The sequence below is a fragment of the Paenibacillus sp. MT124 genome (genome assembly GCF_058792755.1).
The window spans coordinates 3,628,676-3,859,361 of the sequence record NZ_CM179500.1; the positions used below are offsets into that span (position 1 = coordinate 3,628,676).

Sequence of the window (230,686 nt, forward strand, 5' to 3'; positions counted from 1 at the left end):
TTTCATCGTTCTGGACTCACCATTAACGGTATAAACCTTGCTGTTTGTTTGGAATCGGAGCTCATTGTCACCACTGATAATGATGGTCTCCTTGGTTTTGTTATCGTATTTAACTCCGTATCCCACACGATCCACCAATGCACGAATCGCAACATAGGATACACCGTTTTTGACAGTCATTGGCTGGCCTGCAAGGTACGATTTTCCATCCTGCTCCATTTTATTGCTGTTCATGTACAATGTAAGGTCTCCACCTAATGTACCAGTAGTGGAATCTCCTGTTGCAGGTTGTTGCTCGACTTGAGCCGGAGTAGCTGGAGTAGCTGGCGCCTTGTCATCCTCGGCAGTTCCTTCCTGGTTCGCGGTACCCTCCTCGGATTCATTCGTTGTTGCTGCTTGATCAACAGCAGCCGGATCATTTTCTGCCGCCGGTGTTGTCTCAACGACTGCTGATTTAGAGGCTTCAGTGTCTTTTACAGTAGATTCAGCTTTTGATGATGTGCTGCTTTTTATTTTCACTTCATTCTCGGTAAGCGGCTGTTCTTTCTTCATGACCTCTACGGATTCCACTTTGGCAGGCGTTACAACTGCCGCTTCCCCTTGATCCACGGTTTGTGCGCTCGCTGAACCAACTGTAAAAGCTTGAAGTACAGCTACCGCCGTGATTATGGACATATTCTTTTTCAAATTCATTCTTTATTTCTTCCCCTTTCGCTCCCTCGCAAATTTCAATCTATTAAAAGTCATACTATTAAACGCTCGAATACGGAAAAAGTTACTAAATAAATTCAATATTATGGATTTGATACAGCTATTTTCAATAGGGATGCTATTCATATAACAAGATTATTGAGTCATCTCTAGCTCAGACGCTATCCTTTCGTTAGGTTAGAAACACATCAAAAACAGCTGATCATATGGATCAGCTGCTTTGATTCGGTAAACTAGAGATAGATTTTCAACCTCTACCGCTGAACCGTTTAATCGCTTCCTCGCTCACCGGCTGGAAGAGGTTAATGAGATTACCGTCGGGATCACGGAACAATATCGCACGATTCCCCCACGGCATCGTAGTCGGTTCCTTCACCCAGTCATCAACAATGGGCTTCAAGCGCTTGTATTCGGCATCGACATCGTGAACACGGAACTCGAGGATGACACTGCGATTATCAGCAGCCACTGCGGAGCCAACACCGAACAGTGGTACTGTCTGGGAGTGACCTATAGCCAGAGTGCACGAATGCAGAACGAGTTCGGCAAAGACTGGCGCTGGACGTTCCGCTGTGATGTCCAGTACTTCCTCATAGAACTCGACAAGACGATCCACGTCGTCGGTAATCACACGTACAGAAGTAAAATTCATAAAAGTACATCCTTTCTACAATAAAAGATACAATGCCAAAACAACTTTGGGGGTTAAAGCAAGCTTCACCCTTGTAAATCATAAATGAACGCTACTGACCACGGTATGTCAGTAGCGTTTACACCTCATATCTTCTTAGATCCTTAAATTTTTTAATCATACAAACAGATTCAAATTTTATGTATTAAAAAAGGCAGACTGCCATTCCGCAGACTGCCCGTGATTTTGAGTTTACCTTTTCGGTTCTTATTCTTAGTACATGGCATGAAATTACCTGCTTATATGGGTATGATCGGCTTGGTCCCGGAAAGCCCGGTAGCTCAGCAAACCTACCAAGAGAGCTAGAATGGTTAGTCCAGCCGCGAACAAATAGAGATTCACAATCCCGATGTATTCGGCAAGTCCAGCCATGCCCAGCAGCGAAATGCAAAATACGAGATGCATAAGTGAAGCTTGAGCAGATAACACCTTAGGCAGCAGCTGTTTGTCAACACTTTGCTGAATTAATGTGCGGCGGTTAATTACGGATAGTTCCGCGAATGGCCCCATTAACATAACTAAAATAAGAGCGACAAAAGGCAGCGTGTTAAGTGCATAAAGCGCGGTCAGCACTCCATATCCAGCCATACCAATCATCATCACCAATACATAACGGTTACCGATAATCCGTGCCAATGCCAGTACCAGCAAACCACCACCTATGGTCCCTGCAAAATAAGCTGCATTAATAAATCCCCACCATTCTTCGCCTTGACCAAGTGCAACTTGTACAAAAGCAAGGGTAAATGCGCCTACCCAAATGGATGCTCCGAGCATGTCGATAATGTCCATAAAGGTTAGCACCCTCAGGCGAGGTGTTTCCCATATCATTTTCCAGCCTTCAGTTAACGTATGCCATTTGGATGTGCCAATTTCCGATATGGGATTAGAAATTGCATTTAATTCCTTTTCGACGACTTCAGATCTCACGGGTTCTTTGACACCCAGCGTAAATACCGCGGCCAGACCATAAATAACAGCGGTGAGCAATAATGTGGGGCTAGCTCCCATAAATGCAACGATGATACCGCTTAGTCCCCAACCCGCAAATTGCACAATCTGGTCGCTGACGCTAAGCAGTCCGTTGGCTTTGAGCAGACCTTGCTCACGCAATACCAAACGCGGAACAAGTGCATTACGAGCCGGAGTTGTCCATCCATCGAGAAAAGACATCACGAATACAAGCAAAAACACCAAAACAAATGATGAAGCCTCTCCGTTAAACTGTAAATAAACCGCCAGGCCAATGAATAACAAAAATTGTCCCACTTGCGACATCAATAGAAGGTTGGACAACTTGAAACGATTAATCAGTAATGGCGCAATCAAACTGCTCAGCATTTGGGCTCCGCTGCGCATTAGCGGCATAAGCGCTGCCGATACAAGAGAGTCAGTTCGATCAAGGACCAGGACTGTAAGTGCCATGATGTAAAGCACGTCTGCTGCATTCGCAGCAGTCTGGGTCGTCCATAAAAAGTAAAATGGACGGGTTAAATCAGATGACTTCATCGAAGCTTATTCTCCATTTCTCAATAAGTTACTTTAATAACTAATATAATTGATATTTCAATCAAAATAAGATTACGGCACTTAAAACCGTTTTACAACAAAAATCAATATAAAAAATATAGATAGCAGCAGCAAGTCACCGTGATAGTTGTACACAATATTCCAATACATAGATATCCCCCTCCTAAAGGAATAGTCCTGTCAAAACAAAAAAGCCGCAAAATAGCGACTTCCAATAAATTGCTAAGGTACGACTAGAAAAGGGCCGTTAATTAAGAAGACAAGGATAACTTCTGGATCAGCGGTATCATACTCTATCAACTGTTTATGCAACAATAATGTACATGGAGACAAGTTAACTGCATATCAGAAGAAAAGTGCAGCTAACGAAAAAAAGGCGAGCCCCTAAGTTCGCCAACCTGTGACTTTCAAGCACTAAATGATTACAATAACTACTATTGTACCAACATCCGATCATTGAAAACGAACATACCCGCAACCGGGAATATCATCTATAATTCATTTCCAAGCCGTGGATTTTTAGTAAATTGTTGGGACCATTCCTCCATCCATACGAATCGGTGAACCTTTAAATGGCGCTGCATAAGGGCTGCATACGAATGTAGTAAGTCTGCCGATCTCGCTCGGTCTGATGAAACGCTGCAGCTCAGATTGCGGGAGATTCGCAGCCATGAATGTCGTTTCTTTTTCTTCAAAAGTCATGTTCTCATCCTGATAAACGCTCTCGATAATCTGTTGTACATTCTCCGAAAGTGTTGGTCCAGGCATGATTGTGTTGACCGTTACTTCCGTTCCCACTGTCAGCTTGGACAGGCTTTTCGATAACGAGAGCAGCATGGATTTGGTAACGGCATATTGCGGCATATGACCTGGCATCACGGCTTCTTCACTCGCTATAAAGACGATCCGGCCAAATCCGCTGTTCAGCATAGCGGGCATGTAATATTTGGTTAATGTATTTGCGGAAAGCACATTGGTCTGAATGTATTTTTCCCACACGGCGTCATCTACATCGTAATAAGACATGATCTCATAAATCCCGGTGTTATTTACCAAAATATCAACCTGCGGGAACTTTGCAAACAACGCTTCGCGCTCAGCAACATTGACGATATCAGCTGCCGCATTCTGAGGCGAAGTACTCGGGTACGCCGACTTGATCTCTCCGACGACACGTTCAACATCTTCATAATTCCGTCCATTAATCAGCACGTTGACCCCTTCTTTGGCCAACTCGATGGCAATCGCTTTGCCAATTCCTTTCGTGGAACCTGTTACCAACGCTGTTTTGTTATCTAATCCCATATCCATGATGCATTTCTCCTCTGTTCCGGTTGTTAATGAATATTCAATCTTTCTGAAGGCATATCTTCTGCACGAATCTAATGATACGCTCCACAATTCGAGGTGTAACTAGCAGAGAGCGACAACAAACTAGCAGATCACGCCTTTCTCGGAGGATACGTCCCTGAGATCAAACCAGGAGATTTAGGAGCCCGAATGCACTTGTTTACAGATCAAAGGTACACATCAAAAAACTGTTGATCTTGAAATCAACGGTTCATATAATATTTAGATTCTCATAACGGTTATGTTCTCCAATAATCTATAAAAGACCCTTCATGACCGAATCACTATGGATTTCATTTGAGAATGGCGTTCTAAATATCCCCCCCCCGACAGTTCCACTAACACTGGAACCAACATAATAAAAGAATAAAATACAGGGCATTTGCCTGCGACTGATGATTAATGTAATAAACAGAAGTATATCTTCTATCGAACATAACATCAGTCATTCTGACCAAATTAGTATGAATTGATTTTTTAAATGACATCTTATCTGATAAGATCATGGATAGGCTCCAAATTTAAAATAACCACCTATATTTTTTGAAAGGAAGAGATTCAATGGACGTTCGAGTGCTTCGTTATTTTCTTGCTATTGCACGAGAAGGAAATATGACGAAGGCTGCCCATCTGCTGCACCTGACTCAACCAACACTTTCCAGACAGATCAAAGAGCTGGAACTAGAACTGGGAAAGAAATTATTTGTTAGGAGCAGCCACAATATTGTCCTTACGGAAGAGGGATTGCTTTTGCGGAAAAGAGCAGAAGAAATTGTGGACATGATGGAGAAACTGGAATCGGAATTTCAATCCATGGAAGAAACCGTCCGAGGAGATGTATTTATTGGTGGCGGTGAGACCGATGCAATGAAGCAAATTGCACGACTCGTTAGGAATATACAAGCACACTTTCCTGAGATTCGATATCATCTCTATAGTGGTAATGAAGACGATGTTACGGAGAGATTAGATAAAGGTTTACTAGACTTTGGAATTTTAATTCAACCTGCTGACTTGTCTAAATACAACTATGTAAATATTCCAGCCAAAGATGTTTGGGGGGTAATCATGAGAAAAGACAGTCCCTTGGCTAAGAAAACACAAATTCAAGTGAACGATCTATTAGACCTCCCTCTTATTTGTTCAAGACAGGCTATAAAACAGACCTTTTCCAAAAATGAGTTTCGTAACTGGTTTGGTGAACATTTTGAAAAGTTAAACGTGGTAAGCACATTTAATCTGGCATATAACGCAGCGATCATGGTCGAAGAAGGTGTCGGTTATGCGATATCTCTTCATAAGATTGTCAACACCTCACCCGATAGCAACCTTTGCTTTAGACCGCTGGAGCCCAAGCTGGAATCGGATTTGAGTATTGTTTGGAGAAAGAATCAATTATTTTCTGCTGCTGCTGAGAAATTTCTCGAAGAAATTCAGGCAAACTTTCAGAATCCTGATCTCGTGCTTTAAAATAAAATAACCCCCTCTCTGGAACTTAAGAATTCCATGAGGGGAATTTATTTATAAGGACGCAGTCCATTTTTCGGCTGATTTATTCAGATAGCTTCTGATCAAAAGCATAATCAAACTTAATACAACGCTGAAGATACCGACTAATATAACATATTCCACCCCCATAGTGGAGATTAGTAAACCTCCAAAGGCTGAACCTATTGTTGTACCCACGTTGCAGGAGGTCACAAATAATCCATTGGCAAAGTCAGGAGCATCCCCTGCCACGGATGAAATCAGATACTGATTCAGATTGGCCATGATTCCCCCGGCCAAAACTCCCCACAAAATCGTCAGAAGCGTCACAGGTACTCTGTACTCTCCAATTGCAAAAAATACAATATAAACAATACCCAATAAGAGTGGAAACATAAGGACAGACTTCGCGGGATAATCCGTAAGCACCTTCCCAGCAATGATGTTGCCTAATATGTTGGCTCCTCCGAACAGAAGTAATGTCATGCTGGTCCATTGTGGTGACATATGAGTCACGGCGTATAAATATTCTGTCACATAACTGTACACGCCAAAAACAGATGCATTTAATAATAAAACTGCGATCATGGATATCCATAATACCGGTCTTTTAAGTACCGAAAATTGGGCGCCATACGAGAGTTTTTCCTTTACGGGCATGGAAGGCACAAACAGCAGCGTTGCGACAAACACAATGATGTTAACGATTGCGATGAACGTCATAGCCATTTCATAGGAAAAGGTATTATCGATAAAACTAACGATGGGCACACCAGCTACCATGCCTGCTGAAACTCCAATGAAAACTTTGGCGACTGCTTTTGGAGCTTCTTCTTGACTTACAGATGATCCAGCTACGGTGAAAGCCAGAGACATATAGATCGGATGAAAAAGAGCCGGAACAATCCGTGCGATGAGCAGAACTGTGAAGCTGGTGGTAAAGACGGAAACCACATTTCCAACAACGAAAATGCCTAGTACAAGCAGCATCACTTTTTGTCGGTCCAGTCCAGAGAATACCAACGGTAGAATCGGACCCGAGATAGCGATCCCTAGTGCGAACAGGCTTACTAGCAATCCGGCTTGCGTAACTGTCACATTAAAGTTCTGAGCAATGGTAGGCAGTATGCCTATGACTCCCATCTCCGTATTTAGGATACCAAAGACCCCTACTGTCAGAATAAATATTAATAATTTCTTATTGGTTAGCAAAAAAAACATCTCCTGTCGTGATATATAGGATGATCTGAACGACTATTTACAGTTCAGTTGGGATAAGGAGTTTAACAATAAGAAATCTCTTACTTATCCTAAAGTTTTTTCATGAATTTACATAAAACATTATTTTCTTTTTCATCTTTGAACTCAAAAACGGCATTGGGATTATTTCTTCTCCCAACTGGGGCACTTATTTCAGCCTGTGAATAACATCAACAAGCTAATTCGCTTTTATATCGAGGATAATGTTTCTTATTGGATCTTCGGTGCACTCGAATGATCGGATCTCCTATATCTTTATTGTATGGCGTATTTCATATAATACAAATACCTATAACTGATATCATGGAATGCCTATAAGGCATTTCTAAACCAAAAAATGATTAAACCATTTTGGACTTTCTATAATACGAATCCCTCATTTGTGTTGTTCATGATGGTTCAAATATTTAAATTGAAGTAAAACCGCAAAAGGGGCATTACCATCCATTGGATAGTAATGCCCCAGATGACAAAACCAATCTCTCCTGCCGTCAGTTAGCTTTCGCGAGTTTCGTGCCACGTACTGATGATATCGCATATACGATCAGTGAAGTCCAGATCAACGCGAACCCAACAAGGAGAACCGGCGATACTGATTCCTTAAATACAAATATGCTTAGGAACAGCATGATGGTTGGCCCGATGTATTGTACGAATCCGAGTGTGGACAGTGACATCCGTGCAGCAGCACGCGCAAAAAATAACAGCGGCAGCGCTGTTACCACGCCAGAAAGAAGCAGGCCGATGAACATAGACGAAGACAGCGTCCATGCAGTCGATTCTCCTACGACCGCCAAATAGATCCAGTAGCCTAGCGCGATGGGCAGCACTACACCCGTCTCCGACAACAAGCCTACAGAAGCGTCTTGCACCGTTTTTTTCTTCGCAAGTCCATACAAGCCAAACGATGCAGCCAGCGAGATCGCGACCCATGGAAAACGACCATAGTCGATGGCGATAATGAGCACCGCGGCACCTGCGATAGCAATGGCGAGCCACTGACCGCGGTTTGGCTTCTCATGAAGGAAAACAACGGCTAGCAGTACGTTTAGCAGTGGGTTCAAGTAGTAACCTAGACTCGTCTCAACAACGTGCCCATTGTTGACCGCCCAGATGAAAATAAGCCAATTCACTGCGATCAACAGTCCACTTGTGGCGAGCGATAACAGCTGTGACCGATTAGCAGCAATCCGCTTCATATCTCCCCAGCGGCGCTGGACAGCCACGAGAATACCCATGAAGACAAACGACCAGACGACACGGTGGGACAGAATCTCGCCTGCTGGCACATCGTTGAATAATTTCCAATAGAGTGGGAGAACCCCCCACATGATATAAGCTATTATAGCGTTGACTAACCCGTTGTTCATGAATCCAATTCTCCTCTTCTCTCTCTGATGTCTGAACGGATTATACGCCTTGATCCTAACCTAAGTAAAGGAAATAATCTTACATGCATGAAGCCACGCTTTTGACCTACCCTCCAGGTATCTTGCAAAGAACATATCAAAAAGCAACCGATTGTTAGCCAGCTGCTCACATGAATTGTTGCTGAGTCACTAATAATACGACAAGTGAAAAAATACAGCTTGCTATTGCAATGATTATTTGAAAACAAGTGAACGAGATTTTTTCCAGAACATTTCTTCACTTTTTTTGACTAACGTACGAGTAAATTAACACAGTAATCACAACAGGCAAATATTGATGAAGGTCTGGTCCCCCCCTACTCGGTAATACTTTTTGAATATACCCACCTATAGTCTCGTCAATAATCATAAAGCTATATATAATTCCGATGGTCGCAGAAATAAAAAACGAAAAAGCTACCTGAACTAGACCTTTACTTTGAGTGATAGGACCCCGTTTTCGGTGTAAGTCTTTTATCATAAACGATTACTAACCTCCTCCAATTTATTGATCGCTCCTTACTTTACCACAGTCTTCCAATTCATGCTGTCTTGGGAAGCAGCCGTAGAGTATAGTAAGTATAGTTCGAAATATATTCCAGGAGGCTACAGCCATGTCACAGGATATCTGGATTAACCTGCCAGTCAAAGACGTTGAGAAATCAACTGCTTTTTTCAATGAGATTGGATTCCATGCGGTGAGCGTTGGTAGCGAAAGAGCCAAGCTTACCATCGGGCAAACCACCATTCTGCTGTTCCCGGATGCGGCGTTTGAAAAATTTACAGGCTCAACCATCACAGATACTTCTCATAGTGCAGAAGTCATATTCTCAATTGGTGCTGATAGCAGAGAAGAAGTCGATGCTTTTATTCAGAAGGTTGAATTTGCCGGAGGAAGCATCTTTGGCAAACCAAGTGAACATGAAGGCTGGATGTACGGTGCAGGATTTACAGACCTGGATGGTCATCGGTGGAACCTGCTCTACATGGATGAGAGCAAAATGCCGAAACGCTAATAGAAAAACGCCGGTAACCTTCTGAAGGTCACCGGCGTTTTCGTTATACCTCTTCACTCTTACCCTCTTCACTCTTACCCTCTTGCCTCTTACTGATCACTCATGACATGGAGATAAAAGTTCAGGTCGTTTTCCAGGTGCTTTTTCATCAACTCTTCGGCTTTCTCGCCGTCTCTGGACTTGATTGCATTGTAAATTTCTTCATGCTCATCAATCAGATGAGGACGATTGTAGATGACAACGGTTTTCCTGAACAGATAAATAATAGCCTGCATCCGGTCTATAATATCGATCATGAGCGGATTATTACTCGCTTTTACAATGTCATTATGGAAGCTTTCATTCGCGGACATAATCTCATCCTTGGTCCCCGATCTCCCGATTTCCACATACTTGTACAGTTCCTCAATCTCGTTGTCTTTCAGGAAATTCGCCGCGCATTTAGCTGAATACCCTTCCAATAATATCCGAACATTGAACAAATTACGTAAGTCCTTTTCCGTTGGCTTAACCACTTTCTTTTGAACAATTAATCCTTCGTTCTCCAGTTTTCGTATAGAATCCCTTATGGGCGTTCTGCTAACTCCAAGCTCTGCCGCTAGTTTCTCTTCAACGATCTTTGTACCGCTAGGAAGCTCACCGTTTAAGATCTTGTCGCGGAGAATTTCGTAACACTGATGATACGCCGGTCGTGAGCTATTATTGTCATGCACTAACTTCACCTCAGTTTCATTTCTCATCATAAATATAGTACCAAATTATGTTCATAAAATCATTCCAATAAACGATGCCAAGCATTAAAAGTATACGTTAATTCATTAATTGTATACATTTTTATATTTAAATGTATACAATTTTTAATTTTTAGTATACAATGAAAACGCAAACAACGATGTAAGCGGTTGCTGAAGCAATCATTTTATATTCCGTAACTCAAGTTCACTTCAACGTTGTTTGAATCTAATCTGTGTACAGCATCCAATTCATAGGCATATAAGCCTTTCTTAGAAAAGTTATTAGGAGGAAAACATCATGGCAAAAAAAGTTGGCTTTATTGGACTCGGCATCATGGGGAAACCGATGGCTCTAAACCTCAGAAAAAAAGGACACGAACTAACCGTTAATGATCTGAATCAGGAAGCGGTTCAAATATTGGTAGAATCAGGTGCAGCTGCAGCTTCCTCACCTAGAGAAGTCGCTGAAAACTGTGAAATCATCATCACGATGCTCCCTGCATCCCAACATGTGCAAGCTGTTGTTTTGGGGGAACAGGGCATTTTATCCGGAGCCAAAGAAGGCTCGATTATTATCGATATGAGTTCCATAACTCCTGCTGTTTCCATTGCACTTGCTGAAGAAGCAGCGAAAAAAGGCGTCGGCTTCTTGGATGCACCCGTTAGCGGCGGAGAACCTAAAGCGATTGATGGCACATTAGCCATTATGGTGGGCGGTAAAGAAAACGTATTCGAACAAGCCAAGTCCGTATTGTTTGACTTGGGAACGGCTGTCACCCTAGTTGGAGATAGCGGATGCGGAGTTACAGCGAAGCTCGCGAACCAAATCATTGTTAACTTGAATATTGCTGCGATGTCCGAAGCCCTTGTCCTGGCTGCCAAAGCGGGCATCGATATTGAGAAAATGTATCAGGCAATACGAGGCGGATTAGCAGGCAGTGCTGTTCTGGATGCCAAAGTTCCGCTCATTCTGGACAGAAACTTTGCCCCAGGAGGCACGATTGCGATCAATATGAAAGATATTACGAATGTCATGGATACAGCTCACGAGATTGGCGTACCTCTTCCCCTTTCCAGTCACCTGTTGGAAATATTCCATGCCCTAAAAGTTGACGGGAAATTAATGGACGACCACGGTGGGATCGTACAGTACTATGAAAAATTAGCAAATGTCGAAGTTAGGGGTCTTAACCATGAAAACAACTAACCGGTCTGTTGAAGAAGTGTTCAGCAACATTCCTTCTGTAGATACCAGCCTTGTCCATGAAATGATCGATAAAGAGCTTCAACGCTTTACCCACAAAATTATCGTGCTCGATGATGATCCAACTGGCGTACAAACGGTGCATGGTGTATCGGTCTATACGGATTGGTCGTTGGAAAGCATCGACAGTGGTTTTAAGGAAGAGAATTCGATGTTCTTTGTTCTCACCAACTCACGTGGCTTTACAGCTGAGGAAACGACAAAAGCACACCAGGAAATTGCTGCAAATATCGTAGCAGCTGCCAAGAAAAACAACCGTGAGTTCACCATTATTAGTCGTGGAGATTCCACACTTAGAGGCCACTACCCGCTGGAAACGGAAGTATTGAAGGATACCGTTGAAGCCCAGTCAGATATCCGATTTGACGGTGAGATCATCCTTCCTTTCTTCAAAGAAGGCGGACGATTTACAGTTGATAATATTCACTATGTTCAATATGATACGGAACTGGTTCCTGCTGGAGAAACCGAATTCGCCAAGGACCGCACCTTTGGTTACACCAAGTCCCATCTAGGTGAGTGGGCTGAGGAAAAATCGAATGGTCGGTATAAAGCCGAACACATGACTTACATTTCGCTTGAAAGTCTGCGTGCCATGAACATGGATCTGATTGAACAGCAGCTGTTGAACGTTGATGATTTTAACAAAGTTATTGTGAATGCGGTTGACTATGCCGATGTACAGATCTTCACCATTGCTTTAATTCGAGCCATCAACAAAGGTAAACACTTTATGTTTAGAAGTGCTGCTGCCCTTACGAAGGTCATGGGAGGCGTCAGTGACAAAAGCCTGCTCACTCGTAAAGAGATGATGAGTGATCACACAAATCATGGCGGATTAGTCATCATCGGATCCCATGTTAAGAAAACAACGGAACAGTTTGAAGAACTGAAAAAGTCCGGTGCAGTAGAATTTGTTGAATTTAATGTTCATCTTGTTCTGGAGCCCGATCAATTCGAGAACGAGCTTAATAGAGTTGTGGAGACTACCAACCAATTCATTCTTCAAGGTAAACATGTGGCTGTCTATACCCGAAGAGAACGCTTGGATCTTGGAGAAGACAGAAAAGAAGAGGAATTAAAACTTTCCGTCAAAATTTCGGATGCCGTCACGAGTATTGTCAAACGCTTGGAAGTAAGACCATCGTATATCATTGCTAAAGGTGGAATTACCTCGAGCGATATTGGAACAAACGGCCTTGAAGTAAAACGAGCTACCGTTGCTGGACAGATTCGTCCAGGTATCCCCGTGTGGACAACAGGCAGTGAAAGTAAATTCCCGGGGATTTCCTATGTCATCTTCCCTGGTAACGTCGGGACCAAAACGGATTTGAAAGAAGTCGTTGAAATGTTGAGTTCGAAATCATTCTAATTCAGTTTAGTATGGCCAGACTGTAAGGAGTAACACTGATGAATAAATATAACAAAAATCAATCGTGCACTCCTTACATTGTGGTCTCTTTGATCAAGCCAATATAGAAAAGAGGACAAATACATGCCAATTATCTCTGTTACCATTGGGGTCATTTTACTGCTCATATTAATGATGGCTTTTAAGTTAAACGCTTTCATATCACTCATTATTGTATCCCTGGCGGTTGGCGTACTGGAAGGAATGACACCGATTCAAGCTGTCGAATCCATCGAATCCGGTCTGGGTGGAACGCTCGGACATTTAACGATGATTATTATTTTCGGAGGTATCCTCGGGAAACTAATGACTGATTCCGGTGGTGCGCAGCGTATTGCGACAACCATGATCGGTGCATTCGGTCAAAAACGGACTCAGCTAGCGGCAGTTATTACGGCAGCTATTGTTGGAATCGCTTTATTCTTCGAAACAGGGGTGGTGGTATTAATTCCATTGGTATTTACCATCGCGAGAGCTGCACGTGTGCCAGTTCTGTATCTGGGAATGCCCGTTATTGCTGCGCTGATCACCATGCACGGATTCGTGCCTCCGCATCCTGGACCAACAGCGGTTGCTAACGTTTTTGGAGCCAATATCGGATTAACGATGATCCTGGGTATAATTATTGCGATCCCTGCCTTTATCCTTGCGGGTCCTGTTTACACCAAGCTGTTTAAAAAAGAAGCATTGCAGATTGATATCCCTAAAGGTCTATTTAATCCGAAGGAATTCAAAGAAGAAGAACTTCCTAAATTCGGAATCAGTCTTTTTACAGCTCTTCTACCGGTCATTTTGATCGCACTTCAAACCATTGTTGAGATTTTTGCTCCTGAATCAGCAATTTCGCCAGTAACGGACTTTATCGGTAATGCAAACGTGGCTCTGTTAATTTCAGTTGTTGTGGCTATCTTTACTTTCGGGTTAAATCTGGGCAAAAAAATGCCTGAGATTATGACCTCACTGAGCGATTCTGTAAGCGGGATCGGAATGATCCTTTTAATCATCGCTGGTGGTGGTGCATTTAAGCAGGTTTTGATCGACAGTCATATTGACCAATATATTTCTGATCTCATGTCAGGCTCGACCCTTTCTCCACTCCTGTTAACCTGGCTGATCGCAGCAATCTTAAGAATTGCTGTCGGTTCTGCAACCGTAGCCGGTATGACAGCAGCTGGTATAGCCGCACCTCTGGTTGCTGCAACGGGCGTAAGTCCCGAATTGATGGTTCTCGCAGCGGGTGCCGGTAGCGTCACCTTCTCTCATGTCAATGATGCAGGATTCTGGATCTACAAGGAGTACTTCAATCTTAGTATCGGTAAAACGATAAAAACCTGGTCGGTCATGGTCACGATAATCTCACTTGTGGGACTTGCAGGTGTTCTTATTATGGATATGTTCATGTAAATCGTAATTACGTAACCAAGTAATAAAGGCACGTTCTTATCAGAACGATGCCTTTATTTTGTGATCATACATTGAGAAGGCCATTGATATGCCATGTGCCTGTTATCTGTATTTATGTCCTCAAGCTTTATAACATAAGGTACGATAATAAATAATTCGCCCATTTTCCATTCTTGAATATATTGTAGGAATTCGAATGGAAGGACGGATTGGCATATGAATCGTACTGATCGTGAAGCAATCCTTTTTAATTCTAATGTTGGGGGTGGTTCGTACGACATTTGGCTATATCACGTATTAACAGGTCGGACCATGAAGCTAACCCAGAATCTTGGTGAAGAATATTCAATTCCATATTGGTCCCCAGATCTTCAGCATATCGCCTTTATCGGCAAGAATAATACTGTGATGGTATTGAATCTTAACAGCAGAACATGGGCACAGATTGATCAGATTGAACCTTATACTTTACTGAGCTGGTCACCGGATAGTCATTACTTGACTTATGTAAAGGACCATCGGATTGTAATCTACAATATCTACACGCATATCAGCGGCTCGATCGTTCAATATGGAGTCACCGATGTTCAATGGTTTCCCTCTGGAGAAGCTTTCCTGTATGCAGCACCGGATGAAGCAGGCATCACTCAATTATATAAGATCAACCGGGATGGCATGAACAAACAGCAATTAACGCGTAATACGGAGGGGCCACTCCACAATGTCAGAATATCTCCGAATGGAGAGTTTGCTCTGTATACATCCCCAGGGGCCAGCATTTCCTTAATCACTACCGTGAATTTATCAACAGGAGTAAGCACCCAACTCCAAGGTGGACCTCAGGCCAAGAACTATTTTCCCGAATGGTCTCCAGACTCTACGACAGTCGCATACAGCGCCACAGATATTGTGAACAATCAATACGTTTCATTCATCCAGACTGACAGCCGAGCTGGCGGGCAGCAAAAAACATGGGCGGTCTCCACCTGTTTCTCCACCCCGCTTAGTTGGTCTCCGGACGGGAAACGACTTGCATACTTATCAGGATGCAGCAATCAAGAACGAGCAGACGAAATTTGGGTTATTGATTTAGATCACCCTAATCATCCGACTAAAATTGTTGAAGCCAAGTGGATTACATCTCTAGCCTGGTCACCACAATTCGATGAACATGATTCCTATAAATTATACCTAAACCAGGTATACAAGGTATCCTTCTATTATCCGCAAAACTGGCGCAAAGTAACCGAAGAACGATTCGAAGGATGGGACGGATTTTTTCAAATATCGGCCATATCTTCGGAAGAGGAGCTTCACGCAGTATGTAGAGCGGAAGCCTTCCATGTCCTGCAACCCTATGGAACCAATCCTCGAATCTTCCCGGCATTGGTTCAAGCACAGGAAGCCTGTTTCATATTCCCTTCTGAAGACCAACCCGTAGAAATGAGAAATCAGGCGGCACTTATTGTCAAATACCCTACTCCTGTTGTGATTCAAGGAAGTACGTATTCCTATTTCATCTTGTGGGCCGATCAGGATCACTTAATCTCACTGGTAAAGACTTTGACTTTCATTTAATCGCAAAAGAAAAGCCGCCTTGAAATAGGCGGCTGTTTTCTGTGAGGCATGTGATATGATCTACCTTGTGTACCTTTCAATATCGTTTATCTCCGAATGCGACTCTCTTCGATAATGATCTTCGTACTGACGAACATCATTCTTCAATTTTATTACGAATCCCCATCCCATTAAGGCAAGTAATAGTACAGTAATCAAGGCATAAGCGAAACTGAATAAATTCATGAAAAAATTAATAAATATTGCGCCCAGCATGAATCCCAAAATCCATAAAACCCATTTTGTGCTCTTTTTCAACCATCTTCCTCCTTGAGTCGATTCCTTATTTTCCCTTCTATGTATCATAGTACATACGAAGGTAATTATAAATAGTTTCAAATCAAGAATTGAAGATTCACAACTAGATATTAGCGATTTATCAAGTTAAACCATCCTTCGAGTCCAGCTACTACTTCCTCCAATTGCTGTTGCTCCGTGATTGCTGGTGCATGATCTCCTTTTTGTTCCCCGTACGAACCGAACTGTCCATGATTACCGCCTTTGATACTTAAATATGTCGTGTTTTGCGGAAGATTTATTTTGGATTCTTCCCATCGTTCGAAATTCAGTACTCCATCATCTGTACCTGTGATCTGTAATGCGGACAAGTCTGTATCCTTTAAGCTTCCACTCTCATCGGCGTAGGACGCTAAGTAAAAGACACCTTCTAGCGTGTCTGTATGCTGCGCAGCATACCGTGATGCAAAGACGCCTCCTAACGAATGTCCACCAATTACAAATGCTTCGTCAGGATGTTCCTCAATAAAAGAATCCGCCTTGTTTCCCCCAAACATGGCCAAATTGAAAGGCATATCCGCAATATAAACTCTATGTCCTTCTTCTGCTAACTTTCTGGCAAACGGAGCGTAACTGGTTGGTTCCACTAGACCTCCCGGATAGAAAATGATGTTGGGTTCCACGATCTCTGTACCCTCCGGTTCAAACCGAAAGCCATTTTTGATCTTATTAATGCTAACCTGACTATCCGGGTTCATGGCTGCTACGGCTCTTTCCGACGGACTATACGTGACGGATTGGAGATAAACGAAAAGTCCAATCACAACTATAATTACGGATAGACAAGACCAAATGAGTACCTTTTTCCACTTGTTACTGCGTTTTGCTGTCTTCAACTTCATTCCACCTTTATTCATTACTCGTTTTAGTTTCATATAAATTATACTTACCGGTAAGTATAATTACAAGTTGATTTTGCTTATGAACGAGGTTTGTCATAAAATATTCATGGAGGAGAGTGTGCAATGCCAGATAAATCACCCAAACGTTTACCCGGAAGACCCAAGCAAGCGGATACCCAAATTTCCGTGCAGCAAACGATCATTTTAACGGCTTCCAAATTGTTCATGGAATACGGCTACGAAACTGTCACGCTCCAACAAATTGGAAAACGATGCAATGTGTCTAAGCCGACCATATACTATCACTTTGCTAGCAAGCCTGAACTTTTTAAGGTAGCTATGATAACCATGTTCCAGAATGTACGCCGAGTAACTTCTGACTTTCTTGATCATGCTGAACATCTGGAGGATGGACTTATACGGTTGGCCGAGGCCAGGCTGGCAAACCCGCATGCAGAGGTTGAAACCATGATTAGAGAAGCTGAGCCTTTTCTTGAGAAAAATCAAATTCAGGAAATTAGAGAAGCCGAGGCTCGAATTCATGAGGTATTGGCGACCCATTTCCAATTGGCCATGGACGAGCAAACTCTCCGCGAAGACGATCCCATGTTCTTAGCTGAGACTTTTTCGACCCTGATGTTAATGGGGAATCGGGAGAACACCACGCAAAAGTATGAATCTAATCTTGCACTGGGCCAAAGGTTAGTAGGTATCTTTCTGAGAGGTGCAAAATCAACTTAAGTTTTTATTTCTCAGTGTAATTATGTTTTTTTAATTTCCTGAGGCAACTATTGCAGATCATTTCATAAACTGCATTATTATATTGTTACCCGCAGTCGAGCTTGATGCTTGGCTGCAGTTTTACATACTGTGTTGTAGTAAAAGCCACGAACAATATAATTACCTTACTTTATGCTTATAGATGAATTTTCAATTCTCTGATTATTTATTGGAGTACGTTTCTTTAGAGGTATAGCTATTCGTACACGTTTTTATTCCTGCATCAAATTTGGGATCTGGTCCCTATATATATAAAAAAAGCCGCTAAATGGTATTAGCGACTTTTCGAAGTACATTGTTTTAGGACTCGTATAACTACATGTTAAGATCGGACTGAACCTCTTGAGTATGATCGGGTACCTTTCTAACGAGTACGAAGTAAGTGATAATCGCAACAATACTCGTCCCTAACAAAGTAAGGCCCAATGGAACAGCCGTGTCTTCACCGGCAATCCCCACCAACGGAGCGACCAACGCGCCAAGCAAGAAGGGAACAACCCCAAGTAATGCTGCGGCACTTCCGGCACTTTTGGCTTGACTCTCCATGGCTAGTGGAAATGCTGCTGTTGACGTAATCCCGATAGAACATACAAAGAAGAACAGCGGTATAACCAGAGCAAACAGAGGGCCATGAGCCAGAGTCACCATCAAGGCAGCAATACTTGCCACTAGCGCAAGCCATAGTCCCGATAATAAGAGCGTCTGCTCAGAGATTCGCTGTGCCAACCGGCCTACAAGCTGAGAGCCGATAATCAGGCTGATCCCGTTGGAAGCAAATAATATAGCAAAAACCGTCGGCGTGACTCCATATATATTTTGATAGATAAAAGGTGTGCCTGCTACATATGCAAAAACTCCAGCCGTCATAATTCCCTGTGCCAGCATGTAACCTACGAACTTCCGGTCTCGTAGAAGCTGTCCATAGTTTCGCAACTGAAGTTTGAAGTTAGGAGCAACGCGTCGTTCCGGCGGATTCGTCTCTTTCAGACGCCATTTGGTCATTGCCCATAAGAAAACTCCCAGAACGGAGAGTGAAATGAACACACCAATCCATGTCGTAAATGAAAGAACGCCACTGCCTGCGATCGGTGCTGCCAAAGGCCCCAAATTTCCTACGAGCAGTAATAAGGAGAAAAACTTGGTAAGCTCATGTCCACTGTAAAGGTCGCGAGCTATCGCGCGGGAAATAACGATCCCTGCTGAAGCCGAGAAACCTTGAGTGAAGCGAAACAAAATCAAAAGACCAATATTCGGAGCGTAAGCGCACGCCAATGAACAAATGATATAGGCGGCCATGGCGATCAGTAACGGTGTACGTCTTCCATAAGCATCGCTCAGTGGTCCCATGACTAGTTGTCCCGCACCCAGCCCTAGTAAGCAAGCAGTAAGACTGAACTGAACAAATGAAGCGTTCGTGTTGAACGTTGCTGCAATCTCAGGGAATGCTGGTAAATACATGTCGATCGTGAATGGGCCCAAGGTTGAAAATAAACCCAATAATAAGGCCAAGCCTGCAACATTCCATTTGTTGCTTTTAATCATTGATCCATACCTCTCTCTAAACATTACTTTAAACCTTTAGATAGTATAGCTCTTAGAGTTAACTTTAGGTCAAGCTATATTTGAACGTTCATGATTCAATCGTTGTACGAACTGTTATTCGTTAGCCACCCTTCATGCATTAAACCAAGTAAAATAAAACCGTAAACCATTTTAGATTAACGGTTTTTAATCATTTACTATTCGTTTGACATAACCTTTAACCACAAACAACACAAAAAAAGCCGCCCATATAAACGGCAGCTCCGTTGCTTCTATTTCAATATAACGTTGGGACCGGAGAACAATTGTAGGAACGAATCTCACTCAATCCAATTGAATACTGATTCCATCTCCCGCCAAAAAATCTGTAGCCATAGGCTCTGAATTCACCGACCGCTGTCAAGAAAAACCAAAAGTTGTCTCCATTCCTAAGCCACATATACGTGAAACGATTAATGCAATTTTGAAGTCCCAAGGGATTAGCAGGATAGGGAAAAATGGATTGTGGGTATGCCATATTTACAGATTCACTCCTTATAGGTAATTGACCTAACACCACTTTATGCCCAGCGTTACGATTTGGGTTGGGTGTAAGCCCGGGAGATCAGCTGATTTACATCATTGAATTTGCTTTGATTTTGACTTATATGAATCGCGCACTCCTTCTGCTTCCGTATTGAAAAAACCAAAACCCAATTCCTGAGTAAAAAAAGGTTTAGGCATAAGTAAAATAAGTGCACGTTCCCTTCTTCTCCATTCTCCTATCAGCTTCAAAAGTAAAAAAACGAACGCGTTCTCGTCAATAACTTTGATATCGCGTTATCCCTTTCTAGATTACAATATTTTCAAGAATAGATTTGCGAAATATTGCTAATAAGGGGGCAAAGAAATGAACAAGAAAAGCAAATTGGTCATGTTGTCATTATGCATCTCATCCTTATTACTGGCTGCGTGCACGAGTGATGGCAGCGCCGGGAAAAGTCCAACGAACAACGACTCAGAAACCAACGAGGCTGGAACGGTAACTATTCACACGGTAACCTCTGAATACACCTCGGCCAAATACCCCAAGGGTGACGATATCACCAACAATGTGTGGATCAGGAGATACAAAGAGAAACTTAATATTGATGTAAAAACAGACTGGGTTAGTGATGAATACGAGACCAAACTGAATCTGGCCATATCATCGAACGATCTTCCTGACGTCTTTCGGGTGAACCCTTCACAATTACGACAGTTAATTGAAGCAGATATGGTCATGGATCTTACAGATGCATTTGATCAGTACGCCTCCGACCGCCTCAAAGGATATATGAAAGCGGATGCAGACAGCTTCGAATCGGGTAAAAAGGACGGCCAATTGTACGGGATACCCCAAATGCACTGGGGTTTAATTGATCAACCGGACTTCGTCTGGATCAGGAACGACTGGAAGGAAGAACTGGGGCTCGAAGATCCCAAATCCGTGGCAGACATCAAGAATATCGCACTGAAATTTATGGAGAAGCACGGTGGTTATGGCATGGCGGTAGATCAATCGCTGGATTATCTGAATCTGCTCGCCATCGCATGGAACGCCCATCCGGATATTTGGATCGAGGATAGCAGCGGAGAGCTCGTATATGGCTCAATTCAACCGGAGATGAAAGCAGCACTGGCTGAATGGGCCGAATGGTATAAGCTTGGCATCATTGATCCGGAATTCGCGATCAAAGACTTTAATGCCATGAATGCCGATATTGTCGCCGGCAAAGTGGGCATGCAGCCTTACTATCAATGGTGGGGCTATAACCCTGGAGTTGATACGGTAGCCAATTTGGGCAAGGACGCTATCTTCTATCCGTATATCATCCCCACAATCGACGGTAAGGAAGCGAAACAATCGATCTCTTTCGCGAACGGCAACTATATTGTCATGAAAAAGGGATTTGAACATGCTGAAGAAGTCATTAAAATCCTGAACGACTATGCTTATATCGTTGATGAAGGCCAAGGCAAGGAATCGAAAGAAACGTTATCCGCCTTACTGGACAACGATATCGCTCACGTGGTTGGAGCTTTCCGTGTACTTAATCCGAACTCCGACTATGAGCAGTTTGAGGCGGTATCCGCTGCGCTTCAGTCCAAGGACACCAGCGGGCTCACCACTTCGGGAATGTGGCAAAAATATAACAACAGTGTTGAATTCATGGAAAATGCAACGCCAGGAGCAGTCGGTGACTATTTACAGCAAGGGGCTCCTAAGAATGCTTATGGTCTTGCAAAAAAAGTGCTCGATAGCGAGAACTATGTCAAGACAGGTTTATGGGGAGTAACCCCAGAAGCGCTGGCGAGCTACGGCACAACTCTGGATGATATTCTGACCGAAGGATTCACCAAGATCATTATGGGTACGGAAAGTATCGATTACTTCGATGTGATTGTTCAGAACTGGAGAGCTGCCGGCGGGGATGAAGCGACTCGCGCAGTCAATGAAGCTTACGGGAAATAAATAGGTTTGGTAGCGGGGATGAGGAATTTTAACTTCTCTCCCCTTTTATTTTGCCGGAGATTCGATCTTATTACCGTGAACGGAGGAAAATGAATGCTGAGAAAATTAAAGCAGCAGAGTCCCTACCATTTAATGTTGATACCTAGCCTAATTTTGGTTTTCATCTTCAGTTACATCCCATTCTACGGACTCGTTATTGCCTTTCAGAAATACAATCCGGGGCTGGGGTTCAATTCTCCATGGGTAGGATGGGACAATTTCACGCACGTGTTTAATCAGCCCAATTTCGTTAGGACGATCTGGAACACACTGTATATGTCTGTCTTCAAGATTATAGGCGGCATTATTGTGCCTGTTATCTTCGCCTTACTGCTAAACGAGGTCGTAAGAAGCGCAGTCAAACGCACGTTCCAAACCCTTGTTTATATCCCCAACTTCCTCTCTTGGGTCATCATGGCTGGAATTATGCTCGATATTCTTAGCGCCGACGGCATCGTTAATTCGTTTTTAGGGGTATTCGGGATAGAGAAAATCTCATTTCTAGGCACACCATCCATTTTTCCGTGGACCATGATTATAAGTGATATCTGGAAGGGCTTTGGCTTTGGTACCGTTGTTTATCTGGCAGCCCTGACAAGTATTGATCCCGGGCTATATGAAGCCGCTGTGATTGATGGAGCCAAACGGTGGAAGCAGACCATATATATTACTCTGCCGCTTCTTATGCCTACTATTGTGCTGATGACCGTATTATCGCTTGGAAATGTACTAAATGCCGGTTTTGATCAAATTTATAACCTGTACTCCCCTGTCGTTTATCAAACAGGCGATATTATTGATACCTATGTGTATCGTTTAGGGATTCAACAGGCGCAATATTCCATCGGTACCGCTGTCGGATTATTCAAATCCATCATTTCCACGATACTGATGGCCCTATCTTATTTCCTGGCGTATAGGGTAGCAGGCTATCGCATCTTCTAAGGAGGACTATCACTATGATCAACGATAATAGTATAGGTAGACGTCTGTTTCATATCATAAACTACACCATATTAATGATCATCTCTCTACTATGCATTCTGCCATTTATCAACCTGCTGGCCGTTTCATTTAGCAGCAGTGCGGCAGTGTCTGCAGGCAGTGTCACCTTCTGGCCCGTAGAATTTACGACAAAAGCGTATGAATTTGCATTATCCGGCGGGGCATTTTATTCTTCCCTTTGGGTAGCCGTCAAACGTACACTGCTCGGAACACTCGTTAATCTTGTCCTGATTGTGCTTACAGCGTATCCGCTCTCAAAAACGAAGCAAAAATTGATGGGACGTAATGTATATATGGGATTTTTCATCGTGACCATGTTATTCAACGGAGGATTAATCCCAACATATCTCGTGGTGGTCAAAATGGGACTGATCGATTCGATCTGGTCACTGATATTACCTGGCGCTCTACCAGTCTTCAGTATGGTCATTCTCATGAACTTTATCAGAGGATTGCCAGAAGAGATTGAAGAATCCGCGATTATCGATGGTGCAGGTCCTTTACAAGTCCTTGTCCGTATTTTGCTCCCCCTTCTTAAACCTGCTCTCGCAACGGTCGGGTTGTTTAGTATCGTTGCCCATTGGAATTCCTGGTTCGACGGTATTATCTATATGAACAATCCGGCCAATTATCCGTTACAGAGCTATCTGCAGACGCTCCTGCAGAGCTTTGAACAAATCATGCTGAAATCAGGCTCCGATTACACTCAACTGCTCTCCATGATGAATGCCAGAACCGGACGCGCCGCCCAGATGTTTTTGGGTGCCATTCCGATCTTGCTCGTTTATCCGTTTCTCCAGAAGTATTTTACGAAGGGTTTGGTACTTGGTAGTGTTAAAGGGTAACGTAAGAGGCTTGCAGGATCACCTGCAAGCCTCCTTTTTTTAATCAGGTACACTCGCAATAGCAGGCAGCAGGATGGAGAAAATCGTACCTTCTCCCACCTTACTCTCTACCCGTACTCCATAGGGTTTGCCAAAATGCAGTTGAATGCGCCGCTGCACATTATGAAGCCCGATTCCATTAGAACCATTGCCCGGATCGACCCTTCCTTCCATAAAACTCCGAATGGCATGATGTTCCATACCGACACCATTATCACAGACTTCTATTGAAATATTATCGCCCTGCGGCTGAATACGAATCGTAATTACACCGTCTTCTTCGATTTCGGCTAAACCGTGAAAGATGGCATTTTCAATAATGGGCTGTAGAATCATCTTGGGCATAAGATAATCCAGCAGCTCATTTTCAATCTCATATTTCATCTGAATAGACCCGTAATATCTGACGTTCTGTATGGTTGCGTAATTCATGATATTATCCACTTCCTCGCGAATGGTTACCAGAGTTCCATCCGACTTGGTCGCATAGCGAAGCATCGATATGAGTGCATCTGTCATTTCCACGATTTTATCTGCTTGCTGCATGGATGCAATCCATTTTACGGATCCAAGTGTATTGTACAGAAAGTGAGGGTTGATCTGATCATGAAGTGCTCGCATCTCGGCTGCGGCTTTCTCTATTTCTTCTTTTTGCATTCGCTCCACCATACGTTTCAGTTCATGCGACATCTTATTGAAGCGAACCGACAAATGTCCGATCTCGTCTCGAGATCGAACCTCTTCAACCTGTTCAAACTGTCCTTTTTCAACCAGCGCGATATTACGCAAAAGTTTCTTAATAGGACGTGTGATCACATGCGAGAGAAAGATCGAAATAATGGCAGCAAACAGTGACATGACGATAGCCAGCATGATGAGATTACGACCTAGTATTTTGCCATCCGCAGTCAGCTCATCCAAAGGCATATATAAATAAGTGGTCCACTTTTGCTGACTAAGTGGGCTGGTTACGACAATATTCAATGATTCTACTGGACGAACGTTGTCACGGAACAAGGTCCCTATCAGCTGGTCATTTACGTTGTATACAATTTTGTCATCCTCATCGACGATCATAAATCTGGAGCGAAGCCCTTCCTGCAAGTTGCGATTAACGATCTCTATAAATCTAATATCGATGCTGACCACGATAACTCCGAGCAGTTTTCCATTGGTCACATCATGAATCTTGCGTGCGTGTGAGACGGCCAGAATTTTATTTTCCAATTGCTTATCAATCCTGGTGGTCAACGTAATCGTTCGATCATTGGAATGCATAAACTTTTTAAACCATAATTCGTTCGCCATCTTGAAGTTGGGGTCTATGGGCTGGTGTGGACTAACGAACAGATCCTGTCCTCCGTTCAAGTTATAGAGGTAAATGGAAAATACGCGATCCTTCATCATGATGTAATTCATTAGAAGATTATAGGCCGCAATCTCATTCTGCTCCGTACCATCCCGCAGGAAATCCTGTATCGGAAAGCTTCCATCATGTGTCGCAGACAAACTGTCGTTAAGACCATTGCTGGCCAGCAGCGAGATTTTCTCGATTTCTTTGAGAAACTCGTCAATGCGAATATTGGTCTGCTTGGCCAGATCGCTCAGCAGCTTGGTATAATTCTGTGCCAACAAGCGTTCAGAAGAGTAATATGAATTGATGGTCATCACGAATACCGGAAGGATGATCACTGTCATACAAATCACCAAAATTTTGTACTTGATACGGAAGAGCCCTGCACGCTTCATATGCTGCACCTCTATTCACGGGATAACCTGGACTCCATCTCTAGCTCACGGTATTCCTCTGGAGTTACACCTACTACCTTTTTGAAAATCTTACTGAAATACGTGTAATTGTGGTATCCCACCGTATCTGCGATCTCATATACTTTTAATTCGCGGCTTAATAGATAAGTCTTGGCATGTTCGATTCGAACCCGTGTCAAGTAGGAGATAAAGTTTTCTCCTTTCTCCTGCTTAAACAATCTGCTGAGATACGACGGGTTCACATTGATCTGGCCAGCTACGCTTTGCAAAGAAATGTCCTCGGCATAATACTTGTCAATGATCTGAATGGCCAGATCTGCATACGTAAGCTCCTGCATGATTTGGGAATCGGCTTGGAAGCAATATGCGATATGAGTCAGCATTTCCTGATGAATGTCCTCCCAATATTCTCCTCTTAGAACCCTTTCATAGGGCGACTCTTCTTTTAAATAAGGCTTGCTGCCTCGAGTATCGCGTGTCATATGGGAGTGGAGCATTTCCATTACCGTGATATATTGCTTACGAATACTGTTCTCATCCCCCCGCTTTGCTTCCAGATCCGATCGCACCATTTCAAGAAACTTCTCCGCCTCTTTGACGTCCTTGCTTACCCACAACTTATGAATGTCTTTTTGTTGCTGCGGACTCAGTATCCCATTAATTTCGTATCGTGCCGGAGCTTGAGCCAGATTCTCGTAAAACAAGACCTGGTTGCTGCCTGTGAAAAAACTCTCCCTTAGTGCGGATTCCGCCTCTTGACATGCCTTCCTAAGAAAGCGAAATCCGGAAACCGTTGTACTTACACCAGCGGTTAGCGATAGATTCATAAAATCCTTGATCGAGGATAGAAGCTTATTGCACAGTTTATTAATGTCGACCTGGCTGGACCCACTGCCAGAAGGGAGATTGACGATAACCCAATATTCGGATGAACTTTCAACTAAAATCTCCTTGTTCCACTTGGATGGAATGATCTCTTCCATAATATTCACGATCGAAAAACGGAGCAGCTTCTCTCCTTTCTCAATATATTTCCTCTTCACTTGCTCGTAATAGTTCACGACAAACTTGATCACCACAAGCCTGTCAGACCTTATGCGAAAATGCAGCTCTTCGGCTTTGGTAATCATATCTTTCTCACTTATGAATCCGCTTACAATATCCTGGAAGAAACTATCCTTGAGATGTCTTAAACTCTTCGAATAATCATGCTGCACAAATGGTACATTTGTCAGACTGTTCTGTTCGCTTTGCAGTTTTTGCCTGATTTTCGTAAGGAGTTCGATCAGGGATGTTTCTGTAATTTCACTTTTGATCAAATAATCTACAGCACCCAGCTTTAATGCTTCCTTCACATAATGGAGTTCATCAAAATTACTCAGAATGACATACTTGCAATTTTTCAGTACGAAAGACGCTTCTTTTATAAGCTTCAGACCATCCATAATGGGCATCTTGATATCCGTAATGATCAGATCTGGAGAAGCTTCGAGTGCGAGCTCCAGACCTTCCTTACCGTTTCCTGCTTCACCAACAACACAAAAGTCAAACTCCTCCCAGTTCAGCATGGAACGAATTCCAACGCGCATTAACAATTCGTCGTCCACAATCATCAGTTTATACATGAGAACCCCCAGTTTACGTTATTTCGTGATGAACCCTATTCTATTGATTTTGCTGAAAAATGCGAAAGCCCTGGAGCTTTTTAGCTATTTTACCATTGCAAAGTGAACGAGCCTATCTCCTTCAGAACTAAAAATGGTAGTCCATATGTAAAGCCAGGAGCTTATCTACTCTCCAGTCTAAATTGGCCCAATAAACTTTATGCAAATTGGCTCTGTTGAATCATCCAATTTGGCTCATAATTTGATGTAATTCGATATTTACAACTTTGAGGAGTGAAATGAATGTTTCATGGACTAGCTGCTTTTCCCCTGACCCCTATGAATGAACATCAAATTAACGAGAAAGAATTGGTGAATCTAATTGAGCGCTTGGTTACTGCCGGAGTCTCCTCTATCGGAGCTCTAGGATCCACAGGAAACTATGCTTACTTGAACCGCTCGGAACGTTTTCGGGTCTTGCAGCTTGCTGTTGGTGCTGCGGATAGCATTCCTGTGATGACAAGCATTAGTGCAATACGCACCGCAGATGTGCTTCAGTTAGCAGAAGATGCACAACGAGCAGGCGCTCAGGCAGTCCTGCTTGCTCCTGTTTCGTATCAGACATTGACGGAGGAAGAAGTCTACTCCTTGTATGAACACGTTACGGCCTCACTCTCTGTTCCACTATGTGTGTATGACAATCCAGTTACTACCCATTTTCATTTTACGGATGAACTACATGCACGAATTGCGGGACTCCCCCGTGTACAATCCATTAAAATTCCGGGCGTTCCCAGTGATTCAGAAAAAGCAAAGGAAAGGGTGAACAAACTTCGTGAACTTATTCCATCCCATGTTACGATCGGAGTAAGCGGAGACCCATTTGCAGTTACAGGCCTAAAGGCAGGTTGTGAAGTATGGTACTCCGTTTTGGGTGGCTTATTTCCCAAGCTATGCTTGAGAATGACTCAGTTTGCTCTGGAAGACCGAGCTGTGGAGGCAGATGATTACTCGGTTCTGCTCGAACCGATCTGGAAGCTATTCCGGCAATATGGGAGTCTTCGAGTCGCTGCTGCAGCTGCAGAAATTATTGGTTTGACTTCAGGCCCTGGCCTCCCTCTTCCCTTACAGCCACTTCACCCCACAGCAAGAGATCTGTTGAAGCCCGTACTTGCGGAGATTGAATCCTTGGAAAATTCTTTTTAAAGGCTCCCCGGTAAACAAAGACAATGGAGCACCTGCCGACTGACAAGCTGCTCCATTGCGGCTTTCTTTTCTTATCAAAAGAAATGATATTCAATACGATTGATCCCCAACCGCAAACTTGTAAGATTTTGAACTTTAAAATTGATTGGAATAGCATCATCTACAGTCCCAGTTCCTGTAGTACGGCCACCTATGGACGAACCGTTAATTTGGTTATAAACAGCTAAGTAATAAACTATATTACCTGAAAGAGGAGTCTTGACCATCAAAAGCAAGTGCCCCAATGGCCTGATTATTTCCGCTCCCAGCATTAAAAGGGATTAATGTATCGATGTCTCCTATTTTGAGAGTTTCAATAAACGGCGAATCGGCGCCAGCAACTCCAGTCGCGCCCGTTGTTCCGGTAACTCCTTGCGCACCGGCTGGACCGACACTCCCGGTTGCTTCTTTATCTCCTTTTATTCCTCTATATCTCTGTGATCCTCTCCAACTTCTACATCCTCTTTTGCACTTCTGCTCTTCTTCTTATTATATTTTTTAGAACATGCATCCCTACTACAGTAAGCGATAGCTTGCCTTTTTCGGTTGCTGTCGCAAGGAGTTTTCTTTTATGCGAGTAATCTGATTGAGGTCCAATGAAAAGGTCAACTTCAACACACCTCCTTATGCCTAAGAAATGCGGTGGTTGAAAACTGGGACTAGGTAAACTAACCAATATATAGCCTATCGTCATCTAGACAAGTGCTCATAGTAACCAAATCCCCCAAGCAGGCTAAGCCAAATACAGAAAATCTCAAAAGACAAAACTATGTATAACAGTTATCATCTTAAGTCTATGATCTAATAATTTCAGTAAAGGAGTTATCTCCCTGCTTTCGGGCAAACGATTATTTTGTTAGTCTACGATTAACTTGATATATTTATATGAAGAGCCACGTGGCAACTATAATAATAAGCGGAGTACAAGTTTGTGAGGTGAAGCACGTGTATACCATAAGTGAAATGCAATCTATATTGAATATCATTGCTTCGACTCTCAGATATTACGAAAAAGAGGGGATTCTCCCCGAAATTGAACGTAATGATGCTGGAAGACGAGTTTACAGGGAAGAGCATCTACTGCTTATGAAATTTCTCCTCTGCTTAAAGGAAACGGGAATGAGCATTGAAGACCTGAAGGCCTATATGAACTTAGGCTATCATGTGGAAACTATGCTTGAAGACCGAAGAGATATTTTAATCAAACACAAAAAAAGTGTAGAGCACCAGATCGACCAAATCCAATCCAATCTAGAACGCATCAATCAGAAAATTGGATTCTATGATGATTTGATTTCGAAGAAGAACCTTCCCGAGTGAGGATGCTTGACTTAAAGTTAACTTTAAGATGTATGTTATGTACACATCACGTAAAGGAGAATTACACATGCACTCAAACAAAACTTATCGTCGCACTCCTCAGGAGCCCATTACATCAGGTTATGGAAAACATTCCACAGCAAAAGAAACGCTCCAAGAAATCAATCTAAGCGATAAAATTTGTATTGTAACTGGTGGATACTCTGGTATTGGACTGGAGACCACACGTGCTTTGGCAGAAGCCGGTGCTACAGTCATTATACCTGCACGGACTATAGAGAAGGCTCGTACGGCTCTAGCCGATATCCCTCATGTTGAGATAGAAGAGCTTGATCTCATGGACCCCGCTTCCATTGATGCCTTCGCCAAGCGCTTCCTGGATTCGCAACGCCCACTTGATATTCTTATTAACAATGCTGGTATCATGGTTCCTCCTCTGACCCGGGATTTCCGTGGGTACGAATCCCAATTCGCTACAAATCATCTAGGACATTTCCAGCTCACTGCGCGTTTGTGGCCTGCCCTTAAACAAGCACGAAGCGCTAGAGTCGTTACGGTATCCTCTTCAGGCATTGTGTTCGGAGGAGTTAACTTTGAAGACCCGAATTTCGAACAAGAGCCATATGAGAAATGGAGAGCTTACGGACAGTCCAAATCTGCAAACTCCCTTTTTGCCGTTTCATTAGATGAATTCGGGTATAAATATGGTATTCGGGCATTCGCTGTCCATCCAGGTGCAATCTATACCGATTTGTCACGCTTCCTGTCCGAGGAAGAATTGAATAATTTGGACTTTGGAATGGACCTCAAGACAGAAGAGCAAGGAGCAGCAACGAGTGTATGGTGTGCCACAAGTCCGACGCTGGAAGGTCAAGGTGGTGTTTACTGTTTAGATGTGAACATTGCCAGAGCCGTACCTACTGTGCAGGATATGCCAGGTGTACTGCCTTGGGCCATTGACTCTGACTCAGCACAACGATTGTGGCAGCTTAGTGAGAAATTAACCGGTGTGAAGTTTGACCTCTAACCTAACCGGAAGTTTACGAAACGGTACCTTTAATGATCACGATTTCTACATTTGATTCCTCCACGCTAAGCCATAACTCCAGAGAGCAAGGCGAATAGGCAGCCATTTACCCCTTCTCGTTATGGAAAGGTGTAATCAACAAGAAGCGAGCCGTGCACTGATAGCACGAGCTCGCTTCTTGTTGTCCTACGACTACTTTTATTATGACCGCTTCGTAACTTCCATCCCTCCCCTCTTACCGGTTCCTACAGGACTTCACTCCATTATTTTAATTCTCTCGTAAACTCCTTGATTTTTTCAGAGATTTCTTGGGGATGGGAACGATACAAGTAATGTCCCGCATCCATTAGGAGCATTTCTGCATGTGTAGAATCCTTTATTTGCTTCTCATGTTCGGGAACCCATTGATCCGTTGCGGCGTTATTCGCTTGAACAAAGAGGAGAACCGGTAAGTTTTGAGGGAACGATAGCTTCTCGGCTTCAGTAAAGTTGGCATACATGTGCTCTGCCTCGTTCAACTGCGTGTTGTTATACATGTTTTTACGTATGAAGATGTCTATTTGCTCTTTGGTTTGTTGATCATATGGCAGTCCTTCATAAGGGTCCGTGCTTAGTTTTAACTGTATGCGGTGGAAGCCCAGGTTACGAAACCATTTAATCGGAGTGGTCACCGATGAATCAATGGTCTGTTCTTCTTTCAGCGTTGGAACACTGCTATCCAGCCCGATAAATGCTCTCACCTCGTCCGGATATTGGTTCACATAATCCAGACTATAGATCCCTGATATGGAATGCCCCATGAGAATGTACCGGTCAATATGGAGGCTTTGTAATGCTTCATGAATTTCACTTACGATATTTGCAGTGCTGCGCTCCTTCTCAGTCTGATCGCTCAATCCGTAACCAAAAGGCTCAACGACGACGACTTTGTAAAATGGGGATAGTTCTGTAATTAGTGGTTTAAAATCAAGGGCAGGTGCCGCAGTTCCATAACCGGGTAACAACACGACCGTCTCTTCGCCTTTCCCTTGAATCGAAACATTCATCTGCTTCCCATCCACAGATACAAGCTGACCGTAAGGTTCCGTTCTTTTTTGTTCTGAATAACGGCTAACCTTGTTAAACGTATACACGCTGGCTACAAAAAGCAGGATGGCTATAATGATTGCAGCGATGATTTTAAGTAAAATATGTAACACTTTCTTGAATAATGTACGTTTTCTTACTTCCCTTGCTACTTGTTGTGTCAATCTCTTTCAGCTCCTCTTGTCATCTGTACAATGGCCTTCCGGTCTACTGATGCAAGTCTAATCAACCAAGTTGTCCTCTGAATGAATACAATATGAACGGAGTATGAACAACGTAGAATAGCAAAGGATTTACGTTCCTAAACTCCTTTCAGGAGTAAGAAATCAGCCCATGAAATTAAAAAAATAGCGACTTTTCGTCAGGTGACTTTTAATCTGGTAATGTCCAATTGTTCATATCCCTGTGTACATACACATACCTAGTTCGAAGAAACAGGACATGACTTTGAAGCTCCTATAGGTCCAGAATCTAGTTTTCAGCTGATTTCCAAGCTATGAAAAATTCATGAACATTTCTGTATCGTTGATCACGATCCTGACTAACCGCTCGTAGAGCGACTTCGTATAGTGATCTGTTTGCTTCCCATTTTGCAAATGAATGATCCATCTCACCACCCAGCAACCCGAATGCAATGGCTCCCATGGTGAACACATTCGTTCTCGCATCAATAGGCGCACCCCATGTGAACTCTTCCGGTGCCTTTGAGCGTGCTGTTCCCCAAAAGCTCTCTCCCATGTCATTGACAGAAGGAGCGGCTCTGTAGAAGTCAATATCACAGATCTTCGTTTCATCCGTTGTAAAATCATACAGAATACTACCGTCATAAAAGTCAACAGCAACGTATCCTTTGGACTCCACGTGTTGATGAAACTCAAATATCTTATCCAGTGAATGCAGCCTTTGCTCAATAGATAATTGTTTATATTTATAAAAAGGCGACTCAGGGTGACTATGTTTCGCTTCACCTGCAAATAACCAGTGTGAATGCAGGCATTCACCAGTAAACCATTCAAAAATGGCAGCATAGCCATTTCTCGTTTCAAAATGATCTTTAAGTTCAATGAGATTGGGGTGAGCCAAGATTTTGTACAGCGGCATGGCACTCTTTAATCTGGAAATTGCATCTTCGGGATTACCCGAGAAAGCCATGGGTCTGCAACCCGCATATTTAACAAATTGCTTCTTGCCGTTATTCTCAATCCCAAAACTAATGTTACCCGAATCCTGCTGGTCAAACACGCTAAAAACGGTGCCAAGCGATTGCAGCCATGTGAAATCATGCTCTTCTTGAAGTTCAAAAGATACATAATCCATCTTGAAAGTAATCGGATTTTGATCCATATTATCTTCCCCTCACCATTTGGGGATTCACGCTGGTTATAGGGCTACTTAAAACGTGTTCCCCCCATTTTGATCTGCCCTGTTATCGTTTAAATGTCTTCTCATAAGACATCACTCCTCTCTAATCTTGTACCACTATTATCCATCTAAATGTAGTTTTTGCAAACCTTCATCAGGGTGAGGTAACTCCCCGTATTTTACTAACATAGAAAACAAGAAAAAGTCGCTTAAATAGCGACTTATTGTTCAAGCACTCATATTTAATTATCCAGAAAATTGAATTGGAGGCTCTCATGCTTTTCGATTAATACTGAAACACCGTCGGGAATTGTTGTACAATTCCCATTGTCATCATATCCGCCATCTCTAACGCCTGTTGTTGAATGGGATCACTTATTGCAACATTTCTTACGTAATCTTTCGCTATCCGCGTTGCCACCTCTTCCGTGAGGAGACGTAAATGTTCATGCATCATACGCTGCCATTCGATTTGAGACCAGTATGGATTAATTTGGGCCAGAAAGGCTGCAATTGCATCTGCATTCGCATACCACCGTTTCTGAGCATCTTCTGCAGCTGCTGTGTTACCAGACTTCAAGTTACTAACAAGTTCGGCAGCAATGGTTAAATGTTCTCTGAACAATGTTTCAAATTGCTTGGCGATAGCCGTCCCGTACAACGGTTCAAGCACCATGGCGAAATCACTTGGATTGCGTAAAAGTCTCGCGGTTGTTGGCTGGATATCCTCAAGACCATCGACGATACTGTTTACGGTTAATCTCGTCCAGAACACATGCTGTTCCCATAGTGATCTGAGCTTCCTGTTTAGATCGACACTGGCTGGCGTCCAGCTCAAATGATCTGATTTTCGATAGACAGGATAATAGTACGTTGGAACATAATTCATCATGATCCGTCAGCTCCTTTTCTACAACAATATATAGGCAATAGCCTTCAATTGTGCATTCTAATGAGCAAAGTTGATACTTTTGTCTTTCCTAAATATGTATGAAAAAATAAAAAACCAATGGACGAATCAACGTTCACTGGTTTACAACTTCTATATCGTTTACACAGATTCTTCCCACATCTCTGGTTCTACATGTACATGTACAGTATACACGTCGTGTTCTCGGAGCAATTCGTCTTCAACATCGGTGCATATATCGTGTGCTTGCTGTAGGTCCAGGTCAGAACGAACCGTAATAACGACGTCTACAACCGCATTATTTCCGTAGCTTCTCGCTCTTACATCTTTCACTGTCTCTACCCCATCAATCGTAGCAATGGTTTTTCTGTACTCCCGAATAAGCTCCACATCAAAGCCGTCTGTTAGATGGTGAGTAGCCTCTTTGAAAATATCCCATGCTGTTTTACAAATGAGGAAACCGACGATGACTGCTGTTACCGGGTCAAGCCAAGGCAGGCCAAACTGCGAGCCTACAATTCCTATGACGGTACCGGCACTTACCCAAGCATCGGATATATTATCACGAGCTGCAGCCATGACCGCCTGGCTCTTGATTTTGGTAGCAAGGCGTTTATTGTAGCGATAGACCAAGTACATCACACCTGCACAGAAAATGCCTGTATATGCGGCAATCAGATCAGGCGATTCATTTTCCCCTTGAAAGACGGAACCAATGGCTTCAAATAAAACTTGTAAACCAACAGCCATCATGATGAACGAGGCAACTAACGAAGCAACAGTCTCCGCTTTCCAGTGACCATATGTATGATCTTTGTCTGCTGGACGTTGAGCAAGCCTGAGTCCGATAAGGACGGCGATCGAGGCCACAATATCGGTTGCGTTATTTAACCCATCTGCTTTGAGCGCTTCTGAGCCTGCGATGGAACCGATAACCAGTTTTAATGCGGTCAGGCATATATAAGCAATAATGCTAATAAAGGCTCCTCGTTCACCCATTTTTAAATTGTCGTATTTCAGTTGATCCACGAATAAATCCTCCTGCATTCCCCAGTCTTCTAGCACGTTTTTGATAGTATCATCGCGAGAATGTGTGGGTCTAGAGAAACGTTTTGGGCACAGTGAAACATAATCTGAACGCGGCAAGACTGTTATAACAAACTAAAAGATTTGGAGCGGGTAAACTTTTCTCGTGTGCAGAAATACAATTAGAAAAAGCGAGCCGTATGCTCGCTTTTGTACAACCTTGCATCTCATCCCATTTTTTTGTTATTCACGTATCTAGTTCATGTCATGAGTCTTCATCTTGGTCAATTCTTTATTTTACTTTAGTAGTCAATTCTTCAAGGCAGGGATCTGTGTGCTCCACTCTTCCCCGTTGAGAGTCCCCTTGAATTGGTATACTGGCTGGTAATAACCTTTTGAATCGTAAGTGTAGGTCAGCTCATAACTCTTTACAATCAAATTGTCGCCTTTTTGCAGATCATTATACATGTAGAAATTCCCTCTGAGAACTTCTTCATACGCTTGCGCCGGACTGCTCACATCAACGGTACGAATATATTTATTTTTATTCATGGCATAGAACAAATCCTGGGGAATAATACCTTCTGCCGCAGGTACAATGATGATCATTCCGTTATCAAAGTCTCGCTGTTCTGTTAACATATCGGAGTTGGTCATATGCAAATCCCATCGAACGGTATCTTTATTTTGTGTACTGAATTTAGCTTTTTGAGGCAGTAATCCATGCTGACTTAGCCACTCACCATAGACAGTTCCTTTTTCTGTCAGAACCTCCGGCTGCATTGAGATCGTCGCATACTGATCAGGTGCCAACGACCAATTACCGCTATTCATGCTGTAATTAAAGGTGTAATCGGTCCCTCCGCTGTCATATAGATTCCAGATCCGGTTGAATCCGTCAATGGAGATGTGACCTCTCTGCTGCAGTTGAAAATGATCACTCAGTAATGAAACCATCTGCTTGGCATACTCCATGTTATGAATCTCAAAGCTTCGATATAGTGCAACAGGTTCAGCGTGGTCCGGCAGCTTCGTGTCTAGTGTCACATGGACCTGATTCATTTTCTGCGATGTGGCTGGACGAATGGCAAGGTTCCCGAGCTCTTGACTGGAATACATGATGAGTGCCCCTGTAAATAACAGTACAAAGGTCAAAGGAATACATAACGCACGAAACATAGCTTTGAAGGATATTCTCTTTTTTTGCCTGATATCAAGGATTGCACTCATCAACCCATATCCGGCTAAACTGCCGAGCGTATTGTGCAATATGTCATCCAGTTCAAAAATCCCTCTGCCTGTCACCATCTGAAATGTTTCTATACCTATTGTAATCATCAGCGATATGATTAATATCGACTTGAAGCCACGTGTCTTCATTCCCAGAAGCGGAAGCAGGAAGCCTAGCGGTGCGAACATCAACATATTGAAAATAATAAGCTGGAATTCGCTCAGGGACCATTGATTCCATGCACTTACATAGCCGCTGAACAACTCCAGGTTTACCCATCCGTCAAAATTAGCCCCTCTGCTAAATGTTGTTAACATCATGACCATGATCAGCCAGCCCATCAACGAAAATGAGGCTATAAACTGCCATAATTTTATGATGCGTTTTCCACCTCTTTTTCTATACAACATATACGTTATTAACACGATTCCCAAGGCTATGAGGCCGACTATTAATGCAACACCCACGACAGGTAATAGTTTCTGTACCACTTGAATGAAATCCATCTGTAACTCCTCCCATAATGATTGGCTGCACTGAGCAGCCCTTTATGGTTCAAGTATACCGACAGTGGAAAAAAGCTCCTATCTATCAAGCTTTCATGAATCTTTCAATCGTGTAAGATTGTGCTTGATATCCATACAAAATAAACCAAGAAGGAGAGCTGCCAGTATAATACAGGCCGCTCTCCTTCTATTTTAAATCGTTTTTTAGTGATCCAGAAATACAAGCTGGATGAAGAACAATACCGCAAACACGTAGAATACCGGATGAACATCCTTGCCTTTACCACGAAGCAGCTTCAGAACCGGATAGAAGATGAATCCTACGCCAATACCTGTCGCAATACTGTGCGTTAGTGGAGTAAGGATGATAATCAGGAAAGCAGGAAATGTTTCTTCGAGATCCTTCCAGTTGATTTTGCTGATAACACTGATCATGAAGTACCCTACAATAATTAGTGCCGGAGAAGTAATCGCCGGAATACCGGATATCACACTTACGATTGGTGTAAAGAATAGCGTAAGCGCAAGCAGTACACTGACCGTTACTGCAGTTAATCCCGTTCTTCCTCCTGCAGCTACCCCTGTGCTGGACTCGATATAAGCCGATGTTGGGCTGGTTCCGAGCAAGGCACCAGTGGTTGTTCCTACCGCATCAGCCAAGAGCGCACCGCGTGAGCGAGGGAATTTCCCGTCCTTCAGGAGTCCTGCTTGTTCAGCAACACCCAGCATCGTTCCCGTTGTATCAAACAGCGTGATTAACAGGAAGGTGAAGATGATCGTATACAAACCATTGGAGAATACACCTGCCAGATCCAGTTGGAAAGCCGTTGCTGTAAGCCCTTCTGGCATAGATACGATCGATTCCGGCATTTGAAATAGTCCCATTATCCAGGCAAGAATCGCGGTAACCACCATTCCGATGAACAGATAACCTTTTACATTGTAAGCCATCAACACAACCGTAATAATCAACCCAATTATCGTCAGATAGGTCATTGGCTCTGCCAAGTTCCCGATGGTGATCAAATTCGATTCCGAATCGGCAATAATTCCCGCATTTTGCAAGCCTACCGTCGTAATAAACAGTCCGATCCCTGCTGTAATCGCGTGCTTGAGACTCGCGGGAATGGCATCGAGCAGCATGTAGCGGAAGGAAGTAAGTGATAAAACAATAAACAAAAGCCCTGCGATAAATACCGCGCCCAGTGCAACCTGCCAAGACACACCATATCCCGCAACTACACTATAGGCAAAGAATGCATTTAGACCCATACCCGGCGCGATAACAATCGGATAGTTGGACCATATCCCCATAATCAGCGTTGCCACAATACTCGCCAGCACTGTCGCAATAAATACACCGTTAAACTCCATTCCCGTGCTGCTGAGGATTCCCGGGTTTACGATCACTATGTATACCATCGTGAAGAATGTCGTGATCCCTGCGATGATTTCTGTTGAAACACTCGTGCCTCTTTCCTTCAGTTTGAACCAATTGTTCATGGTAAAGCCAGCCTCCAACTTTCAAATTATTTCTGGATTAGATAAAAACAAAAAAATCCTAATCTTCGTATAGGATTGTAATAATTCCGCTCCTATATTCGTCATTAGGATTGAACAGCTAAGCTTAGAGACCCAAAAAGTGATCCTCATACCTGTTATAACCTGATGTCCATTTCGTATTTTAATAAAAGTAACACGCATTGTCAACGAATTAACCGATTTGTTCACAGTTAATTACGAACTATAGAGATATTTTATAGATTATTCATTCGTTTTTTCGACTGTAATACAGTTCCTCATTAGCCATGGGTATCTGCAAACGCAAAACAAAAAACAAACCACGGCACCGAATCCGGTACCGCAGTTTAAAATTTACCATACTACTTTATTTCCTTCATGTATTCCTTGAATTCCTGGGCAATTTCTTTGAATTTCGTATGATGCAGGTAATGTGCCCCCTCCATTGGGATCATTTTACCCTGTGCAGATTGTTTGGCTTGCTCCTCATGCAGCGGAATCCACTGCTGATTTTGCTCATTATTTGATTGAACAAAGAGAAGTACTGGCAGATCACGAGGATAGCTAAGATGTTCTCCATTTTTGAAATTGGAACCGAGATGCCTTAACTCATCCACCATCGTTGGATTGGTCGCGACCTGATTCGAAATCAAGTTCATCTGTTCTTTGGTATGTTCATCGAAAGCAAGGGACTGATATGGATCGGCGCTCACTGCTTTTAGCAATCGCATCAGACCTGAATCCTGAAGAAACTGCATCAATCCCAGCGGCAATTGGACATCCATGCCGGGTTGATTGGGAACACTGCTGTCAATGCCGACAAAAGCAAGAACTTCATCCGGATACGTGCTCACATAGGATACTCCATAAAGTCCTGTGATTGAATGCCCCATCAGAATGTAACGGTCAATACCAAGCTGCTGTACAGCTTCGTGATATTCGCTGATGATATTCTCCGTTGTTCTCTCCTTCTCCGTTTCGTCACTCAACCCATAACCGAAAGGCTCAATGGCTACAACTCTATAATCGGGAGACAATTCATCAATCAATAATTTGAAATCAAGTACAGGCGCCGGAGTACCCTGCCCCGGAAGAAGGACGATGGTCTGTTCGCCGTCTCCCTGAATGTATACATTCATCTTTTTCCCATCTACATGGACATACTGGCCATAGGGTTCGATTTTCTTTTTCTCGACTCCGTTACTTATAGCATTAACGACGAATACGACGCCCATGAACAGTACAATGACCCCAACAATTCCTCCAATTATTTTCAACCATAAGTTTCGTTTCTTACGTCTCTTCATTCCCGTTGTTTGCATTTCCACCGTTTTTGCCACGTTCATCTTCTCCTGTCTCTGCTTGTGAAGCGCCGCTATGGCGACGACATATTCCAAGTGTAATCAAGCAAGATGTCCGCTTCGTGACGGCAGTATGAACGGAGTGTGAACAAGTCCAAAAGAAGGCACTACACCTGTAAGATGTATAGTGACACTAAGCTCACTGCAATTCCCACGGAGACAATAAGGACCTAAACTAGCGATCAAATCGCTAAATTAACGCAGCTAGTAAATGCGCTCCACCTGCAGTGGGCTGTGTTTTATCCCTCGGCACGAAGTGCCTAGCAGATATCTCCCATGTCCAGGGACAAAACAAAGGGGCTAGCGGAAATTACCGTCTAACCCCTTTGCGCTATCATCATTGTTCTACTTACTCAACAAGGCATCTGCCTTCTTCGCTGCTTCGGCTATAGCTGCCTCTGCCGTAACGGACGAATCAACAACCGCACGAAGAATCTCATCCTTAATCATCTCACCAATTTCAGGATAAACCTTCTGCATCGGACGAGGACCTGCATATTCCAGTTGGTCTACCGCTACTTTGAACAGCGGCTTTTCTTCATAGAGCTTCTTCATTTCATCACTTTCCACCGCGCTGATTCGGCTAGGTAAATATCCCGTAAAGGAACTCGCATAGATCGTTTGCTCTTTGGAGGTCATCCACTTTATAAACTTCCACGCCGCTTCCTGCTTTTCGGGGGACAGGCCAGAGGTCATCACCAGATTGGCACCACCCGTTGGCACACCAAACGTATCATTCGCAGGCATAAATGTCGTTCCAAGTTCAAAGCCCTGCTCTTCTGCAACCTTCATATTATTGGTCAAGTCTGCAGTTGAAGCGAATAGCATCGCTGAACGCTGATTGTGGAAATCCGTCTTGGCTTGCGTACCTGCATCGTCGGTTGTACCGATGCTCATGATGCCTTCATCCTTCATCTTCAGCCACAACTTCACAGGTTCAATTCCTGTTTCATTATTGAATGCAGCACTTTTCCCATCCTCACTAATCATCGTTCCTCCGCTCTGTCTTACGAAAGCTTCATAGAACCAAATATCCACAGGCATCGAAATGCCGTAGCGCTGATCCTTGATCGTTAGCTTGCGTGCATAATCTTCAAATTCGGCCCAATTCTGCGGTCCAGCTGGATCAAGTCCTGCCTCCTCCAGCATCGTACGGTTTAAGTACAGAATAGGTGTACTGCGTAAGTACGGAAGAGCATACAGTTTGTCGTTCACATATGAATTTCCCATCAGACCTGGTATGAAATCATCCATATCAAGCTGATCCTTCTCTACAAAAGAAGTCAACTCCTGCGTCATGCCGGATTCGGCAAATACACCGACCGAAGCAATTTCATTTTGCCACACTTCGGGAGCATTGCCCGCTGCAAAAGCCGCCTGTGCCTTGGAATGCTGATCTGCATACGATCCCTGATATTCGGCCTTCACAATCACTTCATCCTGCGATTCATTAAACATTTTCACCAGGTTCTCATTGTTCTCGGCAATCTTGTCCCCCCATGAGTACCAATATGTAATCTCTACCGGTTTATTCGCCGTGCCATTCGAACTCCCAGAAGCAGCAGCATTATCGGTTGAACCTGCGGAATTGGAGTCACCACAACCAGCTAAAGCAAGTGCAAGCGTTCCTGCCAACAAAAGCGAACCAAATTTTTTCATGAATAAACCCTCCTATAAATTAAGAATTGAATTATTTCACACCAGAATATACGAATGCTTTAATAATTTGCCGTTGTCCGAATAAGAAAACAATCAGAATTGGAACGACCAAAATCATGTTTCCAGCCATCAAAATGTGCCATGCCGCCCCTCCGTCCACCTCGCGAAGCTTGGAAATCCCAATCGGAAGCGTTCTGGCAGCATCGGAGGTCGTCATCACAAGGGGCCAGAAATAATCGTTCCAGTGTGCTATGAAACTAAATAATGCAAAGGTTACGAGCGTCGGACGGGCCATCGGCACCATAATCCTAAGGATGATCTTCCATTCAGGCGTCTGGTCAAGCCGTGCAGCTTCAATAAGTTCTTCCTGTACCTGCTTGAATGACTGCCTGAGCATGAAGATCCCAAAGGCGCTGGAAGCGAAGGGCAGAATAAGTGCCAGCAAATTGTTAATGAGTCCCCACTTGCTGAGTAACAAATACACGGGCAAAAAGATGAGCTGACCCGGAATCATTAAAGTGACCATCGTAATTCCAAATAACAGCTTGTCTCCTTTGAAGGAGTATCTGGCAAACGCATAGGCTGCCAATATAATGGTCGTAAATTGAAGAAGAAGGATACTGATGGATACGACAACACTGTTCATTAGATATTTCAAGAAAGGTCCCGATTCCCATGCCGCCTGGAAATTGCTCCACATCACCTTAGAGGGAATCCATTGGGGTGGAAAGATCACGGTCTCCGGATACGACTTCAATGATGTTGAGATCATCCATAGAAAAGGGATAGCAAAAATCGCAACCAGTACGATTGTGGCCGTGACGTTCAGAGTACGCAGAATTGACTTACTTGCCATGATATTTCCCTTCTCCTTTCTATTGGTAGTGAACCTTGCGGCTTAGCAGCTTGAAGTAGACTAATGTAAGCAAACCAACGACAACAAGCAGGATAACTCCCGCAGCCGAAGCGTAACCGATCTTGAAGTAGCGGAATCCGTACTCATAAATGTAAAAGACGAGTGTGTTCGTTGAATTGATCGGACCTCCGTTAGTCATGATGGCTATGGTTTCAAATACCTGGAACGAACTGATCAGATTAATGATAATTAAGAAGAAAAGGGTCGGTGATAGCATCGGCAGCGTAATCTTGTAGAACTTCCGCCACCAATTGGCCTCGTCCAGAGCTGAAGCTTCATACACATCCTTGGGAATACTTTGAAGTCCAGCGATGAAGATAAGCGCGTTATAACCCACGCCCTTCCAGACCGAAACAAGGACAAGTGACAGTAATGAACTGTCTGGGCTGCTGAGCCACTCCAGCTTGGGCAAGCCCACCATGTCCAGCAAACCGTTAAGCAAACCGAACTTGGGATCCATCAGCCACATCCACACCAGGGATACAGATACAAGAGAAACAATATGTGGACTGAATAATGCCCCCTGTACAAACCCATACCATGCGCCTTCCCGATTCAGCCATATGGCTAGCAGCAGTGAAATTACAATGGATAAGGATACGGAAAGAAGCGTATAGTTCAAGGAATTGCTCAGGACCTGAAGAAAGGCACGATCCTTAAATAACTCGACAAAGTTGTTGAAGCCTACAAACTCCTTGACCGGATTAATGAAGTCCCAGTTATAAAAACTCAGGAAGATCATATAGAAGATCGGATATATGAAAAAGATCGAAAATATCACGATAGAGGGAGCAACCATGACATAGGGACGGAATTTGGACCAAACGGTCATGAATATTTCCCTCCCAGGACAATGAGCTCTCTCTCTTCGGATCTCTCATGCTGACGATCACGGACTCCGTCCCGATCAAAGTAGTACAGGTCCTGCATGGAGATCGTGATGTTCACCTCGGAAGCTGTCTCCAATGGCTTCAAAAAACTCTTCACAGACACAAGTCCAAGCGCGGATTCCAGTTGATAGATGATTTCTGCACCTAGTGTCTCACGTGTCATGATCCGGCCCGGGAAATGAACAAGTCCGGACTGCGGCCGGTTCTCAAGCGTCATCGTTGCTTTCTCCGGTCTGAAACCAACCTGCCCAATGTTGTCATGCAGCTGCCCATTCAAGTATGGCAGGATACGTTCACGATCAATGACATTCATCGGCGGTGTACCGATAAACTGAGCTGTGAACACATTATCGGGATCGTCGTAGATTTTCATCGGGCCATCTGCTTGTTGAATCATTCCTTTGTTCATGATGACGATACGATCTCCCATCGACATTGCCTCAACCTGATCATGTGTCACAAAGACAAAGGTTGCGCCCAGCCGTTTGTGAAGCTGAATTAACTCCGTTCGCATTTGATGACGAAGCTTGGCATCGAGATTCGACAATGGCTCGTCCATCAGGAAGACTGCAGGACTCTTCACCATGGCCCGAGCCAGGGCAACCCGCTGGCGCTGACCTCCAGACAGAGCTTGTGGCTTCTTGTGCAGATACTCTGCCAGACCGACAACCTCCGTGATTTCCTTAACGAGGCGCTCGCGTTCGGGCCGGGGGACCTTGCGATTTACGAGTCCGAATTCGATGTTCTCCTTGACAGTCATCATCGGATATAATGCATAGTTCTGAAATACCATAGCCACATTGCGCTTGCCTGGTTCTACGCCATTGACACATTGATCTCCGATCCAAATTTCTCCGCCCGTTTCTTTCTCGAGCCCTGCGATCATGCGGAGTGTCGTCGATTTTCCACAGCCAGAGGGGCCAACCAATACCGTAAAGGAACCATCCTCAATAGTCAGATCCAGACCCTCAATGACTTTATCCTGCTTGAAGCTTTTTTCAATCTGCTTCAGCACAATTTGTGCCATGAGCTTCCCTCCTCTTTCATTTATTGAGCAGCCGATGTGTATTGAACGGATAAAATAAGGTCTCTTTTTTCTCCTAATGCACCAGCGACAGGACCGGAGCCTGGCATATCACAGCAAAAGCTCTGAATATCAGCGAGGAGGCCCGCACCCTGTATCGGATGGTGAGTTATCTCTACCTGGCCCTCATGGACTTCGATCACACGGTATGCCGGCACGTCCAGGCAAGCTGCGGTCTGAACATAGTGCCACTTCCCCTGCTTCACAATGGAGTTGATGTGATTATGTCCGCAAAAATAGATGCCGCCTTCTCGTCGACTATTGAATATGCTCTTCAGTTCATCCTGTGGACGAATGTACAGCTTATCAAGCGTCGAGCGTGCAGTGGTATCAAATACCGGATGGTGCCCAAAGAGAAGTACTTGCTTATCATGTGAATTGTTAAGCTCTTCTTTGAGCCATGTCAGCTGCTCTTCGTCAAGCTCCCCTCCCCAATCTGCAGGATTCATCTCCTGGGTTGTATCCAGAAATATCAGCCTGGCATGAGGCGTGTCAATTGCCCGATAGCGATCTTGACCTGTTAATTTGGAGATTTCATGCTTTGGTATCGAATACGTGTCATGATTGCCAAGCACATGAATGAAGTTCCGTTCACTCCTGGAAAGGAAGGAGAAAATCGATCGGAATTCCTGAGCTGTTCCTTCATGCGTCAAATCGCCAATAGAGACATGAAAGTCCGCCTCAACCTCCAAAAAAGCCTGGAGCATATGTTCATAAGCACGAATTCTTGCAGCTTTCATCTCTTCCGTTCCGTGACTCATGCTTGAATAGTGATAATCACCAAGTAACGCTAAACGCATGAATTCCACCTCCATCATTTTTCGAAACTTATTGCTATTTACGTCCTCTTTACCTTCAATACCAATGAGTGCTTGGATTGGTAACCTTTTCCATGATGCATTCGTTAAAAGAAGACCATATATAGTCCGGAATGATCCCTGTTTCCTGGATATCCTCTCTTGAGGAGATACCTGTAAGCACGAGAGCCGTTTTCATTCCATTCTGTTGGCCAAATAAAATGTCTGTTTCCAACCGATCGCCTATCATGAGACAACTGCTGCTGTTCACATTCAACAGCTGGAATGCCTTCTCTGCATAATAAGGTGAAGGTTTACCCATCACGACGGATGCTTTCTGCTGGCTGGCTGCCTCAATCGAGCTTAGAATCGAGCCGGTATCCGGAATGATATCTCCCTGAACGGGACAGCAGCTGTCCGGATTCGTTGCCATGAGAACTGCTCCATGACGAACTGCTTTTGCCGCTAGATGAAGCTTATCGTAATGAAACTGCCGATCCATTCCGACTAATACATGCGTTGATTGAGTTGGATCTTCCGTCATAGTGATCCCGATCGCTCGAAGTTCACTCCGCAAAGCCTCCTCACCTACAACCAGTACCCTGGCATCAGGCGCACACTCTGCAAAATACATCCCTGACACGTATCCCGCTGTCAGAATTTCGTCAAGCTCGCATGATACACCCAGACTCAGCAGCCTCTTGTAGCAATCCTCCCTGGTATGTACGGGAGTATTCGTTAAGAACAACAGACGCTTGCCTTGTGATCTCAAGCTGCTTATGAAGCTGTTTACGCCAGGAAGGATCATCTGGCTAACATAAATCGTCCCATCTAGATCGAAGCAATACGCATCGTAATCATACACATTTTCCATAACCTTACCCTTGCCCACTCATACTGAGCTGGGCAGCTCCAACACATCCATGAAGGATTCGAGCTCGTCTGTACAGACCCACACAGACGGGTAATCTTGAAATTTCTTCATGATGGAAGTCTCGTTAATTGTCCAGGCCATCAATTGAATCCCCAGCTCTTGACATCGATGAATATAATGCTCGGTTACAAAAGCGTAGTGCATAGACAAGAAGGTCGCTCCCATCTCTACAGACCAGTCAAGAATAGCCTTCGAACAACCAAAGGTAATCAGACCGATGCGTACCTCCCTAGATAATTGTCTGATTTTCTCCAAGGCATCAAAATCAAATGATGTAATGACGACCTGATCCAGCATGTTGAATTCCTTAATCACTTCAAGTACCTTCTCCTCCAGCTGAGGATAGTAGGCACCCATCTGCTTAAGCTCGATGTTAAGCCCAATTTTCCCCTTCAAAGCTCGCAGTACCTCTTCAAGAGTTGGTATGTGCTCATCTTGTTTTATATTGAAAGATTGCAGCTTGGACGCTGAATAATCAGCTACCCTGCCCGTACCATTGGTCATGCGGTCAATCGTATGATCATGAATGACAACCGGGATACCATCTTGGCTGAGATGTACATCCAATTCGAGATGTGTGAACCCAAGTTCCACCGCTTTTAAAAAGGATGACAACGTATTTTCAGGATATTTCTTGGGATAGCCTCGATGAGCAACTGCTTGAATGATCATGCTCAATTACCTCCTGTTGTATTTTTTGGACAACACAAAAAACCCAGCAGCAAATCACCCTCCTTCAACATCAAGGTTGTACTGATTTACTTACCACCGGGTTTTCTCGTCGTCTCCACCCAAGGATAAATGTATGAAATTACGTCCAGAATTTCTCATGCCCTATTGAAACGAAATCTGCTCCGCTTTTTAATGCTTGCTGTATCTCTTCTTCGTGCCGGATTAGTCCTCCAACAATTAACGGCTGTGTGATGCGTTCTTTCAGTTCTTGGATGACTCGAGGCATAAGTCCTGGCATAAGTTCAACCTCATCAGGTTTATAGCTCTTAATCATCCGCACTGCAGTCTCAATGGCTGCTGAATCAATGGCAAATATACGTTGAATGCTTAATATGCCGGCTTGTCTGGCTGCTGACACCGCATTGCTCTTCGTTGTCACAATCCCATCGACTTTAAACATATCAGCAAGATATTGAATGGCAGAGGCATCTCGTCCAATTCCGGAAACCATCTCCGTATGTACATAGGCCTGTTTGCCGCTTTGATGCAACCTGTCAATGATGGAGCCAAGATTCGTAATGTTTCCTGTCATCAGAATAACTCGCTTCACATCGCTTGCTATAGCCTGTGCAATCTGTTCATCAACCGTAATGGAGGCGATGATCGGATAGTTCTTCATGATTCAGTCCTCATTCCCTCGTTTGTCATCTTAAATGTTAAAGCTGAAATATTTCTTTTGTTTCATGTTCATGTAAACGGGTTGTTAATTTCGCGTCTCAACATTCATCATCCGGAGACAGCTTAAATGCAAGAGTAAAATGGGTTCGGAGCAGCTTGTGTTAACTGAAACGCCTTCATAAAAAATAGGCCCGTATCGACGAAATCGACTACAGACCTATTCAGTCACGCTATTCGTTTGTTCTTAGTCCATGCCTATGCAACTACTCCTTCACCGAACCCAGTGTAATACCGTGAATGAAAAAACGCTGTAGGAACGGATAGACAATAAGTACAGGAAGCATGGCAATGAAAATTTTTGCGGCATTTAGTGTTTGATTAGACAACTCGTTCATCCGTTTATATTGATCTTCCGTCATGTTCGACGCATCGATGACCACAACGAATTGCTGGATTAATGTTTGCAGCGGATAATGATCCTGCCCTGAAGTCAGCACCAATCCATGGAAGAACTCATTCCAATGGTAGACGATGGTGAACAATGTGACAGTAGCCAGTACGGGTACGGCCAGCGGCACATAAATGGTGATCAGCATTCGCCAAGGCCCGGCCCCGTCCACGAGCGCAGCCTCGTCCAGTTCCTTGGGCAGATTACGGAAATAGTTCACGATCAGTATAACGTTAAATACCGGCACTCCCCCGCCAAGAACAAGTGCCCAAATGGTATCATACAGGCCAATCGCCTTCACGGTCATGTACCAGGGAATCAAGCCACCGTTGAACAGCAGCGTGAACACAAGAATCCACATGAATACATTCCGCATACGGAATTCTCGCGGGCTTCGTGAGAGCGGATAAGCCATCATCGTTGTCACAACAAACGTGATTGTTGCACCAAGCACAACCCGCTGAATGGAAATCCAGAAGGAATTAAAAAAGGAACGGTCGCCGATAATTTGTTGATATGAATTGAAGTTGAAGCCAACGGGCCATAACCATACTTTTCCGGCAGCCGCCGCTGATTTTTCGCTTAAGGACACGGCCAGCGTATACCATAGGGGCAGTATGCACAGGAATGCAATCAGGAGCAGCACAACCAGAAGCGTGACATCAAACACCCTGGATCGCAGCGTTGTTTCTCTAATCATCTCGCTCGACTCCTTCTCCTTATCAGAATATGCGGTAATTGGCGAACTTCGAAGCCAGCAGGTACGAGACAATGATAAGTACGAAACTGACCACCGATTTTAGCAAACCAACTGCGGTTGCAAGTCCGTACTGCATGTTCAGCAACCCTTCGCGGTATACCCAAGTATCGATAATGTCACCCGTGGAATAGAGCAGCGGGTTGTACAGGTTGAAAATCTGATCAAAGCCTGCGTTCAGTACGTTCCCAAGGCTTAACACCGCCAAGAGTACAATCGTGGTTCGCAAGCCAGGCAGTGTCACATGCCATATTCTCCGCATCCGGGTTGCTCCGTCAATCGAAGCCGCTTCGTACAGGGATGGACTGATGCCCGTCAGTGCAGCCAAGTAGATGATCGTGTTGAAGCCGAACTCCTTCCATACATCGCTGCCGACGACAATAAATGGGAACAAGTCTGCACGGGCGAAGAACAACACCGGTTCAATCCCCACGATGTTCAGTAATCCGTTGACCGGACCCGTGTACGAAAACACATCGAGCAATATGCCTGACAGGATCACCCAGGACAAAAAATGTGGAAGGTACACGATCGTTTGAACCCAGCGCTTAACCACCATAAGACGCAGTTCATTCAGCATGATCGCAAAGATTAACGGCACAATCAGGTTACCTGCTATTTTCATGACGGCAATGTACACGGTATTGAAGAAAATGGTCTTGGTATCGTTCAGGCTAAACATATATTCGAAGTTCTCCAGCCCAATCCAGGTCGATTTCCAAATGCCCTGGCCCGGGTTAAAGTCCTGAAAGGCAATGGCAATCCCGAACATGGGAATGATGCTGATGAACAGCAGCCACACCATTCCGGGCAGCAGCATGATGTAATAATGTTTGATGAAACTTCGGTTTCGCATCCGGTGTTCCTCCTCTGCAATCTCCCATCTTTGATCTTCTCAGGAAGAAGCGCCGGATGACTGACCCCCGGCGCTCTGGACAGTTTCTACTTGACGTACTCCTTCACTTCCTCGGTGATTTTGTCCCCGCCTTGCTTTTTCCAGTCGCTGACGAACGTATCGAACGTATCCAGAGGTGCAGCTCCCATAATGATCTTCAGGAAGGTTTCATCCTCCAGCTTTTTCAGATTCGACCAGCGGCTTTCCATCGTGCGGGTTTGGGAATAGAGCAAGCTGTATACCTTGTTGTAATCCTGCTGCAAGGACGATGATCCGACCAAGAGTGAATAGATGCGGCTCCATACACCAAGGTCTGCCTGAGGGTCCCAATACTGGATGTCCATATTGTCATACGGCTCTTTCTTCACCTTTTTGACGTTCTGAATGTCTGCAGCAAGCAGTTTGTAGCCTGGATCGGTGAAGTCTTCCGGTTTTTTCGTGCCAGCAAGTACTTCTTGCAAAGCTTTCGCTGAATATTCGCTCTCATCCATATAGGACATCGGTACACGCAGTGGATAGTGACCTACAGGCACAGAGATATCAAACTTCGATTCATCCCGAATGAGCAGATTCAGCATTTTGATGACCGCTTCGGGATGCTCATATCCTTTGCGCACAACAACGAATACGGTGGAAGGAGCGCCCATATGAGCATTAAATTGTCCATCAGTATCCAGCGGCAGCAAGTATGCCTGCCAGTTGGCCTTTGGATCGTTTTTAATCGCATCTGGAAGAGGTCCATATCCCATCCACCAGGGTGCGAAGAAGATCCCTGCATTACCGTTGACCACGGGCTCGGACGCGGCTTTGCGAATGCCGAGTTCCTTGTCGATTAGCCCACTCGCATACATGTCGCGCAGTTTGGCGAGCGCTTCCTTCGTTTCTGGCAGAATGGAGCCGTAGACCGGGTTGCCTGCATCGTCTTTTAACCAATAACCAGGATAAGCCTTGTAAGCCCCGAAGATTGGATCAAGTCCATACGTGTTGTTCGTTGATTCCAGGAAATTGGCATATAACCGACCTCCGTTCTGCTGTCCTGCAATCCCAATCGTATCGTTCTTGCCGTTGCCGTCCGGATCTTGTTCCACGAATGCTTTCGCTACATTCTCCAGTTCCTCCATCGTTTGGGGCGGTTCAAGTCCCAGCTTGTCGAGCCAGTCCTTGCGAATCCACATTTGGTGAACACCATCAGAGTGTACTTGTATACTAGGGATAGCGTACATTTTCCCATCAAATGTTACCGCCTCGGCAGACACACCGTTAGTCTTCTCCATATAACTCTTCATGGCTGGTGAAGCATATCGATTAAATGCATCGGTCAGGTCTTCCAGCTGGCCCGCCTTAACCATTGCCCGCAGCTGGGTATCCTTGACCACGAGGGCATCGGGTAAATCATTGCTTGAAATCGCGAGGTTAACTTTCTGCTCATAGTTCGTTCCGGTCGCCGCCTGCCAGGTGACTTTGGTATCAATATTCAGATTGTCCTTCACATAACGCGAATACTGGTTGTTCTCCGGTGTATCCCCGGCAGGCAAACTTTTGTCTGTTGGATCGACCTCTTTGCCATACCTTAGTGTAATCGTCTGATCGTACTTGCCAAATGGATCTGCCGGCCCTTCTTCAACAACGCCAGGCGTAGTATTACTTTCCGCCGTTTCATTCTCCTTGTTGCCCGCGTCGCTGCAGGCGCTCGTGAATGCGAGCAACAGCATCATTGCCACCATGACCATTTTTTTGCCCAAATGGATGCTCCCCCTTTAATGGAATGTCCTTCGCGTCCAGCACCAACAATATAACACGGCCGGAAAACGTTTATGGATAGAGAGCCGAACGAAGAACAGGAGGTGAAACGTCTGTTTATGTTAACGCTTACAATTCATTCATCCTACCTTCTCTCCATTCGTCTACCCTCTTCTTGGTGTATTGCGGTACTCGCTTGGCAGCATGCCTACCTGCTCACGGAAAATCCGGCTGAAGTATTTTTCGTCCGCATAGCCCGTATGTTCCGCGATCCAGACAATCGGTTTGGCTGTTTGTGTCAGATAGTCCTTCGCCTTGTCGATCCGAATTTTGCGCAGGTATTCGTTAAACGAATAACCCATCATTTCTTTGAAACATTGATTGAAATAACTGCGGCTGAGGTTGACCCGCTTCGATACATCGCTGGCGAATAGTGGATTCTGCAACTCGTCATGTATGATTTTGACGGCGGTCATGATACTGCTGCTGACCTCCTTGCGCAGATACTGTCCACCCGATAAACGTAGTGCTTCTGCACGAAAGTTCGCCATCCACTCCACCACATCGTTCCATGATGCAAAATGAACAGGTATCGTCATTTCCGTGCTGACGATGTTTTTAAACGTCCGGTTCCAGTCTTCCGTTACACCGTACAGCAACTGCATCAATCGGGGAACAGGCAATCTCATGGTTTTCAAATCATCTAAAAGTTCAATCATATAAGACTCTTCATGAACCCAGCGAAACGAATGCAACTTGTCCTTAACGCTCACATCGCTCGCTTCAACGACTGATGACTCGAACCGTTCACGTTCACAGCGCGAGTCACCGAACGATTGAGTTTCTTTTCCTTGCTCCCCATAAAATAACGCATCCTTTCCGGATTCCATCGTGGCTTCGTCATTGAACCGTTTTCGCCTGTCGGCCTTGATACGATCATGAATGCGCCCAAGCACTTCCTCGAACCGTTCTTTCTCAAGCTGTACTTTGGCAATGTAATCGATGGCGCCCAGACGGAGTGCCTCCTGAATGTATTCAAAATCCTGATGAAGGGTCAGAACCGCAATTGGCAGATCCGGGTATAGCTTACGAGCGGTACGGATTAACTCGATCCCTGACATGACCGGCATGGCCAGATCGGTAATCAATAGATCGACGTGGTTTTCAGACAGAAATTCAAGCGCCTTCTCTCCGTTTCCCGCTTCGCCAACGATCCTCATTTCAAATCTGTCCCAAGGCATTGCGAGCATAAGGCCTTTGCGCACGAGTTGATCGTCATCGACGATGAGTACGTCAATCATGATTTTTCCTCTCCTTCACAGTGAATTGGCAGCTCAATGACGATCCAGGTTCCTTGCCCCGGTTCGCTGGATACGTTCATACTGGCTTGGCCTTCATAATAAGACTCCAGCATACGCTTGACATAATTCATGCCAATCCCCATTCCGACCCGATGACGCTCGGCCTGTTCTTGTTCCAGCAGCGCTTTGATCTTTTCTTCGGAGATTCCCCTGCCGTTGTCTCTGATCGAAATTTCAAGCCTTTCGTTGTGCCTGCTTACTTCAACTTCGATTCTTCCTTTGTCATCCAGCCCATGGTACAGCGAATTTTCAACGAGCGGCTGCAAAATAAACCTCGGCACGGGCACGTTAAGCAGCTTGTCATCAATATGAATACCAACATCGAATTGAAAATTATAGCGAATCTGCTGCAGGATCAGATACTGCTTGAGCGAATCAATCTCCTCCCGTATGGTTGAGCTCTGTCCGCCCATGCGCAAATTATAATACAGCAGCTTGTTCAGCGAAGTAACCAGCCGGTCGATCTCCTCCTGTCCATTCATGACCGCCAGCCAGTGCGCAGTATCGAGCGTATTCATCAGAAAATGCGGATTGATCTGGTAGAGCAGCTTTTCAATTTCCAGGTCTGCCCTGCGCTTCTCCTTTAACTCCACTTCGGAATATAACCTTGCAATGTGGGACTTCATTCGTCCAAATTGTGTCAGCAGCATTTCAAATTCAGGTATGCGCGAGTTCGCGTCGACCACGTTAAAGTTGCTGTTCAGCATCAGCTTCATTTCCCGGTGAAATTGGGACAACGGCCGATATACCATTTTCCACAACAACCAGCCGATGGCCAAGCTGACTGCCGCGAATAACACGGTTAACAGAACCATCTGCATGATCCAGCGGTTTTTCTCCTGATCATAATCTGCCTTGGACACGAGCGACACTACGCTCCAGCCCTGGTTGCTGTATTGCTGGTACCAATAATAGCCCGAAGCGATTCCCGACGTTGTAGAAGGTTCGGAGAGCTCGCCGGAAACCGGGAAATTTGCGTTCTCAGGGAAAGCGTGCCTTAACTCACTGTAAGAGATGCGTCCGTGATTATCCAAAATGAGGTGGGCCGTGTTTTTACTGACATCATCCAGATCAAGAATGCTCTGTGTCAGATTAAACCCGGTTTCAATGTATACATAGGCATCCTCCCGTTCGGGCAGATCCACCTTTCGCAGCGCGGAAAGAACATATTGATCGTTGAACCTGTCGTTACTGATATGAGGCCCGAAATACGTGATACCGTAATAACTCGCCATGATCGGCAATTTCTCCGGATCGAATGAGTCCTTCACCCCCATGGTTTCAAAGAGATAGGTGTCGTCTTCACGAAAATAGTACATCGATAACCCGATATTGGGATTGGTAAACGCAATCAGGTTCAGCTGATTTTTGATCTGGTCGGTCAAATAACTGCGGTCATACGGTTGATCTGCAAGCATGAGCTGCTCCAGCTGTTTACCAATGCTTCCCTCGAAGGCGAGCTGCTGAGACACATGGTTCAGGTTGCTGAGAGTGTTTTCCAAGGAAAGTGTCACCTGTTTCAGGTTACTTTGGATACCGGATTGCAATTTCGTCGTCAAAATGGAATGGATTGTTCGGTAGGATAGATAGCAGGATAAAAGGAAAGGAATGAGGGCTACTGCCGCAAAAAGGAAAAGAATTCGATTTTTGAGCGTAATTCGTTCGATACGGGATCTTCGTACATGTTCTGGTTTCATGCATTCATCTCCGCTTCCGGGTTTCGATATGGCCAGACATGGCGGAAGTCCCTCGGGTAATATACGAGGGACCTTCTGTCCTGCCAATATTGAAACCACGCGTTATGTTCAGGTGCCATTCAACCTCTTCAAACAGTGGAGCTGCTTCGATGACCCACACTTCAGCTGCGCAGCCAGACGCTCATTTCACCCGGTTCACGGTTCCCCCACAGATAATAAGGAATGGCGGTAAAACGTACCGGCATGCGAGGTTTGCGGATCGCTTGGTACAGTTGATCCTCCGGCCATGCTGACCCATCCGTAGTCAGTCCGTCGCCCTCGACAACAACGCATCCGCCAAGTAATTCCGGTGCATCGCGCTCCGTTAAGTTCGCTGCTTCGGCAATGGATAATGAAGCCAGCGGCGCTCCGTTATCCGCCTCTTCCACGCAATATACAAGTGGTCCGCGCTGAATGGCTGCTTTGCCTGCATCAGCTCGAATCTGCGGATGAGCTTCTATCAAGTGTGTTTCAAATGGCAGTAACCACTCTAATGAATCTCCTTCCGACCAAAGTCGTTGGATATGAGCATAACCATTGTTCAATGTATATGCCTGCTCTTCGCCATTCACTCGCAAAACAGGCTGGACACTCTGGAACCAGTTGGGAATTCTGAGTGCGAGTGTGAATGCAGCACCATCTGAGCTGTCTGGAGCAAGCGAGATATTGAAGTTGATTTTTCCGTTCCATGGAAGCTCGGATTGTTGACTCAGCTTGACTTTCCTGCCTTCGGCAGACGTAAATTCTACCGTACTGCCAATGTATAAATGAACATGAACCGTGTTCCCTTCCGCAGAGACATCATAAATATAATCGTTCAGCGAGCTGAGCAATCGCGCGACGTTTGGCGGGCAGCATGAACAGCCGAACCACTTCTGACGGACCGGTTTCACATGATGCTTGTCCGGATTGCGCATGCTGGCCTCTGGCCATACTTCAAGCGGGTTGACATAGAAAAAGTGTTTGCCGTCCTTGGACATGCTGCCAAGCACGTTGTTGTACAGCGCACGTTCCATCACGTCCGCATACTCACTCTTCGCCTCCAGACGAAGCATGCGGCGAGCCCAGAAGATCAGTCCGATGGATGCGCAAGTTTCCGCGTACACCGCGTCATTCGGCAGATCATAATCGAAAGTGAATGCCTCGCCCAAATGTGTCGCGCCGATGCCTCCCGTAATGTACATCTGTTTGCGAGTTGTATTGGCCCACAGCCGTTCGCACGCTGCTCGCAAGCCCTCATCCTTCGTCAAACGGGCGAGATCGGCCATGGCCGTATACATATAAACGGCACGTACGGCGTGCCCAACGGCTGCTGTCTGTTCCCGTACCGGAAGATGGGATTGGTACATTTCCAAATTCGGCGAACCGTGCGACCAGATGTTTGTTCTGCCTCCCCGTTCCCATTCCTGGATGAAATAACTTGGGCTGCTGCCCCGCTCATCAATGAAATATTGGCTTAGATTTAAATAACGTTCCTCACCGGTTGCATGATATAACTTGACAAGAGCCAGTTCAATCTCCTGGTGCCCGCAGTATGCCCGTTTCTGGTTCTCTCCCGTACCGAAGAGATTGTCGATTAAGTCAGCGAAACGGCAGGCAATGTCCAGCAGCTTACGTTTGCCCGTTGCATCAGCGTAGGCCACCGCAGCTTCGATCAGGTGTCCGGCACAGTACAGTTCGTGGGCTTCATACAGGTTTGTCCACTCTTTGCCCGGTTCCTTGATTGTAAAATAAGTATTGATATATCCGTCATCCCGCTGAGCCTGCCCGATGAGGTCGATTGCCCCATCTGCGGTGTTCTCCAATTCGGGATCAGGATGACTCCGCAGCGAATAAGCAACCGCTTCCAACCATTTATATAAATCGCTATCCTGAAACACCCATCCGCCGAATTCTCCCTGTTCCAGACCGGCAGCAATTCGGAAATTGCGAATGGCATAGCTGGGTTCCGCCCCTTCGATACGATCATTCAATGCCTCCCATTGATAGGGTATGACGGTTTGACGTACCAGTGCGGAATAATCCTCCCAAAATGAGTCCCGGATATGAACCTGTGTTGTCTGCATCAGTAGTACCTCCTATATTAATTGACTCTTTACGAACTCAATTATATGCTTGGTATAACCGACTTAATAGGAATGGAATGAACCATTTTCTATAAAATATGACACAAGCGAAAGGATGCGAATGTTCTGGGTGAAGACACCATGATTGAACTTCATATGCCCCCGCTCCCCTATTATTTGGGATCAGGCCTGACAGAGTATAAAAGCGGGGACCAGCATCCCCATCGCAGCAACATCGGGGCGTATGATTTGCTGATCCTTGTCCGCGGAGAGATGTATATCGGCGAGAACGGATCACAATGGACACTAACCGAGGGAGACATGCTGCTGCTGCTGCCTGATGGAGAACATTATCCGATCCGACCTTGCGATCAGGATACCGTTTTTTACTGGGTTCACTTTGAGCATGCACCAAGACGGGATGCATTAGTGGCAGAGGAAGTGGAGAACCATACATCACCTTACACAACCAGGCCATTTATTAACCCTTACACGCTGCGATTGCCTAAATACATGCATTTGCCTGACTCACGTACCGTGTTCGGTATGGTAGAACAGCTGCTCACCCAGCCGTCCACGCTTTCCTTTTGGCAGGAACAGCAGCTTCTCGGAGAACTGCTCAGCTTGCTTGAAGAAGAATGTTTCGGCAGAACGGATTCGGTGACTTCCCGATTGGCTGAACGGACTGTAGCTTACCTTCAAGCTAATTATCGGGAGAAAATAACGAATGAAGCCATCGCGTCCGCCCTGCACTTTCATCCGAATTATATTGTACGATGCATGAAATCGAGATACGGATGTACACCATCCGATTATCTGCAGCAGTTTCGGCTGGAGAGAGCCAAACGACTTCTGGTCACAACCGACTGGTCCATTGACCGGGTCGCGGAGGAAGTGGGCTTCCGTTATTCCCCGTATTTCTCGTCCTGCTTCAAACAGGAATTCGGCTCTTCTCCGCTGCAATTTCGCAAGCAATACTTCAAATAGCAATAATCACATTCCTATCAAATTTGAAAGTCCTCATGATCAATCATGGAGGCAGCGATTGTCATGAAATCTTCCGCCCCAATTTCAAAGTGTCCTTTGCGGAATGTAAATCCCCAATTTCGATTTCCGCGTGTAAAGTCGAGTTCGTTTAATAGAGAGGCAATCTTTACTTCCCGACACGGAACATAACGGATATCCCGGCGGAAGGGTACAAATGATTCCGTCATTTGATATTTGTAGACCGGGCTGTCCTTCACCTGGCCAATAGCGGTAAATGCCTGGAGCGGCTTCCCTGTCGACATGTCTGTGCGCGGAGAATAGTATATCAGCCAATCACCTGGGGACATCAGACGCAGTGATACTGCCTTGCCGTGACACAACTGTGCAAATCCGCCTTCTATGGCTGCATTGACATGAGAAGCAGAAACAACGCCAATCCAATATCTGCTTGTCTGATTTGTTATAACCGACATTAGATTTCCCCTTCTCTCAGCCCAATGCCTAAATCCAACTTCAAACGATCCATTTGCAAAAAGTGATGTCTGTAATGCATTTCGATCAATAAAAACCATTCCTGAGCGTCCAGTGCGCCAAGGCTTGGATGAATGATCTTATCCGTTACTGGCGATGGACGTAAAACAGCTTCCATCTCCCTCATTCCTGCGATGACTTGATGCAACCCTTCAACCAATTGCTCCATGTTCTCCGGTGACTTCGGAGTGTACTGCGGTGAAGCAGGGACTTTAATTCGAATGGCCGGAAATTGTCCTTGCTCGAATACGCTTTCCCCCAGCTCCGTTTTTCCCTTATTCGAATGTACCGATGGTTCGCTCTGAACCAAACATTGTTTTATATTAGGCAGGTGCATAAAGAGTGCTGATTGAATTAAATGCATATACATCTGACCAATGGACCATTCCTCCTCATCCGTCTTTCTATGTAATTGCTCCATATCGAACTGTTTCAATTCAGCCAAATACCTCTCTACCGCATTTTCAAAAGATTTTAATACAATAAGTGTGTTTTTCATCTTTTCAGCAACCCCTTTTCATCTTAGATATAATCAAAGTATAAAAAAACACTACTGACAGGGGTATGTCAGTAGTGTTTTAGAATATTTTTCGCAGCTTCTTGAATTCGCATGCGCAGAGACTCCGGCTCAATCACTTGAACATCCCCACCCCATCCAAGCAGATGATGCAATAGTTCTTCCGTATGCCGGACACGAAAATGAAAATTCACACCGTCCACATGATCCTCTATGGCTTCAATATAGAAGTTGACTCCCTCTATAATCTTGTCTGCTATTTCAGGGTTTGCCCTGATCAATACCCGTACATTCCGATCATCAGACGGCCGATATTTGCTTAGGTCAAAACCATCCGGTAAAAGGAAGCGATCCTCCAATACGTGAAGTTCCGTCATTCGGGACAGTCGGAAATGACGAATATCTTGTCGCATATCGCAGTGTGCGATTAAAACCCAATGCTCATGCAAAAGGGATAATCCATATGGAGAAACCTCCCGGAGATTGCTTCGATTCCCGTCTGGCCCCGGCATTTTTTTACGGTACATAAAACGAATCTTGTGCTTTTCCAAAATGGCGCTGCGTATTTGCTTAACGTACGTTTTAACCGTCTCCCCAGTTAAGGGATCACTTCCATGAAGGAGTCGCATGGTTTCCCGAACACGTGTAGATTCATTTCGAACCGATTCTGGCAAAATAGCTTCAATTTTACGTTGAGCCGATTTGGCTTCATGTGCGTATGTATGATCCAATCTCTGTTCAATAAAATCTGCCCCCATGAGCAGGGCTACGGCTTCTTCGGCTGTAAAGCTAACTGGGGGGAGAAAATATCCTTCCATTAGAGAGTAACCCTGACCAGGTGCTCCTATTATTGGCACCCCAGCTTCGCTTAGTGCTTGCATATCCCGATATATCGTTCGTACACTTGTCTCAAACCGGGAAGCCAGATCTTCTGCCCTTAGCGTTTTGCTGCGCTGTAATTCAAGGGTAATTGCAAGATGCCGCTCCGTTTTATTCATACTTCTATCCTCCGCTTATCCATCATCCAAACTGCATTCATTTTATCATAGTAAGACGTTCACGGAATTATTTCTTTGGAGTAATGGATCGCAGAAAATCCTCGATTTCATCCATATATCCCTTCACTGTAATGTTACGCGGTGCAAACAAACTGATTAATAATGCACGCGCCGGTGATTCGGCCGTACAGACGGACAGCATGGAGTGCTCTGTGTCTGGCAGGAGTTTGACTCGTAATAATTCCGATGGCGATACATGCTCCCTGTAAACCCTCTCCGTTTCCTGCACGTCGACGTTTGTATCCTGATCGCCGAGCATTAGCAGGACAGGGGACTCAAAATTCGCGATATCGTTTGTTGCATCGGCAGTGTAGTTGCGGCTCACGAATCTCCAGCGTTCACTGGACATGGCATCTTCTTGCCCAGCGAGGCTCACATATTCTTCATAGGAACTGCCTGCGATCAGCAGCTTCTTAATCCGGTTATTCTCATTAACCTGTTGCTCAATCTCATTCATTGGGCGTCCTTCCTTAGCCATTTCACTCCGTGTGTTGTACTCTCCCTGCTTCAGCCAGTTGATTGCTGGAGAGACCAGAATGCTGAAGGCTAGCCGTTCTTTGCCAGCCAGCTTGGGAATGACCCATCCTGCCTGACTTGCGCCCCATACACCCATGCGACTCGCGTCGATTTCCGGTTGCTGCCTAGCCCACGCCAGTGCCTGCCGTGCTTCCTCTACCCGATCATCCATATGCTGGTCAAGCCAGCTGCCTTCTGATCCGCCGATTCCCCTCTTGTTCAGCGACAGTGAAGCATAACCAAGCCCAGCAAGCCGCTCCCACAGCGGTTTATAGCCGTCGTTGTGTGTCGCGTCGATCGGCCCGTCGCCATGTATGAATAATACTAAACCCACTTTGCCGCTGTATTTCACGGGAAGCGTTAACACCCCCGTCAATTGACCTTGGGGCGTATCTATTTGCACCGCTCGTTGGACCATGTCAAAGCTATTTTGCCATAAAATAATTGTACCCGTCCCTCCTATCAGCAGCAGGATAATCAAGAGCATCGTTCCCCATTTTTTCTTCACGTTTTTTTCTACATCCCTTCCTCTTAAAAATGGCTATCCTTCATGGATCATGTAATTCCATTCCGGTTCGTCAAACAACCATGTCATGAAGGAGCTGCGCTGTACTTCAAGCGTGCGGAATCCCATGCGCTCATACAGTCGTTTGGCTCCGAGGTTACTGCCTGACACATGCAAGCTTGCATATCGTACTCCCGTCCTTGTAGATGCTTCGCGAAGGGTCCATTCCAGCATCGCTCGGCCTACTCCAGTTCCCCGAAACCGTTCATGGACGGTTAGATCGGCAATATACATTTCTCCACGTACCGGACGATGGCTCAAACATGCCAATCGTAGGGCAAAACCGATTGCTCTCCGCCACCCAACGTCTTGAATTCCTTTCCACAAGGGAAGCAGTTCTGTTACTGTAATACTCGAACGGAACTCACCTGACCGAGCCTTTAACTGAAGGCTCAAGCTGCCGAGGATGGCGTCTTCCTTCATGGCAACGATGCGCTCGCTTTTCCCCTGTTGTTCATCCAGCGAGAGACACATTTCAAACAACATCATCATTTGTGCGTTATTCAAATGTGCACCGAATTTGCTGCAAAACCCTTGAAATAACAGCTGGCTGACCGAAGCTTGATGTTCCTCTTTCATTCGCTCCATCTGAACGACAGGACGGATGATCATCGTTTTCCGTCACCACCCACTGCATCGCTGCCTTTATGTTCAATACGTGCAAACAATTCATAATATAAGCTTTCTTGGGTGAACAGCGAGAGATATGACTTCTCCGCCAGAATCCGTGAACCATGTAGTATGAAGCCACTGCGGTCAGCAAAGGCCTGGAATTGACTGAAGTGCTGCTCCAGGTCTTCTTCGCCATGTACTGTAAACCGGTAAGATAAGTATTCGCCTGCTGGCAAAGCGATATCGCCTTTCACGTCATGCACTTCAGTGCATAGCAATACACGGTCGTCTCCCTCATAAACGTAATGTATGTCCGCTTCAAATAACTCTGGCAGCGTATCCCCCTCCTGAACCAACATTCGAGCATCCAATTCACTCTCCATGTGCGTCTCGAACCATGTAGTCAGGACAAGCTGATCACGTTGAATAACCTGAAAGGAAGTGCCCTCCTGTCCGTAGTGCTCGTTCTCGTCCAGCACTTTACGGATAAAGCCGCTTAACGATCGAAGCCTGTCTATTTCAGCTTCCAGCTTGGAAACCGATTGTACAAGCAATTGCTGCATATCATCCGGGGTACCTTCTTCACTCCATTCCCGGATGGCTTTTACCGGCAACCCAACTTTACGGAGAAGTAAAATATGCGCCAATCGGTAAATCTCATTCATCCCATACATGCGATATTGATTTTCATCGATATACGACGGCAACAATATGCCTTTTTCCTCAAAATAACGAATTTGATGGACCGACACGCCCATCAGTTTCGCTAACTCGCTGATCGTAATTTCCTTTTTCAATTGCTTTCCCCCTCAGTTACGTGGCATATGAACTAAGCATATACCTTAGGTCAGACCTAAGGTCAAGTCGTGAAAGATACCGTGAACTAAGCCTACCTCGGAGGGCAAACGTTCTGATGTATCATAGAGCTGCTGCTCCAATATAAAAAGACCATCATCAGATGGCCCGGTTACGTCACTATTTTTTCTGAATTACTCTATTCGTTTCTCGTATCTGAATAAAATCAGCTTTTGAGTGAGCTGAACCTCTTTAGTCTTTTGGTATCCAAACTTTTCATAAAAGTAATGATTACGAAAGCTTAAATGCGGTGTATATAAGGTCCATAATTTTGTATTCGGAAAATGTGATTCCACAAATTGAATTGCTGCAGTACCTACGCCCTTACTCTGATTAGAAGGAGAAATGAACACCTTATCAATGTGCATGCGCTCATCGTTGCCTCGTACATCAATTGCACCTATAATTGTTTTTTCCTCTACAATGGTAAAGTGTTGATATTTTCTAATATTTTCAGCTAATTTTTCATAGGTTTCACATGCCGGATTAGATTCAAAGTCTTCGTACTTTTCCAAATCCTCTTGAAACGCTGCTTTTTGAAGAAGAAGCAATGTTTCAATATCTTGTAATGTTGATTTCTTAAATGTTATAGACATCTTTTACTCTCCTTTTCCATAAGAAAGCCAGTATGCTTATCCGCTTGCCTAAAAGAGCATAGAGGTTCAATTAAGTAAGAATTGTACCTAGCTGTGATCGACATACATCCAAGGCACGATAGGCGGAGCGTTCCATGTATGCCAAGATCTCGTCTAATGAAAAAACACTCAACTCCTGCTGGACATGTTCCACTGGATAGTTAAAGTCCTCCAGCGCCTGTTTTTTCAATACGAATACATTCTTCTCATCGAGTTCATCCATAACTGGTATGTATACAGCGGAATTCAGTGCCTCGTACAGTCCCTCAGAAATAAACATCTCATTCAGCTTCGCATTGCACAATTGAAAGTCATGGTGATAGCGATTCGGAGGCTGCATCTGGCGCTATGGCGCCAAGGAGCATATCACCACGCTGCTTGATGGACAGCTCCTTGCCCACAAAATCTGAAATCAACAAATGCATCAACCTAGAGCCCACCTTATCATCCCCTTGATCATTTCAGATGCTCTTATTCCAATGATAGTACCACAAATTGGGATTAACGCTCAAAAAAAACAGCCGATCCATGGATCGGCTGCCTTGATGGAGGCTTTGGTATTAGTTAATCGTAAATGCAGACCCTAGTTCTGTGATGGTTTCATACCCACTAAAATCTTAAAATCCATCGTAATTTGTCTCAAATCCATCTGTAAAATCTGTTCTCTGGCCTCTTGTGAAGCCCCCCATGATAACGGAGTCATCCCAAGCAAAGGTGGAATGAGGTGCTCACTGAGGCTAACTTGATATTGAATGTCTTCAACCGCTATTAGATCGAACCGTTCGTTAAAATAACGAATGGTAGGTGTATTGGAATAGACCTGTTTACCTGTTCCTTTGTAGAGGATATCTCTGATTTCTTTTAGATAATGCTGCTCTGGAACCACTTTAATCACCAAACCGTGATCTGTGAGCAATCTCTGGAACTCGGAATAATTGGCTGGGGATAGAATGTTTATGATGAAATTAAATTGCTGGTTAGCTAGTGGGATGTTTGCAATGTCTGCAACACACCACATGGCATTTGAATATTCCGCTGCTGCAAGACTGATTCCCTCTTTTGAAATATCAATTCCTACGGCCAATATAGCGTTACGTTTTCTCTGATTAATTATGGTTTGTATGCTGTTCAAATGAGAACCTTCTCCGCAACCTGCATCCAGTAAACGTATTGATTCTTTGCTCATGTTTTGACTCAAGATTATTTCACTTACGGCAGCATGCAAGGGATGAAATAGCCCGCTCTGGCTAATTATTCTTCTCGTTTCAAAGGTTTGTCTATCATACTTAGATTTATTGGAACGTGAGGATAGATTAATATATCCTTGCTTGGCAATATCGAAACAATGCTGATTCATGCAGATTAAGCTCTGCAAGTGAATCAAGCTCATCGATTTACTGCATAACGGGCAACGAAACATCTCTTGCGACTCCCTGATTCTCTCAATACTCATCCGCTTTTTACTTTTGTTGAACACAAAAAAGCACCCTTTCATTCGTTTTAGGTTAACGAAAAAAGGCACAGTCAAACAAACCCCGTATCTTGTTCTAAAAATTCCGGGGTATCTGAGCTGTACCTGTCATTACCTTAAACGAATGAATTGGATGATCATATTTAAGCGCTCCTTATCATGATAACTATAAAGCACTTAAATACTACCATGTTTCTCTTGTGTGGGGAACGATTACATTCTCTTATTTAATGCTTATTAGCAATTTCACATGTACAGACAATGCGTATGCAACTCATCCATAGAGCGGCCCATACACGGAACAAGCTCTGAAGTCGGCTCCCTCCAGGTCTTTTGTTCCAAAAGCAGACCAGGCGCTAGGACGGAAAATGAGATCAGCTTCAATATTGTGCATATTAACCGGAATACGAAGCATGCTCGCAAGGGTAATTAAATCTGCACCGATATGCCCGTAACTTACAGCGCAGTGATTCGATCCCCATGCTTCCATCACACCATAGACGTCATCAAAGATGGGGTCACCCGCTAGCCGCTTGGGTACGAACCACGTGGTCGGCCATGTTGGCGTAGTTCGCAGATCCAATTGACGATGAACGTCTTCCGGCAACTCCACGGTGTAACCTTCCGCAAGCTGGAGCACAGGTCCCAAACCCGCTATCAGGTTAATTCGTGCCATCGTGACGGGCATGCCACCTCGCGTTGTGAAGTCGGTTGAATACCCGCCCCCTGCAAACTGATCCATATAGGTTGGTCGCCAGCTTACAGCATCCAGGCACGCTTGAACCTCTTGATCCTCAATTTCCCAATGCGGTTTCATCACAGGCTTACCTTCACGTTTCTGTTCCCCCGTCCCGTCGAGGGCAGCGGGCCCCGAATTGATCAGGTGAATGAAACCAGCAGCGGCCAGGCAGTCAGGCTGCCAGCCAGTAACCCGTTTCACTGCCTCTGGACTCCAGAATGCACGCACATCAGCAAAAATCTGAGCGGTATGCGACAAATAGTGATTGAACAGCATCGTGACTGCGTTTAGATTGTCATTCTCCGTTGCAACCATGTAAGGCTCACGAATGCCATTCCAGTCGAAGGAACTGCACAGGATAGCTTCCAAGACATCTGCACTGGGCTGGTAATCGGTCCACTCACGCTGACCCTGAAATCCCGATGCAATGGCGTTATAACCATAAGCCTCTTCCTCGTATCCCATTTCGGCAAGTTTGGGATTGCCAATCATCAGATCACGTACGATCAGTGTCATGCCAATGGAGGTTTCCCAGTTTTTCTTTTTGATCTCTGGATCAATCTGTACCGATTCCGGATTGGGATCCGGTCCTTCCTTGCAGTGCTGTGCAGCCCAGGCTAATGCTGACTGTAATTCCTGCTTGTCGTAGATATGATTCTCCAGCCTTCGGCTAACTTCGGTCATGTCGACGTAGGCGCTGCGCATCCCCAGATAACGCTGGTAGAAATGTTCGTCAACAATACAGCCTGCGATGCCCATGGAGACAGAGCCAATGGACAGGTAGGATTTGCCTCGCAGCAGTGCAGCGGCCATACCCGCTCGTGCGAACTGAATCAGCTGATCGCGTACGTCCTCTGGAAGCTTCCGTTCATCCTGGTCCTGTATATGCTTGCCATAGATCTTGAATATGGGCAGCCCTTTCTGATTATGTGCCGCTTGGAGTGCAGCCAGGTAGACCGCACCGGGTCGTTCCGTGCCGTTAAAGCCCCATACCGCGTGCGGCAGGGTTGGTCTCCATGGTTTCAAGCGGATAACACCAGCCGCTCGCAACAGTGACAAGCACGCCAACACCTTCCTTGCGAAATTGCTCAGCGCAGCGAGCAGCTTCGGTCATTCCGGAGATGCATGGTTCATAAATGACAACTTGCACTGGCGAGCCATCCGGATTGCGAAGAACGGAGGTGATCTCGGCCGCAGCCTCACGGGCAAGTTCCAGCGTACTTTCCGCCAACGCAGCCTTTACAAGCTTGCGGCGATCCACGATTGGACGAATACCGATTTTGGGAAATCCGCCTTCATAGCGATGTGTCATGTCCAGCATCACGTTGACCCCTTTACTGTATTTTTAGTCGATGGTTCACACGAAATGGAGAAGGAGTGACGTCCCGGTTTCAATTCGTGAACACGGGGCTGCTTAGCTGCTGTTACCAGATCATGTGGCAAGACAAGCGTAGCAACGGATCCTTCAGGAATCACGATCTGAATATGCAAATATTCGTGTTTCTTTTTCCAGGCTACTTCGATGGTTCCATATGCTGTCCTGAGCGAAGCACGTACCGCATCCAGTTTGGAAGGAATGACAGGTTCAATCCTTATCCTTTCATAGCCAGGGGATTCTGGTCTGATGCCTGCAAGTCGGGTATAAAAGGAAGTACTTATTCCGCCAAACATTGCATGATCGTGGGAATGCATGCCGCCCTTCTCGCTCCATTGTTCCCAGAGTGTGGTGGCTCCGCGTTCTATTTGATAGCCGAATCCGGGATACTCCTTCTTGTTCAAAAGCTCCAGAGCAACATCGATATGTCCATGATCAGCCAAAACGTCCATCAGATATCTCGTGCCATAAATACCTGTGTGAAGATGACCGCCTTTTTCCGCAATAGCTTGCACTAGACGGTCCACGGCAAAAACGCGTTGTTCTTCTGGCACCATGCCGAGAGCGAGCGGCATCAGCTGAGCAGTCTGGGAACCACTGCCGTAGACGCCTTCCCCGGAGTACCAACGACGATGGAAGGTATGATTAATCTGCCGGGCCAGTTCGTTATAATAATCACGATCTGCATGGACACCCAGAATTGCAGCCGTTTCGGCAACAATGGAAGTGATTTTGTAATAGATACTGGTATTTACAAGTTCGACTTCATGAAAGTAGTTCTCCCAACCATCGTCGTTAGGAGGACACCAGTCTCCAAAGCCATCTTTTACTTCATGGTCAGGCCATCGCTCATGCAGGTGGTCAATGTAGTCCTTCATGAATGGATAACTTTCACGTAACGTATTCAAGTCGTTATAGTGCATATAGAGATGCCAGGGAAGGGAGACCTTGTCTCCGCTCCAATCCGGATTGGTCATGCTGTCTACGATATCTCCAAGCCATTTACGGTAATAACGATGCGTGTTGAAATGGTGCATCCCCGCTTCCTCAACCACAGCAGAATCCATAAGACATGGGGTGCGCTCATCACGCTGGCAGCAGTCCGTTGGTATGCTCACCAAATTATTAAGATAGGACCACCGAATGTTGCTGTATAGTCTATTGATGCCTTGATCAGAGCATTCAAAGGTACCTGCCTGCTCTACATCTGCATGAACCGGAACAGCCTCTATGGAGAGCTGACCTGCCTCCCCGCTGACCTCCACATAACGAAATCCATGATATGTAAAGCGCGGTTCATAGCACTCCCCTTCTTCCCCGTTAAGGATGTATACATCCGTCGCTTTGGCGTTTCGATTCGTCCATGGGTTGATGTTGCCTTGTTCATCTACCAGCTCACTGTATCTCAGCCGAACTTCACTGCCTGCTTGACCTGTTACCTGAATACGGACCCAGCCTGCCATGTTTTGACCAAAATCATAAACATTCACACCGGGTACCGGGTTATATACGGCAACAGGTTGTATCGGGTCGAACGGTATGACAGGAGGTTGATGATTCGGCTCCAACTCACCCACTGGTGGGTCAGAGATTACTGCCATTGACCAGTCTCCGTCTTCCAGAAAGTCGGACTCATCCCAACCTAGACGCATCTGCCTAGCATCATAAGTCTCACCGTCATAGATATCGTTGACAAGAATCGGGCTTGCCGCAGATGACCAGGATTCGTCGGTTATGATTGTCCGCGTGCTGCCGTCCTCCAGACTAAGATCCAACTGCATGATAAATGCCTTATCCCGGTTCCACTTCCATCCCCAGCGGGAATAGTTAAAATGGTAACCGTTGCCCAGCCATACGCCCAGTGCATTTTCTCCATCGTGAAGCAAATGGGTCACGTCGTACGTGTCATAAAGCATCCTGCGTGGGTATGGTGTGTTGGCTGGTGCCAAAACTCGGGTGTCTGCCCGAACTCCATTAATGCGAAGCTCATACCAGCCTATCGAATAGATGCGGAGCCTGGCTTGGAGTAGGGATGAGGGGATGTCAAACGTTTTCCGAAATAACGGACTGTCTACCGGAAGCGGAGCCTCACAAATGGACAGCATATGTCCCTCGACCACCAGACCATTACCTGAAGGATGTATGGCACCTGCTGTGAAATGAGTTGTTTTCGGATCATAAAACCGGTTGGAATACAACATGCGTCCATCTTTTCCAGTAAGCCTCAAGTCGCGGAAAACAGCCTTCTGTCTACCTGTTGTGCGAAAACCCACCGTACCCTGATAATCCGCTGCCATGCAGCGATACGTGTACTGTTGATTTAGAGTGAGTCCCCACTCCCCGCCTTCCTTCTTCACTTTGAGTGTGATGTGTTCAGGCTGCTTTTGAGATGCAGGAAGGGTGATTTTCTGCAAGGTGTCGCGCACACCGGATTCGATCCGAAAAATGGTTGCCCGTATCTGCCGTGCAGCTCCTTCATTCGGATCACCCTCACTCAGTTCAATACCGCAATGATGATCTTCGTCCTGATAACCGAATAGAAAGGCCGCGCCTCCTTCTTTTACGGTAATCACAACCTCTGCCTGATACGAAGTCCAATCTAGAGGAAGGGATGTTGACCGGGTGATCCACTTGGCTATCCATTGATCTGAGGTTAAGCTTTCCTTGTGTTCCCCCATCTCCTTTGAATCCTGTACTTTCTTCATCACCTTCGTTGAATTCAGTGTTTCGGTTGCCTTCGATGATGTCATATCGCTGCTCCTCCTGTCATTCAATCCACATGTTTGCCATGGATGCGGCTCACTTCTGAACAACTCCTCTGCACCTCGGGTGCGTTCCAGGCGCTTACAGTCATCCTTGATAGCAGAATTTCGGATCCTGCTTCAAATGGAATACATCTCTCTTCCCCTGGCTGTATTCCAAAATCGTTATCCTCCAGATAACAGCTCCAATCATCGGGAAAATGGTGAATGATGACCCGAATTGCCGGCACACTCCCGGTATTGCGAATGGTAATAATACCACCGTTATCTTGCCGCTCGATAGACCATTCAAGCACGGTAGAGGGAAGCTCCCGAAGCGGTGCAGCAGGGAGATCAGCGTATAATGAAAACGCCTGCCTGGCTTGATCCCCCGGATACTCGTTTGCTTCATGCTGATGTTCTCTCTCAAACGCCAGCAGCTCTGCTGTCTTCGGCTGGGCATTGAACCAATACCACTGATCGGAGATGAGAGCTCCGCTGCTCGCATAGAGCATGATGGCTATCAGGAACGGCTGAATCGCTTCATTTTCCGGCAAGTTTACTCCCAGCTGATCGATGCAGGCTGCCAGCCCGGGCTTCACACTCAACGCAGGATACTTCCAAGTCATCACTTCGGTTAATTGACTGTTATACATCAACACTTGAACTGCCGCATTGTTAAGAGATTCACGAGAATCGTTCACCACATGCAATTCTGCGTGGAATCGTTCACCTGGCTCCCAGGTATTCAGCTTGGGGCTGGTGATAAAGGCATTTTGCGGCCGCGAAGCTTGCTTGGCGCGATAATAAGACAACTTGGCTGTGCCGTAGTAATCGACCACTGCCCACGAATGTCCAGGAAAACAATCCGAGAATTTGTAATACCAGAAACCACTTTTGTCTCTCCCTGTTCCCGCTCGCTGTATATCAGCAGTCCAACGAATGGCATCGCCTTGAGCTGTTTGGGAATACGTGATGTAATCCTGCCAGTTTCGGATCGGTCCATAGGCTGCGTATCTCATAACTTTAATAACATCCTTCAGACCGAACTGGTGAAAATGTGACTTCCAGCCCCTGCTTTCTTCGGTTGGGGGAAACAACTCGAGCGCTTCCTCTGGCATATAGCGGAGACAGCTTGAAACGTTCGTCTGGCTTGGAATGCCAAATTCGCCATAGAATTTCGAAGGCATCGCCAAAATTGCCTCATCGAGCGGCTCCCCGCCATGGTAGACGTTCCAGTTATGTGCGCTGCCACCCCATGGATCGGTTCGATGGAATGGACGGGATGGATCAAACTCACGACATCTTTTTCCGACCAAAAAGAGACCTTCATCTGCACCGCCATGCTTGCCATTTTCGTTGCCTCCGCCCCACATGACCAAAGAAGGATGATTTCTTAGTCTTTTTACTGAAAGTACCGTCTGACGATCTAGGACACCGAGGTCCGTCAGGGGAGAATCGGGCGGACCCCAGCAGAGCGGGAATTCCTGATAGACCATAATGCCTTTTTCGTCACACAATTTATAAAATTCATCACTTTCCACCAGTCCTCCGCCCCAAGCCCGGAGCATTTGCACATTTCCGCGGCGAGCCAGCTCCAGAAGCCGTTCATACTGTCCTTTCTGCTGTGTCAGCATGACGTCAGGCCAGCACCAATTGGCGCCTTTAATGAACATGGGTTCTCCATTAATAACAAATTGCCAGCGGTATTCGGTTTCCGGCGTTGTCTCGGGCATGGGACGCATCTCAACCGTTCGGATGCCAAACGAAGTGCGGACTTCGCCCACCTTAATGAGACCTGACACTGAACTGGTCGCAGAAGCAGATTCAATGTCAGATTCAATGTCCTGTGGGAATTCTGTTGTAGAGGTTCCTTGCAGCACGAGCTCATACAGCGGCTGTTCGCCGTAACCTGAAGGCCACCACACTTTTGGATTGGCCAGCCTAATCACGGTGCCAAATTTGCTCCGACCATAGGGCACCTCGATCGAAAAGGTAAAGTGTGCATCCTTTTCCCTATCCCCATTGGTATTTGAGTCAGAAGAGTTCATATCCCTCTCCGATTGTTTCAGCCGAATCAACCCCTCGATAGCTAATGGGGACCGATTGGTAAGATGGCTCTCCACTGTAAACTCCAGTTGAAGCAGAGCTTGATCGGAGGTACAAGACTGCGTTGCTATATAGGGATCAAGCAAAGCAATATCCGGCTGGGCCACAATCCTCACATCCTTCCAGATGCCGAACGAGATGAGGTGCCCATAATGCCAGCCAAAACCTGGACTTGGCTTCATCAGACCATTCCAGCTTTGAGGTGCGGGATCGATTCGGACAACTACCTCATTGGATTCATTCCATTGAACCATTTGTGTGATGTCGTGAACCGGGCCACCGAACATCCCTTGATGGTGCCCCAGTGATAAACCATTGATAAAGACCGTGCCCGAATAGTCAATACCATCGAACTCCAAGGAAAGCCTTCTTCCTTGCCAATCATCCGGCAGCTCGAACGTTACAGCGAACCACCATTCCTTGCATTCTACACGTGTCCTGCGGAACCAAACTGGGGTTTCTTCCGGTGTGCCATGCTGTTCCAGTTCATCCATGGTGTTGGTGTTCCAATGGGGATCGTCCATCAGCCCCAGATCGATCAGGGCTCTCTGCACCGTTGTGGGTACGCTAATCGCAAGCCAATCCTCTCGATTGTGATCGGGTTCGTACCAACGTTCCTGCATGCCTTCGCTGATCCGGGCTTTTCGTCCAAACCAACCGGTTGCAGGCGCCGGATCTCCAGCATCGGCCGGTTCGCCTCCCTTCATTCGCCAAACGCCGGATAACAGCAATGTTTCCTTGGTCAAGGATTGGTTATCTGAACCACCATGCCGAATATCTAGTGAATTCTGCCCTTCATTCGTTATGTAACGGACAGGAATACGGCTCTCCATCTCCACCCACGCGTCCCCATGCAGCGAGGATCGGGAGTAGGCTTCGTCTTGAACTTCATCCAGATACCGCTTGTCTGTATCGGGACGATAATATGAGATATGCTTCATGAACCTGAACCTCCGCTCTTAAACGAATTCATAATGTTTGGTGTATAAGCACTGGCCGAAACCCTTCAGGAGCCTCCATCACAATCGTAACTTCCTTCGGTGCACATACCTCCATTTGAAATACAAGCTCTCCTTCTTCTTCACGAATCTGCCAGGCTACATCAACTCTTCCGTCACCGGGAAGCGGCACGGCCCCTTTTGCCCATTGCAAATCACCAGGCTGCGGAGCAACAAGAATTCGTGTCCAACCATCTGCAATGGGACGAACCCCTAGTACGGATGCACCCAAAAAGTACCCCGGTGCTGCCGACCAGGCGTGACAATGACTGCGTGTCAAATCTTTGGGATTCGCCCGATTCTCGGTAAATCCGGGGTACATTTCCCAGCAGGTGGTTGCTTCGTGTTTCACCATTTCGCCGAATTGCTTCCTCATGTCCTGCAGCATATAATCCGTCGCACCGCTCATCACGAGAGCTTCATAATAGAAGAACGTCATAAACGGACTGCCGATAGCCACAAAATTCTCAGGCGGCAAGGTTAAATACGAAATAAGCTTTTCCCTGCGTTCCCCTGTTGCTATTCCGGTAACCAGTGCCATCACCTGGGTCTGCATGCTAAAGATGCTTGAACAAGCACCATTCGCATGGATGCAGTCCACATAAGCCTGATGCTCTTCACTCCACAAATGGGTATTTATCGCACGGGTTAAACTTTCGGATGCGGAAAAATAGAATAGACTCTCTTCTGTGCAGCCTGCCATTTCGGACAACTGGGCCGCATCTGCCAGCGTGCGCGCAAATATCGTATTTTGATGCGTGACCGTCCCGTCGTTGGGCTGCTCCATCGGTGCCCAGTCCAGCAGATTCCAGGCTTTAATGGTAAAGAGTCCTTTGGCATCGATATGCTGCAAATAATGATCCAGCGTGAACTTCACTTTGGGCCAGATCCTCGCTGCAAATTCCCTGCTCCCGGTATAGCGGGCATATTCGAGGCAAGCGGTGACCCAGAAAAAGGTCCAATTCGGGATTACGCTGCTCCAGCCGCTGGGCACCTGATTCACATAGAGCGGCGTTTGGCGGCTTGATCCTGGAACGAGCTGCAGACAATGTCGTACGATATCGGTTGCACCGAACACATAATAGTTGACAAGCGCTTCATTGCGGCTGTCGCCAACCCAGAAAACCTGTTCATAAGCGGGGCAATCCACAAAAGTATCCTCCATGCACAGCCGGGTGGTATGCTTGCTGATCTCCCAGATGTCATTCAAAAGCGAATCGGAGCAATGGAATCGACCAATCTCTGCAACTGGATAATTGCTCTGCGCGAGGGTAACACCAAACAGCCGCACGGGTCTCGTATTCCCGTGTATGGTAAGCATCAGATACCGCAGCCCTCTCCTCACTGGAGATTCATAGCTTTGTCTTCCGTCACGGCAAACGTAACGCAGCGTATTATCAACGCCAAAGGTATCCTGACGCCACCTACCCTCCATATACTCAAAACCGTATGCATCAATAATGGTGCCTTCCGAAGCATCCACTTCGAATTGAAGGTAACCGGACCATTCACGGCCAAAGTCCAGAATCAGCTCGGTACTTCTCCCGGCAGAGCTTGTCGGCACGATGGCAGGCTGCCGATTGGCGAAGCATACTTGCTGCAAATCCGCAGGAACGGGACGTGCTTGCTCCTGACTCTTCCAGATGCTGGACGTAAAGATTGAAGCATCCGAGCTGAGTCTCTCGGGAAACGGCTTTATCCAGGCCAGGTATGGAGCAAGCTCAGAGACAGAGGCCAAATTTCGGCATCGTAGGTACACTTCTGCATCCGGAAAGGCCTTTCCATCCAAAGGTTGATTACCGCCAAATCCCTGATATGCTCGGATGGGATCATGAGCCGGCTGATGGTCGATATGCACAAAAGTCGCAAATGGACCTATTAAGGCAAAGGGTGTTTTGCTCGCCTGTAAATCATCAAGTGGCGGTACAACTGTAAAAGGAACGTCGCAGTCGATTCCAAGGTGCAGCCCGCCGCCATGATCCGGTCCAGCCAGCTCGACCAGCAGCAGATTGTCTCCTGGCTGCAGCGTAACCCGCTGAATTCTACGTGGATGTTCCCCGCTCATAGCTGTCGCTGGATAATGTGTACCGTTGAGCGTTATGCCACGCAGCGCATGAAAAGCGCTGAAAAACCCAATGACAGCTTCAGCTTCGCCACTTGCCCGAATAACTGCTGCAGCATAACCGGCAAAGGATACGGGATTGGCATGCAGCCTGCTCCCCGGGTCCATCGCTTCTCGCACATCCAGCACATGCGTCCAGGATACGAGAAACACTTCTTTGACTGATTCCACTCGAATAGGCCATACTTCTTGCTCGGTCAATTCGGGTATGTCACTCGGAATCAAGTTTTCCCAAGGCGCAATGCCTGGTGTGCCAATGATCCGTGCAGCAGTCCAGCCATCATCCTCAGGATAAGACAACGCTTCTGCTCCAACCCAGCCTTCGTCCCAGCGGGATGCATCCACTTGTTCAGCAAAGCCAAGCTGACAGGACATGCGTGCTGACCGCCGTTCATAACCGGCATGAAGTGCAGTCTGCCAGGATTCATCCGAACCCACGATAAATTGTCTTCGCGGCTGAATACCTTCCGCTGCTGGGTGTACCGATTCCAGTTGAGCAAGAAGTCCTCCCCTCCCCGGCAGATACGTGAACGTAGCCACGCCATAGCTGATTACCAGAACTGCGAGAACATTACGCCCTGTCCGAAGCAGATGACCAACTTCATGCACATGGTAGTTCAGTTCAAAAGGCCAAGAGCGATTGGGTCCTCTGCCACACAGCACACCGTTGACATACAAGACATATCTGGCATCAGCCGTAATGGTTACCTCAGCGCTTCCATACTCCCATTCCTGCAATTCGAATTCCCGCCGAAAACAACGCCATTCGTTACGGGGCCAATCCTCGCCTTCTCCCCAGATCCACGAAGCTCGCCATGTGAATGCCTCTTCAGTGGTGACTTTTATTGCTGCTGGCAGGTCACTCCCGCCAGTTGATAAAATGTGATTCACTTCTGCATCAACTCCTGTCAATCCGAATGTTCAAAAGAAAAAGGAGCTAAAACTTCACAGCTCTAGCTCCCCACTCTGCCGCTTACCGTTACAGCCAAGTCTTATTACAGCCCATGAGCTTGACGAAGCCGCTGAACTTCAGCGTTATACCAGGCAGAAAACTCATCTGCGCCAGCTTTTTTGAATGCCGCAAGTGCAGCTTGTTTGTTCGCTTCAAATGCCTGATCATCCTTGGAAAGAATGATTTTGGCGGCCTCGCGTGCTGCCAACTCTTTGAGCTCGGACTCCTGTTTCTTCAGTTTGTCATCCAAGGTTACGCCTGGAACGGTATTGCGCTGTACAATCTCTTCGTCCGACATGCCGTTCATCCAGGTGGTAAACGTGTTTAATTTGCCTTCATCAATCAACTGTTTGAACACCTCTCCCGAGTAAGAAGCGCCATAGTATTCGGCAAAGTCCTTTTCAAGTGGTGTGGCCGCTTTGGATAACGCTTCCTCCCAAGTAAAGAGGTCGACCGGCATCTTGTCATTCGGATTGATCATGTTGCCACCGAGCCCAATGATGTTGCGGTCCAGCGACAGTCCGGTGGCTTCATACGGTGCACCGCCTGCTGCTTTGAGAGCGAGCGTTTCATCTGTAAGTGTCGGTTTGCCGTCCACGGTCTTCCAGTGCTTGCCTTCCACACCGTTATACATGGTTCGTGCACCCTCATAGGAGTAAATATAATTCAGGAATTCCATTGCTTTTTCAGGATTTTTGGACGTTTTCGAAATGCTGTAGGCTTTATCCTGCCATCCAAGCGGATTGACTGCTCCCGTCCATGCAAGTTTGCCGGCAGGTACAACCAGATATCCCTTGCCCTCGCTTGCATGCTGTGCATTGAAATCCCCCATTGCCCAAGTGGCTGGACCGACAACGATCTGTCCTGCAGTGGCTTTCGCCATATAGTCATTGTTTTTCATCGTAAGGGAGTCCGGATCAAGCAAGCCTCTGCGTTGAGCCTTGTTATAGAAATTCAGTGCTGTCCAGAAATTAGAGGACTCGTCGGTCAAATTGCTGATGAACTCACTGCCGCCAACTTGGGATGCTGTCAGATCGCTTGTAGCGCTTACACTCTCAGTGAAGATGACGGGTGGAATGGTATAAGGCCAGAGCCCCCAATCCTGCCACATGGACACGCCGTAAACTTTTTTCCCGTCTTCAGTCTGCGGGTGTTTCTCCACAATTTTTGCTACAACGTCCAGCAGGTCATCCATCGTTACCATTTCCGGTGCGCCGATTTCCTTATACCAGTCCCAACGTATCGTTGGACCAATCGTTATGGGTGCAATGGACGTACCTGGTTTGGATTGTACTTGCGGAGGCAGAAAATACAGTTTGCCCGTACCGTTACTCCAGTTCTGTTTGCTGTATTCAACTACTGTTCCGATGTTCGCCGTAATATCTTTGCCTGATGTGGCAAGCAACTCGTCAAGTGGAACAATGAGATCTCCCTCAATTAGCTGCTTCTGGTATTTGTTCACATCCGTACGCACCAGGTCGGGCAGATCGCCGCCAGCCAGCAATACATTGAATTTATTCTCGTCTGCTTCTACGTATTCAATCTTGACACCGATCTTCTCCGCAATAGCCTGTGCCACCTCGTTATGCTGTTGTGTATTCCATTTGGAGCCAGTTTCCATTATGAGTACCCGAAGTGTCACGAGGCCTTTGTCCGAGCCGGTGTCTGATGAACCCGCTCCCCCCGTATCCGTCTGGCCTGTTCCCGAGCCGCCACCTGTACAGGCTGCCAGCAGCATAGACGTCATGATAAACAGTGCCATTACACGGCGAAACGATTTTTTAGTTCTCATGTCATAACCCCTCCTGTTTATTCTTCTATGATTATCGGCAGATGCCGGATAATCCGGTTTGATTAGAGATTCATATAAACCTTAACCCTTCACGGCACCCATCATGATGCCTTTGACGAAGTAACGCTGCAGCATCGGGTACACCAGTACGATGGGTAGCGTGACGAGCATCGTAATCGTCATGCGAATGGACTGTGGTGTCAGTGATCGGACAACGTCCCCACGGGTCAGTTCTTCGGTCGTCATATTGGAAAGATTGCTCGACTGATTCAAGAAATTGTATAGCACGAGCTGCAGCGTTTGCAGCTTCGGATTTTCCACCAGAAAGAAGTTATCGAACCAGGTATTCCACTGACCCACGGCTGAGAACACCGCAATGGTGGCTATGATAGGCATCGACAGCGGAAAAATAATGCTGCGATAGATTCTGAAGTAACCAGCCCCATCGATCTTGGCCGATTCCTCTAGTGATGCGGGCAGCTGTTCAATGAACGTTTTGATCAGAATAATATTAAATCCAGACATGGCACTTGGGATAATGTATAACAAGAAATTGTTTTGCAAGCCGTAAGTTTTCATGGTCAGATACCACGGAATAAAGCCTGCATTGAAGTACATGGTAATCAGAACAAAGCGGTAAATGATTTTGCGGTACGGCATCTCTTCCTTGGTAATGAGATAGGCAAAGAATGAACAGCTGAAAACCGTAATCAGTGTACCCAGCACCGTTCGGGAGACACTTACAATGGCTGCGTCAAGGATGCCTGGCAGCTGAACTGTCGCTCTGTACGCTTCAAGAGAGAAGCCAGCTGGCCGGAGGTATACCCCTTTTTGAACCTCAATGGGATCACTGATGGAATAGATGAGAATATAATAAAACGGATATATGGTGATGATGACAAGCAGTGACAGCATGATGTAATTAAACAGGGTGAAGGTCAGATCTTTCCAGTCCGTGTGGCGCACCGGACGAAGCGTCTGTCCTGCGGGTTGTGTTCGCATCTCTGTATGTCTCCTTTCCCAGCGTGTCAGACAATGCCTTGACCGCGAACTTTCTTGGATAGAATGTTAACACTGAAGAGCAGCAGGACACTGATGACGGTTTTGAAAATGCCTACGGCTGTGGAGTACGAGTAATCTCCAGTCACAAGACCGAGCCGATATACATAAAGGTCAAGCACTTCAATCCGGTCTGCTATCATGACGTTACTGAATACGAGATATTGCTCGAAACCCGCGGAGAGCAGGTTACTGACCGAGAGCAGCAAGAGCACAATGAAGGTCGGCATAATGCTCGGCAGCGTAATATGCCAAATGGTGCGCATGCGTCCGGCGCCATCCACCTTAGCTGCATCATACTGCTCGCTGTCGATGCCGACGATGGCGGCCAGATAGATGATGGCGCTCCATCCTGCAGATTTCCACAGCAGCAGCAACGTTTGCACCGTCCAGACACGGTCATAATTGCCCAGGATATCGACTGGAGGACTGCCGATACCCGTTTTTAACATGATGGAATTGACGGCTCCCTCCGTGCTGAACATGCTGAACGCTAAAGAGAATACGATAATCCAGCTGATATAATTCGGAAGTGTGGACACGGTCTGCACCAGCCGTTTGAACCAGCCGGAACGAACCTCCGAAATCAGGATGGCAAGCAGCATCGGTATGGGGGCTGTTGCAATGGACAACAGGCTCAGTGCCAGCGTATTAGCCAGTACGGGTCCCATCCGCGGATCATCGAACATGTTGCGGAAATTTTCCAGTCCCAAAAACGGAGTTTGTTGAAGCGGAATGCCTGGTTTGTAATCAAAGAATGCATAGATCCATCCGAATAAAGGGACATAACTGAAGGCCAGCGTAAACAGGACGAACGGTGTGGCTAGTAGCAGGAGGTGTATGCCGTCCTTGCGGTTCAACTTGCCAGCTCTTTGCTTCACAGAGCTGTTCAGGGTCTCGGTACGTTGCATATGAATTTCTCCTTTGTGCGTTTGCTTTCGTTTGTGCTTATTCATATGGTAACGCTTTCTTTTCTTCGCTTGAATGAAGAATCCCTTGATCTGCTTGAAAAAAACAATTCTGCCTCACAGGCTCACTTGAAAAATTTTAGGCTTTTGCTTGAACAAATCCACCACCACTTTATAAAAAAACGCCCTCATGTGCTGCCTTCCGGCCAAGCTCACGAGAGCGTAGATCATTTTGTGTTCGAATGTTGCTGTACCCACATATCCAGACATAAGCTCCTGTTTTACAGTCGGTGAACTGGCAATGTAACGATCACCTTAGCCCCCTGCTCAGCAGGAACGAAGTGAATGCCGAAGTCCGGGCCATAATATAATCGAATCCGTTTATTGACGTTATTGAGCCCGATTCCACTTCCGCCAACGGTGGATTTGGGTGATTCACCGCTTGCCAGCTTTTCGTTTAGTGCATTGAGGCTCTCCTTATCCATGCCAATGCCGGAATCTGTGACGCATAACATCAGACGATTATGGTCGCCAGAGACACTGATCCTGATCTGGATGGCAAAGTCTTCGCTCTGTCTGCCCGATGCAATGGAATTCTCCAGCAGCGGCTGCAGAATAAAGCGTGGAACCTGACAATCCATCCAATGCTCATCCACGTCCATCGTGAATGTAATGTTATTGTTGAATCGCATGTTGATGATTCTCAAATAGTTGTCGACATACGACAGCTCGTCACGAAGGGAACACATCGAATCTTTGCTGGAGAATACAGGACGCAAAATATTGCCGAGTGCTACAATCGTATTAACAATGTTGTCAGCCTTCACGATGACAGCCATCCAGCGGATCATATTCAGCGTGTTATACAAGAAATGTGGATTGATCTGATATTGCAATGCCTCCAGCTCAAGCTCCCTCTTCTTCTCTTGAATCTCATTGTTTTTATCCACCAGCTCAACCATGCTGAGCGACATCTCATTAAAGCGGCGGATAACCCTGCCCAGCTCATTATTCGGAACATAATCCACGGTGACCCCGAGTTCACCGCGGCTCATATCTTTCATTTTGCTGGACAATTGGTTCAGCGGTTTAATGATTTTGCGCAACCAGAAGTATGAGGCGATAAATATGGCGAGCACACTAATCGTGAATACCAGTACCAACATTCGTTGAACACCCAGGATCTGATCCGCATACTGGCTGAGCGGAATTTCCTTCAGGAGATACCAGCCGCCGTCATGGAGTTTGTAATATACAACCTGCATGCTGCGTCCGCCTTTTTCGTCATCCAAACTTCCGTAAGCTCCATCCGCCAGCTCCACACCAGGTTTCAAGTGACTCTGCGTACCTACCCGATCCGCCTCACTGGCCGATAAAACCATTCCCTCAGCGTTCGCGATGTACATGTCTCCTTCTTCGCTGTTCAGCGCCGTAGAGTAGATGGATGACAGATAGCGTTCATCTATATTGATGATCAGTGTGGCACTTGTCGTTGGATCATAGATTGCACGAGTTCCTCGCATCAGACTGATTAGATAGCCGTCATCTTTGCCGGTGAGATAAGGGTTGTAGAACGATTTTTTGATCCCGGAATGGATAATCAGCTGAGGATACTGTTCAAGCGTCTGAAGAAAGGGTTCGGAGGTGAAGAAACTCTTCTGCCATGCATCCCGATCGTAAACGAGCGTCCGCTTCTGGCTTCCTCCAACTGCTCCCAGGTTGTTGGCCGTAATATAGATGGAATCGATATAATTGTAGTTGTCAATAAAATCAGCAATGACGCGCTGCACATCGTTTTTGGATTCGAGGAATTCTTCTTCCGTTTTCTCCGAAATTTTGTACAAAAATCGCTGAATGTGTTCATCTCGCAAAAAAAGCATGGATAACCGATCAATCTCCTTCACCAGTCCGCCGATATTATGGTCAAGCTGCTGAAACTGCTGGTAGAGCAGCCGTTCATTTTGAATCTTGATCATGTTTTGCATAAAGGAATAAATAAAATAAGAAGCCCCAGCCAGTACGGCGAGGCTGATGACCATAATATAGAGAATGAGCTGGGTTCTCAGCTGTCTGGAATCAAAAAGCGATTGGAGGGATTTCTTCATTAGGGCACCCTCTTGTCTTTGTTCGTCGTTTGTCTGCGATATTCATTCGGATTAAGACCGGTGATTTTTTTGAAAACCTTGCTGAAATACGTGTACTCCGGCGAAAATCCAACCAAAGCGGGCACATCGGAAGAACGCAGCTGACTTTGGGCAAGCAGCTCCTTTGCCCGTTCAATCCGGTATCGGTTTACATAGTCGATATACGTAATCTGCAGCTCTCTGCGGAACAGGTTACTAAGGTATCCCGGGCTTAATCCAACATGATCTGCAACCATTTGAAGACTAATGTTCTCCGTATAATGCCGCTTCACGTACTCAATGGCCCGGGTGATCTCATCACTCATTTGTAAGCGTTTGCTAATCAAGTCAACCAACGTATCCATGTATACGAGTACCTGGTCGAGCATATCCGGCATCGTGTCACAGGTTTCCAGATTCTCGGTCATGCTGAGCAGCAGCGTTTTTTCGTTGTTATGATCATATACATGGGTATTCACCCACTGTACGAACTGGTAGATGGTGACCTCCATGGATTTTCGCTCTTGGTTCATGCCACGTTCCATCTCATCCAGCCATTCATCATATTCTTTCTCTTTGAGTTTCGGCAGCAATTCCCGAATGGATGTGTGGTTTCGAATCTGTTCAAGCCTGGCAAGCACACCAGTATAGTCTGCCCGCCCTGTTCCTTGATGCTGCTGTCCGGAGCCTGTGATGAATTTGCGCTGCAATGCGCGTTGTGCTTCGGCGTATTGTCTGGGGAGCGAATCATACCCTCCGTTGACACTGCTGATCCCAAACGAAACGGTACTGTTAAAATAATGGCGAATAGTATCCTGAATATGTTCGAGCAGTTGACGAATCTCCTGCACGATGGCTTGTTCGGACAGCAGATCAGCAAAATGCAGTACAAGTGCGTAGTGCCGGTCGTTGATCTGAACCGCTTCTCCTCGTTTATAACCGGACATAATCTCGCTTAATATGTTTAACAGCGACATCTTGACCAGATGACCATGCTCATCCCGGAAACGTTCCTTGAGCGAAACATACCGGTCCACTTCCATCACGCAAACGACCAAGCGAACAGGCGAGAGCCGAAGGCCGCTGTCTGTAATGAAACTGGCAAATTCCTCCGCTGAAAAGATACGGTAGAACATAAAATCCTTAAACATCTTTTCCTTCACAAGCTCCATATCCGGGGATGCTGCAGCTGCTCTGCCCTGAACATGGGTTGAGTTATGCTGCTGATCCAGCTCTTCCCTGACCCCGGTCAACACTTGCTCAATCTCTTCTTCCGTCATCGTCAGCTTCAGAATATAACTGGATACGTCCAGTGTCAGTGCTTTGCGGGCAAGCTCGAACTCTTCCAAACAAGATAGCACAACGACACGTGTATATTTGTCCTGCTTGCGGATATTGGAGATCAGCTCCATGCCATCCATTCTCGGCATACTGATATCGGTAATGACCACATCGGGTTTCTCGCGCTCATAATAGTCCCATGCAGATTGGCCATCCGGAAAATCGGCGGACACCTCAAGCCCAAATTTGCTCCACTCGACGGAATTTTTCAGTCCGATGCGAACCAGCATTTCATCCTCGACAATCATTACCTTATACATGCATCAAACCCCTTTCAAAATCAAAATCCAGTCGTTCCCTCTTCCGCTGGTTGGGGCTGTGAAACGTTTAATGCCTTGGTTCGGTATTGTAAAATCTCTAGAAACTTCGGTCCTGCCTCCTGTTCTGGGGCAAAACCATATGGCTTTGACCTGTTTGCCCTCAATATACCCCATGACCACGTCAACATACAAGCCACTGGGCAGATATATGTAAGCGTTATATTTATTTTGTGCAGCAACAGCATAATTGGCACCTGTACGGTTGAGGTGAATCAGTTGTGAATTGGGTCTCCAATCCGGACCGATCTCCTCTTCAAGCAGTGTACGAGCATGACGCATCTGTTTCGCTCCTGGGCGATGCAGTGCTTCGCGCCAGGACATGATGAAATAATCGCCCATGCTGTTAGATTCAGCCAGATCATCCGTCCCCTGATACATAGACCATATTGAATGATGACCATATGTGTGACCCAGCGCGCCTGAGAATAACGCATAATATGCAGCTCTTCTCACATCGGCTGCATCAAAATAGCCTTGTTCACCTCTGAATCCGACGGGAATATCCTCGTAGCATGGCTCAGCATCCAGCGTCGGTTTAACGGGCACACGTTCATAATCTTGTTGTACACGACTGTTGTTGGTAATCTCTCGCTCTCCATGTCCAGACTGAATCATATTGAAATCCAGCCAGGACTCCTCATGAAGTTGGCGGGAAGATGAATCACAACCGGGCGGATGGAAGGTCATTAGTTGCCGTGCACCGCCTTGTTTGAGCCCTTGTGCCATGGACGTGACAATGTCAAAATGACGTTTCGTTTCCAGTGGACGGTCCCCTCCCAGCACCCAAACGATCTGATGGTAATCAGCATATCTCTCACCTAGCCATTTCCCGTAAATAAACGCAGTTTCTGGTGTGAATATCTCCGGCCCTTTCCCCCACTTTTTATTAAACTTGTCACCCCAAGTCGGCAGCAGCGCCACATAAAGTCCAAGGCTATCTGCAAGGTCAAGTATGTAATCCACATGATCCCAATAGGAGTAAGTTCCCTCGGTATCCGGTCGGGTTGGATCGGGTTCACCTTCTTCACTCATATACAAGGGCAGTCTACCCTGTGCATTTTCCGTTGTGACACCACTAAACTCCGCAAGCAGTACGGTCTGAATGACAGTGAAGCACTGGGCTGCCCTTGTACGTAAATACAGCTCGCTCTCTTCCTGGTTCAGGCGATGAAGCAATTCCCAAGCCGTGTCTCCCAGCCAGAAAAAAGGAACGCCCTGCAATGTCTCCAGATAACGACCGTTCGCAGCAACCCGAAGGGCAGTAAGGGTACGATTTTTATTTTCAAAGTTTAATGGATTGCATCGTTCTCTGTTCGCTTCGCTGTTTGACGAATTCATAGCATGTGTCACCTTCCTAACGTTTGTTCTCTTATCAAGAGCATAGAATGCATATTTCGTTTCGTAAAGACCGTTTCCGAGCAAAATCGTTCAACTGTGCTTTGTTTTGTTCAACCTGAGCGACTTTTTTTCAACCGTTTCAGTGGATAATTCAAATCCGAATTTTATTGAAAACGCTATCATTTTAATTGCCGCAAACAGATTGGCGTACAGAAGGTCTACATGAAATCCTGGCTTCTGCATTCGATCTTGCGGTATACCCCAATAAAGGAGAGCTGAGATGAAAAGTAAATCTGGTTATCGAACCTCAAGGTGGGGGATTTCGCTCCTCATTACCACGATGCTCACTTCGTTTATTCCCGTTTCTCCCCAAGCATATGCAGCTGTTCAGAACCAGAGCCAGAATGAGAACAGCACCAGTCATACCATAACGATTGATACAAATGATGTCATTCAGGATGATTTTCTCGGCGTTGGAGTCAACACCATTCCAACAGCACTCATGCCCGGTCAGACCCAATATGGGTATACGGAAGCTCACTGGGAGGTGGATAAAAAGCGAATACAGACCATTGAACCCAAGGTCGCCAGAGTATGGTTCCAGATCGATTGGATGGAGCCTACGAAAGGTACGTACACATGGGACAGTGCCAAAATGAAAGCTTTTTACAAATATCTCGACGCCTTTAAAACCGCTGGAACGGAAGTCGAATTGAACTTCGGCTGGAAAGTCGGATCGACCGTACACGATTGGTTCCCGATACCGGGAATTGATCCGTGGACAAGTGCACCAGCTGATCTGGATGCTTATGTTGCTTCCGCCTCCGCTCTGCTAGAGGAATTGATTCAGAACCGAGGATACGACAATGTGAAGTACCTGACCTTTTATAATGAGCCTAACGGAAGTTGGGACTTTGAAGCTCCCGGTGATCAGAAAGCCTATTACGCCGAGATGGTCAATAAAACAAGTGCCAGACTGACTGCGGACGGACTCCGCGATCTGATCGAAATCTGGGGGCCCGAAGAGACGGGTGCTCCTGCCTGGATTGAATACATGAAAGAGCATGCGGATGACGCCATTGATGGATACAGCTTTCACGTTTATGGAGAATCCTACGATGGACTGGGCAGCGCCTTCGCGCAGCGAAAAGAATACGTGGGAGATAAACCGCTCCATTTAACCGAATTTGGCTGGGCAGACGACAAAGCCAGCAACTGGGATGCCGGATATGCAAATTCAGTGATTCAGACAGCCAATATGGGTGTGAAATCAGCTCTGATGTGGCAGTTAAATGGGGTATGGACCAATGATCCTACAGGTGGAACGAACGGAACGTATACGATGTGGGATGCATTGCCCCTGGGGCTGAACCCTCGCAAAACATTTTACATCGCTGGCATGCTGAACCGTTATATTCCTGAGCACAGTGAGGTTTTTGCTGTAGATACGAACGGCTCAACCGACGTTCGCGCAGCAGCGTTCAGAGACAACGACGGCCATTATACCGTACTCGTCGAAGCAAAAGCAGGTACGGAAAAAGAAATTACCCTGGATTTTGGCAGTACTGCGGTAAACAACACGTTCCGTAAAATGGTATACAAAAACGATATCCTTCAAGAACCAAATGCGATCCTTCCTCCTGTAACAGCAACTTTTCCTGGGGGAGCAATGTTAACAGATCGCAATGTGAGCGATGATTACAATGTTATCATTTACACGACCCAGCCTGCAGAGACGCAAATCAAGCTGGATAACGCAAATCCTACTGTCCGCTCAGGTGATTCCATCACGCTTGGAGCAGAGGTCATTGATAACATCGGAAGTGTGACTTGGAGCGTCGTTGGACAAAACAATGGCACCATTAACAGTACTAGCGGCGTATATCAAGCACCTCAAGTGACAGACGAAACGTTAATTGCAGTTCGCGCAACGAGTACAGCCGATCCATCGGCATATGGCGTCGTTCTCGTACGCGTCCTTCCTTCGTCACTGGCCGGCAAAGTTGAAGTTCCCACCTTTAGCCTAGACCGTCACGTGTTCCCAAGCTCCGAAGTGCTCTATCTGGAGACAGCGACGAGCGGAGCTCAAATCCGTTATACGACCGACGGCAGCGAACCTACAGCTCAGTCGTCCCTTTACGTGAGACCCATTATTCTGAACGAAGGTTCACTCGCACTCTACAAGGCCAAAGCGTTCAAAACCGGTATGCAGCCTTCGGGCACCGTATCCTCCCTGTATCAAATCGGACAGGTCAGCAGTTCACCAGACGGTTACAAACTCTGCATGGTTGAAAATGGTGGTGATTGTTATTTTCAGGGAAAAGCCGTTGTTGCCTACGGCGCAGATGGGTTATTTAATTATTCCATACAGGAAGACGGCGTCGCCTGCACAAGTGCCATTCTGGGAGATCCCATTCCAGGTGTAAACAAACGCTGCTATGTAAATCCTGAAATTCCGGATGAACTTCCTGTGGTTACTTTTTTCAATGCTGGCTTTGAGAAACCAGCTACCACCTCAGCCCGGCCGGGTCCAATGACCAACGGATGGGTGTTCAACAGCCGCTCCGGTGTACAGCACAATAACGGTCCATTTCAGGCCCCTGCCGCGCCTCAAGGGGTACAGACAGGCTATCTGAAAACGGATGGCGGTGTATCGGGCACGCTAAGTCAATCCATCCATTTCAAGCCAGGAACATATCAAATGTCATTTGAGGCGGCTAAACGGACCAGCTTTGGGGGCACCCAATCCTTTGATGTTTATTTTGATGATCAGGTAATAGGCTCATATCAGCCCGAGTCCGGCAGCTTCGAAACGTTCAGAACAGATGCCTTCGAGACAACGGGTGGAAAACATACAATCAAATTTGTGGCAACTACGACTCAAGGGGACAACACCGCTTTTATTGATGACGTTAGAATTACACCTCCAATTACCCCTGAGGACCCCTATATCGGCAATTCAAGCTTTGAGTCACCTGCGGTTACTCATCCGACAGGTGTTGTGACCGGGATTACTGCTGATTGGAGTTTTAATGATCAGTCCGGTATCCTGCGAAATGGCAGCAGCATGACCACCATGACTGCACCGGCCGGGCTGCAGGCTGCTTTTGTTCGAAGCCAGAATGGTGTTCAAGGTTTATTTCTTCAGTCCGTAACGTTCCCGGCAGGAAGTTACGTCTTAAACCTGAAAGCTGCTGCACAGACTGCTGAGCAACCTCAGCCCGTGCAAATTCAAGTGGGCGGTCAGACGGTTGGTACCATTAGCCCATCCAGCACTACTTACCAATCCTTCACGACGGATTGGTTCACCGTTCCCGATGGCTCGCATACAATCACCATTACTGCAAGGGGAACAGGCACCCATGCAACCTTTATTGATCAAATAAGCGTAGAGAAAGTTGATGTACCGGATCAGGCTGTTTTGCAAAATAAAGGCTTCGAAAATCCGGCTATCACATCTCAGAATGGTGTAGCTGTGGGCAGTGGTGAGGGCTGGAGCTTCAAGAATAACGCGGGCAGAATTCGCAATGGCAGCGTGTTTGGCGCCTCTGATGCACCCGAAGGAACGCAGGCCGCGTATTTGCAGACCCTAAATGGTAAACAGGGTGAATTCAGCCAATCCCTGATCTTCCCTGCGGGCAGCTATGTCATTCAGTTTCAGGCAGCCAAGCGGACCAGCTTTGGTGGACAACAGTCCTTTGATGTCTATTTGGATGATCAGTCGATCGGTTCGTTTACACCTGGAAGCGGATCTTACAATGCTTATACCAGCAATTCCTTCCAAATCTCGAAGCCGGGGAAACACCAAATCCGGTTTGTGGGAACTTCAGGTACCGGCGACAATACGGCATTTATCGATGATATCGTGATTACACCGAATCCTTAAAAGGAAAATCAAGCAGAAACGTACCTGTATAATCCTATAAAAAGTGACTGACCATTAATCTACAACTATATGAAGAGAGGATAGGCAAAAAAGCCTATCCTCTCTTCATCATTTTCGATATTATTTTCGATGAAATACAGAATCGCAGCTTATTGGTCTGAATCCTGCATCGAGTTCCAGTGAGTTGCCCATACTACGTACCGAATATATATAAGGGAGAGACTCGAATGGATCTGCAGAGCGGTAAGTTATACTGGCCGACAACAATAGCTAATCCCCCCTCTTACCCTAAGTTGGAGGAGGACATACCCTGCGATGTGCTCATTATCGGCGCTGGCAGCTCCGGAGCTCAGTGTGCAAATTTCCTATGTGACCAGGGTGTATCTGTCGTTATCGTCGACAAGAGAAAGGTTGGAGAAGGCAGTACCAGCACCAATACGGCCTTGATTCAATATGCAGGTGAGAAGAGCTTTGTATCGCTTAGCCACTCTTTTGGTGAAGAAATAGCCGCTCGTCACCTTAAACTGTGCGAGCAATCTATTTATCATATTGAGCAAGTAAGCGGCCAATTACCCATCAATCCTGATTTTATAAGACGTGATAGCCTCTATTACGCAAGCTATGAAGAGGATGTTTCCGCTTTGAATGAAGAATATGCTCTTCTACAGAAGTATGGATTCAAGGTAGATCTGTGGAATGAAGAGAACATATCCGGCTCCTACCCTTTCCGGAAAAAGGCAGCACTGTACTATCATGACGATGCAGAAATGAACCCCTTAAAATTCGTATATGGACTTCTCGAGAAAGTAAAAGCTCAGGGAGGAAAGATCTATGAGAACACAGAGATAACTGGCAGACGATTCGAACAGGATTATGCCGTCTTCTACACCAAGGAACGTCGCGAAATCCGAGCCAAACATGTAATTATTGCAGCCGGGTATGAAGATAGTGATTTTAAATCCGAAAAGAATGCTACGCTGGCAAGCTCCTATGCCGTCATTACGAAGCCGATTAACGATTTTTCAAGCTGGCACAAACGAACATTGATCTGGGAAACTGCACGTCCATATGTGTATATGCGTACAACCCCGGACAATCGGGTTATTATCGGAGGAATGGATAAGGATACTTCCTTTGCTTCAACCCGAGATTCCAAAATCCTTGCAAGCAAGGACAAGCTCATTCAAGAGTTTAACAAGCTGTTTCCTGACATTCCGGCCGAACCTGAATACTACCTGGGCGCCTTCTACGGAGGCACGCATGACGGATTGCCTGTCCTCGGTCAATACGAGACATATCCCCACTGCTATATTTTGATGGCATACGGGGATAACGGAACGGTGTATAACGGTGTCCTGGCCAAAATTGTTTCGGATCAGATTCTTAATGGATCAAGTTCGGATCTCGATATCTACCTGCAAACCAGACCGCTTATCTCCAGGTAAATCAAGATAAAAAAGACTTTCAAGGCAAATGGTTGGTTGCAAGCTTGAAGGTACATGCTCAGGTTCTCGTTCGCCTGGAACAAGAACCTGAGACACAAAAAAGCCGATTTCACAATGGAAATCGACCTTCAACAACGCTCTTGTTCCCGTTATTCCGTGATAATAATCGGACCATTTTTGGTCAGGATAATCGTATGTTCGATTTGAGCCACATAGCTGTTTTTGGTAGCAAAGGTCCAGCCGTCATTTTTTTGGAATACTTCTTCTTCAGAAGTTGAAATAAACGGTTCAAACGCAATAACCATTCCATCTTTTAGCAATTCGTCATCCGATGTATCGTTGTAATTATAAATATGATCGGGTGCTTCATGGATTGTACGTCCAATACCATGTCCTGTAAGATTTTTGATAACCGTTAATTCATGCTGCCTGGCAGTTTGAAACACTGCTTTTCCGATGCCGCTTTTTTTGGAACCGGGTTTTGCTTTTTTAAGCCCTGCTTCAAATGCTTTTTTGGCAACGTCGCATATTTTGGTTAATACTTCTTCTCCCTCTCCAACTACAAAGGAGATTCCCGTATCTGCAAAATAGCTGTTCTTGGAGCCGGATACATCTATGTTTACGATATCACCTTCCTGAATAACGCGCTGTCCAGGAATACCATGCGCTACTTCATCATTAACACTGATACATGTGTACCCCGGAAAATCATATTCACTTTTTGGAGCTGACACTGCCCCTTCTTTGGCAAACAGCTCTCCGGCTATGTCATCAAGTTCTTTCGTCGTTATACCCGGAACGGTCCGCTGTACCAATTCATCGCGTATGGCGGCTACGATCTTACCAATTTCCTTCAAACCATTAAAGTCTTCTTCTGTCTTTGCAATCATTTTTTCTACCTCACTATCTTTTATCATCAGGGCATTTCATTAATGCTATTCTCTCGAAAAACGTACACAAAGTAAATGGTTTCCCATCACTCTTTATAAACTTACATGATGCGCTTGGCAATTGGATGATCCTTGTTTATTTCCAACAGGTCCCCCAGATTACCGTATAAATCTTTAAATACAGCAACGATCCCATAATCTTGTTCTTTAGGCTCTCTAACAAATTCTATCCCTTTGGAGATTATTTCATTATAATCTCTCCAAAAATCGTCGGTGTTCAGAAACAAGAACACTCTGCCTGTACTATGGACTGAATCATAGTTGGCCTCCAAATCGATGATCCCTCTATTGTGACACATTTGCTAATAATAACGCAATGAAGCGATCTTAATTATCCCGTTCAATATAGATTTTAATTCAAAAATATTATAATTTTTTCAAATTGGTTCATCCTATAAAGAGGAATCAAAGTATTTTCCAGAGAGAAGGGGATTGAGATTGAATGGGATTGAATGGGTTAAATGAATGGCTCAAGCAGATCGCACATAATTACGTACTGATTGTTATTGCGGCAATATTATTTTTTGCAGTTAAAGCCGTAATCGGGTTTATTACATATAAGCATTATGATAAAAAATTTACAATATTAAACCAGAAGCTTAATACCCTACTTGAGGAAAAAAATAAGAGGAACTAATGGATAAACTGGCTTTGTGCTAATGGTCGTTGAACCGGAGGAATGATCAACATGTTGGGAAATATTATTATTGGTTTTGTGATTCCTGTTCTAATTGGTGGATGGATATTACGGAGACAGCCCAAAATTCTTCTCGTTTTTTATCCGTTGGGCGTAGCCGTCTCTGCTTGCATCAACAGTGTGGGTTTCAACTTTTTCTGGAACATACTCCCTAACTCCAATAATCAGTCCTATACCGCTCTTCCAATGGATCTGGGCATCTACCCGATCTCAGGAAGTCTTATGATGTATGCCATTATCAAAAAAGGCAAAAAGCCCTGGCTCGCCATAGTCATTACATCCGTGGTTCTTACCCTCATTGAATGGCTGGCCAAAGAAATGGGCCGAGTAGTGTACTTCAATGGATGGAACATCTACTGGACTGCCGTTTCCTACCTTCTGCCTTTAGTTTTAGCATACGTTTACGGTCTTCTTTTCAGAAAGCTGTTCATACATTCAGACCTATAAGAAGAGATTTTACATGTCAACCATCGCATTTCTGATTTCTTGTCACCCGGAACACCAATCCTCTATGTCAAAAAGGAAAAGCCCCTTACATCTGTCTAAGGGGCTTTGTGTTGATTATGCTTCTTCCTGTTCGGCCTGACTCGGCCCGGCCATGAGACCTTGGACAGCACCCATGAACGGCTTGATGGACTTGATCATACCGTAGCCCATTTTCACGACGGGCACGAATTGCTGAATCATGCCGAATAGCCGCATTCCGCCGCCAAGTAATCCTCCAGCACCTCCAGCTGCAGCCCCGCCACCGAGCCCGCCAAACAAGGAACCCATCAGGGGCAGAAAGGACGAAACCTGCGCTTGCGACATTTGGCGCGAACGCGTAGACGGCTTACGTGTGCCTTTGCCCTGTTTTCTTTTATGAGAGGAGCCTCCCTTACTGCCTGAAACAGCCTTTCGGTTCCGGTTGGAACGATGGGAGCTGTCTCCTGGTATCGGTGTGCCCAATACGGTTCCTCCACCAGTTAGCACCACTCCACCGTTATTCACTTCAGCGATATAACCAATGTATGTTTCACCATTATGAAGAGTCACGCAGACGGGTTTGGCTTTATATCGCTTTGCCTTTAGGCGTATATCGTTGATTTTAGCCATAAAATTCACCTCGCTCTACTGAATCTCCTGTAGTTTACGCAATAAATGGACTGCTTGCCTGTGCGAATGGGGCATATGTAAGGTATTCTCAACGTGAAGCAAGATCAACCTGAATATCCTTGTTCAGGTTTAAGCGAGTTTGCCTCCCCTTCTATCGTATTCCGTGGTTTTCGCCTCTTCTTTTTCGGCTGCCCTCTCCAGGACAGATACGTCCAGATACGCAGAATGTATTCCAGGGGGCCACTCCGGAACATCTTGAGATAAATTGGGCTAAACCACAACTGAATACAATAAACAGCAACGGCGATCAGCGCCCCAACGAACACGCCAGCATGGCCAAACAGTCCAAGTCCATATCCATAGAAAATCGACGTACATATTACACTTTGTATTAGATAATTCGTGAGCGAGAGACGGCCAACCGCTTCAAACCTTGCTATTAAAGCAGAACGGTGGTTTCCCGTATACAGGAGTGCAAAAGCGTAAATGTAGCCCAGTGCAAGCAGCATACCTCCGAGTGTTGATCCAATACCGGTACCAAGCCAGCTTGCTGCACCCAGTTGCGGGGCTAATACGCCATATGCTTTAAGTAACAGTCCGACCGGCACAAGGACCGCTGTGCGGCGATAATATGTACGTCTCATTGCTTGTGGATTGTCAAATGTTCCGATTCTGGCGGAACGCATGCCGAGCAGAAACATCGGAAGCGTGATGATTGGGGCTAACACGATAACAAGCAAGATGAAATTTGTTCCCATTTCCGCAAATGGATCTGCATTATTGCGAAAGTCCTTGATCTCCATATAGCTGCCATTACCGTATATATCCTGGCTCTGCACAATGTAGTTGATCATGCCCTGTGATGTAGCAGCCATCGGGTCTGACGAATCAGAAGACGGGAGACCAAGAAGCCCTGCAATCGTAAGTAGTATGATGGCCCATACGAATAACGTTTTTGGCTTCCGGTTCAGGAACATCAACAGTAAGAAACCAGTAACTCCGTAAAATGCCAATATGTCCCCTTCCCACAGAAATGTCGAGTGCAGCAGCCCGATAATCAATAGAAGCAGAAAACGGCGGGCTAGATGACATTTCGGCCTTAGTCCCCTTGTTTTCAAGCTTTCTGATAGCTTAATCATCCCGAACCCGAACATAAACGCGAAGATTGGCATGAAGCTGCCTACCACCGTGATATTCAGGAATGAATGAAAAGCCAAGTCCGCCCCTTTAATCCCAAACAGTTGCGGTTCGCTCTCCCCAAACAGACCGTATTGAAAAATCAACATATTCGCCAATACAATGCCTACCAGGCTGAATCCGCGCAGTCCATCGATTAATTGAACGCGCTTTTTATATGTACTCAATTCAATCACCTCTGTATACAGCATAGTGCCCTGCCCTAAATGAGCGTTAAAGCCTACCTTAACATTTCCTTAACGCAGCAATGAAAACAAACTGCTTACTTTAAGCACCGTTAAGGTTTCTCTGGTACAATGACTAATGCAATATGAAGACAAGGAGGAATTTTCCAATGAATTCTGCAAAAATTCTAATCGTGGACGACGAAAAAGCCATCGTGCAGATGATCGAGTTCGTACTGCGCAAGGAAGGCTTCGAGTATATCTATACAGCAGACAATGCGGAAGAAGGAATGCGTCTTCTACTTGAATATGGCGCTGACATTATCCTGCTCGACGTGATGCTGCCTGACCGCACTGGTTTTGAGCTTGGACCGCAGATTCGGGCACAATCTGACGCACATCTGATCTATTTGACGGCTCGAACGACCGATCTAGATAGACTGACGGGCTTTGCTGTAGGTGGCGACGATTATGTTACCAAGCCGTTCAATCCCCTGGAGATAGCTGCCCGAATTAAAGCGCGCTTGAGACGAGGAATTGCCGAATCAACAGTCCAATCGTTAGCCACACCTAACGCGGATCCCCGTCAACGATATGATTTCGGCGGATTTATTCTTGATGAACGGGCAGGCGAGCTGATTGTGGGCGACCAAAACATGCCCTGCCCTGCTCAAGCCTACCAACTGCTACTGTTCCTGTGCCGCAATCCAAACATTGTCTTCTCCAAATCCCAATTGTACGAATCAGTCTGGGGCTTTGACGGACTCGGCGACGATAATACGGTTATGGTTCATGTCCGAAAAATACGCGAACGCATTGAGTCCGATCCGAGCTCACCACGTTATCTTTTGACTGTTCGAGGTCTCGGATATAAGCTCGTGAAGGGCGACAACGTATGAAAAAGCAAGCCAAAAAGATACATAGCCGCTTTAAGAGGCGTTTGGGGTTACATTTTACCATCCAGTTCTTCACCATTTGGCTGTTGGTTCTCGCCATCGTATTAATTTCTTTATTCACCATTATGTATCACATAGGTAACGAACAGCTGAAGACCGACATCCCCTCAGATGTGCTGGATTCACTGGCGATTGAAACCACCATCGAAGGCGACAGCGTGGAACTTCCTTCTTTCTGGCCAAGCCAGCTTGAACAAAAGGGATATTGGCTCCAGATCGTCAACGAAAGTGGTCGGGAAGTTTATAATCTAAACGTACCTGAAGAGGTGCCGGAGCAGTACTCTGCTGCTGATCTACTGCGCATCAGTGATACTAGAAGGCTGAATGAATACCAGGTTACGACCTTGTACGAAGAGATTCTGGGTGACCGAAATCTCTATCTGCTCGGGCGGAAAGACGTGGACGGAGCGAAGCTTGAAGAGTGGTACAAACTATACTCCGAGAATGGAAAGGTAACGGACTCCGCGGCTAGAAAATTAGAAAATGAAGTGAAATCAATCGGAGTTTCACTTGTTGTTCTAAACAAGAGCGGTCATATCGTTCAGAGCTTGGGTTTCCCTTCAGGCCATGAGGAATACGGGGCCTTCGCTCTGATTGAAATGAGCCAGCAACCAGCCAAATCCAAGATCGACGTCTCTTATCATTACGACCCCGCTTCCCAATATACATGGCTGATTGAGCGACCACGAGAGGAAGCAGAATCAACGAACCAGCCGATATTACGTACCATGCTAATTGTGTTGGTTACCATCGGCTTAGCGATATTATTGCTGTCCCTTGGTCTTGCTGTCTGGCACGGCTACCGGTACGGCGGTCCTCTGCTATTGTTCATGAGGGGTTTCGAGCGAATGGGCCGGGGCGAGTACGAGGAGGTCTTTACCGAGAAAGAGCGCAAGAAGATTTTTGGCAGAAAAGGCCGTTTTCGTGCCCGTTATAAGCTGTACCATGAGGTCATTGCGGGCTTCTCTGAAATGGCAGATAAATTAGCCTTTGCCCGCAATGAGCGCCTGCGTCTCGAGCAATCTCGTGAAGAATGGATGACCGGCATTTCCCACGATCTACGTACACCACTTACAACCGTTCAGGGTTACGGTCACCTGCTAGAGAGTGGACAGTTCAGCTGGAGTGAGGATGAACTGAGAGAGGTTGGAGGCACAATCCGCGAAAAGAGTACATATATGCTGGAACTGCTGCAGGACTTCTCGCTTACATTTGAACTGAAAAATCATACGCCAGGTGAAAAGCTGGAGCCGCTTGAACTTAATGAATTCGTTCGACGTGCCGTGCTACGCTATGTTAACGATGTAACGTTGCAAAACGTGGTTTTCGATTTCGAAGAAAGCCCGGCTTCTCTTCATATTTTAGCCAATCCAAAATGGTTCCAACGTTTGCTCGATAACTTGATCTCCAACGCTGTCAAGCATAACCCGCCAGGAACGGAAATCACACTGAGCGTTATAAGCGAAGGACAGCTTGCCTTCATTATCGTCCGTGACAATGGGGTAGGTATGGACGCGGAGACGCAATCCCGTCTCTTCGATCGTTATTACCGAGGGACCAACACCGACGAGGGAAGTGATGGTGCGGGACTTGGTATGAGCATCGCTTACGCAGTGGTGGCGGCGCACAAAGGAACGATCATGGTGGAGTCACGTATTGGCGAAGGTACGATGATCAAGCTGACATTCCCTAGACTTGCTTCTCCCGATTGCAACAGTAAACCGGAAACTCATCTCTAAAATAAGTGAAACGCTACTTTTTTACTTGAAACGATATGTAAAAGGCCCTGCTGAGAAACGGCAGGGCCTTTTACATCCTTCATTTTTTTCTAAATGGGCAGTATCCCGAATTCTACTAAAGTACTTTCAGTCCCCATACGTTTGTTATTCATCGCTCCATCTTCTACGTCGTCTGCCACCCTATAATCAGTTTCTCACTGTCTATCTGAGCGGTGCAAAATGGCTGATTGACGATAGAATCTTCTCCGTTCGTTCGATGATCTCAGAAGTAAGTTCCAGTTCGGTTGCTTTGATGTTTTCTTCAATTTGTGCCGGTCTACTGGAGCCGATGATGGCCGAACTTACAGCAGGCTGACGCAGAATCCAGGCCAAAGCAAACTGGGATAACGTTGCCCCAAGCTCATTGGCCAGTTCAGACAGCTGTACGGTACATTGGAGCACATCTTCACGCAAGTAACTGTTGATGACCCCATTGGTTTGATCATTGGAAGCCCTTGTTCCTACTGGAATCTGCTGTCCAGGTTTGTATTTGCCCGTCAACACACCTTGTGCTAATGGAGAAAATACGATAAGTCCCTGCCCTTCCTGCTCACATTGTTCAATAATACCTTCTCTCTCGATATAACGTTCAAACATGTTGTAAATCGGCTGATTGGATATGATTGGACGCAGATTCAGGCGTTTGCCGATCCCGGAGGCTTCCGCAATCTGTGCTGCGGTCCATTCGCTGACACCCGCATACAAAATTTTGCCCTGCGCCTGCAAGTCATCTAAAGCTCTCAGCGTTTCATCAATAGGTGTTTCGGAATCAAAGCGGTGGCACTGATACAAATCAATATAATCGGTACCTAATCGCTTTAAACTCGCTTCGCACTGCTCCATAATATGTTTGCGTGACAATCCACGATCGTTAGGACCCGGTCCTTGTGGGAAAAAGAGCTTTGTAGCCAGTACGTAACTGCTGCGTGGATACTGCTTCAATGTACTGCCCATTACCTGCTCCGCACCGGGATAGGAATTGGATGTATCGAAAAAGTTAATGCCCAGTTCATATGCCTGATGCATGCAGGCACGCGCAGCTTCCTCCGATGTAGCCGACCCGTAGGTCAGCCAGCTCCCCAATCCGATTTCGCTTACTTTCAATCCGCTTCTGCCCAATCTTCTGTACTTCAACCCAATCACTCCTTCAATGAATGTTAAAATGAGAGCTTTTCTCCTGAAAACGCTCTATTGAACAATCTTAGGATAGTGGTTAAACTTAGGTTTAAGTCAAGCCATTCAATCGATTTTTTGAAAGGAAGATTTGCTTGGAATTTACGATTAAACAAGTCGCGGAACGCACCCAATTACCGCCTTCCACGTTACGCTTCTACGACAGGGCAGGTTTAATGCCTTTGTTGAAAAAGACAGAATACGGCACCCGCCAATATTCCGAAATGGATATCTGCTGGCTGGAGTTAGTCCGCTGCCTGAAGGACAGCGGCATGTCCCTGGAGGATATCAAAGCATTTATGCTGTTATGCCTTGAGGGTTCTTCCACGAGTGAACAGCGAAAGGTTATGCTGGAGCAGCATCGACAAAATATACTGAAACAACTGGATGTGCTGAACTGCAGTCTTGGTACCATTGACTATAAGCTGGAGCATTATAACGAAATTGGCATCTTTCACATCGACTCTAAATAGCATATCGATTGCTTAATATTCTAATAAGAAAGAGGCCCATCTGAATCTGCTAGTTCAGGTGGGCCTCTTCATTTAGGTGAAAAGTTTATAGCAGATCGAACCAATCCAGACGGCAAAGACGATCCACGCAAGGATAAACAATCCTCCTGTAATCCAATTCGTGGGTTTACCTTTCTTTCGGATCTCCTCCGCTTTATCCCTACAATCCCGGATGACTTCTTGAGGAATCAGCTTCAAAGCTATTGTAATGCCGAGCGGCACTATAATCAGGTCATCAAGATACCCAAGTACAGGTATAAAATCAGGGATCAGGTCTATTGGACTGAACGCGTAAGCTACTACGCCGACAGCAATTAATTTTGCAAACCAAGATACCCGAGGATCCTTGTACGCCAGGTACAAGACGAATACATTTCGTTTAATCTCCCTCGCCATGGCTTTTACTTTATCGATCCATTTTATTTGTTTCATCTTCTGCCCTCGCTGCTTGTCATCGTAATGAATTGATCATAAACCATTCACCTCCGGTTTGATAGCAAATTATGAGTATACTTCAGGCATCACACTCACAGCATTTATCCACAGGGCTTCCTTCCATTCCCTGTCTGCACTTGCTGGTCCACTTTTTTTGTAAACTTTTTACACAACGATTACAGAGGACTGGGACTTCTTTTACAGTCGAATGATAATGTTCATATTGACGCACAAATGAATAAAGCTACATATGTTCATGTTTAATAATAAAAGGAGGAATTAACGTGAAATTATCCAAAAAAGTCCTACCTGCAGCTGCACTCAGCCTGGTCTTTGCTGCTTCTACCGTCTTGTCTGCCGGTCAAGCCCACGCGGTACAAGCCGTTAGTGTAGAGACAAAAAAAATCAAGAATATCATCTTCCTCATCGGTGACGGCATGGGAACGGCTTATACATCCGCATACCGTTATATGAAGGATGACCCTTCGACTAAGATCATGGAGAAAACGGTATTTGATCATTATCTTGTGGGCGCTCAAATGACCTATCCGGATGACGAGACACAAAACGTAACTGACTCGGCTTCCGCGGCGACCGCAATGTCTGCTGGCGTGAAAACGTATAACGCAGCTATTGCTGTTGATAATGACCATACTGAAGTGAAAACGGTTTTGGAGCAAGCCAAGGAAAATGGAAAGTCCACCGGACTTGTAGCTACCTCAGAGATCACTCATGCTACACCTGCTGCCTTCGGCGCTCATGATATAAGCCGGAAGAACATGGATGCAATCGCAGATGATTATTATGATGAATTGATCAATGGAGAGCACAAAGTTGATGTACTTTTAGGTGGAGGAAAAACCAATTTTGTACGTGAAGATCGTGACTTGACGAACGAGTTTCAAAAAGCCGGTTTTAGCTACGTGACTGATCGCAGTGCCCTTCTCAAGGATACAAATAAACAGATTCTCGGACTATTTGCTGACGGAGGTATGGACAAGTTGATTGACCGTACTAGCGAAACGCCTTCGCTGGCCGAGATGACCAATACAGCTATTGACCGCCTGAGCTCAAACGAAAATGGGTTTTTCCTTATGGTTGAAGGAAGCCAGATCGACTGGGCGGGTCATGATAATGACATCGTTGGGGCTATGAGCGAAATGGAGGATTTTGCTGCAGCATTCGAGGCGGCTATTGATTTTGCCAAAGAAGATGGAGAGACACTTGTCGTAGCAACGGCTGACCATTCCACTGGTGGACTTACGCTCGGGAAAGACGGAGAATATAACTTTTTCGTGGATCCGATCAAAGCCGCTGCACGCACTCCAGATTTCATGGCAGCTCAAATCGCTAAAGGGGCTTCCGTGGAAGAAACACTTAAGAGCTATCTCAAACTTGGGTTAACTTCCGAGGAGATTCAATCGGTAAAAACCGCAGCTAAAGACGCAGATGTCACGACGATCGACAATGCCATCGAAGCGATTATTGATAACCGCTCGTTCACTGGCTGGACGACAGGCGGACATACGGGAGACGACGTGCCAGTCTACGCTTACGGTCCGGCAAGTCATCGATTCTCCGGCCTGATTGACAATACGAATAATGCAGAGATCATTTTCGATATTTTAAAGAAGCATAAATAATAATCTATCTCTCACCAGTAGCCCTTCTCTATTTCCGACAGGAATCGAAGAAGGGCTTATTCTTTATCTTCATAAATTACCTAATGAGAGAATAATAAGAAATGATTCAACTATTGGTTTAACTTTTCAGGATTCTTCACTTTGATCGATACCACTTCTCCGCAGTTCAGACAAACGGTATACACCTTTTCAGATCCAATCGCTAGTTTCTTATCCACCGGACGGAGGTTGATAAAGTCTGAAGCTTGTACAAATGAATTTCCTCCACAATCATGACATCTCTTTTCAGTTGCTTCCATGTAGTCTGATTCCTCCTAGTCATTTACTTTGCGGATTCTTATGAATGAATTCTCCTATATATAGGAAATGAACCACTTTCAATATACCGTATTAACCTAATCAGGACAATATTAACACGTGCCATAAATGACAATAACACTGCGTGCGTTTGTAACCTAAATCTATAAGGATAACACCAGTTTGATTTTAAAGCTCGCCGACTAGAAACTGAGTGAGGGTAAATAATAATTGTTCAGATAAAACAAAAAAAGCCGCCATTCAGGCGACTTCCTCTGTGTGAATTACATGTGCGAGATGCATGGCAAGATGTTTATTCATGAATCAGCATATACACTATTTTGGCCATTTCTGCCCGTGTGACTTTACCTTTCGGATCAAAGCGTAGGTTCGCTTTGCCTGTCATCAGTCCAAGAGCATTGACATGCTCTACAGCAGCTTGAGCCCAAGCAGATACCTGGCTTTGGTCAGAGAATACTCCTTTTACCGTGGATTCCTGCTTCTCCTTAAATAATAATTGCTGTGCTTTCATCAGCATCACGGCTGCCTCCTCGCGGCTGATTGAATCCTTCGGCCTGAAGAGATTACCATTTCCTTGTACAATACCAAGTTCGGTCGCCTGAGCAACGGCTGCTGCATAATATGCATTCGCTGGTACATCGGCATAAACCTCGGTTTTTTCAGAAGAATTCAACCCCGCCGCACGCATGATCAGGGTAATGAAGTCGCCTCGACTTACCTGTAAGGCAGGACCGTAGTTCTCTTTGTCCATCCCCTGAATCAGATGTTTTGCAGCCAACGTATGGACATATCGTTCTGCCCAGGAGTCCTTCATATCCTTGAATTGTTTGTGATATTCCAGGATTGCGTACAAGCCTGGCTGCTCCGCCTCAAAAGTCACCTTTCCAGCTGCGAAGCGACCACCTTGATATTCCATTCCTTGACCAAGCAGATATATACCCGCATATTCAGATTGAATCTGTTTTTGCTGTTCAGCCGTCAAGATTCGATTAATCTCGACCGGACTGCCGAATTTCGTAACCTCCGTCTCGTTCTCCCCTTGGATCAAGAACATACGAAGCGATTGCACAAACTCCGTGCGGGAATAATGCTGCTCTTCCAATAGATTGTTATCCAATACCTGCTTCGCATTATTGTCATATACAGTACTGAGACGCAGCAGCAGATGGTCTGTCTCTCCCCATTCTTGCGGCAGGGAACCAGCCGGGAGCGTGACTTTTAATACAGGTGATGAGATCTCTATGGAGAGCCCGTCTGCTTTCACCTTTTTCACCGCACTGGCAGGTAGGTATACATCAAACTTCCCGTTCTTGTTCTGCTCTTGTATGCCAGCAAGTGTAATGACTACTTCCCCTCCACTCGCTGAACCGGCGGCTTGCTCCAGCGCTTGTGCTTCGGCACGATAACTACCATCCGAAGATGGATTAAGCGTAATTTGACCATTGCTGATCGGTGCTGCTGGCTTCGTCACACTATTATTATCTGCTGGAGCTGCCGGATTACTGTTACCTGAACCTCCTCCATTACCCGGAGTCTGTCCCCCAGGAGCAGAGGTCCCTGTAGAGAATCCCCAAATATCGGATAGAGCACTTCCACTATGCTGGTCTTCAGCTTTGGCGTACCATTGATAGTAGCTTTCGTTAGAGAGTCCCTTCCATACCACAGAGGCTTCTCGTCCACTCGCTACGTTCGTTTTTGAGCCTATCTTCTCATCTGTGTAAACTTTAACCCCGATATAATCCGTGGCTACTCGCTTTGTTGTTGGTGCCAAACCAAGATCAAGGCTAAACTCATCTTTGCCTTGTTCAATCTCTGGATCGTAATAGTTGTAGTCATCTAGATAAGGTGAATACGTTTTGATATGGAGCTTGTTGTTTGCCATGTCAAACTGCATAAGCCGGATATAACCAAGTCCACCTTCCGGAGCACCTTGATAATCTGCCAGCATTTGATAGACGTTACGGTCAGGAATGCCATCTCCGTTATCATCCAGCTGATCGACCTTAAGCTCGGCATCGTGATAGTGCCCGGAAAGAGCAGCAATCACGTTTTTGTTCGGTTTAACAACCTTCTCAAAAATCTGATCCGCAATCGGTGAACGGTTATTGGATACGAGCAAATACTCATGCAAACAGAGAATTGCTTTACGTTCCGGGTACTTGGAAACGATATCGTTCATCCATTCAATCTCTTTTTCACCAAGTCCCCATCCCATATACACAATGACAAAATCATTACCGTTCGCCGAAACCAAATCATAGTGTCCACGGTTATTCTCGTATGAACCACTAAATACCTGATTATTGATGAATCGATTCGCTCCAAAATACTGCTGGAACTTCGCATAATCGTTATCCTGGTGACCCACGTCGTGATTTCCTGCCAATACTCCATAAGGTATCGAAGCATCCTCGAGTACCTTCATGTTTTTGTCTGCTTCAATCCACTGGTACTCCTGGTCTGCCTTATCGACGACATCCCCGGTATGAATAACGTATTTGATGTTCATATTTTCTTTTTGCCCGGCGATCCAGTTGACGATGTTTTGATAAATTAGTGGATAGCTCTGGGAATAGTACTGCGTATCCGACATCCAAACAAATGAAAAATCGTACGGGTCCTGTGATTCCGGTGTAGGCTTATTGCCTGCAGCAGCAGCTGTTTCCGCTATTTCGTCCTGAACCATAAGCTGAATGACATCTTCGTTTTCATAATCACCCGCCTGTACCACAGCCTTTAATTCAAAGTCCTCTGTACCGGCAATAATCTGATCCAGCTGATCCCATTTTTGCTCGCTTATGCTCCAGGCATACAAGCTTACTTTCCTTCCTTCAAGCGACTTGCCCTGCCATTCGATTTCAACACGATCTGTACTTTTCACGGTTGAATCAAGCTTCACTTCGAAGCGTTGATAAGGAAACTGCTCAACCGAATCATTGACGAGATATGTTCCGTCTACCGCAGCAATCTTATTGTAATTCTCTGCATTCATGGCCTTTTCTCCGGAAGGAACCATTTCTCTAGGCGGCTCCGTAACGGAAGTATTCAGGTATCCTGCAAAACCCTCGGCTCGGGTTGCATCGTATTTATACCCTTTGTAAAAGGTTACATTCATGGCGTCTTTGCTTGGATCCTGAACTTTAACTGTCAGGTTCGCGTCTGTGCCAACATTGGTTTGATTTTGCTTAGGCGCCACCAATTCCGGTGGTAGCGGGTTCTCATCGGGCACTTCAAACTTTACCGTTCTCTCCGCAACGTTACCCACCTTATCCGTTGCCTGAATGTGCAGGACATGATTCCCACCTTGCATCTCTCCCGACGTGGTTCTTAACGGAAGAGTAATTACTTTGTCATCCAGCTTCACATCAACCTTGTCTACGCCGGCTATCGCATCCTCGATTTCGGCATCAATGACGAATTCTCCACGATATGTCTTACCATCTTCAACGGTCGGCTTAATGTCAGGTGCCGTATTGTCCACCATGACTTTGGCCGTTAACTGCTCTTGACCATTGGTTAGAGCGACTTGATGCGCTCCATCGCTGATGCGGGTGGTGTCCCATTCATAGGCTTTAGCCGTAAGATGTTCCGGTTTCAGCTCAAAATGGAAGCCGATTGATTCGCTTTTCCCGGCAGAATCACCCATTTTAATCTGTTTTTCTTTTTCAGCGTAGGCCGGATCCCATATTTCAGTCCCGTCAGCCAAAAGCAAGCGAACGTTTTTGACTTCAAAGTCATCTTTGTTCTCCTCCGGTCGCTGATCAAACGGCGAGGTTTTGGAACCTGCCCGGATGTAGATCACATTATCCCCCTGAAGCAAACGTTCCGAATCAATAGGAAAGGATAATGTCGTATAGCTTGTAATTGGGTTCATGAACGTATAGAGAATCGATTCGTCCCCCAGTTCCGACGGACCCATCGTTACTGCGTTTTTGAAATAATAATCGACGTTAACTGCTTCGAATACGAAGTATGCATCATGTTCAAGCGCAGCGAAGGTTTCACCTTCGGGTAAAGCTTTGCCGTCGATGGTAAGGCGAGCATCCATACCCTCCGTTTGCGAGGTTCCTTTAATTGTATGGACACCTTGAATGATATCCTCATCTTTAACATTCAGGCGAAGCGGTTCATCACCTACTCCACCGGTCACGGATATGCTGGTCGTTTCCGTTCTCGTTTCGTTAATGCCATCAGAAGCGACAAAGTAATACTCAATGGTATTGCGTCCGATGAGATCAGCTGATGTCATTTTATAATGGTACATCGTGTCATCGTAATCTTCCGTCAAACGATGCGCCGTGAATTCAGCCTGTTTGTCAGAGCGGACGAATACTTCCACAGACGTCACTTCGCGGTTATCTCTGGCATCGACGATGAGTTCCAATCCCTCGGATTGGTCAACTTCTGTCATGTTTGTCATGTCCTGAACCGTTGGCGGGACTGCGTCCGCCTCCACATGAACAGGTACGGCAGGAACCTGCTCCGGCGTGATACTGCCTGGCGATGGAGATTGCACACCCGAACTTGATTTGATCATCATTGTGCTGCCATTTGCAGGGTAGGCGTAAGTGATCGCCCTGTCTTCCTTCGTTTCATCACTTTTGGTTCCATTTTCATAAGTCTGATCAGCATCGTAATAGGCAGAGGATATTTCCTTGCCCGTATTCGTTTTGATCACGAGCGCTCTGCGTCCGGAATTCGCCATACCATCACTCTGGATCGATTGCAGTGTAACATTTGGGAGTAGATGGGTTTGGTAAAATTGGTTGAATTCCTCCACGGTATAGGCCGTGTTTAAGCTATTTTTAATCCAAAATACAACCGATTGCTGCGCTGGAATAACAAAATCCGGATTAACGACTCCCCATTCCACGTCGGCACTTGGTCCTTTATCAGGATAACGATAGTACAGGCTGTAGTTTTTAAAATTAACCGGTTGGTCCGTATTGTTATATACCTCGATATACTCATAGGCATCCGTGGACGTCCCCGGTACGTTCGCCGTATTCGGCACAAGCTCAGTAATAAGCAGCGTTGGTGCTTTGGACGGATTGAATGCATCCCATTGAACCTCTGCAGAATATGGCTTGTCCAGATTACCTGCTTGTATCCGGTATTGCAGCTCAGGCTCTGTAAGTACAGACGCCGGAATCGTTGCGGTATACTCGTCTGTGTCATTTACATTAGTCATGGTGATGACGGTGAATCTCTGTTGGGAAGGCGTTTTGTATAACAGCTTGACCGAAGGTTTGGTTCCATCCGCATTTGTCCCCAGGTTTATAATCTGCGCTTTCACCTCAAAATCCTGAATGGCCAAGGCAGCAGTTGGGACCGTATGCACAATTTCGGTTTGTGATCCTTCATCCACAACAGGCGGAACGGTTTGTTCAGGATCAATGACTCCTGGTGTGGCAGCAACTTTCCCGGAATTCTCCAAGACGCTCATCTGCATGTTTCCGGCAGCCGGATGCTTGAAAAAGATCCCCATATTCGCTTTAACCTGAGCCGGTTCATAAGCTGCGGCAACAATACTTTCGCTCATTTGATTTTTAATCACAAGTGACCTGGCGCTTCCGTTCGCCATACCACCTCCGCCCTGAATACGGAATAAGCGCTCCCCTTCTATTAGGGTTGTTCCGTAATTGTCATTGAATTGCTCTGCCGTAAGATCGTTGTTGCTTCCGTTCAAAATCCAGAATACGGCCGGACTTCGAGCAGGAATGATGATATCCGCATCTTCTTCTGTCTTCCAATTATCCTTATTATTGTAGAAGAAATAATAATCTTTGAAGTTAATGTCATGATCCGTATTATTGTAGACCTCAATGAACTCGTACGCATCAGAGCTGACGTTAGGCAAATTGGTCGTATCCGGTACCATCTCAGTAATCAGCAGCTCTGGTCCTGTGGACAGCTGCATGTGGGACATGGAAGGTCGAATGGCCGCCGAGTATCCTGTCGATTGAATGATTTTTCCTTCCTCATCCATGATGTCAATGGCATAGTTTAACTCACTGCCGATCAAATTCTCACCAGGAATGTTCCCCACATAGGTTTCCGGACTCTGCTCTAAGGGGACAAGCTCCACCGGAGCATACATTTGACCGTCTACCGAATAAGAGATACGCCCGGTCCATGACTGGTCAGTGCCATATACTATTGCAGTAACCGTGTAATCCTGCATTTCGTTAATCCAATCCGCCGGGGTGTGGTCTACCTGAACGTTTACGGCTTGAGTGACTTGTGTCTGTTCCTGGCTGTCTCCCTGCGGCAGGCTTTCTGCATAAACTGCTGGCAGTGATGTGAGAGGCATCCCGGTTGTCAAGATCATGCTGCTTAATAAAGCGATTGCAATACTTCGCTGAAGAATCCTTCTTCTGTTCAATTTAACCCGCATCTCCTTTTATTCCATTTTTGCTTGCTCCACTTTGACAAACATTGTTTTATCATAAGTGGGATTTGTTAGGAGAGTGCGCTCCCTAAGTAAATGGAAAGTTAACGATAGTACTCTTTCTCGATTAACTAGAGTTGAACAGGCTCGACAAAAAAAGCCGCAAATCGCGGCTTTTCATGGAATTCTATTCTCTATCAGGCAAGGAATTTATATCAACGCATTAACGTCGATCTACCAGATGTTTAAATTCTACAATGTTCGTCTGAAAATCAGGAACCGTTTGTGTCTCTTCAGCAGATTGGACCAGCTTAACAACCAAGTCGTTATACGGTGTCGCAATTCCTGTACTTTCCGCTTTGCTCGAAACGACTCCATTAATGTAATCAATCTCGGTTTTGCGTTTTTTCTCCAGATCTTGTAGCATGCTTGCTTTGAGCAGCCGGGAAGGTTCCATTACATATTTTAACGTTTTAATTCTCTCAGGAATGTCTTGTTCACTTTTGAGTTCAAGGGAGGCGATATCGAATCCGTTCATTTTGACAAATTCAATCCCATTCGCATGTCCGACCTTGATCGTTTCGTCTGCGATATGAACGGCACTTACAATACCGACTTCATCATCCAGAATATCTCCGTATTCTCCGTTCAATGCCGCAGACAGACCACTGAACGCATTATTGATCAGCAGCTTGGACCATTTGGTACCAACTAAGTTGTCGGAAATGTGTGTTCCACCTACCAGGTCCAAAACCGATTTTACACGCTGAATGCGATCGGACGTTTCTCCATTTAATTCGCCAATCTGAAAAGCATACTTTTTGAATTGGGCGTACTCCGTTGTAAGGCTTGATACACCTGGTTCCATGAACGTGGCGCCAAACTCAACGGACCCCGCAATAACGCGCCCTGCACCAACAATGGAAGCCACGTTTTCTTCAGGAATCCCATTTTGTAAGGAACACACGATACTCTCTTCATGTAAGAACGGAAGCAATTCCCGAAGGATGGTACCGTTGGATAATTGTTTGGTCAATAGCAGCACAAGATCATATGTCCCTGATTTTTGGTCAGGAGTGATGGCTTTAACTTTTGCATGAAACTCCGTTGTACCGACCACTTTAGCTCCCGTTTGATTCAAGGCATCGACATGCTCCTGATATGCATCAATTAACTCCACATCCATGCCGCCATTCGCCAGGTATGCTCCTACGATGGTTCCTAAAGAGCCTGCTCCTAGTATTGCAATTCTCATTGTAATTTCCTCCTTATTTCTGCTCAAGATAGTTATATACAGGCTGTGCTGCGTTTAAGGTCAGGTCTGTCAGGATATGTGAAGCTGAAACAACTTCCAATACAGGCAAGTCGGCAAGGGGTGCGAGTGCATGTTCAAAAAGCTGAAGCCGTGCTGGTCCCGTCCATGCTTCCTTCACTTCGATATCCGTAATTTGGGTTCGAATCAAATCACATATTCTTAAATTCCCACTGTAATCCGTAGCAATTTTCATCATAAAGTTAGGCCGGCAGATTTCATCTCTGGCGAGTTCCTTATCCATCGGAACATGCTTATATCCCATCGTTGCAGTTGCAACACGAAGCGTTCCGTAATCAAGCGTACCCACAAGTGTATCTGAATCAATATATAGTTTTGGTGCACCTAACTTTTTGGGATACGCCGTGAGCTCTCTGCCACTTGCAATCGCAGGAAAGTTATCCACGTACATGGAATGCACATAGTCACCATCCTCACCATAGAATCGCACAGGGATAACCTGCCCAGCTTCGGTATATGCACCTAATCCGGAGACATCCGGCATCCACATCACTTCAAATTTAACCAGCGGTTCAGTAATTTCCAGTGGTTCAGGTACCGCTGCCCGCAGAGCTTTTTCATCCGTTCGATAAATAATATTTAAGTATTCCCGATTCACAAATTTATAGGGTGGCATGGGGTAAGCCGGTGCCGTTAGGGGTGTATTCAGATTTTTGGCTATGTTATTCACATCGATTTTCATGAAGGACACCTACCTTTTATGTTATGTTTTTATCTCTCTCACAAATAAAATTCTACATTAATATTTAAATTTAATATAATACATAATAAGTACTATATATATTTATTGAAATAAATAAGGAGTGCGAAACGAATGGAATTGCTGCAGCTCAAATATTTTCAAACCGTTGCCTATACCGAACATATCTCCAAAGCAGCTCAACAACTGAATATTGCTCAGCCCTCCTTAAGCCTGACGATCAAAAGATTAGAGGATGAGCTTGGTACAACCTTGTTTGATCGAAAAGGAAGAAACATTCAATTAAATTCGTCAGGGAAAATTCTGTTGAAGCATGTTAATCGGATTTTCACCGAAATTGAAAATGCACAACTGGAGATCCAATCGGAAGAACAACACGTTTCTAACATCATTCGAATTTCGATTACGAATCCAAGATTCCTTACCGGGCTAATTAGCGAATATATTAATAGCAACCCGCAAACCCAGATTCATCAAGGCATTGGAACGAAGAGCGAAATCATCACAAACTTGCAAAAAGGGGACATCGATGTAGGAATAACAGGTCATCCGATCCAGGATGAGGAGATTGAGAGTTGTGTGCTGGTTAATGAGGATATTGTTCTTGTTGTACCTTCCCATCATCCGTACGCTGGAAAGGCAAACATCTCGTTACATCTTGTTGCAAACGAACCCTTCATATCTCTTGCCGATAATGTGGAGTACAGCAACTTTACCACCATGCTCTGCGGGAAAGCAGGCTTCGTACCCAATCAGGCCTTTGAAGTGGATTCACACACACTGCTTGAAATCATCAAGCTTGATCAGGGAGTTGCTTTGTTACCTGTTTCCGTATGTAGAAAACTGGGGTTGCACTATATAAAAATTGCTGATGATTCAGCGATCTACCCGATTAGTTTATCCTGGACGAAACAAAAAACATTGTCTCCTTCGGTTCAACATTTTCGCGATTTTATCTCTATGTATTATGAATTGAATGCTGACCTCTTTACGGTGGTTAAGAACAGAAAGAATTCATGACAAAAAGGCAGCGGGATTCACCCGGCTGCCTTCTTCATTTTTACCCATCTTCCATTAGTGATGATTTAATCAGCTACGGCTGTCTGCACCGGGCCAAGATTGGTCAGGCTGACACCAGACAACGTAATTGTGGTGTTACCGTCTTCGTCACCTGTAATATTCCCCATATCAAATACGATACGGCTGTTTGCATAGCTTGGTTCGGTTGTATCGAATGTGAAGGTGTACTCTTGTTCTTCCGTGGATAAGCTCACTTGCTGCCCATAAAATCCATGCCACGCGTATCCAGCGGGAACATCCACCCAGCCGATACCTACCCCCATTTTGCGCGCTTTATCCGCTTTGGCCTTGAACGTCAGCTTATACTTGGTTCCCTGCTGCATTGCAAAACCTTCATTAATAACCTGCCGGTCCCACGGATTCGTTCCCGCCTGACCGATTACAGCTTGCAGCTGCTGATTCTCAACATGAATCGCAAGGTCAGATTCAACACCGGCTGCATATTTGAACCAGCCTTCACTTCCTTTGGCAAAGTCCCCATTCGGGATCAGATTGACGTGTACCGGCTGTCCCCCCTGATCCGCACCCGGGTTCACCTCGAACAACATCACATTTTGAATGGATACACTGTGCTCTTCCGCTAGCGGTCTGCCAAGACCAAAGTTCAGTAAGGCCGCCGCATCCGCTGTTTCTCCCATTGTAAATGTGAAGGTGTAAGGCTGCTTAATTTCAGTCAGATCTACGTTTTCATCCATATACTTGGCTTCGCCGCCATTACCTTGCAAGACCACAGCCTGTATTGATTTAGGTGCAGAGGCTGAAGCTTCAAAGCTCAGACGATAGGTCTTGTCAGCCTCAAGAGCAATCGAACCCTGCTGGAAAAACGAATCCCACTCATCGTCGGTTGCAGCCGGCAACGTAATATTAATTCCATGGTCCTTCCCATACGTAGCCGAGAGCACGTCGGGAATTAGAGTCCAATCCGTTCCATCTGCGGTCAGTTCGCCATTCCTTACTTTATTCTGTGAAACGTCCAACCAACGTGTATTATATTCGTTCCCTTCAAAATTGACATAATATGATGTTCCGGCTTTCAGTGAAACTGCTGGCAGATATACCGTCTTATAGGATTGCCATCCCCCCGTATCTCCAAGCAGAAGTTCGGAGCTTGCAACCGTTGTGCCTTGTTCATCCTGCACACTGAATCGGACTTTTGAATCGGCTTTGGCACTTGCCATCCTTGTGGAGAATGCATATACGCCATCATTTGCTGCATCGATTTTGAATTGCAGCAGATCACCTTCGTCCATGTAGCTGACATGTTTGCCGCCTTCATCGGAATTTTCGAGCTGCAGACCTTCCATCATCCATGCATCCGTGGCAGGAATATGAGTGTAGCCTTGAATTGTTACCGGCTTACCTCGTTTGGTCAGCTTCACATTGTCGATGTAGACCTTCCCTTCGGAACTGCCGAATAAAAGCTTCAGTTCGGCTGTTACCGTTGATGCTGTCGTTGCGTTCTGTCCGATCACAATTTCACCCGAATAATTCTTGAGTTCCTGACCAAGTTGGATCTGCTGTCCTTGATTCACCTGCACATCATGACCTTCTGCGGTAGACAAATCCAAATCCATCGTACGTGGCGAATCCGCCTTTGCATCAAAAGAGAATCCGTAGGTAGTGCCCGCTTCCAGCTTCATTCCCGGCTGTACCACAGCCACCTGATCAGAATGGCCGTTCGTTCGTAGAACGTCGACCACGAGCTGCCGTTCCATGATCGGGAACTTCAGGAAGTTGTTCACGGTAATCTGCGCTTCAGCATCAGACTTAACCTGTTTGGACCAGAAGCCGAGGCGATCCTTCCCTTGATCAAATGTGCCATTAAAGACATAATTTCCATCCGGCAGTGCTTTGCGTTCCACCGGAAGAGAGTCGGCTTCACCGATATCTGTCAACCGCACATTGGTCACCGTAACTTCACCTTCATTCAATCCCAGATTGAATTCAAACCTTGCATTGTTGTCTGCCCCATTCCGCATGTTGAAGGTGTATTCATACGGTTGCCAATCTGTAGTTAATGAGAAGCTCTTATCGTCGGAGTAATTTGTCCAGCTTTTTTCAAACTGCGTTACTTTCGAACGAATGACACGATCAGCAGATGCCTTGGCATCGAACTGCACTTTGTATTTTCTGTTTTTCTTCATATACATCGGCATTTGTGTCAGTTGTACGGAATAACTTTCGGTTCCGGCTTGTGAGATCGTTACTTTCGCTGCCTTGCCCTTCTGCACATCATCAATAACCTCTACCTTACCAGCCCCGCCTGCATTCGTGAGGAAATTCCATTCGTTCGGCACACCATCTACATTCACACCTTCAGAAAAGCGATCATTGTAGATCTGGTTTCCATCCGCTTGCGGTTCCCGCTGCCATTCAGGTTCGATCGGATTAGAAGTTACGTCCGGCCATTCGCTCAGTTTCTTGTACTCGTAAACCCGAACGAAATCAACATTCATCTTCTCAGAGACAAAATCACTTTCCGGCGATCCCGGCCAGTCTCCCCCAACGGCAAGATTGAGAATTAAATAGAACGGACGATCAAATGGAGCAGGAAAGGTGTAACTCTCCGGCTGTCCCGCTGCAGTCGTCTCCCAGTTATTCACCTGATGATGCAGTTTGCCGTCAACGTAGAAACGAATCATGCCAGGCAGCCATTCCACCTGAAAATCATGATAATCATCTGCAAACGATTCACCTTGCGGCAAGGTAAACTTGCCTTGATCATGCCCGTGAGAACCATCTGGTTTTGGGGAATCGTAATGGATCGTACTGTATACTTCATGATCTTTGTTTGTACCGCCAATCAACTCCATAATGTCGATCTCCCCGGAAGCTGGCCATCCTCCGTAATGTGCTTCATCTGTAGGCATCATCCAGATTGCAGGCCACGTGCCCTGCTGCGCGGGCAATTTCGCTCGTACGACCACTTTTCCGTACGTCCAATCGCCCTTCTCTTTCGTAATCAGTTTACCAGAAGTATAATTTTTGCTGCCTTTCTGCTCCCGCTTTGCTTCAATCTGCAATACATTGCGGTTGCCATCCTTAACTATACGTGTGTTATTCGGGCTGTAATATTGCAACTCATTGTTGTACACAAGCTCCGTATCCTGAACGGTCCATTTGGATGCATCCACGGAAGGTGCATTGAATTCATCATTCCAGACCATTTCCCAATGCTCATCCGGAATCGTCGTTGCAGGAATCGGTTTTTCACCTGAAGGATTGCCCGGTACGGATGGTGTCGTTCCGCCTGAATTGGAAGAGCCGCCCCCACCTGTACTAGAATTATTGCCACCGTTAGAAGTACCTGGTGCAGCAGCGTTTGGTTGCTCGGACTGTCCTGTCCCAGGCGTAGTGCTATCCTTGTATTGTCCTGGTGCAACCGCTTTCCCATTAAGCAATACGTTGTCTGCATCTACGTCCAGCAGATTGATTTTACCTGTGCTGTCAATCATGGTATTACGGGCTTTGCTGCTTACTTTTAATGTATTAATCGTACTCTCGGCAGACAACTCAACTGTAGCCTTTTGTTCAATAAACAAGTTTTCAATTTGAGTTGTCCCTGTGATCTTCACATGTACCGGACTGGTGTTTTTGTCTACCACAACTCGATTTAGTTTGGAGTTATGAATATCGATTGAGTGGTTTCCTCCGCCCTTCACGATTACACTTCCAGTGACCGTTACCCCGTCGAGCTTCACTGTACCTTCTCCAATGGCTTCTGTAAGGAGCAAGTTGCCGTTAACTGTTGTATTTTTCAGTGTCACATCGGTTGAGCGGACAATCAGATTACCTTCTACGTTGGATTCATAGGTGCCGGGTTTGCTTTGAATATCTGCTATCAACGTAGACATGATCGTAGCAGCTTCTGCTCTCGTAATGTTGGATTCAGGTGCAAGATTTCCGTTGTATCCGTTTACAATTTTATTGTTTATAAAGTAGTTCATTGCATTCCTAGCATAATCAGCTACATCTTTGTCGTCTTTAAACGCAGAACCGAGCGATTTATTCTCACTGCCTGTCGATAACTGAAACGCACGATCTGCCATCACGACAGCATCCTGCCGGGTAATCGGAAGCTGGGGGGACAGATGTGTTGCATCAGTTCCCTGAATAATGCCAGATCCACTTGCTCGTATGATCGCATCATAATACCAGTCTTTTTCACTAATGTCTGTGTATGACGCCGCGCCGGGGCCTCCAGCGAATCTGAACACCCGATCGAGCATTACAACAAATTCGGCACGGCTGATACGTTCACTCGGTCTGAATGTGCCGTCCGTATAACCTTTAGTGAGCGCCATATCCTGCATACGCATCACTGCATTTTCAGCCCAATGTCCCTGTAAATCTTTGTACGGTGCCCGAAGCAGGCTTGACGCCTGCTCCTGCTCCGTTACCGTTTGCTGCTTCATCTGTTCTGCCCGGACTACGGCCGGAGCTGCCAGTGAAACGATCATGCTTCCTGCTACGAGACAAGCCAACCCTTTTTTCACTCATATTCCTCCCTAGAATGTGTGGTCAATTGCAGGACAGTACTACTCTTTTACTGCCCCAATGACGATACCTTTAACGAAAAAGCGTTGTAAGAATGGATATATGACCAAAATCGGCAATGCCCCGATGAAAATCTGTGCTGCGCGAACCGTACGCTGGGAAACATTCTCCAGCATGGATGGGTCCACGTTGATCTTACTGAGGTCTTGCTGCACGATAATGGTTTGTAGCAAGGAAGCCAGTGGGTAATTTTTGACATCGGACATATAGATCATGCCGTCGAACCAAGAGTTCCACTGACCTACCATGGTAAACAATGACAAGGTTGCAATCGCAGGCATGGATAGCGGTACATATACCAGTGCCAGCGTTTTAATGTGACCTGCTCCATCCAGATAAGCTGCTTCCTCCAGCTCTTTAGGCAGACCACGGAAGAAGTTCATCATCAGGATAACATTCCACACGGACAATGCACCTGGCAGCACCAGTGCCCAGATCGTATCCATCAGTCCTAGTTTCTGGACCAAGATATAACTCGGAATTAGACCTCCGCTGAACAAAATCGTAAATACAAAGAACCAGGTGTAGATCGAGCGGCCTTTGAAATTGAGATCTTCTTTCGACAGCGGGAATGCGGTAAGTAACATAATCACCATACCGATCACGGTAGCAATGACGGTTCGTTTAACCGAAACCAGCAAGGAATTAATGAAATTTGAATTGCCGAACGTTTTGACATATGCATCTGTCGTAAAGCCAATCGGCCAGAAGCCGACAAGATTGGCTGAGGCCGGTGCCATGCTGCTGAACGAAACGGCCAAAATATGAATAATAGGCAGAATGCAAAGCAGAGATAGTACGCCCAGAAAAATATAGTTCGCAACGCTGAATATTCGATAGCCTTTTGTTTTGTAATACAAGCCCTTTTCTCCTCTCTACTAGAACACGCGGTAATTCGCCAATTTGTAAGCCATGCGATATGAGATAACGATCAGAATGGTTGCCACGACTGATTTGAACAATCCTACAGCCGTTGCGAAGCTCATTTTGCCGTTCAAGATACCAAGACGGTATACGAAGGTATCGATGATATCACCTTTGTCATAAACGAGCGGATTGTACAGATTGAACACCTGATCGAACCCTGCATTCAAAATGTTTCCGATGGAGAGTGTCATGAGTACAATCGTGATCGGCATCAGGGCTGGAATCGTAATGTGCAGTGTTTGTTTGAACCGGTTTGCACCGTCCACTTCCGCAGCTTCGTACAGTGCCGGGTTAATACCGGACAGAGAAGCCAGAAATACAATCGTGCCAAAGCCAAATTCTTTCCACACATCACTAACAATCAGTGTTATCCGAAACCAAGTTCCATCCCCCAGGAAAAAGATCGGATCTCCGCCTAGTGCAACGACCAGTTTGTTCACCATACCGCCCTGCGGCGAAAGAATATCAAGCAATATTCCGCCCAGGATAACCCATGACAGAAAGTGCGGCAGATATACCAATGTTTGACTGACCCTTTTAAAAGCAGATAAACGAACTTCGTTCAACAAAATCGCAAACAGGAATGGAGCAATTAAACCTGCGATTATTTTGAAGAATGCAATGACCAGTGTGTTCCAGATGACCTGGCCTACGTCCGGGTATAAGAATAAATACTTGAAATTATCCCAACCTACCCATTTGGATTCGGTAAATCCGAGGTATGGTTTAAAATCCTGGAAAGCAATCACAATCCCGCCCATTGGTATGTACTGAAATACAATTGCCAGCAAAACCGCTGGTACGAGCATCAAATGCAAGGACCAATTCCGTTGCATGTTCCAGCGCTGTCTCGCCTTGATGGCACGCCCCTTGCGAGGCGTTTCTAACGTATGTTCCTTCACCCCTACATCCCCCATGTTCTAAAAATTTGTATTTTACAAGTGCATATGAACTTGTATATTAAAATTATAGCAACGGTTATTAGCAATCTATATCCTAATATTGCAACAACGATATCAATATTTTAATGAGTTGAGGGAGGCCCAGCATTGTTCGCACGTCTGAACGTCTTCACCAAAATTACACTGTTATTTGTAGCACTGCTTGTCCTGGTTTTGTTCCTGTACACCTATTCAAACCGGGAAAGTGTACGGGTGATCGAACACGAAATTCAGAACAATACCATGAATCATTTGTCCACTTTTGCTGACTCTGTAGAATCTAATATTTACCAATTATCTCTCTACGGAATGTCTATTGGACAAGATTCGAGTATTCAGGAATATCAGCGGCCGGATTACAAAGATGTGCCTTATGAACGTGTCAAAGTTGGAAGTGCCATTCTTGAAAAAATGAATCTGTATAATGCAGCCAGCAAATGGCATTCCACCATCACCCTTTATTTTCCAAGGTTGCAAAAAGTCATTTCCACCGATTATTATGCTTATATCCCGTATGCGGAGGATGAATTTTCCAAGCCGCTTTCGAAATCATGGGCATATAAGCAGAATCAATTTGTGTGGTACACGACCGATCCAACGACAGCGATCGACACTCCTGGGAAGTCAAGACTGATTACCAAGATCAGCTTTCCAGTGAATCATCTGACCAGCATGCTGGATCAGAACAAATTGAATAACAAAGGTGACCCTTTTATGTTCCATCCCGAGTTTGGCTTAATTAGCAACACCAGTGGGAATGGCACATTGACTGCGATTCAGTCCAAGCTGAAAGAGATGACTTTGCAGGGAAAAGGCGGATTCACCACGACGCTTGACCGTACAGAATACTATGTCTCGTACATACATTCAGACAGTCTGGGATGGTACTATGTAGACTACGTGCCTATGCAGCAAATTTTAGGGCCGATCACAAATAGTCGTAATCTCTTCTACGCTTCCATAGCCGTTTTGATTGCTATGAGTGTTGTGGTGTTGTATGTGCTGTATCGAAGTGTGCAGCTTCCATTGCTTCAACTCGTAAAGGGAACGAACCGTTTGTCGACTGGAGATTTCTCCGTTCGTCTGCATCATTCGTCACGTAATGAATTCAGTTTATTGTTTGCACGATTTAACATCATGGCGCAGCGAATTCAGGAGTTGATTGAGAACGTGTACGAAGAACAACTCCGAAGACGTGAAGCCACTTTGAAGCAGTTGCAATCACAGATTAACCCGCATTTCCTATACAACTGCCTCTTCTACATCAAAAATATGGCAAGGATGAAAAATGAGAAAGCCGTTGTGGCGATGGCGCTTAATTTAGGTGAGTATTATCGGTACATCACAAGATCCGAGAATGATCAGGCCACCATCAAAGAAGAGTTGAACATGGTGAAAAATTACCTAGAAATCCAGGCACTCCGGCTGGAACGCATGCATTTTACCATCGATGTACCGGACGATATGCTTCATAAAACGTTACCACGTTTAAGCTTACAACCTATCGTTGAGAACGCTATCATTCATGGCATTGAACCTCGTACTGAAGACGGTCATATCAACATAACAGGTTATCATAAGGATGAAATGTGTACGATTACCGTCGAGGACAGCGGGCTGGGTATGACCGAGAATCAGATGCAAGAGTTGGTCGACAATCTTAACAAACCGCTCGATGGCAACATGGGATGCGGAACTTGGAATGTTCATCAGCGTTTGTCTTTTTTGTATGGTGAAGATGCGGGTCTAAGTTATGAGCATACGCCTGGCGGAGGCGTTAAGGTAAGCATTACATGGTACAACAATATCAATGAGTAGGTGAAGTACATGTTACAAATGTTGTTAGTTGATGATGAACGTTCCGTTGTAGAAACGCTGGCGGAAACCATTCCGTGGGAAAGCTGTGGAATCGGTACTGTACACGAAGCCTTGTCAGGTGCCGTAGCACTGGAAATTATGGAGAATCATGATATTGATATCGTAATCACTGATATTCGCATGCCGGAGATGTCCGGTATTGAGTTAATCACAGCAATTCACGAAAAATGGTCGCATGTGCAGACGATTTTACTCTCGGGCTTTGCTGACTTCGAATACGCCAAACAAGCGATGGCTCAGGAAAGCTTTGATTATTTGCTGAAGCCTGTAAGTGATGAGGATCTAATCGAAACCGTACAGCGGCTTGTTGACCGGATCAAACAAAAATGGGAAGCGGCGGCCTCCTATCAACGTGCCTTACATGCATTCCAGGATAACTTGCCTTTATTGCAATCTACAATGCTCCATGAATTGCTGACAGGCAAAACCTATTCTCCCTCAACGCTCGCAGACAAGCTCGAATTGCTAAATCTGCCCTATTCGGTTGGTGAAGAGTTGGGCATGCTTGTCATTCGGATGGAAGAGCATCTATCCGAGATGGCTGACCATGATCTTTCGCTGATGCAATATGCCATTAGCAACATTATCAGCGAGGTGACGCAGCAGCATTTTCATATGTGGCATACGCGGGATGTCCATGACTATCTGGTTGTGCTGGTTAGCGTCAAAAAAGGCGGCACACCAAGTGTGAGCAAAGAGGAAAAACCTCAAGTGCTGCTGGAGCATTACGCTGCCCAAATTCAGACAAACGTTCAGTTATATTTAAAAGGGGCTATTTCCATTGCAGTCTCTCACTGGGGCAAATTCCCTAATGAGATTGGTGAAATTTATGAGAGTGCTGTCAGATCCATGCGGAAGCGTATGGGACATGCGCAGGGTTTGTTCATCACGGCTTCAGACGATAAGGATGTACACCCCCTTCCTGCCATCCGTTCTCTGTACAAGCCTCCAACCCTCATCAGTCTTCTGGAAGCTGGCCGCTTTGACGATGTGGAACAGAAGATTGAGGTCATTTTCGAGGAATTGCTCGAATCCGCGCAGCATCATGATATCGCGGAAACGACGATTGAGGTGTATCATGCCTTGGCTGGGGCCTTTGCTTATATCATCCACAAGAACGGAAAACAGATCTCTTCTGTTCTGCCTGCCGAAACGTACAAATACTTCCAGGCTCCAAGCTATGCTACCGCCCAGCAGTTGAAAGACTGGTCAATCCGTACACTTCATTCCATCAGTGAAGACGCAGAACAGGAGCTGAAGGACAATCACAGCACCATCGTTCGCAGTGTCAAAAGCTTTGTGGACCTGCATCTGGCTTCCGATGTATCTTTACCGGCTATTGCCGAACATGTCCACCTGCACCCTGTGTATCTATCCAAGGTATATAAGGCGGAGACAGGAGAAGCGCTGACAGCCTATGTCTATCGGTTACGGATGGAAAAAGCAGCTTATTATTTGCGATCCTCAAGCGCCAAGGTATTCGAAATTGCGGAGCTTGTCGGCTACAACAACACTGCGTATTTTATTCGGGTATTTAAAAAGTTTTACGATCTGACACCGCAGGAATATAGAGAGAATCTGCCGGTTTGAAGCAAAAAGGCCTCGCTGGAATGATTTCCAGCAAGGCCTTTTCTTTGTACTTTCCCACCTGCTTTAGCAGCTTGGTTAGGACGAAATAACGGATAAGATTTAATTACTTGGCTCGTACTTACTTTCCGCTCGTAACGGATTGGTACCACTCATTAACTTCCTTCGTATTTTGATCTCCACCTGAAGACTTCCACTTCTCTACAAACGTATCAAAAGCATCGATCGGAGCTTTACCATAGATGATTTGCGAGAACAGGTCCTTCTCCATTTTGGTTAAGATGTCGTTGTTCATTTGCATCGACATCGTTGGTGCACCTGTGAACATCTGTTTTAAAGCGATATCTTTTTGATCCTGAACAATCTTGGCCGCTTCCACCATTGGTACCGGTACACCGGACTTAAGTTTTTTCTCGAAAGGTGTTGTGGCTTCTTCACCGTTAGCAAACTTCGCAAGCGTAGCCATGTTCAGACTTGGGATACGTGCACCATCAAACGTTAATGTGTATTTCTCAGGTGCATAACCGCCTGTCACACTAGCATCCGTTGTTACTTTGCCGTCTTTCATTGCCCAGTCATATCCTTCAGCGAAGCCATTTTCGAATTCATCACCTGCTTTTGGATTTGCAAAGTGATCAAACAGATAGTTTTGATAAGTGAAAAAGACTTCTGGGTTCTTCATATCTTTGTTAATCAGAATTACACCGTTGTCGTTCGCGGTACCGCGTCTGCCTGCCTTGCCATCAGGTCCAGATGGAATTGGGTAAGCTTTGTACTCCGCTTCAGGATGGTTTTTCTTCACATCTTCAAGCGGCCATGACGGCATCCAGTGAGGGCCCACAACAATCCCGGCTTTACCTGCTGTAAACTCTTCTGCTGCTTTGGTTTCATCATATACCCCAGCCTCTTCTGGAATATATCCTTTTTTCATCCAGTCAGCCAGTGTTGCCAAAGCTTGTTTTGCTCCTGGATTTACAGAACCGTACTCCAGCTTGCCTTCTGCGTTCAGATTCCACTGGTTTGGCATCGTGCCGTAGGCTCCGAAGACCCAACCAGCATCAGACATCCATGTGCTGAGCCAGTTTTTGAATCCGATGGTCAGACCGTAGGTGTCTTTTTTACCATTGCCATCCGGGTCTTTATTCGTAAACGTTTCCATAATCACTTCAAGATCAGCCAGTGTTTCAGGTGCTTTCAAATTAAACTTCTTCATCCAATCCTCGCGAATCCACATCACTGGATCACTATTATAGGAGTAATCCAGAATCGGAATACCAATCCGTTTACCATCCTGCATGTACGGATACCATACGGAAGGATCTTCATTCACGGCAGCTTTCCAGGTATCACTTGCATATTGATCAAACAATTCACCAGCATCAACGAACTTGCCCGTTTCAATCAGCTCACGTGCCAGATTGAAGTCGCCGCGGTATGAGATGATGTCCGGCATTTCTGCATTGGAAGCCAGCGACAGGCGAAGCTTCGTTTCAAACGCATTGTTGGTCGATGGTGATACCCACTGATTTTTTAATTCAATGCCGAGCTTGTCTTTTGCCCATTTGGTGTGCACGTTATTGTCCTGATCTTCACCAGATTTGAATTTGATTTCGGGTCCCCAGGGACGTAAATAAGTAAGTGTTACGGGCGGATCATACTTCCCGTCCTTCAATTCCAGTGCAGTACTCGGTGTGCTCGGTGCAGCCTCTTTGCTTGCTCCACTGTTACATCCGCTAAGAACTGCTGTAAGCGCCAACATTCCTGCCAAAGCCAAACCGCCAATCTTTCTTTTCTTGATTGTTTTCAACTTGTGAGTCCCCCTGTATGTAGTGATGTTGTCTACAGAGTCCATCATAATGAATGAACCATATGAATGCCCATACTAATATTGCAACATTTATTGTATTAATTTAGGATATTAAAAAGTGAATACGGATGTTGTATTAGTACAACGTCTTACTCTTGTCTCTCTTGTTTATCAGGGTGACCGAAAGGTTCCAGCAAGGTTTATATCTGCTTGGCATCCTATGGTTGGCCTAACGGTTCGATAAACTGCTCGGGTGATCAATTGTTATTGGTATCGCTGCTGTTACTCATACTCATGGTTTTCCGTCCACTGTATGTCGAGTTCATTTCATTTCCACCCTTTTCCTTCATCATCTTACGTTACGATTGTTCTGTAAAGGTTGAAAATGATCATAAAAAAACAGAGGATTGCGGAAGTAATCCGCTCCTCTGTTTCTTTAAGTTTATGGCACTAGTTGGACCTGATCGTGAGTTTCTGTTAATTACTCGTATATTTCACCCAATCATATTCAGCATGCAATGGATTAGCACCATTATAAGACCCGAGCCAGCTATCCACACCCGTTCCATTCCAGATATTCATCATAATTTTACCTGGTGTTTTCGGAATATTGGTTGTAGCTGTATGTTTCAGCACGCCATCGACGTACCACTTAATGTGACCTGGTTGCCAATCAAACGCATACGTATGGAATCCCTGGGACGCATCGAAGCCCAGATTTACGATCTTCTCATGATTTCCAACGCCGTTTGTATAATAATTGAATTGTACTTTCGTTGTGTCTTTGCCAAGGAACTCGATATCAATCTCATCCCATTGTGTGCCATCAGAAGGACCGGTATAGGTGAAAAAAGAGGATACAATCCCTGTATTTTTAGCAGGCTTCATACTTACTTCATAGAGACCATAGCCGTAAGTATTCGTTGACCGATATTCTCCACAATCAAACTTGTTGTATGAAGGACTTGTCAGACTCAAGCGCAGCTTGCCATCATTCGTAAAATTAGCATTATTTGCCCGCCACGTGCAGTTGAACATGGAACCGTTGGAATACCCATCTGCCTTCTGCCAGGTACTTGCATTGTGATACGTCAGCGGTTCCCAAAACACCCACCCAGCAAAAGCGCTTACCGAAATAAATAATGAAACCACTCCAGATACCATTAATGTGAACCAAGTCTTCCTCTTCATCAATACACCTCCATTTCGTATTCCAACCGTGTAAACAATTTTCTGAAACTACCTTCGCTCCTAGATTCAACAGCCGTGTTTGATTTAATCAGTTATAAAAGCGCTTACATTGGTTGGTATTTCCATTTTAAATGGTCCATAATGGGTGAACTATAGCAAAGTTTAAAGAAAACATATTCATTTTTTAAGATCGTTCTTCCTTTTTCAGTTGTCATGTATAAAAGCCCATTTTTAAAGAATGGGCCTCGTTATTTACTACGTACGACTCGTAATCCCTGATCGGGACCAATGCCATTCGCATCGAATTTTCCTGGATAGGAAATTTCTGCTGTATTTACACTACTGACCCAGCCCCCACCCTTGCTGACTCTCCAGGTGTTGTCCGGGGTCTCCGGATGGCTGTGCCATTCCCAGCACCATTCTCTAACATTACCAGACATATCATAGATACCAAGTTCATTGGCCTTCTGCTGACCTACTGGCTTGGTTTGATTCCGATTGTTTTCAATGGCTGGCCAGTTCCAGTCTCCTGTTAACGGCTTTTCACCGGCATTCATCCAGTACCACGCCACTTCGTCTGGATTGTTGCCTCCGCTATAAGTAAAATTCTCACTCTTTTGTCCGCCACTTGCGGCATATTCCCACTCTTCTGCCGTTGGCAGACGATATCCATTCGCATCTTCATTGATGGTTACAGTCCATTTAACATTATCATTTTCATTCTTATTATTCGGATCCAGCGTTTCTTTATCAATGGTGTAATACGGTTTAAGGTTTTCCTTCATGCTGCGTGCATTACAGTATTCGATCGCATCATACCAGCTCACCCTTTCAACGGGCCGTTCTTCCCCTTTAAAACCAGAGGGATTGTCTCCCATAACGTCAGCCCATTGTTTCTGGGTCACTTCATATTTGCCGATATAAAAGTCAGACAGTATGATGTCTTTGCCACTATAATTGCTTTTACTGCTCTTGAATGCCCCACCCTCTACCAATACAAGATCATCACTCACGGTAGTACTGCTGCCTGTCGAACAAGCACTTAATCCAACAAAAGCTGCGATAAGCAGAAATATCATCCACTTTCTCATCTGTAGGTCTCCTTTAAAACGGGAATGGAGAGCAAGACAGATCCATAGACCTGCCTTGCCTAAGTTTTAGACTAGCCGATTGAAAAGAGAGCGCTTACCAAACGGTCACATTCGAGCTACCGCTACTTTGATATCCTTCGGTCGCCATCACTTGATAGGACCAGCTATTACCCAAGTACATGCCTTTGCTCGCCCACGCATTTACGTGATTCTGGAACGTAATTTGGGAATTTACACCGATTGGACGTTTGGATTGTCTAACACTCCAGTATTGCGGGAATGTTGAATATCCGTCAATGGATGGCTGATTGTATCTCATCGTAGTATAGATGTCATATGTGCCACCATCACTGTTTACTGTGCCTTTGTATGTTCCAGTTGGACGGTATGTTCCCCAGTTATCCACCACGTAGTATTCAATAAGTGCATTCCGTGTCCACCCGTAAAACGTCAAATATCCGTTGCCGGATGGAGAGAATACACCCGCATTGTAATTCACTACACGATTAGGTGTACCGTAAGTCCACCCTTTACCGACAACAAAGTTACCCGTGTTCTGCCAGTTTACACTGTAGTTTCCTCCCGAACCGTTCACGGCATTAACAGTACCCCCGCCATCTGTCCAGTTCTGCCAGTAATCTGTAGCACCTGTCGTAGCGGCGAATACACCAAAACTAATGGAAGCGGCAAGGACAACAGTTAACAATTTTTTTCCGAATTTAAACATGGTAAAAACCTCCTGATATTTGTATTAGGTTTTGAATAATTCGGTACTTTTTTCGGGTAGACACTGGAGTTGGAGTTGAATTGGTATTTATTTGAATAGACGTTTGGAAAACAGATACAAATCATTTTTCCACACTGGCCAGTCATGACCTCCGCTCTCTTCATACCAGATGTGCGGTACGTCCTGCTGTTCCAAATATTGATGTACGTCAACGCTAATTTGGATAAGGTTATCCTGATCACCACAGGAGATCCAAAGGAGCGACAAAAGCGAGATTGCTTCCTGCGGATTAGGAAGGAGCAGCTCTGGCGCTTTGGTGTTTGGAGCGGGAGAGAAGGCACCGACCCAAGCGAAATGGTTGAGATTGCCCAGCCCTATGTTTAAGGACTGGCCTCCGCCCATGGATAAGCCGGCAATTGCCCTATTATCCCTGGTTGTACTTGCGGGATAGTTGGATTCAATATAAGGAATAAGGTCATGAATCAAGTCGGATTCAAATCGTTCAAAGGCTTGTATTTTCTCCGGGTCAAATAGATCACCCTCGGCTCGATCGTTGGGCATGGCGCGACCGTTGGGCAAAACAACAATCATAGGCTCAAGCAGGTTATCGTTGTACAGATTGTCCAAGATGATCTGCGGGCTACCATGCTGCTGCCATTCCATCTCATCTCCACCGATCCCGTGAAGCAGATAAAGTACAGGGTATGTGTTTTCGGAAGAAAATCCTGGAGGTGTGTACACCAGTGCTTTCCGTGTATTCCCTACCGTAGTGGAATCATACTCTATCGTCTCTATTGCTCCGCGAGGTATATCATTGCGGTATTGGTCAAATCCAGCCGGTGCTGAAGATATCATGTACAGTACTCCCTTCATAGGTGCATTTAGCTATTGGATTAATCTCCGGCCTTTGTTTTGTTAACTGACATAGCCAAAACCAAGAATCGTGAAGTGTTTATTCTCGTGCCCTTCTGCCATTTCGATCTCGATCGTATGCTCGCTGACGTGCTTATCTTGAATCAGGAGCATGGCATGACAGCGTGTCCAATTTACTTCATGCGGATTGGCTTGTTTGGTGAGAACACCATCCACTTTGATCCGGGGTGTTCCAAACTCGTCGCTTCCAGAGTCTTTGAAGATTAAAAGAAGACATCTGCAGCGCATTTGCAGCTTGAACTTTTGCGCTTCGGCCCTCTCATCGCGGGTATACATCCAATTGTGCGGGAAGAGCGGCGTAGCATAATCGTGATCATCCATCTCGGCCATCTGCAGGTCGGTATCCGTCTGCGCGAAGCAACCCGGATCGATTTTGGCAAGCTGATTGCCATTTTTCCGATCCAGCAGTTTCACGTGCACGAAATCGTCCCCAATCAGAGGCGGCCTTCTCAGATCATGATCTTCCTGGTCCAGTTCGGCATGATTCACTGCATCAAACAGGTGACCCAGTGCATCGGCCATGATCTGATGTCCCAGGTTGGTCGGATGATATATATCATGAAAATATTGCTCTTTGGTTACGACGTTACCTTCTTGCTTGGTCTTGTGGAATTGCTCGACAAGAGCATCCTTCATACTCACCATGGGCAGATTGTAATGCCAGCCCACCGGAGCTAGACGATCCTGTAGATTCCAGTCATTCTCAAAGACACTGAACAAAAGGATGACTGCAGGCTTGTTATCTGCAGCAAGCGCTTTCAATATTAAACTTTCGTAACAGTTCCCCCGGGTTTCATCGTCCGCATCATTAACTGCAAACTCAATGACGACGATATCCGGTTGAATTTGACCATCTCCAAGCACATCACGATCATAGCGTATCATTCCCAGTTCGGAAGGCGTTCCGCCTACTCCGGCTTTAACCAGTTGAATGGAACGACTGTCTGATGGAGCAAACATCGCCTTGAACCGCTCATACGATCGATAGGCGTAACTACGGAGATGAATAGGAATTGCGCCAGCGCCGTGGGTGATAGAACCACCGATATAAGCCATAACAACAGGTTCACCCTGTCCAGCCTTCTGAATCGCCCGTTTTAATCTGGCATTGTGACCTTTGTTCAAAAGAGATTGGCTAATCATGTTGTGATATTCAGGGGAGCAGTAATCGAACGTTGCCTCGTTATTCGTCTCCTTCACTCCAACGGGATCGCGCGGTGCAGTTATCCCTTGGTGAATATCTGCTTCTGGTGTATCTCCTGCATCGCGAACCATGTTTACCACCATCCTTTCTTCGATCATAAAGTTCATGTCATTTGAAGGAATCCAAACGGGTAAAACTTTATGCTTGGTGGGTCCTTCCTCACGAGTTTAACACTTACATAATTTTACAGATACCCGATAAAGTATAGGACTTGCAGCAATCATATCATTTCATTTTGGTCATGATAATCGGAAAAAGGAAAGAACTAAGATTTCCAATGTAAACGCTTTAATTTATACACATTTACCGTGATATAATGGGTTTAACGTTTGCATTAAAAGGAGGAAAACCCATGAATATTACCGGTCAAGGCGCCTATGATACCAATACATATATCAATCTCTTTCACAAGTTTGGTTATGATGAACAGGAAATAAACGCACGGCTGGAGGAATCGTGGAACGAGCTGTTTTATGGAGAAGAGAATACGCGAATCTATTACCCGATGGGTGAGGACAAAGGCTATTTACTCGACACCGGTAATAACGATGTTCGCTCCGAAGGCATGTCTTATGGCATGATGATGGCTGTGCAGATGGACAAAAAAGAAGAATTCGATCGGCTTTGGAATTATTCCCATACGTTCATGCAGCATGCTGAAGGTCGATACAAGGATTATTTTGCCTGGCACTGCAAACCGGATGGAACCCGCTTATCTCAAGGACCTGCACCTGATGGTGAGGAGTTTTTCGCCATGGCTCTGTTCTTTGCTTCTAACCGCTGGGGTGATGGGGATGCCCCTTTTAACTATAAGGAACAAGCCAGAAAAATCCTCCGCGCATGCATTCATCAAGGTGAAAATGGCGAGGGAGATCCCATGTGGGACCCGGAAACCAAGCTGATCAAATTTGTACCGGAATCACCATTCAGTGATCCATCCTACCATCTCCCCCATTTCTATGAGTTGTTTGCATTATATGCGGATGAAGACGATCAAGCCTTCTGGAGAGATGCAGCGGCGGCAAGTCGAGCTTATCTGCATACCGCCTGTCATCCTGTAACCGGGCTTTCGCCTGAATATGCGAACTATGACGGATCACCCGCTCCTGTTCAGCCGCATGGTGATTTTAGACACTTTTACAGCGATGCTTACCGGGTTGCCGCGAATATAGCTCTGGACTGGGAATGGTTCCGCCAGGATCCCTGGCAGGTGGAGCAGTCCAATCGAATTCAGTCCTTCTTCAGCAGCATTGATGTCGCCGAATATCGCAGATATACCATTGAGGGTGAACCGTTCGATGAACCTTCCTTGCATCCGATCGGTCTGCTCGCTACCAACGCCATGGCCTCACTGGCTGCAGATGGTCCACATGTGGAACATTTCGTACGCCTCTTTTGGAACACCCCCCTGCGCCAGGGTGAGCGCCGCTATTATGATAACTGTCTGTATTTTTTCAGCTTGCTGGCTTTAAGCGGCAGATATCGGATATATTAATCACTCTACAATGAGTCATCGTACAAACGAGTTCATAAGCATCACAGCGCATTGCACAGACTGAAATCTCAACGTAAAGAGGACCTTTCCGGCAATAACAGCCGTGAAGGTCCTCTTGTGCAATAATGTTAATTGCTAACCGCGATAAATTTCCATTGTTGATTCGTTGCACCCGTGTACGTATTCTGCTGCAACTTGGCACCATCGGATGTGGAAGCGTTTTCCACTTCAATCGCTTTGTTGCTGTTCACGTTAATGATACTCCAATATCCATTCCCCAGATCGTTGACTTTGAAATGCTGTGCGGTCGTGTTCAGATTGCTCATGAGCTGAACCGCTTCACCGTTCGTGAGAGTACCGTTGCGAATATCAATCACTTTGTCCGGTGAGTTCACGCTGGTTAGGGTATAGCTGCCACCGCCGATGGAGGTCAGAACCCACTTCTGAGGATTGCCGCCCAGATCGCTCCATTGCTGAAGCTGAAGATTGTTTTGATTTTGCCCCCCAGGAACGTCAATGACCTTATTGGAATGTCTGGCCACAATTTTGTAGGTTGCACCTGACACTAGCCCGGTTGTGGGTCCACCACCATTTCCGCTACCTGGATACGATTGAGCACGTTCATGGTACCAGTTGAACAGGAATCGTCCCATGGCACTTCGTGAAGCATCGCCATCCCATTTCAGTCCAGCCGTTGGATCGGCAAAAGAGCTGCGCTGCCCCGGCTCAAGAATGAAGCCGTTCATGTGAGCCGCAATACTAACGTTTCCAGCCGCGTTGAAGATGGTTTTGGTATTGGTACCGAAACCTTCGTTGCTGCCATTAAACAGGTTCCAATAGGCCGAATCACCAGGCTTGTTTTTAAACCAGGTTACTTCCGTGATATTGATCGGATACTTGTCTGCAGCTGCTTTCACATTGGTATTCCACTGATCTTGCAATATGGAGAAGTTATCGTACGCGCCGTAACCCGGATACCAGTGAACCGCATATCCGTAGTTGTTCAGGGGATCCGTCAATGGATGGCTTGCCGTCAGACTGTAGAACTGGTTATACCCCAGACCTGCAGCCCAGATTACGTTATCGGCACCCTGGTTACGAATCGTGGAGATGATGGAGTTCTGGAAATTGCGCAGATCATTCCAGTGATCCACAAAGTCATTCTCCCCGTTGTATCCGCCCCAATGTCCATTCGCATACGATTTCACTGGCTCGTTAATGAGCTCAAAGTGAACGTTATCGGCACTTTTAATCTCGGGACGAGACGCAAGATATCCCCAGATTTGATTAAATTTCTGCAGGTTGGAAGCGGTGGTTGCCTGGTCATCCTTCAACGTAAAGTCGAGTCCCAGGACGACATACACGCCTTTGGTTTTGGCATATTGAATGTACGGGATAATGACGTTCTGCGTAACGGTCTGCACACCGGCAAAATTATATGTACCCGCCGCCACATCACCCATATCCTCACGATCAATGAACAGACGTACCTGATTCATGTTCCATCCATGATTGCTGCCGTATTTCGGACTTGTGTCCGCAAATGTATCGGTAATGTCTTTCAGGTAAGCCAGGGTAGCTGCATGACGATTGTTGCCGTGCAGATTAAGATAATAATTGCTGTTCTGATACGTCCAGTAGGCACCTGAAGGTTGATGAAAACCGTTCAGAAGCACAGGCTGATTGTTGCTGTTCACCAGATTCTTGCCACTTACGTGAAGCTTGCCCATAGGCATGCCAACCCACGCCTCTGCGCGGCTTCCTCCCCATGGAGCAATCGTAATCAGTAAAGCCAAAACGAGTAAAAGTTTACAAGACATCCACATCTTTTTCACTTTATATCCTCCTGTCATGATCGATTGCTTTTCCTCAATGCAATATCCGATGATTGCAGCAAAATCTACGAGTAGACTAAGCTTCAGTTGGCGCACGCTTCCGCAACCCGTTCCATACGTTCAGGCGCAAGACTCCTCCTCCTCCTCTCTTCAGATCGTATCGATCTGTTTCGGATCTTTCTTCATGGTTAGCCTAACGTTTTAGCCAACGATTCCTGTACGTTCTACACTCTCCACGAAATAACGCTGCACGAAGAGATAGATGACAATCAAAGGCAGAATGGCAAGCAATATTCCCGTATCCTGAATCATGCTTAGATAAAAAGGATCCGCCTTGGAGGCTCCATCACTTACTTGTTGGGCCAGATTATACGGAAGCGAAGACAGTTGGGTTGACATGACCTTACTTGAAGTCAGATACGTGGTCGTGTAGAAGCTATCATTCCACTGCCATACAAAGGAAAACAGCATCACGGTCACCATGGATGGAATTGCATTCGGGAGCATAATTCGGGCAAAGGTCCGCCCAATGCCTGCCCCGTCCACATATGCAGCCTCTTCCACTTCCTTCGGAATGCCGCGGAAGAACTGACGAAAGATGAAAATATACAACCCGGCTTTAAGCGAATTGGCCGTTATGGCGGTCAGAATGAACGGCCAGTAGGTATTCAGCAGGTTCACCGGTTTGCCGGTAATCAGTGTCATCAAGCCCATCAGGTCGAAGCTTTTCAGATTCAGATACACCGGAATCAAAATCGTCGTGGGTGGAACGAGAATCGTGAGAATCACGCCTGCGAACAGCAAATTGCTCCCCTTGAACTTCAACCGGGCGAAACCATACCCTGCAAGGGCACAGGACGCTGTCGTTAACAGTGTTGTTGTCGCTGACAGCGCGAAGGTATTGAACAGCGTCGCCCAGTAATCCATAACCCGGATAGCCTGCTGAAAGTTATCGATCGAGAAATTCTGGGGGATCCATACCACCACTGCGGAATACAGGTCACCCTTATCTTTGATGGACGTTGAGATTTTCTGAAATATTGGAAAGAGGATAACAAAGGAAAGTCCAGTAATCAGTACGAACCGAATCACGGACCAGAGCCAGCCTTTCCAGTGTTCCAGCGATAATAATCGAGAAGTCGTCACGCTGAACGTCCTCCTTTCTAATCTTGATAGAAGACTCGTTTCGAGAAAATAATGGATACAATCACGAGAATGATGGCAATCGCCAGAAAATACACCCATGCCATTGCCGAGCTGAGGCCAAAGTCGAATTTCACGAATCCGGTATCCCGGATCAGTTCAGTCATGGCGTTATTGGCAAACGAGTCGATAATGGTGTAGATCGCATTGACAAAGATCAGCGGACTGACCATCGGGAATGTAATCTTCCAGAATGCTTCGTACCCGGTAGCACCTTCCATTTTGGATGCCTCATAGAGCTGAGGCGAAATGGTCTGGATGCCAGCCAAAAAGATCAAAATCTGCACGCCCGACTGGCTGACAATCTGATAAATCCGATCAACGGCACTGCTCAGATACGTTACGATCCATTCGCTCACCCCGGCATCCAACATCAGATTTTCGAGCTCAAATGTACCTAGTGCGCTTCCTCCAGTACTGTTCTGGTTAACAGCATCAATCAAGCTGGTGCTCTCCAGTGACATGATGACACCGGATGCCAAAATAACGGGCAAGAAGAATATGGAACGTGCCACTGCCCGGCCTCTGAACTTCTGGTTCAGGATGACGGCGAGAAACAGGCTAAATATGACAATTAGAGGCACATTGACAAGCACATCGGTAATCGACTCGATCAACGCTCGGTTAAAACTGGTATTGACGGTGAGTGCCTGAATATAATTGGCGATCCCGGTGAATTGAATGGCAATGCCTTCCGCATTGGCCTGAATCGTGCTCATGCTGTAACGCAGCGACGCGAGCAGCGGGATGAAGAAAAATAATACAAATCCAACCAGCCATGGAAGCACGTAGATGACGCCCCACATGGCTTTCTGCTGAGCGTACGTACGACTTCCCGATTTCCATTTTAGGAGTGTCTTCAGAGCTGCTCACCACCAGTCACATAACCTTGGGCTTCCACGGATTGGCCCTCAACCTCTACAGGAAAATCATTATAATTCACGATCACGAAGCCACCGCCATCATAGGTTGTTCGGTACACACCTTCCGCCAATGCTTCATGCGACTGCATGAAACGCCCGGCAAATGGAAGATTGGTCTGATTGACCTCGTTGTACATCTCGGCAGCCAGATCCACCCACTGCTTGTAATTTGCCGCGTACAGATCGTCATAATCGGTCTGTTTGACTACATGATTAGGCGCATTAAACCAGGCAAAGTACGGACTTGCACCGTATTCGATCAGCTTTAGCACATATTGTCTCGGGTTCGTATACGTCGAAAGATTGTATGGAGATCCCGTGTAACTAATATTTCCATGAACCACCAATTGAAAGAATGGAATCTCCTCATCCTCCAGTTTGAACTGGCTGCTGTTCATTGGCGCATCCGTCAGTCCGGTAACATACGGCAGCGCGTAGCCATTTCCACCTTCGGCCACAACGGAGCCTGCCTGCTGTTTGATCTGTTCGAGGGCTTTGGTGACCACGCCCAACGCTTCCGTTCGATCCAGCTGCTTCTTGGGATTCATGTCGCTGTTCAGCTGTTCAGCCAGATCCTTCAGGCTCAGTGAATGCGCTTGCTCTTCTTTTGAAATCGACTTCATCTCATCCAGCATCTCTGTTGTAACCTGATCCAGCTTGTTGGGCGAAAGTACATAGGATGGTGACCTATCCCGATCACGGCGCTGTAAGGCTTGATTCATCGGATACACGACAGCCGGTTCCTGGGTTAACGTTCGTGAAGCCTCTCTATTCGGTTTGAATCCTTTCTTCGACTGCACATTCAGCAGAGCCACATCCGGATAAAATGCGATACCCGCTTCCCGTGCGTAATCACTAAAGTCACGCATACCTTTCTTGCCGCCAATGGCTCCGTCCACCGAAATGGAATCCGGCAGCCGATGGTGCAGTCCATCATTGAACCATCCGGCGTAGCGAACCTGAATGTTGGATACATTTTTCTCCGTCAGCGTGGACAGAATCTGCTTGGCTTCCTCAAAGGTCGTAAGCGCCTCTGTCGAATCATAAGGAATCCCCAGCATATGCTGCCTGGTTGTCATCCCGCCGAACAATTTCAGATAAAATGGAATGCCGGCCTGTTCTTTACCCGCTTGCTGCTCGGGCAGTCCGCCGGTATGTAACAGGTAATTCCGATAGAGTTCGGCCAGCCCCGAATAGGAAGCCTTCTCCCCGCCGACAAAGGCGTAACGGACAACAAAGTCTGACGCTGTCGGTTTTTTCTGGAATTTGGGAAGTGTTCGCACCATGTCACTTGCCTGAAGCGTTACATCGCTCTTATTCATGACATAGAAGCTTGGATATACGTTGTTATAGCTGTTCAGCTTGCCGCTGATATCCGCATTCACCGTTGCCACAGCGTCCCCTTCCTCGATAATGCCAAGGAAAGCTCCCTCTTTGCGAATTAGACCAAAGACTGGCAACCGGGCTTTGGCTTCCGCCGATCCGGCTTCCCGCAGCTTCATCGTCAAATCCGGGCCATAAATATCTTGTTGATACCCTGGATATTGGAGCTTCCCATTGTTAAAATGGATCAGTGCTCCCGAGCCGTCCGGTACAAATATCGCCCCCTCCTCTTTCATCCCTCCGGCTCCGAAATATTCCAGTACGGAAATGGTGTTGATCGGATATTCTTCCGGAAAATGAATGCCGGATGCTGGAACACGCACCAGCAGATTCTCTCCATCCAATTCATATTCCAAAGTCATCATGAAGAGCCGCGGTCCACTGCGCTCCTGATCAATCCCGTGTTCGGCGTGATCCTGTGCCAGGTCTTCTTCCGTATAACCAGCCGTGTCAAATGCCTTCAGGGCACGGGACAACTGGAGTCCCTGCAGGGCCTTGTCAATTCGAACATAGACACCCTCATCTTTATCTTCGGTATACCCGATTTTCAAGGCGCGTTCTCCTGCCTTGTCGAGCTGTGCTAACAACTTTTGCTCAAATCGTTCCTTGCTGATTTTGACCGGCAAATCTTCAATTGAGCGCTCGGTGCTCCCGAATTGATAGTGAACCCGGACCCCGCTTGGCATAGCCTCGTAGCTAACCTGCTTGTGACCGATACTATCCGTATAAGAATTCACCGTACTGCTCTGACCCTGGCTGTTGAAAAAGCTAAGTCTGGCCTGGGATGACAGAAGATCTTTGTTAATCCCGGCCGCTATCCCGTCCTGCTCTCGATCTGCCGGATTGCTGCGCCAGATCTGTCCGCTCTTTCTGTCCAGGACAGCAATCTCTGCCGTCTTTTCATCGATAAACAGCTGCAAGGCTTCATTCCTGGCAATACCAATCATGCCTTGCAGGCGAGGATCGCTGAAAGAAGATTTCAGTTGTTCTCCGGGAGGCAGGGAGGGAAGATCGGCCTGATCTACAGCTGCTGCTGCCTCACGAGCTTGCGGTGATAGCGAGAACTGGCAGCCACTTAGAAGCAGACTGCCAATCAGCAGCATTCCGGTTATTTTTTTTGCTACAGCATATTTCACTGGATGTCCTCCTTCCTTAGCCCCGAAGCACGATTTCTTGATAGATGGTTACGACAAACGATATGATCTGCTGCACAAGACTGAAGAAAAGCAGGCACAGAAAAGCCATAAAAGCCATGGCTACGAGGGTAAGCAGCATCGTAAGCACCGTCTTAGCCGGTGTGTACTGATGAACGGTCATGTTGCCTACGAATAACAGATACACCGTCCAAGCCACAGCAAGTGCATTGGAGAAATAATAAAAGGCTGTCTCCTGCGCGGAAATGACGAGACTCAGCCAGATCCACGGGAAATGAATCAGGAGCAGCGGCACCAGTGCAAAACACGTCGACATGAAAATCTCCGAAAACTTGCCTTCCCCGTCCATCAGGGTCGTTAACGACCAGTTGGCAACACACCAGAACAGTACCGGGATCATGACATACAACACTTCAAGCAGGCTGTTCAGATACTTGGGATTGTTAAAATTAATGAGAAATCCGCTGTACTGGGCATGCAAAATCTTGGTAACTGTCAGCAGCAGCATGATCATACAGGCAATCAGCAATGTCGTTCGTTGATTACGTTCATATTTCAGTTCCCAGTACCCATCGAACGGGTGAAAGATGAGGTGCATCGGATACTTGTAAAGCTGCTTACTTGGCGCTTGCATTTGTTGTCCTCCTTTTCTGCCTGCGAATGATGACGACGGTAACAAACGCAGCAACAGCAAGGAATAGACCGGACATCATCCACGAAAAATGCTCACGCATCAGCTCCTTGCGGAACAAGAGAAAAGCTTTGGAGTAACCCTGCCGCTCCATGCTCCGTTTGAAATATTGCGCAGATTCGGCGTAATCCTTCTGGCGAAGCAGCGACTTGCCAATACCCGCATAGGCATACTCCAGATTCGCATTCATCTCGGCGGCCTTGGCGAACAGCACCGAGGATTGATCTTCATCCCCGTTGTAATAACTGCGCACCGCTTCGTGCAGCGTACGCCCGTATTCCGTGATCTCGAATACCGTGATCTCACCGAGCGCCTTATCCAGCACAAGTATTCGGTCTCCTGCACGTTCCAGTGCAACTGGTGTGTTAAACTGTCCCAACCGATTGCCTATCCCCCCAAAAATATGGAGCAGGTATCCATCACCGTTATAGGTGAATATTCTCCCTCTGTTGGAGTCAAGCACCGAATACATGTCACTGTCTCCCACGTCTACATCAATCAGGCGCGATGGCCCTGCTTCATTCGTGTACATCAGATCACCTTGTGGGTAATGATAGCCTTGTCTGCGCAAGATATCGGTCCCCTGGGCATTCAGCTTCTTGATTGGATCTTTGCCGCGGTCACCACTTGTGGCATAGATGAATCCCTCTTCATCCATATCCAGGTTGGTGAATTCCGTCGGCGTGAACATGACCATCTGACTGCGCTGCTCGCGCGTGGCAAACCGTTTCCACAAATACTCTACCGGGTCAACTTGAACCCTGTTCGCTCCGATAAAGGAGGAAAATGTACCGTCGGCACTGAACTCCATGAATCCGTCAAATACACCCGCTGCCATGACGTAAATGCGGTCTCCTTTATCCATGACAACCCGAACGGGTTTGAATTGAAAATCCGCTTGTAACAGATCCGATTTCGGCTCTTCCACAACCTTGACCAATTGGCCTTGTTCATTCAGATGAACGACCCGTTGATTGTCGGTATCCGCAATGAGAAGATCCCCTTTTTCACTCACATACAGCCCTTGCGGATTATTGAATTGCTCCTTCTTTCCCTCACGTTCAAAGGAATCAATCGTCCGGACCAGCTTCAAATTACGATCCATTTCCACAATGCGACCATTGCCGGAATCCAGTACGAACACTCGCTGATCCGCGGTGACATGCATGTCACTTGGTTCTTTGAATGCACCAGCGTTCACTTTTTTTCCAGTAATGATGGACGTGGCCTCGTATGCTGCAGGAGCCGGAACGGAATCGCCCCAGTAGGAATATTGGTAAGCATCCTGCTTGCCATCTGCACTCGCGGGTACTGCTTCTTGGCTGAACCACAGGAGGCAGACCATGCCCATGATGATCCAGCCCTGCTTGTTCCATGTGCTTTTCCGCACCTCGCTGCCTCCTTTCTACTCTTTCATGCCCGAAGTAGCCATCGTCTGCATGACGCTGCTCTGGGAGATGATGAACAGGGTAATCGGTACGATCATTAGCAGCAGTGCTACCGCTGCACCAACTCCCGCTCTCGCTATTCCTCCCTGAACAATCTGGCTGAGCGCGTAATGCAATGTTTTGAGATTTTCACTGTAAATAAAACTTCCACCGTCTGTTCCCCAGAGGGCCGGAAACTGCAAAATCATCAGAGTAAGCCAAGCCGGCTTCACATTAGGCATCACAATACTCCAGAAAATACGGTATTCATTCGCGCCATCAATCTTCGCTGCCTCCAGCAGTGCATCCGGGATCTGTTCCATGAACTGTTTCATCAGGAACAGTCCCAAAGAGAACGCTAGGGACGGCACGATAATCGAAGCATGACTGTTAATCCAGCCGAGCCAGGACATAACCATGTAGTTCGGGATGGCAGTGACATGCGGCGAAAACATGAGGGACAGAATGACAATCGTGAACAATACCTTAGAACCGGGAAAACGATATTTCGCCAGTGGATAAGCCGCCGCAGAGGCCAGAAGGATATGTCCTGCCGTCCCCAGGATCGTAATGAGCAATGTATTGGCAATATAGCGGGATAGCGGTACCCACGAATTGCCCATCAAATTGATCAGATCCGCGAAATTCTCCGTTGTTGGATTGTTCACCCAGAAGCGCGGTGGAAAAATAAACAATTCATCTAGCGGCTTAAATGCGTTGTTAACAGCATAGATGAGAGGTAACACCATAAATGATCCAAACACGGCCAGCAGGGCAAACAGCATCAGGCTGACGGTAAATGACCGATTCAGTCTTTTGGGCATGCCGAACACGGCACGTACTTTGCTGGTCATTGTCATTCACCTATCTTTCTCAGCATTTTTTGCGTCAAGACGTTAGTACCAAGCATCAGTGCAAACAGCACCGTTGCAATGGCCGAGGCATATCCCATCTCGAAGCGAATGGTGCCGAAGTCCATCAAATGGGTAACGACCGTATGCGCTGCATAGTTAACACTTGGGAAACCGGCCAGGGCAATCGAAATTTCGGCTACAGCAAATGAAGCCGTAATCTGCATGACCGCGCCAAACATGAGTTGGGGTCTCATCGATGGCAGGGTGATATACCAGAGCTCCTGCCATCGATTTTTGATCCCATCCACTGTACCGGCTTCCACCAGGGAGCGGTCAATCGTCTGCAGACCTGCGATAAAAGCCAGGAAGCTGGTTCCAAGACTGAGCCATAGCTGAACGATAATGACGATGGCCAGCACGTATCTCTCATCTGCGAGCCATTGGATGGGTTCCAGGGTGACGCCCAGACGCATCAGGAAACCATTCATGTACCCGTAGCTGTCACCGGAGAAGATGATCAGCCAGATGAAAAACACGTTACCGGATATGGATGGAGCGTAGAATACCAGCGTCATGACCGCCCGGATTTTAGGCGACAGTTCATTGATGATCCAGGCAAACAAAAAGCAGGCAATATAACTGACTGGGCCGGTGATAACGGCAAACAGCAGCGTATTTTTCAGAGCAATTAAAAAGACATCGTCCCCCAGGAACAGGCGTGAATAGTTTTGCCAGCCGATAAAACGCGGCAGCTCCAGCATATTAAAATGGAAAAAGCTGAGCCCAAGCGAAATGCCGACCGGTATGACAGTGAACATGAAAAAGATCAACATAAACGGTGCCATCAATACGTAATAGTGTCTGCTGAGATACAGATCCCTCTTCAAAAGGGACCACCTGCCCGCTGGACGCGTATGGATGGCAGGAGCGGCTGCTGTCTTGGTTGTTTTGGCTTGCAACCGTTACCCTCCCTTCCTTCTACTTCAGATTGAATTCCTTGCGCTTTAACTCGATTTCATCATCGATATACAGGACATAGTCCGACAGGGCCTCACGCGGGTTTTCGTTGGCGTTAACCACCTTACGGAATGCATTGTCCAGATGCCTGCCAGTGAAATAACCTCCCGGAAGCTGCGGGATACCTTGTACCCATTTCCATTGTTTCTCCAGATTTTGATAATCCTTCACGGGCCAAGGCAGCTGCTGCAATGCCTTAATATTCGCCGTCGGGTAGCGGGCAGCCGCTCCCATCAGGCCTTCCATTTCTCTTCCGTATTCGATCTGGGTCTGCTCATCGGTCCACCATTTCATGAACTTCCATGCAGCTTCCTTGTTGCCTGCATTTTCAAGCATCATCACGGCGCTGGTCGCACTGGCTACCTCATGCCGTATAGAACCGTCCGGAAGCTCAGTACCCGGAACAATGGTAAAATCCCAGAGGTTGCGAATTTCCGGTGCCATAACCGTCAGCATGTTGTACGTGGTATAATCGGCGATGCCAATCGGCATTTCCCCAGTACGGAACCGGTTTGGAAAGTCTGCCTTGAGCGGAAATTTGTAATTGGTATAGAACTGGGTCCAGCGTTTAAAAGCATCCATTGAAATCTCCGAATCCAGTGCACTCTTCTTCTGATCTTCCGTATAGAAGGTGCCATCATTTTGATACAACAGCATGGCAAAAGTGGAGTTCGGTACAAGGTTTGCATTGTTCAACGTATCCTCGATGGGCAGATAGAACTCCATGTTGTGTTTCTGCAGCACCGCGATGGCGTTATAGACGTCCTGCCATGTCTTCGGCGGTTCAAGGCCCAGCTCATTCAGGATATCTTTACGGTAAAAAAGCATCGGGAAGTGCTGCTGCTCCGGCAGCGCGTAGACCCCGTCATTGTAACGGTAAGGCGTCAGTCCGCTTTCACGGAAACGTCCGGAAATCTCTTCGAAGTCCGGGAACTTGCTCAGATCCGCTGCTGCATTTCTCATCGCATAGTTCACGGGTATGTCCTCACCCATCTGCATGGCCACGTCCGGTCCTTCCCCCGAAAGCGTTGCAGGCAGCAGAATGTTGGGCGGAACAAGACGCAATTGTACCGAGACATCGGTATCCGGGGTAAACGAATCATCGATCAGACCCTTAAGCACCTGGGCTTGGTCCCGTCCAGTTGTAATCCAAACGGTAATCGCGTCTTTCTTTTGCTCCACGTTGCCGATACTGTCGTAATCTTCCGTATAGGAGGCCACATAGGCTCCCAGTTCATGCTTTACTTGCTGGATGGCCGAAGAATTTGCATCCGGCAGTGACCCACCTGGCTGGGATACGACAAGGTAATCCATCGTAATGGGCTGCTCTCGTACGGTCAGAATCCAGGTGCCAAGTCCGCCCACGTTAATCTTGAATGTATCCAATCGTTTCGGTACCGTCTCGGGTCTGGCCACCATATCCTTAAGCTGAACGACCATTGCATTCAGAATCGCGACTTTATCGCTCTGCTCACCCGTGGCCTGCTCCAGATAGGTTGCTACCGAGCTAAGTGTATCCGCCTGTCGTTCAAACACCTCGGTCATCTCCGGAATACGCCGTTCGAGCTGATAGTCCCGCAGCGGATCGGGCTGGTTCGAAGTAATCATTAATATTTTGCGGTACATCTCGTTCAGTTCCAGCACGCTGGACTCCACCGTACGGAGCAGCGGGGCAATATCACCCAGTGTGACCGTCATCCGAATACGGTGTTTCCCTTTTTCAAGATGGAACTGATAGGGCTGTTCTTCTCCGGCTCCAAGGACTTGCGTTTGCCAGGAAGGACTGTAATTAAAACGAATGCGTTTCATTTCCTTGAACGGTACCTTGCCGTCAATGGTCAGACTGCGGGTGGCATAAATGCCGCGCAGTTGGTCCTGCTTCACCTTCAGCGCGAGCTGATATAACCCGTCTTCCGGCACGTCGATCTCCCACTCAATCCATTCACCAGGCAGCTTCCAGTTTATCCCTCCAATGGCATTAATCCGAATTTTCGAAACGTGATATGGCTCCAGTGAAGGACTGGATCGATCCGAGATGGGTGACAGTGTCGGCGAGGACTTGCTCGCTGCCTGCTCTGCCTGAACCTTCAACATGACAGGCTCAGCCGGTTTCAAGCCACGTGTCTCATAACTTGCCTGCAAATCCGCATAGGAAGGGACGTCCTCTTCCTGATACAGTTCGATATAATCAATGGCCATGCTCTCTCTTAGCGAGGTGAGCCTTAAATCCTGTTTACCCTTTTCAAAATAAAATTGGAACGGCTCCTCGAAGTAACCTGCGCTATCCCTGAAGGAAGCGAGCTGCCACTCGGGCTGTTCCACCTGTCTCGGCCTGAGATCGTTGCCACGGTCATCCCGCCTGATGTCTTCTTCCCGATTGCCCCACACCCTGTCGAACAGCAAGACGTCAGCACCCCTGAATGGAACGTGCCCGTTTAGCTCCAGCCTGCGTTCAATCCCTGAACTCTTGCCTTCAACGGGATAATAGTGGATGCGGACATGGTACAGACCACTCGCTTGAACGGGCACATCCCAGCGAATGCTTCCGGTTTCAGGCGTAATGACGGCTTTGCCATCTAATCCCTCATATCCCTGTACAACTTCGAATGCTCCGCCTTCCGCCTGAACATAAGATTCACCTTCAATTCGTATGACGTTGTCCGGCTTGGCGCTGCTGGCATGCATACTCTGATAATGTTCATAGCTGCTTTCATCGTCCGTGTTCGAGACCGCTTCAAAATCTTCGAGCGCATGTACCGTTCCCGTGCTTTGATCACGCGATGGATAGATCGTCCAGATCGAGAACACTAAGGCCAGGACAAGCACCAGAATCAGCCCCATTTTCTTACGTGACCGCATGTTCGAATGTATCCCCTTTCCTGTAAGCGTAGCGACCATAAAACGGTTGACTAACTAATCCGGACAGACCGCACCGATACGGATACGTTCTGCCCGTGTATAGTGTAGGTGCTTATTTATATACCTCATCAATCGCTGCCTGGAAGGGAGCCTTGTATTTCTCAATCAGCGTAGATACGGATACGCCCTCTTTAAGCTCTGCATCAAAGTCCCAGAATGGCAAGGACGGGAATGTATTATGGTCGAGTACAAGCATGCCCTCTGCAACCTCTCTAGCGTTATTGATGTCTGCCTCATCCGTCAGGTGTGTCTCCAGCGTGGATTGGCCGGGATACTCGTAGATCGAATCAATCTCGTTAATTTTCTCCCAGATGTACATCAGTTGTTCCGGATTCTCCACCGCTTTAGGAATTGTAATTGCCTGGTAGCGTGATTCACCGGAGTGATACGCCGAAGCACTTGGTCCTTTGGGAAAAGGTACAAAGCCGATATCATAATCCTTCATATCCGTCATAATGCCTTCTACCTCGTACATTGCTCCTGCGTACATCAGTGTATTACCTTGACGGAAGAAGGTGGATGGTTCTGTCCAGTCGCCGCCTTCTGAAGCTCTGCCGACTTTCTCGGTTGCCATTTTGGACAGGAAGTTCAGCGCTTCTTTGGTCTTCGGATCTTCCAGGTTCTGCTTATCTTCTTTGGTCAGAGAAGCTTCGTTGGAATACAAAACGGGTTCAAGAAGACCTGTCTGAGCAAGTCCCCACGTATCCAGCTTGCCATCATTGTTTCGATCCTTGTTTGCTTCTTTTGCAACGCTGAGGAATGTATCCCAGTTCCATTCATCGGCATCCACATATTCCTGCAATGGCTTCAAGCCCAGTTCCTGCATAAGGGTCCGATTGTAGAAAATGCCGTTAATAAATGAAGATTGATCTTCGGTAAACCCGTAGCCCTTGCCTTCGTACTGCATGTATTCCTTGGTCGTTTTCTGGTTGAATACCTTGTCGTTTTTGATATAGTCATCCACTGGCCACAACAGATCCTGTTTGGTCAATGCGGGGATGGCGTAATCCTTACCGAGCCTTACAAAGTCCCCAAGCGGTTCACCTGCCATCAGGGAAGCCACCACTTTCTCCTGATACTCACCAAAGTCGATGGAAACATATTCGATGTTAAAGTTGTGTTTTTTCTTCAGTGCTTCCAGATTTTCGAGGCGCTGAATATTGTCCGGGTTATTGTCCTGAATCTCCATATCCCACCAAGCAACCACTTTGATGGTCCGGCCGCCCATATCAAAATCCATTTCCGGCGTGGAGTTTTCATTCTCGGGCTCCGTTTCGGCAGGTTGTTGCTCCTCCTGAGGTGCCGGTTTCTCCGGTTCAGGTTGTGCGGTTGGCGTAGAACTGCATGCAGCAATTAGTAGCATGACCGCGAATACCAGGCTCAGCAGCATAAACTTGTTTTTTCTCATCGTCTTCCCCCCTGATTGTCGTTTGCTCCCACAGTGTATCTCTCGGATGAAAGCGCAAACAACCCGATGAAACTTAGATATTTACCCTGTCAAATTATAGAAATGCAGGATTTGAAAGAGATACGCTGTCTTTTTAATGTGAATTGGTAAAGAAATGCACTGTCTGAAAAAAGTTGCACATTGTATGCGCTTTCTTTTATTCCCATAATAAAATTATGCCTTTATCCAGAGATGAACCGCCCGAACGAAATTCAGGAAGGTGAGGTCATGCTTCTTGTACAATATGCTGCTTGTCGATTACAGTCGCCGTTGGTGCAGAGAACTTCAGCATCTGCTGAACCATAACAAATCGCAGTATGTGATCGGTGAATGTGTCCATTCTGCTCCTGCAGCCCTGACTGCTTTGTCTGAAAGGCAATTTGTCATTGTTGTTGTATTTACGGAGCAGTATGATACGGCTGGGCTGTGGTTATGTCACCACATACGGAAAACCAGTGATATTCCAATCCTTCTACTGGGTGGAAGAGATCACTACCGACTTGTGCGGAAAGCACTGGCTTATCAGGTAAATGACTATTTGTCTGGTCCAGTCCGTCCCTCGGATCTGCTGAACAGTTTACTTGGCATGCAGAGCAGGCTGAGCTCTGAACCAGTCAAACAAAGTATGCCTAGTAAATCCCCTATTCCAATCTACGGAAAAGCAATGAACTCCAGTCATGTCATCCGCCTTGTCAAAGCCTATATCCGGGATCATCTGGGGGATGAAATCACGTTAAGGAAAATTTCCGATATGCTGCATTTCAATTGCGCCTACCTGGGCCAGAAGTTCAAGCTGGAGGAAAATATGTCTTTCACGGATTACTTGCTTCAACAGCGTATGGAGAAAGCCAAGCAGCTTCTATCCTCAACCCGTTTGCGAATATACGAAATAGCTATAGAGGTCGGTTATAAGGATATTGATTGGTTTTACAAAAAGTTCAAATCGTATACCGGTTCAAGTCCCAATGCCTACCGGAGACAGAAAACCCATACGGCATAGGTAGGAATGAATCTGTTTACTATTTGGAACTCTTCCAGTCAAACCAAAAACGCAGGAGCATCTGCTCCTGCGTTTTTATCATATCCGGATCCTTATGACATCTGATGAAGACAGTTAACCTATCGTAAATGTACAAAAGCATACTTGAATCTTGTAACCTGTCCCAGCCATTCATGTCTGTTTCTTACATAGCCACTATCGAACCAGTAAGGATTCGCGATATTCCTGCGGCGTCATACCTGTCAGCTTCTTGAATAGACGAGTAAACGAATGAGCTGCTTCATAACCGACTTGCAGCGCGATCTCCCGTACCATAAGATCCGTATGGGCCAGCAGCTCCTTGGCTCTTCGAATGCGGCAATCGTCAATAAACTCGGACAAGTTGATCCCGGTTTCCTGCTTGAAGAATCGGGAGAGATAGGATGGGTTGAAATGATTCAATTCAGCCAGTCGGACCAAGGATAAATCCTTCTCCAGATTATTTTTGATGTATGTGCATATCGTTTGGGTCACCAAATTAGCCCGTTCCGCTTCATTGGCCTGTTTGAATTGAACCAACTGATCAGCTGCCTGGTACAGGTTGTGTACGGCCTCCCGTATACTTCGATAATCTCCGTGATGAAGAAGGCTTCGCTGATCAGGGATCTCATGCGGAAGCCCCCAACGATTGAATGTGGTGTACAGCATCAGTGCCAAGTGATAGTACGTCTCCATCGCTCGCTCCATAATCATGTCCTGATGCAGCAATTCATTGATCAGCTCTTCAAAGACGTCATAAAAAGACTGGAACCTGCCGGTTTCCAAATAACCGATCATTAGTTCGATTCGGCTTGAAATGCGCAAATAATCCTTGGAAGCTCCCACTGCAGTTTCTTCGGTTTTATCTGTTAACACCATGGATATCCCGTCCCCGATCTTCATCCATTGCAGGAGACGCAAACGTTCGTATTGTCTAGGAATTTGGGACCATGGACAGCCCTGTCCGCTTAATGCAAATGCAATGGATACACCTAATGAGGACTGGCAAGCTTCTTGTACAAGTTCCAATGTCCCTTCGACATAGGTGACAAAATGATCGTCCGAGCTGATGTTCTCTCTATTCGGTTGAATCAGCCAGACCGCATCGCCATAATGATCGGTTACGCTGGCAGATATCGCATGTTCACGAATAAGCGAAGAGCCGATCACTCGAATGGATGCTTGAACATGTTCGAGATCAGCCGGGTTTACAGGCATTGTGTTAAATCGTCCAAGCACCAGGTACACCGGGGAATCGGCTTGCAATTCAATGTTTCTTCGAGTCAGTTCAGCTTGGATCTCATCTGCTGAACCGGCCGGCTTACACTGCTGAAGCAGCTTACGCACATATTCCTCCTGCTGCATAGCGGCTAATCTGGAAGTGATCTCATCAGACTGTTCCAGCACTTCATTCATGGTATGACTTTGCCGAATCTCTTGGATCACCTGTTCGACGACGGACATCACTTTGTCATAGCCCTCCGTTTTGAGTAAATACCTTACGTTGCCCATTTGAAAAGCCTTGTAGGCATAATCAAAATCACTGTGTCCTGTCAAGAATATAACGCGGCATTGTGGCCATCGGGCCTTAATCTCCTCGGTCAGCTCCAGGCCGCTTGTTCCCGGCATGCGGATATCTGTCAGTACAATGTCTATCCTGGAGCGCCGCATCCAAGATAACGCCTCCGCAGCAGAATAGGCTTTGCACACGTCAAGGTTGTCTGGCATATATCTGGCAAACGTCTCATACAGACTATCCGTGATAATCTCCTCATCGTCCACGATCAAAAGTCTATACATTCGTTATTCGTCTCCCCTTCCTTCCGCCTGAATCCGAACAGCGACCCTTAGCCCCTGCAGCTCACTCCTGGAGAGAAAAAGACCGCTTTTTTCCCCATAGGTCAGTCTAAGGCGCCGGTGTATATTCATTAATCCGGTCATTTCATCTGTACTTGTTTCATTCAGCAGCCGCTCCTGGAGGAGCTTAATATCTTCCATGCGCAGCTCGTTTCCGTTGTCTTCCACGACAAATTCGATATAGGATTCCTCCATATAGAAATGTACGCGCAAGAGACCTGTATCTGTATTTTTTTCAAGACTGTGCTCGTAAGCATTCTCAATAATCGGCTGAATAATCAGCCTGGGCACCTGAATCTGTTCCATCTCCAGGGGTACCTGCCCGAAGTCCACCTTGATGCGTCTGGAGAATCGCAGCTGCTGAATTTCCGTATAGATTCTCGAATGCTCCACTTCCTCCTTCAAGGGAACATGATCTGTCCCGTTTCGGGTGATGAAGCGGAAGTACTCGCCAAGCATGTTCGTAAATTGTTCAATGCGATCCGTATCTCCTGTTCTCGCCAGGGAATTTAAAATAAAGAAGCTATTGTACAGAAAATGCGGATTAATCTGGGATTGAAGCTGTCTTAATTCTGCCCGCTGCATCATCATGGTCATTTTGAAATCACGGTCAATCAGCTGCCGAAGATTTTCGATCATAAGATTGAAACGGCTGTACAAAAAACCGAATTCATCTTTTCGATGATGGTTGATTGGAATGTCCAGCACGCCTCCCTCCATTTTCTTGAACCTTTTGACAAGCAGCAGCAGCGGCATATGGATCAGCTTGTAGCTGGAATACAGATACGCTGCAATGGCGATAAATGAAGTGATGGCAAAAATCCAGGCCCATTGAACAAATCTGCTGAGAGGTTTAGTTACGATTTCCTCCGGCAAATAGGTGGCTACGGACAAGCCCAGCGTACTTATATGAAGCTGGTTCACATGATACACGGTATCGTCCACACTCACCTGAAAGTTGGTTTGCGAGTTTGTCAGGCTGGACTTGCGGTGACTGGACAGAATGGCATCACGCCGCTGGTCCGAGATGGCAAGCCCCGTTTTGTCCTCGATCAGCAATGTTGCACTCTCGGGATAAAGATTAAGCTGTGACAATTCATTCTGAACTTCCGCGTTATCCAGTTCCACTTGGACAACAAACAGCGGATCCTCACCTCTTTGGCCTGTTAGTCTAACAGCGCTAAGATTCAAGCTGTCACCTTTCACAGTAAAGCGAATCCCTTTTTCTTCTCGAGTTGAACTAAAGTAGCTAAAGGATTCCTGATCAAAGTCATCAATGCCCTGCACGGCCGATACGCTCTTGTTGACCGAAGGGATATGTACGTAAACGTTCCGGATGTAAGCACTGCTGTTTTTGAAAGCAGCCAATCGTTCCGATAAATAATTCAACGTTTCACGTCGTTCCACTTGATCCATCATGTTCCATAGAATGGCAAGCCGGTTCAGTTTGCGATCTTCCGCGATGTCGAACTGCTGCAGTTCCATCCATTCGATCTCCCTGTTCAGCTCCATGGCAAATTGGTTCAAGCGCCGATCAGTCGACAAGGATATTTCCTGGCTTGCCGTATCGTAACTCCAGTGATATAGATATACCCCAAGAAGAATCAGCGGAATGACAAAAGCCAGGTAAGTGATGATTAGTCTTGCAAATATGCTGTTGAGCCACGACTGGGCAGGGATCCTAAACAACCCTTTCACCTCCTGTAAGCCAAACCACGAAAGGATTGTGAATTAATTCGAAGATGCCAACGAGCCGTGATCCCCTCCACCATTGGTTCTGAACCACGCATTCACCTCCGATGTAATTTCTTCCCCACCGAGCTTGTACCAATCGTCGACGAACCGATCAAACTCTTCGAGGGGTGAACCAAGGATAATATTCATGTAGGCTTCAAGCTGGAGATCTCGAAGAATAATTTGCCGGTCAACCATGCTTTCAGTTATCCCACCCGTATATTCGTCGTACATCAACTGTCCGTTCAAGTCATAGGCATCGGCAATGCTAAAAGCACCCGAAGGGCCATAGGTCTGTTTCCATCCCCATCCACTCTTTACGCCTTCGGAGTCATAAGCAACTATTCGTTTGTGGATCGCAAGTGCTTCATTCTCCAGGCTGGAGTAGTCTCCTTTTTCTGTGGCGTCACGAATATCTCTGTAAGCATCTATGTTTTTGGTTCCTGGAAACGGAGTTACTGGCGAAAGCTTCCACACGGCAAGTGAGTCATCATTGTAGTACTTTTCATACTCAGCTTGTTCACCCCAGTTTTTGTCCAGATGCAGATTCATAAGCTTAACGATGACCTCAGGATGGGCAAATCCTTTTTTTACGGCAAAATATTGTCCTGTATTGGAACGCAGCGGGACCCGTATGTCTTTTCCAGACTCGGCCACAAGAGGGTATGCTTGCCACTCTGCGCTCGGGTCCTTATCGCGCGTAGTCTGAAGCATGAATGGGGTCCACTGTTCACCATACAGCATGCCTATTTTACCGTCCTGAACCAGTCGAGACTCCTTGCTTCCGTTTTTGTAGGCAAACTCGGGATCCACCTGGCCATTAAGGTATAAGTTTCGCAGCATCTCAAGCGCTTGTTTGACCTCTGGTTGTATGCCACCGTAAACGAGATTCCCCTTCTTGTCCTTGATCCAGATATTCGGATAAGCCTCGTAACCCGCCATGAATCCGGATACACCCATGACGGGATCCCACAAATAACTCGTCATCGCCATTCCATAGGTGTCGTTTTTCCCGTTACCATCAGGGTCCCCTTTGGTGAACGCTTCCGATATGTTTAGGACATCCTCCATCGTTCTTGGGGGCTGTAGATCCAGTTTTTCCAGCCAATCCTTTCTGATCCACAGATACTGCGCGGTTTCAATGGAAGATGACGATTCAGGGATGGCCATCAGTCTACCGTTTATGGTAGCAGCGTCGAACGCACCTCTACCCTCAGCCTCCAATATTTTTTTGGTAAGAGGAGTGGCTTGCGTTTGGTACACTTCGGTTAGGTCTTCAATTAATCCGGCATTGCTTAACTGCCTGAGCTGGTATGGGTTTACTTTGACAACGTCAGGGAAACGGCCTGAAGCAAGGGCTACCCCTAGCTTCTGATTATAAACATCACCCGTTGCGATCCAGTCATAACGAATCTGAATTCCCAATTCTTCTTCATACAAGCGTGTCCAGCGATTATCTATCAGACTTTCACCCGGTAACTCCTCAACCATTCGCTCCAGTTCCTCCTCTGTTTCCCTGACAAAAGTGACTTGTATGGACGGAACATATTTTCCTTTCTCCTCGGAAGGCTCTCCCTGCTGCCCCGTGGGTAACGGTTGCGTCTGCTCAGACATTCCTTGCATAAGGCTTACAGGCATGAGCACCGCAAGGAGCAGAATCAAGGTCCATCTTGTTCTGTACTTCCATCGATTAGACACGACAACTTGCCCCACTTTCTATTGGAATGAATCATGCCATTTATTTTATGGATCATCCGGAATTCAATCATTCTATACCTAAAGATCTGTAGGCGTACAAAAAGCCGCCACCAGGCGACTTTATGCATACCATTGTGTGTTCGTTGCCTAGATGACCCGGTATTCGAAATTGGAGAAATCGGCTATACCTCCAATAACCTTCGTTGAGTAGAGGAATAAGCCAATCCGGCAGCCCATGAAATGATCCAGTTTATAGAACATCTTGTGGGGAATGCCTAGCGACTTCCACTCTGTGCCATCGAGGTAGGCAAACGAACACTCATCCTGATTGTTCACAAAATGACCTGACGCCTGGAAAGTAACGACCGGCCCGGCTACGGGGATTCGAGCATGTTCCGTGGCAGGCTCCTGATCAATCAAATTCCCGAATATGCTGGAATCCTCACTTTCCCGTGCATGCATGACAAGGTAGAACTGTCCTTCATCCCTAGTTAACGCAATCAGACCGTAAGTTCCTATTAAAAAACATATGCCTGCATAATCACCATCGTTTAATCCGCTGCCGTCCAGTGTCACGTTAGCCGTACATGCAGGTCCCATCGCGCGCTGGGTTAATGTGTTTACGGCAAACGTTAAGTTCGGACTGAGCTGACCGCTCCGAATACGATATGTACCAGGCTTCTCGGTTACAGTCCAAAGTTCATCATGGGGCGTATGATTCCACTGCCAAAAATCACGCAGGCGTAATCTACCGTCTTCTCCAATGTGATAACTGAAATCGTCGCTGCCTACCAGTGGGCTGTATTGATAATCCGGCCTTGTGCTAGGAATATCAATTTCTTTTGGTGCCTTGCTTGCAAAAACGGGTATACCGCCTTCGAAATGCATGGGAACAAGTACCGGAATCCGACCCACGGCTCCATGATCCTGAAACAGCATGGCGTACCACTCACCATCCGGAGTATCGACGATCCCTCCTTGAGCAACACCAGAATTGAAATACCCCATATCGTCGTTAAAACATTCTCCACCGACAAATTCACCATCTAACGAATCCGCCATAAAGTATGCCTGGGTTCTTCGTCCCGCCTCTTTGGAAATGTGAATCAGGAACACATAATACTTTCCATCGATTTTATAGAAATGGGCACCCTCGTACCCCAGATGGTAAGGCTCTCGCTCTTTTACGATTAAACGCTGCAATCCCCCCGGTTTAGGTCCTGACAGATCAGTCTTTAACTCGATCAGATGAATTTCGGTATTGCCATGTACCAGATATACCCGGTCGTCATCGTCAAAGAAAAGAGAGCAATCATGATAAAAGCCATCAACAATGCGTTTGTTCCATGGCCCCAATATAGATGAAGAGGTGTACAAATACGTCTTTCGCGTATCGTTCGCTACAAAGATTACATAAAAAGTCCCTTGATGATACCGAAGTGAAGCTGCCCACATTCCTTTACTATAAATCTGCTTGCCGTCTTCCAGTCTTTGGGCGGGCGTGTCATCCAGTCTATCATACACGTGAGTTGCCACTTCCCAATGCATCAGATCATATGAACGCAGGATGACACATCCTGGCATCATATGCATCGTCGTACTCACCATGTAATACGTATCTTCAACGCGGATGACATCGAGATCCGGATAATCGGCCCATAGAATGGGATTGTGATGAACCATGCCTTAATACACCCCACTTATTTTGAATATTGTAAAAATATCGTTAAAAATAGCAATTCAAACACTGACTCCTCAGTCAAACCCATTTTACATGTTTTAATCCAGAAGCAACAGAAAAAAATAACATCGTTCTCCACTATAATGAAGGTTGATACCACTTCCGCATACAGCATTATAAATTCCCATGCAATCGTTATATGACAAGAAGATTAATCATGAGTTGACGAGTGCTAGCCCGCTTGAGCAGACTGATTATGTGATTTTATGGATGCAAGAACAATCACATCCTATAGTAAAAGGTAGAGTAATAAAATCATTATTTAAGCGCTTTCAAAAATAAATAAGCCAATGTGACCTTCTCTTTAAAACCAAATACATGCCCAAAAAAAGATTTAAAGGGCGACTTCAAGGGATGATTATATAAGTAGGGAGGCCCGTGAGGCCCCCCTTAAACTTGTTATTTTTCCGGGTATGGGTCAATCATGCGAATGGTTCCATCGGAGTTATACGTCAGTTCGGCAAATTTGACACAGCGTTTGTAATCGACACCGCCGGAGAGGGAACAGTCATGATAAAATAAATACCATTTATCCTCAAATTGAACAATGGAATGATGTGTGGTCCATCCCAAAACAGGCGGTAATATAGTGCCCTGGAACGTGAATGGTCCCATAGGATTGTCACCTGTAGCATATACCAGCTTGTGCGTTGTCCCCGTGGAGTAAGACAAGTAATACTTGCCATTATACTTGTGCATCCATGGTCCTTCGAAATATCTGCATTCTTCGTTGCTCGCGGTAAGTGGCTTGCCTTCCTGATCCAAGATTACAATTTCCAATGCTTCCGTAGACATAGAAAGCATATCCTCGCTGAGCTTAGCAATTCTTGGGCCAAGGGCAGGCGCATCCGGAGCAGGACCTTCGGCATCTTCCACGTAGCTTCCCGTCTGCCACTTCTCCAACTGTCCGCCCCACAGCCCGCCAAAGAGCATGTAGGCCGCGTCGTCCTCGTCAATAAATACGGCAGGGTCAATGCTGAAGCTGCCTGGGATGTACTGCTCCTCAGGTTGGAATGGACCTTGGGGAGAAGAGCTTGTTGCTACGCCGATCCGGAAGATGCCGTCATGATCACGTGCGGGGAAAAACAGATAATATTTTCCGTTTTTGTATGCAGCATCTGGCGCCCACATCTGACTGGATGCCCACGGGACATCCTTAACGTGAAGCACTTCACCATGATCCACGACCGGTGAATTCAGATCGGCCATGGACAATACATGATAATCCTCCATTTTGTATTGGTCTCCGTTGTCATTCACCGGACCGTCATGATCCAGATCATGAGATGGATAGATATAGATCCGATCTTCAAAAACATGTGCTGATGGATCTGCAGTATAGATGTGGGTGACTAACGGTTGATGCGGTTTAGGCACTTCAGACATTCAAATACTCCCTTTCAAAAAAGATGATTCAATTTCAACATTTTTTCGGACGCTTTAACGATAAAAGTATCACTTTTTCTCCATTGCAGCACGCTTCGGAATTTGAGCGACGCGCTCATAAGCCGGTTTGGGAGCATGCGACTCATCGAACAAAAATGGCCAATTTTTCCTGCCTCTGACCGGGAAATGATCAAGCCAGGTATAATCATCGGCTGCTCCCCAGAATGTGACGGCACTGATGTGTTCACGATATTCGTAAAGAAGACGGAAAATGGATTCATAACGCTGGGCTTGAAGTTCCAGCATTCCCTTCTCAGGACGAGTCAGGTCCGTACGTCGGTCGTCAAAGCGAAATACCGATACGTCAAGCTCAGTGAGCTGAAGCTGAAGGCCAAGCTGGGCATAACGCTCAATGGCAGCACGCATGTCGTCCAGCGTCGGGTCGTATAAATTCCAGTGTGCCTGCAAACCTACCCCATGAATCGGTACGCCTTGATCCAGCAGTGAACGAACAAGCCGGTAGATGCGCTCCCGCTTATGCGGGTTGGACTCGTTGTAGTCGTTATAAAACAAGAGAGCCTGTGGATCTGCTTCATGAGCAAACTCGAATGCTTTGGCAATAAAGTCCTCCCCGACAATATCCAGCCATTTGGAAGGCCGCAAAAATGCACTTTCATCATTCTCATCAGAGATGACCTCATTCACAACATCCCAGCAGTAGATCACATTCTTATATCTGCCGACGACAGTCTGAATATGCGAGCGAAGCCGTTCAAGAAGTAAATCCCGCTCCGCCTTTCCGCCCGTTTCGTTTTCGAACAACCAATCGGGAGTCTGATTATGCCAGACCAGCGTATGTCCTCGCAGTGCCATGCCTTGCTCTCTGGCAAATGCCGCTATGACGTCTGCGTTCTCGAACGTGTACAGATTCTCCTCTGGGTGTAGGCTTGAAAATTTCATTTCATTTTCTGCGGTCAAGCTGTTGAAGTGGTGGGCCAGCAGTAAGCGCTGGCTGTCGATCGTCAAGGGATTAACCGCTGCACCGATATGAAAAGCATCCTTATATAACGCCTTCAATGATTCCTCTTCACGCCTGGATTCCATAATTCCCCTCCTCCTGATTACCAAATAAGTAATATTAGTTCGTCTCGTTAGATCAGTTAGCTAGATTTCATAATCGAACCAATCGAAGCATGCAGGTGTATGACTTGCCTGGCCGTTGCCCGTGGCATATAACCCGACTACCGCTCCGGTAAAGCACATTTTATGCACAAAGTCCTCCGGAGAGATGGCCCGTGCCGAACCCGTGCCAAGAGTTACCCAGTCCTGTTCATCCAAGGAGCAGCTCAGGTTATAGTCCGTCTCCGTTGATTCAATTCGAAGAAACAGCTGCTCTGCTTCAGTCTCATTCTCGTACACGATTTTCGACTCTCCACGTACCGTCAGACGGGCAAAAATGAGGTTGCGTCCTTCCGACCTTTTAACACCAAGCTCATAATGTGCATCCTCATCCCGGCGAATGCACATGCCCGCTTCTTCTCCATCAGCAGTCGGCACAAATGTCATGCTGGTTGTGTAGCTGGCCTGAAGATGCTGCTGTCTACGGCCAATAAACGTAATCTGACCAACGTCGCTGAGATTTGCCTCTTGCCCGTAAAGTGTCAAAGAACCCGGATTATCCGTTATGGAGCATGCTCCTTCTGACGGATTGCGCACAAACATCCACTGCGGACCCAGTTCTTCATTGAAGTCATCCCGGCCTGCAACAATTGCTGCATTACCATCCGCTTGAGAAGGAACTGACATCGGCATACGCTGAATCGTCATGTCCAGGCTTACCGTACCTTCATTGTTGTCAATGTGCGGCCAGCCCTCATTCCAGACAACCGGCGCAAGGAATGTTTCGCGTCCAAGCACGCTATATCCGTCTTCTGTCAAGCGGACGCCAAGGAATACAGCCCACCATTCTCCGTGATGATCCTCCACCAGATCGGCATGGCCCAAATACTGAATAGGGTGGTCCAAATGGCGGTGAGTCAGAATCGGCTCTGGATACCGTTCGAACGGGCCATACGGATGTTCGCTGCGACCGATGATTTCGCGATGCTCCTTGGCCGTCCCTCCGGAAGCAGACATCATATAGTACATCCCGTTGATTTTGTACAAGTGCGGCCCCTCGGTCCACGGTCCACCGTCTCCGTGCCATACCACCTGCGGTTCGGACAACGCCTCTCCTGTCGTGATGTCGATCTCATATTGAATGGCATGAGAATCGTAGTCGGCTCCTTGCTGCGCCGTAACATACACTTTTCCGTCATCGTCAAAAAACAGAGAGGGGTCGATTCCCCCATACGGAATGCGAATCGGATCAGACCACGGTCCGGCAGGGTTGGTTGCCGTAACATAGAAGTTCCCGATACCTCTAACATCTGTCGTGATCATATAAAACGTACCTTCGTGGTATCGCAGCGCAGGGGCATAAATCCCGTCCGAGCTCTTCTGACCAGTCAAATCAAGCTGGCTCACCCGATCCAATACGTTGCCGATCTGCTCCCAGTGAATCAGATCCGGGCTCCGAAAAATCGGAACCCCCGGAAAATACTCAAACGAACTGCAAACAAGGTAAAAGTAATCCTCTGCCTTCACAATGCTCGGATCCGGATAGAATCCGGGAAGAATCGGGTTCGCATAGCGAATTTGTTGTACTTGAAGCTGTGACATTTATTCCTTCACACTCCCTACATTAAGTCCTACGACAAAGTATTTTTGCATGAACGGGTATACAAGCAAAATCGGAACGGAAGCCACGATGGTCACGGCCGCACGAATGGAAATTGGGGTTACCTGAGTCGAATGCTCTGCTCCTATACCATTGGCAACGGAAGGATTGCTGTTGGCGTTCATGCTGGAAGACAACAATTTCATCAATTCGTATTGCAGTGTGCTGAGCTCTTGACGAGACGATGTGTACAGAAAAGCATCAAACCAGGAGTTCCAAGCCCCGACCGCAACGAAGAGCGCAATGGTCGCCAGTACAGGTTTACATAGCGGGAAAATAATTTTCCAGAAAATTCGGAAATCTCCCGCACCGTCTATTTTCGCAGATTCAATCAAGCTTTCAGGTATCGTGTAAATATAAGTACGAATGACGATCAGGTTAAACGCACTTACCAGTGATGGCAGGACATACACCCAGAAGGAGTTAATCAAATGCAAATCCTTCATAAGGAAGTATCCCGGAATCAGACCAGCGTTGAAATACATGGTCAGTACAAAAACAGTTGTAATCAACTTACGGAAGATATAATCGCGCCGGCTCAGCGTGTAGGCCAGCATGGTGGTCAAGAAAATATTAAGCAGAGTAGAAAGTACGGTCCGCGCAACTGAAATCAAAAATGCATTATAGATCGTGCCCGAAGCAAAAACTGCTTTGTAATTTTGCAAGGTGAAATCACGAGGCCATAAATATAAGCCGCCCCGAATGGTGTCATTCCCTGCATTAAACGAAACTACAATGGTGTTTAAAAATGGATACAGCGTCACAATTACGAGCACGATCATGAAGATCGTGTTAAAGGTGCCGAACAGAAACGGTTCAAGTCCTCTGGCACCAGGACGGCGTACAGAAAGCGCCGATGTATTTCCTAAACCGGACAATGGTGTTTTTTTCATCTTATAAGAGCCTCTCTTCCCCAAGCCGCTTGGCTGTCCAATTCGCTACAAGCAACATCGTAATGCTGACCACGGTCTTGAATATACCGCCTGCAGTCGCAAGCGAATAGTTACCCTGTGCAATCCCGTATTTGAGCACAAAGATATCAATCGTTTCTGCCCAGTCAACAACCAATCCGTTACCCAGCAAATATTGAACCTCGAAACCGGCCTCTAGAATATGCCCGATCGACATAATCAACAGGATGACAATGGTAGGCTTGATTCCCGGCAAGGTGACATTCCACATTTTTTGATAACGGTTAGCTCCATCAATGTCGGCAGCTTCGTACTGTGCCGGGTCAATCGAGGCCATGGCCGCCAAATAAATGATGGTACTCCATCCGACTTCTTTCCAAATGTGGGAGCTTGCAACAACGCCCCAGAAATACTTGCCTTCCGTCAGCCATAGAATAGGCTCATCAATTAAATGCAATTTCATCAGGATATCGTTGACAATACCGTCAGAAGCAAGTGATGTTGCCACGATTCCGGTAACGATAATCCATGATAAGAAGTGAGGCAGATACGAGATCGTCTGTACCGTCCGCTTCCACATGACCTTTTTGATCTCATTAAGCAGCAATGCCAGAACAATAGCGGTTACGAAACCCAGAATCATGTTGATGATACTCATGGCTAGCGTATTGCGAAGCACTCGCAAAAAATTGTCATCGGTAAATAAAAACTGGAAATGCTTAAATCCTACCCACGTCTGCTGTGAGAAACTCCGGGCCGGTTTATAATCCTGAAAGGCCATCGTCCAACCCCATACAGGTACGTACGCAAAAACAATAATGTACGCAAGCAGAGGAACAGACATCCAAATGAGTTGTCTCTGTGCTTTAATATTCTGCCAAGTTATCCGCCTAATTTTCGGTTTTTTCTTCGGGCGGAGCGGCTTGGTACCCACTACAATTTCCTCCATAATATCAAGCTCCCTATCCATCTTTATAATCAAAGGAAAACGTCGAAACAACCAGAACACATCTGCCATAACCATGTTTCAAAAGAATCAGGAAGGAAGGTGATCTTCCTTCCTGACATAAGTTGTTTTTATTTCACAGACCAGTTATCAATTCTCCACTTCAACACTTCATTGATACGATCTTCATATGCCTTGATGTCAAGCTTTTGAATCTCGGAAACGTATTCGTTCCAAACATTGTCAAACTCTGATGTACCGGCCAAGATTGCTTTTGGCAGATATTTGGTCGACAATTCGTTCAACTTCGTATTGGCAATCTTGGCTGGAGATCCCTCTACCACATCGACAGACCAAGCAGGGTAAGTTACCGGATTCTCTGGTGGAGCACTGAAGAAATCGACATAGCTGTTGAAACCATATGCATCCAAAACTTCCTTATCAAACGGTTTCAAGCTTGCCTGGTATTCTTCTGGCTGATTACTTGCCGAAGTTGCGTTGCCATCGCTAAAGTACCCTTCCGTTTTCGGCGCAGTTCCATAAAATGCGTCAGCTTTGTTGGCAAGCTTCCAAGCAGCATCCGCTGCATTGTCGCGTTGTTCTTGCGTCTTCATGAAGCGGCCTTCTTCATTGACATAATAGTCTTCATCCACAATGCCCCAAGTGAGTGTTTTTTGCCATTCTTCCTCCATCAGTTTGTCGAGTACTTTGAGGATTTTTACAGGGTCTTTGGCACTCACGGTAATACCGAAACCATTGTTGAGATTCAGTGCTGCGCGGTCACGATAATAGTCTTTGGTACTGCTGTCATACACAAGCGGGAAACCTACATAAGTGCGTTCAATTTTGTCTTGTGTTATGAGTGAATCTTCCGCGCTTTGGAAATTCCAATGTTGATCAAACATGCCGAGTACGGAACCACTGGACAATTTGGCCATGTATTGATCGTAGTTCTGTGCAAACGCTTCCTTATCAAGCAAGCCTTGGGCATTGATTTCATTTAGCTTCTGATAGTACTGTTTGGCATAATCCTTATCGGCGAAGATCTCCGCCTTGCCATCGTTAACGACCACTCCGCCATCATTCGGATGACCGATCAAATGCTGAGGCGGGTTCAACAAGCCCCAGTTTTTCCAGTCATAGTTCAGGACCTCAAAACCGATGGTCGGCTTGCCGTCAATCGTCGGATATTTCTCTTTGTATTTCGCGATCAGGTCGAAGTATTCATCCAGTGTTTTTGGAGTCGGGTAACCGAACTCTTTCAGTACGGCTTTTTGAATCCAGAACGCGGGACCGCTGTAATAGGTGTCTGCTACTTCGCCGTTATATGCACCATAGTTTGGCAGGTAGTAGATATGTCCATCATTTGGATCCTTCATTTGATTCCAGTACTTCTCGTAATGTTTTTTCAAATTCGGGGCGTGTTCCTCAATCAGATCTTCAAGCGGAATGACTGAACCTGCAGCTGTCAGTTTGGTATCAGCTGAGATCAGGTCTGGATAATCCCCACCAGCAATCATAACGCCAAGCTTTTGGTTTTTGTCACCGGCCAGAAATTCGAACTTGAATGATACGCCAAGCTCATCCTTCATTTTCTTGTAAATCTTGTTGTCAGCGGTTGGCTGCTGTCCGGCCTCGTTAAGGAATACCGAGATTTCTATCGGATTGTCAGGCCCTACCTCTGTACCACTTCCCTCTTCTCCGCTGCCTGGGTCATTTGTACCGCCGGAACAACCAGCCAGTACAACGCTCAGTGACAACAACATGGTTGCCCCCATACGGAAAAACTTCTTTTTACTTTCCCCCATAAAGCACCTCCAAAGTTTGATTACGCCTTCATGAAAGCCCTTTCATTTGAATAATTTCATTATAAATTTAATGTTAAATGGAAAATACACCCGAATTATAGCTCTTTCCGAGAAAAACTCAGGTTTTCATTCTATAATCTATAGATTCAAACGTACGCGATTTTCTAAAGGTATTTTGTTAGACATGTTTCTTATATTCATTCGGAGACATGTTCAGCCTTTTCTCAAACTGCTTCAAAAAATGATGGTAGGTGGAGTATCCAACTTTTTCCGAGACCTCGCTATTTTTGTATTGATTCATTTGGAGTAAACGGCAAGCTTCCTCAATCCTCAAATTATGTAGCAGTTCATTGAAACCAATGCCATTTTTTCGTATAAGCAGCTGTCCCAGGTAGGCTGGATGCAAAAAGAAACGCTCGGCAAGCATTTTAATGCTCAAGCCTTCCCGGTAATGCTCATGAATGTAATCGTTGATATCCTGTACTATACCCTGCGCTTCGGAAGCATTCTCCTTAAGCAAAAGTTCAAAACAGACTCTCCCGCACGACTGCAGCATGTCGACCAGATCAATCCATGTCAGCAGGCGTTCATCCAGATTGGGAATATCGAACAGACGATTGGGAGCACCCGTATCCTCTGCCAGTTCGGATCTCATATATGCTCGAATCTCATGAAGTAGGTAGATCACGTATTTGCGGGCCTCCTCCGGGAGAACTCGTAACTGGCGAAAAGATCGCTCAATATAATCCACTGCTGACCTGTAAGCACCGTGATCAATGAGTTGAAATGCCCCCAAGATTCTCGCTGTGAGCTCTACCTGATCATCATGTCTTTGGAACGTAAGATCCTTAAGGCTCTCATAGTCCATAACGCTGTTCCTATTCGTTTCATAAAAGGTATGCAGGAGCGCTTTTTCTGCTGTGACCCTGGAATGATTAATGAAAAGAAGTGAAGACACCGCTTCACCAATGGCCATAAATGCGCGAAAGTTCGCCAAACGGCGTGCCAATTCCTCCAATCGGTGTCTGGCTGTGCAGCTAGAACCATGGGAGGCTGATTCAGCACTGCCAAACACGATGGAAACCAGATCATTTCGCAAGCGAATCACATACATGGCTTTTGACCTGTCCAAAAATTCCGCAGCAACCGTGCTCCACCTGCAATAATCCTCTGCCGCGATCTGAACGAGGCATACATTCCAAACATGAGAGGAGCCAGACAAGGACTCCAGTACACCAGCAGCTTCTGTGGACAATCCTTTGCCAATCAGAGCCTCCTTCATCGCCAGATTTTCCTTCTCTCTCTGTGCCACCTGCCCGACGTATAGTTGTTCCCGCTCCTTAGCCAGTTCCTGTCCCACCTGACGGATCTCTAGCTCGGCCTGTTCCTCATCCAGCGGTTTAAGCAAATAGCGTGAAACTCTATATTTGAGTGCCTTTCGTGCATAATCAAAATCACTGTACCCTGTCAGGATAATGAATTTGGTAGACTCATTGCCCCTGCGTCTCCACTCCTCAATCATCTCTAGGCCATTCATCACCGGCATATGAATATCAACCATGACCAGATCGGGCTTCAACTCCTCCATTTGCTTCAGGCCCTCCGAACCGTTTCCGCAGACACCGCACACCTCAAAGCCAAGGTTCTCCCATGGTATCCATAACTGCAGACCCTCAAGCGCCAAAGGCTCATCGTCAATTAACAACACTTTAAATGCCATCGTCCACGCCTCCTTTTACATCCTGACGTTCCAGCAATTGCAACGGGATTTCAAAGGATACCTCAGTCCCCTCCCCAATCCTGCTTACCAAATTAAAATTCACTTTATCGTCGTAGTACAATTCAAGACGGCGATACACATTTCGTATTCCAATATTGTATCCACCGCTCTCTTCCTTGCTTCGCATGTGATACAGAACCTCTTGAAGCCGTTCCTTGTCCATACCCTTTCCATTGTCAGATACGACAACACGCAGATGCTCGTTCACAATTTCAGCCTGAATCTTCACATAGCCAAGCCCCTCAATGGCCTGGATGCCATGTTTGCAAGCATTTTCCGCCAGCTGTTGGATACTCATTTTGGGTATTTTATATCGCCTTGCCTCTTCAGTGATGTCAATATAGTATTCAAACTTGTCCCGGAAACGGAATTTCTCAATTCCCAGGTACATGACCGTAAAGCTCATTTCCTCCTCCAGCGTGACCACATCGTCCTTCCAGTTCAACAGACGGCGAAGCAGCTTGGACAGATCCTTGATAATATCCTTCACGTCCGCATAGTTATTTTTCGTGCTAACTACAAGCAGCGCATTCAACGTATTAAATAGAAAGTGAGGATTCATCTGGCTTTGCAGCAGATTAAGCTCTGCTCGAATGCGCTCAGCCTCCTGGCTTCGCTGCTGAATTTCTAGCTTGTACACGTTGTTGATCAATGAATGGATTCGTGCCGTCATCATATTGAAATTGCTTATCAAATGCCCAATCTCGTCATGTCCACCATCCATGTTGATTAGTTCGAATTTCTCGTTACCCACCTTCTGCATATGTCTCGACAGCCGCTTGACACGATAATTGTAGGAACGGAGCATGACATAAATGAAAATGGAAGTGATCAGGGTAATAATCCCGGCCAGCATTCCGAAATAAAGCTGCATGGATAACATTGCTTGTTTGACACGTGTTTCCTGAGGAACACCAATAAGCTTCCAGCCTTTCACATAACTAGCACTGCCGATTGGAACGATATGCAAGTCTTTGTCTGCCGCTTTGCTCATATCAAACAAAGCATAGCTACTCTCCATCTCGCCCTGATACTTGTCATCCGCAGATACAATAATTTGATTCTGGGCATTCACCAGATACAGATCCAGAGAACTCTTTTCTCTGGCAATCACATCATAGAAGCGACTAACGTAGAAATCGATGCGTACCAATTTCTGATAAGAGTTGTCGGCGTTGTAGTAATCCATTTTTTCAATCACGCTTAAATACGAAGAGGTTGCTGCACGATCATTCGTTGCCTGATCACGGTATGCAAGCACTTTGAGTGTTTCCCCAGCGGCCTTCCACTGCTCGAACCAGGTTCCGGAGCGTACGTCGTTGTCCAGAACATAGTAATCCCCGCCAGGCACAATGGTCGGATTTTCGGTGTAAACCCCTATTCGCTGAATTTGGTTGTTCACAGGAATATAGGAAGTCACCCGGTGACGAAGCTGATCATCGAGTGTGTTATAGAAATCCAGCTGACTGTCATACACCCGATCCATGGATTCGGTCAACAACTTGTCCGTAATCAAGGCATGACTGACGGCGACGCCACCATCAATCATGGTATGAATATCCTTTCTCGCACGCTCCAGTGAGATTTGTAAATTCTGCTCTTCCCGTTCCTTGATCAACCCTGACATACGATCCATAAACAAAACATTGCTTACAAAGATAGGAAGCAAAATACCAATGACATATATCAAGATAAATTTGTAATTCAAGGGTATATCGTTCACGATGCTGCGAAAACGGAATGTTCTGAACATGTTTGCTATCGCCATCCTTCATTCGTACTTCTCATCTCTCGGGGGATCTATTGCTGCTTACGATATGCCGAAGGCGCCATGCCGGTCATTCGCTTGAACTGACTTACAAAATAGTCTGCATTCGGATAACCAGACTGTACCGCAATGTCAGCAACGCATGCGCAGCTTTGACGTAATAGTCTTTTTGCTTCCTCAATCCGTTTATCGTTTAAATATTCCCGAAACGTTTTGCCCGTCTGCTGCTTGAATGCCTGCCCCAAATAATTGGCGTTCATGTGAAATTGATGTGCGAGCTCCTGAAGCTGCAGCTTCTTACGGAATTCCTGATTGACATATTGCACCACACGAAAAATGGTGCTGCATTCCTTTTCTTTTCTCCGCTCCTGCAGCGCCTCCAAAGCGTTTAAACTTAACACACGTGCATAATCCCGAAATGCTGGATAGGAGTCGATTTTAGTAATGCCGCCTGCCTTATTTTGAACGTGAAGCATAAAACTGCCCATATCTCCATCCAGCTCTTTCAACTCCTTGAGAACACTCATTTCAAGGGCAAGCAATTGAACCCGGACGTATTCCATATTGGAGAAGGGCAATCCTAAGTCAGGATCAGCAAGAAGTGCTTGAATCTTCCCTTCCAACCTATCCTGTTCACCAGAAAGAATGACTTCCATCAGATTGGCTAAAGCTTTTTGATTTACGCTGGCCAATGGGTCACTCTGCGGCAGATCCTGATGTTGAACAAATCCGCCCCCTCCCTGATAACGCTTCCATTTTAGAGCGAACAAAGCTTTCTCGTAGGCTGACCGCATACCGATTTGTGTGCCCGAATGATGTCCAACGGCCACAATCATGGAGGAATGACCAGCATAGGTCTCCACAATATTTCTGCCCATTGACTCAAGCAGGTTCAAAGAATTATCGATATCGGCAGCGAACACACCTAGGTTTCCTTCAGCATCCACAAAAGGTTCCGACCAGTGGACACCACCAAAAGCGTGTATTCGCCCTTTCACGTCATCTTTACTGGTATCCGTGGCAATTAGAAGACAGGCCATATCCTCATGACCTTCCATTTGCAGCATGGTATTCACTTCGTCCTGCAGCTCCATGCTGTCTTCCCCTTGAATCAGGCGATCAAACAAACAATTCACATACAGGGCACGATCACGCTGGTGTACTTCTGCCGAAATCTGTTCTTCCTGGATTTTACGGCCCATCTGTTCCAATACGTTTTCTATCTCGATCTCATCAATAGGCTTGAGCAAGTAGTCCTCTACTCTCTGCTCCAACGCTGTTTTTACATACTCAAAGCTGTCATATCCACTTAATATAACGAATCGGGGTGCTTTGGCCAGTTCATGCTTGGAACGGTCAATCAGTTCCAGGCCACTCACAGAGGGCATATGAATATCTGTAAACACCAGATCCGGTTGAAGACTTTCGATCATGGACCAGGCGGCATTGCCATTCTCCGCCTCACCACAAATGCGAAAACCGTATTTGTCCCAATTCACCATGGTTCTCAATCCTTCGAGCACCCACGGCTCATCATCCACCAACAAAACATTCATCATTTATGTTTCCCCCTCTCCATTAAATGAAGCACGTATCGTGTTTGATAGCGAACTTATAATGTTTCATTTCTTTCAACCAATACTATCATATGCTTAGCATCATTAAACCTAAAAAATACGTCGATCTTCTCTCCTGATGGAGAGAGATTCAACACATCTGGCACTATCCTCAGGTCTAAGTGACTATAATAATAACTGTGTAACATTCTAATTATCCAGAGCTTTTAGCACATATACAACATACAATACTTGATTTAGCATCCAAAGCTTTACTATTTAATAGTAAATAATGATACTGCGACATGTTCACAGCGTAATGAAGAGATCTGCATGTAAATTGTACAGAAGAAATAAAGGATATGATCAGCCCTAATCACTTTGAGGCCTGCATGCATAAATTAGCTTCATAGCAACACATGGTTATGGAGGGCTGAAAAATGAATGAAATATGTAAAAATGCCAAATCGACAGGCACAAATTCTAATAAGTCCCGTTTCTACAGGGACATTTGGGAATGGGGAGCTTCCGTTTCCTCCGGCGGGGATGAAAAAGTCTCCCCTTTTGATTTTGGTGAAGCCGCTAAATACGAGGTACCGAAAACCCTTGAAACGAAAATTCATCGTTATCTGATGCCCTATACCGTTCATCCGGAAGGCGGGTATGTTGCATACATATCGAATGGTCGTGTTTGGGGAACATCAGGTTCTGTCCTGACATCAGATGAAAAACTGATCTTCGACCTTTCTCCCGAATACGATGGAAGACTTAACAGAATGCTGACACTGGAAGAACACCCTGCTTTGTATCGGAGTAAGGTACAGGAGCAACAGTATCTCCATGGGACTTCGGCCGTTTTGACTTTTTGCGGGAGTCATAATTATTTTCATTGGTTATATGATGTGCTGCCGCGACTGGGTATGCTTCGAATTCTAAATGTTCCTTTTCAATCGCTGATCATGAATCCGAATCCTTATGCATCATTTGTAGAAGAAACGTTATTGATGTTTGGCGTATCGAAATCGTCCGTGAATCGTACTGGAGACAATCGGGAACTTCAGGCTGACAGGTTGGTCGTGCCTTCCTTAATGATGAACTCGCACTATCCGCCTTGGGCTACATCTGTCCTTCGCATGTTTATGCTACCTGAACGCGACACAACGCTGCATTCACCGGAACGCATTTTCATTTCCCGGAGCAAAGCCGCTGCACGACGGATAGCTAACGAGGGTGAAGTCATCCGGCTTTTGGAGACGTACGGGTTTGTTCCGATCTATCTGGAAGATTGGAGTGTTGCCCAGCAGATTCAGCTCTTTGCTTCCTCAAAAGCGATCGTTTCACCGCACGGAGCCGGGCTGGCCAATCTCGCTTTCTGCATGAAGGACACCCTTGTCGTAGAAATTTTTCATATCCGGCATGTAGTGCCTACTTACTGGATGATCAGCAACCATAACAAACTTGATTATTATATGATGTATGGGCAAGATGACCGAACGACACCGGACCTTTTTCCGGGATTAGAGGACTTCACCGTGGATCTGGATCGACTGGAGCAAACGCTGCGTATAGCTGGACTGAATAAAAGGGATACCTGAACAGCCGTTCAGGTCCCTTAGAGCCACTCATCACTAATCGGTAAGGAAGCGGGTTCCTATATGGTCATTACTTAAAATATAAAGGGCTACTGACTAGGAAGTCAGCAGCCCTTTGTTGAACTCGGGACATGCATCAGACTGATGATTATGGACCGATGAATTTGCATATAACATCATGGATTATTCATGTGACAGCATGAAAGAGAAAGAATTTTATGCTCTCATAGTTGTTTTCCCTTGTCACAATATTCGGTTCTTGGGATCGAAGGACGATCGTTTAAGCGAACCCGCTTTCTTCATACCTATCTAAGTTTCTCCATCCTCCGCAGGCGGATATATCCTCTGCCCCTTCTTCAGCGTAGCCCTCGCATATAAAACCAGACACCTCTGTCCCGTCCTGCAATTCAATTTTACCTATACCAAGCGGGGCCGGAATTAATGCAGCGAACGCGCCAAAAGAAGCGGCAGGAATCTCCCACAATTCAAGCGCAATAGCAGTGCCTCCTACCTTTTTCTTCAGCAACCCAGGCTTAGCCGGAACTGTAGGCAGTTTCACCATTTGATACTTCTCTGCCGTATGCGACTCACGAACAAATTGACCCCCGTGTTCCAGCATCTGCTTCTCCAGTGGATAACCTCTCATGTGCAGGCCGCAGACGGCAACTAGGATCGTTTCTTGCCTTTTTGCTTCCAGAGGCGGCAAATTTACTTCAAGAAACGCGGCCGCAGCGTTTTCCATCAAGTGCTCATTGCCAGACAGCGAAAATAACGTAATTCCAAAAGGCATCTGAGACGCGGCATCACCCGCTGGTACAGCCACCGCACATAAATCTAGAAGATTACAATGGTTCGTATACCGCCCCATGTCCGAATTCGTAGCTATCGGACCGGCTTCAACCTGTCCTCTCGTCCATGTGCCTCCACAGGTCGGCATGATTAGAACCGCTTCCTGGAGAAGCTTGTTGCTTATCATTCGCAGTTCCTGAAGCTTATGCATCGCGGTAAATACGGAAGCTGCGTCATGCTTGCCTGATCCGCCTGATCGCAAGACTTGTTCCGTCACCGGGAAAGTGACTCCTGGACTTGATTCAATGAATTCACCTACACTGGCCCAGCGCTCAGCTACCCAAGGTCCATCATACAGAAGTGCGGCAGCCGCCTCGAAGAGAGCGTAATCAACATACTCGACTGGCAGCTCCAATCGTTTGATCCTCTGGACGGCTGAATCCCATGCCTTGCTGTATTCCTCCGCCAACGGACCAAAAAACGTTAATGGTTTTTCAGGCAGATACAACTTTTCGGGAAGCTTATCGACCAATCGCGGCATTTCCTTGGACCATGGGTCTGATGATTCAAGGCCTCGTACTTGCATATCCACAATCCTTGCTTCGTCTATTGAATGGGTAAATACAGTTACACAGTCCAGACTGGCACAAGCGGGAACAACACCTTTTGTCGACCAGGCTCCGAGACTCGGTTTATAGCCGATGAGACGGTTCAATGCCGCAGGAACCCTTCCAGAGCCCGCTGTATCCGTGCCCAGGGCGAATGCCGCCTGTCCCCTCGCTACCGCTACAGCCGATCCCGAACTGGACCCGCCGCTTATCCATTCAGCGCTCAATGCGTTATGTGTCTCACCGTAAGGACTCCGGGTGCCTACAAGCCCGGTTGCGAATTGATCCATATTGGTTTTACCTACAGGAATCGCACCGGCATTTAACAATCGTTCTACAACTGCAGCAGGCCTGTCTGGAACATATGCATATTCGGGACAGCCAGCCGTTGTTGGTGTGTCAGCCAAATCGATGTTGTCCTTAATGGCGAAGGGTACACCCCACAGTGGTAAGGAAGTATCCATTGTTTGGAGACGGTCCAAATACGGCTTGATTCTCTCCAGCACAGGCGGAGTGATCCAAATATTCATCCCTTCGTCCTCACGGGAACGGCGGATGATCTCTTCAATGACCTGCTCCGGCTTGAGCTTCCCGCTCCCATATTGCGCTTGCAGCCAGTTTATTGTCAGTTCACGCGGTATTTTCATATCCAGCTTACTCATCCGTCATCCCTCCTTGACGCGTACATATCAATCAGGCTGGTCTCATTTCATTCAGCTTCATCGCTAGATGCAGCTGCAGCACATCATCGCCATTATCCATGCTGATCCCCAGCAATTCACACACCCGCTCTACCCGATAGGAAACCGTATTATAATGGGTAAAAAGCTCCGCTGACGTCTTTTTCACATTACGATTATGCCTAAAGTATACCTTCAACGTTTCAAACAGCTGGGAATTATGCTTCGCATCGTACGCAAGCAAGGGCAGAATGAATCGATCACGATACTCCTGAACCTCCTCCGTATCAGGCAGATGGTATAAAAGCTGAAACACGCCTAGCTTCATATAGTCCACATAAGGTTCACGGTAATCGCAAATGGAGCTGATATGATGAATCTTTTTGGCATCGTTATAGCTCTCGTACACCTTCTCCGCAGCTTCGGTTCGATTGCCGATACAGAGAGAATAGCTCTCAGCAGGGAAAATCACTTTCATATCAGCGATAATGGCTTCCATCGCCACATTCCGAATTCCATGCATTTCTTCTGCGAAAAGAAGGACAAGCTCTCCCTCCAGTATGGTTGCCTGAAGCCCCACACATCTGGATTTGGTTCTCAATCTTTTAATCGCCTGCTGCATGGTCCTGATGCTAGGTTTGACGTTCAGAAATCGCACTAACGCGACATGCCGCGTTTGATCATCATCAAGTGGATGCCCGCACGCTTCCGCTCGCAGCCTCAAATCCTCAATGGTTACAATTCGGCCCGTAACCCAGTCCTGCAGAAACTGATCGACGTACTTCAGCTCTACTTCCCGCCTGGCGTTGGTATTGATCATCTCGAGTCCTACCAAAACACCTACGCGGTCGATCGTCAGTCGATCGACAACCGAGTGCTCCTGATTCCATTCCAGCAGAACCAGCAAGCATTTGTCGTATTGCTTGTCATTAACGGCTGATACATATACACGAATTCGGCGCTCACCTAGTGTTATGAAACTCACACCGAGGCTGCTCTCCTCCCGCAGACCGGACCACAGTATCGGATTATCTGCCTCCACAATCTCCTCTGCCTGGGGAGAGAGGAACAGATGATTCGAGTCATCAAGCAATACAATGGGATTGTTCAATATGCCATCCAGCGTTTGCAAAAATTCCTCTAAACCTTTCCCGTACAGGAGCTGTTGAGAAAGCTTTTGAAAACGGCTTTGCAGCAGCGAAAGCTCTCTTGCCTCCTGCACAAGGACCCGCTCCATAATATCCCGGACAACATCCGAAAATACGGTCGCGGCCGGAAGCTCGAAGATCGGAAAGCCCAATTGGTCAGCCAGCTCGAGTGCACGGGCAGGAATATGATCGATGAATCGTTTGGTTTTGATCCCCAGCGCCGATACACCTTTCTCCACCAGCTGCGGTATGATATCCGCAATAGCCTCCGGCTGATCACGAAATGGAAATCCACTGGTAATCAGAAACTCCCCCGGGCGTACCCAATCGATCACATCGGGCACTTCCATCACGTTGACACGATTAATCATTCGCTGCATGCCACTCGCTCCAGCCAAGACGACAGCTTCCTTAAAGTCGGGGATCAACAAAACATCACTGCACGTGAATCCTGCCTTCTTGTGATCTGCCATCTCCCATCCCGCCTGACTATTTCAATTTGGTGGTAAAGACATCTTCTACTAATGTCGTATTAAAAAAGGAGTTAACCGGAGCATTTTCTTCAACCGGCAAAAAAATACTGATCTGCTCTGTCGCCTGTACATCGTCATTGGCTACCGAATGAATAACACCTGCAGGGACATGGAATGTATCTCCTGCCTGGTAGCTCTTCCATTCTCCATTGCACAGCAGTTTCACTTTACCTACCGTGATGTGAATGATTTCGGCTACATCATGATAGTGAGGCAGTACCTGACCGCCGACTCCAATCTTTTCCCACAAAACAGAGCTGGCACGAACCCCCATCTGATCTGCCTGTTCCGCAGACACAATCTCGCGGTGATACAGGTGAATATGATTCGGCATTAATCCCCATTGCATGTCTTCTCCAGTGATAACCTCAGTTTTCTTGGCTGTAATCATCGTGTTATTCCTCCATTTGTTTTTTATGGATGTATCCCTTCTAATCCCTGCGTTTAAAAACGACCGCCACCGGCCCGCCGCCTGCCGGCCCCTGATGTTCGGCTCCACCAGACACATAGATCATTGGATCACCACACACCGAAGCAAGCACACCTCCGACGACAGCTCGCGCATGTCTCGTATGGTTGATATCCGAATCATCAAGCATCGTGTGCCGGTGCCCCCGGATGAATCCGGTGGGATCAGCCTCTGCCTTAGCCATCACCTGCACCATTTCAGCATCTGCATGAACATCCAGCAGGCGCTTGAGCGCAGGAGCGTCAATAGAATCGTTCATTACAGCATGGTCGATAAAAAACGGACCTTCCGCAAAGTCAGAATTGCCGAAGACTATCACCTCACAATACGCCAGCTCGCTGCCTGCCGACGTGGAGGCTACACTGCTGAACAGATGCCATGAATCGCAAATGTCAGTATCTTGAAGTCCAGCTCGTTCCACCTCACCGAGAGCAACTGCGGCACCTAGTGCGGAGGCTCCTCGTGAATATCCCATGGATTTGTAAGTATCTTCTGTCACAGTGGTTTGTGATCTGTTCAAAGCATCATGCACGCCCTCGGACGTTAACAGCGGACACTTAATTTGCACAAAATGTACATCTGCCGAAGATTCAATGCCGGCTTCCGCTATGGCCCGCTGAACGGCAGCTTCCACCTCGTCCACTTGAGTCAGCCTTCCTATTTCCTCTGGAAGGAAATCACGTGTTTTCGCGACGCCAATGGCCAGCGATTTCTGATCTTGTCTCTGACCATCTTGGATATAAGCACCTTTACGGCTAATCACTGTAAAGTGAGGGCTCAATATGCCCTCGGTTCCTCCAGACATGACATAGGATATGGAAGAAGTTGATTCTTTCCGATATTCGGCAAAAAATTGCTTTAACGCCAGCACAGCATAACCGCGGGTAAAATCGTTCACGCAGCCATTGCCCTCTGTTTTGCCTAATACTGCAACCACATCTTGAGGATCAATGATTCCCTCTTGGATCGCTTTCTCCATTGCAGCCGTATCGTTAGGCGAACGGCTTGGAATACGGTTCACCGTGCATCTCATCATAGGTCATCCGTCCTTTGCCAGAATATAATTCTTCTCTCAAGTAAGCTGATGGCCCAAAAGAGAACCAGTCCGCATAGTGCGGATGCAATAATTGCGGAGAACATCACAGGTGTATCCATATGGTATGAAGATACCAAGACGACATAGCCGAGCCCTTTGTTAGCGCCGACAAATTCACCGACAATGGCACCCACGATAGCCAACGAGGTCGAAATTTTCAACGCTGAAAACACATAGGGTAAACTTGCAGGCAGCCGTAATTTCCAGAAAATTTCCGACTTGGTGCCTTTATATGTGGAGAACAGCTCCCATGCTTCGTGCTCAATGGCTTTCAGACCCTTTACGCTGTTGACCAAAATAGGGAAGAAACAGATTAGCATGGAGGCTACGACCTTGGAGGAATATCCCGTCCCCATCCATACGACCAGAAGCGGGGCCAGAGCGACAAGCGGGGTCGTTTTGAGTGCAATCGCCAGCGGGAATACTCCCTTTTCAATGGGTTTGGAATGCACGAAGATCACTGCGGTAATCAATCCCAGGACATTGGCAAGCACGAAGCCTGCCAAAGCTTCCAGCAGCGTGACCAGCATATGTGACCATAAGGAGCTGTCCATTACCGATAAGATGCCTGTGGGAGATGGAAGCAAATAAAGGGGAATGTCGAAAAGGCGTACAATGAGTTCCCATAATATAAGAAAGGCAACGGCGAATACGACAGGATACATGGCATCTTTGATCTTAGTTTTCATAGGTGTTTGACCCGCTTTCTTAACTCATTGACAGTCTGGTGGAAGGCCGGAAGTTCATCCATTCCAATCTCCCTTGGTGAAGGCAGGGGAACCGAAATAATATCCTCCACGCCGGCAGGCCTTGGTGACATCATGATCACGCGGTTGGATAGCAGCACGGATTCCTGAATCGAGTGGGTAACCATAACAACTGTACTTAGGCTCGTTTCGGGACTCTCCCATAGACGCAGCAGCTCGAAATTCAGCTTTTCTCTCGTAAATTCATCGAGCGCCCCAAAGGGCTCATCCATAAGCAATACTGTCGGATCTGCTGCAAGTGCCCTTGCAATCGCAATCCGCTGCTGCATGCCGCCGCTCAGCTGATGCGGAAAATTATTCATGAAATCCTGAAGTCCAACCAGCCGCAGCGAGGATTCCGCTTTTTCCTTGATCTCTTTTTTGGTGAACTTCTTCTCTCCGATGGTGAGAGGCAGGGATATATTTTGGATTGCGGTTAGCCAGGGCATCAATACAGGCTTTTGAAACACCATGCCGAGCGAGAGATCCTTCGATGGATAAACGATCTCTCCTCCTGCATTGGGTTGAAGCAGGTCGAGCATTAACCGAAGCAGCGTTGACTTCCCGCAGCCGCTTGGACCGAGAATGGATACAAACTCATTTTTATAAATATCAATCGACACATTATTCAATACGTTGACGTCACCAAAGGATAAGGAGCAATTTTTCAACGTAACCGCGATGTCGCTTTTGGAAGAAATGGTTGTCTGTTGTTCATGCAGCCCTGAAGCTTCTTTCTCCAGACCACTGGCCGTTGTTAGCATAAAATCACACCCTATTCGATAAATTCGTTTGAAAATACGTCTTCAAGGTTTTGCTCTTCCTTCAAGAATTCCAGATCGATCAAGTTCTGTTGCAGTACGTCCCATGCCTCTGATTCCATCTTGCCGAGGGGAAGATTCTCCGGCTCCAGCAAAGGAATGCTTGCGTTCATCATGCTAACTTCATGATCAATGGTCAATTTATCCCCGTATTTCAATCCAAATTCGGCAGCCTCTTCCAGGTTCTCAATAGCGTAGCTCCAGCCCTTCATGGAAGCCTGTACGAAGCTTTTCACCATTTCGGGATCACGCTCGATGATGTCCTCTGTCGTAAACAACGTATCCGCATAAAAGTTAATATCATAATCGCTCGGCTCAATAATATTGACTTCATTCCCCTGCTCCTGTACGGCGAGGACCTCATTAATGACATAACCCGGCCATGCTTTTACCTGTCCGCTGAGTAATGGGCTGAGATCATATTTTGCTGGCATTTCCTCCACCTTGGTTCCGTCTATGCCCGCATTCTTCACCATCGCTCGGTAAGTCAACTCTTCATTCCCTCCAAGCTTCACACCGATCTTCTGGCCGACCAGATCCTCCATTTTCGTGATCCCTGAATCCTTGAGACTAAACAAAACAAATGGCGTTTTTCTGTAAATGGCGGACAGCGCCTTCACGGGAACCCCTTTCTCCCTAGCCATCAGTATTTGATCTGCACCCGTCACGCCGAATTGCTCCGCGCCTGATGCAATCATCTGTACAGAAGGAAAATCCGCGCCGCCTGGTCTGATCTCAACATCCAAACCCGCTTCTTTGTAAAACCCCTTCTCTACGGCGGTATAGAAGCCGGCAAACTGTGCTTGATGAACCCATTTTAGACGCAGAACCACTTTTTTCAGTTCACCGGATTCTCCATCTCCTGAAGCAGAGCTAGGCACATCGTTCGACCCGCAAGCTGTTAGTGCGAGCAAACAAACCGACATTACGATAAGCAGTGACTTTCTGGACCATCTCCACATATGATTTCCTCCCATGCTGTTGTTTTTCTATTGCTATGGCAGTGTTGCTTAAAAGGCAGCTAGCGCCTTTAAAACCTCGCTGGAGTTACTGACGCTGCCGAACACGCCTCCCTGCATTTTGACCATCTGGAGCGCTGCGCGATGATTATCAGGGTCGGTTGCTCCCGTGCAGTCTTCCAGAATCAGACATTCATATCCTCTGTCGTTGGCTTCACGCATGGTTGTGTGCACACAAACATCCGTTGTAATTCCCGTTAAGATCAGATGAGTGATGCCTTTATTCTTGAGGATTAGATCCAGGTCTGTAGCATAAAAACTGCCTTTACCCGGCTTATCAATGATCGATTCACCTTCGATGGGAGCGAGCTCCTCTATAATCTGCCAGCCCGGTTCACCTCGAACCAAAATGCGCCCTGCCGGTCCGGAAGAACCGATCTCGGCCCCGATCTGTTTGCTACGCCATCGTTTGTTTGCAGGCAGATCGGATAGGTCCGGTTTATGTCCCTCTCTCGTGTGAATGACGTGAAAATCTTCTATCTGCCTGACCCGATGCAAGAGCTTTCGAATAGGCTCAATGGGTTTGGCCGTCAGAGACAAGTCATACCCCATCTGTTCCACATACCCGCCTTTGCCGCAAAAATCGATTTGCATATCAATAATGATTAATGCGGTTTTACGGGGATCAATGCTCCCGTCGTAAGGCCAACTGTAAGGTGCTGCTGTAATTTGCATAGATATTCTCCTTTCAGAACAGAAACTGAGATCCCTGTGTTTATTTAGATGTTATATAACCTTACTTATTCCTTCATTTATTCTTCTTGTGTCATATTATATTACGAACATTTTTGAATGTCTTTGTAGTTTTCCATAAAAAAGCTTCATTATTTTTTGTTATTTTTCACAACCATTCAATCCATGTGTTATAAATTATCACATAACCATTTATCTCCTGGCCTAAAGAGCAACAAAAAAAGCCGCTGATTCAGCGACTCTTGATTGGTATGAGTTGTTAAGATGATAATACTACCTATCTTTGACCTTATAGAATTGTGCAGTTATGTAGCCACTCCCTGGTTCAGGATCATACTGTATTCGATAAAGTCGATCCGTTCCACGCGATAGAGGTCATAAATCTGCTCCCTGGTATTGATGGATCCGTATAATTCAGAATGCGAAACATTGGCCAGTTTTACATAGGGCAGTTTTTGTGCAGCTTTGCTCGACCGAATATTTTGTTTGCGAATCTTCAAAAATACCGTTTCTATGGCATGTTCGAGAAATAGTTCACTCAAAAAGATGGATTTCGCCCGTTGACTGTATCCGTTACCGAAGTAAGGTGCTCCAATCCATGTGGCCAGAAACCCTGTATGGTTTACGATATGATACAAATCAATGGTTCCAATGGGCAGGCCCGCTTCGTTTAGAATTGTACGGGAAATCGTGGTTTTCTGTTCTTCCTCGTCTATCAACTGTTTGGTCAGGAATACATATTCCTCAGGTGAATGACATTGGTAACGAACATAAGGTGACACTGAGGGGTCGTTCAATAAGCAGTACAGTGCGTGGCATTCATGCAAATCGCGTTTTTTTAACATTCTGTCTACCACCTAGTCCTTTTAGTTCGCTATATAAGCAAATTAAGTATATAAAAGGTATTGTGGCGTTTAATGAATTCTGTATGTGGCTTATGTAAAATTCATTTAGCAATATGATATTTGTGTTTGAATGATACCAAACGAGTAATGCATAAAAAAAGGCATGTCCTTTCTTATGAGAGGACATGCCTTTTATACGATTAAACGCATGATTGGATTACTGCATACCCTGCATAATGGCATTAATAATCCCTTGCTGGGTAACCGTATTGTTTGAGCGGTTAAACAAAGCGAAACCATGCTGGCCGTTATGGCCATTGTCCCAATACACCGGCACGGCCCCGTACTTCTTGGCAGTTGCCGTTACCGCCTTGGCATAAGCTTGACGATAAACGTTATTGGTGGAGTCATACGTCGTTTTGTCGATGGATCCGAATTCTCCAATGACAACCGGATAGCCCTGCGTTACAAACTTATCGTACATCGATTTGAACTGTGCATTCAGATAGTCTTCCTGACCCCAGGTTGATTTCTTCGAAGGATTTGTTGCCGCTGCGCCCCACTGCGTGATATTTCCGTTCTCCTCACCAGCAAAATCCCACGGAGAGTAGTAATGTGCAGAGATCATAATTCTCTTCTGAGAACTCGGGATTGCCGAGGATCTGAAATGATCTGTAGGAAGAGCAAAGCCATAATTACCCACCGTATAGTCAATATTCGTGTTCCAGCCTGGAATCAGTAGCCATCTGGCGTTGTTGTTGCCCCCAGTCTGCCTGACCGTGTCCACAAAAATTTGATTATAGGCGTTCAAGTTAGCATAGTATGCCGCATTCGGATTGCCGTAATTTCCGTCGAACACTTCATTCATCGATTCAAAAATAAGACGCTCGTTATAATTGCTGAACTTGGTAGCAATCTGCTGCCACACCTTTTGGTATTTTTCTTTAATTGCAGCCTGATTGCTGCCATTCACAAGAAGCCATCCGCCCGGGATGGAATTATACCCATCTCCATGAATGTTAATAACGACATATAAACCTTCATTATATGCATAATCAACGACGGTTTGGACTCGATTCAACCACGCAGCGTTAATCGTATAATTGGGAGCGCTTCCAATATGATTGAAATAGGATACAGGAATGCGAATGGTCTTGAAGCCTGCTGCCTTTACCTTTTTAATCAACTCTAGAGTAACGACAGGATTGCCCCAAGCCGTTTCACTAGGGACGCCATTCACCGTTGCTTCAAGCTGGTTCCCCAGATTCCATCCTGCACCCATCTCCGATACGATCTGTGAAGCGTTCAATGATCTGAAATCCGCTGCCGATGCTTTCGTACTCCACCCGGTCAATGCCGCAGCCGCAAACAATACAAGTGCCAAACTGCAAACGCCAAATTTCTTCATTTTTTTGAGCATAACCAAACCTCCGCTTATTGTCATTTTTTACAAGCAGTGCCGTTACTCTCTTTATACCAATTGAAGGAATCGAGCAGATGTCCCTCCCTTCTATATCGATCACACCAATGAAATGGTCGCCTATCATCAACAGAATAACACAAAAATGGAAAATAAAGAACAATATTCTGCATGGAATTTTCGACGAAAACAATCTGTCCCAATATTGGCTATATCCCGTCATACTCAGAAATTCTTTAGAAAAATCCTGCCCAAATATTCAGAGTTTTTCTCTATTATTGCTGTGACCTATTTACCAATTAGACATACCATTCAACTTTTTTTCGGAGTGATGTAGACATTGAAGGATTATTGGCTTTTGCAACAATTTCAGCTATTTCTCGCCTACCTATTTCCAATAATATTCACATGTTTTTTCGTTTTTTTATACGGTTTGGTGATTTGGTGCATGGTTAGGGATATCGCGGCTTCGGAAAGTGATGTACACCTTATTTCAGAAGAATTGGATCAATTCCAGGAACTGGTGACACAGACGTGTAAGGACGAAAGCGCCAATTGGAGATGGCTTGGAAGTTTAACGAATGATGTGGTTATTGCTTTGGAAGAATTGATCAGGAACATTGAGCTAATCCAATCGATATCCCAAGAGGACAAGGAAGAATACATGCAGGTTGTACGCAAAATGTATGCAGCAGTATACCAATTGCGAGAATTGCTCAATGACCATCGTTTCTATTAAAACAAATCAAGCCTAGCCAACTTTTTGGCAAGGCTTTTTTAGGTTGAATGGAGATAAGTTGTTAACTTACTTAAACAATCTTTAGATTTTCTTTAGAAATATACTCATTAATTCCTTAGTTTATTTCATTATGATTTTGCTATCGACAAGCGAGGAGGTAAAACCATGGTCAGTAATACAATCTTAGAGCTGCTTCATCAGTATGGATATCTGATTTTTTATTTTGCCTTCTCCCTGGGTCCGTTCGGAATTCCCATTCCGAATGAGATCACGATTATCAGCGGGGCCATCCTGAGCCACACCGGTGCAATCAATGCCGGGATCACTTACTTCTGTATTCTATCCGGACTTTTAACAGCGATCACTGCTGCCTATGTTGCAGGTAAATTGTACGGCGCCAAGAACCTATACCGATTTCAACATAATAAACATTTTATCAAAGCCGAACGAATGCTGAACCAACGGGGCCATTGGGCGATGTCAATCGGTTTGTTTATTCCAGTCGTACGATATGTTCTTCCTCTGGTGATCGGGCTGAGCGGGGTACATTTCAGAAGATTTGCAATGATAACCTATTCCAGTGCTTTACTCTGGACCTTAACGTATTTTGCTGCAGGCATTTACTTTGGAGATCCACTTCTGTCTGTGCTTCAGTTATTACGCTTTTGAGTCCGTCTTGCATTTGCAAAAATCGATACGAAACCCTTGGAGGAACTTAACACATGAATTCCGATGAAACGATTTTGTTTTTGAAAAGCTTTGTAAAGAATCCCAAACATGTAGGCAGCATCATACCAAGTTCTCGCTTCCTGGCTAGCAAAATGGTCAGACATGCACCATGGCATGAATTCCAGGCCATCGCAGAGCTAGGTGCAGGCACAGGGGCCATCACCCGTTATATTGAAAAAACGGTGCAGGATTCTACCAACGTATTCGTGTTTGAGTCGAATCAGATTATGAGGACCAATTTACAAAAGGCATTTCCCACATTCTCCTTCTATCCGAATGCTGCTCAATTAGTAGCTTCGATGAAGCAAGAAGGCGTTCAGCAATTAGATTGTATCTTTAGCGGATTGCCGTTTTTCAACTTTGAGCCTGAGCTCCGAAACACGTTGGTAGACCAAATCGATCAGGCTCTCAAACCTGGAGGTTTATTCATCGCCTTTCAATATTCGCTTCAGATGAAAAAGATACTTTCCAAACATTTTGTCATCGAGAACATCGATATCGTGCCATTGAATATCCCTCCTGCGTTTGTTTATGTCTGTCGCAAAAAGGAAACAATTTAAACATTCTGGACGATGGATTACACTGGTAGATGTCACGAATTCATTATATTTATTTTAGAGTGGACTAAAAAGGAGCTAGATTTATGAACACCGTACTCGTTGTCGATGATGAACCCGATATCCGCGATGTCATTCATGTCTATTTACGTAACGAAGGATATCACGTCATTGAAGCAGCCGATGGTCTGGAAGCACTCAATATTATAAAAACAACATCGGTTCAACTCGTCATTCTGGATGTTATGATGCCCGTCTTGGATGGAATTCAAGCCTGTCTTAAAATTCGCGAAGTATCCAACACTCCCATCATCATGCTGTCAGCCAAAGAAGAAGACATTGATAAAATCACTGGCCTGACTACCGGAGCCGACGACTATATGGTCAAACCGTTTAATGCATTGGAATTACTCGCTCGTGTCAGGGCTCAGCTGCGGCGTCAAACCCTGATTGGAAAAGCTGAATATAACTCTTTAATTCTCGTTAAAGACCTTGTCATCGATAAAAGTAAACATTCCGTGAAGTTGAAAGAGAACGATATTCCGCTTACACCGCTGGAGTTTTCAATTCTTGAGCTGCTTGCCAGCCACCCCGGACAGGTATTCAGCTCCGAGAAGATATACGAAACCGTGTGGAAAGAACCTTACGGGTATTCGGATAATACCGTTATGGTCCACATTCGTAATCTGCGCGAGAAGCTGGAAGCGAACCCAAGAGAGCCTCAATATATCAAAACGGTATGGGGAGTAGGTTACAAAGTTGACTAAACCGCAATCCAAGCAAACGAAAAAGATACAGCTTCACATCCTCAATCGATTGGTGATCAGTTTTGTTATTTCAATTGTTGGTTCCGTTTGCGTGAATAATATTCTTATTATGACGGCTTCCAAAATCAGTGATGGATTAGAATGGCACTGGCTTCTTAACTTTTTCCCTTATGTCATTACGCCTATTTTTATATTGATCTTCACATTCACTTTTTTGATTGCCACGCGAAAAATAGTGAGAGATCTGGTCTCTTTGGAGCAAGGTCTTCAATTCATATCGGAGGGTCATCTGGATTATCGGGTAGCCGTTAATCGCCAAGACGAATTGGGACGGGTCGCCACCAACATTAATCTCATGACGGAGCAGCTGCAACAACAAATCATGAAGGAACGCGAATTGGAAAAATCCAAAATGGACTTAATCACAGGCATTTCGCATGACCTGCGTACGCCTCTTACGAGCATCATTGGCTACATTGAGCTTCTGCGGACCAATTCCTTTCAAGACAAGGCTGAATATACACGATTCGTAGAAAACACCTATAACAAAGCGACGCACTTGAAAAAATTGCTGGATGATCTATTTGAATATACTCGTCTTACCTCCGTTGATACCCAATTGGATCTGAGAAAAATTGATTTATTTCAACTTTTAGACCAGATGTTATTCGAGTTTGAACCTCTCGCAATGGAAAATGGCATCCACATCGAGAAAGACATTGGCGATTCACCAATAATGACCTATATCGACAGTGATAAGATGGCTCGCGCCATCGATAATCTGTTGATGAATGCCCTGAAGTATTCCTTCAAACCGGGTACGATTCATATCCGGATGACCATGCAGCCTGAACATGTAATCATTGAAGTTGAAAATAAAGGAACTCCCCTAACGGCAGAACAGATGGACAAGCTGTTTGACCGGTTTTATAAGGTGGATTATTCAAGAAGCAGCGAAGGCATTCAATCGGGATCCGGGCTCGGCCTTTCGATTGCGAGAAATATTGCAGAGCTGCATCATGGCACCCTAACCCTTCAGCATGAGGATAATGTGTTTAAGTTTCGGCTAAGGCTGCCTTCCGGCATCCGGTAGATTTTACAACAATGGAGGATTAATGATTGAAATACCCAACTTTCTTCTTTTTCTGCTAGCTTTCCTCAAGAATCCGAAAAGAGTAGGAAGCATCTTCCCCAGTTCAGCATTTCTGGCACGTAAAATTGTTCAGTCTGTGTATTGGAATGATGTTCGAGCCATAGCAGAGCTTGGGGCAGGAACGGGTGCTATAACACGCATCATGGAAGCTAATTTACCGAGCTCTGCAGCAGTACTTTTATTTGAAAGAGACCGAAGAATGCGGAAAGCTCTAAAAAAGGAATACCCTCATTTCAAGCTTGCTTCCAATGCCTCCTCTTTAGTCAAGAAAATGAATCAGGAGCAGATCCAACAGTTGGATTGCATTATTTGCGGATTACCTTTTTTTAATTTTTCCAAGACAATGAGAGATCACATTCTTGCTCAAATATCACAAGCTCTCCGGCCAGGAGGCATGTTGGTCTTATATCAGTACTCACTTCATATGAAGCAACTACTGGCTGAAGAGCTGATTATTGAGAACACCCAATTTGTCACCAGGAATTTCCCACCTGTCTTCGTGTATACCTGCCGAAAGAAAGACAACAACACCTGAAAAATATCCACACATGATCAACTAAGTTAATCGCCCCTGACTCATAAAAATTCGATCATGTTTCCTTTAATCAAGAAAAGCCGCTTAATTCAGCGGCTATTTTCATTAAAGCTCAAGTTCATAGGTTTGTTCGATGTGGCGAACTCCCCAGGCATCGTTCTCTTGTTCTTTTATTTTGACGAAACCTTGCTTGGTATACATGGCTATAGCTGTTTTTTGGTCCTCCGTCGTTTCCAGAAAGACATCGGAGTATCCCTTCTGTTTACAATAAGCCATGGCTTCACGAATGAGTTTCTTGCCAATACCCATACCTCTGTAGTCCGGATGCAGAATAAACCACCGGATCTGGGCTCTTTGGCCTGGATGCTCAATAACCGCGATACAGCCAACGATTTCATTATCGCATTCGGATATCCAGAAACGGTCCTTATCCGGATTGTACGTCTGGAGCAAATCATAGAACGTTTTGCAGACATACCCTTCAAATATATGATTATAGCCGCACTCCTTGGCGTATACCCAGCCGTGAAGATGAATCAATGCTCCAACGTCACCTGGTTTCAATTCAGTCCGGACCTCTATGCTCCGATCTTCTGAATTGCCGGATAACTTGTTCTGAATCGTGGTCATGCTTTTGGCAATACTTAACTGACTCTGTTCAGGCAAATCAACAATCATATTGTGTATCTGTTCATCGGACAATTCATTCAAGTGGGACAACTTTTCTTCACCGAGCTCCGATAAATACAGCAAGGACGATCTTCCGTCCTCCTTGGACTGCACGCGGTAGGTCAATCCCATTTTTTCAAACCGTTTTAACATTCGGCTCAAATAGCCCGGATCGAGTCCTAGCTGCTCAATGAGCATGCTTGCCTTGCATTCTTCGGATTGACCAATTTCATAAAGGACCCGGACCTCCGATAGAGAGAACTCGCTATCAAGCAGGTGCTTATCCAGCAAACCCAGCACCTTGGTGTAGTATCGGTTAAATTGGCGAATGATTGGAATAACTGATGTTGGTAAATTCATGGTGACCTCCTGCTTATAGTGAATATTATTTGACTAAGTCAACTAAATACATCATATCCATTTTAATTGACTGAGTCAAATAAATAAAGATGGTGTAACAACAAAAACCGACTTATTTCCTGAATAAGGGTGATAAGTCGGTTTCATAACATAACCCAATATTAGTGTTTTTGTTTAGTACGAGACCAAACGATTACAGGAATAAGGAGTAGAGATCCCCCCCACCTAATAATGAAAGTGTGGCATAGCTTGTTTGTGCCATAACCATTCCCGACATGGCGTCTCCCGTGGCCCCTGCCAGAGCAATTAGCACATCCAACTTCCCTTGTGTTTTCGGACGACAGTTTGGAGGAGTTGCATCCACAATAACCGCAGTTCCACTGATTAGACCGAAATTCCATCCCAGTCCAAGTAGAGCCAAGGCCAGAACAAGAAGAATCATAGAGTCAGCCGGCGAATATGCAGCCAGCAAGCCTGCGAACAATAATGTCACGCCAGACGCGGTTGACCCGTTCCCAGCATTTCCTGAGCAAGCAGTGCTCCCACCGTAATGCCGGCAGCGAGACCTGCACCACCGCATATTTGGGATGCGATAACAATAGCCAATGTTCTTTTCTGCAGCTGACGCTGCTTCTCACTTGATTCTATGTACCCCTGAATGACGGCTTCATGATGCTCAGTCTTTTGTTGATCCCTAGCCTTATTTAAAGACATCTAAATACGCACCTCATTTTCTCATCTGCTCATTTCATATAAAAGAGTACGATAAGTCTACAATCCCATAACATTGGGATATTAATGTTGAACAGGAAAGAAGTGTGAACAATCATCTATTTAATACTTAAGAAGTACATAGAATCCCTATGCCCCGGAATCAGACCACAGCCAAAAAAAGCCGCTACATGTAGCGGCTTCTTCGGCTGTTCGGGTCATCCTACCATTCATAAACGCAGCGTTGATTGACTTATCCAAAATCAGATTTTGATCAGTCCATCCGAATACCAGACACCTGGGATCATTTCACGTTCCAATTCCAGAAGATCTTTGATGATCTGATCCGCGTCACCGATGGAACTCACAAGCGGATCCGTCAACATCGCTCTTCTTAGCTTCTCGTAGCTCTGCTCCACAACGGCCTCTGCCGTAAGCTCATGGGTATCCAGTACAAGCTCCTGCATCCCCCGAATTCCTCTCGGCATCTCACCAACATGAACCGGCTTCGCTCCCTCCATACTTACATCACATAACAGCTCCAGGAACGAATCATCATTCATATTTGTCACTGCCCCATTGTTGAGCGTATTCACGAAGAAGCGTTTCCCCAGATTGCCCACCATATTTTCAATAATGTCTGTTGCATGATCCGGTCCGAAAGTACTCATGTAATCGGCAATGGGAATGTTCCCCGAAAGGAAGCCGTCGACTTGGTTCCACATCTCGTCGTGACGCTGATAACGGTCCTCTGTCTCCCAGATCGATAACGGCGGGATACGATCCGACGATTTACCATGACCTTGCCAATAACGGACATATTCCTTCGTATGTGCAGTGCATGTAGGGATAGATCCAAAAATATCGTACAACTCATACGTAATGGCGTCGTTATGGAGAGCTTTGGCACCTTGATCACCACCGTTGTTCTCCTCACCGGCGGATTTCCGCATAGCCTCCGCAATCGTCGGCATGACGTCCTTGCCTTCGAACTCCGCTTTTAGAAGCCACGTAAAATGATTGACCCCAGCAATGCGGAAATCAAACTTCCGATCGATTTCCTCGGTAAACTCTTTTCTGTCGCCGATGATCCCTGCTCGCACAGCATAATAAGCCTTCTTATGCGGCATATGATGACTGTCACAGAGTGCAAATGATTTCAGCTTCGGTGCATAACGGTGCAGCGCTATACCGTGGACGGTAGACGGATTGATATAGTTAATTACCCAGGCATCGGGACAGAGCTCCTCAATGTCTTTGGCGCATTCCATAATGATCGGCAATTCCCGCATCGCACGGAAAATTCCTCCTGGCCCGATCGTATCCCCCGAGCACATACGGATACCGTATTTCAACGATACCTCGCAATCAATCCCCCGATATTTCACCGATTGCTCTGCGAAGCTGAGTACAACGAAGTCGGCCCCCGGAAGCACCTGTCTTCGGTCTGTTGAGCCCTCAATCTTCAAGGATACATTGTTCTCCCGAGCAACCATCTCCGCAAGTTTCACCATTTTTGCCAGCCGCTCTTCGTCCGTATCGACCAGAGCAAGCGTTCCTTGGTTCAAGTAAGGGGAATGAACCATCTGCCATATGGACTGACGACCAAAGAATAGACTCCCTGCTCCGATAACGACAACCTTAGGCTGCGGCATGTTCGTCGTGTTCATGAATAACCCTCCTCATGTGATATAAGTTCATTATAGAAGAGTGGCTAATAATCGGAATGTGCAATAGTTTTCAATACATGTCATATCGTACGATATTTAACAACGTGTAAAACCTTTGATATAATGAATTAATTTTTAAAGATGTCATGTGGTAAAGGTGGATGAGGAAAGCGGATGAGTGAAAACAGATTGAATATGAGCATCCTTAACGAACTTTCGGAATATATTCATCTCCGGATGAACTCCTATCTAGAACAAACTCACAATCAAAACTGGACTGAACACAAATCGCATCCTGATTACGATCTTTGGTTCATTCAAGAGGGCTCCATTAAAATGATGATCGATGGGTTCGAATATACGGCAGTCCCGGGAGATGCCATATTCTTTTATCCGGATATGCCCTATATCGCCTCGACGTCCGAGGACGTTTGCCGATTCATATACATTCATTTCGACTTTGGCATCGGCGAGCAGCAGCGAATTCTGGGCGGTTTTCAACTTCCGGGAATTGTGCCGGGCAACCTGATTCAAGAGGAAACCATGCTGTTCACCAGGACATTTCGTCGATTGAAACAGGAGAACGGCACGTCAGGGAACCAACTCTACTTAAAAGCCTCTCTTCTTGCCGTTATCGCAAAGATTATCGAGCTTTACGGTCAGGGCGCCTATGTGGGTCAATTCCTGAACGGCAAGAAACCCAGAAAATCTGAAGGTAGCCTGGACGTATTACAAGACGTATTTCAATATGTCGATGCGAACCTGCATTGTCCCATACGAATGAACGATCTCGCAGCGATGACAGGGATCTCCGAGAAGTATTTTATTTCCTATTTCAAGAAAACCGTCGGGATCACCCCGGGTCAGTACATTTCCCAGATCAGAATGAATCGCGCGAGGGATTATCTCTACGAGAAAAAGTATACGATCCAACAAATCGCCGGCTTCCTGGGCTATCCGGATCCGTTTACCTTCTCGAAAGCTTTCAAAAAATACTATAACGTGCCTCCATCCAAGTTTGAATGATTAGGTTACATTGATGTAGTGTGCAGAAAAAACGCAAAAAAGCCGCCTCATGGCGGCTTCTTATCCTAGATGTGCTCCGATTGTATGCTAATCGTTCTTTCCCTACCCTATTTATTCTTCATAGACTACAACGGTTCTGCTTTGCTCTTCCCATAGGACAGTTGCTCTCAATGCCTCACTCACAAAACGAACAGGCACATAAGTACTCCCTTTGGTGATGGTGGCTGGCGCATCCAATGATACGTTTTGACCATTGACAGTTGCGGTCTTACTGTCAACCACAAGTTTGATGCTTACTCCATCCTTGGTGACAGTTATGGAGCGTTCTTCAGGGTTCCAGGTGACTTCGGCGTTCAAAGTCTCGGCAATGGCGCGAAAAGGAACGAATGTGTTACCTTTTTTGATGAACGGTTCGGCATCTGTCCCTTCACCATTCACATACAGCTTCACTCCATTCTTTTTACCTGCCTTTTCATTCAGTTTCCCCAATGTTTTGTACAGATCCAGGTTTTTGAAATTAGCCTTTATGGCTTCTTCCTGCAAATACACAGCATCCGTTACACTACCATTATTCTCAAGCATCTCTGCTGCGGCTTCCAATGCCTTATCCTCTTCCATGATAGCTTCCAGTTCTTTTTTCTGTTCGTCCGTCAATTCAGCTGCATATTTTGTGAGCAAAATATCGGCCAAAACGGTACCCGCCGGCTTGTCTTTTACATTTTGAATGGCTTTTAACAACCCTTTGTATCCTTTTGGTCCTTTTTTACCGGGTTCAGATGAATCGGTTGTAGGACTCTCTGTATTCTCTGCCTCTGATCCTGAAGGCTCCTTCACTTCATCTTCTTCCGTGCGGGCCGTTTCAGAAGGATCCATTTCTTCGGTCTGTTTCTCCTCCACTTGCCGTTCCTTGTCCTTAGGTGCTTTTGATGATACTTCTTTACTTGGTTTTCCGGGTGGAGTGTTTTCCGGTTTGGCTGAGACTGTGCCTGCAGCGGTACCTAACATTAGCGCTAGACTTGTTAACAAGATGACCGTTTTTTTCATCGATGATTCCTCCTGAAGTAAAAATATATGCACCTTCATTATCGGCAGAATGCATACGTTTCGATAGGGAGTTTACAACACCATCAGTGAGAAAAGTACTCTTTTAACTCGTTTAAATCATCGATAACGATATCAGCCTGTGAAAGTTCGTCACTTTTGGCAAAATCAAAATTACATCCGATCGCTACCAAACCGTTGTCTTTAGCAGCAAGAATATCCGATAGGCGGTCCCCTATTACAGCTCCATTCGAAATTCCATATTTTACGATAATCTGCTGAACAAGATCTGATTTATTCAACGATTGAATTTGCTGAATGCTAAACGTCTCCGTAACCCAATGGTCCAAGCGATAATACGCAACAATGGCTCTTAGATATTCAGTCAAACCATTACTTGCTATGTAAATGGAGAAACCTCTCTTTTTAAAGTAGGCGAATATTTCTTTTACGTTAGGGTATAGAGCCCCTTTACCATTTCTTATATTATGTATTAATCTTTCTAGGAAATACGCATCCGTTAATTCCCTCACCTCTGCAGAATGCTGGGGTAATAACGTTTCCCATACCTTAGGCAGCGGCACCCCCATAATTTCTCGATATTGATCAATGGGTGTAGAAGTAAACCATTCATGTCGTGCTCTTAAATGATTAAACGTATCTTCAAGTGATAATTCTAAAATTTTATCTGTTTGAAACAACGTTCCATCCATATCAAATATAAGTGATTGTGACATAGCTGCATCTCCTTCGGTTAAATTACATTATATAATATTATACATATATTAGGTTCTCACGGTGTGACTAAAAATGATCTCTCTTAATAGCTATTGAAAAAAGAGCAGTTTGCCTATTGGCAATCTGCTCTTGTTAATTTCCAACAGATATATCCCTCTACTCTTCATTCGGCACAGTTAAAGTCGTCCTGAAGTTAGTTCAGTGTCACTTTTTCGTAAAACTTACTTATGCGGGGAAAGAGACGAAAGGCGTTGCCGTAAGCAATAGCCTTCATGTTATCTTCGCTAACCTGCATGGCTTCATGGAGTACCGACTCCCGCTGCATGCGTAGTACGCTGTCTGCCGGCCAAGGAATATCCGCACCAAATAGAATCCTATCAGGCCCAATTAACTTTTGGATTGTGCCGAGGTTCAGCGTGGAATCATAGTAGAGATGGTCCAATTTGGCCATTTCGGCTTCGAATAGTTCCGGCGTTGCTTCCACTTGGATGGAATCCTGCCCAATGGCTGCAAGGGCAATCCTCCATTTGATGTACGGAACCATGCCTCCTGTATGAGGAAGAATAAACCTAATTGAAGGATATTGGTCGAAAATGCGATGAACCGCCATCGTAGTGACAGCACGCGTCGTATCAAAGGTTCCTTCAAGCAGCGCAGGACTCAGTCCGGCAATTTTCTGGGGTATGAGAATCGGGTGAAGAAACACAACCGCACTACGTCGATCCAACTCGCTTAGCAGTTCAGCGTAATCTGGATGACTTAAATATTTCCCTTGATAACTAGAGAGCATTGCAACTCCATCCAGTCCAAGAATATCTAGCGCATATATGGTTTCTTCCAGGGCAGCTTCGGCATCAGGGAGCGGCAGCGTAGCAAATGCACCATATTTTTCTGGATACAGCTGAGCATACGAAGCAAGCTCTTCATTCATTTTCCGCGCAAGTGCATTGGCAGATGGCTGGTCAATGAATGTCAGATCTGACGGGGCCGAAAGAAACGAAAACGAAATGTCGGCTACACCCATTTTCTCAAGTCCAATCTCGGGCGTCCACTTCGGCATAAAACTCGGAATCTCCATGCCCAGCTCCTTCTGTTTCCTTTGCATTTCTCTAGAAATGATATGATGATGCACATCAATAACGGGATTAAACATATATGATCAGCTCCTTTTATTTGTTTTCAAGCCATTGGTTTAACTGGTTTTGCTTTTCTGCCAATATTTTGTCAACGCCTGCACTCTTTAATTTTTCGATATAAGCTGGCAATTCTGCCGGGTCAAACGTTCCTGTCTGAAATCCAGCGTCATACTGATTCTGGACATTGGTTACCGATGTAATTTGCGTTTTGACCGGATTGATATCGAAGCTGAATCCCATCGCCCTTGATTTTACGGCACTTTCATTTTCACTCTTTAACACCTCCCACATATCAGGGTCATTCCCTTCCCAGATATAGGATAGAAAATTGTTGCCAACTGCGTATTGATTGGAATCATAGCCTGATGAGCTCACACCGTCCGGCTTGGCAATGAGGCCATCGCTCTGTTTAACATAGTGCTTGCCCTCGATTCCATTCGTAAACAGATTAATGACCGCTTCATCCGAGTAGAACAGTTCCAAAACCTGAATGGCCTTATCCGGCTGCTCACTATTTCTCGCCAAAGACATCATGTTGGAAGCTACGCTATTTCGCGTCATATAGGAATCCTCCAGGGGAACACATGCAAGCTCGGTCCCTGCCGCCAGTGATTCCGAGTAACACTCATTGATATTCCGGATATAGGAGAAGGCTTTGCCCGCCTTAATCAGGTTGGATCCCGTTTCCTGGGATGTTGCAACATCTTTGCTAAAATAACCTTTCTCGTACCATTCGCGCATCAGATCAGCCATCGTTGAGAAGCGTTCGGTAGCAAAGAGATTCTGTACGGTGTAATCTGTTCCATTGAAATCCAGTACGCCAGGGGCTGTTCCCAAAGGATCGAAATTCAGCATGGCCTGTCCGGGAGTCTCTTGCGAGGTATAGCTGACGATTGGTGTGACTCCCGGCTCTTCATCCTTGATACGTTGCAGCACACCCGAGATATCACTCCATGTCTTTATGGACGCTAGGTCGATACCATGCTTATCAGCCAGCTCCTTGCTCATCACAAAACTTGGAGATAGTGCCCAGGCTTTGATGCTTGGAACGCCATAGGTTTCACCATTCATTCTTCCGGCTTCCGCCGCTTCTCCCGGAATGGTCTCCAGAATCTTTTGGCCGAATTCATTCAAATGTTCGTCCATAGGCAGCAGCTGCCCCCTGCTGATCTGAGACTCCAGACCAAACCACACACTGGTATACACCAGATCCAGTTTATCGCTGCCAGCCAGCATCAAGTTCATCTGATTCGCATAATTGGAGCCATTTACAGGCAGAAGCTTTACCGTTGCACCTACTTTCTCAGCTGTAATTTCACTAATGGCATCCTGAACTTCCTTGACATCCGTCACGTCGCCAAAAGCCGGATACGTCATGACCACTTCATACAAGCCAGTTTCTGCGTCATTTCCGCGTACCGATTCTTCCTCACTGCCCGAATTTCCACATGCTGTTAGTAAAACACCAAACAAGGAAATCACCAGCGTGAAACCTACAAACCTTTTTTCTGTAAACATCTTACTTCACTCCCCCATGTTTGCTATTGGAACAACCTATTGGATGCCGAGCTCTGTTAGCCTTTTACAGCACCAATGGTCAACCCTTTTACAAAGAACTTCTGGAAAAACGGATAGGCTGCGATAAGCGGCAGTACACCGATGACAGCAATCGCCATTCTCACGCTTGCAAGAGGTACGGATGAAGCGACAGCCGTCTGGCCGGACAAACTGTTCTGCTGCAAATACTGAACATCGGACAACATGCGGTTAAGCAGGTTCTGAATACTGTACAGGCTTCCGTCATTGATGAAGATCAGACCGTTAAACCAATCGTTCCAGTACGAAATCATGAGCATCAGACCAATCGTAGCCAGGCTGGGGAGCGCTAGCGGGAGAACAATTTTGCAATAAATGACCCATTCACTCGCCCCATCCACGTAAGCCGACTCCACAACTTCACCGGGAATTGACGTGGAGAAGAAACTGCGCATCAATAAAATGTAGAAGCCATTAGTCAGTAGATTCGGGATGATCAAGGACCAGATGGTGTCTTTCAAATGAAAGAGGTCCGTATACACCAGGTACATGGGCACGAGCCCGCCATTGAAAAGCAGAGTGAAAAATACAAAGAAGGACAGGAACGAACGAAACGGAAGCACATTTCTCGATAATGGATAAGCGATGAGTGTTGTAATCAGAAGGCCAAGAATGGTTCCCACAATGGTGATGAACGTGGTAATTCCGTACGAGCGCAGAATCAATGAATACTGATTGAACAAGTACACATAAGCGTCGAAACTGAATTGATCTGGAATCAAGCTATATCCATTTCTAATGATGGCTTGTTCCTCGGTAAGCGAAGCGGATATGAGGAGCAGGAACGGAAATGCTCCAGCAATTGCCATCGCGATGAGCACGAAGTGAACCGTTATTTGATAAACTCGATTTGAATACAAGTTGGCCACCCCCTTTTACTAAAACAGAGCCAGATCCTTGTCTTTTCGGCGAACGAACGCATTGGTCGTCAAGACTAACACAAATCCGACGATGGACTGGTATAGTCCTGCTGCAGATGACATCCCGAAGTCCCCGAAAGTCATCAATCCGCGGTAAACATAAGTGTCAATGACATCCGTAGTAGTTTGCAGTGCACCTGAATTCAACGGAACCTGATAGAACAGTCCAAAATCGGAATTGAAGATGCGTCCAACCGAAAGGAGAACCAGAATAACCATTGTGGGTTTAATCAGAGGAAGGGTGATGCTCCAAACTTGCCTCCACTTGGAAGCTCCATCCAGCGTAGCTGATTCGTAGTACTCCTGGCTGATGCCTACGATGGAGGCCAGATAGACGATGCAGGTATAACCAACATTTTTCCACAGGTACACGACACTTAATATGTAAGGCCATTTCCCAGCGTCTGCATACCACGACACCGAATCGATCCCCAGCCAAGGAAGCACGTAATGGTTGACGAACCCGTTCTCCTCGTTTAGCAAGGCTAGTACCAAATAAGCGACTATAACCATAGAGATGAGGTAAGGGAGTAAAATAATGCTCTGATACAAGCGAGAGAGGAATCTTTTTCTTACTTCGTTTAGCAACACCGCTACGGCTATGGAGAGTATCGTTCCGAGCAAGATAAACGCGCCATTGTACAATAGTGTGTTTCGGGTAATCACCCAGGCATCCTGCGTTTGGAACAGGTAGGCAAAGTTATCAAGACCTACCCAGTCGCTTCCCCATATCCCCTTTGCGAAATTAACATTTTTAAATGCAATGATAATGCCAAGCATCGGCAAGTAGTTGTTGATGAACAGATAGATGATACCTGGTAAGATCATGACCAATAGCAACCAATGCCTTTTTATGTTTTGGATGCGATGTGCAAAGGTACTACGACGCATGCCCTTCTCCCCCTTTTCTACGTAACGATACTTGGTGTCGTAAATCAAATATATCCCTCCTTTTCTCTTTCGCGTAAGTTTATCTAACGTTATTTTCTTCTTACAAGAATAATACGCTGTAAATACCCCCTAGTCATTGGTGTTATCGTCTAAAAAATTCAACGCATCTTGGACTGATACACCAAAAGGAAACCAGTATCCCGGCATCCGTGTCAACAATAGTTACGTGACAATACAACATGTCTAGTTTTTCATACATCCTACTTCCGCAAACAAAAAAAGCAGCGCATCAAGGACGCGCTGCTTCTTACTCCTAGCAGAAAATAGTTATGAATGAATTTCTGCCATCAGCCTGCTGGTTGGAAACGCACGGCCTCCAACAAGCACACCACCCGAGAATACCGCTTCTCGAGGAGGTACCGATGCCAGCGCATGCATCGCATTCAAGGCATGTACTAAGGAGAAATCGCCGCGATCACCCACTTTTGGAGTTAACGGCGCATTGGAAATCAGCTTGTATGTCTCAAGTAACCAGTGATCTTCTACCCAACCGGATGCTTCAGCGAGACGTGACCCACGTGAGAGCATATCGCCATTGCCGAATGGACTCCACGAATCCAGAATATTATCTGAACCGACATGTACAGCTACTCCCGCTTCCAGCAATAGCTTAATGGGCGGCATAGGTCTATCGATAGGTGCACTTGTCATGATGGATACGCCTGTCGCACACAGCTTTTCTGCCAATGAACGTACCTCTGCTTCAGTAACCTGACCCAAACAATAGGCGTGGCTCACTGAAGTGCGGCCGGACATGCCTGCTTGTTCCGTTAAATCAGCGAAACGATCGAACGTGTATGTTCCGAGGTGATCCGGGTCATGCAGATGTAAGTCGATTCCCGCAGCAAATTCTGCCCCTAGCTCAAACATCGCTTCCAGGCTGGCGTCCACTCGGCGGTCCAGCCCGGCCGGATCCACACCGCCTACATAGTCGGCTCCAGCGCGGAGTGCTTGCCGCATGACGGCTACAGATTCGGATCGAAGTAGTCCTTGTTGAGGAAACGCAACGATCTCTATATCCATGCGGCCCCGATATAATTCACGAACTTCCAATATCTCCTCCAGATGCGAAAGACCGATTTGCGGATCAACGTCAACGTGCGTTCGGATCTTGGCTGTACCTTGGGCCAGCATTAAATCGAGCAACCGTTTAGCGCGTTCTCCTGCTCCGGTCGGAAGTTCTCCCAGCATGCGTTTCTCGAATTCCAATTGGCCAGGCAGGGTGACAAAGGGCTGCAGTGTCTTCCACGGCTCGCCAAGAAAATGTTTGTCCAGGTGGATATGCATATCTGCCATGGGTGGAACGTAATGCAGACCTCCCGCTTCGAAGACATTTGCCCCGTTATGGTTGGTACCTCCAGATGCAAACTCCGCATCGGCTGCAGCTGTTTCAATGCTGATGATCGTTCCTGTCGTTCGATCAATCGTTAGATTAAACAGATCATCTGCCCATTTTACGTTTTTAATAATGGTTAACTGTTTCTCCATAGCTTCATCCCCTTCACTCGTGTTCCAATATCTATAGCTTGTGATTCCCGCAGCCATTCTATTGCTTTTGAACCACACTACCGACCTGCACACCCGATTTCCAAACGATTCGCGTTTCCGGCTTATCCAGCAGCACATCCCTTTCGGATTGTTCCTGGAATAACACCATATCTGCCGGAGCGCCTACCTTTATTCCATAATTTTCAATACCCAAAGCCTGAGCTGCGTTATACGTCAGCATCCTGATCAACGCAAGGGCATCCCGTTCCCCGCCCATATACGAAGTTACGGCCAGAAGCCAGGCAACCTCTAACGGATCCGCTTTGCCAAACGGTGTAAATGCGTTGCGGACATTATTGACGCCAATTGCTACATTCACACTGCATTCCTGCAGCAATTGCACTGGTGCCAAGCCTCTGCGCGGCCCTTCCGCATCTCCTCGACCATTCAAAAACAGGTCGGTCATCGGCAGCGTAATAACGCTGATCCCGGCACGATGCAGAAGTTCCGCGATATCCATGGCTTCATGCTCAGGCAGAGAACCGAGCGAGGTTACATGTCCGGCAGATACCCGTCCCTGCATTCCTGTGATGAGTGTTCTTCTGGCTATGTCCGCGATGGCACGGTCCATGGGATTGTCCGAAAAATCCGTATGAAAATCCAGCGGTTTTCCGTATTTTTCTGCCAGACCAAATGTAAAATCCAAGTGATCTTCCAGGCATTCATCCTGATACGTGATTCCTCCGACGACGTCAGCCCCCATACGCAGCGCTTCCTCCATTAACTCTTCCGTCCCAGGACTACTGAATACGCCTTCTTGCGGAAAGGCAACCACCTGCAGATCCAATTGATCTCTTATAGATTGTTTCAGATGGAGAGCCGACTCCATTGCTTTGAGACCCAGAATCGGATCAACCTCGGCATGGCAGCGCATATGAGTAACACCGTTGCGGACGGCTTGACGAATGACAGCAAGCGACCGCTTGTACATGTCCTCGTCTGTAAAAGAACTTTTCAGTTTAGCCGTTATCTGAATTGCGTCTTGGAGAGAATCTGCATCCCGATCCATGACATCCAGTAAATAGGCTTTTTCCAGGTGAATATGCGGCTCGACAAAGCCGGGCAGCAGCAAGCCTCCTTTGGCTTGAACGACATTCATCGCTTCCGATATCCCTTCACCGGATGGTGAGATAAATGCAATTTTACCTGAGGATACCCCTACATCCATTCGCCTTCCATCCTTGGATAACACGGTATCGGTGATAAGCAAATCAACCATGACAGCCCTCCAATCATGTACGCTTTTGTTACACATTAAAAACAATTCAAGCATATTCCACTCTGCAGGGGGAAGTCATTGGATGATAAAGATAAAAATAATTTGGATTATTGGACGAACAAGCCAAAGATATTTACTCGCAAGGATCATAATGTTATATTACTTAACAATAGTTTAACTTGTTCCAGAAAGGGATGGGTCGATGTGCTGCTAATAGATTTGCTCAATAACGGCATTTACGATGATGCCAGAGTGATTACTGGGCACAAGGGTCTTACGCGCGAGGTTCAAACCGTTAACATTATGGACTGTCCTGATATCATACGGTTTTTGAGGCCAAACGAGCTCTTGCTGACCAACGGCTATTTCATGAAACAGCAACCTGAAGTGTTCATTCACCTGATCAGGGACATGCAGCGGCTTCGCTGCTCCGGCTTGGCCATCAAAACCAAGCGTTTTGAACTTCCGATCCCTGATGAAATATTACATGAAGCCGACCGTATCGAATTTCCTATCATTGAAATTTCCGATGTATGTCTATCCCTTGGTGAGATTTTGCAACGATCGACCAGTGTTATTCTGAACAATAAGAGCGACGAACTTCAATATGCACTTAGCATTCACAAGAAATTCTCCGAAATGATCATGCGCGGCAAAGGAATTTCCGGCATTATCCAGTCCTTATCCAAACTGCTCTCCTCCCCAGTCATCCTGCTAAACAACAAATGGAAAACCATTGCTGCCACCAATCAAAATACAATTATTACTGAGCTTACCGCAGCAGCAGTTACTGCACTTCACAACTTGTCCGATACCTCCAGCCCGACTTCATTGTGCTTAATCGACTCATCTCTTCGGGAACGCAGCTGCATGCTGGTATACCCTGTAAAAACGTATCGTCACGAAGGCTATTTGTTATCTTTTCATACGCCAGATCAATGGACTGGTCTGTACGGTTTAACGCTTGAACAAGCCTCCAACGTTATTGGAATGGAGCTGACCAAATCCCAAGCAGTCAAGGAACGTTCGCGCAGGCATAAAAACGAGTTTTTTTCCGATTTGATCGAGGGGTATATTACTTTCGAGCAGGAAGCGCTGAACCGCGGCAAGAAATACGGGCTTAGAAAGGGTTATTCTTGTGTCGTGCTGGCTATTCGTAACGACGAGGAGGCGGCTCTAAAGGGAGACAACTTGACCGAACAAGAGGAGCAATACGAGCATATTAAACGTCATTTTGGTGCGTTGGAGCATTCTTTCACCATGTTTACCAAACATGATACCTACTGCATTCTACTATCCATCCCGGAGTCAGGCTGGGACGAGGCGAAGCTCACCGAGCATCTCACTGGAATGCTTAAACACCTCCATCATGAGAATGGAATGAACATGTCGGTTGGCATCGGCAAACCTGCAATGAATGTGCTTGGCGTTCGCCATTCTTACACAGAAGCAGTCAATGCGCTGCAATTCGGCTATCGATTTAAACGCAAACAATTTGTCCAATCCTATCAAGCCAAGGATATCGGATATTTATTCCATATGCTTCCTCACGACGAACTAAAACAATTTTACGAATCGACTCTAGATGGATTATTGCAAATCGCCGACGAATCCGAAAGAAAAGAGCTGCTCCGTACCTTGAATGCATTTTATGAAACACAATGCCAGCTTGTCGAAACATCCAAACAGCTTTTCGTGCATCGGAATACGGTGGTGTACAGATTGGAAAAGTGTGAAAGATTCCTGGATGTAAGACTCAAAGATCCCGCTGAAAGTCTACGAATTCGTATAGCGCTAGCGATCGAACCTTTATTGCTGCAAAAAGATTAAGAGACACATCTTCATGAAGGTTCTTGTTTCGCCAAACGATCTATGGGAGAGTTCCCGCAGTTCTACCGGTATTTCACAAAAAACAGCCGCTCTCAGGTTCTCTGTGAACGGCTGCAGATTATTTTTTTAATGAACGCTATCATCTACATGAAACGATACTTACATTTATGGCCGAAACACGAAACGAGAAGCTATCGACAAAAGGAGGCCCATTATTAAAAGTGACGCCCACGAGTCATGAGCAAACATTTGAACAAGCTCCCATACGTTTGAAGGGCCAGATTGAGGTCCATCACACTTCTCCCCAAAATATCTCCGTTTCATAATCAAAAAGAACCGTACCCTCCCGTTTATTTCGATCAAATATGTTCTGAAGCTCAGACATCATCGGCGTATAATTGGGATGACCGGGCACAGGACTGTAGGAAGATGATTGCAATCTGCCTCTCAAGCCCTCGAAGTCGAACTCCTGACTCATTTGAAAGTTCGCTTTCTGCATCGTGCCTTCCTTGAAAAAAGAATGAAGTACAGACTCGGAAATATTCTTATGATTCACTTTTTCATAGTCGGTTCCGTACGCATGCAGCAGCTGATCGTATTCTACCCGAAACGAGTTACCGCTAGTAAGACGGGAATTCCAGATTAATACCACTTTACCTCCCGGCTGTAAAATTCGCCTAAACTCGGTCTGCGCTGCCAAGCGGTCAAACCAGTGAAACGCCTGTGCGCACACAATAAATTCTACCGAATGATTAGGTAATCCCGTAGATTCTGCAGAGCCTGATATCGTCTGAAAGTTCGGTTCATTCTCTAGCATCTGCTCGGCGGCTGCGCGCATGGCCTGATTCGGCTCGACGGCTATAACATAGCTTCCACGTTCCAGAAGTAATCTCGAGAAAATCCCTGTCCCTGAACCAATATCTGCGATCTTACTGTTCGCATGCAAACCAACGGAGGTGTATAGATAATCAATGGCCTCTTTCGGATAACTCGGGCGGTAGTTCGTATAGGAATCAACCCGGTTTGAAAACCGTTCTTCATGTTTCATCTGTCATCAGGTCTCCTTTGAATTAGAATATCTTAAGCACAGCATATCACTACCTTCTTTATTCACCTCAGAAACCCTTCCTGATTATTCCATATACTTACTATAAAAAAACAGACCCCGGGCAGCGTGTGCTCGTGATCTGTTAATTCTATTGAACTCGTATAATGTTACCCGCGTTTATTTTAAATGGATCTTGAAGACATCTCCAGCTTCACCACCAAAGACGATAAAGCCACCTTTGGGAAGCTCAATGGATTGTTGAGGGGTTGCAATGGAAAAGTGAACCACTTCGCCCTGCTCATTATATACCGCATACCCCCCGCCATTCGGCGAATCTACAGTCAACGATTTGTTCGCAGAACGAGAATCGATAGCAAACCAACGGGCTTGACCGCTCGCCGGTATGGTGGCCTTACCTGTCTTGCCGCCAAAGATCGGTGTAATCGCATCCTCTGCAATATATTCCTGCCCATCCTGAATCAAAATCTCAGCATTATTCTTGGTGTAAAATTGCAGATCGAAAGCATCTCTACCGTTCATCACGGGAATCTCTGCCACATTCACTGCATGGTCTGAATCTACAATTTGAGTGCCGTTTGCATAACCGTTCTCCGTATCCACGCTCAGATTTTTGATTAGCATCGAAGGAAGCAGATAAAAAATCGATGTGATTTTTTCATCTAGTGCGTAATATTTGGAGCCGCTGCGATCTGTCCATTTCTTTTCTGTGGCTGTGTTCAAAGGGTTGGGTTCCAATTTTTGATAATCATACGTGTTCATCACCGTTTGACCTAAACCCGGCAATGTAATCACTGCCTGCACCTTAACATATACTTTACCGTTCTGTTCCTTCACGAAACTGGCCTTCACACTTCCATCCGTACTTGTGAATTGGCCCTCTCCAGTGTAGACATACTTCTGCTCTGGAATGATTCCGCCCTGCAAAGCTGGCAGTGTGATTTCGTCGTTTTTGACCTGAATATCCAGTGTTGTACCTATTGTACCGTACAGACCCGAATACGCATTAAGCTCCGTAGGCATCTTCACTTTTACGGGTGGGGAGAATGTCTGATCTTCCTTGATTTCCTCGATGACACCCTGATCCTCCAATACCTCCAGCAGTACTTTGCTCGCAAACATCTGATTGTAGATGGAGGACCCACCTGAGGACAGAACCGCCATTGAAATATCATGCTCAGGTATGGTAATTAGTGATGCATGATACATCATGGTGTCTCCACCTTTGGCAAGTGCAGTAATACCATAATCGCTAAACGGGGCAAGATCCACAGCATCCCATCCCAGGCCATAATTGAACGTGTTTCGCTCATCTGATACCCATATTCCTTGTCGATATTCATGATTTTGCATAGACTTGACCGAGGATTCGGACAATATGTCCGGTCTATTACCCATCAATACTTCAGCAAATTCGGTCAATTCTTCGGATGTGGAGTATATCCCACCTGTACCAAGAATGTTCGCATTTTCAACTGGCATTTTGGTTTCAATCGTGGGCCAATACGCTTCAGATAATTGATCTCTATCGAATGCATCCAGCGGTGTTTTGGTTGCTTTCAGCTGTAACGGATTACTGATAAACTTGGCGACATAATCGCTGTAGCTTAAACCACTCACGCGTTCAACCAGGATCTCAAGCAATTGAAAGCCATCGTTACAATATACGGAATATGAACCAGGTTTCGATTTTAACTTTTCAGTTTTGAGTTTAAGCAATAGTTCATCGTGGTTGCGCATGTCATTGTCGTCAAACAGCATGCTGTTCCCGTAATGTGAACCGTAGAGACCCGATGAATGATTCATCAGCATCCGCGGGGTAATTTGGGTGTACCTGGCATCCGCCATCTCAAAGTCCTGAATATAGGTAGTAAGAGGCTCATCCAGATCTACTTTCCCGGAATCCACCAACATCATGGTGGCTGCGGTGACAACCATCTTGCTCACCGAGCCAATGCCGTACATACTTTCCTTGGTGACCGGTGTCTCGGATGCTTTGTCGTGAAAACCAGTGCTGCCCGACAATATGATTTCTCCCTGATCCCTAATCGCATATTGTAGACTTGTGACTCCATAATTTTGCACCAGATTTGTGGCCATTCGTTCTACCTGCTTTTCAATTGAAGTGCTCTTATTCGCCTCTGCCTTGACGTCTGTCATCGGAGTGATCACAAGCACCGCTGTAAATAACACACTGAACAGTTTCTTCATCCTCAGCTTCCTCCCTCAGTACTTTCGATAAGATGAATTCATCATATCTGGGAAGAGACACTCTGAACGTGAACAAACCCTGAATGGAAAAAAACAATCCCTGAACGGCATGTTCAGAGACTGTTGACTTCAAAGGGCAGCACGACCATGTTATTGAATGTCCGATGATGATGTTCAATCGTCATATGCCCACCGTATTTTTCACACATCCTTGATATATTCGTAAGGCCGATTCCGTGAAACTCCGGATTGGGCTTCTCACTTTTCAAATTGGTTAGTGATTGCTCTACATGATTCAACACCTGGATGACAATCGCAGATGCAGTAGAATGAATGGCAATCAGGATATACCTGTCTTCTGCCTGCCTGACTTTCTTGGAAGCCTCGACTGCATTATCCAGCATATTGCCAAGTACAACACAGAGATCATAACGATCGATATGGACCTGTTGAGAATGAAGCTGAATGCGGGCGTCAATCTTGATTCCGTTTGCCTGTCCTACGGCAATGGTATTGGTGACAAGCGCATCGATCACGAGATTGCCCGAGTTTACCCGCTGGTACACGCCTTCAATCTTATTTAAGGTAAGCTTTATATGATCAGAAGCTGCTTCATGTTTGTTTTGCTTGATACATTCTTCAATGTACAGAAACTGCTGATGAATATCATGGATGATGCCTTTCACATTTTTGAAACTGTGCACTGTCTTCTCGTAGTTGGCATCCTGATAATCCATCTGACGCTGCAGCTGGGCATTCTCATTCGCAAGCTGAACCTTCTCCATCATATTATCGAATACATAGACAATGAACACATTGAGAAACAGCGAGCCCATCACGGAAATGATATAAAAGATGTTTTTCTCACTGTAGTTCGAAGCCACATTAATCTGATATAACGTAATGATCGGTACAATGAGAAATAAAAGATAATAGCGATAGTGCAGGGCGAAACTTCTGCGTTTGGCAATAAGACGAACGACTTGAATGACAATAAACATGAGACTGCAGCCAAGCAGCATCACCTTGTAGAACACCCCATGATAACCCTCGTTGAAGTGATCCCATGTGGTGTAATCCGTAGCGTCCCAGACACTCATAATATATACAGCAATATAATTCACCATGGTGACCAATACGGCATATAGGACCGTGAAAACCAGTTTTAGCTTCAACTCCACGTCATAGGATTGCGCCAGACTGAAGATAAATATTAAGACAACCAGCGACGAGATGACCGAAGGCAATGTAGAAGCCAGATAGAAAAAACATAAGACAATAAACAGAGCAAAATAGACCACTCTCTTCGGCTTTTGCCTGGACTTGCCCAGTACCGAATTAAAATAAAAATTCACCTGGAATGCCATAAGCAGCGTAACGACGATGACAGACAAGATTGTAAATGGTTCCATATCATTGAATCCTCATAATCATATATTTGGTGTAGGCATCCTTGACTTCCTTGACTTTTGAACGACCAATGGGCAATTCCGCACCATTTAACATGACGACCTGGGAGCCGCTAAACTTCTGGACATGCATCAGGTTAATGACAATTGAGCGATGAATTTGCAAGAAGCCATGATTCTTCAAAGCATCCGCATAATTCGAAATAATACCTTTACTTTCATGCGTGCTTTCATTAGTTACAAAACTCAGTTTGTTTTTGATTGTTAGACTTTTCATCACTTCAATCCAGAGAATATCATCGTATTTCAATAACAATTCTTCATAAGCTGATTTGATTAATACAAACTTTTTGTCCATTGATCTCAAGTACTGGCATAGTTTAATCATTTTCTCCTCGAAGATATGTGTCTGGATCGGTTTGATCAGATATTGAAAAGTAACCACATCGAAGCTCTCTACCATATACTCCGGATAGCTGGTCAGAAACATGATTTGCACATCCAGAAATTTCATCGTTCTGATCTCTTTGGCTGTCTGTATGCCGTTCATTCCGTTCATCTCCACATCCATAATGAGAATATGGAAGGTATTCCCAGCCGTTTTGTAATGAGAAATCAACTCTTCACCGGATGCAAATAAGGTAACTTGGAAATCAATATTCGTTTTCAGAGATAAGGAGATCAGCATCGCTTTCACGAGCTCTCTTTGTTTCTCCTCATCATCACAAATGGCAACATTAAACATGATTAAACATCCGCCCTTCATTTGACGACAATTCTGAGTTTCACTCTCAAATATACTACTTTATCATACATTTCAGGGGGAAATGGGATGAAACGTATGTTTCAAACCCTAAACTGCATGGAGACCGGTTGGAACAGTTAAAATTCCTGAAGTATCGAACCACTATTGGTTCCTATTCGTGCCATTGATAAACTTTGAAAAACGTTTTTTCCATTGATTGCTAATCGTACTCATAATGAGACAAGAAAAGGAGCCAACTCCGAAAGTTGGCTCCTACTTGAATGTGAAGATATAATATCGTAACACATGAATTATATAAATTAGGTTATATTACAACCCCATATCATCAGCAAGGTTCTCAACACCTGTGAAGATGGAATCTCCGTAACCCCAGAAATTGTTGAAATCAATAACATAGATTTTCTTGTTTTTCACTGCGTTAATACTTTGCACCTGCTTGTTGGCTAGCAACTTGTCAATCGTTTCTTGCGGATCAATACCGCCAGCATATTTGGAAATGATCATCACATCCGGATTGATCTCGATGAGCTTCTCCAGACTGAGTGTGCCTGTTTCATTGATCAACATATTATGTACGTTGATTAATGACATTGCACTTTCGATAAATGTATCTCCATTTCCGTTGTAAACCGCAATGGTTCCATCACCATTATCCGAGAAGGACGCATAGTTGATCGTTTCAGCACTAGCACGAGCCTTCAATGCTTCCTCGCGTACTTTAAGCTCCTCAATATATGCCGCCGCGGTAGCTTGTACGTTAAAGATCTCGCCCAGCTCGGTGATATCCTTATACAGACTATCCAACGAAGCATCAGTAACACTCGTGCTCTGCACAAACGTTTTGATACCCATATCATTCAAGCTGTTGACTGTACCCACACCCCAGTCGGCATCCTCAAACAGTCCGCCACGTCCCATAATCAGGTCAGGTGAAGCGCCAATGGTCACTTCCTTCCCAACATATCCTTCGGCCAGAACAGGGATTTTCTTAAACTCATCAGCAATATCTTCAGGCACACTGCCAAACAAAGCCGCTACTCCCACGAGCTTGTCCGTCAATCCAAGGCGAATCATCAGCTCGGCTGCACCTTGGGTATTGGCAACAACGCGTTCAGGTGCCTTGTCAAATGTTTGTTCCTTGGCGACCCAAGTTCCGTTCTCTGTAGTATAATTCGACACGGTTACCGGGTAAGTTGTTTCAGCTGCAGCTGAAGCATCAGTCTGCTCACCATCTGCTGCTGCATTCGTGGCGCTGCTCTCCACAGCTTGCTGTGAGCTGCCCTTGGCACCGTCGCTGCCACCGCTTGAACACGCAGCAAGCACCAGAATCATTGCAGTAATTAAACAAAGAAACATCCCTTTTTTTACGGACACCAACATGTAAATAACCTCTCCCTTTTCCATTCTAGTCTGTCTTTTTGACCATTATGTAAAATAACTATTGTCAGTATACAGTAAATGTCGGAGCGTGTAAATGAGAACAATAATCAATATCATTAAGTCGAGAACAAAAAAGCCGCTTTACAGCGACTCACCATACAGTTCTATTCTTCCCTCTCCATGACATCCGTTCATGAGGCTGCACGAACAAATGATCAATATGATTGCCAAAAACGTTCCTCAACCCCATTTAAACTTTTGATCATGGTAGGCTTTATCCAGATTGACCTCTCCTCCGGACCATACTTTCCGTGAAGTCCACTCGGCCTCTCCCTGCCAGAAATCAGCCTCAGGTGAGAGTCCTAACGCAAGGAATACGGTCGTGCACAGATACAAACTGCCCGTTGATATGTAAGCTTCACCGATTTCCGGCTGGCTTCCTGCGAATCCAATTCGCAGCCATCCGGCATCGTCAAACGTCCCTGGCATCTGAATCTGCCGCTGGATCACAGCCGTAAGGGCACAGCGAACTTGAGCTGGCTCCACTTCTACCGGGAGTTCCTCTCGGAGTGCCATGAGAGATAAATGCTGAAATGCTCCGAAACGATAGGCAAGTGATCGCCCAATGGGCGGGAAGGTGCCTTCTGGTGAAATTAGGCGTTCCAGGATGGCAGCATAGCGAATGGCTCTGTCTAACACCCTGATCCTTATCGCCTTCCAATCGTCGAATTGATCTCCTAACGCGTCCAATGTATCTACGAGCATGGGTTGAATCACAAAGCTGTTATAGTAATCCCAATGAAAGTCAGGCCCGTCACCATATGCACCATCACCCATGTACCATTGGTCATGCTGCCTTACCGCATAATCCACTCGCATGCGATCCCAAGTCTCTACACCCATTCGGGCAAGAGCCGCTTCAATGATGGCACTAAACAACAGCCAGTTGCTGAATACAGGGCGTATAATCCGTGTGGCGAGCAGAGCTGATTTCAGATTATCTTTTGCTTTCTCGTCCAGCAGCTCATACAGCTCATGTGGAGCCCGAAGCACCGCATTCGCAAGAAAAGCAGCATCAACAACAGGCTGGCCGCCTTGCGTGAAATTCATAAAATCGGGCGAAGCTGGATCTGTCGCCACTCCGATTGCACGCCTGGCCAGATCTGCCATCCTGGCTCGAATCTCCCCTTCCTCACCTGAACGAGGGCCATGTTCAAGCCATGGTGCAATTCCTGCCAAAGTCCGCCCCAAAGCTTCCAAATAGGCGTAGTCGGTACGATCTCCCCCCTTTGATTCGACAGGCATATCGATAACTAGTCTGCTTTCCGATAAGGAACAGAGCACAGGATGCGCTATGCGAACCAACGTATCGACCCAATACTTTCTGTCAACCGACACTTTCTCCTCCTCCTTCAAAATAAACATTTTTAGAAATTATAGATGGTTGTTTTGACGTAAACAATAAACTATAATCATCAAAAACTGACCTATTGTGCTAAGGAGGATAAGGCATGCTTACGTTACTTTCTTGCGGCTATCGCACCATTCACCATGAAGGGATTGTGAGAAACCGGCCAAATGGTTCGGGAAATTACACCTTTGTGTTTTTTAATAGCAGAGCAGAAGTGAGATTGCATGACAACACGAGCACGGTGGAGAAGAATACCTTCATTTTGTTTCAACCTCAAACGCCTCATTATTACCGTGAGCTGGAGAGTCCATTTATTAATGATTGGTTCCACTGTAACGGCAGCGATTTCCACGAATTTCTCCTAAGTATTCAATTTCCTGTGGACACGCTTATGGAAGCTTCAGATCCCTTGTTGATTTCCAGAAGCATCATGGAACTTCAGAATTGTTACAGACTGGATGGAAAGCTGCGTGAGAAAATTATCGATTGCGACCTTCAGTCTTTCTTCATGAAATTGAGTGACTTGCGAGCAAGAACTACTCCCCACCAACTTAGCCGTTATTACATTCAATTTACTGAACTCCGCAACGATATCTATCGCTCTCCTCAGCAAAACGTAACCGTAACAGAACAAGCTTCACGATTAAATATGAGCAAATCCTACTTTCAACACATCTATAAAGAGCTATTTGGTTGTTCCGTAATGACGGATATGATTCATGCCCGGCTTGAGCATGCCAAATATCTTTTGGATCACAGTGAGCTCTCCGTTAATCAGATTGCGGATGCATGTGGTTATGAAAATGACACCCATTTTATGAGGCAGTTCAAGAAATTTGCTGGTGTTTCGCCCAGGAAATACAGATTCAGAATCGAGCCCAGTTGAAAACGATTTTGTTAGACTTCAGAGATTTAACCAATCTGCCTTGCGAAGCTGGTAATGGTTGTACTTCTCCTCTTCAATTTCAATCTCAGCAATGAAGAGAAAATGGTTTTTCAGAATGACTTTATTTGACGACCCGTTCTCTAAGAGTGCAATTGCATTTAATTGTTCAACTTCTGTATTTTCGAATACATATTGAACAATCCCTCTAACAGCTTGAGAAGCATAACCTCGATTTCGATGTTCTTTTGATATTGCGTACATGATTTCTCTATTCGGATTCGGTAGTTCATCTTTTATACCAGAACAACACCATCCGATAAGTTCTCCTGTCTCTTTCAAAACAATCCCTAATCTTAAAATGAGTTCCTCCACAGGTTTGCCCTCTTGCACGCGTTGAATAAATTCATTGTTGGTTGGGATTTCGTAATGTATCAGCCAATCTTGGCGAACTTCCTTTGGAACATTCCACCCTGGTAAATAGCCATGAATTTCAGGTTGCCATGTGAGTTCATGAATACGCTCCAGGTCAGAAAGCCGATATTCCCGAAGAATAATATCTCCACATATAATGGAAAGTCTGTTATTTATGGTGTTATTAGATTGCATGATATCCTCCTATAATTTTATGTACAATATCCATTTGCGAGCGCAATTCTAGTAAAGATAGCCTAGTAAGTCCAGCTCCCCTTCATCCCACCTCATCTCACTTAATTCCTTGATCATGATTTCGCTTATCGGCTCGTGACCTATTCCGTTCGTCATTTGTAAGCAGCTGACTCCTCCTAAACGAAAATATGGATTTAAACTTTATCCATTGCATTTCTACACTGGTTCTCTAAAACCTTCTAATATTAACGCAATAGATTTCTATAAAAGCAACAAAAAACACCCTTACGGGTGCCTCTTTTGTTCAGCTCAAAACTTGTGGTTCATGAGAATCTGGTGGTTCACTTCGTCGCACTATCGTAAACTTCATCCGTGACAGGTTCAAGCCATTCAGGTGTACCTGCAGTGATCGCTATATGTTCAAACCAGCTGTCTTTTGCGGCACCATGCCAGTGTTTTACACCATCATGCGTAACAATAACATCGCCAGCTTTCAGGAATTGGACAGGCTTGCCTTCCTCCTGATACCACCCTTCTCCACCGGTAACTAATAGTATCTGAAATCCGTCACGGTGAATATGCCAGTTGTTTCGGCAGCCCGGTTCAAAGGTCACGTTCCCTACGCCAACATTCACTTTCGGATCTGCAACCAGAGCTTGAAGATAGCTTTGTCCCACAAAATATTGGGCATAAGCTTCATTCTTCTCTCCTACCGGAAATATAACGCCGTTCTTTACCTCTTCATGTTTTGTCATATTTGATTTCTCCAATCTGTTGATTAAAATGATTTCTCTTCATTTTCCGGAATCACTTCATTGATGCAAGCAAGTGCATTGAGTGTCCTTGGAAAACCCATATAAGGCAGACAATGTGTGATCGCCGCAATCAGCGTTTCCTTGTCATTTCCCACATTTATATTTCCCTGTACGTGTGCCTTAACTTGGCCTTCGGCTCCTCCCAATGCACTAACCATAGCCAGTGTTAACAATTCCCGGATTCTCAAATCAAGTCCGTCACGGGTATAGAAATCCCCGAAGCAAAAAGCCGAAAGATACTCCTGAATATGCTTCTGGTTCGAAGGTGCACTTGCTCTCATTGTTTCAATGACATCACCAAAAATCTCAATCTGAACAGCAAGCCCTTTTTCCAAACGACTATGTTCTGAAACCTGGCTTTGGCTTTCAATAGGCAATGCAATATTATGGAACGTGAACACCTCATTCACTTCATGAATGGCGTTTAATGTTTTCGGAAAACCGATGTATGGGGCACACTGGTAAACGGCCTCTTTAATTTCAACCGGAGTCACCCCAACATTCAATGCCGCACTTACATGAGCCTTAAGCTGAGGTAATGTCTGATTGACCGTAAGGACGACCAGTGTCAGCAGCTCCCGCTGAATGTCCGTCAGCGTACCTTGATCGAACACTTCTCCAAAGATAAAACGGCTTAGGATGTCCTGAAATTCAGGATCTGTTGCATAAGAAGAAGGAACGCCTTCACCAAACAGTTGTTGGTATTTTTCCTTGCTCTTTTCAATTCGATCCAAGTGCTTCGCCTCCCTGCAGGTTTCTATTCTATTATTTCTGTGAAGGAAACATAATTGATTGGGATAATACATATTGATGCGTTACCGCACATGTGTATAATATAAATGGAAAGTGATATAGCTTCAATAAACAAACCGTCTTCATTCGTGCGCTATTGCACAAATTTGAAATAATGTGCGACTACCCTCAGGAAAGGTGCGAACCCCATGTCCAAATTGGATCGAAGAGTACAAAAATCACAAGAAGCCATTAAGAATGCATTCACCCAACTAATGTCTGAAAAAAATCTGGATCAAATTACGATTCAGGACATCTCCAATCGGGCAAACGTCGGTCGAAGAACGATCTATGATCATTACATGGACAAATTTGATTTGCTCGACAAACTTATTGAAGAACACATTAACGAGCTACGAAGAATATGTGAAGCCGCATCTGACTTGAGTTTTGCAGAGGGAAATCTCCTCTGGTTTGAATACTTTGAACATCATCATCCCTTCTTTTCAGCCATGTTATCAAGCAAGGGCGCCTCTGTATTTCGTCATCATTTTCTTGCATTTGTTAGTGAAGAATTAGAGGGCGAAGTGAATATAACCGAAGGAATAAATCAGGGATTAAGCAAGGTGATCATTCTTAATTTCTTTGGAGCGGCAATCGTGGAGATCGTCGAAGCGTGGCTTACCAATGGAATTTCGGAGTCAACTCAGGTTATTGCAGAACAAGTAGGGGTTTTGTTAGATCGGAATTTCTAGGAACAGATTAAAGAATTAGATATCACAACAGAAGGGACATTGAACCATGATTTTTATTACCAAAAAATTGTTGAATCGGCTAACTCAAACTCATAGAGAACCTAACATGTTCATATGTTATTCCACTCCGCAGAGCTGGTCAGCGAAGACAAGCCGGGCTATATTGCTCATAAATGAAGATAAATTAATCATCCTTTTTCTCAATTTTTTCTCGACTAAAGTCATACATAAAGTTGAATTCCAAACAGCTGAATTACAAGATCAAACCTATCATTCTGGAACCTTATTGTCTGCAACATGGTCATTCCATGTTCAAGGCCGGCGATGGAAATTCATGATTCCCAGGAAGATCCTTACGCTGGGCTCGATGCAGAGCGACTTTTTGAATTTTATGAAACTTCGTATCTATCATTAATATTGAAAACATCACATCAGTCTCCGGCCGTATGAATAAGAGCAGTCGATCCAACGAATCGCCTGCTCTCCTGTGTCCAATCAACAGCTGTTCAACCAATTGACGCTTGAGCATCTGCACATAACTTTATTCAACGGCAAGCACCCGTACAGCTAAACATGTCGATGAAGCTTGGTGTTACACTCCGATGTTGTCGCAGTGACATACTCCACGTAATTCACTGAACCTTGAAAATTCAGATACGCTTCATAACGCATGCGGATAGCAGGTAGTGTAATATAATCCAGCACCTGTTCCTTGGGAACCCACCTGCACTCGCTCGTTTCCTCAGATGCAGCTAATTCTCCACCTTCTAATTTGCACACAAAATCAAACATGACCTTTGTCGGTACATCCGTCACACCGTCATACCACTTATGTACTGCTGTATTCGAGACCACACTAATCAAACGACTAACACTGGCCTCTATCCCACTTTCTTCCTTGATTTCACGGATCACGCCATCAATCAGGTTTTCTCCTACTTCGGTAATCCCGCCTGGGTAGACCCAGCCATCGTCATGGGCCTTTACTAACAGGACATTTCCGTGTCCGTCTTCTACAATTCCGCCTGCCGATACAATATGCGTTGGAAAGACCATCTAACCACCTCCTTTACAGTAATCTGTATATATATTCCACATCCTTCATACAGCCTCCTGCTTAAACAGAGTCCATTCAACTTTTGGATACAAGCCGCAGGAAATGTGATATGGTCTAGAATGTATTTGTTGCATCACATACGCACTACAATTTGAGGAGAAGATTAAACGTGAACGACAGTAACGCAATTGAGAAACCGCACAGATTAACAGATCCACTGGTTGTAACCCTAATTGCAAGCCTATGCTGCTTGTTATGGGGAAGTGCTTTCCCCTCTATTAAACTAGGGTATATCGCTTTTAACATCATGCATGAAGATATTGCTTCCAAGTTTGTATTTGCAGGGTATCGATTTATACTCGCAGGCTTGCTGCTTCTAATCCTGTACCGACTGATTGGAAAACGAAAGTTTGCTCTATCTGGACGACAATGGACCAGCCTCTCTATGCTGGGCGTCATGCAAACAGGACTGCAGTATATGTTTTTTTACATAGGTGTATCCAATACGACAGGTGTTAAAGGCTCCATTATGAACGCGACAGCAACCTTTTTCAGTGTGGTGCTAGCCCATTTCCTGTATCAAAATGACAAGCTAAGCAATAAAAAAGTCATGGGAACTGTGCTTGGATTTATCGGAGTCATCATTGTGAACTTCAACACAGATCTATTTGCATTTTCTTTTACATTTACAGGTGAAGGCTTCGTGATTGTGGCTGCTTTTATATTTTCCATTACTGCCATCTACGCAAAGCATCTAACATCTTCCATGGATGTATTGGTCGTTACGGGATTCAGCTTGTTTGTCGGCGGATTAATGCTTGGTCTGCTGGGCCTCTTGCTTGGCGGGCAGGTTACACATTTCACCCTGGAATCCACCAGTAACTTAATTTATTTGGTTCTGTTGTCATCAGCGGCATTCTGTCTATGGAATCTGCTTCTGAAATACAACAAAGTAGGAAAAGTGTCGGTGTATAACTTCCTGATTCCCGTATTTGGCGCATTACTTTCTGCTCTATTTTTGGGAGAAAGTATTATGGAACTAAAAAATCTGATTGCCCTCCTGTTCGTGTCGATCGGCATTTACATCGTTAATCGAGCAAGCTCTGCATAACATTCGGCTGCTCGTAAACGGTATGTCCCGGAACGATAGAAAAACCAAGTTCATGTCCTTTTTACGGGATTGAACTTGGTTTTTCTTTACCTTATCTATTATTTCCGTGCCTGGTTGACCTTGGCGATAAGTTCATGAATAATTTCATCGGGCGAACGTTCATCCATCCATTGTTGACCGAACATTTGGAATACTTTGATCATCGGGAAATCTGCCCAGAATCCCACAAACTCCTCGTTAAGATATACCTTGTCCGTAACGTGCTCGTTCATTTCATTCAGGCAATGCTCCAATTCCTTTTTCCCTGCAGGATCACTCATCCACTCACTGAGCAGACTGAATTTGTGGAACGTGATTTCTTCCTTACCAAAGTCACAATGCAATCGTTCTGTGATTCGGAGATCTTTGGACGAGCTGCCAAGTGAAATTTGGAAAAAGCCGGTCTCTGCCACCCAACGGTTATACTTGGTGTTGTAGTATGCAAAATCTCTCTCTTCCAGTTCAAAAGTAATCTTACGTTTTTCACCTGGCTCCAGTTCAACTTTGGCAAAAGCTTTCAATTCTTTCTCTGGACGGGTCCATGTGCACTCTTCATCGTGAACATACAGTTGAACAACTTCTTTCCCCTTGCGCTTACCGGTATTTTTCAATTGGAAGGACACCGTAACACCGGTATGGGTCTGAGCCACTTCCAGATCCGTATACAAAAACGATGTGTAAGACAATCCGTGTCCAAACGGGAATTGAGGTGCCAGTTCTTTCCGGTCATAATATCGATAACCCACGAAAAGGCCTTCGCGATAATACAGCTTGCCGTTCTCTCCGCGAATTCGCATATGTGAAGGGTTGTCCGACAGTTTGACAGGGAAGGTCTCAGACAGCTTGCCTGATGGGTTCGTCTGTCCGAACAATACATCTGCAATCACTTTACCCATGCCTTGACCCGACAACCACGAATGAATCACCCCAGGTACATGCTGTACCCATGGACGCATCGCCAGTGCGGAGCCGCTGCTCGTCACAACAATGCACTTGGGCTGAACCGCGGCTACCGCAAGAATCAATTTTACCTGATGCTCGGGAAGATCAATGCCTTGCAGATCATGCATCTCTGATTCGGCATATTCCGGTTGGCCAACAAACAGTACAGCAACATCGGAATTCATGGCTAATGAGACGCTTTCCTGAATTAGCTCATCATTGATAGAGTCATCCTCCGGGTACCCTTCTGCATAGTTCATGGTCATGGCATCACCAGCCAGATTCTTTATCTCGTCCCATGGAATATCAACTTTTGTAGGTGTTACCTTCGCACTGCCCGCTCCCTGAATTCTCGGTTTTTTGGCAAACCGTCCGATCACGGCAATCGACGAGATGGACTCCTGCCCTAACGGAAGAATCGCGTTCTCATTTTTCAGAAGCACAATACTTTCGGCCGCCGCTTTACGTGCGAGTGCATGATAGTCCGCATCTGGAGAAGAATCCATGTCTTTTTTGCCCGTTACCCGCTCAACCAGCTTCAAAATACGACCCACGCTTTGATTCAACTGTTCTTCGGACAGGCTTCCGTTCTGAACCGCTTCAATAATCGCTTTGGCATTGTAATTGGCGGGACCCGGCATTTCCAGATCAAGCCCGGCCTTTAGTCCGCGTATACGATCATTGACAGCTGTCCAGTCGGATAGGACAACACCTTCATAGCCCCACTCTTCTCTCAAAATGTCATGCAGCAAATGTTCATTCTCACTCGTATATGTTCCATTCAATAAATTATAGGAACACATGACCGTCCATGGGTCGGATTTCTTAATAATCCGTTCAAAGGCGCTCAGGTAAATTTCGCGAAGCGTCCGCTCGTCGATTTCCGAACTGGTTACCATTTTCTCGAACTCCTGATTGTTGCCGGCAAAGTGTTTGACAGAAGCGCCCACGCCTTCGCTTTGGATCCCGTTTATAAACGCCGCACCAAGCTCGCCCGTCAAGTATGGGTCTTCCGAGTAGTATTCGAAGTTTCTTCCGCCAAGCGGCGTTCTTTTCATATTTACACCAGGTCCAAGCAGAAGCTCGACGTCCATCGTTTTTGATTCACGTCCCAGTGCCACACCGACTTCATACAACAATTCCGTATTCCACGAAGAACCGATGGCTGAACCCGTAGGATAACAGGTTGCGGGGACATTTTCCGTTGTAATACCCATTTCTTCATCGCTGTTCGTTTTACGGATGCCGTTTGTCCCATCGTACATATGAACTGGCGGAATGTTTAACCGCTCAATTCCTTTCGTCATCCACATATTCAAGCCTGCGCAGAGTGAAGCTTTCTCGGCCAGCGTCAATTCCGATAACAATTCATTGATTGATTTATCCATAGTACTCACCCTTCTGTTATCAATTTTGTTCCTGTTCTTTCTTCAGTTCCTGTGCATCATACAGTTTGAAAAACGGAAACCAGACAATAAATACAATCACCAGGACAACCGCCAGCAAGATAAGCCCATTGAATCCGGACATAATGTAGGTGGACAAGCCGATCGGTGTATACCATAACTGGAAGATCTGGCTCGGAATTCGTACCCAACCCCAGTCGAGAGCCAAATAAACAATCACTGGCGTGATAAGTGCGTTAATCCACATCGGCACCATGAGTAATGGATTAAAGGCAATCGGTGCTCCGTACACGACAGGTTCATTAATGTTGAACAAGGACGGGATAATAGTCGCCTTGCCGACAGATTTCAGCTTTTTCGAACGTGCCATCAGGAACCAAACAACTAATGGCAAGGTCGCACCCATACCGCCAATACCAAGCCAGCCGGAGAAAAAGGTTTCAAATGTGTTGATATTGACCGGATCTTGTCCCGCTGCGACAAGAGCTGCATTTTCTTCAATTGCTGGTATCCAGATTGCGTACCAGATCGGTGTCATGACCCACGGGCTTACGCCGAAGGAATACAGCACGACGCCGATAAAGTTGAACAATAAAAATCCGGTTAAACTTTGTCCCACGGCATTGATTGGCTCAAATACGTTCACGATCAGGCCAAAAATATCAAAATGAAGCTGATATACAAGCACCCATCCTGTTGTTAATACCAGGGCGATCGGGACGAGAAAATCGAACCAGTCCATAATGAATTCGGGAAGTGAAGATCCCTTTTTGAAGAACGAAAATTTGTTGCACAGGATCATGACAAGAGCGACGAATACACCTACCAGAAGTGCTGTAATCATCCCCGAGGGCCCAAATCGTTCAAGGATGAACTGAATGGTACCGTCTTCGTTTACCGTCGGGTTAAGCAGCATGACGAACAGAGATATCCCCGTCATTCCCGCCAGCAGCTTGATTTTGTGTCTTTCTCTTTTTTCCATCACCACATAAGGCGTCAAGAAAGCAATAAACAACCCAAGCAAACCGAAACTGAATGTCGTGATCGGTGTCAGGTCCGGCATACCAGGAATGAAATCCTGCAAAATCGAAATCAATGTAATAATTGAACCGATGAAAATCATCGGAATGGCGACCATGATGGCTTCTTGAATCGAAGAAACCCAAATATTGTTCGTAAACGCCTCCAATCTTGGCGCAAACGAATCTGTCATCCATTTCATGAAACGCTTCATCCAAAACTCCCCCTGTCTTCCTCTTAGCTGCCACAACCATAGTATATCGATTTGTGTGAACGCTTTCTTGTTGGAACTTGCCTCTTCATGGTTCGTTTTTTGCCCATTTCTAATCCTTCTTTCTAGCTTGCCTGCCTGTACAAGAAATAAACAACAAAAAACATCCCTCCATTGCTGGAAGGATGCCTTAAGGATACTTTTTTTTAATATTGTCTATTCAAAATGAGCAGCGTCACGCCATGTGGCGGGAGCAAAATCTCCCTGCGCCAACACTCATCCCTAATGATCTCTGTCCTCATGAAGGGTCCGCTCCTGCCTTCCAGATAAGAGATCTCTTCTTCCGTTAAAGAGTATGGTGATCCCATGCGTGTCCACTCATCAAAAACGGAGCCATGATCCCGATCGAGTTGATAACTGGTGCATTTATAAGGCCCTGGAAGCTTGTTAAGCGTGAGTTCAAAGGCTTTGCTGCCCTTCTCCTCAAATACGTCATAACGGGTTGAACAGGATAATTCGGACCAATCTCCACTCGCAAACAACTGATCTACATGCACATAATGATAGAACAGAAATTGCATGCTTCCGTCACTTTTTCGCGTTCCGACATAACCGTCCCCCTTGATTAGCAGCTCATCACCCAGCTTCTCCATAAGCTCAAATGCATAATAGCTAGGTTTCTTCAGACCATCGCGATTGATCAGGCCAAAGCCCCCATAGAAAGGAGAAGTTGGAACGATACTTTCTTCGAATACATCGGTAAAAGACCAAAAAGCCATGGCTTTCACATCACCGAGTGTATTCATCGTGTGATAAATGACGAACGGAGCCATGAACATGGTATCGTGCAGCAAGTTACGGTCATACAGCGAAAAATTCCACTCGGTGACATGGAGTTCAGCATGTCCGTACGAAGACGCCTTCATTTTCTGCCGAAGAAGATCAATGCTTTCCTTATAGAAAGAAGGCGGCATGATTTGAGTTAATCGATCCTCTTCAACTTTTAGCTTGGGATACTCCGAATAGATATGGAACGAGAAAAAGTCGAGGGCAGCTTCATGCTTCCTGCAATATGATAGAAACTCCTCAGCCCAGGTGTCGTTCCAAAGAGATCCATAACCCATAGCTGGGCCTCCCACTCTCAGATCGGGCAATACCGTTTTGATGGCATGGGCGGTCAATTCGTAAAAAGCGAAATATTCTTCCTTGCTTCCTGCCCAACAAACACCAGCCAGGTCAGGCTCGTTCCAGACTTCAAAGTACCACTTCTTCACTTCTTCCGCCCCATAACGATTCAAGCAGTGCCTAATGAATTCACGAACAAGTGCCTGCCACTTGGTGGGGTCGGATGGCGGGCTAATATTCCCCCTCCACCAAAACAACGTTTCCTTGGATCTCGCCAGCTGGCTCGGCATAAAGCTTAATTCCACGAATGGCCGAACTCCCTGATCCAGCAGGAAATCATACAACTTGTCCACATAAGACCAGTTATAGACAGGAGTGCCTTGATCCGTTTCGCTGTACACCATCATCTCATCATTAAATATGCCGTGAAATCGAATGTACTTAAAAGGTACTTTGCCTTTCAAAGCAGACAGCTGCTTCCGCCAATCTTCACGCAAACCTTCGATGGCTCTTCCCGCCGTCATGGTGATATTCCAGTGCTTTTCGTAGACGAACGATGTCTGATCCGCACGAACCTTGATGCTAGTTTGGTCTGACAGATGTGCAGGTGATACAGGGAGCATCTCCTGATCTGCGTCGCCTTTGGGATCCAAATATCGATACAACGAGCCAATCGCATTCAACGTTTCCATCTCGTAATAATCTCCGCTAGAAGATTCCTCATACGTTTTGGGCTTGCGGTTCACATTCAACTGATGAGGTTCCGGTGTACGCGAAGCTTCCCGATAGGAACCGGGCGTGCAGCCATACTTTTCCTTGAAGTATTTGTTAAACAGCTTCACATTGGCAAATCCGCAATCCAGCGCGATCTCCGAAATATTTTTATCGTTTGCTGCCAGTTGCGCCTGAGCTTTCTCCAGGCGAATGAGGGTCAGATACTTTTGGAAAGGTATCCCGATCTTGTCCGTAAAAAAGTGGGAAAAATAATGCAAGCTTAAATGCTCGGAATCTGCCATATCCTGCAGCGTAATCTTCTCATTATAGTGAATATCAATATATGTGAGGACCCTGTTCAGCCTTTTATAGTCATAGTCCCTGCTTCCTTCTTCCAACGTCGGATTCGTTCCATTTGAAAAATACCTCTGCAGGAAGCCGCATAACATCTGTAATCTGCCCATGGTGAAATTTTGATACCCCGGCGTTTTTTTGTTGATCTCCCACACCATCTGCGCGAGATGTTGTTTGATGCTAAGCAGCCGGGGAACGTCCTGCTCCACGTTCAGGGCAGAGTTACAGGAGATAAAAGCATTATTGTTCATCAACTCCGGACCAAACTGCAATGTTAATAACACGTTGTCCTGATTGGTTCGTTCTATCTTGTGGACGGACATGCTGTTTACCACAATCAAATCATCTTCATGCAACGTATACTGCTGCTGGTCCAGATACATGTTGATTGAACCATGGAGAACATAGACAACCTCCACTTCCTTATGCCAATGGAAATCAATATGTTTCACTGAGTTCACGAAGAGTTTCATAGGCAGATCGTCGTGATGTTGAATAAACTCATATAGATAGCGAATGGTCTGCACCTTCCTTCATACCGCTTATTATAGACACAGCATTTTGAAGATATCAATGTGCAGGTCAATTTCACGTCCGTTACATTCATTGTCTGCCTTTTGGAACATCCGTACAATGTTCTTTAAGAATAACAAAAAAGCCGATCAATTATACTCAACTGATCAGCTTTTTTCCTCACTATTCAGACTACCTACTACTTATCGAAATCCCTTATATCTTACCAACCGCGGTCGGACATGCGCTCATCCGCAGACAGTTTGGAAATCTCGATCCCTTTCATTGGCGCACCCAGGTTTTTGGATACTTCGGCAATCAGTTTGTAATCCGTGTAATGTGTTGTCGCTTCGACAATGGCACGAGCGAATTTCTCAGGGCTATCCGATTTGAAAATACCGGATCCAACGAATACGCCGTCTGCGCCCAAATGCATCATAAGTGCAGCATCTGCCGGAGTGGCTACACCGCCTGCAGCAAAGTTAACGACTGGAAGTTTGCCATTCTCATGTACTTCAAGCAAAAGCTCATAAGATACACCCAGGTTTTTCGCTTCAGCATACAATTCGTCCTTGGACATGTTTTGGGCTTTGCGGATTTGGCTGTTAATCAGACGCATATGGCGAACAGCTTCCACAATATTGCCTGTTCCAGGCTCACCTTTGGTACGAATCATGGATGCTCCTTCACCAATGCGGCGAAGAGCCTCTCCCAGATCTTTGGCTCCACATACAAATGGTACAGTGAACTCATGTTTATCAATATGGAATACTTCGTCTGCAGGTGTCAGTACTTCACTCTCATCGAGATAGTCCACGCCAAGGGATTCAAGCACTTTAGCTTCGATGTAATGACCGATACGCGCTTTGGCCATCACCGGAATGGATACCACTTTCATAACCTCTTCAACGATTGTTGGATCTGCCATGCGAGCTACACCGCCGGCTGCGCGAATATCAGAAGGTACCCGCTCAAGAGCCATAACAGCTGTTGCCCCAGCCGCTTCCGCAATTTTAGCTTGTTCTGCATTCATGACGTCCATGATGACGCCACCTTTTTGCATTTCAGCCATTCCTCTTTTAACACGATCTGTACCTGTTTGCATGATTGTAATCCTCCCAGTTTAACTTTTGATAATTTCAAAAAGGACATCTTATTTCAACAAAGTAAATGATCTATTTTTCGATGCCACTATTGTTTCCCCTTAAACTATGAATTAGTATAAAATGAGAATGGATACATAAAAAGATCCAATATCACCGGATTTTATTGTACCACTTTGAATATATTGAACCACTTTATACTACCATTGGAGGATCTATGCAATTTCATCTAGCGTACAGTTCATATTTGAACCGACAATATACTAAAATGAAGGCTCTCTATCATGCGGTTCGGGACGCTATTCATGATGGTAATCTCGTATACGGCGAAAAGTTACCTTCCACAAGGGAGTTAGCAGCGTCATATCACATTTCCCGAGGAACCGTGAATCAGGTCTATGATACGTTAACTGCCCAAGGTTACCTTCAGTCAGAGCACGGAAGAGGTACCTTTGTTGCTTATCAAGCGGATTTAAGCCATGAGGAGTACCAGGTAAAATCCTGTACTCATCACTTGTCAGCTTGGGGAAACCGTATCCAGCAGCTTGAGCAGCAGACCCCTCAACAAACGGTACAGGTTCGTGATCATAGCAAAGAGAATAGGGAAGTGATCGACTTCAGCAAATATCAGCCGGATCTTTCCAAGTTCCCTTACGATGAATGGAATAATCGATTGTATGCAGAGATACGGCATCGTGAGGAGAACGTTATCCATGCTTCCGCCTTTGTTAGCTCAACAGGAGACCCGAAATTAAGAGAAGCCATTGCTGCCTACCTGCGGAGAATGCGGGGGATTCATGTAGATGCGGATCATATCGCCGTTACTGCAGGTTCCATGCAGGCTATAGCGCTGCTCACTCAATTGCTCGCAGACCCTGGCGACCATGTTGTGACGGAAAGCCCTTGTTATGTCGGGATTTCTCAAGCCATTATGGCTGCAGGCGCCAAGTTGATTGAAGCGAGTCTCGATGGTCAGGGACTGGTCCCCCAAAACTGGGATGCACGTATGTTGTTTGTCACGCCGTCAAGGCAATTTCCAACAGGCGAAATGCTTAGTCTTGAACGCAGACAAACCCTGCTGGACTGGGCGCATCGCCGGGATGCCATGATTGTCGAAGATGATTACGACAGTGAGTTCCGATACCGCGGTATGCATGTTGAACCTCTGAAAACACTCGATAAAGAAGGGCGCGTCATTTACCTTGGAAGCTTCACCAAAACATTGCCTTTTGAAGTAAGGCTGGGTTATGTGGTCCTCCCTCCCACCCTGGCAGATACCTTTAGAAAGGCTCAGGCTTTATATGAGCCAAGACCTGTCAATCTAATTGAACAGCGGGCGCTCGCATCATTTATGACAAGCGGTCAGTATGAACGTCATCTGCGCAGGATGAATCGTCTGTACAGCCGCAAGTTCCATATGTTACTCAAACTGTTGAACCAGCAGCTCTCTACATGGTTTGATTGGGTGGAAAATGAAGCGGGTCTGCACGTATTCGGCTGGTGGCGAGGAGAAGCCTCAGCTTATGAAGCCTTTCGGGCATCCGCCAGATCGGAAGGGGTCCACTACTCGGAAGTCAGCAGCTCAACCTCGGATGGCATAAAGGTTGGTATTTATTTATCATTTGCCCATTTGTCAGATGCACAAATACAGGAAGGTGTAGCGAGATTACAAAAAGCTGTAACGGACTAGTCTCATCATGAGGCACTGTCTCTTTACTAACAGTAAAAAATCCCCTCATGTGTGGCAGGAAGAATTCACGATTACGTGTGCTTTCTGATTGATCCTGTCACCCCGAGGGGATTTTTTGATTAATGCTAGGCATTGCTTAATGTATAATGTGCCTATTTCCTATTTCATTACATTCTCATTGCTTATTTGTTAAATGTTACCTTCTCCAAACCGTCTTCAAGAATGATCGACGTATCCCGTGGTTTCGTTTCCGCGATTTTGCGGCCGCCTCTGAACGAGTAGAGCACGCCAGCTTGTTTGCGGATGGCTTCATATTCATTCTCTGCTTCCAGAACGATGAAGTTGGCTGGCTTGCCTTCTTCAATGCCGTACACATCCTCGATGTGGAGCGTTCTTGCGCTGTTTTTGGTAATCAGGTCAATGGAATTCACGATCTGATCGTAACCAAGCAGCTGCGAAGCATGGATACCCATATGCAGCACCTGAAGCATGTTACCCGTACCGAGTGGATACCATGGATCGAAGATGTCATCGTGACCGAAGCACACGTTCAGACCTGCTTCCTGCAGCTCTTTGACACGAGTCAGTCCTCTTCTTTTCGGATACGTGTCAAAGCGTCCCTGCAGGTGGATGTTAACCAGCGGGTTGGATACGAAGTTCAGGTCAGCCATTTTCAGCAATCTGAACAGCTTGTACGTATATGCATCATTGTATGACCCCATTGCCGTCGTATGACTCGCTGTCGTACGGGAACCCAGTCCACGTTCGTAGGCTTCCTTGGCAACGACTTCTACAAAACGGGATTGCTCATCATCGATTTCATCACAGTGAATGTCGATTAGACGGTCATATTTCTCAGCAAGGTCAAATGCAACCTTCATTGAATCGACGCCGTATTCTCGTGTGAATTCGAAGTGGGGAATGCCTCCCACGACGTCAACGCCCATTTTCAGCGATTCTTCAAGCAGTTCCACACCGTTGGGATAGGAATGAATACCTTCCTGCGGGAAAGCGACAAGCTGGATGTCAATGTAAGGCGCCATCTCTTCTTTTACTTCAAGCATCGCTTTAACTGCCGTCAGGCTTGGATCCGTTACGTCCACATGTGTCCGCACATGCTGGATGCCCTGCGCCATTTGCCATTTCAGCGCCGTTTTGGAACGTGTTTTAACGTCTTCCTGCGTCAGAAATGCTTTGCGTTCGGACCACCGCTGAATGCCTTCGAACAGCGTACCGCTCAAATTCCATTCCGGCTCACCTGCCGTTAATGTTGTATCCAGATGAATATGAGGCTCAATGAACGGTGGCAGTACAAGCGAACCGCCTACGTCGATAACTTCCTCATTCGCAGTAGCAGCTGGCTCCTGCGTGATTTGTTCGAATTTCCCGTCCTTTACAACGATATTCCATAGACCGTCTTTACCCCGCAATTTCGCGTTCTGTATAATCATTCATTTTCCCCTTTTCTTTGGATTCTTTCGCAGAAACGATCAACATGAGTACAATGTAAGCCACCGCTGTACCAAGAAGTGCATTCAACGGCGTTACTCCTGGTGCCAATTGAGCGAATGCCACGCCGATCGCCCAAGCGACCATCGCTATCCAGTTTACCGTTTTAAAAGTCATCTCGGCAAATGGTTTATAATTTCTGCGCTTCACGAAGAAGTAGTCTGCAATGATGATGGCTCCTATAGACGGTACGGCTGCGCCGAGTACATTCAGGAAACCAACAAAGTTGTTGTACATCCACATCGCAAAGATGGTACCCACGATACCGTTGACGACGACGAAGAATTTTTTCGAAATTTTAGTGATGTTGGCAAAACCAAGTCCCGAAGCATACAGAGCATTGTCGTTTGTTGTCCAGATATTCAATCCCAGAACGATGATCGCAGGAATGATCAACCCTTGCAGGAACATGACTTCCGAAATGTCTGCCAGGTTATAGGCCATGGCGCCGACTGCACCGAACAGAAACATGAGCGAGTTGCCCAGGAAGAATGCAATGACAGTTGCGGTAACTGCCTGGCGTGACGTACGGGCAAAGCGGGCAAAGTCTGGCGTTAATGTTCCACCGCTGATAAATGATCCGATACAAATGGTTAGTGCAGCTGCTGCAGTGAGCGACTGTGCCGGCGTGTAATCAAACAATCCTTGCAGACCACCCAGCGTATCTGCACCTTCGAACATGGAGTAACTCCCTAGAATGGCAATGGCTGGAACCGCGATATAACCCAAAATGACAAGTGACTTCATACCGAAGATTGCAGATGCCGTCATAGCGAGACCAAACACAAAGATTAACAGGTACACATTCCAATCCATCGCTTTGGCGACGGGAATTGCGAACATCGCTACGCCGACACCGAACCATCCAACCTGTGTGAAGCCGAGCAGGAAGGAAGGCAGATACGACCCTTTCTCACCGAATGCATATTTGGCCAGCAAATGTGTGGACAAGCCTGTCTTCGCCGCGATATGTGCCAGTGCTCCCGTATAGATCCCGAGCACCAAATTACCCGCAAGCACGATACCAATGAACTCCATAAACGTTAAGCTAACACCAAGCGTCCCTCCTGCCAGCATGCTTGCTGAGAAGAACGTGAACCCCAGCATAACGGACAACGTCTTCCAAAAATGGTTTCTCTGCGTTTTTGGCACTGCCTGCCATGAAAATTCTTGATCTTGTTTGCTCATCAGAATACCCCCAACTTAAAGTGTCCTGATACCAAAAAGCAGAAAAAAGAGGCTACTCGTCAGGTCAAAACTGACAAGTAGCCTCTTTTTTGCATCATAACCCGCGCGAAGACGCAGAGCATCCCTGAACGGAATATGCCCTGTTTCACGCGTGATTATAAAAATCCGCTGCCCTTGCCAGCCTCTCTGGACTGAATTAAAGGTACCAGTATTCAATTACGTTCTATTATTTTGGAAAATGCCGAAGATGTCAATGTCATTATTATCCAAACACAAAAAACAGTCATATAATTAACTTTTCTTCTTAGACCTTTTTCATGTTTTCACCATAAATAGCCCTTCATATCTTCCGTTAACAATTATCCTTACAACCTTGTTCTCAACAGATCCATCCTGTGATAAACTGGCTTTGCTTGATCTGGTTAAAGTCTGAAAGGTGTGATGACCATGGCATATAAACTTGATTCTCTAAACAAAATCGTTCATGGAAGCAGCAATGCAATCTAAAAGGAGATGTCACATTAAAATTGACTATGGAGAAATTTGATTATAGATCAGAGACAGAGCGATTAATCATCAGACCTTTACAGAAAGACGATTATATCAATTGGTTGAATGAATTCGAACACCGCCTCCCCTCCCAACACCGTCATGATCAAGGGAAAGTGGACATGACTGAATGTACACGGGATTGGTTCCATCATCTGGTAGATCGACATCAAGAGCTAGCATGCACGGATGCGGTTTATGTATTTGGGGTGTTTAGAAAGGAAGATGGTACACATCTGGGTACAATTGATATTGCAACCTTAGCAAGAGCTAATTTTCAATGGGCAAGCTTCGGCTATACAATCCATAATCAATACTGGAGGCAAGGATACGGCAAAGAAGCAGTAAAAGAAGCTCTGAATATGGCATTTGAACATTTGAAATTTCACCGTATAGAAGCCCATATTAACTTGGATAATACCCCTTCGATGAAACTTGCTGAACACGTAGGTATGGAATTTGAATGTATACGTAAAGGCTTCATACACGAATATGATGAATGGACGGACCATTTGGTTTATTACAAAAATATCAATTAATCATTTCCACTGGTGAATCCAAAGATCAAATTCAAAAGACGGACTCCGTATGCTGGAATCCGTCTTTTGATTTTTTTTGATAATTATCAGTATTTTTAATTCGTTTTCACTGGCAATTTGCCGGTAGCTTCTTGATGCCCAAGCAGCACATTGATTCCGGCTTCCGTATTGGGCTCCTGCTTGCCATAGACAGCAAGTCCTGAGCGAATGTTCTTCAGATATATCGTTTCATAAGGGTTGCCGAGTGACAACAATGTGTAGCGCTGATTTCGAGTGTTCATCTCATTGATTAAGGCTTGATAAGCGGTCCATCCAAACTGGCTGGCCACGTTACGGAACTGGTAGGAAGTCAGGATGACATAATCGGCTTTGGCAACCGTCTCTTTCATTTGTGCTTGTCCAATTAGGGCAATTTCCGTCTTTAACAACAGGTTACTTGAAGCCTGCTTCAACTGTCTCTCAAGCTGCTTGGCTTGCTCTTCCTCCGCTGCAACAATGACAACCCGATCTCCTCGTTGGAATGAATCCGGATGCATACCGTCACGGCTGGCCAACAGGGTCACTGCTCGCTCTGCAATTTCCCGCTCCACCTCGCGATGTCCCTGTGAACCGATAACATTGTTAAGCTCGGCCAGCTTAGACGTAAGGCTTTCACTGCGTTCAAACAAGCCATACTTCGCTTTCAGCTCCAAAATACGCTCGACTGAAGCATGGATGGTTTCCATCGGAATCGTTCCGTTCTTCACCGCGTTCACCAGTGTTTGATGAGCAGCTGCAGAATCCTGCGGCATTAGAATGATATCCACACCTGCGTTGACCGCCCGTTCTACCGCTAGGTCTTCGCCAAAATGCTCCGCTATCCCATCCATAGTGAACGCGTCTGAAATGATGATCCCCTCATATCCCAGCTCTTCCCGAAGCAGACCATTCAATACCTTTTTGGATAACGTGGCAGGAACAGGCACGCGTTGTCCGTCTTTAAGCGATGTGACCTGTTCGCTATCTATGGCAGGAAAAGCAATGTGTGCAGTCATGATCATCTCCACGCCGTTCTCGATTGCAGCCTGAAAAGGTTTCAGCTCCACCGCATCGAGCCGCTCGCGGTTATGCGTCAGGACTGGCAATCCGAGATGGGAATCCACCGTCGTGTCCCCGTGTCCTGGAAAATGTTTAACTGCTGCAATGACGCCCGATTGACGCAGCCCTGTTATCGTTGCGAGACCAAGTCTGGTGACCAAATCTGCATCTGAACTGAATGATCGCATTCCAATGATCGGATTGTCCGGATTGCTGTTAATATCGAGTACTGGCGCAAAGTTGATGCTCAGCCCCAGTGCGTTCAGCTCTTCTCCCGTCAGCTGTCCGGCCGCTTCGGCCAGGGCTGAATCTCCGGTTGCGCCTAGAGCCATTTGACCCGGCAAATTGGTGCCGCCAGGGATTCGCTTAATAACGCCTCCCTCCTGGTCAATGCCAAGAAACATCGGAATGTCCCCAGCTTCCATTTGCAGATTGTGCGTAAATGTTGTGACCTGCCGAGTGTCTACAATATTTTTATCAAAAAGGATTAAGCCGCCCAGATCCTGATTATGGATGCTGCTTTTCAACCCTTCATTAACTGTCGTGGTCACTCTACCATTCCACTGCCGAATGTCAGGCATGAGCATTTGACCGACCTGCTCACTCACGGTCATATAAGAAATCAGCTTTTCCCAATCCTGTGCCTGAATGGCTGACTGGCGTTCGAACTGAATTAATCGTGACATAAATACGGCATATTCTGCTCGCGTGACCGTTTGATTCGGACGATAGGTGCCATCTGAATATCCGCCGACCAAACCATTGGAGCTCATGACGAGGATGGGCGCTGCTGCCCAATGATTTTCCGTATCGGACCAATTGGCGGTTTGCTTGCCTTCCGATAGAGAATATGCGCGTGTTAAGAAAGCTGCAGTTTCAGCGCGGCTTAGCGGTGCATCCGGACGGAAGGAGCCGTCCGGGAATCCGCTGGCAAGTCCATTTTTAGAAGCTATCGCTATTTCTTTATTAAAGGCGTGTGTCTTTGGAACATCCGAGTAAGTCGTACCTTCAGCGGGCTTCTCAAGCTGTTCCGGATATAGCTCCCGCACCAGGAAGGTGACAGCTTGGGCCCTTGTGACAAGCCCTGCGGGTTTAAATTTCCCATCTCCATACCCTGCGACAGTTCCCCGCTTCGCCATATATTCAATACCGTCTTCTGCCCACTTCGAATACTGTAGGTCGTTAAACCGCTCTTCCGCTGCTGCATTCCCCGCCCATATGAGCATAGAGCCGAGAACGGCGCCGAATATGCCTATCATTTTTAGCTGCATTTGTTTCACTCCTGTTGCTGTTCTATGTAAGATAAATAGACGCTATTGATATCCGTTTAGTTGCGTTTTATAGCCATGGACTTAATCATCGCTTATGTACACTTGACTGTAAATGACGCATCTAAGATAATTAGGGTTTCACTAAAAATAGCCGAAGAGGAAGATTTTACATTGGAAGTGAGGTGATTGTTTTGAACTGGTTAAATGAACTCTCTAAAGTACAGAAACGCAAACCGAAAAAGGACCTCGAACGCTCGCTTGTGGAAGGCATCTTTCGGGTGTATGACCGTTTTCCCCGAATGGGTCTTCGCGAGCGGATTGGGCAGCAGGATATGTCTCTGGATATAACGGATGCCTATGTTAACGGGCGTAATGCCATGATTGAAGCTGGCGTGGGTATAGGCAAGTCTTTTGGATATCTCATCCCCAGTCTGCTCATTAATCAGGTTTCACAACAGCCCATTATTATCGCCACATCCTCCATTCAGCTTTCGGAACAGATACATAAGGATCTTCGCGTCATCGGCAGCCGGCTCGGCTTCACTACAGTTCGCTCTGTCGTAGGGAAAGGCATGGGCCAGTATGCTTGCCGAAACAGGGCTGCGGAGTTGTTCAAGCCAGATGATCCAAATTCCCCCTTGTCCGCCCTTGCTCAGCGAGTAATCAATTATGAAATTGATGAAAGAGCAGACATCCAAGGTGGAATTAGTGATACTGAATGGTCTAACGTGTCCGTAAATGATTGCCAATTCGAACGTTGTCATCATAAAAATGGATGCTTATTTTACGAAATGCGTGCCAAAATTAATGCAAGGCCAAGCGAGATTGATTTTATAATTGTGAATCAGGACCTGCTTATCCGGGATCTGATGAAGAAAAAAGAAGGAACACGGGGCATCATTACCGAAAGACCGGCTCTAATCATTATTGATGAAGCTCATAATCTGGAGGCCAAAGTTAGAGACGCAAGAACGCTCGAGTTCACGTTAAGAGGCATCTGCCGTACCATGGACGACGCTGTGCAATTGCTCATGAAGCAGTCTATGGACAAGACTCTCCTTTCCCAATCCAAATTTATCAAAAGATATGCTCAGCATATTTTCAAACAAATCGACGCTGACCTGCTCCGAGAAGCCAAACAGGATAGTGACCGTATCCAGATTTCTGAGATGCAAGGCATACCATTTCGCCAAGTCTCCCAACATTTGAAGGACCTTAGTCTTCGCTTAGCGGTTCTGACCTCACGCAACGAGCGGGAGATTGACGAAGTTTATGAAGCTATGAACGGGCTTATATCTCTTATGGATGTCTTGGCTAACACAGAGGAAAATCATCTTAGTTGGGCAAGCAGGACACTTCGCGCAACCACGATCAGCATCTGTCCCAAAGATATAAGCCAGTTTCTGAAACACACGTTATTTAACGGCAAGACGTCTGTGATTCTCACGTCGGCCACGATGTGTCAAGGCGGAGAAACACTGGAGGAACAATATTCTTATTTAACACAATCGCTTGGTTACAGGGGCGATTATATGGACCGCAAACCCTCTCCATTTGATTACACGAACCATGCCATGATGTACATCTCGAACAAGGTTCCAACCTATCATTACGATCAGCGCGAGCTGTATCTTGAAGCAGCCTACCACGAAATGATTCAACTCTGTAATCTAACCCAAGGTAGAACACTAGTCCTTTTTTCTGCCAAGGAAGACATGAAGTATGTTCATCAGAAGTTGATCTCAGATAAGAGTAAATATCCATGGGCGGTACATGTTCAGAAGGAGGGATCTTCCCAAGATGGGGTAATCGCTGAATTCCGGGGAAGTAAAGGTGTGCTGCTTAGTACAGGCGTTTTCTGGGAAGGTGTAAATATCGAGGGTCCTGACCTGTCACAAGTCATTGTTTTTCGTCTGCCCTTCCCTGTTCCGTCCGATCCCATCTATGAGTATAAGTCCACTTTATCGGACAATTCGTTCATGGACGTGTTTGTACCGGACATGCTTCTTCGGTTACGGCAAGGAACGGGACGATTGATTCGCAGCGAAACGGACCTTGGCGTGCTCAGCATCCTTGACTCTCGTCTTAGCGCAGCAGCCAGGAAGAATTACCGGGAACAGGTGCTGGAAACTTTGCCTTTTAAGAAGGTGACAGAGGATTTTTCGGTACTGAAGAAATTTGTCCACAAAAAGGGCATTAAACGTTAAGGTTGAAATGGGATACTACTGTTAACGATTGGTTGCGGACACTCATTAAAGAGTCGAATTATGGGCGTTCAACATAAAAAAAGCTGATACGGTCTTATCACCCGCATCAGCTTTTTCAGTTTACAATCCAACAAGGGAATGTACCTTGGCAATCACTTCTCTAATATAGATGTCTCTATTTCGTTGCACGTTATGCGCAGCGCATCGTAAGGACTGCCGGGGCAACTTCATCCCCAGATGAGCTGTGAATATCGATTACTTCTCATGCTCCTTGATAACCTGCTCAATCCCCATCAGAATCAGCTTCAAACCAAATTCAAAAGCCTGATCGGTCCCCATTACCTCAAAAAGTCCGTTTTTGTACATTCCTCGGAATAGTCCCGCTTCTGCCTCAGTCATGGAGTCCAGAAGTTCGTTCATCTGCCCGCCCGGAGCCACTCCCTCATCCTCCAGCATCACGGTGATATTGCGCTGATGTTGATAATCATCCAAAACGAAATAGAACACATAGTTTGTAAGCGTTAAAACGGCTTGCAATTTCTGCTCTTGCTCAAGCGGGGTCGATTCGACGCAAAGCAACATACGGTTGGTGAACCGGATCATGTCAGGTTCATGGGGCAGCGTCATCATCATGAGCTGCGTCGAGCAGGGGTAACGACTCAACACACTTCGAATGGTTATGGCTAGTTCCTCCAACTGCTCTTTCCAATTCCCCTCCGAATTGAAATCCTGCAGAATGATTTTCGATATCTGGTTAGCCAGACGTTGATAGAGATTCTGCTTGCTCTTGAAATACCAGTAAATAGATGGTGCCTGAATCCCCAAACGATCGGCTAATCGTCTCATGCTGAATTTCTCGATGCCCTCTTCCCCCAGAAGTTCCCACGAGGCTTCCAATATTTTATCTTCCGAAATTTGTGGCTGTTGTTTTTTCATTTATATCCGCCCTTTATCTAACAGTGTAAGTTTTACTTTACAGGTTCATACGCTCATGATATCATCTTACACTGTAAGGCACAAACTAACACTGTTAGATTGTCAGCAATACCAAATTACATGAAGAAGGTAGTGACCCACATGGATGCAGAAAACCTCCATTATTTCGAAAAGGCACCAATCACCAAAGCCGTAGCTCACTTTGCCATCCCCATGATGCTCGGCACGTCAATGAACGTTATATACTCCATCTTGAACGCCTATTTTCTCGGTACGCTGGGCAATACTGCGATGTTAACCGCTCTTGCGCTAACCTTGCCTTTGTTTGCCGCCATCATGGCGTTAGGTAACTTGATTGGCATAGGGAGTGGCACCTTTATTTCCCGTTTGCTGGGCGAGCAGAAATATGATGACGTAAAACATGTGTCTTCCTTTGCGTTCTACAGCAGTTTAGCTCTCGGTTTGCTGGTCATGGCCATCGGTCTTCCATTGGTCGATCCCATCGTTCATGGCCTGGGCGCAACAACAGAAGCATTTGGATTCACAAAAGAGTATGTCACCGTTATGCTGATTGGCTCGCCATTCGTAATCCTGTTTTTCACACTGGAAAATATCGTACGTTCCGAAGGAGCGGCCATCACGTCGATGGTCGGCATGATCCTCAGTGTGGTCGTCAATATCATACTTGATGCGGTAGCCATCTACGTCTTTCACTGGGGCGTTATTGGTGTAGCCTCTGCTACCGTGATCTCCAACCTGGTTGCGAGTGCATTCTATGCCTTTCATATGGGGAATAAAAGCCGTTTACTAACCATTTCTGCCAAATGGTTCAAGGCAAGCAAAGACATCCTGAGCAATGTATTCAAAATTGGTGTTCCTGTCTTTATCATGAGTATCTTTCTGGGGGCCATGTCGCTTTTCTTAAACCATTTTCTTGCCGACTATGGGGATCAGGCTGTAGCCGGATACGGGATAGCATCACGTTTGCTGCAGTTTCCTGAATTTATTCTAATGGGGTTATGTGAAGGAGTTGTGCCATTAATTGCTTTCACGTTTACGGCAAACAAGCTGCGTATGAAACAAACCATTGGATTTACGATTAAAAGCATTCTCGTTCTAGCCGCCGGGTTCGGCATCATCGTTTATCTGATCTCTGATCATTTAATCGGACTATTCACGAGTGATCCGCAGCTCATTGAAATGGGAAGCTATATTCTGCATGTGACATTTTTGTCCCTGTTCATCTCAGGAATGACGACGCTGTTCACAGGCATTTTCCAGGCAACTGCCCAAGGAACCGCTGCTTTTGTTATGTCCATTATTCAAGGAGTTACATTGATTCCTGTGCTTTTCATTGCGAGTCATATGAACGGCTTCCATGGCGTGGTCTGGTCACTTGTTATTGCGGATGCTGTTGCTTTCCTCGTTGGTGCGGCCATGATGTTTATTCTGCGGAATAAACTGCAGCCTGAACTGGAACACCTTGTACAGTAGAAAATATTATCGGGTATTTGTGTGACTAGGCCAGAACGTTGCAAAAACAAAAATAAGCCGCTTAAGCAGCGACTTATTTTTGTATTCCTAGTGTACATTTTTAATTTTTACAATGCACTTTTGCTTCTATCCATTTACGGATTTGTTGACCATAGACCCGCATGCTTCAACAATACGCGTGGGTGCAGCTTCAGTTGTGCCACAATCAGGTCTGCAAGATCTTCAGGCTGCATCACCTTGTCCGGATTGCCGTCCGTCAACTTGAGCTCGACTGCCATAT

Annotated in this window: 173 protein-coding genes and 3 pseudogenes (2 of these 176 cut by a window edge); 42 read left to right on the forward strand and 134 right to left on the reverse strand. The window is 45.9% G+C overall.

Features of this window, described 5'->3' with window-relative positions:
* From AC3RCI_RS16450 to AC3RCI_RS16465, 4 genes are all read right to left on the reverse strand, one after another.
* Window positions 1-693 carry the start of a copper amine oxidase N-terminal domain-containing protein gene (locus AC3RCI_RS16450; protein WP_492525539.1) on the reverse strand. It extends 1,617 nt beyond the left edge of the window, so only the first 693 of its 2,310 coding nucleotides appear in the window; it begins with the start codon at window positions 691-693; its stop codon lies off the left edge, out of view.
* A 265-nt stretch (window positions 694-958) separates the two neighbouring features.
* A complete protein-coding gene (locus AC3RCI_RS16455) occupies window positions 959-1,363 on the reverse strand; it encodes a VOC family protein (RefSeq protein WP_336781773.1) in 405 nt (134 codons plus the stop codon).
* 270 nt (window positions 1,364-1,633) lie between these two features.
* Window positions 1,634-2,911: an MFS transporter gene (locus AC3RCI_RS16460; protein WP_492525540.1), complete on the reverse strand. Its 1,278-nt coding sequence runs from the start codon at window positions 2,909-2,911 to the stop codon at window positions 1,634-1,636.
* 540 nt (window positions 2,912-3,451) lie between these two features.
* The gene (locus tag AC3RCI_RS16465; RefSeq protein ID WP_492525542.1) at window positions 3,452-4,243 is read right to left on the reverse strand and encodes an SDR family NAD(P)-dependent oxidoreductase; all 792 of its coding nucleotides are present in this window, start codon (window positions 4,241-4,243) and stop codon (window positions 3,452-3,454) included.
* Window positions 4,244-4,843: 600 nt separating this feature from the next.
* Here AC3RCI_RS16465 and AC3RCI_RS16470 point away from each other — a divergent pair.
* Window positions 4,844-5,752 carry a LysR family transcriptional regulator gene (locus AC3RCI_RS16470; RefSeq protein WP_492525544.1) on the forward strand — a complete coding sequence of 303 codons (909 nt, stop codon included), beginning with the start codon at window positions 4,844-4,846 and terminating at the stop codon, window positions 5,750-5,752.
* A gap of 51 nt (window positions 5,753-5,803) precedes the next feature.
* Here AC3RCI_RS16470 and AC3RCI_RS16475 read toward each other — a convergent pair whose 3' ends face one another.
* Both AC3RCI_RS16475 and rarD read right to left on the reverse strand, forming a co-directional pair.
* Entirely contained in the window at window positions 5,804-6,982 is a 1,179-nt protein-coding gene (locus AC3RCI_RS16475; RefSeq protein WP_492525546.1) for an MFS transporter, read from the reverse strand.
* Between the two features lie 539 nt (window positions 6,983-7,521).
* The gene (rarD, locus tag AC3RCI_RS16480) at window positions 7,522-8,400 is read right to left on the reverse strand and encodes an EamA family transporter RarD (protein WP_492525548.1); all 879 of its coding nucleotides are present in this window, start codon (window positions 8,398-8,400) and stop codon (window positions 7,522-7,524) included.
* A gap of 653 nt (window positions 8,401-9,053) precedes the next feature.
* Here rarD and AC3RCI_RS16485 point away from each other — a divergent pair.
* The gene (locus AC3RCI_RS16485; protein WP_492525550.1) at window positions 9,054-9,455 is read left to right on the forward strand and encodes a VOC family protein; all 402 of its coding nucleotides are present in this window, start codon (window positions 9,054-9,056) and stop codon (window positions 9,453-9,455) included.
* 89 nt (window positions 9,456-9,544) lie between these two features.
* Here the strand turns inward: AC3RCI_RS16485 and AC3RCI_RS16490 are convergent, their stop codons facing one another.
* Complete coding sequence (locus AC3RCI_RS16490) at window positions 9,545-10,195, reverse strand: GntR family transcriptional regulator (RefSeq protein WP_492529927.1); 651 nt, start codon at window positions 10,193-10,195, stop codon at window positions 9,545-9,547.
* A gap of 292 nt (window positions 10,196-10,487) precedes the next feature.
* Between AC3RCI_RS16490 and garR the strand changes: the two genes are divergently transcribed.
* The 4 genes from garR to AC3RCI_RS16510 all read left to right on the forward strand — a co-directional run bounded on the left by garR (window position 10,488) and on the right by AC3RCI_RS16510 (window position 15,846).
* A complete protein-coding gene (gene garR, locus AC3RCI_RS16495; protein ID WP_492525552.1) occupies window positions 10,488-11,396 on the forward strand; it encodes a 2-hydroxy-3-oxopropionate reductase in 909 nt (302 codons plus the stop codon).
* Window positions 11,383-12,825 (forward strand): four-carbon acid sugar kinase family protein, encoded by a 1,443-nt coding sequence (locus AC3RCI_RS16500; RefSeq protein ID WP_492525554.1) that lies wholly within the window; start codon window positions 11,383-11,385, stop codon window positions 12,823-12,825. Before garR ends, AC3RCI_RS16500 begins: the two co-directional genes overlap by 14 nt.
* 123 nt (window positions 12,826-12,948) lie before the next feature.
* The gene (locus AC3RCI_RS16505) at window positions 12,949-14,268 is read left to right on the forward strand and encodes a gluconate:H+ symporter (protein ID WP_492525556.1); all 1,320 of its coding nucleotides are present in this window, start codon (window positions 12,949-12,951) and stop codon (window positions 14,266-14,268) included.
* Between the two features lie 216 nt (window positions 14,269-14,484).
* Window positions 14,485-15,846 carry a TolB family protein gene (locus AC3RCI_RS16510; protein ID WP_336781785.1) on the forward strand — a complete coding sequence of 454 codons (1,362 nt, stop codon included), beginning with the start codon at window positions 14,485-14,487 and terminating at the stop codon, window positions 15,844-15,846.
* Between the two features lie 407 nt (window positions 15,847-16,253).
* Here AC3RCI_RS16510 and AC3RCI_RS16515 read toward each other — a convergent pair whose 3' ends face one another.
* The gene (locus tag AC3RCI_RS16515) at window positions 16,254-17,024 is read right to left on the reverse strand and encodes an alpha/beta hydrolase (RefSeq protein WP_492525558.1); all 771 of its coding nucleotides are present in this window, start codon (window positions 17,022-17,024) and stop codon (window positions 16,254-16,256) included.
* A gap of 123 nt (window positions 17,025-17,147) precedes the next feature.
* Between AC3RCI_RS16515 and AC3RCI_RS16520 the strand changes: the two genes are divergently transcribed.
* Window positions 17,148-17,765: a TetR/AcrR family transcriptional regulator gene (locus AC3RCI_RS16520; protein WP_336781787.1), complete on the forward strand. Its 618-nt coding sequence runs from the start codon at window positions 17,148-17,150 to the stop codon at window positions 17,763-17,765.
* A gap of 354 nt (window positions 17,766-18,119) precedes the next feature.
* On the opposite strand, the gene AC3RCI_RS16525 is transcribed toward AC3RCI_RS16520, so the two are convergent.
* Entirely contained in the window at window positions 18,120-19,346 is a 1,227-nt protein-coding gene (locus tag AC3RCI_RS16525; protein ID WP_492525560.1) for a multidrug effflux MFS transporter, read from the reverse strand.
* Window positions 19,347-20,235: 889 nt separating this feature from the next.
* Here AC3RCI_RS16525 and AC3RCI_RS16530 point away from each other — a divergent pair.
* The 3 genes from AC3RCI_RS16530 to AC3RCI_RS16540 all read left to right on the forward strand — a co-directional run bounded on the left by AC3RCI_RS16530 (window position 20,236) and on the right by AC3RCI_RS16540 (window position 23,729).
* A complete protein-coding gene (locus AC3RCI_RS16530; protein ID WP_336781789.1) occupies window positions 20,236-21,840 on the forward strand; it encodes a type 2 periplasmic-binding domain-containing protein in 1,605 nt (534 codons plus the stop codon).
* Between the two features lie 93 nt (window positions 21,841-21,933).
* Window positions 21,934-22,824 carry an ABC transporter permease subunit gene (locus tag AC3RCI_RS16535; RefSeq protein WP_154894007.1) on the forward strand — a complete coding sequence of 297 codons (891 nt, stop codon included), beginning with the start codon at window positions 21,934-21,936 and terminating at the stop codon, window positions 22,822-22,824.
* A gap of 14 nt (window positions 22,825-22,838) precedes the next feature.
* The gene (locus tag AC3RCI_RS16540; protein WP_154894006.1) at window positions 22,839-23,729 is read left to right on the forward strand and encodes an ABC transporter permease family protein; all 891 of its coding nucleotides are present in this window, start codon (window positions 22,839-22,841) and stop codon (window positions 23,727-23,729) included.
* 39 nt (window positions 23,730-23,768) lie between these two features.
* Here AC3RCI_RS16540 and AC3RCI_RS16545 read toward each other — a convergent pair whose 3' ends face one another.
* Complete coding sequence (locus AC3RCI_RS16545) at window positions 23,769-25,466, reverse strand: cache domain-containing sensor histidine kinase (protein ID WP_492525562.1); 1,698 nt, start codon at window positions 25,464-25,466, stop codon at window positions 23,769-23,771.
* A 62-nt stretch (window positions 25,467-25,528) separates the two neighbouring features.
* Window positions 25,529-27,163, reverse strand: coding sequence for a helix-turn-helix domain-containing protein (locus tag AC3RCI_RS16550; RefSeq protein WP_492525564.1), 1,635 nt, complete (start codon window positions 27,161-27,163; stop codon window positions 25,529-25,531).
* A gap of 282 nt (window positions 27,164-27,445) precedes the next feature.
* On the opposite strand from AC3RCI_RS16550, the gene AC3RCI_RS16555 reads away from it, so the two are divergent.
* The 3 genes from AC3RCI_RS16555 (at window position 27,446) to AC3RCI_RS16565 (ending at window position 30,734) form a co-directional block, all read left to right on the forward strand.
* Complete coding sequence (locus tag AC3RCI_RS16555) at window positions 27,446-28,348, forward strand: dihydrodipicolinate synthase family protein (RefSeq protein ID WP_492525566.1); 903 nt, start codon at window positions 27,446-27,448, stop codon at window positions 28,346-28,348.
* Between the two features lie 984 nt (window positions 28,349-29,332).
* Window positions 29,333-29,707, forward strand: a complete 375-nt coding sequence (locus tag AC3RCI_RS16560) for a MerR family transcriptional regulator (RefSeq protein ID WP_492525568.1) — start codon at window positions 29,333-29,335, stop codon at window positions 29,705-29,707.
* Window positions 29,708-29,774: 67 nt separating this feature from the next.
* The gene (locus AC3RCI_RS16565) at window positions 29,775-30,734 is read left to right on the forward strand and encodes an SDR family NAD(P)-dependent oxidoreductase (RefSeq protein ID WP_492525570.1); all 960 of its coding nucleotides are present in this window, start codon (window positions 29,775-29,777) and stop codon (window positions 30,732-30,734) included.
* Between the two features lie 263 nt (window positions 30,735-30,997).
* Here AC3RCI_RS16565 and AC3RCI_RS16570 read toward each other — a convergent pair whose 3' ends face one another.
* The 21 genes from AC3RCI_RS16570 to AC3RCI_RS16670 form a co-directional block, all read right to left on the reverse strand.
* Window positions 30,998-31,984, reverse strand: a complete 987-nt coding sequence (locus AC3RCI_RS16570; RefSeq protein ID WP_492525572.1) for an alpha/beta fold hydrolase — start codon at window positions 31,982-31,984, stop codon at window positions 30,998-31,000.
* Between the two features lie 307 nt (window positions 31,985-32,291).
* On the reverse strand, window positions 32,292-33,164 hold the full coding sequence (locus tag AC3RCI_RS16575) for a protein kinase family protein (protein WP_492525574.1): 873 nt from the start codon (window positions 33,162-33,164) through the stop codon (window positions 32,292-32,294).
* A gap of 304 nt (window positions 33,165-33,468) precedes the next feature.
* The gene (locus AC3RCI_RS16580) at window positions 33,469-34,074 is read right to left on the reverse strand and encodes an acetylglutamate kinase (RefSeq protein ID WP_492525576.1); all 606 of its coding nucleotides are present in this window, start codon (window positions 34,072-34,074) and stop codon (window positions 33,469-33,471) included.
* Between the two features lie 159 nt (window positions 34,075-34,233).
* A complete protein-coding gene (locus AC3RCI_RS16585; RefSeq protein WP_492525578.1) occupies window positions 34,234-35,121 on the reverse strand; it encodes a cation diffusion facilitator family transporter in 888 nt (295 codons plus the stop codon).
* 306 nt (window positions 35,122-35,427) lie between these two features.
* Window positions 35,428-36,855, reverse strand: coding sequence for a VanZ family protein (locus AC3RCI_RS16590; RefSeq protein WP_492525580.1), 1,428 nt, complete (start codon window positions 36,853-36,855; stop codon window positions 35,428-35,430).
* Between the two features lie 204 nt (window positions 36,856-37,059).
* A complete protein-coding gene (locus AC3RCI_RS16595; RefSeq protein WP_095286656.1) occupies window positions 37,060-38,358 on the reverse strand; it encodes an NCS2 family permease in 1,299 nt (432 codons plus the stop codon).
* A gap of 380 nt (window positions 38,359-38,738) precedes the next feature.
* On the reverse strand, window positions 38,739-39,722 hold the full coding sequence (locus AC3RCI_RS16600; protein WP_419720026.1) for an alpha/beta fold hydrolase: 984 nt from the start codon (window positions 39,720-39,722) through the stop codon (window positions 38,739-38,741).
* 360 nt (window positions 39,723-40,082) lie between these two features.
* Window positions 40,083-41,396, reverse strand: coding sequence for an ABC transporter substrate-binding protein (locus AC3RCI_RS16605; protein ID WP_336781801.1), 1,314 nt, complete (start codon window positions 41,394-41,396; stop codon window positions 40,083-40,085).
* Between the two features lie 31 nt (window positions 41,397-41,427).
* Window positions 41,428-42,252, reverse strand: a complete 825-nt coding sequence (locus AC3RCI_RS16610) for an ABC transporter permease subunit (RefSeq protein ID WP_183519334.1) — start codon at window positions 42,250-42,252, stop codon at window positions 41,428-41,430.
* A 19-nt stretch (window positions 42,253-42,271) separates the two neighbouring features.
* Window positions 42,272-43,144 (reverse strand): carbohydrate ABC transporter permease, encoded by an 873-nt coding sequence (locus AC3RCI_RS16615; protein WP_154893990.1) that lies wholly within the window; start codon window positions 43,142-43,144, stop codon window positions 42,272-42,274.
* Window positions 43,141-44,229 carry an ABC transporter ATP-binding protein gene (locus tag AC3RCI_RS16620; RefSeq protein ID WP_154893989.1) on the reverse strand — a complete coding sequence of 363 codons (1,089 nt, stop codon included), beginning with the start codon at window positions 44,227-44,229 and terminating at the stop codon, window positions 43,141-43,143. Before AC3RCI_RS16620 ends, AC3RCI_RS16615 begins: the two co-directional genes overlap by 4 nt.
* A gap of 20 nt (window positions 44,230-44,249) precedes the next feature.
* A complete protein-coding gene (locus AC3RCI_RS16625) occupies window positions 44,250-45,086 on the reverse strand; it encodes a metallophosphoesterase family protein (RefSeq protein ID WP_492525582.1) in 837 nt (278 codons plus the stop codon).
* Window positions 45,087-45,141: 55 nt separating this feature from the next.
* A complete protein-coding gene (locus tag AC3RCI_RS16630) occupies window positions 45,142-45,957 on the reverse strand; it encodes an HAD-IIA family hydrolase (RefSeq protein WP_492525584.1) in 816 nt (271 codons plus the stop codon).
* 18 nt (window positions 45,958-45,975) lie between these two features.
* On the reverse strand, window positions 45,976-46,689 hold the full coding sequence (locus AC3RCI_RS16635) for a glycerophosphodiester phosphodiesterase (protein ID WP_492525586.1): 714 nt from the start codon (window positions 46,687-46,689) through the stop codon (window positions 45,976-45,978).
* A 139-nt stretch (window positions 46,690-46,828) separates the two neighbouring features.
* Window positions 46,829-47,368 (reverse strand): glycerol-3-phosphate responsive antiterminator, encoded by a 540-nt coding sequence (locus tag AC3RCI_RS16640; protein ID WP_492525588.1) that lies wholly within the window; start codon window positions 47,366-47,368, stop codon window positions 46,829-46,831.
* 262 nt (window positions 47,369-47,630) lie between these two features.
* Window positions 47,631-48,515, reverse strand: a complete 885-nt coding sequence (locus tag AC3RCI_RS16645; protein WP_095286647.1) for a carbohydrate ABC transporter permease — start codon at window positions 48,513-48,515, stop codon at window positions 47,631-47,633.
* Window positions 48,516-48,537: 22 nt separating this feature from the next.
* Window positions 48,538-49,428, reverse strand: coding sequence for an ABC transporter permease (locus AC3RCI_RS16650; protein ID WP_492525590.1), 891 nt, complete (start codon window positions 49,426-49,428; stop codon window positions 48,538-48,540).
* Between the two features lie 86 nt (window positions 49,429-49,514).
* The gene (locus AC3RCI_RS16655; protein ID WP_492529929.1) at window positions 49,515-51,197 is read right to left on the reverse strand and encodes an extracellular solute-binding protein; all 1,683 of its coding nucleotides are present in this window, start codon (window positions 51,195-51,197) and stop codon (window positions 49,515-49,517) included.
* Window positions 51,198-51,371: 174 nt separating this feature from the next.
* Complete coding sequence (locus AC3RCI_RS16660) at window positions 51,372-52,508, reverse strand: response regulator transcription factor (protein WP_492525592.1); 1,137 nt, start codon at window positions 52,506-52,508, stop codon at window positions 51,372-51,374.
* Window positions 52,505-54,265 (reverse strand): sensor histidine kinase, encoded by a 1,761-nt coding sequence (locus AC3RCI_RS16665; protein ID WP_492525594.1) that lies wholly within the window; start codon window positions 54,263-54,265, stop codon window positions 52,505-52,507. The genes AC3RCI_RS16660 and AC3RCI_RS16665 overlap by 4 nt, the downstream gene beginning before the upstream one ends.
* A 161-nt stretch (window positions 54,266-54,426) precedes the next feature.
* Window positions 54,427-56,370 carry a glycoside hydrolase family 127 protein gene (locus AC3RCI_RS16670; RefSeq protein ID WP_492525596.1) on the reverse strand — a complete coding sequence of 648 codons (1,944 nt, stop codon included), beginning with the start codon at window positions 56,368-56,370 and terminating at the stop codon, window positions 54,427-54,429.
* A 141-nt stretch (window positions 56,371-56,511) separates the two neighbouring features.
* Between AC3RCI_RS16670 and AC3RCI_RS16675 the strand changes: the two genes are divergently transcribed.
* On the forward strand, window positions 56,512-57,357 hold the full coding sequence (locus AC3RCI_RS16675) for an AraC family transcriptional regulator (RefSeq protein WP_492525598.1): 846 nt from the start codon (window positions 56,512-56,514) through the stop codon (window positions 57,355-57,357).
* A gap of 17 nt (window positions 57,358-57,374) precedes the next feature.
* Here AC3RCI_RS16675 and AC3RCI_RS16680 read toward each other — a convergent pair whose 3' ends face one another.
* From AC3RCI_RS16680 to AC3RCI_RS16770, 19 genes and pseudogenes are all read right to left on the reverse strand, one after another.
* Window positions 57,375-57,830 carry an EVE domain-containing protein gene (locus AC3RCI_RS16680; RefSeq protein ID WP_492525600.1) on the reverse strand — a complete coding sequence of 152 codons (456 nt, stop codon included), beginning with the start codon at window positions 57,828-57,830 and terminating at the stop codon, window positions 57,375-57,377.
* The gene (locus AC3RCI_RS16685; protein ID WP_492525602.1) at window positions 57,830-58,387 is read right to left on the reverse strand and encodes a DinB family protein; all 558 of its coding nucleotides are present in this window, start codon (window positions 58,385-58,387) and stop codon (window positions 57,830-57,832) included. The genes AC3RCI_RS16680 and AC3RCI_RS16685 overlap by 1 nt, the downstream gene beginning before the upstream one ends.
* A gap of 68 nt (window positions 58,388-58,455) precedes the next feature.
* Window positions 58,456-59,403, reverse strand: a complete 948-nt coding sequence (locus AC3RCI_RS16690; RefSeq protein WP_492525604.1) for a helix-turn-helix transcriptional regulator — start codon at window positions 59,401-59,403, stop codon at window positions 58,456-58,458.
* A gap of 67 nt (window positions 59,404-59,470) precedes the next feature.
* On the reverse strand, window positions 59,471-60,487 hold the full coding sequence (locus tag AC3RCI_RS16695; RefSeq protein WP_492525606.1) for an alpha/beta hydrolase family protein: 1,017 nt from the start codon (window positions 60,485-60,487) through the stop codon (window positions 59,471-59,473).
* A gap of 33 nt (window positions 60,488-60,520) precedes the next feature.
* Complete coding sequence (locus AC3RCI_RS16700; protein WP_492525608.1) at window positions 60,521-61,156, reverse strand: GNAT family N-acetyltransferase; 636 nt, start codon at window positions 61,154-61,156, stop codon at window positions 60,521-60,523.
* On the reverse strand, window positions 61,153-61,953 hold the full coding sequence (locus AC3RCI_RS16705; RefSeq protein ID WP_492525610.1) for a helix-turn-helix domain-containing protein: 801 nt from the start codon (window positions 61,951-61,953) through the stop codon (window positions 61,153-61,155). The genes AC3RCI_RS16700 and AC3RCI_RS16705 overlap by 4 nt, the downstream gene beginning before the upstream one ends.
* A 192-nt stretch (window positions 61,954-62,145) precedes the next feature.
* Window positions 62,146-62,607 (reverse strand): GNAT family N-acetyltransferase, encoded by a 462-nt coding sequence (locus AC3RCI_RS16710; protein WP_492525612.1) that lies wholly within the window; start codon window positions 62,605-62,607, stop codon window positions 62,146-62,148.
* A gap of 70 nt (window positions 62,608-62,677) precedes the next feature.
* Window positions 62,678-62,926, reverse strand: a complete 249-nt coding sequence (locus AC3RCI_RS16715) for a hypothetical protein (RefSeq protein ID WP_492525614.1) — start codon at window positions 62,924-62,926, stop codon at window positions 62,678-62,680.
* A gap of 303 nt (window positions 62,927-63,229) precedes the next feature.
* The gene (locus tag AC3RCI_RS16720) at window positions 63,230-64,123 is read right to left on the reverse strand and encodes a putative RNA methyltransferase (RefSeq protein WP_492525616.1); all 894 of its coding nucleotides are present in this window, start codon (window positions 64,121-64,123) and stop codon (window positions 63,230-63,232) included.
* A 268-nt stretch (window positions 64,124-64,391) separates the two neighbouring features.
* Window positions 64,392-66,177 (reverse strand): annotated as a pseudogene (locus AC3RCI_RS16725) (L-fucose isomerase).
* On the reverse strand, window positions 66,177-68,981 hold the full coding sequence (locus tag AC3RCI_RS16730) for a family 78 glycoside hydrolase catalytic domain (protein WP_492525618.1): 2,805 nt from the start codon (window positions 68,979-68,981) through the stop codon (window positions 66,177-66,179). The pseudogene AC3RCI_RS16725 and the gene AC3RCI_RS16730 overlap by 1 nt, the downstream one beginning before the upstream one ends.
* 20 nt (window positions 68,982-69,001) lie before the next feature.
* Window positions 69,002-72,022: a glycoside hydrolase family 2 protein gene (locus AC3RCI_RS16735; RefSeq protein WP_492525620.1), complete on the reverse strand. Its 3,021-nt coding sequence runs from the start codon at window positions 72,020-72,022 to the stop codon at window positions 69,002-69,004.
* Between the two features lie 28 nt (window positions 72,023-72,050).
* Window positions 72,051-75,092 carry a family 78 glycoside hydrolase catalytic domain gene (locus AC3RCI_RS16740; protein ID WP_492525622.1) on the reverse strand — a complete coding sequence of 1,014 codons (3,042 nt, stop codon included), beginning with the start codon at window positions 75,090-75,092 and terminating at the stop codon, window positions 72,051-72,053.
* 104 nt (window positions 75,093-75,196) lie between these two features.
* Window positions 75,197-76,945 (reverse strand): extracellular solute-binding protein, encoded by a 1,749-nt coding sequence (locus AC3RCI_RS16745; RefSeq protein WP_492525624.1) that lies wholly within the window; start codon window positions 76,943-76,945, stop codon window positions 75,197-75,199.
* A gap of 81 nt (window positions 76,946-77,026) precedes the next feature.
* The gene (locus AC3RCI_RS16750) at window positions 77,027-77,947 is read right to left on the reverse strand and encodes a carbohydrate ABC transporter permease (protein ID WP_492525626.1); all 921 of its coding nucleotides are present in this window, start codon (window positions 77,945-77,947) and stop codon (window positions 77,027-77,029) included.
* A 26-nt stretch (window positions 77,948-77,973) separates the two neighbouring features.
* Window positions 77,974-78,915, reverse strand: coding sequence for an ABC transporter permease (locus AC3RCI_RS16755; RefSeq protein WP_095286627.1), 942 nt, complete (start codon window positions 78,913-78,915; stop codon window positions 77,974-77,976).
* A 278-nt stretch (window positions 78,916-79,193) separates the two neighbouring features.
* Entirely contained in the window at window positions 79,194-81,017 is a 1,824-nt protein-coding gene (locus AC3RCI_RS16760; protein ID WP_492525628.1) for a cache domain-containing sensor histidine kinase, read from the reverse strand.
* A complete protein-coding gene (locus AC3RCI_RS16765; protein WP_492525630.1) occupies window positions 81,017-82,636 on the reverse strand; it encodes a response regulator in 1,620 nt (539 codons plus the stop codon). The genes AC3RCI_RS16760 and AC3RCI_RS16765 overlap by 1 nt, the downstream gene beginning before the upstream one ends.
* Before the next feature lie 3 nt (window positions 82,637-82,639).
* Window positions 82,640-84,034, reverse strand: a complete 1,395-nt coding sequence (locus AC3RCI_RS16770) for a glycoside hydrolase family 140 protein (RefSeq protein WP_492525632.1) — start codon at window positions 84,032-84,034, stop codon at window positions 82,640-82,642.
* Between the two features lie 280 nt (window positions 84,035-84,314).
* Here AC3RCI_RS16770 and AC3RCI_RS16775 point away from each other — a divergent pair, with 280 nt between their 5' ends.
* Complete coding sequence (locus AC3RCI_RS16775) at window positions 84,315-87,920, forward strand: chitobiase/beta-hexosaminidase C-terminal domain-containing protein (RefSeq protein ID WP_492525634.1); 3,606 nt, start codon at window positions 84,315-84,317, stop codon at window positions 87,918-87,920.
* 227 nt (window positions 87,921-88,147) lie between these two features.
* Window positions 88,148-89,365: an NAD(P)/FAD-dependent oxidoreductase gene (locus AC3RCI_RS16780; protein WP_492525636.1), complete on the forward strand. Its 1,218-nt coding sequence runs from the start codon at window positions 88,148-88,150 to the stop codon at window positions 89,363-89,365.
* 149 nt (window positions 89,366-89,514) lie between these two features.
* Here AC3RCI_RS16780 and map read toward each other — a convergent pair whose 3' ends face one another.
* Both map and AC3RCI_RS16790 read right to left on the reverse strand, forming a co-directional pair.
* Entirely contained in the window at window positions 89,515-90,255 is a 741-nt protein-coding gene (map, locus tag AC3RCI_RS16785; protein ID WP_354483767.1) for a type I methionyl aminopeptidase, read from the reverse strand.
* Between the two features lie 101 nt (window positions 90,256-90,356).
* Window positions 90,357-90,560 (reverse strand): annotated as a pseudogene (locus tag AC3RCI_RS16790) (VOC family protein); the annotation flags it as partial.
* 443 nt (window positions 90,561-91,003) lie between these two features.
* On the opposite strand from AC3RCI_RS16790, the gene AC3RCI_RS16795 reads away from it, so the two are divergent.
* Window positions 91,004-91,459 carry a CBO0543 family protein gene (locus AC3RCI_RS16795; RefSeq protein WP_492525638.1) on the forward strand — a complete coding sequence of 152 codons (456 nt, stop codon included), beginning with the start codon at window positions 91,004-91,006 and terminating at the stop codon, window positions 91,457-91,459.
* A gap of 114 nt (window positions 91,460-91,573) precedes the next feature.
* Here the strand turns inward: AC3RCI_RS16795 and AC3RCI_RS16800 are convergent, their stop codons facing one another.
* Both AC3RCI_RS16800 and AC3RCI_RS16805 read right to left on the reverse strand, forming a co-directional pair.
* On the reverse strand, window positions 91,574-92,107 hold the full coding sequence (locus AC3RCI_RS16800; RefSeq protein WP_336781837.1) for a hypothetical protein: 534 nt from the start codon (window positions 92,105-92,107) through the stop codon (window positions 91,574-91,576).
* A gap of 104 nt (window positions 92,108-92,211) precedes the next feature.
* Window positions 92,212-93,480: a DUF418 domain-containing protein gene (locus tag AC3RCI_RS16805; RefSeq protein ID WP_492529931.1), complete on the reverse strand. Its 1,269-nt coding sequence runs from the start codon at window positions 93,478-93,480 to the stop codon at window positions 92,212-92,214.
* Window positions 93,481-93,638: 158 nt separating this feature from the next.
* Here AC3RCI_RS16805 and AC3RCI_RS16810 point away from each other — a divergent pair, with 158 nt between their 5' ends.
* The gene (locus tag AC3RCI_RS16810; protein WP_336781838.1) at window positions 93,639-94,367 is read left to right on the forward strand and encodes a response regulator transcription factor; all 729 of its coding nucleotides are present in this window, start codon (window positions 93,639-93,641) and stop codon (window positions 94,365-94,367) included.
* Window positions 94,364-96,163: a sensor histidine kinase gene (locus AC3RCI_RS16815; protein WP_336781839.1), complete on the forward strand. Its 1,800-nt coding sequence runs from the start codon at window positions 94,364-94,366 to the stop codon at window positions 96,161-96,163. The genes AC3RCI_RS16810 and AC3RCI_RS16815 overlap by 4 nt, the downstream gene beginning before the upstream one ends.
* A gap of 201 nt (window positions 96,164-96,364) precedes the next feature.
* Here AC3RCI_RS16815 and AC3RCI_RS16820 read toward each other — a convergent pair whose 3' ends face one another.
* Window positions 96,365-97,336 (reverse strand): aldo/keto reductase family protein, encoded by a 972-nt coding sequence (locus AC3RCI_RS16820; RefSeq protein WP_471771509.1) that lies wholly within the window; start codon window positions 97,334-97,336, stop codon window positions 96,365-96,367.
* A 134-nt stretch (window positions 97,337-97,470) separates the two neighbouring features.
* On the opposite strand from AC3RCI_RS16820, the gene AC3RCI_RS16825 reads away from it, so the two are divergent.
* On the forward strand, window positions 97,471-97,848 hold the full coding sequence (locus AC3RCI_RS16825; RefSeq protein WP_095286613.1) for a MerR family transcriptional regulator: 378 nt from the start codon (window positions 97,471-97,473) through the stop codon (window positions 97,846-97,848).
* A gap of 72 nt (window positions 97,849-97,920) precedes the next feature.
* Here the strand turns inward: AC3RCI_RS16825 and AC3RCI_RS16830 are convergent, their stop codons facing one another.
* Window positions 97,921-98,319 (reverse strand): YkvA family protein, encoded by a 399-nt coding sequence (locus AC3RCI_RS16830; protein ID WP_336781843.1) that lies wholly within the window; start codon window positions 98,317-98,319, stop codon window positions 97,921-97,923.
* A gap of 287 nt (window positions 98,320-98,606) precedes the next feature.
* Here AC3RCI_RS16830 and AC3RCI_RS16835 point away from each other — a divergent pair, with 287 nt between their 5' ends.
* Window positions 98,607-99,965 (forward strand): alkaline phosphatase, encoded by a 1,359-nt coding sequence (locus AC3RCI_RS16835; protein WP_473828644.1) that lies wholly within the window; start codon window positions 98,607-98,609, stop codon window positions 99,963-99,965.
* Window positions 99,966-100,075: 110 nt separating this feature from the next.
* Here the strand turns inward: AC3RCI_RS16835 and AC3RCI_RS16840 are convergent, their stop codons facing one another.
* From AC3RCI_RS16840 to AC3RCI_RS16855, 4 genes are all read right to left on the reverse strand, one after another.
* On the reverse strand, window positions 100,076-100,264 hold the full coding sequence (locus AC3RCI_RS16840; RefSeq protein ID WP_095286610.1) for a hypothetical protein: 189 nt from the start codon (window positions 100,262-100,264) through the stop codon (window positions 100,076-100,078).
* 311 nt (window positions 100,265-100,575) lie between these two features.
* Window positions 100,576-106,668 carry an S-layer homology domain-containing protein gene (locus AC3RCI_RS16845; RefSeq protein ID WP_492525640.1) on the reverse strand — a complete coding sequence of 2,031 codons (6,093 nt, stop codon included), beginning with the start codon at window positions 106,666-106,668 and terminating at the stop codon, window positions 100,576-100,578.
* A 229-nt stretch (window positions 106,669-106,897) separates the two neighbouring features.
* The gene (locus AC3RCI_RS16850) at window positions 106,898-107,929 is read right to left on the reverse strand and encodes a ketopantoate reductase family protein (protein ID WP_492525642.1); all 1,032 of its coding nucleotides are present in this window, start codon (window positions 107,927-107,929) and stop codon (window positions 106,898-106,900) included.
* Between the two features lie 13 nt (window positions 107,930-107,942).
* Entirely contained in the window at window positions 107,943-108,689 is a 747-nt protein-coding gene (locus AC3RCI_RS16855; RefSeq protein WP_492525644.1) for an acetoacetate decarboxylase, read from the reverse strand.
* A gap of 132 nt (window positions 108,690-108,821) precedes the next feature.
* Between AC3RCI_RS16855 and AC3RCI_RS16860 the strand changes: the two genes are divergently transcribed.
* Entirely contained in the window at window positions 108,822-109,727 is a 906-nt protein-coding gene (locus AC3RCI_RS16860) for a LysR family transcriptional regulator (protein ID WP_336781847.1), read from the forward strand.
* A gap of 65 nt (window positions 109,728-109,792) precedes the next feature.
* On the opposite strand, the gene AC3RCI_RS16865 is transcribed toward AC3RCI_RS16860, so the two are convergent.
* Genes AC3RCI_RS16865 through AC3RCI_RS16875 form a run of 3 tightly spaced genes read right to left on the reverse strand, consistent with a single transcriptional unit; the run spans window position 109,793 to window position 116,173 of the window.
* Window positions 109,793-114,283, reverse strand: coding sequence for a carbohydrate binding domain-containing protein (locus AC3RCI_RS16865; protein WP_492525646.1), 4,491 nt, complete (start codon window positions 114,281-114,283; stop codon window positions 109,793-109,795).
* Between the two features lie 42 nt (window positions 114,284-114,325).
* A complete protein-coding gene (locus tag AC3RCI_RS16870) occupies window positions 114,326-115,204 on the reverse strand; it encodes a carbohydrate ABC transporter permease (protein ID WP_127536859.1) in 879 nt (292 codons plus the stop codon).
* Window positions 115,205-115,222: 18 nt separating this feature from the next.
* Window positions 115,223-116,173 (reverse strand): ABC transporter permease, encoded by a 951-nt coding sequence (locus tag AC3RCI_RS16875; protein ID WP_371859924.1) that lies wholly within the window; start codon window positions 116,171-116,173, stop codon window positions 115,223-115,225.
* A gap of 147 nt (window positions 116,174-116,320) precedes the next feature.
* Here AC3RCI_RS16875 and AC3RCI_RS16880 point away from each other — a divergent pair, with 147 nt between their 5' ends.
* Both AC3RCI_RS16880 and AC3RCI_RS16885 read left to right on the forward strand, forming a co-directional pair.
* Window positions 116,321-118,030, forward strand: coding sequence for a sensor histidine kinase (locus AC3RCI_RS16880; RefSeq protein WP_336781849.1), 1,710 nt, complete (start codon window positions 116,321-116,323; stop codon window positions 118,028-118,030).
* 9 nt (window positions 118,031-118,039) lie between these two features.
* Window positions 118,040-119,680, forward strand: a complete 1,641-nt coding sequence (locus tag AC3RCI_RS16885; RefSeq protein WP_492472568.1) for a response regulator — start codon at window positions 118,040-118,042, stop codon at window positions 119,678-119,680.
* A gap of 118 nt (window positions 119,681-119,798) precedes the next feature.
* On the opposite strand, the gene AC3RCI_RS16890 is transcribed toward AC3RCI_RS16885, so the two are convergent.
* The 6 genes from AC3RCI_RS16890 to AC3RCI_RS16915 all read right to left on the reverse strand — a co-directional run bounded on the left by AC3RCI_RS16890 (window position 119,799) and on the right by AC3RCI_RS16915 (window position 126,701).
* A complete protein-coding gene (locus AC3RCI_RS16890) occupies window positions 119,799-121,484 on the reverse strand; it encodes an extracellular solute-binding protein (protein WP_492525648.1) in 1,686 nt (561 codons plus the stop codon).
* A gap of 477 nt (window positions 121,485-121,961) precedes the next feature.
* The gene (gene bglS / locus AC3RCI_RS16895) at window positions 121,962-122,675 is read right to left on the reverse strand and encodes a beta-glucanase (RefSeq protein WP_154893941.1); all 714 of its coding nucleotides are present in this window, start codon (window positions 122,673-122,675) and stop codon (window positions 121,962-121,964) included.
* 248 nt (window positions 122,676-122,923) lie between these two features.
* Entirely contained in the window at window positions 122,924-123,766 is an 843-nt protein-coding gene (locus tag AC3RCI_RS16900) for a formylglycine-generating enzyme family protein (protein WP_154893940.1), read from the reverse strand.
* Window positions 123,767-123,860: 94 nt separating this feature from the next.
* Entirely contained in the window at window positions 123,861-124,493 is a 633-nt protein-coding gene (locus AC3RCI_RS16905; protein WP_154893939.1) for a glycoside hydrolase family 11 protein, read from the reverse strand.
* A gap of 87 nt (window positions 124,494-124,580) precedes the next feature.
* Window positions 124,581-125,348: an alpha/beta hydrolase gene (locus tag AC3RCI_RS16910; RefSeq protein WP_336781853.1), complete on the reverse strand. Its 768-nt coding sequence runs from the start codon at window positions 125,346-125,348 to the stop codon at window positions 124,581-124,583.
* A 60-nt stretch (window positions 125,349-125,408) separates the two neighbouring features.
* Window positions 125,409-126,701, reverse strand: a complete 1,293-nt coding sequence (locus tag AC3RCI_RS16915; RefSeq protein WP_492525650.1) for an SGNH/GDSL hydrolase family protein — start codon at window positions 126,699-126,701, stop codon at window positions 125,409-125,411.
* Window positions 126,702-126,982: 281 nt separating this feature from the next.
* Here AC3RCI_RS16915 and AC3RCI_RS16920 point away from each other — a divergent pair, with 281 nt between their 5' ends.
* Window positions 126,983-128,125, forward strand: coding sequence for a family 8 glycosyl hydrolase (locus tag AC3RCI_RS16920; protein ID WP_492525652.1), 1,143 nt, complete (start codon window positions 126,983-126,985; stop codon window positions 128,123-128,125).
* A gap of 128 nt (window positions 128,126-128,253) precedes the next feature.
* Here AC3RCI_RS16920 and AC3RCI_RS16925 read toward each other — a convergent pair whose 3' ends face one another.
* From AC3RCI_RS16925 to AC3RCI_RS16970, 10 genes are all read right to left on the reverse strand, one after another.
* Window positions 128,254-129,951 carry an RICIN domain-containing protein gene (locus AC3RCI_RS16925; protein WP_492529933.1) on the reverse strand — a complete coding sequence of 566 codons (1,698 nt, stop codon included), beginning with the start codon at window positions 129,949-129,951 and terminating at the stop codon, window positions 128,254-128,256.
* Between the two features lie 210 nt (window positions 129,952-130,161).
* On the reverse strand, window positions 130,162-131,106 hold the full coding sequence (locus AC3RCI_RS16930) for a carbohydrate ABC transporter permease (protein ID WP_110823077.1): 945 nt from the start codon (window positions 131,104-131,106) through the stop codon (window positions 130,162-130,164).
* A 17-nt stretch (window positions 131,107-131,123) separates the two neighbouring features.
* A complete protein-coding gene (locus AC3RCI_RS16935; protein ID WP_336781857.1) occupies window positions 131,124-131,969 on the reverse strand; it encodes an ABC transporter permease subunit in 846 nt (281 codons plus the stop codon).
* 53 nt (window positions 131,970-132,022) lie between these two features.
* Window positions 132,023-134,605 carry a DUF5696 domain-containing protein gene (locus AC3RCI_RS16940; RefSeq protein WP_492472564.1) on the reverse strand — a complete coding sequence of 861 codons (2,583 nt, stop codon included), beginning with the start codon at window positions 134,603-134,605 and terminating at the stop codon, window positions 132,023-132,025.
* 16 nt (window positions 134,606-134,621) lie between these two features.
* The gene (locus AC3RCI_RS16945; protein WP_336781859.1) at window positions 134,622-135,257 is read right to left on the reverse strand and encodes a Yip1 family protein; all 636 of its coding nucleotides are present in this window, start codon (window positions 135,255-135,257) and stop codon (window positions 134,622-134,624) included.
* Window positions 135,241-136,704 carry a hypothetical protein gene (locus tag AC3RCI_RS16950; RefSeq protein ID WP_492525654.1) on the reverse strand — a complete coding sequence of 488 codons (1,464 nt, stop codon included), beginning with the start codon at window positions 136,702-136,704 and terminating at the stop codon, window positions 135,241-135,243. Before AC3RCI_RS16950 ends, AC3RCI_RS16945 begins: the two co-directional genes overlap by 17 nt.
* A gap of 15 nt (window positions 136,705-136,719) precedes the next feature.
* Window positions 136,720-137,595 carry a carbohydrate ABC transporter permease gene (locus tag AC3RCI_RS16955; RefSeq protein WP_076288847.1) on the reverse strand — a complete coding sequence of 292 codons (876 nt, stop codon included), beginning with the start codon at window positions 137,593-137,595 and terminating at the stop codon, window positions 136,720-136,722.
* 2 nt (window positions 137,596-137,597) lie between these two features.
* Complete coding sequence (locus AC3RCI_RS16960) at window positions 137,598-138,515, reverse strand: carbohydrate ABC transporter permease (protein ID WP_376035425.1); 918 nt, start codon at window positions 138,513-138,515, stop codon at window positions 137,598-137,600.
* Between the two features lie 58 nt (window positions 138,516-138,573).
* A complete protein-coding gene (locus tag AC3RCI_RS16965) occupies window positions 138,574-141,471 on the reverse strand; it encodes an extracellular solute-binding protein (protein WP_492525656.1) in 2,898 nt (965 codons plus the stop codon).
* 112 nt (window positions 141,472-141,583) lie between these two features.
* The gene (locus tag AC3RCI_RS16970) at window positions 141,584-142,939 is read right to left on the reverse strand and encodes an extracellular solute-binding protein (protein ID WP_336781863.1); all 1,356 of its coding nucleotides are present in this window, start codon (window positions 142,937-142,939) and stop codon (window positions 141,584-141,586) included.
* A gap of 283 nt (window positions 142,940-143,222) precedes the next feature.
* On the opposite strand from AC3RCI_RS16970, the gene AC3RCI_RS16975 reads away from it, so the two are divergent.
* Entirely contained in the window at window positions 143,223-143,978 is a 756-nt protein-coding gene (locus AC3RCI_RS16975) for a helix-turn-helix domain-containing protein (RefSeq protein ID WP_336782068.1), read from the forward strand.
* Window positions 143,979-144,173: 195 nt separating this feature from the next.
* Here AC3RCI_RS16975 and AC3RCI_RS16980 read toward each other — a convergent pair whose 3' ends face one another.
* The 13 genes from AC3RCI_RS16980 to AC3RCI_RS17040 form a co-directional block, all read right to left on the reverse strand.
* The gene (locus AC3RCI_RS16980; protein ID WP_492525658.1) at window positions 144,174-145,796 is read right to left on the reverse strand and encodes a response regulator; all 1,623 of its coding nucleotides are present in this window, start codon (window positions 145,794-145,796) and stop codon (window positions 144,174-144,176) included.
* 3 nt (window positions 145,797-145,799) lie between these two features.
* Entirely contained in the window at window positions 145,800-147,542 is a 1,743-nt protein-coding gene (locus AC3RCI_RS16985; RefSeq protein WP_492525660.1) for a sensor histidine kinase, read from the reverse strand.
* 42 nt (window positions 147,543-147,584) lie between these two features.
* Window positions 147,585-149,285 carry an extracellular solute-binding protein gene (locus tag AC3RCI_RS16990; RefSeq protein ID WP_492472558.1) on the reverse strand — a complete coding sequence of 567 codons (1,701 nt, stop codon included), beginning with the start codon at window positions 149,283-149,285 and terminating at the stop codon, window positions 147,585-147,587.
* Between the two features lie 147 nt (window positions 149,286-149,432).
* A complete protein-coding gene (locus AC3RCI_RS16995) occupies window positions 149,433-150,968 on the reverse strand; it encodes a glycoside hydrolase family 43 protein (RefSeq protein WP_492525662.1) in 1,536 nt (511 codons plus the stop codon).
* A gap of 457 nt (window positions 150,969-151,425) precedes the next feature.
* Window positions 151,426-152,412 (reverse strand): glycoside hydrolase family 43 protein, encoded by a 987-nt coding sequence (locus tag AC3RCI_RS17000; RefSeq protein ID WP_492525664.1) that lies wholly within the window; start codon window positions 152,410-152,412, stop codon window positions 151,426-151,428.
* Between the two features lie 69 nt (window positions 152,413-152,481).
* Complete coding sequence (locus tag AC3RCI_RS17005) at window positions 152,482-153,516, reverse strand: endo-1,4-beta-xylanase (protein WP_492525666.1); 1,035 nt, start codon at window positions 153,514-153,516, stop codon at window positions 152,482-152,484.
* A gap of 60 nt (window positions 153,517-153,576) precedes the next feature.
* Window positions 153,577-155,133: a glycoside hydrolase family 43 protein gene (locus AC3RCI_RS17010; RefSeq protein WP_492525668.1), complete on the reverse strand. Its 1,557-nt coding sequence runs from the start codon at window positions 155,131-155,133 to the stop codon at window positions 153,577-153,579.
* On the reverse strand, window positions 155,134-155,973 hold the full coding sequence (locus tag AC3RCI_RS17015) for a carbohydrate ABC transporter permease (RefSeq protein WP_251641078.1): 840 nt from the start codon (window positions 155,971-155,973) through the stop codon (window positions 155,134-155,136). It lies immediately after the preceding gene.
* 112 nt (window positions 155,974-156,085) lie between these two features.
* Window positions 156,086-157,051 (reverse strand): ABC transporter permease, encoded by a 966-nt coding sequence (locus AC3RCI_RS17020; protein ID WP_127536836.1) that lies wholly within the window; start codon window positions 157,049-157,051, stop codon window positions 156,086-156,088.
* 128 nt (window positions 157,052-157,179) lie between these two features.
* Complete coding sequence (locus tag AC3RCI_RS17025) at window positions 157,180-158,856, reverse strand: type 2 periplasmic-binding domain-containing protein (protein WP_430197076.1); 1,677 nt, start codon at window positions 158,854-158,856, stop codon at window positions 157,180-157,182.
* Window positions 158,857-159,034: 178 nt separating this feature from the next.
* Entirely contained in the window at window positions 159,035-160,576 is a 1,542-nt protein-coding gene (locus AC3RCI_RS17030) for a response regulator transcription factor (RefSeq protein WP_492525670.1), read from the reverse strand.
* A complete protein-coding gene (locus AC3RCI_RS17035; protein WP_127536833.1) occupies window positions 160,566-162,389 on the reverse strand; it encodes a sensor histidine kinase in 1,824 nt (607 codons plus the stop codon). Before AC3RCI_RS17035 ends, AC3RCI_RS17030 begins: the two co-directional genes overlap by 11 nt.
* Before the next feature lie 47 nt (window positions 162,390-162,436).
* Window positions 162,437-163,963, reverse strand: coding sequence for a response regulator transcription factor (locus AC3RCI_RS17040; protein WP_492525672.1), 1,527 nt, complete (start codon window positions 163,961-163,963; stop codon window positions 162,437-162,439).
* 437 nt (window positions 163,964-164,400) lie between these two features.
* On the opposite strand from AC3RCI_RS17040, the gene AC3RCI_RS17045 reads away from it, so the two are divergent.
* Entirely contained in the window at window positions 164,401-165,555 is a 1,155-nt protein-coding gene (locus AC3RCI_RS17045) for a glycosyltransferase family 61 protein (RefSeq protein WP_492525674.1), read from the forward strand.
* 277 nt (window positions 165,556-165,832) lie between these two features.
* On the opposite strand, the gene atzF is transcribed toward AC3RCI_RS17045, so the two are convergent.
* From atzF to AC3RCI_RS17095, 10 genes are all read right to left on the reverse strand, one after another.
* Window positions 165,833-167,611 (reverse strand): allophanate hydrolase, encoded by a 1,779-nt coding sequence (gene atzF, locus AC3RCI_RS17050; RefSeq protein ID WP_492525676.1) that lies wholly within the window; start codon window positions 167,609-167,611, stop codon window positions 165,833-165,835.
* A 31-nt stretch (window positions 167,612-167,642) separates the two neighbouring features.
* Window positions 167,643-169,250: a PucR family transcriptional regulator gene (locus tag AC3RCI_RS17055; protein WP_492525678.1), complete on the reverse strand. Its 1,608-nt coding sequence runs from the start codon at window positions 169,248-169,250 to the stop codon at window positions 167,643-167,645.
* 16 nt (window positions 169,251-169,266) lie between these two features.
* Window positions 169,267-169,701: a cupin domain-containing protein gene (locus AC3RCI_RS17060; protein WP_492525680.1), complete on the reverse strand. Its 435-nt coding sequence runs from the start codon at window positions 169,699-169,701 to the stop codon at window positions 169,267-169,269.
* Window positions 169,702-169,741: 40 nt separating this feature from the next.
* On the reverse strand, window positions 169,742-170,815 hold the full coding sequence (gene atzD / locus AC3RCI_RS17065; protein ID WP_492525682.1) for a cyanuric acid amidohydrolase: 1,074 nt from the start codon (window positions 170,813-170,815) through the stop codon (window positions 169,742-169,744).
* Window positions 170,812-171,564 carry an ABC transporter permease gene (locus AC3RCI_RS17070; RefSeq protein ID WP_095357493.1) on the reverse strand — a complete coding sequence of 251 codons (753 nt, stop codon included), beginning with the start codon at window positions 171,562-171,564 and terminating at the stop codon, window positions 170,812-170,814. The genes atzD and AC3RCI_RS17070 overlap by 4 nt, the downstream gene beginning before the upstream one ends.
* Window positions 171,561-172,385: an ABC transporter ATP-binding protein gene (locus tag AC3RCI_RS17075; RefSeq protein ID WP_492525684.1), complete on the reverse strand. Its 825-nt coding sequence runs from the start codon at window positions 172,383-172,385 to the stop codon at window positions 171,561-171,563. The genes AC3RCI_RS17070 and AC3RCI_RS17075 overlap by 4 nt, the downstream gene beginning before the upstream one ends.
* An 11-nt stretch (window positions 172,386-172,396) precedes the next feature.
* Complete coding sequence (locus AC3RCI_RS17080; RefSeq protein ID WP_492525686.1) at window positions 172,397-173,404, reverse strand: ABC transporter substrate-binding protein; 1,008 nt, start codon at window positions 173,402-173,404, stop codon at window positions 172,397-172,399.
* A gap of 48 nt (window positions 173,405-173,452) precedes the next feature.
* A complete protein-coding gene (gene biuH / locus AC3RCI_RS17085; RefSeq protein WP_492525688.1) occupies window positions 173,453-174,136 on the reverse strand; it encodes a biuret amidohydrolase in 684 nt (227 codons plus the stop codon).
* Window positions 174,137-174,459: 323 nt separating this feature from the next.
* A complete protein-coding gene (locus AC3RCI_RS17090) occupies window positions 174,460-174,999 on the reverse strand; it encodes a GNAT family N-acetyltransferase (RefSeq protein WP_336781882.1) in 540 nt (179 codons plus the stop codon).
* A gap of 217 nt (window positions 175,000-175,216) precedes the next feature.
* A complete protein-coding gene (locus tag AC3RCI_RS17095; protein ID WP_492525690.1) occupies window positions 175,217-176,419 on the reverse strand; it encodes a glycoside hydrolase family 5 protein in 1,203 nt (400 codons plus the stop codon).
* A 448-nt stretch (window positions 176,420-176,867) separates the two neighbouring features.
* Between AC3RCI_RS17095 and AC3RCI_RS17100 the strand changes: the two genes are divergently transcribed.
* The 6 genes from AC3RCI_RS17100 to AC3RCI_RS17125 all read left to right on the forward strand — a co-directional run bounded on the left by AC3RCI_RS17100 (window position 176,868) and on the right by AC3RCI_RS17125 (window position 180,899).
* A complete protein-coding gene (locus AC3RCI_RS17100; protein WP_492525692.1) occupies window positions 176,868-177,158 on the forward strand; it encodes a hypothetical protein in 291 nt (96 codons plus the stop codon).
* A 165-nt stretch (window positions 177,159-177,323) separates the two neighbouring features.
* Window positions 177,324-177,827 carry a DedA family protein gene (locus AC3RCI_RS17105; protein ID WP_127536822.1) on the forward strand — a complete coding sequence of 168 codons (504 nt, stop codon included), beginning with the start codon at window positions 177,324-177,326 and terminating at the stop codon, window positions 177,825-177,827.
* A gap of 53 nt (window positions 177,828-177,880) precedes the next feature.
* Window positions 177,881-178,447, forward strand: a complete 567-nt coding sequence (locus AC3RCI_RS17110) for a class I SAM-dependent methyltransferase (protein ID WP_492525694.1) — start codon at window positions 177,881-177,883, stop codon at window positions 178,445-178,447.
* 83 nt (window positions 178,448-178,530) lie between these two features.
* Window positions 178,531-179,211, forward strand: coding sequence for a response regulator (locus AC3RCI_RS17115; protein WP_492525696.1), 681 nt, complete (start codon window positions 178,531-178,533; stop codon window positions 179,209-179,211).
* Window positions 179,204-180,304 (forward strand): sensor histidine kinase, encoded by a 1,101-nt coding sequence (locus AC3RCI_RS17120; RefSeq protein ID WP_492525698.1) that lies wholly within the window; start codon window positions 179,204-179,206, stop codon window positions 180,302-180,304. Before AC3RCI_RS17115 ends, AC3RCI_RS17120 begins: the two co-directional genes overlap by 8 nt.
* Before the next feature lie 22 nt (window positions 180,305-180,326).
* Window positions 180,327-180,899, forward strand: coding sequence for a class I SAM-dependent methyltransferase (locus AC3RCI_RS17125; protein WP_492525700.1), 573 nt, complete (start codon window positions 180,327-180,329; stop codon window positions 180,897-180,899).
* Between the two features lie 105 nt (window positions 180,900-181,004).
* Here the strand turns inward: AC3RCI_RS17125 and AC3RCI_RS17130 are convergent, their stop codons facing one another.
* The 4 genes and pseudogenes from AC3RCI_RS17130 to AC3RCI_RS17145 all read right to left on the reverse strand — a co-directional run bounded on the left by AC3RCI_RS17130 (window position 181,005) and on the right by AC3RCI_RS17145 (window position 184,309).
* Complete coding sequence (locus tag AC3RCI_RS17130) at window positions 181,005-181,928, reverse strand: bifunctional helix-turn-helix transcriptional regulator/GNAT family N-acetyltransferase (RefSeq protein ID WP_492525702.1); 924 nt, start codon at window positions 181,926-181,928, stop codon at window positions 181,005-181,007.
* A 161-nt stretch (window positions 181,929-182,089) separates the two neighbouring features.
* Window positions 182,090-182,436 (reverse strand): annotated as a pseudogene (locus AC3RCI_RS17135) (MFS transporter); the annotation flags it as partial.
* Window positions 182,418-182,642 (reverse strand): hypothetical protein, encoded by a 225-nt coding sequence (locus AC3RCI_RS17140; RefSeq protein WP_492525704.1) that lies wholly within the window; start codon window positions 182,640-182,642, stop codon window positions 182,418-182,420. The gene AC3RCI_RS17140 and the pseudogene AC3RCI_RS17135, both read right to left, overlap by 19 nt.
* 260 nt (window positions 182,643-182,902) lie before the next feature.
* Window positions 182,903-184,309 carry a family 4 glycosyl hydrolase gene (locus AC3RCI_RS17145; RefSeq protein ID WP_492525706.1) on the reverse strand — a complete coding sequence of 469 codons (1,407 nt, stop codon included), beginning with the start codon at window positions 184,307-184,309 and terminating at the stop codon, window positions 182,903-182,905.
* A 174-nt stretch (window positions 184,310-184,483) separates the two neighbouring features.
* On the opposite strand from AC3RCI_RS17145, the gene AC3RCI_RS17150 reads away from it, so the two are divergent.
* A complete protein-coding gene (locus tag AC3RCI_RS17150) occupies window positions 184,484-185,335 on the forward strand; it encodes a helix-turn-helix transcriptional regulator (RefSeq protein ID WP_492525708.1) in 852 nt (283 codons plus the stop codon).
* 111 nt (window positions 185,336-185,446) lie between these two features.
* Here AC3RCI_RS17150 and AC3RCI_RS17155 read toward each other — a convergent pair whose 3' ends face one another.
* From AC3RCI_RS17155 to AC3RCI_RS17190, 8 genes are all read right to left on the reverse strand, one after another.
* The gene (locus AC3RCI_RS17155) at window positions 185,447-186,379 is read right to left on the reverse strand and encodes a copper amine oxidase N-terminal domain-containing protein (protein ID WP_492525710.1); all 933 of its coding nucleotides are present in this window, start codon (window positions 186,377-186,379) and stop codon (window positions 185,447-185,449) included.
* Between the two features lie 83 nt (window positions 186,380-186,462).
* Entirely contained in the window at window positions 186,463-187,113 is a 651-nt protein-coding gene (locus AC3RCI_RS17160; RefSeq protein ID WP_492525712.1) for an HAD family hydrolase, read from the reverse strand.
* A gap of 194 nt (window positions 187,114-187,307) precedes the next feature.
* The gene (locus tag AC3RCI_RS17165; RefSeq protein WP_492525714.1) at window positions 187,308-188,267 is read right to left on the reverse strand and encodes an amidohydrolase family protein; all 960 of its coding nucleotides are present in this window, start codon (window positions 188,265-188,267) and stop codon (window positions 187,308-187,310) included.
* Window positions 188,268-188,283: 16 nt separating this feature from the next.
* Entirely contained in the window at window positions 188,284-189,768 is a 1,485-nt protein-coding gene (locus tag AC3RCI_RS17170) for an ABC transporter substrate-binding protein (RefSeq protein ID WP_492525716.1), read from the reverse strand.
* Between the two features lie 56 nt (window positions 189,769-189,824).
* Window positions 189,825-190,706: a carbohydrate ABC transporter permease gene (locus tag AC3RCI_RS17175; RefSeq protein WP_492525718.1), complete on the reverse strand. Its 882-nt coding sequence runs from the start codon at window positions 190,704-190,706 to the stop codon at window positions 189,825-189,827.
* Between the two features lie 18 nt (window positions 190,707-190,724).
* A complete protein-coding gene (locus AC3RCI_RS17180) occupies window positions 190,725-191,657 on the reverse strand; it encodes an ABC transporter permease (RefSeq protein ID WP_492525720.1) in 933 nt (310 codons plus the stop codon).
* A gap of 327 nt (window positions 191,658-191,984) precedes the next feature.
* Window positions 191,985-193,205: an amidohydrolase family protein gene (locus AC3RCI_RS17185; RefSeq protein WP_492525722.1), complete on the reverse strand. Its 1,221-nt coding sequence runs from the start codon at window positions 193,203-193,205 to the stop codon at window positions 191,985-191,987.
* Window positions 193,206-193,263: 58 nt separating this feature from the next.
* Window positions 193,264-194,484, reverse strand: a complete 1,221-nt coding sequence (locus AC3RCI_RS17190) for an amidohydrolase family protein (protein ID WP_492525724.1) — start codon at window positions 194,482-194,484, stop codon at window positions 193,264-193,266.
* Window positions 194,485-194,688: 204 nt separating this feature from the next.
* Between AC3RCI_RS17190 and AC3RCI_RS17195 the strand changes: the two genes are divergently transcribed.
* Window positions 194,689-196,314 (forward strand): PucR family transcriptional regulator, encoded by a 1,626-nt coding sequence (locus tag AC3RCI_RS17195; protein WP_492525726.1) that lies wholly within the window; start codon window positions 194,689-194,691, stop codon window positions 196,312-196,314.
* Between the two features lie 292 nt (window positions 196,315-196,606).
* Here AC3RCI_RS17195 and AC3RCI_RS17200 read toward each other — a convergent pair whose 3' ends face one another.
* The 6 genes from AC3RCI_RS17200 to AC3RCI_RS17225 all read right to left on the reverse strand — a co-directional run bounded on the left by AC3RCI_RS17200 (window position 196,607) and on the right by AC3RCI_RS17225 (window position 204,571).
* Window positions 196,607-197,362: a class I SAM-dependent methyltransferase gene (locus AC3RCI_RS17200; RefSeq protein ID WP_492525728.1), complete on the reverse strand. Its 756-nt coding sequence runs from the start codon at window positions 197,360-197,362 to the stop codon at window positions 196,607-196,609.
* 177 nt (window positions 197,363-197,539) lie between these two features.
* A complete protein-coding gene (locus AC3RCI_RS17205; RefSeq protein WP_492525730.1) occupies window positions 197,540-199,591 on the reverse strand; it encodes a serine hydrolase domain-containing protein in 2,052 nt (683 codons plus the stop codon).
* Between the two features lie 113 nt (window positions 199,592-199,704).
* The gene (locus tag AC3RCI_RS17210; RefSeq protein ID WP_336781903.1) at window positions 199,705-201,003 is read right to left on the reverse strand and encodes a GHKL domain-containing protein; all 1,299 of its coding nucleotides are present in this window, start codon (window positions 201,001-201,003) and stop codon (window positions 199,705-199,707) included.
* A 1-nt stretch (window position 201,004) separates the two neighbouring features.
* Window positions 201,005-201,745 carry a LytR/AlgR family response regulator transcription factor gene (locus AC3RCI_RS17215; protein ID WP_492525732.1) on the reverse strand — a complete coding sequence of 247 codons (741 nt, stop codon included), beginning with the start codon at window positions 201,743-201,745 and terminating at the stop codon, window positions 201,005-201,007.
* A gap of 330 nt (window positions 201,746-202,075) precedes the next feature.
* Window positions 202,076-203,146, reverse strand: coding sequence for an ABC transporter substrate-binding protein (locus AC3RCI_RS17220; RefSeq protein ID WP_492525734.1), 1,071 nt, complete (start codon window positions 203,144-203,146; stop codon window positions 202,076-202,078).
* 240 nt (window positions 203,147-203,386) lie between these two features.
* Window positions 203,387-204,571 (reverse strand): DUF2264 domain-containing protein, encoded by a 1,185-nt coding sequence (locus AC3RCI_RS17225; RefSeq protein WP_492525736.1) that lies wholly within the window; start codon window positions 204,569-204,571, stop codon window positions 203,387-203,389.
* An 86-nt stretch (window positions 204,572-204,657) separates the two neighbouring features.
* Between AC3RCI_RS17225 and AC3RCI_RS17230 the strand changes: the two genes are divergently transcribed.
* Window positions 204,658-205,443, forward strand: a complete 786-nt coding sequence (locus AC3RCI_RS17230; protein WP_492525738.1) for a helix-turn-helix transcriptional regulator — start codon at window positions 204,658-204,660, stop codon at window positions 205,441-205,443.
* Window positions 205,444-205,461: 18 nt separating this feature from the next.
* On the opposite strand, the gene AC3RCI_RS17235 is transcribed toward AC3RCI_RS17230, so the two are convergent.
* The 3 genes from AC3RCI_RS17235 to AC3RCI_RS17245 form a co-directional block, all read right to left on the reverse strand.
* Window positions 205,462-206,049, reverse strand: coding sequence for a GNAT family N-acetyltransferase (locus AC3RCI_RS17235; protein ID WP_492525740.1), 588 nt, complete (start codon window positions 206,047-206,049; stop codon window positions 205,462-205,464).
* 341 nt (window positions 206,050-206,390) lie between these two features.
* Complete coding sequence (locus AC3RCI_RS17240; RefSeq protein WP_492525741.1) at window positions 206,391-206,804, reverse strand: cupin domain-containing protein; 414 nt, start codon at window positions 206,802-206,804, stop codon at window positions 206,391-206,393.
* A gap of 23 nt (window positions 206,805-206,827) precedes the next feature.
* Window positions 206,828-207,598 carry a carboxymuconolactone decarboxylase family protein gene (locus tag AC3RCI_RS17245; RefSeq protein ID WP_492525743.1) on the reverse strand — a complete coding sequence of 257 codons (771 nt, stop codon included), beginning with the start codon at window positions 207,596-207,598 and terminating at the stop codon, window positions 206,828-206,830.
* Window positions 207,599-207,805: 207 nt separating this feature from the next.
* Here AC3RCI_RS17245 and AC3RCI_RS17250 point away from each other — a divergent pair, with 207 nt between their 5' ends.
* Window positions 207,806-208,351 carry a TetR/AcrR family transcriptional regulator gene (locus AC3RCI_RS17250; RefSeq protein ID WP_492525745.1) on the forward strand — a complete coding sequence of 182 codons (546 nt, stop codon included), beginning with the start codon at window positions 207,806-207,808 and terminating at the stop codon, window positions 208,349-208,351.
* Window positions 208,352-208,918: 567 nt separating this feature from the next.
* On the opposite strand, the gene AC3RCI_RS17255 is transcribed toward AC3RCI_RS17250, so the two are convergent.
* Complete coding sequence (locus AC3RCI_RS17255) at window positions 208,919-209,407, reverse strand: NUDIX hydrolase (RefSeq protein WP_492525747.1); 489 nt, start codon at window positions 209,405-209,407, stop codon at window positions 208,919-208,921.
* A 170-nt stretch (window positions 209,408-209,577) separates the two neighbouring features.
* Here AC3RCI_RS17255 and AC3RCI_RS17260 point away from each other — a divergent pair, with 170 nt between their 5' ends.
* Window positions 209,578-210,519 (forward strand): DMT family transporter, encoded by a 942-nt coding sequence (locus tag AC3RCI_RS17260; protein ID WP_492525749.1) that lies wholly within the window; start codon window positions 209,578-209,580, stop codon window positions 210,517-210,519.
* Between the two features lie 98 nt (window positions 210,520-210,617).
* Here the strand turns inward: AC3RCI_RS17260 and AC3RCI_RS17265 are convergent, their stop codons facing one another.
* The 4 genes from AC3RCI_RS17265 to pdxS form a co-directional block, all read right to left on the reverse strand.
* The gene (locus AC3RCI_RS17265) at window positions 210,618-212,888 is read right to left on the reverse strand and encodes a beta-glucosidase (RefSeq protein ID WP_492525751.1); all 2,271 of its coding nucleotides are present in this window, start codon (window positions 212,886-212,888) and stop codon (window positions 210,618-210,620) included.
* A 19-nt stretch (window positions 212,889-212,907) separates the two neighbouring features.
* Window positions 212,908-214,140: a PTS sugar transporter subunit IIC gene (locus tag AC3RCI_RS17270; protein ID WP_492472515.1), complete on the reverse strand. Its 1,233-nt coding sequence runs from the start codon at window positions 214,138-214,140 to the stop codon at window positions 212,908-212,910.
* Window positions 214,141-214,343: 203 nt separating this feature from the next.
* Window positions 214,344-216,857 (reverse strand): GH39 family glycosyl hydrolase, encoded by a 2,514-nt coding sequence (locus tag AC3RCI_RS17275; RefSeq protein ID WP_492525753.1) that lies wholly within the window; start codon window positions 216,855-216,857, stop codon window positions 214,344-214,346.
* Window positions 216,858-217,066: 209 nt separating this feature from the next.
* A complete protein-coding gene (gene pdxS / locus AC3RCI_RS17280; protein ID WP_095286539.1) occupies window positions 217,067-217,948 on the reverse strand; it encodes a pyridoxal 5'-phosphate synthase lyase subunit PdxS in 882 nt (293 codons plus the stop codon).
* Between the two features lie 215 nt (window positions 217,949-218,163).
* On the opposite strand from pdxS, the gene pdxR reads away from it, so the two are divergent.
* Window positions 218,164-219,636, forward strand: coding sequence for a MocR-like pyridoxine biosynthesis transcription factor PdxR (gene pdxR, locus AC3RCI_RS17285; RefSeq protein WP_492472513.1), 1,473 nt, complete (start codon window positions 218,164-218,166; stop codon window positions 219,634-219,636).
* Window positions 219,637-219,818: 182 nt separating this feature from the next.
* Here pdxR and AC3RCI_RS17290 read toward each other — a convergent pair whose 3' ends face one another.
* Window positions 219,819-221,087, reverse strand: coding sequence for a cytosine deaminase (locus AC3RCI_RS17290; protein ID WP_492472512.1), 1,269 nt, complete (start codon window positions 221,085-221,087; stop codon window positions 219,819-219,821).
* Entirely contained in the window at window positions 221,056-222,333 is a 1,278-nt protein-coding gene (codB, locus tag AC3RCI_RS17295; protein ID WP_336781919.1) for a cytosine permease, read from the reverse strand. The genes AC3RCI_RS17290 and codB overlap by 32 nt, the downstream gene beginning before the upstream one ends.
* Window positions 222,334-222,866: 533 nt before the next feature.
* Here codB and AC3RCI_RS17300 point away from each other — a divergent pair.
* Window positions 222,867-223,421, forward strand: coding sequence for a GNAT family N-acetyltransferase (locus tag AC3RCI_RS17300; RefSeq protein ID WP_336782072.1), 555 nt, complete (start codon window positions 222,867-222,869; stop codon window positions 223,419-223,421).
* A 95-nt stretch (window positions 223,422-223,516) separates the two neighbouring features.
* Here AC3RCI_RS17300 and AC3RCI_RS17305 read toward each other — a convergent pair whose 3' ends face one another.
* Entirely contained in the window at window positions 223,517-225,769 is a 2,253-nt protein-coding gene (locus tag AC3RCI_RS17305; RefSeq protein ID WP_492525755.1) for a glycoside hydrolase family 3 N-terminal domain-containing protein, read from the reverse strand.
* A gap of 191 nt (window positions 225,770-225,960) precedes the next feature.
* On the opposite strand from AC3RCI_RS17305, the gene AC3RCI_RS17310 reads away from it, so the two are divergent.
* Complete coding sequence (locus AC3RCI_RS17310) at window positions 225,961-227,976, forward strand: ATP-dependent DNA helicase (RefSeq protein ID WP_492525757.1); 2,016 nt, start codon at window positions 225,961-225,963, stop codon at window positions 227,974-227,976.
* 255 nt (window positions 227,977-228,231) lie between these two features.
* Here AC3RCI_RS17310 and AC3RCI_RS17315 read toward each other — a convergent pair whose 3' ends face one another.
* A complete protein-coding gene (locus AC3RCI_RS17315; RefSeq protein ID WP_492525759.1) occupies window positions 228,232-228,912 on the reverse strand; it encodes a TetR/AcrR family transcriptional regulator in 681 nt (226 codons plus the stop codon).
* Between the two features lie 141 nt (window positions 228,913-229,053).
* Between AC3RCI_RS17315 and AC3RCI_RS17320 the strand changes: the two genes are divergently transcribed.
* Entirely contained in the window at window positions 229,054-230,406 is a 1,353-nt protein-coding gene (locus AC3RCI_RS17320) for an MATE family efflux transporter (protein ID WP_492525761.1), read from the forward strand.
* Between the two features lie 134 nt (window positions 230,407-230,540).
* Here AC3RCI_RS17320 and AC3RCI_RS17325 read toward each other — a convergent pair whose 3' ends face one another.
* Window positions 230,541-230,686: the 3' end of a 3-ketoacyl-ACP reductase gene (locus tag AC3RCI_RS17325; RefSeq protein ID WP_336781924.1), read on the reverse strand. 571 nt of this gene lie beyond the right edge of the window; only the last 146 of its 717 coding nucleotides appear in the window; the start codon falls outside the window, past its right edge; its stop codon occupies window positions 230,541-230,543.

Coding starts and splice junctions, on each gene's coding strand:
- AC3RCI_RS16455 (WP_336781773.1), bottom strand. CDS start 1,363: ATGAATTTTACTTCTGTACGTGTGATTACCGACGACGTGGATCGTCTT.
- AC3RCI_RS16460 (WP_492525540.1), bottom strand. CDS start 2,911: ATGAAGTCATCTGATTTAACCCGTCCATTTTACTTTTTATGGACGACC.
- AC3RCI_RS16465 (WP_492525542.1), bottom strand. CDS start 4,243: ATGGATATGGGATTAGATAACAAAACAGCGTTGGTAACAGGTTCCACG.
- AC3RCI_RS16470 (WP_492525544.1), top strand. CDS start 4,844: ATGGACGTTCGAGTGCTTCGTTATTTTCTTGCTATTGCACGAGAAGGA.
- rarD (WP_492525548.1), bottom strand. CDS start 8,400: ATGAACAACGGGTTAGTCAACGCTATAATAGCTTATATCATGTGGGGG.
- AC3RCI_RS16485 (WP_492525550.1), top strand. CDS start 9,054: ATGTCACAGGATATCTGGATTAACCTGCCAGTCAAAGACGTTGAGAAA.
- AC3RCI_RS16490 (WP_492529927.1), bottom strand. CDS start 10,195: ATGAGAAATGAAACTGAGGTGAAGTTAGTGCATGACAATAATAGCTCA.
- garR (WP_492525552.1), top strand. CDS start 10,488: ATGGCAAAAAAAGTTGGCTTTATTGGACTCGGCATCATGGGGAAACCG.
- AC3RCI_RS16500 (WP_492525554.1), top strand. CDS start 11,383: ATGAAAACAACTAACCGGTCTGTTGAAGAAGTGTTCAGCAACATTCCT.
- AC3RCI_RS16505 (WP_492525556.1), top strand. CDS start 12,949: ATGCCAATTATCTCTGTTACCATTGGGGTCATTTTACTGCTCATATTA.
- AC3RCI_RS16510 (WP_336781785.1), top strand. CDS start 14,485: ATGAATCGTACTGATCGTGAAGCAATCCTTTTTAATTCTAATGTTGGG.
- AC3RCI_RS16515 (WP_492525558.1), bottom strand. CDS start 17,024: ATGAAGTTGAAGACAGCAAAACGCAGTAACAAGTGGAAAAAGGTACTC.
- AC3RCI_RS16520 (WP_336781787.1), top strand. CDS start 17,148: ATGCCAGATAAATCACCCAAACGTTTACCCGGAAGACCCAAGCAAGCG.
- AC3RCI_RS16525 (WP_492525560.1), bottom strand. CDS start 19,346: ATGATTAAAAGCAACAAATGGAATGTTGCAGGCTTGGCCTTATTATTG.
- AC3RCI_RS16530 (WP_336781789.1), top strand. CDS start 20,236: ATGAACAAGAAAAGCAAATTGGTCATGTTGTCATTATGCATCTCATCC.
- AC3RCI_RS16535 (WP_154894007.1), top strand. CDS start 21,934: ATGCTGAGAAAATTAAAGCAGCAGAGTCCCTACCATTTAATGTTGATA.
- AC3RCI_RS16540 (WP_154894006.1), top strand. CDS start 22,839: ATGATCAACGATAATAGTATAGGTAGACGTCTGTTTCATATCATAAAC.
- AC3RCI_RS16545 (WP_492525562.1), bottom strand. CDS start 25,466: ATGACAGTGATCATCCTTCCGGTATTCGTGATGACCATCAATTCATAT.
- AC3RCI_RS16550 (WP_492525564.1), bottom strand. CDS start 27,163: ATGTATAAACTGATGATTGTGGACGACGAATTGTTAATGCGCGTTGGA.
- AC3RCI_RS16555 (WP_492525566.1), top strand. CDS start 27,446: ATGTTTCATGGACTAGCTGCTTTTCCCCTGACCCCTATGAATGAACAT.
- AC3RCI_RS16565 (WP_492525570.1), top strand. CDS start 29,775: ATGCACTCAAACAAAACTTATCGTCGCACTCCTCAGGAGCCCATTACA.
- AC3RCI_RS16575 (WP_492525574.1), bottom strand. CDS start 33,164: ATGGATCAAAATCCGATTACTTTCAAGATGGATTATGTATCTTTTGAA.
- AC3RCI_RS16580 (WP_492525576.1), bottom strand. CDS start 34,074: ATGATGAATTATGTTCCAACGTACTATTATCCTGTCTATCGAAAATCA.
- AC3RCI_RS16590 (WP_492525580.1), bottom strand. CDS start 36,855: ATGGATTTCATTCAAGTGGTACAGAAACTATTACCTGTCGTGGGTGTT.
- AC3RCI_RS16595 (WP_095286656.1), bottom strand. CDS start 38,358: ATGAACAATTGGTTCAAACTGAAGGAAAGAGGCACGAGTGTTTCAACA.
- AC3RCI_RS16600 (WP_419720026.1), bottom strand. CDS start 39,722: ATGAACGTGGCAAAAACGGTGGAAATGCAAACAACGGGAATGAAGAGA.
- AC3RCI_RS16605 (WP_336781801.1), bottom strand. CDS start 41,396: ATGAAAAAATTTGGTTCGCTTTTGTTGGCAGGAACGCTTGCACTTGCT.
- AC3RCI_RS16610 (WP_183519334.1), bottom strand. CDS start 42,252: ATGGCAAGTAAGTCAATTCTGCGTACTCTGAACGTCACGGCCACAATC.
- AC3RCI_RS16615 (WP_154893990.1), bottom strand. CDS start 43,144: ATGACCGTTTGGTCCAAATTCCGTCCCTATGTCATGGTTGCTCCCTCT.
- AC3RCI_RS16620 (WP_154893989.1), bottom strand. CDS start 44,229: ATGGCACAAATTGTGCTGAAGCAGATTGAAAAAAGCTTCAAGCAGGAT.
- AC3RCI_RS16625 (WP_492525582.1), bottom strand. CDS start 45,086: ATGCGTTTAGCGTTACTTGGTGATTATCACTATTCAAGCATGAGTCAC.
- AC3RCI_RS16630 (WP_492525584.1), bottom strand. CDS start 45,957: ATGGAAAATGTGTATGATTACGATGCGTATTGCTTCGATCTAGATGGG.
- AC3RCI_RS16635 (WP_492525586.1), bottom strand. CDS start 46,689: ATGATCATTCAAGCAGTTGCTCATCGAGGCTATCCCAAGAAATATCCT.
- AC3RCI_RS16640 (WP_492525588.1), bottom strand. CDS start 47,368: ATGAAGAACTATCCGATCATCGCCTCCATTACGGTTGATGAACAGATT.
- AC3RCI_RS16645 (WP_095286647.1), bottom strand. CDS start 48,515: ATGATTAGAGAAACAACGCTGCGATCCAGGGTGTTTGATGTCACGCTT.
- AC3RCI_RS16650 (WP_492525590.1), bottom strand. CDS start 49,428: ATGCGAAACCGAAGTTTCATCAAACATTATTACATCATGCTGCTGCCC.
- AC3RCI_RS16655 (WP_492529929.1), bottom strand. CDS start 51,197: ATGGTCATGGTGGCAATGATGCTGTTGCTCGCATTCACGAGCGCCTGC.
- AC3RCI_RS16660 (WP_492525592.1), bottom strand. CDS start 52,508: ATGATTGACGTACTCATCGTCGATGACGATCAACTCGTGCGCAAAGGC.
- AC3RCI_RS16665 (WP_492525594.1), bottom strand. CDS start 54,265: ATGAAACCAGAACATGTACGAAGATCCCGTATCGAACGAATTACGCTC.
- AC3RCI_RS16670 (WP_492525596.1), bottom strand. CDS start 56,370: ATGCAGACAACACAGGTTCATATCCGGGACTCATTTTGGGAGGATTAT.
- AC3RCI_RS16675 (WP_492525598.1), top strand. CDS start 56,512: ATGATTGAACTTCATATGCCCCCGCTCCCCTATTATTTGGGATCAGGC.
- AC3RCI_RS16680 (WP_492525600.1), bottom strand. CDS start 57,830: ATGTCGGTTATAACAAATCAGACAAGCAGATATTGGATTGGCGTTGTT.
- AC3RCI_RS16685 (WP_492525602.1), bottom strand. CDS start 58,387: ATGAAAAACACACTTATTGTATTAAAATCTTTTGAAAATGCGGTAGAG.
- AC3RCI_RS16690 (WP_492525604.1), bottom strand. CDS start 59,403: ATGAATAAAACGGAGCGGCATCTTGCAATTACCCTTGAATTACAGCGC.
- AC3RCI_RS16700 (WP_492525608.1), bottom strand. CDS start 61,156: ATGATCATCCGTCCTGTCGTTCAGATGGAGCGAATGAAAGAGGAACAT.
- AC3RCI_RS16710 (WP_492525612.1), bottom strand. CDS start 62,607: ATGTCTATAACATTTAAGAAATCAACATTACAAGATATTGAAACATTG.
- AC3RCI_RS16715 (WP_492525614.1), bottom strand. CDS start 62,926: ATGTTTATTTCTGAGGGACTGTACGAGGCACTGAATTCCGCTGTATAC.
- AC3RCI_RS16730 (WP_492525618.1), bottom strand. CDS start 68,981: ATGACATCATCGAAGGCAACCGAAACACTGAATTCAACGAAGGTGATG.
- AC3RCI_RS16735 (WP_492525620.1), bottom strand. CDS start 72,022: ATGAAGCATATCTCATATTATCGTCCCGATACAGACAAGCGGTATCTG.
- AC3RCI_RS16745 (WP_492525624.1), bottom strand. CDS start 76,945: ATGAGAACTAAAAAATCGTTTCGCCGTGTAATGGCACTGTTTATCATG.
- AC3RCI_RS16750 (WP_492525626.1), bottom strand. CDS start 77,947: ATGCGAACACAACCCGCAGGACAGACGCTTCGTCCGGTGCGCCACACG.
- AC3RCI_RS16755 (WP_095286627.1), bottom strand. CDS start 78,915: ATGCAACGTACCGAGACCCTGAACAGCTCTGTGAAGCAAAGAGCTGGC.
- AC3RCI_RS16760 (WP_492525628.1), bottom strand. CDS start 81,017: ATGAAGAAATCCCTCCAATCGCTTTTTGATTCCAGACAGCTGAGAACC.
- AC3RCI_RS16765 (WP_492525630.1), bottom strand. CDS start 82,636: ATGTATAAGGTAATGATTGTCGAGGATGAAATGCTGGTTCGCATCGGA.
- AC3RCI_RS16770 (WP_492525632.1), bottom strand. CDS start 84,034: ATGAATTCGTCAAACAGCGAAGCGAACAGAGAACGATGCAATCCATTA.
- AC3RCI_RS16775 (WP_492525634.1), top strand. CDS start 84,315: ATGAAAAGTAAATCTGGTTATCGAACCTCAAGGTGGGGGATTTCGCTC.
- AC3RCI_RS16780 (WP_492525636.1), top strand. CDS start 88,148: ATGGATCTGCAGAGCGGTAAGTTATACTGGCCGACAACAATAGCTAAT.
- map (WP_354483767.1), bottom strand. CDS start 90,255: ATGATTGCAAAGACAGAAGAAGACTTTAATGGTTTGAAGGAAATTGGT.
- AC3RCI_RS16795 (WP_492525638.1), top strand. CDS start 91,004: ATGTTGGGAAATATTATTATTGGTTTTGTGATTCCTGTTCTAATTGGT.
- AC3RCI_RS16800 (WP_336781837.1), bottom strand. CDS start 92,107: ATGGCTAAAATCAACGATATACGCCTAAAGGCAAAGCGATATAAAGCC.
- AC3RCI_RS16810 (WP_336781838.1), top strand. CDS start 93,639: ATGAATTCTGCAAAAATTCTAATCGTGGACGACGAAAAAGCCATCGTG.
- AC3RCI_RS16815 (WP_336781839.1), top strand. CDS start 94,364: ATGAAAAAGCAAGCCAAAAAGATACATAGCCGCTTTAAGAGGCGTTTG.
- AC3RCI_RS16830 (WP_336781843.1), bottom strand. CDS start 98,319: ATGAAACAAATAAAATGGATCGATAAAGTAAAAGCCATGGCGAGGGAG.
- AC3RCI_RS16840 (WP_095286610.1), bottom strand. CDS start 100,264: ATGGAAGCAACTGAAAAGAGATGTCATGATTGTGGAGGAAATTCATTT.
- AC3RCI_RS16850 (WP_492525642.1), bottom strand. CDS start 107,929: ATGAGAATTGCAATACTAGGAGCAGGCTCTTTAGGAACCATCGTAGGA.
- AC3RCI_RS16855 (WP_492525644.1), bottom strand. CDS start 108,689: ATGAAAATCGATGTGAATAACATAGCCAAAAATCTGAATACACCCCTA.
- AC3RCI_RS16860 (WP_336781847.1), top strand. CDS start 108,822: ATGGAATTGCTGCAGCTCAAATATTTTCAAACCGTTGCCTATACCGAA.
- AC3RCI_RS16885 (WP_492472568.1), top strand. CDS start 118,040: ATGTTACAAATGTTGTTAGTTGATGATGAACGTTCCGTTGTAGAAACG.
- bglS (WP_154893941.1), bottom strand. CDS start 122,675: ATGAAGAGGAAGACTTGGTTCACATTAATGGTATCTGGAGTGGTTTCA.
- AC3RCI_RS16900 (WP_154893940.1), bottom strand. CDS start 123,766: ATGAGAAAGTGGATGATATTTCTGCTTATCGCAGCTTTTGTTGGATTA.
- AC3RCI_RS16905 (WP_154893939.1), bottom strand. CDS start 124,493: ATGTTTAAATTCGGAAAAAAATTGTTAACTGTTGTCCTTGCCGCTTCC.
- AC3RCI_RS16910 (WP_336781853.1), bottom strand. CDS start 125,348: ATGATATCTTCAGCACCGGCTGGATTTGACCAATACCGCAATGATATA.
- AC3RCI_RS16915 (WP_492525650.1), bottom strand. CDS start 126,701: ATGGTTCGCGATGCAGGAGATACACCAGAAGCAGATATTCACCAAGGG.
- AC3RCI_RS16920 (WP_492525652.1), top strand. CDS start 126,983: ATGAATATTACCGGTCAAGGCGCCTATGATACCAATACATATATCAAT.
- AC3RCI_RS16925 (WP_492529933.1), bottom strand. CDS start 129,951: ATGTGGATGTCTTGTAAACTTTTACTCGTTTTGGCTTTACTGATTACG.
- AC3RCI_RS16935 (WP_336781857.1), bottom strand. CDS start 131,969: ATGTGGGGCGTCATCTACGTGCTTCCATGGCTGGTTGGATTTGTATTA.
- AC3RCI_RS16945 (WP_336781859.1), bottom strand. CDS start 135,257: ATGCAAGCGCCAAGTAAGCAGCTTTACAAGTATCCGATGCACCTCATC.
- AC3RCI_RS16955 (WP_076288847.1), bottom strand. CDS start 137,595: ATGACCAGCAAAGTACGTGCCGTGTTCGGCATGCCCAAAAGACTGAAT.
- AC3RCI_RS16965 (WP_492525656.1), bottom strand. CDS start 141,471: ATGCGGTCACGTAAGAAAATGGGGCTGATTCTGGTGCTTGTCCTGGCC.
- AC3RCI_RS16970 (WP_336781863.1), bottom strand. CDS start 142,939: ATGAGAAAAAACAAGTTTATGCTGCTGAGCCTGGTATTCGCGGTCATG.
- AC3RCI_RS16975 (WP_336782068.1), top strand. CDS start 143,223: ATGCTGCTTGTCGATTACAGTCGCCGTTGGTGCAGAGAACTTCAGCAT.
- AC3RCI_RS16980 (WP_492525658.1), bottom strand. CDS start 145,796: ATGTATAGACTTTTGATCGTGGACGATGAGGAGATTATCACGGATAGT.
- AC3RCI_RS16995 (WP_492525662.1), bottom strand. CDS start 150,968: ATGGTTCATCACAATCCCATTCTATGGGCCGATTATCCGGATCTCGAT.
- AC3RCI_RS17000 (WP_492525664.1), bottom strand. CDS start 152,412: ATGTCTGAAGTGCCTAAACCGCATCAACCGTTAGTCACCCACATCTAT.
- AC3RCI_RS17005 (WP_492525666.1), bottom strand. CDS start 153,516: ATGGAATCCAGGCGTGAAGAGGAATCATTGAAGGCGTTATATAAGGAT.
- AC3RCI_RS17010 (WP_492525668.1), bottom strand. CDS start 155,133: ATGTCACAGCTTCAAGTACAACAAATTCGCTATGCGAACCCGATTCTT.
- AC3RCI_RS17015 (WP_251641078.1), bottom strand. CDS start 155,973: ATGATCGTGCTCGTAATTGTGACGCTGTATCCATTTTTAAACACCATT.
- AC3RCI_RS17020 (WP_127536836.1), bottom strand. CDS start 157,051: ATGGAGGAAATTGTAGTGGGTACCAAGCCGCTCCGCCCGAAGAAAAAA.
- AC3RCI_RS17025 (WP_430197076.1), bottom strand. CDS start 158,856: ATGGGGGAAAGTAAAAAGAAGTTTTTCCGTATGGGGGCAACCATGTTG.
- AC3RCI_RS17030 (WP_492525670.1), bottom strand. CDS start 160,576: ATGGCATTTAAAGTGTTGTTAATTGACGATGAGCCTTTGGCGCTTGAG.
- AC3RCI_RS17035 (WP_127536833.1), bottom strand. CDS start 162,389: ATGTTCAGAACATTCCGTTTTCGCAGCATCGTGAACGATATACCCTTG.
- AC3RCI_RS17040 (WP_492525672.1), bottom strand. CDS start 163,963: ATGATGAATGTTTTGTTGGTGGATGATGAGCCGTGGGTGCTCGAAGGA.
- AC3RCI_RS17045 (WP_492525674.1), top strand. CDS start 164,401: ATGAATGAAATATGTAAAAATGCCAAATCGACAGGCACAAATTCTAAT.
- atzF (WP_492525676.1), bottom strand. CDS start 167,611: ATGAGTAAGCTGGATATGAAAATACCGCGTGAACTGACAATAAACTGG.
- AC3RCI_RS17055 (WP_492525678.1), bottom strand. CDS start 169,250: ATGGCAGATCACAAGAAGGCAGGATTCACGTGCAGTGATGTTTTGTTG.
- AC3RCI_RS17060 (WP_492525680.1), bottom strand. CDS start 169,701: ATGATTACAGCCAAGAAAACTGAGGTTATCACTGGAGAAGACATGCAA.
- atzD (WP_492525682.1), bottom strand. CDS start 170,815: ATGATGAGATGCACGGTGAACCGTATTCCAAGCCGTTCGCCTAACGAT.
- AC3RCI_RS17070 (WP_095357493.1), bottom strand. CDS start 171,564: ATGAAAACTAAGATCAAAGATGCCATGTATCCTGTCGTATTCGCCGTT.
- AC3RCI_RS17075 (WP_492525684.1), bottom strand. CDS start 172,385: ATGCTAACAACGGCCAGTGGTCTGGAGAAAGAAGCTTCAGGGCTGCAT.
- AC3RCI_RS17080 (WP_492525686.1), bottom strand. CDS start 173,404: ATGTGGAGATGGTCCAGAAAGTCACTGCTTATCGTAATGTCGGTTTGT.
- biuH (WP_492525688.1), bottom strand. CDS start 174,136: ATGCAAATTACAGCAGCACCTTACAGTTGGCCTTACGACGGGAGCATT.
- AC3RCI_RS17090 (WP_336781882.1), bottom strand. CDS start 174,999: ATGTTAAAAAAACGCGATTTGCATGAATGCCACGCACTGTACTGCTTA.
- AC3RCI_RS17095 (WP_492525690.1), bottom strand. CDS start 176,419: ATGCTCAAAAAAATGAAGAAATTTGGCGTTTGCAGTTTGGCACTTGTA.
- AC3RCI_RS17100 (WP_492525692.1), top strand. CDS start 176,868: ATGGTTAGGGATATCGCGGCTTCGGAAAGTGATGTACACCTTATTTCA.
- AC3RCI_RS17105 (WP_127536822.1), top strand. CDS start 177,324: ATGGTCAGTAATACAATCTTAGAGCTGCTTCATCAGTATGGATATCTG.
- AC3RCI_RS17110 (WP_492525694.1), top strand. CDS start 177,881: ATGAATTCCGATGAAACGATTTTGTTTTTGAAAAGCTTTGTAAAGAAT.
- AC3RCI_RS17115 (WP_492525696.1), top strand. CDS start 178,531: ATGAACACCGTACTCGTTGTCGATGATGAACCCGATATCCGCGATGTC.
- AC3RCI_RS17125 (WP_492525700.1), top strand. CDS start 180,327: ATGATTGAAATACCCAACTTTCTTCTTTTTCTGCTAGCTTTCCTCAAG.
- AC3RCI_RS17130 (WP_492525702.1), bottom strand. CDS start 181,928: ATGAATTTACCAACATCAGTTATTCCAATCATTCGCCAATTTAACCGA.
- AC3RCI_RS17140 (WP_492525704.1), bottom strand. CDS start 182,642: ATGTCTTTAAATAAGGCTAGGGATCAACAAAAGACTGAGCATCATGAA.
- AC3RCI_RS17145 (WP_492525706.1), bottom strand. CDS start 184,309: ATGAACACGACGAACATGCCGCAGCCTAAGGTTGTCGTTATCGGAGCA.
- AC3RCI_RS17150 (WP_492525708.1), top strand. CDS start 184,484: ATGAGTGAAAACAGATTGAATATGAGCATCCTTAACGAACTTTCGGAA.
- AC3RCI_RS17155 (WP_492525710.1), bottom strand. CDS start 186,379: ATGAAAAAAACGGTCATCTTGTTAACAAGTCTAGCGCTAATGTTAGGT.
- AC3RCI_RS17160 (WP_492525712.1), bottom strand. CDS start 187,113: ATGTCACAATCACTTATATTTGATATGGATGGAACGTTGTTTCAAACA.
- AC3RCI_RS17165 (WP_492525714.1), bottom strand. CDS start 188,267: ATGTTTAATCCCGTTATTGATGTGCATCATCATATCATTTCTAGAGAA.
- AC3RCI_RS17170 (WP_492525716.1), bottom strand. CDS start 189,768: ATGTTTACAGAAAAAAGGTTTGTAGGTTTCACGCTGGTGATTTCCTTG.
- AC3RCI_RS17180 (WP_492525720.1), bottom strand. CDS start 191,657: ATGCGTCGTAGTACCTTTGCACATCGCATCCAAAACATAAAAAGGCAT.
- AC3RCI_RS17185 (WP_492525722.1), bottom strand. CDS start 193,205: ATGGAGAAACAGTTAACCATTATTAAAAACGTAAAATGGGCAGATGAT.
- AC3RCI_RS17190 (WP_492525724.1), bottom strand. CDS start 194,484: ATGGTTGATTTGCTTATCACCGATACCGTGTTATCCAAGGATGGAAGG.
- AC3RCI_RS17200 (WP_492525728.1), bottom strand. CDS start 197,362: ATGAAACATGAAGAACGGTTTTCAAACCGGGTTGATTCCTATACGAAC.
- AC3RCI_RS17205 (WP_492525730.1), bottom strand. CDS start 199,591: ATGAAGAAACTGTTCAGTGTGTTATTTACAGCGGTGCTTGTGATCACT.
- AC3RCI_RS17210 (WP_336781903.1), bottom strand. CDS start 201,003: ATGGAACCATTTACAATCTTGTCTGTCATCGTCGTTACGCTGCTTATG.
- AC3RCI_RS17215 (WP_492525732.1), bottom strand. CDS start 201,745: ATGTTTAATGTTGCCATTTGTGATGATGAGGAGAAACAAAGAGAGCTC.
- AC3RCI_RS17220 (WP_492525734.1), bottom strand. CDS start 203,146: ATGTTGGTGTCCGTAAAAAAAGGGATGTTTCTTTGTTTAATTACTGCA.
- AC3RCI_RS17225 (WP_492525736.1), bottom strand. CDS start 204,571: ATGTTTATTTTGAAGGAGGAGGAGAAAGTGTCGGTTGACAGAAAGTAT.
- AC3RCI_RS17230 (WP_492525738.1), top strand. CDS start 204,658: ATGCTTACGTTACTTTCTTGCGGCTATCGCACCATTCACCATGAAGGG.
- AC3RCI_RS17235 (WP_492525740.1), bottom strand. CDS start 206,049: ATGCAATCTAATAACACCATAAATAACAGACTTTCCATTATATGTGGA.
- AC3RCI_RS17240 (WP_492525741.1), bottom strand. CDS start 206,804: ATGACAAAACATGAAGAGGTAAAGAACGGCGTTATATTTCCGGTAGGA.
- AC3RCI_RS17250 (WP_492525745.1), top strand. CDS start 207,806: ATGTCCAAATTGGATCGAAGAGTACAAAAATCACAAGAAGCCATTAAG.
- AC3RCI_RS17255 (WP_492525747.1), bottom strand. CDS start 209,407: ATGGTCTTTCCAACGCATATTGTATCGGCAGGCGGAATTGTAGAAGAC.
- AC3RCI_RS17265 (WP_492525751.1), bottom strand. CDS start 212,888: ATGGATAAATCAATCAATGAATTGTTATCGGAATTGACGCTGGCCGAG.
- AC3RCI_RS17270 (WP_492472515.1), bottom strand. CDS start 214,140: ATGAAGCGTTTCATGAAATGGATGACAGATTCGTTTGCGCCAAGATTG.
- pdxS (WP_095286539.1), bottom strand. CDS start 217,948: ATGCAAACAGGTACAGATCGTGTTAAAAGAGGAATGGCTGAAATGCAA.
- pdxR (WP_492472513.1), top strand. CDS start 218,164: ATGCAATTTCATCTAGCGTACAGTTCATATTTGAACCGACAATATACT.
- AC3RCI_RS17290 (WP_492472512.1), bottom strand. CDS start 221,087: ATGATTATACAGAACGCGAAATTGCGGGGTAAAGACGGTCTATGGAAT.
- codB (WP_336781919.1), bottom strand. CDS start 222,333: ATGAGCAAACAAGATCAAGAATTTTCATGGCAGGCAGTGCCAAAAACG.
- AC3RCI_RS17300 (WP_336782072.1), top strand. CDS start 222,867: ATGGAGAAATTTGATTATAGATCAGAGACAGAGCGATTAATCATCAGA.
- AC3RCI_RS17305 (WP_492525755.1), bottom strand. CDS start 225,769: ATGCAGCTAAAAATGATAGGCATATTCGGCGCCGTTCTCGGCTCTATG.
- AC3RCI_RS17315 (WP_492525759.1), bottom strand. CDS start 228,912: ATGAAAAAACAACAGCCACAAATTTCGGAAGATAAAATATTGGAAGCC.
- AC3RCI_RS17320 (WP_492525761.1), top strand. CDS start 229,054: ATGGATGCAGAAAACCTCCATTATTTCGAAAAGGCACCAATCACCAAA.